214 protein-coding genes, 3 tRNA genes, 2 pseudogenes and 1 riboswitch (1 of these 220 running past the window's edge) are annotated in these 221,530 nt (G+C 72.9%); of the genes and pseudogenes, 145 read left to right on the forward strand and 74 right to left on the reverse strand.

Translation table 11 applies throughout. The annotated features are described in order from the left end of the window. The 55 genes from NLX85_RS12165 to truA form a co-directional block, all read left to right on the forward strand. Positions 1-32, forward strand: a tRNA-Thr gene (locus NLX85_RS12165); it begins 41 nt to the left of the window's first position. A gap of 25 nt (positions 33-57) precedes the next feature. Next, positions 58-130: transfer RNA gene (locus NLX85_RS12170), tRNA-Met, on the forward strand. Positions 131-262: 132 nt separating this feature from the next. Further along, the gene (gene rpmG, locus NLX85_RS12175) at positions 263-430 is read left to right on the forward strand and encodes a 50S ribosomal protein L33 (RefSeq protein ID WP_067301359.1); all 168 of its coding nucleotides are present in this window, start codon (positions 263-265) and stop codon (positions 428-430) included. A 121-nt stretch (positions 431-551) separates the two neighbouring features. Then, positions 552-998 (forward strand): MaoC family dehydratase N-terminal domain-containing protein, encoded by a 447-nt coding sequence (locus NLX85_RS12180; protein ID WP_212831296.1) that lies wholly within the window; start codon positions 552-554, stop codon positions 996-998. A gap of 4 nt (positions 999-1,002) precedes the next feature. Then, positions 1,003-1,395, forward strand: coding sequence for a MaoC family dehydratase (locus NLX85_RS12185; RefSeq protein ID WP_091317948.1), 393 nt, complete (start codon positions 1,003-1,005; stop codon positions 1,393-1,395). A 126-nt stretch (positions 1,396-1,521) separates the two neighbouring features. Next, positions 1,522-1,594: transfer RNA gene (locus NLX85_RS12190), tRNA-Trp, on the forward strand. Positions 1,595-1,808: 214 nt separating this feature from the next. Further along, complete coding sequence (gene secE / locus NLX85_RS12195) at positions 1,809-2,201, forward strand: preprotein translocase subunit SecE (RefSeq protein ID WP_254334595.1); 393 nt, start codon at positions 1,809-1,811, stop codon at positions 2,199-2,201. Positions 2,202-2,236: 35 nt separating this feature from the next. Beyond that, positions 2,237-2,959, forward strand: a complete 723-nt coding sequence (gene nusG / locus NLX85_RS12200; protein ID WP_046567240.1) for a transcription termination/antitermination protein NusG — start codon at positions 2,237-2,239, stop codon at positions 2,957-2,959. A 186-nt stretch (positions 2,960-3,145) separates the two neighbouring features. After that, on the forward strand, positions 3,146-3,577 hold the full coding sequence (gene rplK, locus NLX85_RS12205; RefSeq protein WP_091570017.1) for a 50S ribosomal protein L11: 432 nt from the start codon (positions 3,146-3,148) through the stop codon (positions 3,575-3,577). Positions 3,578-3,660: 83 nt separating this feature from the next. Continuing rightward, complete coding sequence (gene rplA, locus NLX85_RS12210) at positions 3,661-4,377, forward strand: 50S ribosomal protein L1 (RefSeq protein WP_254334597.1); 717 nt, start codon at positions 3,661-3,663, stop codon at positions 4,375-4,377. A 78-nt stretch (positions 4,378-4,455) separates the two neighbouring features. Further along, complete coding sequence (locus NLX85_RS12215; RefSeq protein WP_254334600.1) at positions 4,456-5,364, forward strand: ATP-binding cassette domain-containing protein; 909 nt, start codon at positions 4,456-4,458, stop codon at positions 5,362-5,364. Continuing rightward, a complete protein-coding gene (locus NLX85_RS12220; RefSeq protein WP_254334601.1) occupies positions 5,361-6,050 on the forward strand; it encodes a hypothetical protein in 690 nt (229 codons plus the stop codon). Before NLX85_RS12215 ends, NLX85_RS12220 begins: the two co-directional genes overlap by 4 nt. Positions 6,051-6,364: 314 nt before the next feature. Continuing rightward, a complete protein-coding gene (gene rplJ / locus NLX85_RS12225) occupies positions 6,365-6,910 on the forward strand; it encodes a 50S ribosomal protein L10 (protein WP_254334603.1) in 546 nt (181 codons plus the stop codon). 54 nt (positions 6,911-6,964) lie between these two features. Next, on the forward strand, positions 6,965-7,348 hold the full coding sequence (rplL, locus tag NLX85_RS12230; RefSeq protein ID WP_107078674.1) for a 50S ribosomal protein L7/L12: 384 nt from the start codon (positions 6,965-6,967) through the stop codon (positions 7,346-7,348). Between the two features lie 572 nt (positions 7,349-7,920). Continuing rightward, the gene (locus tag NLX85_RS12235) at positions 7,921-11,352 is read left to right on the forward strand and encodes a DNA-directed RNA polymerase subunit beta (RefSeq protein ID WP_254334605.1); all 3,432 of its coding nucleotides are present in this window, start codon (positions 7,921-7,923) and stop codon (positions 11,350-11,352) included. 81 nt (positions 11,353-11,433) lie between these two features. Further along, a complete protein-coding gene (locus NLX85_RS12240) occupies positions 11,434-15,321 on the forward strand; it encodes a DNA-directed RNA polymerase subunit beta' (RefSeq protein ID WP_254334607.1) in 3,888 nt (1,295 codons plus the stop codon). Between the two features lie 99 nt (positions 15,322-15,420). Then, on the forward strand, positions 15,421-15,789 hold the full coding sequence (locus tag NLX85_RS12245) for a hypothetical protein (RefSeq protein ID WP_254334609.1): 369 nt from the start codon (positions 15,421-15,423) through the stop codon (positions 15,787-15,789). Positions 15,790-16,461: 672 nt separating this feature from the next. After that, a complete protein-coding gene (locus NLX85_RS12250) occupies positions 16,462-16,884 on the forward strand; it encodes a hypothetical protein (protein WP_189195731.1) in 423 nt (140 codons plus the stop codon). Positions 16,885-17,415: 531 nt separating this feature from the next. After that, positions 17,416-17,790, forward strand: coding sequence for a 30S ribosomal protein S12 (gene rpsL, locus NLX85_RS12255; RefSeq protein WP_007465318.1), 375 nt, complete (start codon positions 17,416-17,418; stop codon positions 17,788-17,790). Between the two features lies 1 nt (position 17,791). Beyond that, on the forward strand, positions 17,792-18,262 hold the full coding sequence (gene rpsG / locus NLX85_RS12260; RefSeq protein ID WP_088647009.1) for a 30S ribosomal protein S7: 471 nt from the start codon (positions 17,792-17,794) through the stop codon (positions 18,260-18,262). A gap of 75 nt (positions 18,263-18,337) precedes the next feature. Then, the gene (gene fusA, locus NLX85_RS12265; protein WP_189195422.1) at positions 18,338-20,434 is read left to right on the forward strand and encodes an elongation factor G; all 2,097 of its coding nucleotides are present in this window, start codon (positions 18,338-18,340) and stop codon (positions 20,432-20,434) included. Positions 20,435-20,656: 222 nt separating this feature from the next. Further along, entirely contained in the window at positions 20,657-21,850 is a 1,194-nt protein-coding gene (gene tuf / locus NLX85_RS12270) for an elongation factor Tu (RefSeq protein WP_148430091.1), read from the forward strand. A gap of 353 nt (positions 21,851-22,203) precedes the next feature. Continuing rightward, a complete protein-coding gene (gene rpsJ, locus NLX85_RS12275; RefSeq protein WP_007073037.1) occupies positions 22,204-22,512 on the forward strand; it encodes a 30S ribosomal protein S10 in 309 nt (102 codons plus the stop codon). An 11-nt stretch (positions 22,513-22,523) separates the two neighbouring features. Next, on the forward strand, positions 22,524-23,189 hold the full coding sequence (rplC, locus tag NLX85_RS12280) for a 50S ribosomal protein L3 (protein ID WP_254334611.1): 666 nt from the start codon (positions 22,524-22,526) through the stop codon (positions 23,187-23,189). Then, entirely contained in the window at positions 23,186-23,836 is a 651-nt protein-coding gene (rplD, locus tag NLX85_RS12285) for a 50S ribosomal protein L4 (protein WP_254334613.1), read from the forward strand. The genes rplC and rplD overlap by 4 nt, the downstream gene beginning before the upstream one ends. Beyond that, positions 23,833-24,135 carry a 50S ribosomal protein L23 gene (rplW, locus tag NLX85_RS12290; protein WP_091317975.1) on the forward strand — a complete coding sequence of 101 codons (303 nt, stop codon included), beginning with the start codon at positions 23,833-23,835 and terminating at the stop codon, positions 24,133-24,135. The genes rplD and rplW overlap by 4 nt, the downstream gene beginning before the upstream one ends. A 12-nt stretch (positions 24,136-24,147) precedes the next feature. After that, positions 24,148-24,987, forward strand: a complete 840-nt coding sequence (gene rplB, locus NLX85_RS12295; protein WP_091262802.1) for a 50S ribosomal protein L2 — start codon at positions 24,148-24,150, stop codon at positions 24,985-24,987. Positions 24,988-24,999: 12 nt separating this feature from the next. After that, positions 25,000-25,281 carry a 30S ribosomal protein S19 gene (gene rpsS, locus NLX85_RS12300; RefSeq protein WP_007073032.1) on the forward strand — a complete coding sequence of 94 codons (282 nt, stop codon included), beginning with the start codon at positions 25,000-25,002 and terminating at the stop codon, positions 25,279-25,281. A gap of 40 nt (positions 25,282-25,321) precedes the next feature. Beyond that, a complete protein-coding gene (rplV, locus tag NLX85_RS12305) occupies positions 25,322-25,795 on the forward strand; it encodes a 50S ribosomal protein L22 (protein WP_151463673.1) in 474 nt (157 codons plus the stop codon). Beyond that, a complete protein-coding gene (gene rpsC, locus NLX85_RS12310; protein WP_254334615.1) occupies positions 25,795-26,667 on the forward strand; it encodes a 30S ribosomal protein S3 in 873 nt (290 codons plus the stop codon). Before rplV ends, rpsC begins: the two co-directional genes overlap by 1 nt. A gap of 3 nt (positions 26,668-26,670) precedes the next feature. Then, on the forward strand, positions 26,671-27,096 hold the full coding sequence (rplP, locus tag NLX85_RS12315) for a 50S ribosomal protein L16 (RefSeq protein ID WP_073834927.1): 426 nt from the start codon (positions 26,671-26,673) through the stop codon (positions 27,094-27,096). Beyond that, positions 27,096-27,332 (forward strand): 50S ribosomal protein L29, encoded by a 237-nt coding sequence (gene rpmC / locus NLX85_RS12320; RefSeq protein WP_013288628.1) that lies wholly within the window; start codon positions 27,096-27,098, stop codon positions 27,330-27,332. Before rplP ends, rpmC begins: the two co-directional genes overlap by 1 nt. Beyond that, positions 27,329-27,607, forward strand: a complete 279-nt coding sequence (gene rpsQ, locus NLX85_RS12325) for a 30S ribosomal protein S17 (protein WP_091198287.1) — start codon at positions 27,329-27,331, stop codon at positions 27,605-27,607. Before rpmC ends, rpsQ begins: the two co-directional genes overlap by 4 nt. Positions 27,608-27,705: 98 nt before the next feature. Then, positions 27,706-28,074: a 50S ribosomal protein L14 gene (rplN, locus tag NLX85_RS12330; RefSeq protein WP_007465279.1), complete on the forward strand. Its 369-nt coding sequence runs from the start codon at positions 27,706-27,708 to the stop codon at positions 28,072-28,074. Then, positions 28,071-28,391 carry a 50S ribosomal protein L24 gene (gene rplX / locus NLX85_RS12335; RefSeq protein ID WP_007465276.1) on the forward strand — a complete coding sequence of 107 codons (321 nt, stop codon included), beginning with the start codon at positions 28,071-28,073 and terminating at the stop codon, positions 28,389-28,391. Before rplN ends, rplX begins: the two co-directional genes overlap by 4 nt. Then, complete coding sequence (gene rplE, locus NLX85_RS12340; RefSeq protein ID WP_091317981.1) at positions 28,391-28,960, forward strand: 50S ribosomal protein L5; 570 nt, start codon at positions 28,391-28,393, stop codon at positions 28,958-28,960. Before rplX ends, rplE begins: the two co-directional genes overlap by 1 nt. Before the next feature lies 1 nt (position 28,961). Next, a complete protein-coding gene (locus NLX85_RS12345; protein ID WP_007073023.1) occupies positions 28,962-29,147 on the forward strand; it encodes a type Z 30S ribosomal protein S14 in 186 nt (61 codons plus the stop codon). Between the two features lie 96 nt (positions 29,148-29,243). Further along, complete coding sequence (rpsH, locus tag NLX85_RS12350; protein WP_013288624.1) at positions 29,244-29,651, forward strand: 30S ribosomal protein S8; 408 nt, start codon at positions 29,244-29,246, stop codon at positions 29,649-29,651. Positions 29,652-29,667: 16 nt separating this feature from the next. After that, positions 29,668-30,210 carry a 50S ribosomal protein L6 gene (rplF, locus tag NLX85_RS12355; protein WP_254334617.1) on the forward strand — a complete coding sequence of 181 codons (543 nt, stop codon included), beginning with the start codon at positions 29,668-29,670 and terminating at the stop codon, positions 30,208-30,210. Further along, on the forward strand, positions 30,207-30,596 hold the full coding sequence (gene rplR, locus NLX85_RS12360; protein WP_091262791.1) for a 50S ribosomal protein L18: 390 nt from the start codon (positions 30,207-30,209) through the stop codon (positions 30,594-30,596). Before rplF ends, rplR begins: the two co-directional genes overlap by 4 nt. 33 nt (positions 30,597-30,629) lie before the next feature. Next, entirely contained in the window at positions 30,630-31,244 is a 615-nt protein-coding gene (gene rpsE, locus NLX85_RS12365; protein ID WP_254334619.1) for a 30S ribosomal protein S5, read from the forward strand. Further along, a complete protein-coding gene (gene rpmD, locus NLX85_RS12370; RefSeq protein WP_013473693.1) occupies positions 31,244-31,426 on the forward strand; it encodes a 50S ribosomal protein L30 in 183 nt (60 codons plus the stop codon). The genes rpsE and rpmD overlap by 1 nt, the downstream gene beginning before the upstream one ends. Next, complete coding sequence (rplO, locus tag NLX85_RS12375) at positions 31,426-31,869, forward strand: 50S ribosomal protein L15 (protein WP_254334621.1); 444 nt, start codon at positions 31,426-31,428, stop codon at positions 31,867-31,869. Before rpmD ends, rplO begins: the two co-directional genes overlap by 1 nt. Positions 31,870-32,104: 235 nt before the next feature. Continuing rightward, the gene (gene secY, locus NLX85_RS12380) at positions 32,105-33,430 is read left to right on the forward strand and encodes a preprotein translocase subunit SecY (RefSeq protein WP_254334623.1); all 1,326 of its coding nucleotides are present in this window, start codon (positions 32,105-32,107) and stop codon (positions 33,428-33,430) included. Continuing rightward, positions 33,431-34,084 (forward strand): adenylate kinase, encoded by a 654-nt coding sequence (locus NLX85_RS12385; protein ID WP_089012511.1) that lies wholly within the window; start codon positions 33,431-33,433, stop codon positions 34,082-34,084. A gap of 90 nt (positions 34,085-34,174) precedes the next feature. After that, a complete protein-coding gene (gene map / locus NLX85_RS12390) occupies positions 34,175-35,026 on the forward strand; it encodes a type I methionyl aminopeptidase (RefSeq protein WP_254334625.1) in 852 nt (283 codons plus the stop codon). 206 nt (positions 35,027-35,232) lie between these two features. Further along, the gene (locus NLX85_RS12395; RefSeq protein ID WP_254334627.1) at positions 35,233-35,745 is read left to right on the forward strand and encodes a DUF1707 domain-containing protein; all 513 of its coding nucleotides are present in this window, start codon (positions 35,233-35,235) and stop codon (positions 35,743-35,745) included. Between the two features lie 272 nt (positions 35,746-36,017). Then, entirely contained in the window at positions 36,018-36,239 is a 222-nt protein-coding gene (gene infA / locus NLX85_RS12400; protein ID WP_007073013.1) for a translation initiation factor IF-1, read from the forward strand. Between the two features lie 91 nt (positions 36,240-36,330). Continuing rightward, positions 36,331-36,444 carry a 50S ribosomal protein L36 gene (gene rpmJ, locus NLX85_RS12405; RefSeq protein ID WP_043965539.1) on the forward strand — a complete coding sequence of 38 codons (114 nt, stop codon included), beginning with the start codon at positions 36,331-36,333 and terminating at the stop codon, positions 36,442-36,444. Positions 36,445-36,709: 265 nt separating this feature from the next. After that, positions 36,710-37,090, forward strand: coding sequence for a 30S ribosomal protein S13 (gene rpsM, locus NLX85_RS12410; RefSeq protein ID WP_091262776.1), 381 nt, complete (start codon positions 36,710-36,712; stop codon positions 37,088-37,090). Between the two features lie 18 nt (positions 37,091-37,108). Next, on the forward strand, positions 37,109-37,516 hold the full coding sequence (gene rpsK, locus NLX85_RS12415; protein WP_013288613.1) for a 30S ribosomal protein S11: 408 nt from the start codon (positions 37,109-37,111) through the stop codon (positions 37,514-37,516). A 13-nt stretch (positions 37,517-37,529) separates the two neighbouring features. After that, entirely contained in the window at positions 37,530-38,156 is a 627-nt protein-coding gene (rpsD, locus tag NLX85_RS12420; RefSeq protein WP_107076458.1) for a 30S ribosomal protein S4, read from the forward strand. Positions 38,157-38,252: 96 nt separating this feature from the next. Next, positions 38,253-39,275: a DNA-directed RNA polymerase subunit alpha gene (locus NLX85_RS12425; RefSeq protein WP_007073009.1), complete on the forward strand. Its 1,023-nt coding sequence runs from the start codon at positions 38,253-38,255 to the stop codon at positions 39,273-39,275. A gap of 34 nt (positions 39,276-39,309) precedes the next feature. After that, a complete protein-coding gene (gene rplQ, locus NLX85_RS12430; RefSeq protein ID WP_254334629.1) occupies positions 39,310-39,867 on the forward strand; it encodes a 50S ribosomal protein L17 in 558 nt (185 codons plus the stop codon). A gap of 75 nt (positions 39,868-39,942) precedes the next feature. Continuing rightward, on the forward strand, positions 39,943-40,776 hold the full coding sequence (truA, locus tag NLX85_RS12435) for a tRNA pseudouridine(38-40) synthase TruA (protein ID WP_254334637.1): 834 nt from the start codon (positions 39,943-39,945) through the stop codon (positions 40,774-40,776). 57 nt (positions 40,777-40,833) lie between these two features. Here truA and NLX85_RS12440 read toward each other — a convergent pair whose 3' ends face one another. Then, entirely contained in the window at positions 40,834-42,012 is a 1,179-nt protein-coding gene (locus NLX85_RS12440; protein ID WP_254335588.1) for a hypothetical protein, read from the reverse strand. 126 nt (positions 42,013-42,138) lie between these two features. Here NLX85_RS12440 and NLX85_RS12445 point away from each other — a divergent pair, with 126 nt between their 5' ends. The 3 genes from NLX85_RS12445 to NLX85_RS12455 are packed head-to-tail and all read left to right on the forward strand — an operon-like array spanning position 42,139 to position 45,449. Beyond that, positions 42,139-42,744 carry a class I SAM-dependent methyltransferase gene (locus tag NLX85_RS12445; RefSeq protein WP_254334638.1) on the forward strand — a complete coding sequence of 202 codons (606 nt, stop codon included), beginning with the start codon at positions 42,139-42,141 and terminating at the stop codon, positions 42,742-42,744. A 41-nt stretch (positions 42,745-42,785) separates the two neighbouring features. Then, complete coding sequence (locus tag NLX85_RS12450) at positions 42,786-44,465, forward strand: ABC-F family ATP-binding cassette domain-containing protein (protein ID WP_254334639.1); 1,680 nt, start codon at positions 42,786-42,788, stop codon at positions 44,463-44,465. Between the two features lie 21 nt (positions 44,466-44,486). Next, positions 44,487-45,449, forward strand: a complete 963-nt coding sequence (locus NLX85_RS12455) for an aldo/keto reductase (protein ID WP_254334640.1) — start codon at positions 44,487-44,489, stop codon at positions 45,447-45,449. 216 nt (positions 45,450-45,665) lie between these two features. Here the strand turns inward: NLX85_RS12455 and NLX85_RS12460 are convergent, their stop codons facing one another. Beyond that, positions 45,666-46,622: a DUF559 domain-containing protein gene (locus tag NLX85_RS12460; protein ID WP_254334641.1), complete on the reverse strand. Its 957-nt coding sequence runs from the start codon at positions 46,620-46,622 to the stop codon at positions 45,666-45,668. Between the two features lie 121 nt (positions 46,623-46,743). Further along, positions 46,744-46,853: riboswitch (TPP riboswitch) on the forward strand. Between NLX85_RS12460 and NLX85_RS12465 the strand changes: the two genes are divergently transcribed. The 7 genes from NLX85_RS12465 to thiC all read left to right on the forward strand — a co-directional run bounded on the left by NLX85_RS12465 (position 46,848) and on the right by thiC (position 52,676). After that, positions 46,848-47,474 (forward strand): thiamine phosphate synthase, encoded by a 627-nt coding sequence (locus NLX85_RS12465; RefSeq protein ID WP_254334642.1) that lies wholly within the window; start codon positions 46,848-46,850, stop codon positions 47,472-47,474. Its footprint overlaps the riboswitch before it by 6 nt. Then, entirely contained in the window at positions 47,468-48,550 is a 1,083-nt protein-coding gene (gene thiO, locus NLX85_RS12470; protein WP_254334643.1) for a glycine oxidase ThiO, read from the forward strand. Before NLX85_RS12465 ends, thiO begins: the two co-directional genes overlap by 7 nt. Beyond that, positions 48,547-48,747: a sulfur carrier protein ThiS gene (gene thiS / locus NLX85_RS12475; RefSeq protein WP_254334645.1), complete on the forward strand. Its 201-nt coding sequence runs from the start codon at positions 48,547-48,549 to the stop codon at positions 48,745-48,747. The genes thiO and thiS overlap by 4 nt, the downstream gene beginning before the upstream one ends. Further along, the gene (locus NLX85_RS12480; protein WP_308210716.1) at positions 48,744-49,523 is read left to right on the forward strand and encodes a thiazole synthase; all 780 of its coding nucleotides are present in this window, start codon (positions 48,744-48,746) and stop codon (positions 49,521-49,523) included. The genes thiS and NLX85_RS12480 overlap by 4 nt, the downstream gene beginning before the upstream one ends. Before the next feature lie 44 nt (positions 49,524-49,567). Next, entirely contained in the window at positions 49,568-50,281 is a 714-nt protein-coding gene (locus NLX85_RS12485) for a thiamine phosphate synthase (RefSeq protein WP_254335537.1), read from the forward strand. Then, positions 50,278-51,066 carry a bifunctional hydroxymethylpyrimidine kinase/phosphomethylpyrimidine kinase gene (gene thiD, locus NLX85_RS12490; RefSeq protein ID WP_254334649.1) on the forward strand — a complete coding sequence of 263 codons (789 nt, stop codon included), beginning with the start codon at positions 50,278-50,280 and terminating at the stop codon, positions 51,064-51,066. The genes NLX85_RS12485 and thiD overlap by 4 nt, the downstream gene beginning before the upstream one ends. Positions 51,067-51,083: 17 nt before the next feature. Then, complete coding sequence (gene thiC, locus NLX85_RS12495) at positions 51,084-52,676, forward strand: phosphomethylpyrimidine synthase ThiC (protein ID WP_254334656.1); 1,593 nt, start codon at positions 51,084-51,086, stop codon at positions 52,674-52,676. Positions 52,677-52,721: 45 nt separating this feature from the next. Here thiC and NLX85_RS12500 read toward each other — a convergent pair whose 3' ends face one another. From NLX85_RS12500 to NLX85_RS12515, 4 genes are all read right to left on the reverse strand, one after another. Continuing rightward, positions 52,722-55,811 carry a hypothetical protein gene (locus NLX85_RS12500; RefSeq protein ID WP_254334658.1) on the reverse strand — a complete coding sequence of 1,030 codons (3,090 nt, stop codon included), beginning with the start codon at positions 55,809-55,811 and terminating at the stop codon, positions 52,722-52,724. 75 nt (positions 55,812-55,886) lie between these two features. Further along, complete coding sequence (locus tag NLX85_RS12505) at positions 55,887-56,195, reverse strand: cupin (protein ID WP_189195442.1); 309 nt, start codon at positions 56,193-56,195, stop codon at positions 55,887-55,889. Next, a complete protein-coding gene (locus tag NLX85_RS12510) occupies positions 56,192-57,142 on the reverse strand; it encodes an LLM class F420-dependent oxidoreductase (RefSeq protein WP_254334659.1) in 951 nt (316 codons plus the stop codon). Before NLX85_RS12510 ends, NLX85_RS12505 begins: the two co-directional genes overlap by 4 nt. A gap of 2 nt (positions 57,143-57,144) precedes the next feature. Further along, positions 57,145-57,930, reverse strand: a complete 786-nt coding sequence (locus tag NLX85_RS12515) for an ABC transporter ATP-binding protein (protein ID WP_254334662.1) — start codon at positions 57,928-57,930, stop codon at positions 57,145-57,147. Between the two features lie 287 nt (positions 57,931-58,217). Here NLX85_RS12515 and NLX85_RS12520 point away from each other — a divergent pair, with 287 nt between their 5' ends. Continuing rightward, positions 58,218-59,249 (forward strand): ABC transporter substrate-binding protein, encoded by a 1,032-nt coding sequence (locus tag NLX85_RS12520; RefSeq protein WP_254334664.1) that lies wholly within the window; start codon positions 58,218-58,220, stop codon positions 59,247-59,249. 100 nt (positions 59,250-59,349) lie between these two features. Further along, on the forward strand, positions 59,350-60,198 hold the full coding sequence (locus NLX85_RS12525) for an ABC transporter permease (protein ID WP_374628080.1): 849 nt from the start codon (positions 59,350-59,352) through the stop codon (positions 60,196-60,198). 52 nt (positions 60,199-60,250) lie between these two features. Here NLX85_RS12525 and NLX85_RS12530 read toward each other — a convergent pair whose 3' ends face one another. Beyond that, complete coding sequence (locus NLX85_RS12530; RefSeq protein ID WP_254334666.1) at positions 60,251-61,432, reverse strand: ABC transporter substrate-binding protein; 1,182 nt, start codon at positions 61,430-61,432, stop codon at positions 60,251-60,253. Positions 61,433-61,879: 447 nt separating this feature from the next. Between NLX85_RS12530 and NLX85_RS12535 the strand changes: the two genes are divergently transcribed. The 4 genes from NLX85_RS12535 (at position 61,880) to NLX85_RS12550 (ending at position 66,349) form a co-directional block, all read left to right on the forward strand. Continuing rightward, positions 61,880-64,921, forward strand: coding sequence for a nitrate- and nitrite sensing domain-containing protein (locus NLX85_RS12535; RefSeq protein ID WP_254334675.1), 3,042 nt, complete (start codon positions 61,880-61,882; stop codon positions 64,919-64,921). After that, positions 64,918-65,325, forward strand: a complete 408-nt coding sequence (locus tag NLX85_RS12540) for a roadblock/LC7 domain-containing protein (protein WP_091262735.1) — start codon at positions 64,918-64,920, stop codon at positions 65,323-65,325. Before NLX85_RS12535 ends, NLX85_RS12540 begins: the two co-directional genes overlap by 4 nt. A gap of 63 nt (positions 65,326-65,388) precedes the next feature. Next, the gene (locus NLX85_RS12545) at positions 65,389-65,751 is read left to right on the forward strand and encodes a DUF742 domain-containing protein (protein ID WP_254334676.1); all 363 of its coding nucleotides are present in this window, start codon (positions 65,389-65,391) and stop codon (positions 65,749-65,751) included. Further along, positions 65,732-66,349 (forward strand): ATP/GTP-binding protein, encoded by a 618-nt coding sequence (locus tag NLX85_RS12550; protein ID WP_254334678.1) that lies wholly within the window; start codon positions 65,732-65,734, stop codon positions 66,347-66,349. The genes NLX85_RS12545 and NLX85_RS12550 overlap by 20 nt, the downstream gene beginning before the upstream one ends. A 21-nt stretch (positions 66,350-66,370) precedes the next feature. Here NLX85_RS12550 and NLX85_RS12555 read toward each other — a convergent pair whose 3' ends face one another. The 5 genes from NLX85_RS12555 to NLX85_RS12575 all read right to left on the reverse strand — a co-directional run bounded on the left by NLX85_RS12555 (position 66,371) and on the right by NLX85_RS12575 (position 74,067). Beyond that, on the reverse strand, positions 66,371-67,459 hold the full coding sequence (locus NLX85_RS12555; protein ID WP_254334679.1) for a uroporphyrinogen-III synthase: 1,089 nt from the start codon (positions 67,457-67,459) through the stop codon (positions 66,371-66,373). Beyond that, a complete protein-coding gene (gene nirD / locus NLX85_RS12560) occupies positions 67,460-67,807 on the reverse strand; it encodes a nitrite reductase small subunit NirD (protein WP_254334680.1) in 348 nt (115 codons plus the stop codon). Then, entirely contained in the window at positions 67,804-70,329 is a 2,526-nt protein-coding gene (gene nirB / locus NLX85_RS12565) for a nitrite reductase large subunit NirB (protein ID WP_254334681.1), read from the reverse strand. The genes nirD and nirB overlap by 4 nt, the downstream gene beginning before the upstream one ends. A 151-nt stretch (positions 70,330-70,480) precedes the next feature. Continuing rightward, a complete protein-coding gene (locus NLX85_RS12570; RefSeq protein ID WP_254334682.1) occupies positions 70,481-71,959 on the reverse strand; it encodes an FAD-dependent oxidoreductase in 1,479 nt (492 codons plus the stop codon). Further along, positions 71,956-74,067, reverse strand: coding sequence for a molybdopterin oxidoreductase family protein (locus NLX85_RS12575; protein ID WP_256566682.1), 2,112 nt, complete (start codon positions 74,065-74,067; stop codon positions 71,956-71,958). Before NLX85_RS12575 ends, NLX85_RS12570 begins: the two co-directional genes overlap by 4 nt. A gap of 146 nt (positions 74,068-74,213) precedes the next feature. Between NLX85_RS12575 and NLX85_RS12580 the strand changes: the two genes are divergently transcribed. The 7 genes from NLX85_RS12580 (at position 74,214) to glmM (ending at position 79,624) form a co-directional block, all read left to right on the forward strand. Beyond that, complete coding sequence (locus NLX85_RS12580; protein ID WP_254334683.1) at positions 74,214-74,909, forward strand: class I SAM-dependent methyltransferase; 696 nt, start codon at positions 74,214-74,216, stop codon at positions 74,907-74,909. 78 nt (positions 74,910-74,987) lie between these two features. Beyond that, the gene (locus NLX85_RS12585; RefSeq protein ID WP_254335541.1) at positions 74,988-75,248 is read left to right on the forward strand and encodes a DUF6364 family protein; all 261 of its coding nucleotides are present in this window, start codon (positions 74,988-74,990) and stop codon (positions 75,246-75,248) included. Further along, the gene (locus tag NLX85_RS12590; RefSeq protein ID WP_189195457.1) at positions 75,238-75,531 is read left to right on the forward strand and encodes a type II toxin-antitoxin system PemK/MazF family toxin; all 294 of its coding nucleotides are present in this window, start codon (positions 75,238-75,240) and stop codon (positions 75,529-75,531) included. The genes NLX85_RS12585 and NLX85_RS12590 overlap by 11 nt, the downstream gene beginning before the upstream one ends. A 123-nt stretch (positions 75,532-75,654) precedes the next feature. Further along, positions 75,655-77,028: an MFS transporter gene (locus tag NLX85_RS12595; protein ID WP_254334684.1), complete on the forward strand. Its 1,374-nt coding sequence runs from the start codon at positions 75,655-75,657 to the stop codon at positions 77,026-77,028. A gap of 191 nt (positions 77,029-77,219) precedes the next feature. Further along, on the forward strand, positions 77,220-77,663 hold the full coding sequence (gene rplM / locus NLX85_RS12600) for a 50S ribosomal protein L13 (protein ID WP_091262713.1): 444 nt from the start codon (positions 77,220-77,222) through the stop codon (positions 77,661-77,663). Positions 77,664-77,683: 20 nt separating this feature from the next. Continuing rightward, positions 77,684-78,148, forward strand: coding sequence for a 30S ribosomal protein S9 (gene rpsI, locus NLX85_RS12605; protein WP_107077252.1), 465 nt, complete (start codon positions 77,684-77,686; stop codon positions 78,146-78,148). A gap of 120 nt (positions 78,149-78,268) precedes the next feature. After that, entirely contained in the window at positions 78,269-79,624 is a 1,356-nt protein-coding gene (glmM, locus tag NLX85_RS12610; protein ID WP_254334687.1) for a phosphoglucosamine mutase, read from the forward strand. A gap of 4 nt (positions 79,625-79,628) precedes the next feature. Here glmM and NLX85_RS12615 read toward each other — a convergent pair whose 3' ends face one another. Both NLX85_RS12615 and NLX85_RS12620 read right to left on the reverse strand, forming a co-directional pair. After that, a complete protein-coding gene (locus NLX85_RS12615) occupies positions 79,629-80,375 on the reverse strand; it encodes an ABC transporter ATP-binding protein (protein ID WP_254334689.1) in 747 nt (248 codons plus the stop codon). Between the two features lie 2 nt (positions 80,376-80,377). After that, a complete protein-coding gene (locus NLX85_RS12620; protein ID WP_254334691.1) occupies positions 80,378-83,212 on the reverse strand; it encodes an FtsX-like permease family protein in 2,835 nt (944 codons plus the stop codon). Positions 83,213-83,310: 98 nt separating this feature from the next. Here NLX85_RS12620 and NLX85_RS12625 point away from each other — a divergent pair, with 98 nt between their 5' ends. Beyond that, positions 83,311-83,916 (forward strand): PadR family transcriptional regulator, encoded by a 606-nt coding sequence (locus NLX85_RS12625; protein WP_254334693.1) that lies wholly within the window; start codon positions 83,311-83,313, stop codon positions 83,914-83,916. A gap of 98 nt (positions 83,917-84,014) precedes the next feature. Here the strand turns inward: NLX85_RS12625 and NLX85_RS12630 are convergent, their stop codons facing one another. Genes NLX85_RS12630 through NLX85_RS33415 form a run of 3 tightly spaced genes read right to left on the reverse strand, consistent with a single transcriptional unit; the run spans position 84,015 to position 87,022 of the window. Then, a complete protein-coding gene (locus tag NLX85_RS12630; RefSeq protein ID WP_254334695.1) occupies positions 84,015-85,124 on the reverse strand; it encodes a low specificity L-threonine aldolase in 1,110 nt (369 codons plus the stop codon). After that, entirely contained in the window at positions 85,121-86,308 is a 1,188-nt protein-coding gene (locus NLX85_RS12635) for a pyridoxal phosphate-dependent aminotransferase (RefSeq protein WP_254334696.1), read from the reverse strand. Before NLX85_RS12635 ends, NLX85_RS12630 begins: the two co-directional genes overlap by 4 nt. Positions 86,309-86,368: 60 nt before the next feature. Beyond that, positions 86,369-87,022 (reverse strand): MmpS family transport accessory protein, encoded by a 654-nt coding sequence (locus NLX85_RS33415; RefSeq protein ID WP_254334697.1) that lies wholly within the window; start codon positions 87,020-87,022, stop codon positions 86,369-86,371. Between the two features lie 709 nt (positions 87,023-87,731). On the opposite strand from NLX85_RS33415, the gene glmS reads away from it, so the two are divergent. Then, on the forward strand, positions 87,732-89,645 hold the full coding sequence (gene glmS, locus NLX85_RS12645; RefSeq protein ID WP_254334698.1) for a glutamine--fructose-6-phosphate transaminase (isomerizing): 1,914 nt from the start codon (positions 87,732-87,734) through the stop codon (positions 89,643-89,645). A gap of 65 nt (positions 89,646-89,710) precedes the next feature. On the opposite strand, the gene NLX85_RS12650 is transcribed toward glmS, so the two are convergent. Both NLX85_RS12650 and NLX85_RS12655 read right to left on the reverse strand, forming a co-directional pair. Beyond that, positions 89,711-91,381 (reverse strand): alpha/beta hydrolase, encoded by a 1,671-nt coding sequence (locus tag NLX85_RS12650; RefSeq protein ID WP_254334699.1) that lies wholly within the window; start codon positions 91,379-91,381, stop codon positions 89,711-89,713. Then, entirely contained in the window at positions 91,378-91,674 is a 297-nt protein-coding gene (locus NLX85_RS12655; protein WP_254334700.1) for a type VII secretion target, read from the reverse strand. Before NLX85_RS12655 ends, NLX85_RS12650 begins: the two co-directional genes overlap by 4 nt. Before the next feature lie 159 nt (positions 91,675-91,833). Here NLX85_RS12655 and NLX85_RS12660 point away from each other — a divergent pair, with 159 nt between their 5' ends. From NLX85_RS12660 to NLX85_RS12720, 13 genes are all read left to right on the forward strand, one after another. After that, positions 91,834-92,202, forward strand: a complete 369-nt coding sequence (locus tag NLX85_RS12660) for a holo-ACP synthase (RefSeq protein WP_091318098.1) — start codon at positions 91,834-91,836, stop codon at positions 92,200-92,202. 64 nt (positions 92,203-92,266) lie between these two features. Then, positions 92,267-93,736, forward strand: coding sequence for an NAD(P)H-hydrate dehydratase (locus NLX85_RS12665; RefSeq protein WP_254334702.1), 1,470 nt, complete (start codon positions 92,267-92,269; stop codon positions 93,734-93,736). Between the two features lie 105 nt (positions 93,737-93,841). Next, complete coding sequence (gene alr / locus NLX85_RS12670) at positions 93,842-94,960, forward strand: alanine racemase (protein ID WP_254334704.1); 1,119 nt, start codon at positions 93,842-93,844, stop codon at positions 94,958-94,960. 55 nt (positions 94,961-95,015) lie between these two features. After that, positions 95,016-96,107 (forward strand): alpha/beta fold hydrolase, encoded by a 1,092-nt coding sequence (locus NLX85_RS12675; protein ID WP_254334706.1) that lies wholly within the window; start codon positions 95,016-95,018, stop codon positions 96,105-96,107. A 2-nt stretch (positions 96,108-96,109) separates the two neighbouring features. Beyond that, a complete protein-coding gene (gene tsaE, locus NLX85_RS12680) occupies positions 96,110-96,580 on the forward strand; it encodes a tRNA (adenosine(37)-N6)-threonylcarbamoyltransferase complex ATPase subunit type 1 TsaE (RefSeq protein ID WP_254335542.1) in 471 nt (156 codons plus the stop codon). Between the two features lie 61 nt (positions 96,581-96,641). Then, the gene (gene ung, locus NLX85_RS12685; RefSeq protein ID WP_254334708.1) at positions 96,642-97,343 is read left to right on the forward strand and encodes a uracil-DNA glycosylase; all 702 of its coding nucleotides are present in this window, start codon (positions 96,642-96,644) and stop codon (positions 97,341-97,343) included. A 78-nt stretch (positions 97,344-97,421) separates the two neighbouring features. Then, positions 97,422-98,270: a maleylpyruvate isomerase family mycothiol-dependent enzyme gene (locus NLX85_RS12690; protein ID WP_254334710.1), complete on the forward strand. Its 849-nt coding sequence runs from the start codon at positions 97,422-97,424 to the stop codon at positions 98,268-98,270. A 60-nt stretch (positions 98,271-98,330) separates the two neighbouring features. Further along, complete coding sequence (tsaB, locus tag NLX85_RS12695) at positions 98,331-99,008, forward strand: tRNA (adenosine(37)-N6)-threonylcarbamoyltransferase complex dimerization subunit type 1 TsaB (protein ID WP_254334712.1); 678 nt, start codon at positions 98,331-98,333, stop codon at positions 99,006-99,008. Positions 99,009-99,181: 173 nt separating this feature from the next. Further along, positions 99,182-99,634: a ribosomal protein S18-alanine N-acetyltransferase gene (rimI, locus tag NLX85_RS12700; protein WP_254334714.1), complete on the forward strand. Its 453-nt coding sequence runs from the start codon at positions 99,182-99,184 to the stop codon at positions 99,632-99,634. Between the two features lie 5 nt (positions 99,635-99,639). After that, positions 99,640-100,686: a tRNA (adenosine(37)-N6)-threonylcarbamoyltransferase complex transferase subunit TsaD gene (gene tsaD / locus NLX85_RS12705; protein WP_254334716.1), complete on the forward strand. Its 1,047-nt coding sequence runs from the start codon at positions 99,640-99,642 to the stop codon at positions 100,684-100,686. Between the two features lie 19 nt (positions 100,687-100,705). Then, the gene (locus tag NLX85_RS12710; RefSeq protein WP_091262671.1) at positions 100,706-100,960 is read left to right on the forward strand and encodes a hypothetical protein; all 255 of its coding nucleotides are present in this window, start codon (positions 100,706-100,708) and stop codon (positions 100,958-100,960) included. Between the two features lie 72 nt (positions 100,961-101,032). Further along, the gene (locus NLX85_RS12715) at positions 101,033-102,739 is read left to right on the forward strand and encodes an ABC transporter ATP-binding protein (RefSeq protein WP_254334718.1); all 1,707 of its coding nucleotides are present in this window, start codon (positions 101,033-101,035) and stop codon (positions 102,737-102,739) included. Continuing rightward, on the forward strand, positions 102,736-104,496 hold the full coding sequence (locus NLX85_RS12720) for an ABC transporter ATP-binding protein (protein ID WP_254334720.1): 1,761 nt from the start codon (positions 102,736-102,738) through the stop codon (positions 104,494-104,496). Before NLX85_RS12715 ends, NLX85_RS12720 begins: the two co-directional genes overlap by 4 nt. A 51-nt stretch (positions 104,497-104,547) precedes the next feature. Here the strand turns inward: NLX85_RS12720 and NLX85_RS12725 are convergent, their stop codons facing one another. The 7 genes from NLX85_RS12725 to NLX85_RS12755 all read right to left on the reverse strand — a co-directional run bounded on the left by NLX85_RS12725 (position 104,548) and on the right by NLX85_RS12755 (position 111,857). After that, entirely contained in the window at positions 104,548-105,285 is a 738-nt protein-coding gene (locus NLX85_RS12725) for a DUF4142 domain-containing protein (RefSeq protein WP_254334722.1), read from the reverse strand. A gap of 125 nt (positions 105,286-105,410) precedes the next feature. After that, positions 105,411-106,592, reverse strand: a complete 1,182-nt coding sequence (locus tag NLX85_RS12730; protein WP_254334724.1) for an ROK family protein — start codon at positions 106,590-106,592, stop codon at positions 105,411-105,413. Positions 106,593-106,617: 25 nt separating this feature from the next. Beyond that, positions 106,618-107,877, reverse strand: coding sequence for a sugar ABC transporter permease (locus tag NLX85_RS12735; RefSeq protein WP_254334726.1), 1,260 nt, complete (start codon positions 107,875-107,877; stop codon positions 106,618-106,620). Beyond that, positions 107,874-108,683 (reverse strand): ATP-binding cassette domain-containing protein, encoded by an 810-nt coding sequence (locus NLX85_RS12740; protein ID WP_254334728.1) that lies wholly within the window; start codon positions 108,681-108,683, stop codon positions 107,874-107,876. The genes NLX85_RS12735 and NLX85_RS12740 overlap by 4 nt, the downstream gene beginning before the upstream one ends. A 110-nt stretch (positions 108,684-108,793) precedes the next feature. Beyond that, positions 108,794-109,894, reverse strand: a complete 1,101-nt coding sequence (locus NLX85_RS12745; protein ID WP_254334730.1) for a sugar ABC transporter substrate-binding protein — start codon at positions 109,892-109,894, stop codon at positions 108,794-108,796. Positions 109,895-110,103: 209 nt separating this feature from the next. Next, positions 110,104-110,583, reverse strand: coding sequence for a Cys-tRNA(Pro) deacylase (gene ybaK / locus NLX85_RS12750; protein WP_254334741.1), 480 nt, complete (start codon positions 110,581-110,583; stop codon positions 110,104-110,106). Between the two features lie 47 nt (positions 110,584-110,630). After that, a complete protein-coding gene (locus NLX85_RS12755) occupies positions 110,631-111,857 on the reverse strand; it encodes a methyltransferase domain-containing protein (RefSeq protein WP_254334742.1) in 1,227 nt (408 codons plus the stop codon). A gap of 279 nt (positions 111,858-112,136) precedes the next feature. On the opposite strand from NLX85_RS12755, the gene groES reads away from it, so the two are divergent. The 3 genes from groES (at position 112,137) to NLX85_RS12770 (ending at position 115,933) form a co-directional block, all read left to right on the forward strand. After that, positions 112,137-112,451 carry a co-chaperone GroES gene (gene groES / locus NLX85_RS12760; protein WP_018222648.1) on the forward strand — a complete coding sequence of 105 codons (315 nt, stop codon included), beginning with the start codon at positions 112,137-112,139 and terminating at the stop codon, positions 112,449-112,451. A 70-nt stretch (positions 112,452-112,521) separates the two neighbouring features. Next, positions 112,522-114,162, forward strand: coding sequence for a chaperonin GroEL (gene groL / locus NLX85_RS12765; protein WP_254334743.1), 1,641 nt, complete (start codon positions 112,522-112,524; stop codon positions 114,160-114,162). 133 nt (positions 114,163-114,295) lie between these two features. After that, positions 114,296-115,933 carry a molybdopterin-dependent oxidoreductase gene (locus NLX85_RS12770; RefSeq protein ID WP_256566837.1) on the forward strand — a complete coding sequence of 546 codons (1,638 nt, stop codon included), beginning with the start codon at positions 114,296-114,298 and terminating at the stop codon, positions 115,931-115,933. A 102-nt stretch (positions 115,934-116,035) separates the two neighbouring features. Here NLX85_RS12770 and NLX85_RS12775 read toward each other — a convergent pair whose 3' ends face one another. After that, positions 116,036-116,419, reverse strand: a complete 384-nt coding sequence (locus tag NLX85_RS12775) for a WhiB family transcriptional regulator (RefSeq protein ID WP_107079839.1) — start codon at positions 116,417-116,419, stop codon at positions 116,036-116,038. Positions 116,420-116,673: 254 nt separating this feature from the next. Between NLX85_RS12775 and NLX85_RS12780 the strand changes: the two genes are divergently transcribed. After that, positions 116,674-117,489, forward strand: coding sequence for a response regulator transcription factor (locus NLX85_RS12780; RefSeq protein ID WP_254334746.1), 816 nt, complete (start codon positions 116,674-116,676; stop codon positions 117,487-117,489). A gap of 8 nt (positions 117,490-117,497) precedes the next feature. Here NLX85_RS12780 and NLX85_RS12785 read toward each other — a convergent pair whose 3' ends face one another. Further along, positions 117,498-117,902: a DUF5319 domain-containing protein gene (locus tag NLX85_RS12785; protein ID WP_148429940.1), complete on the reverse strand. Its 405-nt coding sequence runs from the start codon at positions 117,900-117,902 to the stop codon at positions 117,498-117,500. A 198-nt stretch (positions 117,903-118,100) separates the two neighbouring features. Here NLX85_RS12785 and guaB point away from each other — a divergent pair, with 198 nt between their 5' ends. The 4 genes from guaB to NLX85_RS12805 all read left to right on the forward strand — a co-directional run bounded on the left by guaB (position 118,101) and on the right by NLX85_RS12805 (position 123,826). Further along, complete coding sequence (gene guaB, locus NLX85_RS12790) at positions 118,101-119,663, forward strand: IMP dehydrogenase (protein WP_254334747.1); 1,563 nt, start codon at positions 118,101-118,103, stop codon at positions 119,661-119,663. Positions 119,664-119,694: 31 nt separating this feature from the next. Continuing rightward, positions 119,695-120,813, forward strand: coding sequence for a GuaB3 family IMP dehydrogenase-related protein (locus NLX85_RS12795; protein WP_254334748.1), 1,119 nt, complete (start codon positions 119,695-119,697; stop codon positions 120,811-120,813). Between the two features lie 72 nt (positions 120,814-120,885). After that, a complete protein-coding gene (locus tag NLX85_RS12800; protein ID WP_254334749.1) occupies positions 120,886-122,277 on the forward strand; it encodes a M1 family metallopeptidase in 1,392 nt (463 codons plus the stop codon). 91 nt (positions 122,278-122,368) lie between these two features. Then, the gene (locus NLX85_RS12805) at positions 122,369-123,826 is read left to right on the forward strand and encodes a M1 family metallopeptidase (RefSeq protein ID WP_254334750.1); all 1,458 of its coding nucleotides are present in this window, start codon (positions 122,369-122,371) and stop codon (positions 123,824-123,826) included. 1 nt (position 123,827) lies between these two features. Here the strand turns inward: NLX85_RS12805 and NLX85_RS12810 are convergent, their stop codons facing one another. Then, entirely contained in the window at positions 123,828-124,937 is a 1,110-nt protein-coding gene (locus NLX85_RS12810; protein WP_254334751.1) for an LCP family protein, read from the reverse strand. A gap of 141 nt (positions 124,938-125,078) precedes the next feature. Here NLX85_RS12810 and NLX85_RS12815 point away from each other — a divergent pair, with 141 nt between their 5' ends. Beyond that, on the forward strand, positions 125,079-126,776 hold the full coding sequence (locus NLX85_RS12815) for an FAD-dependent oxidoreductase (RefSeq protein ID WP_254334752.1): 1,698 nt from the start codon (positions 125,079-125,081) through the stop codon (positions 126,774-126,776). A 68-nt stretch (positions 126,777-126,844) separates the two neighbouring features. Then, positions 126,845-128,398 (forward strand): glutamine-hydrolyzing GMP synthase, encoded by a 1,554-nt coding sequence (guaA, locus tag NLX85_RS12820; RefSeq protein ID WP_254334754.1) that lies wholly within the window; start codon positions 126,845-126,847, stop codon positions 128,396-128,398. Positions 128,399-128,405: 7 nt separating this feature from the next. Here the strand turns inward: guaA and NLX85_RS12825 are convergent, their stop codons facing one another. Then, positions 128,406-128,771: a PspC domain-containing protein gene (locus NLX85_RS12825; RefSeq protein WP_254334757.1), complete on the reverse strand. Its 366-nt coding sequence runs from the start codon at positions 128,769-128,771 to the stop codon at positions 128,406-128,408. Between the two features lie 144 nt (positions 128,772-128,915). On the opposite strand from NLX85_RS12825, the gene NLX85_RS12830 reads away from it, so the two are divergent. The 3 genes from NLX85_RS12830 (at position 128,916) to NLX85_RS12840 (ending at position 132,192) form a co-directional block, all read left to right on the forward strand. After that, a complete protein-coding gene (locus tag NLX85_RS12830) occupies positions 128,916-129,863 on the forward strand; it encodes an NUDIX domain-containing protein (protein WP_254334759.1) in 948 nt (315 codons plus the stop codon). A 133-nt stretch (positions 129,864-129,996) separates the two neighbouring features. Further along, positions 129,997-130,908 carry an NUDIX hydrolase gene (locus NLX85_RS12835; protein WP_254334761.1) on the forward strand — a complete coding sequence of 304 codons (912 nt, stop codon included), beginning with the start codon at positions 129,997-129,999 and terminating at the stop codon, positions 130,906-130,908. Between the two features lie 345 nt (positions 130,909-131,253). Further along, positions 131,254-132,192: a phosphatidylcholine/phosphatidylserine synthase gene (locus tag NLX85_RS12840; RefSeq protein ID WP_254334762.1), complete on the forward strand. Its 939-nt coding sequence runs from the start codon at positions 131,254-131,256 to the stop codon at positions 132,190-132,192. Between the two features lie 57 nt (positions 132,193-132,249). On the opposite strand, the gene NLX85_RS12845 is transcribed toward NLX85_RS12840, so the two are convergent. The 3 genes and pseudogenes from NLX85_RS12845 to NLX85_RS12855 form a co-directional block, all read right to left on the reverse strand. Continuing rightward, positions 132,250-133,497 (reverse strand): phosphatidylserine decarboxylase, encoded by a 1,248-nt coding sequence (locus NLX85_RS12845; protein ID WP_254334764.1) that lies wholly within the window; start codon positions 133,495-133,497, stop codon positions 132,250-132,252. Between the two features lie 600 nt (positions 133,498-134,097). Next, a pseudogene (locus tag NLX85_RS33655) lies at positions 134,098-134,373 on the reverse strand (hypothetical protein); the annotation flags it as partial. Then, entirely contained in the window at positions 134,370-136,253 is a 1,884-nt protein-coding gene (locus tag NLX85_RS12855) for a PspC domain-containing protein (RefSeq protein ID WP_254334765.1), read from the reverse strand. The gene NLX85_RS12855 and the pseudogene NLX85_RS33655, both read right to left, overlap by 4 nt. A gap of 189 nt (positions 136,254-136,442) precedes the next feature. On the opposite strand from NLX85_RS12855, the gene NLX85_RS12860 reads away from it, so the two are divergent. Together NLX85_RS12860 and NLX85_RS12865 are read left to right on the forward strand one after the other, a co-directional pair. Then, complete coding sequence (locus NLX85_RS12860) at positions 136,443-137,684, forward strand: ATP-binding protein (RefSeq protein ID WP_254335543.1); 1,242 nt, start codon at positions 136,443-136,445, stop codon at positions 137,682-137,684. 2 nt (positions 137,685-137,686) lie between these two features. Then, positions 137,687-138,367, forward strand: a complete 681-nt coding sequence (locus tag NLX85_RS12865) for a response regulator transcription factor (RefSeq protein ID WP_091322263.1) — start codon at positions 137,687-137,689, stop codon at positions 138,365-138,367. An 18-nt stretch (positions 138,368-138,385) separates the two neighbouring features. Here the strand turns inward: NLX85_RS12865 and NLX85_RS12870 are convergent, their stop codons facing one another. After that, positions 138,386-139,120 (reverse strand): PIG-L deacetylase family protein, encoded by a 735-nt coding sequence (locus tag NLX85_RS12870; protein ID WP_308210718.1) that lies wholly within the window; start codon positions 139,118-139,120, stop codon positions 138,386-138,388. Positions 139,121-139,550: 430 nt separating this feature from the next. Between NLX85_RS12870 and NLX85_RS12875 the strand changes: the two genes are divergently transcribed. The 5 genes from NLX85_RS12875 (at position 139,551) to NLX85_RS12895 (ending at position 145,312) form a co-directional block, all read left to right on the forward strand. Continuing rightward, a complete protein-coding gene (locus NLX85_RS12875; RefSeq protein WP_254334766.1) occupies positions 139,551-141,194 on the forward strand; it encodes an ABC transporter substrate-binding protein in 1,644 nt (547 codons plus the stop codon). Between the two features lie 149 nt (positions 141,195-141,343). Then, positions 141,344-142,270, forward strand: coding sequence for an ABC transporter permease (locus NLX85_RS12880; protein ID WP_254334767.1), 927 nt, complete (start codon positions 141,344-141,346; stop codon positions 142,268-142,270). Continuing rightward, positions 142,263-143,249 carry an ABC transporter permease gene (locus NLX85_RS12885; protein WP_254334768.1) on the forward strand — a complete coding sequence of 329 codons (987 nt, stop codon included), beginning with the start codon at positions 142,263-142,265 and terminating at the stop codon, positions 143,247-143,249. Before NLX85_RS12880 ends, NLX85_RS12885 begins: the two co-directional genes overlap by 8 nt. A gap of 25 nt (positions 143,250-143,274) precedes the next feature. Further along, positions 143,275-144,303 (forward strand): ABC transporter ATP-binding protein, encoded by a 1,029-nt coding sequence (locus NLX85_RS12890; protein ID WP_254335546.1) that lies wholly within the window; start codon positions 143,275-143,277, stop codon positions 144,301-144,303. Then, positions 144,296-145,312 (forward strand): ABC transporter ATP-binding protein, encoded by a 1,017-nt coding sequence (locus NLX85_RS12895; protein WP_254334769.1) that lies wholly within the window; start codon positions 144,296-144,298, stop codon positions 145,310-145,312. The genes NLX85_RS12890 and NLX85_RS12895 overlap by 8 nt, the downstream gene beginning before the upstream one ends. An 83-nt stretch (positions 145,313-145,395) precedes the next feature. Here the strand turns inward: NLX85_RS12895 and NLX85_RS12900 are convergent, their stop codons facing one another. Then, on the reverse strand, positions 145,396-145,749 hold the full coding sequence (locus NLX85_RS12900; RefSeq protein WP_254334770.1) for a chorismate mutase: 354 nt from the start codon (positions 145,747-145,749) through the stop codon (positions 145,396-145,398). 290 nt (positions 145,750-146,039) lie between these two features. On the opposite strand from NLX85_RS12900, the gene pcrA reads away from it, so the two are divergent. After that, the gene (gene pcrA, locus NLX85_RS12905) at positions 146,040-148,439 is read left to right on the forward strand and encodes a DNA helicase PcrA (RefSeq protein ID WP_254334772.1); all 2,400 of its coding nucleotides are present in this window, start codon (positions 146,040-146,042) and stop codon (positions 148,437-148,439) included. A 60-nt stretch (positions 148,440-148,499) separates the two neighbouring features. Here pcrA and NLX85_RS12910 read toward each other — a convergent pair whose 3' ends face one another. Continuing rightward, positions 148,500-149,285: a M23 family metallopeptidase gene (locus tag NLX85_RS12910; RefSeq protein WP_254334774.1), complete on the reverse strand. Its 786-nt coding sequence runs from the start codon at positions 149,283-149,285 to the stop codon at positions 148,500-148,502. Between the two features lie 250 nt (positions 149,286-149,535). Next, entirely contained in the window at positions 149,536-150,249 is a 714-nt protein-coding gene (locus NLX85_RS12915; RefSeq protein ID WP_254334776.1) for a peptidoglycan DD-metalloendopeptidase family protein, read from the reverse strand. 386 nt (positions 150,250-150,635) lie between these two features. Between NLX85_RS12915 and NLX85_RS12920 the strand changes: the two genes are divergently transcribed. The 4 genes from NLX85_RS12920 to sucD all read left to right on the forward strand — a co-directional run bounded on the left by NLX85_RS12920 (position 150,636) and on the right by sucD (position 154,625). Then, positions 150,636-151,040 (forward strand): cobalamin B12-binding domain-containing protein, encoded by a 405-nt coding sequence (locus tag NLX85_RS12920; RefSeq protein WP_091318208.1) that lies wholly within the window; start codon positions 150,636-150,638, stop codon positions 151,038-151,040. Between the two features lie 435 nt (positions 151,041-151,475). Beyond that, the gene (locus NLX85_RS12925; RefSeq protein ID WP_254334778.1) at positions 151,476-152,372 is read left to right on the forward strand and encodes a hypothetical protein; all 897 of its coding nucleotides are present in this window, start codon (positions 151,476-151,478) and stop codon (positions 152,370-152,372) included. Between the two features lie 184 nt (positions 152,373-152,556). Further along, a complete protein-coding gene (sucC, locus tag NLX85_RS12930; protein ID WP_254334780.1) occupies positions 152,557-153,735 on the forward strand; it encodes an ADP-forming succinate--CoA ligase subunit beta in 1,179 nt (392 codons plus the stop codon). A 2-nt stretch (positions 153,736-153,737) separates the two neighbouring features. Then, complete coding sequence (sucD, locus tag NLX85_RS12935) at positions 153,738-154,625, forward strand: succinate--CoA ligase subunit alpha (RefSeq protein WP_254334782.1); 888 nt, start codon at positions 153,738-153,740, stop codon at positions 154,623-154,625. A 57-nt stretch (positions 154,626-154,682) separates the two neighbouring features. Here the strand turns inward: sucD and NLX85_RS12940 are convergent, their stop codons facing one another. Further along, complete coding sequence (locus tag NLX85_RS12940) at positions 154,683-154,952, reverse strand: DUF4190 domain-containing protein (RefSeq protein ID WP_254334783.1); 270 nt, start codon at positions 154,950-154,952, stop codon at positions 154,683-154,685. Positions 154,953-155,111: 159 nt separating this feature from the next. Between NLX85_RS12940 and NLX85_RS12945 the strand changes: the two genes are divergently transcribed. Further along, positions 155,112-156,440 carry a DUF6350 family protein gene (locus NLX85_RS12945; protein WP_254334785.1) on the forward strand — a complete coding sequence of 443 codons (1,329 nt, stop codon included), beginning with the start codon at positions 155,112-155,114 and terminating at the stop codon, positions 156,438-156,440. A 62-nt stretch (positions 156,441-156,502) separates the two neighbouring features. Here NLX85_RS12945 and NLX85_RS33275 read toward each other — a convergent pair whose 3' ends face one another. Next, entirely contained in the window at positions 156,503-157,081 is a 579-nt protein-coding gene (locus NLX85_RS33275; protein WP_305885038.1) for a DUF4190 domain-containing protein, read from the reverse strand. 247 nt (positions 157,082-157,328) lie between these two features. Between NLX85_RS33275 and purN the strand changes: the two genes are divergently transcribed. The 4 genes from purN to NLX85_RS12975 all read left to right on the forward strand — a co-directional run bounded on the left by purN (position 157,329) and on the right by NLX85_RS12975 (position 163,063). Beyond that, positions 157,329-157,949 (forward strand): phosphoribosylglycinamide formyltransferase, encoded by a 621-nt coding sequence (purN, locus tag NLX85_RS12960; RefSeq protein WP_254334787.1) that lies wholly within the window; start codon positions 157,329-157,331, stop codon positions 157,947-157,949. After that, positions 157,946-159,517, forward strand: coding sequence for a bifunctional phosphoribosylaminoimidazolecarboxamide formyltransferase/IMP cyclohydrolase (purH, locus tag NLX85_RS12965; RefSeq protein ID WP_254334789.1), 1,572 nt, complete (start codon positions 157,946-157,948; stop codon positions 159,515-159,517). The genes purN and purH overlap by 4 nt, the downstream gene beginning before the upstream one ends. 260 nt (positions 159,518-159,777) lie before the next feature. Then, complete coding sequence (locus tag NLX85_RS12970; RefSeq protein ID WP_254334791.1) at positions 159,778-160,254, forward strand: hypothetical protein; 477 nt, start codon at positions 159,778-159,780, stop codon at positions 160,252-160,254. Positions 160,255-160,429: 175 nt separating this feature from the next. Then, positions 160,430-163,063 carry a glycosyl hydrolase gene (locus tag NLX85_RS12975; RefSeq protein ID WP_254334793.1) on the forward strand — a complete coding sequence of 878 codons (2,634 nt, stop codon included), beginning with the start codon at positions 160,430-160,432 and terminating at the stop codon, positions 163,061-163,063. A gap of 65 nt (positions 163,064-163,128) precedes the next feature. On the opposite strand, the gene NLX85_RS12980 is transcribed toward NLX85_RS12975, so the two are convergent. The 5 genes from NLX85_RS12980 to NLX85_RS13000 form a co-directional block, all read right to left on the reverse strand. Then, a complete protein-coding gene (locus NLX85_RS12980; RefSeq protein WP_254334800.1) occupies positions 163,129-164,157 on the reverse strand; it encodes an ABC transporter ATP-binding protein in 1,029 nt (342 codons plus the stop codon). Further along, entirely contained in the window at positions 164,141-165,178 is a 1,038-nt protein-coding gene (locus tag NLX85_RS12985) for an ABC transporter ATP-binding protein (protein ID WP_254334803.1), read from the reverse strand. The genes NLX85_RS12980 and NLX85_RS12985 overlap by 17 nt, the downstream gene beginning before the upstream one ends. A gap of 5 nt (positions 165,179-165,183) precedes the next feature. Beyond that, on the reverse strand, positions 165,184-166,140 hold the full coding sequence (locus NLX85_RS12990) for an ABC transporter permease (protein WP_254334805.1): 957 nt from the start codon (positions 166,138-166,140) through the stop codon (positions 165,184-165,186). A gap of 71 nt (positions 166,141-166,211) precedes the next feature. Further along, positions 166,212-167,150, reverse strand: coding sequence for an ABC transporter permease (locus NLX85_RS12995; RefSeq protein WP_091318238.1), 939 nt, complete (start codon positions 167,148-167,150; stop codon positions 166,212-166,214). 145 nt (positions 167,151-167,295) lie between these two features. Continuing rightward, entirely contained in the window at positions 167,296-168,903 is a 1,608-nt protein-coding gene (locus tag NLX85_RS13000) for an ABC transporter substrate-binding protein (protein WP_254334807.1), read from the reverse strand. Positions 168,904-169,316: 413 nt separating this feature from the next. Here NLX85_RS13000 and NLX85_RS13005 point away from each other — a divergent pair, with 413 nt between their 5' ends. Next, positions 169,317-170,180, forward strand: a complete 864-nt coding sequence (locus NLX85_RS13005) for a bifunctional methylenetetrahydrofolate dehydrogenase/methenyltetrahydrofolate cyclohydrolase (RefSeq protein ID WP_254334809.1) — start codon at positions 169,317-169,319, stop codon at positions 170,178-170,180. 100 nt (positions 170,181-170,280) lie between these two features. After that, positions 170,281-171,231, forward strand: a complete 951-nt coding sequence (mdh, locus tag NLX85_RS13010) for a malate dehydrogenase (protein WP_254334811.1) — start codon at positions 170,281-170,283, stop codon at positions 171,229-171,231. Between the two features lie 233 nt (positions 171,232-171,464). Here mdh and NLX85_RS13015 read toward each other — a convergent pair whose 3' ends face one another. Continuing rightward, the gene (locus NLX85_RS13015) at positions 171,465-172,190 is read right to left on the reverse strand and encodes an MBL fold metallo-hydrolase (protein WP_254334813.1); all 726 of its coding nucleotides are present in this window, start codon (positions 172,188-172,190) and stop codon (positions 171,465-171,467) included. A 135-nt stretch (positions 172,191-172,325) separates the two neighbouring features. Between NLX85_RS13015 and NLX85_RS13020 the strand changes: the two genes are divergently transcribed. Further along, complete coding sequence (locus NLX85_RS13020) at positions 172,326-173,543, forward strand: NADP-dependent isocitrate dehydrogenase (RefSeq protein WP_212832324.1); 1,218 nt, start codon at positions 172,326-172,328, stop codon at positions 173,541-173,543. 260 nt (positions 173,544-173,803) lie between these two features. Here NLX85_RS13020 and galT read toward each other — a convergent pair whose 3' ends face one another. The 4 genes from galT to NLX85_RS13040 all read right to left on the reverse strand — a co-directional run bounded on the left by galT (position 173,804) and on the right by NLX85_RS13040 (position 178,024). Then, a complete protein-coding gene (gene galT, locus NLX85_RS13025) occupies positions 173,804-174,877 on the reverse strand; it encodes a galactose-1-phosphate uridylyltransferase (RefSeq protein ID WP_254334815.1) in 1,074 nt (357 codons plus the stop codon). Then, the gene (locus tag NLX85_RS13030; RefSeq protein WP_254334816.1) at positions 174,874-175,662 is read right to left on the reverse strand and encodes a DeoR/GlpR family DNA-binding transcription regulator; all 789 of its coding nucleotides are present in this window, start codon (positions 175,660-175,662) and stop codon (positions 174,874-174,876) included. Before NLX85_RS13030 ends, galT begins: the two co-directional genes overlap by 4 nt. Positions 175,663-175,820: 158 nt before the next feature. Further along, complete coding sequence (gene cysC, locus NLX85_RS13035; RefSeq protein ID WP_254334819.1) at positions 175,821-177,350, reverse strand: adenylyl-sulfate kinase; 1,530 nt, start codon at positions 177,348-177,350, stop codon at positions 175,821-175,823. Positions 177,351-177,463: 113 nt separating this feature from the next. Further along, positions 177,464-178,024, reverse strand: a complete 561-nt coding sequence (locus NLX85_RS13040; RefSeq protein WP_254334820.1) for a DM13 domain-containing protein — start codon at positions 178,022-178,024, stop codon at positions 177,464-177,466. Positions 178,025-178,167: 143 nt separating this feature from the next. On the opposite strand from NLX85_RS13040, the gene NLX85_RS13045 reads away from it, so the two are divergent. From NLX85_RS13045 to NLX85_RS13060, 4 genes are all read left to right on the forward strand, one after another. Next, positions 178,168-179,082, forward strand: coding sequence for an ABC transporter ATP-binding protein (locus tag NLX85_RS13045; RefSeq protein WP_254334822.1), 915 nt, complete (start codon positions 178,168-178,170; stop codon positions 179,080-179,082). Further along, entirely contained in the window at positions 179,075-179,959 is an 885-nt protein-coding gene (locus NLX85_RS13050) for an ABC transporter permease (RefSeq protein ID WP_254334824.1), read from the forward strand. The genes NLX85_RS13045 and NLX85_RS13050 overlap by 8 nt, the downstream gene beginning before the upstream one ends. After that, positions 179,956-180,909: an ABC transporter ATP-binding protein gene (locus NLX85_RS13055; protein WP_254334825.1), complete on the forward strand. Its 954-nt coding sequence runs from the start codon at positions 179,956-179,958 to the stop codon at positions 180,907-180,909. Before NLX85_RS13050 ends, NLX85_RS13055 begins: the two co-directional genes overlap by 4 nt. A gap of 67 nt (positions 180,910-180,976) precedes the next feature. Beyond that, entirely contained in the window at positions 180,977-181,687 is a 711-nt protein-coding gene (locus NLX85_RS13060) for an ABC transporter permease subunit (protein ID WP_254334826.1), read from the forward strand. 66 nt (positions 181,688-181,753) lie between these two features. On the opposite strand, the gene valS is transcribed toward NLX85_RS13060, so the two are convergent. The 7 genes from valS to NLX85_RS13095 form a co-directional block, all read right to left on the reverse strand. Beyond that, positions 181,754-184,318 (reverse strand): valine--tRNA ligase, encoded by a 2,565-nt coding sequence (gene valS, locus NLX85_RS13065; protein ID WP_254334827.1) that lies wholly within the window; start codon positions 184,316-184,318, stop codon positions 181,754-181,756. Between the two features lie 162 nt (positions 184,319-184,480). After that, positions 184,481-186,313, reverse strand: a complete 1,833-nt coding sequence (locus tag NLX85_RS13070; protein WP_254335550.1) for an ABC transporter ATP-binding protein — start codon at positions 186,311-186,313, stop codon at positions 184,481-184,483. A 203-nt stretch (positions 186,314-186,516) separates the two neighbouring features. Beyond that, the gene (locus tag NLX85_RS13075; protein ID WP_254334828.1) at positions 186,517-188,331 is read right to left on the reverse strand and encodes an ABC transporter ATP-binding protein; all 1,815 of its coding nucleotides are present in this window, start codon (positions 188,329-188,331) and stop codon (positions 186,517-186,519) included. Positions 188,332-188,368: 37 nt separating this feature from the next. Next, positions 188,369-188,881: a methylated-DNA--[protein]-cysteine S-methyltransferase gene (locus NLX85_RS13080; protein WP_254334829.1), complete on the reverse strand. Its 513-nt coding sequence runs from the start codon at positions 188,879-188,881 to the stop codon at positions 188,369-188,371. Then, on the reverse strand, positions 188,878-190,344 hold the full coding sequence (locus NLX85_RS13085; protein ID WP_254334836.1) for an AlkA N-terminal domain-containing protein: 1,467 nt from the start codon (positions 190,342-190,344) through the stop codon (positions 188,878-188,880). Before NLX85_RS13085 ends, NLX85_RS13080 begins: the two co-directional genes overlap by 4 nt. Before the next feature lie 112 nt (positions 190,345-190,456). After that, positions 190,457-190,945, reverse strand: coding sequence for a hypothetical protein (locus tag NLX85_RS13090; protein ID WP_254334838.1), 489 nt, complete (start codon positions 190,943-190,945; stop codon positions 190,457-190,459). Beyond that, positions 190,942-191,451 carry a SigE family RNA polymerase sigma factor gene (locus tag NLX85_RS13095; RefSeq protein WP_254334844.1) on the reverse strand — a complete coding sequence of 170 codons (510 nt, stop codon included), beginning with the start codon at positions 191,449-191,451 and terminating at the stop codon, positions 190,942-190,944. Before NLX85_RS13095 ends, NLX85_RS13090 begins: the two co-directional genes overlap by 4 nt. 174 nt (positions 191,452-191,625) lie before the next feature. Here NLX85_RS13095 and NLX85_RS13100 point away from each other — a divergent pair, with 174 nt between their 5' ends. Beyond that, positions 191,626-192,090, forward strand: a complete 465-nt coding sequence (locus NLX85_RS13100; RefSeq protein ID WP_254334845.1) for a hypothetical protein — start codon at positions 191,626-191,628, stop codon at positions 192,088-192,090. 224 nt (positions 192,091-192,314) lie between these two features. Here the strand turns inward: NLX85_RS13100 and NLX85_RS13105 are convergent. After that, positions 192,315-193,088, reverse strand: a pseudogene (locus NLX85_RS13105) (EamA family transporter); the annotation flags it as partial. Positions 193,089-193,182: 94 nt separating this feature from the next. Here NLX85_RS13105 and NLX85_RS13110 point away from each other — a divergent pair. The 3 genes from NLX85_RS13110 (at position 193,183) to ychF (ending at position 195,649) form a co-directional block, all read left to right on the forward strand. Further along, entirely contained in the window at positions 193,183-193,695 is a 513-nt protein-coding gene (locus NLX85_RS13110; RefSeq protein ID WP_254334846.1) for a MarR family winged helix-turn-helix transcriptional regulator, read from the forward strand. Between the two features lie 31 nt (positions 193,696-193,726). Further along, positions 193,727-194,464 carry a peptidase E gene (locus NLX85_RS13115; protein ID WP_254334848.1) on the forward strand — a complete coding sequence of 246 codons (738 nt, stop codon included), beginning with the start codon at positions 193,727-193,729 and terminating at the stop codon, positions 194,462-194,464. Positions 194,465-194,563: 99 nt separating this feature from the next. After that, positions 194,564-195,649: a redox-regulated ATPase YchF gene (gene ychF, locus NLX85_RS13120; protein WP_254334855.1), complete on the forward strand. Its 1,086-nt coding sequence runs from the start codon at positions 194,564-194,566 to the stop codon at positions 195,647-195,649. A 103-nt stretch (positions 195,650-195,752) separates the two neighbouring features. On the opposite strand, the gene NLX85_RS13125 is transcribed toward ychF, so the two are convergent. Continuing rightward, complete coding sequence (locus NLX85_RS13125) at positions 195,753-196,250, reverse strand: GNAT family N-acetyltransferase (protein WP_254334857.1); 498 nt, start codon at positions 196,248-196,250, stop codon at positions 195,753-195,755. A 97-nt stretch (positions 196,251-196,347) separates the two neighbouring features. Between NLX85_RS13125 and NLX85_RS13130 the strand changes: the two genes are divergently transcribed. Beyond that, positions 196,348-197,124, forward strand: coding sequence for a DinB family protein (locus NLX85_RS13130; RefSeq protein WP_254334859.1), 777 nt, complete (start codon positions 196,348-196,350; stop codon positions 197,122-197,124). Between the two features lie 18 nt (positions 197,125-197,142). On the opposite strand, the gene NLX85_RS13135 is transcribed toward NLX85_RS13130, so the two are convergent. The 4 genes from NLX85_RS13135 to NLX85_RS13150 all read right to left on the reverse strand — a co-directional run bounded on the left by NLX85_RS13135 (position 197,143) and on the right by NLX85_RS13150 (position 199,650). Continuing rightward, a complete protein-coding gene (locus NLX85_RS13135) occupies positions 197,143-197,877 on the reverse strand; it encodes a VOC family protein (RefSeq protein ID WP_254334861.1) in 735 nt (244 codons plus the stop codon). After that, on the reverse strand, positions 197,878-198,444 hold the full coding sequence (locus NLX85_RS13140) for a GNAT family N-acetyltransferase (protein WP_254334863.1): 567 nt from the start codon (positions 198,442-198,444) through the stop codon (positions 197,878-197,880). It lies immediately after the preceding gene. Positions 198,445-198,534: 90 nt separating this feature from the next. Then, the gene (locus NLX85_RS13145; protein ID WP_254334865.1) at positions 198,535-198,900 is read right to left on the reverse strand and encodes a hypothetical protein; all 366 of its coding nucleotides are present in this window, start codon (positions 198,898-198,900) and stop codon (positions 198,535-198,537) included. Between the two features lie 33 nt (positions 198,901-198,933). Beyond that, on the reverse strand, positions 198,934-199,650 hold the full coding sequence (locus tag NLX85_RS13150) for a vancomycin high temperature exclusion protein (RefSeq protein WP_254334867.1): 717 nt from the start codon (positions 199,648-199,650) through the stop codon (positions 198,934-198,936). Positions 199,651-199,711: 61 nt separating this feature from the next. Here NLX85_RS13150 and NLX85_RS13155 point away from each other — a divergent pair, with 61 nt between their 5' ends. Continuing rightward, a complete protein-coding gene (locus NLX85_RS13155; protein ID WP_254334869.1) occupies positions 199,712-200,167 on the forward strand; it encodes a hypothetical protein in 456 nt (151 codons plus the stop codon). 21 nt (positions 200,168-200,188) lie between these two features. On the opposite strand, the gene NLX85_RS13160 is transcribed toward NLX85_RS13155, so the two are convergent. From NLX85_RS13160 to NLX85_RS13175, 4 genes are all read right to left on the reverse strand, one after another. Next, positions 200,189-200,914, reverse strand: a complete 726-nt coding sequence (locus NLX85_RS13160; RefSeq protein WP_254334871.1) for a class I SAM-dependent methyltransferase — start codon at positions 200,912-200,914, stop codon at positions 200,189-200,191. A gap of 1 nt (position 200,915) precedes the next feature. Further along, a complete protein-coding gene (locus tag NLX85_RS13165) occupies positions 200,916-201,278 on the reverse strand; it encodes a PH domain-containing protein (protein ID WP_091318309.1) in 363 nt (120 codons plus the stop codon). A 77-nt stretch (positions 201,279-201,355) separates the two neighbouring features. Next, positions 201,356-201,688 (reverse strand): hypothetical protein, encoded by a 333-nt coding sequence (locus tag NLX85_RS13170; protein WP_254334874.1) that lies wholly within the window; start codon positions 201,686-201,688, stop codon positions 201,356-201,358. Positions 201,689-201,819: 131 nt separating this feature from the next. After that, complete coding sequence (locus tag NLX85_RS13175; protein WP_212832392.1) at positions 201,820-202,128, reverse strand: 4a-hydroxytetrahydrobiopterin dehydratase; 309 nt, start codon at positions 202,126-202,128, stop codon at positions 201,820-201,822. Positions 202,129-202,312: 184 nt separating this feature from the next. On the opposite strand from NLX85_RS13175, the gene NLX85_RS13180 reads away from it, so the two are divergent. Then, positions 202,313-202,750: a (deoxy)nucleoside triphosphate pyrophosphohydrolase gene (locus NLX85_RS13180; protein ID WP_308210719.1), complete on the forward strand. Its 438-nt coding sequence runs from the start codon at positions 202,313-202,315 to the stop codon at positions 202,748-202,750. Between the two features lie 85 nt (positions 202,751-202,835). Here the strand turns inward: NLX85_RS13180 and NLX85_RS13185 are convergent, their stop codons facing one another. From NLX85_RS13185 to NLX85_RS13210, 6 genes are all read right to left on the reverse strand, one after another. Then, complete coding sequence (locus NLX85_RS13185) at positions 202,836-203,906, reverse strand: succinate dehydrogenase/fumarate reductase iron-sulfur subunit (protein WP_254334876.1); 1,071 nt, start codon at positions 203,904-203,906, stop codon at positions 202,836-202,838. Further along, the gene (locus NLX85_RS13190) at positions 203,906-205,819 is read right to left on the reverse strand and encodes a fumarate reductase/succinate dehydrogenase flavoprotein subunit (RefSeq protein WP_254334885.1); all 1,914 of its coding nucleotides are present in this window, start codon (positions 205,817-205,819) and stop codon (positions 203,906-203,908) included. The genes NLX85_RS13185 and NLX85_RS13190 overlap by 1 nt, the downstream gene beginning before the upstream one ends. Before the next feature lie 10 nt (positions 205,820-205,829). Beyond that, positions 205,830-206,636: a hypothetical protein gene (locus NLX85_RS13195; protein WP_091318321.1), complete on the reverse strand. Its 807-nt coding sequence runs from the start codon at positions 206,634-206,636 to the stop codon at positions 205,830-205,832. A 235-nt stretch (positions 206,637-206,871) separates the two neighbouring features. Then, positions 206,872-208,266 carry a TldD/PmbA family protein gene (locus tag NLX85_RS13200; protein WP_254334887.1) on the reverse strand — a complete coding sequence of 465 codons (1,395 nt, stop codon included), beginning with the start codon at positions 208,264-208,266 and terminating at the stop codon, positions 206,872-206,874. Further along, on the reverse strand, positions 208,263-209,699 hold the full coding sequence (locus NLX85_RS13205; RefSeq protein WP_254334889.1) for a TldD/PmbA family protein: 1,437 nt from the start codon (positions 209,697-209,699) through the stop codon (positions 208,263-208,265). The genes NLX85_RS13200 and NLX85_RS13205 overlap by 4 nt, the downstream gene beginning before the upstream one ends. Before the next feature lie 33 nt (positions 209,700-209,732). Continuing rightward, entirely contained in the window at positions 209,733-210,281 is a 549-nt protein-coding gene (locus NLX85_RS13210; protein WP_254334891.1) for a Uma2 family endonuclease, read from the reverse strand. Positions 210,282-210,518: 237 nt separating this feature from the next. Here NLX85_RS13210 and NLX85_RS13215 point away from each other — a divergent pair, with 237 nt between their 5' ends. From NLX85_RS13215 to NLX85_RS13235, 5 genes are all read left to right on the forward strand, one after another. Next, positions 210,519-211,622, forward strand: coding sequence for an ABC transporter ATP-binding protein (locus NLX85_RS13215; RefSeq protein WP_254334893.1), 1,104 nt, complete (start codon positions 210,519-210,521; stop codon positions 211,620-211,622). Next, positions 211,619-212,638 (forward strand): ABC transporter ATP-binding protein, encoded by a 1,020-nt coding sequence (locus NLX85_RS13220; RefSeq protein WP_254334895.1) that lies wholly within the window; start codon positions 211,619-211,621, stop codon positions 212,636-212,638. Before NLX85_RS13215 ends, NLX85_RS13220 begins: the two co-directional genes overlap by 4 nt. 58 nt (positions 212,639-212,696) lie before the next feature. Then, on the forward strand, positions 212,697-213,704 hold the full coding sequence (locus tag NLX85_RS13225; RefSeq protein WP_254334897.1) for an ABC transporter permease: 1,008 nt from the start codon (positions 212,697-212,699) through the stop codon (positions 213,702-213,704). Between the two features lie 12 nt (positions 213,705-213,716). Next, complete coding sequence (locus NLX85_RS13230) at positions 213,717-214,703, forward strand: ABC transporter permease (protein WP_254334899.1); 987 nt, start codon at positions 213,717-213,719, stop codon at positions 214,701-214,703. A gap of 106 nt (positions 214,704-214,809) precedes the next feature. Further along, the gene (locus tag NLX85_RS13235) at positions 214,810-216,546 is read left to right on the forward strand and encodes an ABC transporter substrate-binding protein (RefSeq protein WP_254334900.1); all 1,737 of its coding nucleotides are present in this window, start codon (positions 214,810-214,812) and stop codon (positions 216,544-216,546) included. A 48-nt stretch (positions 216,547-216,594) separates the two neighbouring features. On the opposite strand, the gene NLX85_RS13240 is transcribed toward NLX85_RS13235, so the two are convergent. Further along, a complete protein-coding gene (locus NLX85_RS13240) occupies positions 216,595-218,739 on the reverse strand; it encodes a prolyl oligopeptidase family serine peptidase (RefSeq protein WP_254334902.1) in 2,145 nt (714 codons plus the stop codon). 87 nt (positions 218,740-218,826) lie between these two features. Here NLX85_RS13240 and mshB point away from each other — a divergent pair, with 87 nt between their 5' ends. The 3 genes from mshB (at position 218,827) to NLX85_RS13255 (ending at position 220,792) form a co-directional block, all read left to right on the forward strand. Continuing rightward, the gene (mshB, locus tag NLX85_RS13245; RefSeq protein WP_254334904.1) at positions 218,827-219,750 is read left to right on the forward strand and encodes an N-acetyl-1-D-myo-inositol-2-amino-2-deoxy-alpha-D-glucopyranoside deacetylase; all 924 of its coding nucleotides are present in this window, start codon (positions 218,827-218,829) and stop codon (positions 219,748-219,750) included. Positions 219,751-219,767: 17 nt separating this feature from the next. Continuing rightward, complete coding sequence (locus NLX85_RS13250) at positions 219,768-220,241, forward strand: hypothetical protein (RefSeq protein ID WP_254334906.1); 474 nt, start codon at positions 219,768-219,770, stop codon at positions 220,239-220,241. 86 nt (positions 220,242-220,327) lie between these two features. Beyond that, positions 220,328-220,792 (forward strand): hypothetical protein, encoded by a 465-nt coding sequence (locus NLX85_RS13255; RefSeq protein WP_254334908.1) that lies wholly within the window; start codon positions 220,328-220,330, stop codon positions 220,790-220,792. Between the two features lie 101 nt (positions 220,793-220,893). Here the strand turns inward: NLX85_RS13255 and NLX85_RS13260 are convergent. Further along, on the reverse strand, positions 220,894-221,530 hold a 637-nt coding region (locus NLX85_RS13260; RefSeq protein WP_254334910.1), incomplete at its 5' end, for a hypothetical protein.

Genomic DNA, 221,530 nt, shown 5'->3' on the forward strand with positions numbered 1-221,530 from the left:
GAAGGTCTACGGTTCGATTCCGTAAGGGGGCTCAGAGGGTCCGGCTGGACCCGCCACGGCGGTGTAGCTCAGATGGCAGAGCAAGCGGCTCATAATCGCTGTGTCGCCGGTTCAAGTCCGGCCACCGCTACTCTCGTCCTCCGGGTCCGCCCGGGTGGTCGGTGGGATGGGCGCCACAGGCGCCCACTTTGCATGTCCGCGTAGTCAGTGCGTAGGCTGATGCGCCGTAGTTGTTATCCGTGAGCGAGGAAGGCACTCCGCCGTGGCGAAGGCGACCGATGTCCGGCCGAAGATCACTTTGGCGTGTGTGGAGTGCAAGGAGCGCAACTACATCACGCGCAAGAACCGTCGTAACGACCCGGACCGCATCGAGCTGAAGAAGTTCTGCCCCCGGGACGGCAAGCACACCATCCACCGCGAGACCCGCTGACCCACGGCCGGCACCGCCGGCCCGCAGACAGCTTCCGAACGCCGGTCCGCACGGACGGCGGCCCCAGATGGCCGACCGCCCGTACGGATCGGCGTTCGTGCTTCCCGTGTAGGTTCGCGGCATGTCCCTGGACCCGTCCTTCGTCGGCCGGACCTATCCGCCGACCGCCCCCTACCAGGTGGGCCGAGAAAAGATCCGCGAGTTCGCCACCGCCATCGGGGCGACCGACCCGGCGCATCACGACCCGGCGGCCGCCCGGGCGCTCGGCCACCCCGACGTGGTGGCCCCGCCGACCTTCCCGGTGATCGTGACCATGGCCGCCAGCCAGCAGATCGTCGAGGACCCGGCGCTGGGCGTCGACTACAGCCGGGTGGTGCACGGCGACCAGCGCTTCGCGTACACCCGGCCGGTGGTGGCCGGGGACGAGCTGGTCTGCGTGAACACCATCGAGGAGGTCACCAACCGGGGCGGGCACGGCTTCCTGACCACCCGCACCGACGTGAGCACCGTCGCCGGTGAGCCGGTGGTCGCCGTCTGGTCCAAGATCGTCGTACGCGGGGAGGCCTGAGGAGATGGAGCTGCCCACCCAGACGTTCCGGGTGACCCGTGCGGACCTGGTCCGCTACGCGGGCGCCTCGGGCGACTTCAACCCGATCCACTGGAGTGACCGGACCGCCACGAAGGTGGGCCTGCCCGGGGTGATCGCCCACGGCATGTTCACCATGGCCCTGGTCGGCCGGGCGGTCACCACCTGGGCCGGTGCGCCGGACGCGGTGGTCGACTTCAACGTCCGCTTCACCCGCCCGGTGGTCGTGCCGGACACCGACGAGGGCGCCGAGGTCGAGGTCTCCGCGGTGGTCAAGGAGGTCACCGATGACGGCCTGACCAGGCTCGACATCACCGCGACCTGCCTGGGAGAGAAGGTGCTGTCGCAGGCTCGCGCGACCGTCCGGACACCTCGCTGAGGATCCGTTCGACGCGCGAGGGGTGGACCGGTTGGGAAAGTCGCACGACTACCCGTACACTGGTCCGCCGTGGGGCAAGTGACCCCTGCTCGGCACCTCGTGTCCGGGTGGGGTGAGTTGCCGCACAGGGGTGTAGCTCAATTGGCAGAGCAGCGGTCTCCAAAACCGCAGGCTGCAGGTTCAAGTCCTGTCACCCCTGCGCCTCAGGCCTGACCGTTCCCGTGGGTCGCGCCGCCGCACAGCGGCGCCCGGCCCGTGGTGGTGGCATCGGCGGGGTTGGTTCCGAGGCATTCGGGGCCCTCCCGGTCGGTCCGCCGGCCGCGGCCCGTCGCGGGACGGTTGGTCCGGCCGGCGTGACCACACGCCGCGCACGCCGCCCGGCGTGCGACCCGATATCCCGCACGGAGGGCGAAGTGGCCGAGAGCAAGCGGCGCGGCGAGGACGCCGGCGACGAGCGTCTGGACGACGACGCGACCGTCGACGGTGTGGCCGACGACGACGCCACCGACGCGGACGAGTCTGTCTCCCGGGGCGGCACCGCCACGCGCAAGCGGGCCCGCGCCGATTCCACCGAGGGGCGGAAGACCCGTAGGGACACCGAGCGGATCGGGCTGTTCGCCCGCATCGCGCGGTTCTTCCGCGAGGTCGTGGCCGAACTGCGTAAGGTCATCTGGCCGACCCGCAAGGAGCTGCTGACCTACACGGCCGTGGTGGTCACCTTCGTCGCGGTGATGTTGGCGATCGTGGCCGGCCTGGACTACGGCTTCGCGAAGGCAGTGCTGTGGGTCTTCGGCAACCCGAGCTGACCTGCGGACAGCGATAGTGACGGAAGTGAGCGAGCGTGCCTGAGTACGACGAGACCGCCGAGACCCCGGACGAGCAGTCCACGGTGGCGACGGCGGCCAACGATGAGTCGGTCGAGGCCGCCAGCGAGCCGGAGTTCCCGACCACCGAGCCCGCGCCGGACGAGGACTTCGACCCGGTCGCCGAGCTGCGCCAGAAGCTGCGCTACGCCCCGGGCGACTGGTACGTGGTGCACTCGTACGCCGGCTACGAGAACAAGGTCAAGACCAACCTCGAGACCCGGATCACCTCCCTCGACATGGAGGACTTCATCTACCAGGTCGAGGTGCCGACCCGGGAAGAGGTCGAGGTCAAGAACGGCAAGCGGTCGCAGGTCCAGGCGAAGGTCTTCCCGGGCTACATCCTGGTCCGGATGGAGCTGACCGCCGAGTCCTACTCCTGCGTCCGGAACACCCCGGGGGTCACCGGCTTCGTCGGCGCGACCGACCGGGCCGACCGGCCGGCGCCACTGAGCCTCGACGAGGTGCTCAAGTGGCTGGCCCCGGCGGTCGAGACCGAGCAGAAGAAGGCGAAGCCCGAGGTCAAGGTCCTCGACTTCGAGGTCGGCGACTCGGTCACCGTCACCGACGGCGCCTTCGCCTCGCTGCCGGCGACGATCAGCGAGATCAACGCCGACCAGCAGAAGCTCAAGGTCCTGGTGTCGATCTTCGGCCGGGAGACCCCGGTCGAGCTCAACTTCAACCAGGTCGCCAAGATCTGACGTACGTCCGCACCGGCGGTGGGCCTCCGGGCCGGCCGCCGGTGCGCCGTTTCCGCGGCCCGCCGGACCTCGGCGGCAAGGGTGGCGGAAGGCTGCGCTACCCTAGAACGTCGGCTGTCCGCACCGCGCTGACCGTGCGCGCCCGCGGGCCGGCGAAAATCCCAGTTCCAAGCCCCAGGAAGAGACATGCCTCCGAAGAAGAAGCTCGTCAAGACGTTCACGCTTCAGCTGCCGGCGGGCCAGGCCACCCCGGCGCCGCCGGTCGGCCCCGCGCTCGGCCAGCACGGCGTGAACATCATGGAGTTCTGCAAGTCCTACAACGCGCAGACCGAGTCCCAGCGGGGCGACATCGTCCCCGCCGAGATCAGCGTCTACGAGGACCGCACCTTCACCTTCGTGCTGAAGACCCCGCCCGCCGCCCGGCTGCTGATCAAGGCCGCCGGCGTGCAGAAGGGCTCGGGCGTCCCGCACACGCAGAAGGTCGGCTCGGTGACCCGCGCCCAGCTCCGGGAGATCGCCGAGAAGAAGATGGCGGACCTGAACGCCAACGACATCGACCAGGCCGAGAAGATCATCGCCGGCACCGCCCGGTCGATGGGCCTGACCGTCGCCGACTGACCTCGTAGCACCGCTCCACCCGATCCGTTCGTGGGAGGGCCGCGGAGTCGCGGGCCCGCCATAGACCACAGGAGTTACCAGAAATGCAGCGCAGCAAGAGCTACCGCAAGGCCGCCGAGGTCATCGACCGGTCGAAGCTCTACACCCCCGCCGAGGCCGTCAAGCTGGCCAAGGAGACCACCAACGTCAAGTTCGACGCCACGGTCGAGGTCGCCATGCGCCTCGGCGTCGACCCCCGCAAGGCGGACCAGATGGTCCGCGGCACGGTCAACCTGCCGCACGGCACCGGTAAGACCGCCCGCGTGATCGTGTTCGCCGCCGGCGCGAAGGCCGAGGAGGCCGCCGCCGCGGGTGCGGACGAGGTGGGCACCGACGAGCTGGTCGCCCGTATCCAGGGCGGTTGGCTGGACTTCGACGCGGCGATCGCCACCCCGGACCAGATGGCCAAGATCGGCCGGATCGCGCGGATCCTGGGCCCGCGCGGCCTCATGCCGAACCCGAAGACCGGCACGGTGACCATGGACGTCACCAAGGCCGTCTCGGACATCAAGGGCGGTAAGATCACCTTCCGGGTGGACAAGCACTCCAACCTCCACCTGATCATCGGCAAGGCCTCGTTCTCCGAGACCCAGCTGGTCGACAACTACGCGGCGGTGCTGGACGAGGTGCTGCGCTCGAAGCCGTCCGCGGCCAAGGGCACGTACCTGAAGAAGGTCACCCTCACCACCACCATGGGCCCGGGTGTCCCGATCGACCCGAAGCTGGTGAAGAACCTCAGCGAGGCCACGACCGAGGCCTGAGCACGGCTGCCCTGACGGGGCCCCGCCACCACCGGTGGCGGGGCCCCGTCCGTCTGTCCGGTGTGGCAGGCTCGGCGCATGCGGCTGGAAGGCGTCTGGCTGCGGTACCAGCGGCGCGGCCCGTGGGTGCTGCGGGAAACCGACGTGGCGATCGGCCCGGGCGAGGTGGCGGTGGTGCTCGGGCGCAACGGGGTGGGCAAGTCCACCCTGCTCCACCTCGCCGCCGGCGTGCTGCGGCCCACGCGGGGCCGGGTGGTCGACCGGCCCGCCGCCGTCGGCTGGGTGCCGGAGCGCTTCCCCGCCGACCAGCCCTTCACCGTGGGCGCCTACCTCGCCGCGATGGCCCGGGTGGCCGGCCTGCCCGGCGCCGAGGCCGAGCGGGCGGTGCGGCGCTGGGTCGACCGGCTCGGCCTGGCGCGCTTCCACGGGGTGCGGCTGCCCGAGCTGTCCAAGGGCACCGCGCAGAAGGTCGGCCTGGCCCAGGCGCTGCTCCGCCCGCCCGGCCTGCTCGTCCTCGACGAGCCCTGGGAGGGGCTGGACGCCGCCGCCCGCGAACTTGTGCCCGAGGTGGTCGACGAGGTGCTGGCCGACGGCGGCACGGTGCTGGTCAGCGACCACCGCGGCGAGACCGTCCGGCTCCCCGGCGCCCGGCACTGGTCGGTCGCCGACGGCACGGTCACCGAGGCGGCGCCGCCCGGGGCCACGGCCACCGTCGTGGTCGAGCTGTCGGTCCCGGCCGCCGGGGTCGCCGCCGCCGTCGCCCGGTTGCGCGCCGACGGCCACCACGTCCTTCGGGTACGCGACCACGCCGTCCCGCCCCCCGCCACGCGACCCGGGTCCGACTCCCCGCCCTGCGCCGCTGCCGAGGGCCTTCTCTCCGAGGCCGGACCGCCCGGCGAGCGCGGCCGGCCGGCTCCCGCCCCCGGTGAGGCCCCCCTGTCCGGCGCGCCCGGCGGCTCCGGTCCCGCCTCGGAGGTGGCCCGGTGATCGCCCTGGTCCGGCTGCGGCTGGCCGGCTTCCTGCGTACCGGAAGGGCGCTGGCCCCGGTGCTGGCCGGCCTGCTCGCCCTCGGCGTCCTCTACGGCGGCGGCCGGGCCCAGCCCGCGGAGGCCTACGGCGTCTCGGCGGTGGTGCTCTTCCCGGTGCTGGCCTGGCAGACCAAGATCCTGCTCGACGTCGAGCCCGACGTGCAGCGCCGGCTGGCCCGGGTGGTCCTCGGCCCGGCCCGGGAGCGGGCCGCCGGCCTGCTCGCGGCGGCCGTGGCCGGCCTCGGCACGGTGGCCGTCGCGCTGGTCTTCCCCTGGCTGGTCGGCGGGGTGACCGGCCCGGCCGGGCCGGGGGACCGGCCGCTGGTCGAGGGGCTGGCGCTCGGTCTCTGGGCCCACCTGCTGGCCCTGCCGGCGGCGGTCGGGCTGGGCGCCCTGGCCTGCCGGGCGATCACCCGCAGCGCCGGCTACGGCGTCGCCGTGCTCACCCTCGGCGGGGTGGGCGCGCTGGTCCTGGGCCTCTCCGGCTCGGTGGCGCCCTGGCTGGCGCCCCCGGTGCTGCCCACCGCCCGGGCGCTGGCCGGCCCGCTCGCGGCCCCCACCGGCCTGCTGCTGACCGCCTGGGCGCTGGTTTGGGCGGCCGTGGTGCTGGCCGGCTACGCCTGGGGCCGCCGGAGCCGCGCCTGAGTGACCGGGAGCACTCCGGGGGCGATTTGGCGGTAACGGGACACGTCGCGTAACCTTTGGCGCGTAGTTCCACCCAGAGACCGCTGGTCACCGTGCCCTGGCACGGTCGAAGGTCCCGCGATGACGGGCGACCCGCGCAGGGCGGCAAGCGAAACTCGGTGCTGTACGTGGTCCGCCGACCGCGTCCACGGTGCCGGCCCTCGCCCCGTGCGCCCTGCGCCGGGGCTTTTCTCGTTGTCGTGATGCCTCCGCCGCCGTCGCGAGCGTCCGCTCGTCGCCGGCGTACCAGCTCCGAGCAACGAGAGAGGAGGGACATGGCGGACAAGCCGATCCGGGCCGACAAGGCCACGGCCGTCGCCGAGCTGACCGAGAGCTTCCGCAACGCGGGGGCGACCGTGCTGACCGAGTACCGCGGGCTCACGGTTTCGCAGCTCACCCAGCTGCGGCGCTCGCTCGGCAAGGAGACCAGCTACACGGTCGCGAAGAACACGCTTGCCAAGCGTGCCGCGACCGATGCGGGCATCTCCGGCCTCGACGAGCTGTTCTCCGGTCCTACCGCGCTGACTTTCGTTTCGGGCGACGTCGTCGAGGCGGCGAAGGGGCTTCGCGACTTCGCGAAGGCCAACCCGAAGCTCGTCATCAAGGGCGGTGTCTTCGAGGGCAAGGCCATTTCCGCGGCCGAGGTCACGAAGCTCGCCGACCTGGAGTCCCGTGAGGTGCTGCTGGCCAAGCTGGCCGGCGCGATGAAGGGCAACCTGAGCAAGGCCGCGGCCCTGTTCCAGGCTCCGCTCTCCAAGGCTGCCCGCGCGGCGGCCGCCCTGGCGGACAAGCGCGAGAAGGAGGGCGCCGAGGCGGCCTGAGGCCCCGCGGCGCACCCACGTTCTTAGTTTTCACTTTCAGAAAGGACGCCAGACATGGCGAAGCTCAGCACCGACGAGCTGCTCGACGCGTTCAAGGAGATGACGCTGATCGAGCTCTCCGAGTTCGTGAAGCAGTTCGAGGAGACCTTCGAGGTCACCGCCGCGGCTCCGGTCGCGATGGCCGCCGCCGCCCCGGGTGCCGCCCCGGCCGAGGCCGAGCCGGAGAAGGACGAGTTCGACGTCATCCTCGACGCCGACGGTGGCAAGAAGATCCAGGTCATCAAGGTCGTGCGCGAGCTGACCGGCCTGGGCCTCAAGGAGGCCAAGGACCTGGTCGAGGCCGCTCCGAAGGCCGTCCTGGAGAAGGCCAACAAGGAGACCGCCGAGAAGGCCAAGGCCAAGCTCGAGGGCGAGGGCGCCAAGGTCACCCTCAAGTGACCTTGAGTTCGACCTGACGCGCGTCCGGCTCACGTGAGTCGGGGCACATCGCGTCGCGGCGGGCGGCGATCCGGGAACCGGATCGCCGCCCGCCGTGTTGGTGCTACCGGTGGCAGCGGCGTGAGCAGGGCGTCCGCGTCCGGCGTACCGGGGTCACGGCGGTGTCTGTCGGTAGCCCGTCGGTGGGAAAGACACCCCGAGCGGTAACCGGCCCTTGACGCGGCACGGGCCCGACAGGCACGCTGACACCAGCAAGACCTTCCGCGCTTGCAACGGCCGCCTCTCGGGTAAGGCAACGGCAGCACCACCGCCGCTGCGCCTGAGCGGACCGGCAGGAACGTCGCGTTCCGAGCAGCCCGGTTGACCCGGTTTTCCGAGGTCCCGAGGCAAGTTCCGCGACGACCTGCGGGGTGGGCTGGACAGCGGTTAGCCTCTCGGCTACACTGCTAGTTTGCGCTGCATTCCGACTTGACCCCTGCTCGGAAATGTCCGTTTACGGATATTTCTGGTGGGGTCATTGGAGTGCACGCGTACCAGCCGTTCTGCAGCACCGGTCCTCGGAAGGACGCATCTTGGCAGCTTCCCGCCCTGCGAAGACCAGTCGTACGTCGAGCGCATTCGCGCCCCGCCGAGTTTCTTTCGGTCGGATTACCGAACACCTCGAGGTCCCCAACCTCCTTGCCATCCAGAACGAGTCCTTCGACTGGCTCGTCGGCAACGAGGCTTGGCAGGGCCGGTCGGCGGACGACCCGCACGCACGCTCGGGTCTCGCGGAGATCCTCGACGAGATCAGTCCCATTGAGGACTTCTCCGGCACCATGTCGCTTTCCTTCTCGGCTCCGCGCTTCGACGAGGTCAAGGCCTCGATCGAGGAGTGCAAGGAGAAGGACCTGACCTACTGCGCCCCGCTGTTCGTGACCGCGGAGTTCACCAACAACACCACTGGCGAGATCAAGAGCCAGACGGTGTTCATGGGTGACTTCCCGATGATGACGCCGAAGGGCACCTTCATCATCAACGGCACCGAGCGCGTCGTGGTCAGCCAGCTCGTCCGCTCGCCGGGCGTCTACTTCGACAAGCAGCCGGACAAGACCTCCGACCGCGACCTCTCCAGCGTCAAGGTGATCCCGAGCCGGGGCGCCTGGCTGGAGTTCGACATCGACAAGCGCGACACGGTTGGCGTCCGCATCGACCGCAAGCGCCGGCAGGCCGTCACCGTCCTGCTCAAGGCCATCGGGTGGTCTGCGGAGCAGATCCGCGAGAAGTTCGGCTGGTCCGAGCTCATGATGACCACGCTCGAGAAGGACCACATCGCCGGGCAGGACGAGGCGCTGCTCGACATCTACCGGAAGCTCCGCCCTGGCGAGCCGCCGACCCGCGAGAACGCCCAGACCCTGCTCGACAACCTCTTCTTCAACCCGAAGCGGTACGACGTCGCCAAGGTCGGGCGTTACAAGTTCAACAAGAAGCTCGAGCTGGACGTGCCGATCACCACCGGCACGCTGACCGAGGACGACATCGTCGCCACCGTGGAGTACCTCTGCCGGCTGCACGCCGGTGAGGAGGGCTACGAGGCCGACGACATCGACCACTTCGGCAACCGGCGCCTGCGTACCGTGGGCGAGCTGATCCAGAACCAGGTCCGGGTCGGTCTCTCCCGCATGGAGCGGGTCGTCCGCGAGCGGATGACCACCCAGGACGTCGAGGCGATCACGCCGCAGACCCTGATCAACATCCGCCCGGTGGTGGCGGCGATCAAGGAGTTCTTCGGCACGTCGCAGCTGTCCCAGTTCATGGACCAGACCAACCCGCTGGCGGGCCTGACCCACCGGCGCCGGCTGAGCGCGCTCGGCCCGGGTGGTCTGTCCCGGGAGCGGGCCGGCTTCGAGGTCCGTGACGTGCACCCGTCCCACTACGGCCGGATGTGCCCGATCGAGACGCCGGAAGGCCCGAACATCGGCCTGATCGGCGCGCTCTCCACCTTCGCCCGGGTCAACCCGTTCGGCTTCATCGAGACGCCGTACCGGAAGGTCGTCGACGGTCGGGTCACCGACCAGATCGACTACCTGACCGCGGACGAGGAGGACCGGTTCGTCAAGGCGCAGGCCAACGCCCCGCTGAAGTCGGACGGGTCGTTCGCCGAGGACCGCGTCCTGGTCCGCCGTAAGGGTGGCGAGACCGAGGACGTGGCGCCGTCGGCCGTCGACTACATGGACGTGTCGCCGCGGCAGATGACCTCGGTCGCGACCGCGATGATCCCGTTCCTCGAGCACGACGACGCCAACCGCGCGCTCATGGGCGCGAACATGCAGCGTCAGGCGGTGCCGCTGGTCAAGGCCGAGGCGCCGCTGGTGGGCACGGGCATGGAGTACCGCGCGGCCGTGGACGCCGGTGACGTCGTCGTCGCCGAGGTCGGCGGTGTGGTCGAGGACCTCTGCGCGGACTACATCACGGTCCACCAGGACGACGGCCACCGCCGGACGTACCTGCTGCACAAGTTCCGCCGCTCCAACGCCGGCTCCTGCGTCAACCAGAAGCCGGTCGTCTTCGAGGGCGACCGCGTCGAGGCCGGCCAGGTCATCGCCGACGGTCCGTGCACCGACGAGGGCGAGATGGCGCTCGGGCGCAACCTGCTCGTGGCGTTCATGTGCTGGGAGGGCCACAACTACGAGGACGCGATCATCCTGTCGCAGCGCCTCGTGCAGCAGGACGTGCTCACCTCGATCCACATCGAGGAGCACGAGGTCGACGCCCGGGACACCAAGCTCGGCCCGGAGGAGATCACCCGCGACATCCCGAACGTCAGCGAGGAGATGCTCGCCGACCTCGACGAGCGCGGCATCATCCGGATCGGCGCCGAGGTCGTCCCCGGCGACATCCTGGTCGGCAAGGTCACGCCCAAGGGCGAGACCGAGCTGACCCCCGAGGAGCGGCTGCTCCGCGCGATCTTCGGTGAGAAGGCGCGCGAGGTCCGTGACACCTCGCTGAAGGTGCCGCACGGCGAGACCGGCACGGTCATCGGCGTGCGTACCTTCTCCCGCGAGGACGGCGACGAGCTGCCCCCGGGCGTGAACGAGCTGGTCCGGGTCTACGTGGCCCAGAAGCGCAAGATCCAGGACGGTGACAAGCTCGCGGGCCGCCACGGCAACAAGGGCGTCATCTCCAAGATCCTGCCGATCGAGGACATGCCGTTCCTGGAGGACGGCACCCCGGTCGACATCGTGCTGAACCCGCTCGGTGTGCCGTCCCGGATGAACATCGGCCAGGTCCTGGAGACCCACCTCGGGTGGGTGGCCAAGACGGGCTGGAGCGTGGACGGCGACGACGAGGAGTGGAAGCGCCAGCTCCGCTCGATCGAGGCGCACGAGTCCGAGCCGGACACCAACGTGGCCACTCCGGTCTTCGACGGTGCCCGCGAGGAGGAGATCTCCGGTCTGCTGGGGTCGACCCTGCCCAACCGGGACGGCAAGCAGCTGATCGGGCGCACCGGCAAGGCGCAGCTGTTCGACGGTCGCTCCGGTGAGCCGCTGCCGGACCCGATCGCGGTCGGCTACGTCTACATCCTGAAGCTCAACCACCTGGTCGACGACAAGATCCACGCCCGGTCGACCGGCCCGTACTCGATGATCACGCAGCAGCCGCTGGGTGGTAAGGCGCAGTTCGGTGGCCAGCGCTTCGGTGAGATGGAGTGCTGGGCCATGCAGGCGTACGGCGCCGCCTACGCCCTGCAGGAGCTGCTGACCATCAAGTCCGACGACGTCCTCGGCCGGGTGAAGGTCTACGAGGCGATCGTCAAGGGCGAGAACATCCCCGAGCCGGGCATCCCGGAGTCGTTCAAGGTGCTGCTCAAGGAGCTGCAGTCGCTGTGCCTCAACGTCGAGGTGCTCTCCAGCGACGGCGTTGCCCTGGAGATGCGTGAGACCGACGACGAGGTGTTCCGGGCCGCGGAGGAGCTGGGCATCGACCTGTCCCGGCGCGAGCCGAGCTCGGTCGAAGAGGTCTGAGGCGAGCGGTCGGGAGCCGGTCCGCCGGCTCCCGACCCCGCCCGTTAGCTAAGCAGTACAGACGACGACATAGGGGACATAGTGCTCGACGTCAACTTCTTCGACGAGCTGCGCATCGGTCTCGCCACCGCCGACGACATCCGTCAGTGGTCCCACGGCGAGGTCAAGAAGCCCGAGACCATCAACTACCGCACCCTGAAGCCGGAAAAGGACGGGCTCTTCTGCGAGAAGATCTTCGGTCCGCAGCGGGACTGGGAGTGCTACTGCGGTAAGTACAAGCGGGTCCGCTTCAAGGGCATCATCTGCGAGCGCTGCGGCGTCGAGGTGACCCGCTCCAAGGTTCGCCGGGAGCGGATGGGTCACATCGAGCTGGCCGCTCCGGTGACCCACATCTGGTACTTCAAGGGCGTGCCGAGCCGGCTGGGCTACCTGCTGGACCTCGCCCCGAAGGACCTCGAAAAGATCATCTACTTCGCCTCGTACGTCGTGACGAGCGTGGACGCCGAAGCGCGTCACCGTGACCTCTCGACCATCGAGAACGAGATCCTGGCCGAGAAGCGGCAGGCCGAGAACAGCCGCGACTCGGAGATCGAGAAGCGGGCCGCCAAGCTCGAGGCCGACCTGGCCGAGCTGGAGGCCGAGGGCGCGAAGGCGGACGTCCGGCGCAAGGTCAAGGAGGGCGGAGAGCGCGAGATGCGCCAGATCCGCGACCGGGCCCAGCGCGAGATCGACCGCCTCGACGAGGTCCTCGACACCTTCCGCAAGCTCGAGCCGAAGCAGCTGGTCACCGACGAGCTGCTCTACCGCGAGCTGCGCGACCGCTTCGGCGAGTACTTCACCGGCAGCATGGGCGCCGAGGCCATCAAGGCGCTGGTCCAGAACATGGACCTGGAGGCCGAGGCCGAGAGCCTGCGCGAGACCATCCGGTCCGGCAAGGGCCAGCGGAAGATCCGGGCGCTCAAGCGGCTCAAGGTCGTGGCGGCGTTCCAGAACACCCGCAACTCGCCGCTCGGCATGGTGCTGGACTGCGTCCCGGTCATCCCGCCGGACCTGCGTCCGATGGTGCAGCTGGACGGTGGCCGCTTCGCGACCTCCGACCTGAACGACCTGTACCGCCGGGTGATCAACCGGAACAACCGCCTCAAGCGGCTGATCGACCTCGGCGCGCCCGAGATCATCGTCAACAACGAGAAGCGGATGCTCCAGGAGGCCGTCGACGCGCTGTTCGACAACGGCCGTCGCGGCCGGCCGGTCACCGGTCCGGGCAACCGCCCGCTGAAGTCGCTCTCCGACATGCTCAAGGGCAAGCAGGGCCGGTTCCGCCAGAACCTGCTCGGCAAGCGCGTCGACTACTCCGGCCGTTCGGTCATCGTGGTCGGCCCGAAGCTCAAGCTGCACCAGTGCGGCCTGCCCAAGCAGATGGCGCTGGAGCTGTTCAAGCCGTTCGTGATGAAGCGGCTGGTGGACCTCAACCACGCGCAGAACATCAAGTCCGCCAAGCGGATGGTCGAGCGGCAGCGGCCGGTCGTGTGGGACGTGCTGGAAGAGGTCATCGGTGAGCACCCGGTCCTGCTGAACCGGGCGCCGACCCTGCACCGGCTGGGCATCCAGGCCTTCGAGCCGCAGCTGGTCGAGGGCAAGGCCATCCAGATCCACCCGCTGGTCTGCACCGCGTTCAACGCCGACTTCGACGGTGACCAGATGGCGGTCCACGTGCCGCTGTCCGCCGAGGCCCAGGCCGAGGCGCGGATCCTGATGCTGTCGTCGAACAACATCCTCAAGCCGGCCGACGGCAAGCCGGTCACCATGCCCACCCAGGACATGGTCATCGGCCTCTACCACCTCACCCACCTCACCCCGGGTGGGCAGGGCGAGGGCCGGGCGTTCAGCTCGGACGCCGAGGCGCGGATGGCGTACGACAACCGTGAGCTGCACCTGCAGACCCCGGTCAAGATCCGCCTGCGCGGCATCGTCGGTGTCGACAACGGCGCCGGCGCCGAGCCGTGGGTCGCGCCCGAGGGCTGGGTCGAGGGCGAGCCGGTGACGGTGGAGACCACCCTGGGCCGGGTCCTGTTCAACGAGACGCTGCCGCAGGGCTACCGCTTCGTGAACTACGAGATCCGCAAGGGCCAGCTCTCCGCGATCGTCAACGACCTCGCCGAGCGCTTCCCGAAGGTGGCCCTGGCGGCCACCCTGGACGGGCTCAAGGAGGCCGGTTTCCACTGGGCCACCTGGTCCGGCGTCACCATCGGCATGGAGGACGTCATCGCTCCGCCGCGCAAGCGGGAGATCCTGGAGCGGTACGAGAAGGAAGCCGACCGGATCGACAAGCAGTACCAGCGTGGTCTGATGACCGCCGAGGAGCGTCGCGGCGAGCTCATCGAGATCTGGACCAAGGCGACCAACGAGGTCGCCAAGGAGATGGACACCGCGCTGCCGCAGGAGAACCCGCTGTGGAAGATGATCAACTCGGGCGCCCGCGGTAACCTGCTCCAGCTCCGGCAGATCGCGGCGATCCGTGGTCTGGTGGCCAACCCCAAGGGCGAGATCATCCCGCGGCCGATCAAGGCCTCGTACCGGGAGGGTCTGTCCGTGCTGGAGTACTTCATCTCCACGCACGGCGCCCGGAAGGGTCTCGCGGACACCGCCCTGCGTACCGCCGACTCGGGTTACCTGACCCGGCGTCTGGTGGACGTCTCGCAGGACGTCATCATCCGCGAGGAGGACTGCGGCACCGACCGTGCCATCCCGATGCAGATCGGCGAGCGGGTCGACGGCAAGCTCGTCGTGCACGAGCACGCCGAGACCAGCGTGCACGCCCGCACCCTGGCCGACGACATCAAGGGCCCGGACGGCAACGTGGTCGCCCACCGCGGCCAGGACATCAACTCCATCCTGGTCGACGCGATCGTCGCCGCCGGGACGGAGACGGTGCGGGTGCGCAGCGTGCTCACCTGCGAGTCGAAGCTGGGCGTCTGCGGTGCGTGCTACGGCCGCTCGCTGCCGACCGGCAAGACCGTGGACGTCGGCGAGGCGGTCGGCATCATCGCCGCCCAGTCGATCGGTGAGCCGGGCACGCAGCTGACGATGCGTACCTTCCACACCGGTGGCGTCGCGGGTGAGGACATCACCCAGGGTCTGCCCCGTGTCCAGGAGATCTTCGAGGCCCGGGTCCCGAAGGGTAAGGCGCCCATCGCCGACACCCCGGGTCGGATCCGGATCGAGGACGGCGAGCGGTCCCGCAAGATCGTCGTCATCCCGGACGACGGCAGCGACGAGATCGTCTACGACAAGATCTCGAAGCGGGTCCGGCTCCGGGCGCACGACGGCGACCACGTCGAGGTCGGCGAGAAGCTCACCGAGGGCACCATCGACCCTCACGAGCTGCTGCGCATCCTCGGCCCGCGCGCGGTCCAGGTCCACCTGACCCAGGAGGTCCAGGAGGTCTACCGCTCGCAGGGTGTGCTCATCCACGACAAGCACATCGAGATCATCATCCGCCAGATGCTCAAGCGGGTGACGGTCATCGACTCCGGCTCGACCGAGTTCCTGCCGGGCGTGCTGGTCGACCGGGCGCTGTTCGAGTCGGAGAACCGCCGGCTCGTCGGCGAGGGTGGCGAGCCCGCCGCCGGTCGCCCGGTGCTGATGGGTATCACCAAGGCCTCGCTGGCCACGGACTCCTGGCTGTCGGCGGCCTCCTTCCAGGAGACCACCCGGGTGCTGACGGACGCGGCGATCCACGCCCGCAGCGACTCGCTGATCGGCCTCAAGGAGAACGTGATCATCGGTAAGCTCATCCCGGCCGGTACGGGCATCAGCAAGTACCGCAACGTCCGGGTGGAGCCGACCGAGGAGGCGAAGGCCAAGGTCTACTCGATGACCGGCTACCCGGAGACCGACTACGGCTTCGGGCCGGCCAGCGGCCAGGCGGTGCCGCTGGACGACTTCGACTTCGGGTCGTACCGCTAAGCAGCAGGAAACGACGAGGCCCCCGGCACCCGCCGGGGGCCTCGTCGCGTCCCGCGGCCGTGGACCCCTCGACCGGCACGGCGGGGCATGATGGTGGGCATGACGACCGTGCCCGGGCAGGTGCCGGCCGCCCAGCAGGGGCACCGCCATCCGCTCGACCCCGAGCCGGTCCGCTCGACCAAGGCGCGCGCGGTCTTCGCCCTCGGGCTGATCGGGGCGCTCACCGGCTTCTTCGTGGGCGGGGTGGTGCCCGCGACCATCGCGCTCGCCCTCGCCCGGCAGGCCCGCCGCGAGGCGTACGTCTCGGGTGGTTTCCTCACCGGCGCCGGCTGGCTGCGCCGGGGCGAGCAGCTGGCCTGGACGGGCCTGCTGCTCGCGGCCGTGGCCATCGTGGCGGCCGTGGTGATCGGCGTGGTCCGGCTGGCCGGGGCCCCGTTCGGGCACGACTTCGCCCCGAACGTCGACTGACCCGCCGGGGGAGCGCCCCCGCGCCCGGCCCCGCCGGCGAGACCCGCGACGGTAGCCTGGCCGGTGTCCCGCCGCGCGGCGGGCGAGCCACATCGACAGGAGGACCCCGTGACGGAACCGGCCCCGCCGCCGGGAGGCGACCGGACCCGCCCCGGCACCGGGCCGGACGCCGGCGGGCCGCCGCCGGCCAGCCCCTGGGCCGGACCGGACGCCGGGTCCGCCGGGGGCTCCGGCGCGTCACCGGAGACCACACCCACGGGGTACGCGCCGGCGCCCGTCCCGCCCCGGTCCGCCTCACCCGAGCCGACCTCGCCCCAGTCCGCGCCGCCCGGGTCCTGGCCGCCCGCCGGGCCGTACCCGCCGGCTCCGCCCGGCTCCCCGCCGCACCACGCCGGATACGGCGTCCCTGGCGCGCCCGGACCGTCGACCCCACCCGGCTCGCCGCCGCACCATGCCGGTTACGGCGCTGGGCCCTCGGTCCCGTCTGGCTCGCCGTCGCACCACGCCGGGTACGGCGCCCCGCCCGTTCCCGGGCCGCACTTCGGGCCGTCCGCTCCGGCGGGTCGGCCGGCGTCCGGGGCGTACCCGGGGCACCAGCCACCGCCCGGCGGTGGGTGGGCCGCGCCGGGGAGCGCGCCGGCCGGCGGCTGGGGATCGGCGCCCCCCGCGGCGGTGCCGCCGCCCCCGCGCGAGGCGCCGCGCCCGCCGAAGCGGGTCGACGCGGTCCCGGGCACCCCGTTCGGGGTGGTCCACCTGGACGTGCCGCCGGTGACGTCGGGGCTCGCCATCGGGTCGCTGGTCACCGGGATCGCCTCGATCCTGGTGTCGCTGCTGGTCCTCTGCTTCGGTGTGGCCGGGCCCAACTACGGCGGGGCGTGGGCCGCCGGGGCGTTCACCGTGCTCGGGGCGATCGCCGGCACGGCGGCCGTCGTGGCGGGGCTGCTGGCCCGGCGGCAGATCCGGCGGCCGGCGCCGCCGCCGGCGGTCCGGTTCACGGGGCGCGGCCTGGCCGTGGCGGGGCTCAGCTGCGGGGGAGTGGGCCTGCTGGTCAGCCTGGGCGGGCTCGCCCTGGCCCTGGTGGTGCAGATCACGTGAGACCGGCCGTCCGGTCGGGCGGCACGCTGACCAGCTACGACCGGTTTGCCCGGATGTCGGGGGCGCGGGCGGAACCGGGGCCGCCGGGCCGAGCGCCGGCGAAGCCGGTACACTTGTCACCGTAGGTGCCCATGACGGGCGTGCGGGAACGATGCGATCGGCCGGCGGACCGCGACGCGGTTTGCAGGACCGCTCCGTTTTGACCGGCGCGCCTGTGGTAGGTACTCTTTCCCCTTGTGCCCGGGCCAGCCCGGGCAATGCGTGCGTGCGTCGGAACCGGTCAGCCGGTGATCGCGCGGCCGCACGACTAGAGCCCAAGACCTGGCGTCGGGAGTTTCCTGCGCCGGTGACAGAAACCGGTACGACGCGCGAGCGGCCGCACCGGACCGTGACTCGGGCGACACGCCCGACCGCGGGTGCTGGGACCCCCGTCAGGTGGCCCTGGTTGGAATGTAGGAGAGCCGTCCATCAGGCCGGCTAGAGCAGACGGCGCGGTCGCCTCGCAGCGGCCGAAGGGAGCGGAGAAACCCGGTGCCCACCATTCAGCAGCTGGTCCGAAAGGGCCGCCAGGCCAAGACGACCAAGACCAAGACCCCGGCGCTCAAGGGGTCTCCCCAGCGGCGCGGCGTGTGCACCCGCGTGTACACCACCACCCCCAAGAAGCCGAACTCGGCGCTGCGCAAGGTCGCTCGTGTCAAGCTCAGCAGCCAGATCGAGGTGACCGCCTACATCCCGGGCGTCGGCCACAACCTGCAGGAGCACTCGATCGTGCTCGTCCGCGGCGGCCGCGTGAAGGACCTCCCCGGCGTGCGGTACAAGATCGTTCGCGGCTCGCTGGACACCCAGGGTGTCCGCAACCGCAAGCAGGCTCGCAGCCGTTACGGCGCGAAGAAGGAGAAGAGCTGACATGCCGCGTAAGGGACCCGCTCCGCGGAAGCCGCTGGTCGCTGACCCGGTGTACAACTCGCCCCTGGTCACCCAGCTGGTGAACAAGATCCTGATGCGCGGCAAGCGTCAGCTCGCCGAGCGCATCGTGTACGCCGCCCTGGAGGGTTGCCGCGAGAAGAGCGGCACCGACCCGGTCGTCACGCTCAAGCGCGCGATGGACAACGTCAAGCCCACCCTCGAGGTGCGCAGCCGCCGGGTCGGTGGCGCCACCTACCAGGTGCCGGTCGAGGTTCGTCCGGCCCGCGCGACCACCCTCGGCCTGCGCTGGCTGGTGACGTACTCCAAGGCCCGTCGCGAGAAGACCATGGTCGAGCGGCTGATGAACGAGCTGCTGGACGCGAGCAACGGCCTCGGCGCCGCCGTCAAGCGGCGCGAGGACACGCACAAGATGGCCGAGTCCAACAAGGCCTTCGCGCACTACCGCTGGTAACACCCAGGTTCCGGCGCCCACGAGGCGCCGGAACCACCACCAGTTGTGTCTAGACGACGATAAGTAGGGATTGAAGTGGCCGCCGCAGACGCGCTCGCCAACGTACGCAACATCGGCATCATGGCGCACATCGATGCCGGTAAGACCACGACCACCGAGCGGATCCTGTTCTACACCGGTATCACGTACAAGATCGGTGAGGTCCACGAGGGCGCTGCCGTCATGGACTGGATGGAGCAGGAGCAGGAGCGTGGCATCACCATCACCTCCGCTGCTACCAAGTGTGAGTGGAAGGGCCACACGATCCAGATCATCGACACGCCCGGTCACGTCGACTTCACGGTCGAGGTCGAGCGGTCGTTGCGGGTGCTGGACGGTGCGGTCGCGGTCTACGACGGTGTCGCCGGCGTGGAGCCCCAGACGGAGAACGTCTGGCGGCAGGCCGACAAGTACCACGTCCCGCGGATGTGCTTCGTCAACAAGCTCGACCGGACCGGCGCCGACTTCTTCCGCTGCGTGCAGATGATGATCGACCGGCTCAACGCCACCCCGCTGGTGCTCCAGATCCCGATCGGGCTCGAGGGCGACCACATCGGTGTCGTCGACCTGATCAACATGCGCGCGCTCACCTGGCGTGGGGAGACCCAGAAGGGTGAGGACTACGCGATCGAGGAGATCCCGGCCGACCTGGCCGACTCCGCGGCCGAGTGGCGCGAGAAGCTGATGGAGACCCTGGCCGACGTCGACGACTCGGTGATGGAGAAGTACCTGGAGGGCGAGGAGATCTCCGTCGAGGAGATCAAGGCCGCCATCCGGCGTGCCACCATCGCCAGCAAGGCCAACCCGGTGCTGTGCGGCTCGGCGTTCAAGAACAAGGGCGTGCAGCCCATGCTCGACGCCGTGGTCGACTACCTGCCGTCGCCGCTCGACGTCCCGGCCATCGAGGGCACCGCCACCGACGGCGAGACCCCGATGCAGCGGAAGCCGTCGAAGGCCGAGCCGTTCTCGGGCCTGGCCTTCAAGATCCAGACCGACAAGCACCTCGGCAAGCTCACCTACGTCCGGGTCTACTCCGGTGTGGTCGAGACCGGTACCCAGGTGGTCAACTCCACCAAGGACCGCAAGGAGCGGATCGGCAAGATCTACCAGATGCACGCCAACAAGCGGGAAGAGCGCGGCTCGGCCCAGGCTGGCGACATCATCGCGGTGCAGGGTCTCAAGCAGACCACCACCGGCGACACGCTCTGCGACCCGGCCAACCCGGTCATCCTGGAGTCGATGACCTTCCCGGAGCCGGTCATCGAGGTCGCGATCGAGCCGAAGACCAAGGCCGACCAGGAGAAGCTCAGCACCGCCATCCAGCGGCTGGCCGAGGAGGACCCGACCTTCCGCGTCAAGCTGGACGAGGAGACCGGTCAGACGGTCATCTCCGGCATGGGTGAGCTGCACCTGGACATCCTGGTCGACCGGATGCGCCGCGAGTTCAACGTCGAGGCGAACATCGGCAAGCCGCAGGTGGCGTACCGCGAGACGATCCGCCGCAAGGTGGAGAAGATCGAGTACACCCACAAGAAGCAGACCGGTGGTTCCGGCCAGTACGCCCGCGTGATCGTGAGCATCGAGCCGCTGCCGCTGGACAACGACTCGCCGACCTACGAGTTCGCGAACGCCGTCACCGGTGGCCGCATCCCCCGGGAGTTCATCCCGTCGGTGGACGCGGGCGCCCAGGACGCGATGCAGTACGGCATCCTCGCCGGCTTCCCGCTGGTGGGTGTCAAGCTGACGCTGCTGGACGGCCAGTACCACGAGGTCGACTCGTCGGAAATGGCATTCAAGATCGCTGGCTCGATGGTGATGAAGGAGGCGGCCCGCAAGGCCGACCCCGCACTGCTCGAGCCGATGATGGCCGTTGAGGTCACCACCCCTGAGGAAAACATGGGTGACGTCATCGGCGACCTCAACTCCCGGCGGGGCATCATCCAGGCGATGGAGGAGCGCAGCGGCGCCCGCATCGTCCGGGCCCTGGTGCCGTTGTCGGAGATGTTCGGCTACGTCGGCGACCTGCGGTCGAAGACCCAGGGCCGGGCTAGCTACAGCATGCAGTTCGACTCCTACGCCGAGGTTCCGCAGAGCGTGGCGAAGGAGATCATCGCCAAGGCGACGGGTGAGTGACGCTCACCTGAGCTGATCGGATGATTCGGGGCGGTCGCGGGAGGGTTCTCCCGCCCGCGACCACCTCGGTCGGGTTGTGTGAATCCGGGCCTGTAGGCTTCATCGCCGCAGAACCCACCAAGGCTCTCCGGCCGTAAGGTCGGAAAGGCTGTCGACAGAGTCCTAAGCGCCGACCCGGCGCACCGGGGCGAACGAACCAAGAAAGTCCACAGGAGGACACCAGTGGCGAAGGCGAAGTTCGAGCGGACTAAGCCGCACGTCAACATCGGCACCATTGGTCACATCGACCACGGTAAGACGACGCTGACGGCGGCCATCACCAAGGTCCTGCACGACCAGTTCCCGGACCTCAACCCGTACACGCCGTTCGACGAGATCGACAAGGCGCCGGAGGAGAAGGCCCGCGGCATCACGATCTCGATCGCGCACGTCGAGTACCAGACCGAGGCGCGTCACTACGCGCACGTCGACTGCCCCGGTCACGCCGACTACATCAAGAACATGATCACCGGTGCTGCCCAGATGGACGGCGCGATCCTGGTGGTGGCGGCGACCGACGGCCCGATGCCGCAGACCCGCGAGCACGTGCTGCTGGCCCGTCAGGTCGGTGTGCCGTACATCGTCGTGGCGCTCAACAAGAGCGACATGGTCGACGACGAGGAGCTCCTGGAGCTCGTCGAGCTCGAGGTGCGCGAGCTGCTCTCGTCGCAGGAGTACCCGGGTGACGACCTGCCGGTCGTCCGGGTCTCGGCGCTGAAGGCCCTCGAGGGTGACCCCGAGTGGACCGGCAAGCTCATGGACCTCATGAACGCCGTCGACACCGCGATCCCGCAGCCGGAGCGCGAGACCGAGAAGCCGTTCCTCATGCCGATCGAGGACGTGTTCACGATCACCGGTCGTGGCACCGTCGTCACCGGTCGCGCCGAGCGTGGCATCCTCAAGCCGAACGAGGAGGTGGAGATCGTCGGCATCCGCGAGAAGTCGATGAAGACCACCTGCACCGGCATCGAGATGTTCCGCAAGCTGCTCGACGAGGCCCGGGCCGGCGAGAACGTCGGTCTGCTCCTCCGCGGCATCAAGCGCGAGGACGTCGAGCGCGGCATGGTCGTCATCAAGCCGGGCACCACGACCCCGCACACGGAGTTCGAGGCGACGGTCTACATCCTCTCCAAGGAGGAGGGCGGCCGGCACACCCCGTTCTTCCAGAACTACCGTCCGCAGTTCTACTTCCGCACCACGGACGTCACCGGCGTCGTCACGCTGCCCGAGGGCACCGAGATGGTCATGCCGGGCGACAACACCACGATGACCGTGAAGCTGATCCAGCCCATCGCGATGGAGGAAAACCTCAAGTTCGCGATCCGGGAGGGTGGCCGTACGGTCGGCGCTGGTCGCGTCACCAACATCATCAAGTGAGCTGGGTAACCCCGATTAGCGTCGCCGCCGGTCGTGCGGCATACTAGTCAGGTTGCGTAACGACGGTCGGTCGCCTGCGTCCGGTTAACGCTGGACCTCCGGGAGGCAGACAGTCTCGCGTAGGGTGGTTGATCGCCCCTGGCGGTCAACCACCCTCGCGCGGCGTCCAGGTCGCGGTCACCGCGATCGGCGCCATGACCCACCGCGCGGTCGGAAATCGCTCCGGAGTCCCGGGGCGGAGCCTGGCCCACGGGCGCGACACGCCCGACCGCGGGGGTCGGCGAAGTGGGCCTGTACCAGCCGGTACAGGCGCCCGCAACACAGCGGCATCGAGAGAAGGAACAGAAGCCACCATGGCGGGACAGAAGATCCGCATCCGGCTCAAGGCCTATGACCACGAGGTCGTCGACTCCTCGGCTCGGAAGATCGTCGAGACGGTGACGCGTACCGGGGCGCAGGTCGCTGGCCCGGTGCCGCTGCCCACGGAGATCAACCGTTTCTGCGTTATCCGCTCGCCGCACAAGTACAAGGACTCGCGCGAGCACTTCGAGATGCGCACGCACAAGCGTCTGATCGACATCATCGACCCGACCCCGAAGACGGTCGACTCGCTCATGCGCCTCGACCTGCCGGCTGGCGTCGACATCGAGATCAAGCTGTAGGGACCGGACAAATGGACAGGCAAGTCAAGGGGATCCTGGGCGCAAAGCTCGGCATGACCCAGGTCTGGGACAACAACCGCGTTGTTCCCGTGACCGTGGTTCAGGCCGGCCCGTGCGTCGTGAGCCAGGTTCGTAGCGCCGACAAGGACGGTTACTCCGCGGTCCAGCTGGCGTACGGGGCCATCGACCCGCGCAAGGTCAAGAAGCCGATCGCCGGGCACTACGCCAAGGCGGACGTCGCGCCGCGCCGGCACATCGTCGAGCTGCGCACCGCGGACGCCGCGGACTACTCGCCGGGCCAGGAGGTCACGGTCGAGGAGTTCCCGGCCGGCGTGACCATCGACGTCACCGGCAAGACCAAGGGCAAGGGCTACGCCGGCCCGATGAAGCGGCACGGCTTCCACGGTCTGCGCGCCAGCCACGGTGTGGAGCGCAAGCACCGCTCGCCGGGCTCGATCGGCGCCTGCGCGACCCCGGGTCGCGTCTTCAAGGGCACCCGGATGGCGGGTCGGATGGGTGGCGTTCGCTACACCGTCCAGAACCTGACCGTCCAGGCGGTCGACACCGAGAACAACCTCCTGCTCGTCCGCGGCGCCATCCCCGGCCCCAAGGGCGCGCTGGTCCTGGTCCGTACCGCGGCCAAGACCAAGGTGAAGAAGGGCGGTGCGGGCAAGTGACCACCGTTGACGTCCTCAACGTCGAAGGCGCCAAGAGCAGCTCCGTCGAGCTGCCGGCCGACATCTTCGACGTCCAGGCCAACATCCCGCTGATGCACCAGGTCGTGGTGGCTCAGCTGGCGGCGGCCCGGCAGGGCACGCACAAGGCCAAGACTCGCGGCGAGGTCTCCGGTGGAGGCAGGAAGCCGTACAAGCAGAAGGGCACCGGTCGTGCCCGCCAGGGCTCGACCCGCGCGCCGCAGTTCGCCGGCGGTGGCGTGGTCCACGGCCCGGTGCCGCGCGACTACAGCCAGCGCACCCCGAAGAAGATGAAGGCCGCCGCCCTGCGTGGCGCCCTCTCCGACCGGGCGCGCGCCGGCCAGGTGCACGTCGTCGAGGCGTTCGTCTCGGGCGAGAAGCCGTCGACCAAGGCCGCGCTGGCCACGCTGGCGAAGGCGACCGAGGCCCGTCGGGTCCTGGTCGTGCTGAGCAGCACCGACGAGCTGAACTGGGTGTCGCTGCGCAACGAGCCGCGGGTGCACCTGATCGAGGCCGGCCAGCTCAACACGTACGACGTGCTGGTGGCCGACGACGTGGTCTTCACGAAGGAGGCCCTGGACGAGTTCCTGGGCGTTCCCGCCGAGACCACCGAGGAGGGTGGCAAGTGAGCACGATCGCCGATCCGCGCGACATCATCGTCGCCCCGGTCGTCTCGGAGAAGAGCTACAGCGAGCTGAACCGGAACTGGTACACCTTCCTGGTGCACCCGGACGCCAACAAGACCGAGATCAAGATCGCTATCCAGCAGATCTTCAACGTCCGCGTCCTGACGGTCAACACGCTCAACCGCGAGGGCAAGCGCAAGCGCACCAAGACCGGCTTCGGTCAGCGCAAGTCGACCAAGCGGGCGATCGTGAAGCTGGCTGACGGTGACCGTATCGAGGCCTTCGGCGGCCCGGTCAGCTGAGGGGTGTAGACAATGGCTATCCGTAAGTACAAGCCGACGACGCCGGGCCGGCGTGGCTCGAGCGTCGCCGACTTCGCCGAGATCACCCGGTCGACGCCCGAGAAGTCGCTGCTGGCTCCGCTGCCGAAGAAGGGCGGACGCAACGCCCACGGCCGGATCACCACCCGGCACCACGGTGGCGGCCACAAGCGGCAGTACCGGCTGATCGACTTCAAGCGGGTCGACAAGGACGGCGTGCCGGCGAAGGTCGCGCACATCGAGTACGACCCGAACCGCACCGCGCGCATCGCGCTGCTGCACTACGCCGACGGCGAGAAGCGCTACATCATCGCGCCGAAGGACCTGAAGCAGGGCGACCGGGTGGAGTCGGGGCCGAGCGCCGACATCAAGCCGGGCAACAACCTGCCGCTGCGCAACATCCCGGTCGGTACCACCATCCACAACGTGGAGCTGCGCCCGGGCGGCGGCGCCAAGCTGGCCCGTTCGGCCGGCGTCGGCATCCAGCTGCTCGGCCGTGAGGGCGCGTACGCGACCCTCCGCATGCCGTCCGGTGAGATCCGGCGCGTCGACGTGCGCTGCCGCGCCAGCGTCGGCGAGATCGGCAACGCCGACCAGTCGAACATCAACTGGGGTAAGGCCGGCCGGATGCGGTGGAAGGGCAAGCGCCCGACCGTCCGTGGTGTGGCCATGAACCCGGTCGACCACCCGCACGGTGGTGGTGAGGGTAAGACCTCCGGTGGTCGCCACCCGGTCAACCCGCAGGGTAAGCCCGAGGGCCGCACCCGTCGTAAGGGCCAGCCGAGCGACCGGCTGATCGTCCGCCGCCGCTACGCCACGCGTAAGCGCGGCTGAGGGAGATAAGACATGCCTCGCAGCCTGAAGAAGGGCCCGTTCGTCGACGACCACCTGCTCAAGAAGGTGGAGACGCAGAACGACAAGGGCTCGAAGAACGTCATCAAGACCTGGTCGCGCCGCTCGACGATCATCCCGGAGATGCTGGGTCACACGATCGCCGTGCACGACGGACGTAAGCACGTCCCGGTCTTCGTGACCGAGGCCATGGTCGGGCACAAGCTCGGCGAGTTCGCGCTGACCCGCACGTTCAAGGGTCACGAGAAGGACGACCGGAAGAGCCGCCGGCGCTGACGCCGCGGGCATACGGATAGAGGAACAAGGGGTTACAGCGATGCCAGGAAAGGGCGACGCTCCGGTGCTTCCGGGCGCGCGGGCGGTTGCGCGGCACGTGCGCATCTCGCCGATGAAGGCGCGCCGGGTGGTCAACCTCGTCCGCGGCCTGCCCGCGAAGGAGGCGCTCACGGTGCTGCAGTTCGCGCCGCAGGCTGCGAGCGAGCAGGTGTACAAGGTGCTCGCGAGCGCGATCGCCAACGCGGAGAACAACGAGCGGCTGGACCCCGATGCGCTGCTCGTCAGCGAGGCGTTCGTCGACGAGGGCCCGACCATGAAGCGGTTCCGGCCGCGGGCGCAGGGCCGGGCGTACCGGATCCGCAAGCGGACCTGCCACATCACCGTGGCGGTCGAGGCGGTCGCGCCGGCCGCGCCGAAGAAGTCGGCGAAGAAGGCCCAGGCGCAGACGAAGGCCGAGGCGACCAACCAGGCCGGAGCGGCTGAGGGGCAGAGCACGACGGAAGGTGCCGAGTAATGGGTCAGAAGGTTCACCCCACTGGGTTCCGGCTCGGCATCTCGACCGACTGGAAGTCCCGCTGGTTCGCGGACAAGCTCTACAAGGACTACATCGGCGAGGACGTCAAGATCCGCCGGATGATGTCCAAGGGCCTCGAGCGCGCCGGGATCTCCAAGGTCGACATCGAGCGCACCCGGGACCGGGTCCGCGTCGACATCCACACCGCCCGGCCGGGCATCGTCATCGGCCGTAAGGGTGCGGAGGCCGACCGGATCCGCGGCGAGCTGGAGAAGCTCACCGGCAAGCAGGTCCAGCTGAACATCATCGAGGTGAAGAGCCCCGAGTCGGACGCGCAGCTGGTCGCCCAGGGCGTCGCCGAGCAGCTGTCCAGCCGGGTCAGCTTCCGTCGGGCCATGCGCAAGGCGATGCAGTCCGCGATGAAGAACCCGGTCTGCAAGGGCATCCGGGTGCAGGTCTCGGGCCGTCTCGGCGGCGCCGAGATGAGCCGGACCGAGTTCTACCGCGAGGGCCGGGTTCCGCTGCACACGCTGCGGGCCAACATCGAGTACGGCTTCTTCGAGGCCCGTACCACCTTCGGCCGGATCGGCGTGAAGGTCTGGATCTACAAGGGCGACGCCGTCCCGGGCCGCGAGGCCCCGGCCGAGGCCGCCCCGTCGCGCGGCCCGCGCCGCGACCGTGGCGACCGGCCGGAGCGGCCGCGCCGTGGCCGGTCGGGTTCGTCGGGTACGACCGCCGGTGGCACCGAGGCCGGCCGGGCTGCCGCGACCACCATCGCGCAGCAGGCGGAGACGCCGGCCGGTGAGCCGGTCGACGCCGGAGCCGTGGCCGCGGCCGCGACCCAGCCGGCAGAAAAGCAGCAGGAGGGCTGACAGATGCTGATGCCGCGCAAGCCCCCGAAGGGCTTCCGCAAGCCGCACCACCCGGACCGCCACGGCGCGTCCAAGGGTGGTAACCGGGTGGTGTTCGGCGAGTTCGGGATCCAGGCTCTCGAGCCGGCGTACGTGACCAACCGCCAGATCGAGTCGGCGCGTATCGCGATGACCCGCCACATCAAGCGTGGCGGCAAGGTCTGGATCACGATCTTCCCGGACCAGGCCCTCACCAAGAAGCCGGCCGAGACCCGGATGGGTTCCGGTAAGGGTTCGCCCGAGTGGTGGGTCGCCAACGTCAAGCCGGGGCGGGTTCTCTTCGAGATGTCCTTCCCCAACGAGCAGATCGCGCGAGAGGCGATGCGTCGCGCGATCCACAAGCTCCCGATGAAGTGCCGCATTGTTACGCGCGAAGTGGGTGAATCCTGATGGCAGCTGGCGTCAAGCCTTCCGAGCTGCGTGAGCTCTCCGAGGAGGAGCTGGTCACGAAGCTGCGCGAGGCCAAGGCGGAGCTGTTCAACCTCCGCGTGCAGGCCGCAACCGGGCAGCTGGACAACAACCGGCGGCTGCAGGTCATCCGTCGGGAGATCGCCCGGATCTACACGATCATGCGTGAGCGTGAGCTGGGTCTCTCGGCCGCGCCGACTGAGGTGACTGCATCATGAGTGAGAACACCACCGCCGCCACCGCGCGGGCCCGCCGCAAGGTGCGTGAGGGCCTCGTGGTCAGCGACAAGATGGAAAAGACCGTCGTGGTCGAGGTCGAGGACCGGGTCAAGCACGCGCTGTACGGCAAGATCATGCGCCGGACCAGCAAGCTGAAGGTCCACGACGAGCAGAACTCGGCCGGCATCGGCGACCGGGTCCTGATCATGGAGACCCGGCCGCTGTCCGCCACCAAGCGGTGGCGGCTCGTGGAGATCCTCGAGAAGGCCAAGTAGCGAAGGCTCGAGCTCGGCCGGGTTCGGTCGGGCGCAGGTTCCGCCAGGCTCCGGCCGCCTCCGGGCGGCCGGAGAACCGGCAGACATAGGAGATAGACGTGATTCAGCAGGAGTCGCGACTGCGCGTCGCCGACAACACGGGTGCCCGGGAGATCCTGTGCATCCGGGTTCTCGGTGGCTCCGGTCGGCGCTACGCGAGCATCGGCGACGTCATCGTGGCCACCGTCAAGGACGCGATCCCCGGTGCCGGTGTGAAGAAGGGCGACGTCGTCAAGGCCGTCGTCGTTCGCACCGCCAAGGAGAGGCGGCGGCCGGACGGCTCGTACATCCGCTTCGACGAGAACGCCGCCGTCATCATCAAGGACGGCGGGGACCCGCGCGGTACCCGCATCTTCGGCCCCGTGGGCCGGGAGCTGCGGGACAAGCGGTTCATGAAGATCATCTCTCTCGCGCCGGAGGTGTTGTGACCGTGAAGGTCAAGAAGGGCGACACGGTCGTCGTCATCGCCGGCAAGGACAAGGGTGCCAAGGGCAAGGTCATCGCGGCCTACCCGCGGCAGGACAAGGTCCTGGTCGAGGGCGTGAACCGGGTCAAGAAGCACACTCGCATCAGCACCACCCAGCGTGGCGCCAAGACCGGTGGCATCGTCACCCAGGAGGCCCCGATCCACGTCTCGAACGTGCAGGTCCTGGACTCCGACGGCAAGCCGACCCGGGTCGGTTACCGGATCGACGACAACGGCCAGAAGGTCCGCATCGCGCGTAGCACCGGTAAGGACCTCTGATGACCACGGCTACCGAAACCAAGACCCTGCCGCGCCTCAAGGAGCGGTACCGCAACGAGGTCGTGGCGAAGCTGCAGGAGCAGTACAGCTACGGCAACCCCATGCAGGTGCCCGGGCTCGTCAAGATCGTCGTCAACATGGGTGTCGGCGAGGCTGCTCGCGACGCCAAGCTGATCGACGGCGCGGTCCGCGACCTGGCCACCATCACCGGCCAGAAGCCGCTGGTGCGTCGGGCGACCAAGTCCATCGCGCAGTTCAAGCTCCGCGAGGGCATGCCGATCGGCGCGAAGGTCACCCTGCGCGGCGACCGGATGTGGGAGTTCCTGGACCGGCTGCTCTCGATCGCGCTGCCGCGTATCCGTGACTTCCGCGGCCTGGACGGGCGCAAGCTCGACGGCCACGGCAACTACACGTTCGGCCTGACCGAGCAGTCGGTGTTCCACGAGATCGACCAGGACAAGATCGATCGCCAGCGGGGCATGGACATCACGGTGGTCACGACCGCCACGACCGACGACGAGGGCCGGGCGCTGCTCAAGCTCCTGGGCTTCCCGTTCAAGGAGAACTGAGATGGCCAAGAAGGCGCTGATCCTCAAGGCGGCCGCGAAGCCGAAGTTCTCGGTTCGCGCGTACACCCGCTGCCAGCGGTGCGGGCGTCCGAAGGCGGTCTACCGCAAGTTCGGTCTCTGCCGGGTGTGCATCCGGGAGATGGCCCACCGCGGTGAGCTGCCCGGCGTGTCCAAGGCTTCCTGGTAATAGCCCGGCGCGCTTCGCGCGTCAGCTGAACTGTCTCTTCGCCGTAGGCCCCGGGCCTGGCCCGGGGAACCCCGGCGAGAAAGGTTGACGAATTTCATGACGATGACCGACCCGATCGCAGACATGCTCACGCGTCTGCGTAACGCCAACCAGGCGTACCACGACCGGGTGACGATGCCCTACTCGAAGATCAAGGCGAACATCGCCGAGGTCCTCAAGGCCGAGGGTTACATCGCCACCTGGTCGGTCGAGGAGCCCGAGGAGGGCGCCGTCGGCAAGCGACTGGTCGTCGAGCTGAAGTACGGCCAGAACCGGGAGCGGAGCCTGGCCGGCATCAAGCGCGTGTCCAAGCCCGGTCTCCGGGTGTACGCCAAGTCGGACGGGCTCCCGCGGGTGCTCGGCGGGCTGGGCGTGGCGATCATTTCGACGTCCCAGGGGCTGCTCACCGACCGGCAGGCCCGCAAGCGGAGCGTTGGCGGGGAAGTCCTCGCCTTCGTCTGGTAACGGGAGACAGGTAGAAATGTCGCGTATTGGACGTAAGTCGATCCCGGTGCCAGCCGGCGTCGATATCACCATCGACGGCCAGACCGTCAAGGTCAAGGGCCCCAAGGGCGAGCTGAGCCACGTACTGGCCGAGCCGATCACGGCGGAGCGGGGCGAGGACGGCGCGCTGCACGTCAACCGGCCCAACGACGAGCGCAAGGCCAAGGAGCTGCACGGCCTGAGCCGTACGCTGGTGGCCAACATGATCATCGGCGTGACCGAGGGCTACCGCAAGAGCCTCGAGATCGCCGGTACCGGTTACCGCGTGACCGCCAAGGGCAAGGACCTCGAGTTCGCCCTCGGGTTCTCGCACCCGGTGCTGGTCCCGGCCCCGGACGGCATCACCTTCACGGTGGAGAGGCCGACCCTGTTCCACGTGGCCGGCATCGACAAGCAGCAGGTCGGCGAGGTTGCCGCCAACATCCGGAAGATCCGCCCGCCGGAGCCCTACAAGGGCAAGGGCGTGAAGTACCAGGGCGAGGTCATCCGCCGCAAGGCTGGAAAGGCAGGTAAGAAGTGAGCGCCACGCTGCTCAAGCGCCGCCGCGGCGTCGCCGCCAAGCGTGCCGTCGGGCGTGCGCGCCGGCACTTCCGGGTCCGCAAGAACGTCAGCGGCACCACCGAGCGTCCCCGCCTGGTCGTCACCCGCTCCCTGCGGCACATGGTCGCCCAGATCGTGGACGACACCAAGGGTCACACCCTGGCGTCGGCCTCGACCATGGACGCCTCGCTGCGCGGCGTCGAGGGCGACAAGAGCGCCCTGGCCGGCAAGGTCGGCGCCCTGCTCGCCGAGCGGGCCAAGGCCGCCGGCGTCTCGAAGGTCGTCTTCGACCGCGGTGGCAACCGGTACGCGGGGCGGGTCGCCGCGCTTGCCGACGCCGCCCGCGAAGCCGGGCTCGAGTTCTAGAAACCCCGTCACGAGAGAGAAGGAAGGCTGCTGATGCCAGGTCAACAGCGCCGTGGCGGCGGGTCCGGTGGCAACGAGGGTGGTCGCCGCGACAACCGCCGTGAGGGCGGCCGCGGAAACGCGCCCGTCGAGAAGACCCCGCACCTCGAGCGGGTCGTCGCGATCAACCGCGTCGCCAAGGTCGTGAAGGGTGGTCGTCGCTTCAGCTTCACCGCCCTGGTGATCGTGGGCGACGGCGACGGCACCGTCGGTGTGGGCTACGGAAAGGCCAAGGAGGTGCCCGCGGCGATCGCCAAGGGTGTCGAGGAGGCCAAGAAGCACTTCTTCAAGGTGCCGCGGATCGGCCAGTCGATCCCGCACCCGGTGCAGGGCGAGGACGCGGCCGGTGTGGTGCTGCTCAAGCCGGCCTCGGCCGGTACGGGTGTCATCGCCGGCGGTCCGGTGCGCGCCGTGCTGGAGTGCGCGGGCATCCACGACGTGCTCTCCAAGAGCCTCGGCTCGTCGAACCCGATCAACATCGTGCACGCCACGGTGGCGGCCCTGAAGGGCCTCGAGTCGCCCGAGCAGGTCGCGGCCCGTCGTGGCCTGCCGGTCGAGGACGTCGCGCCGGCCGCCATGCTGGCGTCGCGGGCGGGGGTGTCGTCCTGATGGCGCGCCTGAAGGTCACCCAGGTCCGGTCCGAGATCGGGACCAAGAAGAACCAGCGTGACTCGCTGCGTTCGCTCGGTCTCAAGCGGATCAACGACGTGGTGGTCAAGGAGGACCGGCCGGAGATCCGGGGCATGATCTTCACGGTCAACCACCTCGTGAAGGTCGAGGAGGTCGAGTAATGACGATCAAGGTGCACCACCTGCGCCCGGCGCCCGGAGCCAAGACCGACAAGACCCGCGTGGGTCGCGGTGAGGGCTCGAAGGGCAAGACCGCCGGTCGCGGTACCAAGGGTTCCAAGGCCCGGAAGAACATCTCGGCGGCGTTCGAGGGTGGGCAGATGCCCATCCACATGCGCCTGCCGAAGCTGAAGGGCTTCAAGAACAAGTTCAAGGTCGTCTTCCAGGTGGTCAACCTGGACCGGCTCGCCGAGCTCTTCCCGAACGGCGGCCAGGTCGGCCCGGCCGAGCTGGTCGAGGCCGGCGCGGTCCGCAAGGGCCACCCGGTCAAGGTGCTCGGCACCGGCGACCTCGGCGGCGTGGCTCTCCAGGTGTCGGCGCACGCGTTCAGCGCGTCGGCCAAGGAGAAGATCACCGCGGCCGGCGGCTCGGCCACCGAGCTGTAAGGCACGATCGTGGCGCCCGCTCAGTTGTCCGCAACTGGGCGGGCGCCGTGCTCTACCTGGCGAATGTGCGCCGGGTAACATCGGATTCGTTTTATGTAGCCGGGCACATCTGCCCGGACCGGGATCGGGCTGTTAGAGTCCGTTCCCAGCCATGGATATCGGGCGGTCCGCCCGGCACCCACCCCGCTCCGCCAGGGATCATGACCGGCGGCCCGCGTCGCGCAGGAGGAAGAAGTTGCTGTCCGCCTTTCTCAGTGCGTTCCGTACGCCTGACCTGCGCAAGAAGCTGCTGTTCACAGTAGGCATCATCGCGGTCTACCGGCTGGGCGCCACGCTGCCCAGCCCGGGTGTCTCGTACGGCAACGTGCAGAAGTGCCTCGACACGATCCAGGGCAGCACCGGCGTGCTGAGCCTGCTGGATCTCTTCTCCGGTGGCGCGCTGCTCCAACTCTCGGTCTTCGCGCTGGGCATCATGCCCTACATCACCGCGTCGATCATCCTGCAGCTGCTGACCGTGGTCATCCCGCGTCTGGAGCAGCTCCGCAAGGAGGGTCAGGCCGGCCAGGCGAAGATCACCCAGTACACCCGCTACCTCACGCTGGGCCTGGGCATCCTCCAGTCCTCGGCGTTCGTGGCGCTGGCGCGCTCGGGTCAGCTCTTCAACAACCAGTGCGACCAGTTCCCGATCGTCCCGCGGGGCACCGGCATCCCGGACTGGCTGACGCTGACCATCCTGGTCATGACGATGACCGCAGGCACCGGCATGGTGATGTGGCTCGGTGAGCTGATCACCGACCGCGGCGTCGGCAACGGCATGTCCGTGCTGATCTTCACCTCGATCGCGGCCCGGCTCCCCAGCGAGGGCTGGAAGATCAAGACCACCAAGGGCTGGGGGATGTTCCTCCTCGTGATCGCCCTGGTCCTGCTGGTCATCACCGCGGTCACCTTCATCGAGCAGGCCCAGCGCCGGATCCCGGTGCAGTACGCCAAGCGCATGATCGGCCGGCGGATGTACGGCGGCACCTCCACCTACATCCCGCTCAAGGTGAACCAGGCCGGCGTCATCCCGGTCATCTTCGCCTCGTCGCTGCTCTACCTGCCGCAGCTCGCCCTCCAGTTCTTCGACCAGAACAACCCGGGGAAGACCCAGGCCTGGATCCAGAACCACATCGTGAAGGCGGCGGCGCCGGAGCACATCGCGATCTACTTCCTGCTGATCATCTTCTTCACCTACTTCTACGTGTCGATCACGTTCAACCCGACCGAGGTCGCGGACAACATGAAGAAGTACGGCGGCTTCGTGCCGGGCATCCGCCCCGGCAAGCCGACCGCCGAGTACCTCGACTTCATCCTCAGCCGGATCACCCTGCCGGGCGCGCTCTACCTGGGCATCGTCGCGATCCTGCCGAACTTCTTCTTCATCTGGCTGGACAACCAGCAGTTCCAGAACTTCCCGTTCGGCGGCACCGCTGTGCTCATCATGGTCGGCGTCGGTCTGGAGACCGTGAAGCAGATCGAGAGCCAACTCATGCAGCGGAACTACGAAGGGTTCCTGCGGTAGATGCGACTCGTTCTGGTTGGCCCGCCGGGCGCGGGCAAGGGCACGCAGGCGGAGTTCATCGCCGCTCACCTCTCGGTGCCGAAGATCTCGACCGGTGACATCTTCCGGGCCAATGTCTCCCAGGGCACGCCCCTGGGGGTCGAGGCCAAGCGGTACATGGACGCCGGCAAGCTGGTCCCGGACGAGGTCACCATCAACATGGTGCGGGACCGGCTCGCCGAGCCGGACGCCGCCGAGGGCTTCCTCCTCGACGGCTTCCCGCGTACGACGCCGCAGGCCGCCGCGCTGGACAAGCTCCTCGCCGACCTCGGCACCGCGCTGGACCTGGTGCTGGAGCTTGTCGTCGACGACGACGAGGTGATCCGGCGGCTGTCCGGCCGGCGCACCTGCCGCGGCTGCGGCAAGATCTGGCACGTCGAGTTCGACGCCACCACCCGTGAGGGCGTCTGCGACCGCTGCGGGGCCGAGCTGTTCCAGCGGGACGACGACAAGCCGGAGACCATCGCGGCCCGCCTGCGGGAGTACGCCGAGAAGACCGCGCCGCTGGTCGACTACTACGGCGCCCAGGGCAAGCTCGTCGGCATCGACGCGACCGGGCCGGTGGAGGACGTCACCGTCCGCGCCATCGACGCCCTCCGCTCGTACGGCGGCTGACGTCCCGCCGGATTCCGGCGGATAGAGTGCGAACAGCGGGGTACGTGCGACGTGCCCCGCTGTTCCGCGCAACGAAAGGTAAACGCCTCCATGCGTCGTCCCCAGCTGGACATCCAGCTGAAGACCCCCGAGCAGATCGAGCTGATGCGGGCCGCCGGTCTGGTGGTCGCCCGCGCGCTGCGCCGGATGCGGGAGGCGGTCGCCCCCGGCGTCACCACCGCCGACCTCGACGCGATCGCCGAGGCCACCATCCGCGAGGCCGGCGCCATCCCCTCGTTCAAGGGCTACCACGGCTTCCCGGCGTCGATCTGCTCCTCGGTCAACGAGCAGGTGGTGCACGCCATCCCGTCGTCGACCCAGGTGCTCCGCGAGGGCGACCTGATCTCGATCGACTGCGGGGCGGTGCTCAACGGCTGGCACGGCGACGCGGCCATCACGGTCGGCGTCGGCGAGGTCGACCCGGCCCTGCTGAAGATGGCCGCGGTCGCCGAGGACGCCATGTGGGCCGGCATCGCGGCCGCGGCGCGGGGCGCGGCCAGCGGGAAGGGCCGGCTCACCGACATCTCCCACGCGGTGGAGACCGCGGTCCGCCAGGGCGGCCGGTACGGCATCGTCGACGGCTACGGCGGGCACGGCATCGGCACCGAGATGCACCAGGACCCGCACGTGCTCAACCACGGGCGCCCGGGCAAGGGTCCGCGGCTCGTGCCGGGCCTGGCGCTGGCCATCGAGCCGATGATCACCATGGGCTCGCCGCGCACCGTGGAGCTGTCCGACGGCTGGACCGTGGTGACCCGCGACCGGTCGATGGCGGTCCACGTCGAGCACTCGATGGCGCTGCTGGACGACGGCGTCTGGGTGCTGACCGCCGAGGACGGCGGCCGGGCCCGGCTCGGCGAGCTGGTCACGGCCCGGCAGCCGGCGGACTCCCCGGCCGTCTGAGGGGACCCGCCCGCCGGCTGCGCTCCGGCCCACCCGCGAGGTTCCGGCCCGCTCGCCGCGTTCCTGCGTGCTCTCGAGGTTCCGGGCCGCTTGCGAGGTTCCGCCCCGGGCGTCCGGACCGCGCGGTGCGGAGCGCGTTGGCGGGGCGGTGGCATGCGACCGCGCGGTGCGGAGCGCGTTGGCGGGGCGGTGGCATGCTTGCCCTCATGGACGGGCGGAGCGGGATGCGGGCGGCCGACGCCGACCGGGAAGCCACAGCGGAGCGGCTCCGGGTGGCCCTGGAGGAGGGCCGGCTCGACCTGCACGAGTACGACGAGCGGCTGGTCCGGGCGTACGGGGCGAAGACCTACGCCGACCTGGACGAGGTGGTGGCCGACCTGCCCGGGACGACACCCGCGCACCGAGCCGCGGTGGCCCCGGCGACGCCGCCGGCGCCGTCGGCGGTGACCGACGCCGGCGGGACGGTCGTGGCGGGCGGGCGCGGCGCCGGCGGGCTGCTCGCGATCTGGTCGCCGTGGCTGCGGGTCGCCGGGATCCTCACCGCGATCTGGTTGTTCGCCTCGCTCGGCTCCGGGCACCTCGGGCACTACTGGCCGGTCTGGGCGATCGGGCCGTGGGGCTTCTTCCTGTTGATGCGTACCGTGGGTGGCGGACACCACGGGTGGCGCCCGGCCGAGCGGCGTGGCCGGGCCCGGCGGGACCGTCGCCGGCGTCGCTGACCCGACCCACGGGCTGTGGCGAGCGCCACAGCCGGCAGGCAGGGCCTGGCGAATCTCCTCCGTCGGGGTGACCGACGGGGTGGCCGGTTTGGCGACGGCGCGCAGGCGGGCGTACACTTTCTGATCGGCGCACAGCGTCCACTCCGGCATGCCCACCCTGCGCTTCGGTGGGACTCGGAGCCGCGGCTGGCTCGGGCTCGGCGAATCTCGCCGGAGCCCGTGTAAGACGTTGTGGGCCGTCCGGAGCAACCGACGTCAGGACAGCGGAGGACATGCCGAAAAAAGACGGAGCCATTGAGATCGAGGGTCGGGTCATCGAGCCCCTGCCGAACGCCATGTTCCGGGTGGAGCTCGCGAACGGCCACAAGGTGCTGGCTCACATCAGCGGCAAGATGCGGCAGCACTACATCCGCATCCTGCCGGAGGACCGGGTCGTCGTCGAACTCTCGCCGTACGACCTGACCCGCGGGCGCATCGTCTACCGCTACAAGTAAGCCTGACGGCGGCCGGGACGTCCCCGTGTCCGTCTTCGACGTCCGGGTCGCGCTCGTCGCGTCTCCGGGCCAGATGGGAAGTAAGGCAACCGTGAAGGTCAAGCCGAGCGTCAAGAGGATCTGCAACAAGTGCCGGGTGATCCGCCGGCACGGCCGGGTCATGGTCATCTGTTCTGACCCGCGCCACAAGCAGCGCCAGGGCTGAACCGTTCCCGCCGACCGTGACGAGCGGCGGCGGAACCGGCCCGGGTCGCAGATCCCGACACACACATCACCAGCTCGTCCCAGCCGCGAGCGGTACGCAGCGCGTACCCCCTCGTGGTTGACCCCCGGTCGGAGGCCGGGGCCCGCTCGGGCAGCGACCGATCCCGGTCGCCGGCGCTGATCGCGCCGGAAGGACAGGGACGGTCGGTAGCGGGGTGGGACGGGTCCACACCTCCGCCACAACATCACGAGGAGTACGCCCGCACATGGCACGTCTAGTCGGCGTGGATCTCCCCCGCGACAAGCGGATGGAAATCGCGCTCACCTACATCTTCGGGGTCGGTCGCACCCGCGCCCTGGAGACGCTGGCCGCCACCGGCATCTCGCCGGACAAGCGCGCTCGGGACCTCACGGACGAGGAGCTCGTGCAGCTCCGCGACCACATCGAGGCCAACTACCAGGTTGAAGGTGACCTTCGCCGCGAGGTCGCCGCTGACATCCGCCGCAAGGTCGAGATCGGCTGCTACGCGGGTATCCGGCACCGCCGGGGCCTGCCCGTTCGTGGCCAGCGGACCAAGACCAACGCGCGGACCCGCAAGGGCCCGAAGCGGACCGTCGCCGGCAAGAAGAAGCCCGGCAAGAAGTAACTAGGAGCGCACAGACTTATGCCACCGAAGGCTCGTGCCGGAGCCGCCGTCAAGAAGGTCCGGCGCAAGGAACGCAAGAACGTCGCCCACGGGCAGGCGCACATCAAGAGCACCTTCAACAACACCATCGTGTCCATCACGGACCCGACCGGTGCGGTCATCTCCTGGGCCTCCTCCGGCCAGGTGGGCTTCAAGGGCTCCCGCAAGTCGACTCCGTTCGCCGCGCAGCTGGCCGCCGAGGCCGCCGCGCGTCGGGCGATGGAGCACGGCATGCGCAAGGTCGACGTGTTCGTCAAGGGCCCCGGCTCCGGCCGGGAGACCGCCATCCGTTCGCTGCAGGCCGTGGGCCTCGAGGTCGGGCAGATCTCCGACGTCACCCCGCAGCCGCACAACGGATGCCGTCCGCCGAAGCGTCGCCGGGTCTGAGAGGTAGAGAGAGATGGCTCGTTACACCGGTGCTGACTGCCGCCGTTGCCGGCGGGAGAAGATGAAGCTGTTCCTCAAGGGCAGCAAGTGCGATGGCCCGAAGTGCCCGTTCGAGTCCCGGCCGTTCCCGCCCGGGCAGCACGGCCGCGGCCGCACCAAGGAGACGGAGTACCTGCTCCAGCTCCGTGAGAAGCAGAAGGCCCGCCGCGTCTACGGCGTGCTGGAGAAGCAGTTCCGCGGCTACTACGAGGAGGCCGTGGGCAAGCAGGCCAAGACCGGTGAGGTCCTCCTGCAGATCCTCGAGTCGCGGCTGGACAACGTGGTCTACCGGGCCGGCTACGCCAAGTCCCGGGACATGGCCCGCCAGCTGGTCAAGCACGGTCACTTCACGGTGAACGGCAAGAAGGTCGACATCCCGTCGTACCGCGTCAAGGAGCACGACATCGTCGAGGTCCGGGTCAAGAGCAAGGAGCTCACCCCGTTCATCGTCGCGCAGGCCGAGGCCGGCTCCAAGACCGTTCCGGCGTGGCTCGAGGCCATCCCCAGCCAGATGAAGATCCTCGTGCACTCGCTCCCGGCCCGCCAGGTGATCGACACCCAGGTCCAGGAGCAGCTGATCGTCGAGCTCTACTCCAAGTAAGGGCTCGTTGCGGTGGCCCGTCCTCCGGGGCGGGCCACCGGAACAGTTTGTGTCGTGGGCGTCATATAGCGGGCGCCCCGGAAGAGAAGAGAAAAGATGCTCATCAGCCAGCGACCGTCTCTCTCCGAAGAGTCGATCAACGAGACCCGGTCCCGGTTCACCATCGAGCCGCTCGAGCCGGGCTTCGGCTACACCCTGGGCAACTCGCTGCGGCGCACGCTGCTGTCGTCCATCCCGGGTGCGGCGGTCACCTCGATCAAGATCGACGGTGTCCTGCACGAGTTCACCACGATCCCCGGCGTCAAGGAGGACGTGGTCGAGCTCGTCATGAACATCAAGGAGCTGTGCGTCAGCTCGGAGCACGACGAGCCGGTCAGCATGTACCTGCGCAAGCAGGGCCCGGGCGACGTGACCGCCGGTGACATCCAGCCGCCGGCCGGTGTCTCGGTGCACAACCCGGACCTGAAGCTCGCCACCCTGAACGGCAAGGGCCGGCTCGACATGGAGCTGACCGTCGAGCGTGGTCGTGGCTACGTCACGGCGGCGCAGAACAAGCAGGCGGGTGCGGAGATCGGCCGGATCCCGGTCGACTCGATCTACTCGCCGGTGCTCAAGGTGACCTACCGCGTCGAGGCGACCCGTGTCGAGCAGCGGACCGACTTCGACCGCCTGATCATCGACGTCGAGACCAAGCCGTCGATGGGCCCGCGTACCGCGCTGGCCTCGGCCGGCTCGACGCTGGTGGAGCTGTTCGGGCTGGCCCGGGAGCTGGACGAGACCGCCGAGGGCATCGACATCGGGCCGTCCCCGCAGGACGCCCAGCTGGCGGCCGACCTCGCTCTGCCGATCGAGGAGCTGGACCTCACCGTCCGCTCCTACAACTGCCTCAAGCGCGAGGGCATCAACTCCGTTGGTGAGCTCATCGGGCGTACCGAGGCCGACCTCCTCGACATCCGCAACTTCGGTCAGAAGTCGATCGACGAGGTCAAGATGAAGCTCGCCGGGATGGGCCTGGGGCTGAAGGACTCGGCTCCGAACTTCGACCCGGCGCACGTCGTGGACGCCTTCGGCGAGGCCGACTACGACACCGACGACTACCGCGAGACCGAGCAGCTCTAGTCCGCGCTGCCGCCACACCTGAGGAGCACCAAGCATGCCCACGCCCACCAAGGGCCCCCGCCTCGGCGGCAGCCCCGCGCACGAGCGGCTGATGCTGGCCAACCTGGCCACTGCGCTGTTCCAGCACGGCAAGATCCAGACCACCGAGACGAAGGCCCGGCGGCTGCGTCCGCTGGCCGAGCAGCTCATCACCAAGGCCAAGCGCGGCGACCTCGCCTCGCGGCGTCGGGTGCTGGGCGTCGTCAAGGACAAGGACGTGGTCTACGCCCTGTTCGACCAGATCGCGCCCCGGTACGCCAACCGCAACGGCGGCTACACCCGGATCGTGAAGACCGGTCCGCGCAAGGGTGACGCCGCTCCGATGGCGATCATCGAGCTGGTGGAGGAGCTTCAGGTCGCCGAGCCGAAGGCGAACAAGAAGACCGCCGCCCGCAAGGCCGCCCAGCAGGACAAGGTCGAGGCCCTGGCCCCGGCCGAGGAGACCCCGGCGTCGGCCCCGGCCGACCAGGACTCCGAGCCGCCGGTGTCGGTGTCCGGCGACACCGCCCAGGCGCGCGAGGACGACGACGAGGCCAGCGAGAACAAGGCCTGAGCTGAGGCACACACCATCGGGCCCGGCATCCCTTCCTGGGGTGCCGGGCTCGACGCCGTGAACGGGAGGTACGAGGTGGACGAGCGGACCCGGCTGCGGCTGGACGTCTCGTACGACGGCACCGGTTTCTCCGGCTGGGCCGCCCAGCCCACCCGGCGGACGGTCGCCGGGGTGCTCATGCAGACGCTCGACCTGGTCCTCGGCGCGGGCACCGCCACGGGGCTGACCGTGGCCGGTCGCACCGACGCCGGCGTGCACGCCACCGGACAGGTCTGCCACCTCGACCTGCCGGCCGAGGTGTGGCGGCAGCACGACGGGAAGCTGCTGCGCCGGCTGGCCCGGCTGCTCCCGCCGGACGTGCGGGTGCGCGCGATGACCGAGGTGCCGGCCGACTTCGACGCCCGCTTCTCGGCCACGTTCCGCCGCTACGAGTACCGGGTGACCGACGCGCCGTGGGGCGCCGAGCCGCTGCGCCGCACCGACACCCTGGCCTGGCCGAAGCCGCTGGACCTGGCGGCGTTGAACGCCGCGGCGGCGGGGCTGGTGGGGGAGCACGACTTCGCCGCGTACTGCCGGCGGAAGGAGAACGCCACCACGCTGCGCGAGGTGACCCGTCTGGACTGGCGACGCGACCTGGACGGGATCCTGGTCGCCACCGTGCAGGCGGACGCGTTCTGCCAGAACATGGTGCGCAGCCTGGTCGGCGCCATGCTGGTCGCCGGGGACGGCCGCCGGCCGGTCGAGTGGCCGGCGAGCCTGCTGAGCCGCCGGGAACGTTCCAGCGAGGTGACCGTGGCGCCCGCGCACGGGCTGGCCCTGGTCGAGGTCGGCTACCCGGCCGACCCCGCCGAGTACGCCCGCCGCGCCGACCTCACCCGCCGCCTCCGGGTGCCCGTCGCCGAGGGCTGAGCACAGCGGAACGGCCCGCCGCCCCGGGAGGGAAGCGACGGGCCGTGGTGGTCGGGCTCAGTTGCGGGTGCCGTCCTGCCCGGCCGTGCCGTCGGTCGGGCTGTCGGTGGGCTGGCTGGCCGCCCCGCCGTTGGCCCGGCGCTCCAGCACGCTCCGGTTCAGGTAGACCTCGATCATGTCGTACAGGATGTCGCGGGCCTTGCTGTCGTCGGAGCTGATGCGTGCCCCGTCGGCCCGGGTGACCACGCAGAAGGCGAGGTAGTGGCCGCGGACCTGCCAGCCGACCCGCGCCGCGGCCGTGGCCACCGCCTCGGTGTCCTCGCTCGCCGCCATGCCGCGGAACCGGCCCTGCCGTTCGTCCAGCATGGGCCGGATCCGGTCGCGCGCCCGCTGGGCGCTGGCCACGTCGGTGAGGTTGAACAGGCCGGCCGTGAGCAGGTGGTCGCCGTCGGGGGAGCGGAGGGTGGCCCGGACCACCTGGTTGCAGCCGAGGCGCACCAGCAGGTCGGCGATCTCGCCGGTGGCCGCCACCGCGCAGCTGCCGCTGGAGTGCGTCTTGAGCACCCGGTACGCCGGCTGCCCGTCGGTCACCACCAGTTGCTGGCCGGGGAAGACCTCCTTGGCGGTGAGCGCCGCCTGGTCGGTGTCCCGGGAGTTGAGGTCGCTCCCGTCGGCCGCGGCGGACTGCTCCACCACGGGCGGGCTGCTCTGCTGGCCGGCCTGCGGCGTGGCGGTCCGGTCGTCGAGCAGGGCGGCCACGGCCAGCCCCGTGAGGGCGAGCAGCATCAGCACGGCGGCCCCGCCGATCAGCACCTGCCAGGCCCGGCCGCCGCCGCGCCGGTGGTCGGCCCGGCGGGCCCGGGACAGGTCCAGCGGGTCGGTGGTCCGGACGACGGGGTCGGGCGGAGCCGAGGTCGCCGGCCTGGGCGCGGCGGCCGGTGTCGGCTGCGGCACCGGTGGCGCGGGCTGCGGCGCCGCCGGCGTCGGCTGCGGCACGGGAGCGGGCTCCCGGGGCGGGGCGGGTCGGCTCGGGGCCGGCGCGGGAACCGGCGGGGCCGGCGCCCGCGTCTCGACGGCCGGTCGGGTGGGCCGGACCGGCGGGGGCAGCGACGGGGTGGGGAAGCGGGACGGCGAGGGACCCGCCGGCGGAGCCGCCGCGCCGGGCACGGACGGGTCCGACCCGGGCTTCGGGTACTCCAGGAAGGCGTCCTCATCGGACTCGTACCGATACACCATGGTGGCTAGAGTAGGGGCCATTGTCCCTTTCGGGGGTAATATCGGGAAATTCTGGCGGAGTGGCGTCGCGTCCTGCCCCGGCCACCGTCGCCGGTACCGATCCCGGGCGGTGCGACAATGCCCGTCGTGACCGGCGACCACTACTTCACCGCGGAACCCACGACCGCCGCCCGGCCGCGCGAGGTCGAGTTCTCCGCCGGCGGGCGCGACTACACCCTCGCCTCGGCCAGCGGTGTCTTCTCCGCCAACCGGCTCGACCCCGGCACCGCGGTGCTGCTGCGCAAGGCCGACCTGCCGGCGCACGACGCCACCGGCGCGCTGCTCGACATCGGCTGCGGCTTCGGGCCGATCACCTGCGTACTGGCCGCCAGCGCGCCGGCCGCCACGGTCTGGGCGGTCGACGTCAACGAGCGGGCCCGCGAACTCACCGCCGCCAACGCCGCCCGCGTCGGCGCCGCCGACCGGGTCCGGGTCGTCGCCCCGGACGACCTCCCGGCCGACGTCGCCTTCGCCCAGATCTGGTCCAACCCGCCGATCCACATCGGCAAGGGGGAGCTGCACGACCTGCTGCGACGCTGGCTGCCCCGGCTCACCCCGGACGGGGTGGCCTGGCTGGTCGTCGCGCGGCACCTCGGCGGCGACTCGCTGCACCGCTGGCTGGTCGAGCAGGGCTGGCAGGTCGAGCGGCACGCCAGCCAGAAGGGCTACCGGGTACTCCGGGTCACCCGGTAATCCGGTGTCGCCCACGCCCGCCCCTCGGGCAGGATGCCCGCGTGGGATACGTGGACGTGGCAGGGGTCGGGCACATCCTCCCGGACGGCCGGGAACTCTTCGCCGAGGTGTCGTTCCGGGTCGGTGAGGGCGCCAAGGTGGCCCTCGTCGGGCCCAACGGCGCCGGCAAGACCACCCTGCTGCGCATGGTCGCCGGCGACCTGCCGGTGAAGACCGGCGTTGTCGCCCGCGCCGGTGGGCTCGGCGTGATGCGGCAGTTCATCGGCATGATCGGCGACGAGTCGACCCTCGCCGACCTGGCGCTGTCGCTCGCCCCGCCGGCGCTGCGCGACGCCGGCCACCGCCTCGCCGAGACCGAGGCGGCCATGCGGGCGGCCGAGGTCCGCGGCAAGTACAGCAGCGCCGCCGGCAAGGCCCAGCTCGCGTACGCCGACGCGCTGGCCGCCTGGGGCGAGGTCGGCGGCTACGACGCCGAGGTGCTCTTCGACACCGTCGCCACCATCGTCCTCGACCTGCCCTGGGACGCCGCCCGGGAACGCCCGGTGCGGACCCTCTCCGGCGGCCAGCAGAAGCGGTTCGCGCTGGAACTCCTGCTCCGCGGCCCCGACGAGGTGCTCCTCCTCGACGAGCCGGACAACTTCCTCGACGTGCCCGGCAAGCGCTGGCTGGAGGCCCGGCTGCGCGAGTCCGGCAAGTCCGTGCTCTACGTCTCACACGACCGGGAACTGCTGGCCCAGACCGCCGACCGGGTGGTCGCCGTCGAGGGCGGCAGCGCCTGGGTGCACCCCGGTGGCTTCGCGAGCTGGCACGAGGCCCGGGTGGCCCGGCACGCCCGCCTCGACGAGCTGCGCCGCCGCTGGGACGAGGAACACCAGAAGCTGCGTGAGCTGATGCTCATGTACAAGCAGAAGGCCGCGTACAACGACGGGATGGCCTCCCGCTACCAGGCCGCCCAGACCCGGCTGCGCAAGTTCGAGGAGGCCGGGCCGCCGCCCGTACCCCCGAAGGACCAGGACATCCGGATGCGCCTGACCGGCGGGCGGACCGGCAAGCGCGCGGTGATCGCCGAGCAGCTCGAACTGGACGGCCTGACCTACCCGTTCGACCTGGAACTCTGGTACGGCGACCGGGTGGCGGTGCTCGGCGCGAACGGCACGGGGAAGTCGCACTTCCTGCGCCTGCTCGCCCGCGGCGGCACCGACCCCGACCCGGCCAACACCCCCGTCGACGGCGCGGCGGCGCTCGCCCCCGTCGCGCACGGCGGCCAGGTACGCCTCGGCGCCCGGGTCCGGCCCGGCCACTTCTCCCAGACCCACGACCGGCCCGAGCTGATGGCGAAGACGCTTGTCGAGATCCTGTGGCGGGGCGACGAGCACCGGGCCGGCATGGACCGGCACGCGGCCATGGCGGCGCTGTCCCGCTACGAGCTGGCCGGGCAGGGCGACCAGCGCTTCGGCACCCTCTCCGGCGGCCAGCAGGCGCGCTTCCTGGTGCTGCTGCTGGAGCTGTCCGGGGCCACCCTGCTGCTGCTCGACGAGCCGACCGACAACCTCGACCTGGCCTCCGCCGAAGCCCTCGAAGCGGGGCTTGCCGCGTTCGCGGGGACGGTCGTGGCCGTCACCCACGACCGGTGGTTCACCCGCTCCTTCGACCGGTTCGTGCTGTTCCGCGGCGACGGCGAGGTGGTGGAGACCCCCGAGCCGGTCTGGGACGTGCGGTGAGCGCCCGGCCGGCGGCATAGGGTGGATCTCGTGACTGAGATGACCTACCGCCGGCTGGGCGACTCCGGGCTCGTGGTGTCCGTCGTCGGCATCGGCTGCAACAACTTCGGCCGCAAGCTCGACCTCGACGGCACCCGCGCCGTGGTGGACGCCGCGCTCGACGCCGGGATCAACTTCTTCGACACCGCCGACATCTACGGCGAGCCGCAGGGCGGCTCCGAGGAACTGCTCGGGCAGGCGCTCAAGGGCCGCCGGGACGACGTGGTGGTCGCCACCAAGTTCGGCATGGACATGCACGGCCTCAACGGGCCCGACCACGGCGCCCGGGGCGCCCGCCGCTACATCGCCCGGGCCGTCGAGGCGTCGCTGCGCCGGCTCGACACCGACCACATCGACCTGTACCAGATGCACGAGCCCGATCCGGGCACCCCCATCGACGAGACCCTCGCCGCGCTCGACGACCTGGTGACCGCCGGCAAGGTGCGCTACCTCGGCAACTCGAACTTCGCCGGCTGGCAGATCGCCGACGCCGACTGGACCGCCTCCTCCCAGGGCCGCACCCGCTTCATCTCCGCACAGAACCACTACTCGCTGCTGGAGCGGAGCGTGGAGGCCGAGGTGATCCCGGCGTGCGAGCGGTTCGGCCTGGGCATGCTGCCGTTCTTCCCTCTCGCCAACGGCCTGCTCACCGGCAAGTACAAGCGCAACGAGGCCCCGCCCGCCGGCAGCCGGCTCTCCGGCGGCGGCCGGTACGCCGAGCGCCTCGCCGCCGCGGATTGGGACACCATCGAGGCGATCGAGGCGTACGCGGCCGAGCGCGGGGTCAGCATGCTCCAGGTCGCCATGGGCGGGCTCGCCGCCCGGCCGGCGGTGACCTCGGTGATCGCCGGCGCCACCACGCCGGAGCAGGTACGCGCCAACGCCGAGGCGGGCACCTGGCAGCCCACCGACGAGGACCTCGACGCCCTCGACGCCCTCCTCTGAGACACCCTCCCGCTGCCCCGGTGCCCTCCTCGGGCCGCCGGGGCAGCGCGCTGTCCGCCCCCGCCGCCCGCCGCCGCCCGCCGTCGCTCCGCGCCCCTCGGGGCGACGTTGCCGCCGGCCAAGCAGCGCGCCACAGGCGCGTCCGGGCCGTGAGTGGAACGCCATGGGTGTCATGGCCGGGCTTTGACACCCATGGTGTTCCACCGACGTCGGGGTTCAGCGGGTGGTGCGTTCGCGGAGGGCTTGGCGGACCAGGGCGATGGTCGCGCGGGGGTGGCGGAGGACGTCGTCGGCGGTGAAGCGGAGGACCAGCCAGCCCGCCGCGCGGATTGCGTTCAGGCGGGCGACGTCCTGGCGGAAGTGGGCGCGTTCACGGTGGTGGTCGCCGTCATACTCGACCGCGACGCGGAGCGCGGGCCAGGCCAGGTCGACGCGGGCGATGAAGCGGCCCCGGGCGTCGTGCACGTCGTGTTGGGCGACGAGCGGGCCCAGACCGGCGTCGAGCAGGAGCAGCCGCAGGCGGGTCTCCATCGGTGACTCGCTCGGCGGTTCCGCCAGCGCCAGCACCTCGCGCAGCAGCGGCAGGCCCGGCCAGCCAGAGCGCTCGGCAGCGTAGGCGCGCAAGGCGGGCAGCTTCACCACCCGGCGGTGCAACAACGCCTCGACGGCGACCAGCGCGTCGACCCGCGAACCCTGCCGGCCGAGGTCGAACGCGGTGCGCAGCGCCGTGGTGACCGGAAGGCCGGCGAAGCGGGTGCGGTCGGTGTCCGGCAGCACGGAACGGACCGGCCGCACGCGGGGATGGGACCGCAGGCGGGCGGCCCGGGGCAGCAGCACGGTGACCGGTGCTCTCGTGCCGCGCCCCCTCGTCGGCGTTGGCGGGGAAGAGCCGGGCGTAGAGGCGTCCCGGCCGAGCAGGTCGGCGCCCCAGAGGAAGGCCGCGCTGCGCCCGGCGATCGCCGCGCTGGGCGGCAGGCGCAGTGCGACGGCGTCGCACCACATTCGGTGGTCGCCGTCGCGGTAGCCGTTGTGGTGCACGTAGACGTCCGGCAGCAGCCGGATCCACGCTGGACTCCGCAGCATGGTCCAGGTCAGGAGCCCTTTGGCGACGGCGGTGCTGCCGCGGAACGGCTGGACGGACAGCCGGCGGGGGACCTGGGCGGGTGAGGCCATCCGGACAGCATCACGTGATCGGGAGATCACCCGCTGTCCCCAATCTCCATCCGGGACGGTCGGTGGGAAATTCTCCACCCACCCTTGGCGGATCCGCGCGCACGTCGTACGGTAGGCCCGCAAGTGACCCACGGGAGCCCGGTGCCACCGGGCTGAGAGGGGGGCTGGAAGCCCCCGACCGTCGAACCTGATCCGGGTAATGCCGGCGCAGGGAGGAGAGTTGCCGTGCCGTCCCTGGGACGACTGCATCTGATCACCGACACCCGGCCGGGGCGGGACCCGCTCGCCGTGCTGCGCGCCGCCCTGCCGGTGGCCCGCGCCGAGCTGGTCGTGCAGGTCCGGGTGGAGGACGACGCCACCGACCGGGAGGCGTACGAGCTGGCCCGCCGAGTGGTCGGGCTGTGCCGGCCGTACGGGGCGGCCTGCCTGGTCAACGACCGGCTGCACGTGGCGCTGGCGGTGGAGGCCGCCGGCGGCCACGTCGGCGCGGAGGACCTGCCGGTGGCGGCGGCCCGCCGGGTGCTCGGCGCCGACGCCGTGCTCGGGGCGACCGCGCGGGAGCCGGGCGGCGCCGTCGCGGCGGTCGCCGCCGGGGCCAGCTACCTGGGCGTGGGCCCCTGCCACGCCACCACCACCAAGGCCGGCCTGCCCGACCCGATCGGCCCCGAGGGGGTACGCGCGGTGGCCGGCGCGGTGGACGTGCCGGTGATCGCCATCGGCGGGGTGACCGCCGCGTCGGTGCCGGCGCTGCGGGCCGCCGGGGCGTACGGGGTGGCGGTGGTGGGGGCGCTCTCCGCGAGCCCCGATCCCGCCCGCACGACCGTCGAGCTGATCGAGGCCCTGACGTGCTGACCCGACCGGACGTCGCCATCGTGGGGGCGGGACCGGTCGGGCTGGCGATCGCGTGGCGGTGCGCGTCCCGTGGGCTGCGCGTGACCGTGCACGACCCGGCGCCCGGCTCCGGGGCCTCGCACGTCGCCGCCGGGATGCTCTCGCCGGTGGCCGAGGCGTACTTCGGCGAGCCCGAGCTGACCGGCCTGCTCGCCGAGTCCGCCGCCCGCTGGCCCCGCTTCGCCGCCGACCTGGCCGAGGCGGCCGGCGCCGATGTCGGCTACCGCGCCGACGGCACGCTGGTGGTCGGGCTCACCGCCGACGACCTGGCCGAGGCGCGACGGCTCTGGTCGTACCAGCAGGGGTTGGGGCTGCCGATCACGCCGTTGCGCCCCTCGGAGCTGCGCGACCGCGAGCCGGCGCTGGCCCCGCGGGTGCGCGGCGGCGCGGTCGCCCCCGGCGACCACCAGGTCGACCCGCGCCGGCTGGTGGCCGCGCTGCGGGCGGCGGCCGAACGGGCCGGCGCGGTGCTGCGCCCGGGCCGGGTGGACGCGCTGTCCGAGGTGGACGGCCGGGTCACCGTGGTCGCGGCCGGCTGCGGCGCAGCCGCCCTGACCGGGCTGCCGGTGCGGCCGGTCAAGGGTCAGGTGCTCCGGCTCCGCGCGCCCGGTCGCGGCGCGCCGGACTTCCGGCACGTCATCCGGGGGTACGCCGACGGCGAGTCGATCTACCTGGTGCCCCGGGACAGCGGCGAGGTGGTGGTCGGGGCGACCGTCGAGGAGCGCGCCGACACCGAGGTGACCGCCGGCGCGGTGCTGCGACTGCTCCGCGCCGCCGTGGACCTGGTGCCGGAGCTGGCCGAGTACGACCTGGTCGAGGCGACCGCCGGGCTCCGCCCCGGCACGCCGGACAACGCGCCGATCATCGGGCCGCTGCCCGGCCGGCCAGGCGTGCTCGTGGCCACCGGGCACCACCGGCACGGCATCGTGCTCACCCCGGTCACCGCCGACCTGGTCACCGAACTGATCGTCACGGGCGAGCCGGACCCGCTGCTCGCCCCCTTCAGCCCGGACCGGTTCGGGAAGGAGCCCAGGTGAGACTGATCGTCAACGGCGCGGGACGGGACCTGCCCGGCGGCTCGACCGTCGCCGATGTGGTGCGCGCGGTCACCGCCCAGGAACGCGGCCTGGCGGTCGCCGTGAACGGCGAGGTGGTGCCGCGCGGCGGCTGGTCGGCGACCGTGCTGCGCGACGGCGACCGGGTCGAGGTGCTCAGCGCCGCCCAGGGCGGGTGAGCCGGATGGCCTTCGAGATCGGCGGGGTCGGTTTCGGCTCCCGGCTCGTCCTCGGCACCGGCGGCGCGGCCAACCTGCACGTGCTGGAACAGGCGATCCGCGCCTCCGGCACCGAGCTGGTGACCCTCGCGCTGCGCCGGGTGGACACCGCCCCCGGCGCGGCCGGCGGCCTGCTCGACGTGCTGGACCGGTGCGGCGTACGGCTGCTGCCGAACACGGCCGGCTGCTACACCGCGTCCGAGGCGGTGAAGGTGGCGCGGCTGGCCCGGGAGGCGTTCGACACCGACTGGGTGAAGCTGGAGGTGATCGGCGACGAGCGCACGCTGCTGCCCGACGGGGTGGAGCTGCTGCGCGCCGCCGAGGAACTGGTGGCCGACGGGTTCACGGTGCTGCCGTACACCTCGGACGATCCGGTCCTGGCCCGCCGGCTGGCCGACGTGGGCTGCGCGGCGGTGATGCCGGCCGGCGCGCCGATCGGCTCCGGGCTGGGGGTGAGCAACCCGCACCACATCCGGCTGATCCGGCAGGGCGTGGACGTGCCGGTGATCCTCGACGCCGGGATCGGCACCGCCTCCGACGCGGCGCTCGCCATGGAACTGGGCTGCGACGCCGTGCTGCTGGCCAGCGCGGTCACCCGGGCGGCCGACCCGGTGGCGATGGCCACCGCCATGCGGCACGCCGTCGAGGCGGGGCGGCTGGCGTACGGGGCGGGCCGGATCGCCCGCCGCTTCCACGCTCTCGCCTCCACCCCCGACGAGGGGAGGCCGGACCTGTGACGGCACCCGCTTCCGTCGCTCTCGGCGCGCGGCCGGACCGCCCCGTGCCGTCGGGCGTCGTGCTGCTGACCGACCGGCGGGTGGCGCGGCGACCGCTGGCCGAGGTCGTGGCGGCGGCCGTGGCCGGGGGAGTGCGCTGGGCGGTGCTGCGGGAGAAGGACCTGCCGCGGGCCGAGCGGGCGGCCCTGGCCGCCGAGCTGCGCGCGATCCTCGCCGGCGCCGGCGGCCGGCTGATCGTCGCCGGGCCCGATCCGCTCGACGGTGACGCCGTGCACCTGCCGGCCGCCGGCCCGTACCCGCCGCCGTCCGCCGGGCTGGTCGGCCGCTCCTGCCACGACGCCGCCGAGCTGGCCCGGCTCACCACGGAGGACTACGCGACCCTGTCGCCGGTCTTCCCGACGAGGACCAAACCCGGCTACGGCCCGCCCCTGCACCCGGCCGGGCTCCGCGAGCTGATCGGCGCCAGCCCGGTGCCGGTGCTCGCCCTCGGCGGCATCGAGTCGCCGGGACAGGTGGCGGCCTGTGTCGCGGCCGGCGCGGCCGGGGTCGCCGTGCTCGGCGCGATCATGCGCGCCGACGATCCCGCCGCGGTGGCCGCCACGCTCACCGCGGCCCACGAGGCGGCTGGTCGGGCCGGTCACGGGGCGGCCCGACCAGCCCCCACAACCCGGGTCAGTGTCCAAGAGGCGGTCACCCCTGTGGCCCACAGCCCCAATCGTCGGCCGCAGCCCCCAACCGCAACCAAGGAAGCAACATGACCCCGAGGACGACACTCACCATCGCCGGATCGGACTCCGGCGGCGGCGCCGGCATCCAGGCCGACCTCAAGGTCTTCGCCGCCCTCGGCGCCTATGGCACCAGCGTGATCACCGCGGTCACCGCGCAGAACACGCGGGGCGTGGACGCCGTGCTGCCCCTGCCCCCGCAGACCGTGCGCGACCAGCTCGACAGCGTGCTCGGCGACTTCGCCGTACGCGCCGTGAAGACCGGCATGCTCGGCACCCCGGCGGTCGCCGACGCGGTGGCCGAGGCGGCGCGGGCCGGCCGGCTGCCCCACCTGGTCGTCGACCCGGTGCTGGTCGCCACCAGCGGGCACCGGCTCGGCGTGGCGACGGCCGTCGAGCGGCTGCTCCCGTACGCCGAGGTGGCGACGCCGAACTGCGCGGAGGCCGCGGCCCTCACCGGACGCCCGGTGACCACGGTCGAGGAGATGGTGGCGGCGGCCGAGGCGCTGGCGGCCGCCGGCCCGGCACACGTGGTCGTGACCGGCGGCGACGTGGACGCGGCCGGCGAGTCGGTGGACGTGCTGGTCGGCGGCGGCTCGACCACGCTGCTGCGCGCGCCCCGCGTGCCGACCCGGCACAACCACGGCACCGGCTGCTCGTTCTCGGCGGCGATCACCGTCCGGCTCGCGGCGGGCGACCCGGTGCCGGTCGCGGTGGCCGCCGCCAAGGAGTACGTGACCCGCGCGCTGACCGGCGCCCGGGACTGGGAGCTGGGCGCGGGACGCGGCCCGCTGGACCACTTCGGCTGGTCCGCTTGAGCGACAGGGAGGCTGTCATGCACGCACGTCGCAAGGTCTACGTCGAGGGGTCACGCCCGGACATCCGGGTGCCGTTCGCCGAGGTGGAGCTGACCGGGGACAACCCGCCGGTCCGGCTCTACGACACCGCCGGCCCCGGCTCGGATCCCGAGGTGGGGCTGCCGCCGCTGCGCGGTCCGTGGATCGCCGAGCGCGGGGACGTCGCCCCGGTGCGCGGCGCCGGCACCCCGCTGGCCGGTGTGGACGGTCGCCGGCCGACGCAGCTCGCGTACGCCCGGGCCGGGATCGTCACGCCGGAGATGGAGTTCGTGGCGGTCCGGGAGGGGGTCGCGCCGGAGTTCGTCCGGGACGAGATCGCGGCCGGGCGGGCCGTGCTGCCGCTCAACGTCAACCACCCGGAGTGCGAGCCGGCGATCATCGGCAAGGCCTTCCTGGTCAAGGTCAACGCCAACATCGGCACCTCGGCGGTGACCTCGTCGGTCGCCGAGGAGGTGGAGAAGCTGACCTGGGCCACCCGGTGGGGCGCGGACACCGTGATGGACCTGTCCACCGGCAAGCGGATCCACGAGACCCGCGAGGCGATCGTGCGGAACTCGCCGGTGCCGATCGGGACCGTGCCGATCTACCAGGCGCTGGAGAAGGTCGGCGGCGACCCGGTGAAGCTCAGCTGGGAGGTGTTCCGCGAGACGGTCGTCGAGCAGGCCGAGCAGGGCGTCGACTACATGACGGTGCACGCCGGGGTGCTGCTGCCGTACGTGCCCCTCGCCGTGGACCGGGTCACCGGGATCGTGTCCCGCGGTGGCTCGATCATGGCGGCCTGGTGCCTGGCGCACCACGAGGAGAACTTCCTCTACACCCACTTCGAGGAGCTGTGCGCGCTGCTCGCGAGGTACGACGTGACGTTCTCGCTCGGCGACGGGCTGCGGCCGGGGTCGATCGCGGACGCCAACGACGAGGCGCAGTTCGCCGAGCTGCGCACCCTGGGCGAACTCACCAAGGTCGCCTGGGCGCACGACGTGCAGGTGATGATCGAGGGCCCCGGGCACGTGCCCATGCACAAGATCAAGGAGAACGTGGACCTCCAGCAGGAGTGGTGCCACGAGGCCCCGTTCTACACGCTCGGGCCGCTGACCACCGACATCGCGCCCGCGTACGACCACATCACCTCGGCCATCGGCGCCGCGATGATCGGCATGTTCGGCACGGCGATGCTCTGCTACGTCACCCCGAAGGAGCACCTCGGGCTGCCCGACCGGGACGACGTGAAGGCGGGCGTGATCGCGTACAAGATCGCGGCACACGCGGCCGACCTGGCCAAGGGGCACCCGGGGGCGCAGGCCTGGGACGACGCGCTCTCCAAGGCGCGGTTCGAGTTCCGCTGGGAGGACCAGTTCAACCTGGCGCTGGACCCGGAGACCGCCCGGTCGTACCACGACGCGACGCTGCCGGCCGAGCCCGCGAAGACCGCCCATTTCTGCTCGATGTGCGGCCCGAAGTTCTGCTCCATGAAGATCACCCAGGAGCTGAAGGAGTACGCGGCACGCGGCATGCAGGACAAGTCGGCGGAGTTCGTGGCCGGCGGCTCCCGCGTCTACCTGCCGCTGGCCTGAGCGCCGCCGGGGGCCGGGCCGCTGGTCGACCCGGCCCCCGCACGCTCAGTCGCGGTGGTGCCGGCCGGTACGCAGGGACCGGGCGTCGTCCCCGTTGTCGTCCGCGGCGAGGCCGGCGACCCAGTCGACGTACTCCTCGTCCTGCCTCGCGAGCGGCTCGGACTCGCGGTCGACATCGCCCGGCTCGCCGCCCTTGCCGCGGTTACGCCGGAACAGGCCGCGCCGCGCCTTGGACTTGCCGCCGGCCGCCTCGGTGGCCGCGTCGGCCTCGGACACGTCGGCGTGCCGGCCGCCGGAGGTGGGCTCCACGGCCTGACCGTCCCAGGCCGGAAGGACCGGGCCGGTGGCCTCCGGGGCGGGGCCGGTCGGGCCGGTGGCCTCCGGGCCGGAACCGGTGGGGCCGGTGGGTTCCGGGGCGGTGGTTTCCAGGGCGGGGTCGGTGGGCGGCGGGGTGGTCGGGCCGGCGGGGCGGGGGTTGGCGAGGGCGTCCCAGCCGGTGGTCCGGCCCAGGTCGGGCAGCGCCCGGTGCCTGGGGCGCGGCGCCGGCTCAGGCCGAGGCCCGGTGCCGTCGGGGGTTCCGGTGCCGTCGGGGTCACCGTCCCGGCCGGCGCTCGGGCTGCCGGGCCCGGTGGACCCGGGACCGCCGCGCGGGGCGACCGGCCAGTTCGTGGCGGGGGCGATCGGCCAGGCCGGCCGGACGTTGCCGGGGGTCACGTCCTCGAAGATCGGGACCCGCGGCCGGGGCGACGCCGGGGGTTCGGGCAGGTCGGCCGGCGGGGGCTCCGGGGCGAAGAAGAAGTTCCGCCGCTCGCCGCCGGCCGGATCGCCGGTCCTGTCCTCGCCCGGTGCCGGGGCGGCCTGGTCCGGCGCCTCGGGTAGGTCCGCGGCTCTCGTGTCGGCCGCCGGGTCGGTGCCGGTCGTCGGGGTGTCGGCGGCGGCCGGCGTGTTTCCGGTCAACTCGACGGTGCTGGCCGGTGTGGTGGCGGGCTCGGCGGTGCCGGCCGGTGTGGTGATGGTCGGCTCGGTGGTGCCGGTCGGTGTGTTGGTGCTCGGCCCGGCGGGGACCTGGTCCGCGGCGGCCCGGGTGGTGCGCGGCTTGCGGGTGCGCTTGGCGCGGCCGACCGGAGTTGGCGCGGCCGGCACGGAGTCGCCGGCCGCGGCGGCCGCCTCCGCCGCCAGGGCGTCCGGCGCCGTCGCGCCGTCCGCCGGTCGGGACGTCGAGGGCGCGTCGTTCCTGGCTGCCGGGGTGTCCGCCGGGGTGGCGCGGTCCGCTCGTCGGCCCGGGGCGGGTGCGTCGTCGAGCGCCCGGACCGTCGGGGGCACGTCGTCTGCCGGCGGCGGCGTCGGCGTGGGAGCGCCGGCGCGGTTCCGCCGCGATCGCGTCCCCCGCGCCGGGGCCGCCTCCGTCGCCGGCTCGGCGGGGACTGCGCCGGGCACCTCGCGATCCGTGGCCGCCGGGTCCGGCGCGTCCGTCCGGTCCGGCGCGACGGACCCGGCTCCGGTCCGGTCGGCCGCCCTCGCGGTCTTGGCGGGCGAGGCCGTCGGGCGCGCCGACTCCACCAGCGGTGAGACCGAATCCGACCCCACCGGCGCAGCGGGCGGTGGGACCGGGGCCGGGTCGGCCGGCGGGGTCGGGCGGCCGGCGGCGAGCACGTCGATGGCCGACGTCCGCCGTCCCGGCGGGGGCGATCCGGGCATCTGCAGGTGCCGGACGAGGTCCGCGTCGTCCCGCCTGGCGGCCGGCCCGTCCGGCACGGTGTCCCCGAACGCCCACGCGGCCTGCGTGTCTGGCCGATCGGCGTCGCTGTCGTCGGCCTCCCGGGCGGGTCGCGTCGGGTCCGGTTCCGGCTTCGCGGCGACGGTGTCGTGGGACGGCGCGACGTCCGAACGCTGCTCGGACGAGGGGCCCGAGGGGGTCGGCGCGCCGAACCAGTGGCGGTCCGAGGCCGGCTCGCCGCCCACACCCGGCGTCGCGGCCGCCGGGGCGTGGTGTCGCGTCGCGGTGGCCTCGTCCACCGTGCCCGGACCCGGCTCGTGCACCGGGGTCGGCTCCGCCCGGTCGGCCGGTAGCTCGGCGGGACGGTCGAGGGACCGGCGGGTGAGCCCGGCGGGGGTGAGCCCGCCGGCCTCCGGCCAGTCCCAGTGGGCGGGGCTCGGTGCCCCCGGGGCGCGTACGGTCACCTGGGCGGCGGGAGCCGGGTCGGCCGCGCCGGTGGTGGCCGGCGACGCCGGCAGTGGCTGGAGGATGTCGGTCGGCTCGATGGCGTCCCGCCCGGCGGCCGTGGTCACCGGCCGCGGCAGCACCGTGGTGGCGGTCGAGCCGAGCGCGCCGGCGGCGACCGCGATCAGCGCGCCGTAGTAGGGCGCGAGCTGGTAGCGGTCGGCCGCGGTGCCGGGGCCGGCGGTCAGGTAGGCGAAGGCCAGCAGGACCGGGCCGGCCGCCCCGGCGGCGCCGCCGACCAGCGGCAGGTGCCCGGCCCGCCGGGCAAGCGCGCCGACCGCCGCGCCGGCGAGCAGGGCCAGCGTGGGCAGCACCAGCATGGCCAGGCGCTGCGCCGCGGCCGGGTCGAGCCAGGACGGTTCGAGGACGCCGAGGCGTGCGGTGGGCAGCGTGCCGGTGGACGCGACGGACGGCGCGACGGAGATCAGGGCGACGAGCCATACGGCCGCGGCGGTGAGCGCGACGCTCCAGCCGAACGGCGGCTTGAGCAGCACGGCGATCGCCGCGCCCGCCCCGACCACCGCGCCGAGGATCGCGCAGATGCCGACCGCCCACACCGGGTCGACGGTGCCGCCCAGCTCGGCGGCGCGGGCCGGCTGCATGCAGAGCGGCGCGACCACGGTCGCGCCCAGCGCGCTGACGCCGGCGATGGAGAGCAGCTCGGCGGTGCCGGCCGGGGAGGCGTCCCGGCGGGCGAGGCGTGCGGTGAGGACGGCCCCGGCGATCGTGGCGACCGCGGCGAACCAGCCGACCCAGGCGAGCTGGGCGGGCCACCGGTTGACCGAGCCGTCGACGAACGCGCCGTCGAGGCGTACGACGCCGAAGCCGTACGCGATGCCGAGCTGGCCGGCCCCGGCCAGCACGCTCACCCCGAGCGCCGTGAGCAGCAGCTTGCCCCACGTCCGAAAGGCCATGTCGGGCACGTTACGGCCCGGTGCACCCGATCGCCACCTTGCCACCCGTGGCGCGGCGAGTCGGCGCCGGCGTGGCTACTTCAGCTCGACCAGCCGGGCCAGGTACGTGGTGTCGCCGACGTTGGTCAGCATGTGCACGGCGCCCGGGTCGCGGTAGACCACCCCGCCGGTCGGCTCGTCCGCGTCGATGGTCGTGCCGTCGATCGTCTGCACCACGTTCTTCGCGCCCTCGATCGCCACCACGAGGTACGGGTGGTCGTGCCGGTGCAGCGGCTGCCGCTCGCCCGGCTCCAGCCGGATGTGCCAGACGCGTACCCGGTCGTTCTCGAAGACGATCTCCTGGCCCACCGGGCCGAGTTCGAGGTCGGCGGAGAGGTCGGTCATCGTGGTCCGTCCAGTTGGGGGAGCACCTCGGCGGCGATGAGCTCCACGTGGTCCAGGTCGTCGAAGTCGATGAGGCGCAGGTGCACCCGGGTGGCTCCGATGGCGGCGAACTCGCCGAGCCGGTCGACGAGCTGGGCGGGGGAACCGACCACCGGGTCCTCCGGCGGGAGCGCGCTCTTGACGTGCAGCGGCGCGGCCCGACGCTGGGCCTCCGCGTCGGTGCGCCCGATCGCCACCACGATCCCGGCGGAGAGCACGAGCGGCGACCGCCCCGACCCGGCGCGCCCGGTCCGGTCGCACGCCTCGCGGACCCGCTCGTACGCGGCGGCCGTCTCGGCGACGGTCTTGAACGGCATGTTGAACTCGTCGGCGTACCGGGCGGCCAGTTCGGGGGTGCGCTTCGGGCCCCGGCCGCCGACGATCACCGGTGGGCCGGGCTGCTGCACCGGCTTGGGCAGCGCGGGCGCGTCGACCAGCCGGTAGTGGTCGCCGGTGAAGCTGTACGTCTCGCCGGGCGGGGTGCGCCACAGCCCGGTGACGATCTCCAGCTGCTCGGCGAGCCGGTCGAACCGCTCGGTGACCGCCGGGAACGGGATGCCGTAGGCGGTGTGCTCGCGCTCGTACCAGCCGGCGCCGATGCCCAGCTCGACCCGGCCGCCGCTCATCTGGTCGACCTGGGCGACCATCACGGCCAGCGGGCCGGGCAGCCGGAAGGTGGCCGAGGTGACCAACGTGCCCAGCCGGATCCGGGAGGTCTCCCGGGCCAGCGCGGCGAGCGTCAGCCAGGCGTCGGTGGGGCCGGGCAGTCCGGGGTCGTCCCCCATCGACCGGTAGTGGTCGGCGCGGAAGAAGCCCTCGAAGCCGGTCTCCTCGACGAGCTGGGCGAACCGGAGCTGGTCGTCGTAGCTGGCTCCGCGGTGCGGCTCGGTGAAGACGGACACCCGCATGGTCACCGCCCTCCCGCGGCGACGCCACCGGTGGCGTCGCGTTCCATCAGCAGTTCGTGCAGTTCGGCGCTGATCCGGGCGACCTCGGCCAGGTGCGCGTGGCGGCCCAGGGTGCGGGGCCGGGGCACGGCCACCTCGACGACCTCACGGATCCGGCCGGGGCGCGGGCTGAGCACGACGACCCGGTCGGCCAGCAGCACCGCCTCGTCGATCGAGTGGGTGACGAAGACGATTGTCGCCTTCGTCTCCATGTGCACCCGCTGGAGCTCGCCGGAGAGCTCCTCCCGGGTGAGCGCGTCGAGCGCGGAGAAGGGCTCGTCCATGAGCATCACCCGGGGCTCGCCGATCAGCGACCGGCAGAGCGAGACCCGCTGCTGCATGCCACCGGACAGCTCGTGGGGGAGGCGCTTCTCGAAGCCGCCCAGCCCGGCCATCTCCAGCAGCCCGCGGGCCCGGTCGCGGTGCCTGGCCCGGCGCCAGCCGAAGATCTCCACGGGCAGCAGGACGTTGTCCAGCACCGTGCGCCAGGGCAGCAGCGCGGGCCGCTGGAACAGCATGGCGATGTCCCGGCGGGGCTTCGTGATCGGCGTGCCGGCCACGGTGATCTCGCCCTCGCTGACCGGGAGCAGGCCGGCGATCATGCGGAGCAGGGTGGACTTGCCGCACCCGGAGCGGCCGAGGACGGCGACGAACTCGCCCTCCGCGACGTCGAGGTCGATGCCGCGCAGCGCCTCGACCCGGCCCGAGCGGCCGTCGAAGGTGCGGGACACCCCGGACAGTCGGATCATCTCCCGCCGGCTCCCTTCCAACGTCGCGAACGCGAGCCGGGCTAGCGTAGCGGGAGCCGATCCTTATAGCACCGTCCGGGGTGGACGTCAGTCTCCTTTCCGTCAGGCAACTTCGTTTCCGTTCCGCAACCCGTACGCCCGCCTGGCTTCATCGGCCTTCTCGTACGCTGTTGCGCGCGAAGAGTCCCCTCACGACGGTCCCGTCGGCTGTCCCCTCCTGCCGACACCGTCGGACCCACGACCCGACCGGGCGAACATGGCCTGGTCGGAAAGGACATGGTGCACTGATGAGAAGGCTGACCCGTACGGTCGCCGCCGCGGCGCTGGCCACCGCCCTCGCCCTCGTCGGCGGTTGCAGCAGCGACTCGGACAAGTCAGACGACGGCAAGAGCGGCAACGGTACGGCGCTGGAGAAGGTGACCTACCTCACCTCGTTCGGCAACTTCGGCCGTGACTCCTACGCCTGGGTGGCGAAGGAGAAGGGCTTCTTCAAGGAGGCCGGCTTCGACGTCGACATCAAGCCCGGGCAGGGCACCGGCTCGGTCATCCAGACCATCACGGGCGGCCAGGCCGACTTCGGCCCGATCGACCTGACCGGCGGCATCCTCCAGCTCGGCAACGGCCAGGCCAAGGACTTCGTCGCGGTGGCGGCGATCCAGCAGCGCACCATGGCCGCCATCGTCTCGGTCGAGGGCAAGAACATCGCCACCCCGAAGGACCTCGAGGGCAAGAAGCTCGCCGACACCCCCACGTCCGTCGTGCGCAACCTCTTCCCGACGTACGCCCGGCTGGCCGGCATCGACGCGAAGAAGGTGACCTGGGTCAACGGTGAGGCGCAGGGCCTCATCGGCATGCTCGGCTCCGGCGCGGTCGACGGTATCGGCCAGTTCGTGGTCGGCCAGCCGACCGTCGAGGCGGTGGCCAAGAAGAAGCCGGTCGTGCTGCCCTACAGCAACGTGATGCAGGACCTCTACGGCAACGTGCTGATCACCTCCAGCAAGATCGCCAAGGAGAAGCCGGAGATGGTCAAGCGCTTCACCGCGGCCCTGCTCAAGGGCCTGGAGTACGCGCTGGCCCACCCGGACGAGGCGGGCGAGATCCTGAAGAAGAACGTGCCGGCCGCCAACCCGGCCGCGTCGGCCGCGGAGCTGCAGCTCATGGCCGCGTACGTCCGCTCCAGCAACTCGGGCACCGCCATCGGCACGCTGGACAGCGGCCGGGTCGCCAAGAGCATCGCGCTGCTCCAGGGCGCGGGCGCGCTCAAGCAGAACCTCACCCCCGACCAGATCATCGACTTCAACCTCGCGCCGAGGGCCTGACCGTTCGGCTCGGGCAACGGGGGTGCGGCCCGCCGGGACACCCGGTGGGGCGCACCCCCTTCGCGTGCCGGTCGTCGACCGGCCGAGAGAGGAGGACACGTTGACGCAGTTGACCGGGACCCGCGCCGGGGCGCCGGCGCCGGAGGAGCCGGCGGAGCCCGTCGCCGCGCCGCGCCGGCTGGTCGTACGCCCCGCGGCCGTGGGGCTGCCGGCGCTCGGGCTGGTCATCGCCGTGGCCGCCTGGTGGCTGGTCACCTCGGGGCTGCACCTGGTCCACCCGGCCGCGCTGCCGCCGCCGCAGGCGGTGTGGCGCTCGCTGGCCGGCACCACCGACGTGCTGCTTCCGGCGCTGGGCATCACCACCTGGATGACCCTGCTCGGCTTCCTGCTCTCGTCGCTCGCCGGGGTGCTGATCGGGATGGCGCTGGCCGCGTCCAGCCGGGTGGAGCGGATGTTCGCCCCGCTGCTGGTGGCGGTCAACGCGGTGCCGAAGATCGCCTTCGGTCCGCTGTTGGTGGTCGCGGTGGGCTGGGGGCAGAAACCCATCCTGACCATGGTGTTCCTGCTCTGCTTCTTCCCGATCGTGCTGTCCACGGCGACCGGGCTGACCACCACTCCCGCCGACCTGGCCGAGCTGGGCCGCTCGCTGAACGCGTCCTGGTGGCAGTCGTTCCGGAAGGTGCGCTTCCCGGCCGCGCTGCCGCAGATCTTCGTCGGGCTGAAGGTGGCCATGCCGCTGGCCGCGATCGGCGCGGTGATCGGGGAGTTCTATTCGGACCGGCCCGGGCTGGGCTACCAGATCCTCCAGTACAACGGCGTCGGTGACACCGCGACGGCGTGGGCGGCGATCGTGCTGGTGGCGGTGATGAGCATCCTGCTCTACTCGGCCCTCAGCCTGGTCGAGCGCCTCGCCCTGCCGTGGGTCCGCGCCACCACCTCGGCCCGCTGACCGGCTGCTCCCGGCGGGAGGCGTCCCCGCCTCCGGCCGGGAGCCGGCCCGATCAGCCGGCCAGCCGCCAGCGGCCGCCGCGGGCGACGAGCGTCGTGAGCGCCTGCGGCATGAGGCCGGAGTGGTTGTCCGGGGTCATCCGGATCGGCCCGGAAAGGCCGTCCAGCTGAGCGGTCTCCAGGACGTCGCGCAGGGCGCTCCGGTCCACCTCGCCCGGCTCGCTGCCGGCCCGCAGTTCGGCGTCGGCGATGAGCTGGACGGCGTCCGCGGCGAACGAGGAGTAGCCGTTGTAGCCGCCCCACCGGGCGGTGTACTCCTGGAACCACTGCCGCCGGGCGGCCTTGGCCGGGGTGGTGGCGATGACGTCGTCGATCACCATGGTCTGGGTGAAGATCAGCGTGGCCCGCTCGGTGGATCGGGCCGCGGCGCCCAGGAAGAGGTCGCCGGCCGCCGAGGCGTCGAAGAAGAGCGCGCCGCTGTAGCGGCGCTGCCGGGCGGTGGTGGCCGCCAGCGACGCCTGCTCCGGCGGGGTCCAGACGATCAGTGCCTCGGGCTTCTTGTCGACCAGGCTGTCGATCTGGGTGCTGACCTCCGTGTCGGTGGTCCGCACCGACTCGGCGCGAGCCAGCTTGACGCCGGCCTTGGCGAACTCGCTGTTCAGCGCCGCCAGCCCTTCCTGGCCGTACTTGTCGGCGCTGTGCAGCACGGCCACCTTGCGGATGTTGCGGCGGGTCAGTTCGGTGGTGAGGGCGGCGGCGCTGTCGGCCGCATTCGGCGCCAGCTTGAAGACATAGCGGCGCTCGGCCACCGGTTCCGTGACCTCGCCGGAGGAGGCGAGGGCAACGGTCGGAATTCGCTTCTCACCGATCGTGCGGACGGCACCGACCGCACATTCGTTGCAGCCGCCCATGATGATGGCGGTTACCCGTGAGTCGCTGCTGAAATCGTTGATGTTCCGCAACGATTCGGCGGCGTCGGAGCGGTTGTCCTTCACCTTGAGTTCGATCTTCCGGCCACCCAGCGCGCCGGACGAGTTCAACTGCTCGACCTTCAGTTCCAGCGCCCGTTGGTAGACCTTGCCGATCGGCGCGGAGGCGCCGGACAGTTCGAGGTCCGCGGCGATCACGATCGGGCTGGTGTCCTGCGGCTCCCCGCCGATCTCGCAGCCGGTGAGGGTGGTGGCCAGCACGGCCGATGCGAGCACCGCGATGCTCGCGGAGCGGATGGGGCTCAACTCAGTCCTCCAGGTGCGGCGTGGGCCAGCGCCCGATCACCGCCGCTCGTCCGTCCTCAGTGGAGGAACGGGATTGGTGTGCCGTACGGTGTGCGCGAAGCCTGCAAAACCTTGCCAATGCCGGGCCCTGTGGTCAAGCGCGGATGTCGGGAGCGGTTTCGGGACGCTCGTCCCACATGTTGGGGACACGGAACGTTAACCGACAATTACTGCGCAGATACGACTGACCACTCTGGAGTTACATGCCCTGTTCAGGGGGCTGGAGAAAAGAAGGTATTAGGTGATCGGATCACGGGTTGCGTCGGCCCCGACCGTTTCCTGCCTCACTGCCGCTTCCCAAACAGGATCTCGTCTGATGAAATCGCGGCCGTGCCGCGCGTGGCGCTGGCCGCTGCATCAGGCACGGGTCGGCGGGTCAAGCGTGGAAGAAACGACGGAGGCGATGTCGTGAGCACCGGATCTACGACCCTGCCCGAGAGCCCCGACGCCGATCAGCGGAATCGGCGTCGGCGACTGCCTCGGCTGCGTGACGCGCGGATCCGCTCCAAGCTCGCCCTGATCCTCGTCGTTCCGGTGGCGGCTGTCATCGCACTGGCAACTATCCGACTCGTCTCGGTCGGCGAGGGCGCGTACGAGGCCAACCGGATCCGGTCGCTGACCGCGCTGTCGATCGACGTCTCGGCGCTCACCCAGGACCTGCACAAGGAGCGGATGGCCGCGGCCGCCTTCCTGGTCGCCCCGAACCAGACGCCGGACGCCTACAACCTGCGGGTACGCCGCACCGACGAGCGGATCGCGGCGTACCGGGCCGAACGCGGGAAGCTCGGCGACGTGCCGAACTCGGTACGCGACCGGCTCAAGGTGATCGACGACCACCTGAACACGCTGAACGGCACCCGCCAGGAGGTGCTGGACCGGCAGCAGATGCCGGTCTCCGAGGCGAGCCTGCGCTACGGCATCGTCCTCGACGATCTCGTGGCATACGGCGACACGCTGGCCCAGCAGCCCGGCGCGGAGAGCCTCGCCGACGCCCGTCGCGCGGTGGCCGCCTTCGCCCACGCCAAGGCCGAGGTCGCCGAGGAGGAGGCGGTCGCCTACACCGCGCTCTCCAGCGGCCGGATCGACGACGAGCAGTTCTCCTCGTTCGTGGCCACCCTGACCGGCCAGCAGGAGGCCCTGCTCTCCTTCTCCCGGGCCGCCGAGCCGGACCAGCGGGCCCTGGTGGACCGCACCGTCTCCGGTGACGCCGTGCAGCTCGGCGACCGGGTCTCCACCGACGTCTCCCGCTCGGTCGGGCAGGCGCCGCTGGTCACCGCCGACGAGGCCGCCGCGGCCATCGCCGCGGTCGGCGACCTGATGCGGTGGGCCGAGATCCAGCTCCAGGACGAGCTGCTCGCCGACGCCGACGCGGTCCGCACCGACGTCATCCGGCAGGCCTTCATGGAGAGCCTGCTGGTGCTGCTCACCCTGGCCATCGCCGTGACGCTGGCCGTGGTCCTGGCCCGTTCGCTCAACGACTCGCTGCGCCGGCTGCGCGAGGGCGCGCTGGCGGTGGCGAACCACGACCTGCCCGACGCGGTGAGCCGGCTCCAGAACGTCAACGCCATCGGCGACGGCGGCGTGGACGAGATCGTCCAGCAGGTCCGGGACCCGATCAAGCTGACCAACCGCGACGAGGTCGGCCAGGTGGCCGCGGCCTTCAACGTGGTCCACCGGGAGGCCGTCCGGGTGGCGGCCGAGCAGGCCGCGCTGCGGACCAGCGTCTCGGCGATGTTCCTCAACCTGGCCCGCCGCTCGCAGAGCCTGGTCGACCGGATGATCGGCGAGCTGGACGCCATCGAGCGCGGCGAGGAGGACCCGAAGCGGCTGGCCCAGCTCTTCGAGCTGGACCACCTGGCCACCCGGATGCGCCGCAACGACGAGAACCTGCTGGTGCTGGCGGGGGCCGACTCGGCCGTGCCCCGCCGCGACGACGCGCTCCTGGTCGACGTGCTGCGCGCCGCGCAGTCCGAGGTGGAGCTGTACAACCGGATCGAGTTCGGCACCGTCGACACCGACATCTCGGTCGCCGCGCACGCGGTCAACGACGTGGTCCGCCTGGTGGCCGAGCTGCTCGACAACGCCACCCGGTTCTCGCCGCCGAACACCATCGTGGTGGCCGACGGCCGCCGGATCCGCGACTACGTGCTGATCCAGGTCGAGGACCGCGGTCTCGGCCTCAGCGACGAGCAGCTCGACTCGCTCAACCGCCGGCTGGCCGCCCCGCCCACGGTGGACGTGGCCGCGTTCCGGCTGATGGGTCTGGCCGTGGTGAGCCGGCTCGCCTCCCGCTACGGGATCCGGGTCGAGCTGCGCCGCAACGTGGAGGGCGGCACCGTCGCCCAGGTCACCCTGCCGAACGCCACCGTGGTGCTGCCGGCGAACCGGGGCCAGGCCCCGCTGACCCGCCCGCGCCAGCCGCTCGCCGTCGAGCAGTCCCCGCTCAGCCAGGTCGGCGCCGCCGACGCGCTGGCCGGCGGGGGCCGGGCCGGCACGGCCACCCTGGCCGACCAGTGGCGCAACACGGCCACCCCGCCGCCGGCGCGCTGGCAGGCGCCCGCCGAGGCGCGGGACACCGCCCCGGCCGTGCAGTTCGGTGGCGTCACCGGCGCGCTGCCCACCGCGCCGCCGAGCGTCCCGGTCGCCTCCGCGCCGCCCGCTCCCGCTCCCGCCCCGGCGGCTCCCGCCCCGGTCTCCGGCGCCGGCTGGTCGGCGGGTGGGCCGACCGTCGCGTACCCGTCGCTCGATCCGCTGCCGCAGCGGGCGCCGGGCGGGGAGGCGGCGACGACCGCCGCCCCGGCCGCCCCGGCCCCGCCGGCCTACCAGCCGGCCGCCGCGACCCCGGTGGTGGCCCGGCCGGCCCGGCCGGCCGAGGCGCCGATATTCCGGGAGATGGAAGCGGTCTGGTTCCGCTCGCACGGCGAGGACGAGACCACCATCTTCACCCGCCCCCGGTTCGACGAGGAGCCGGCGCCGGCCCCGGCGCAGGCCGCCGCGTCCGCGCAGCCGGCCGGCGCGTCCCCGCTGCCGCCGCTGCCGACCCGCACCCCGGGCGCCCAGGCGGCGGGGCTGGCCACGCCGCCGCCGTACACCCCGCCGGCGGTCCCGACCCCGCCGCCCGCCGCGGCCGCGGCCGTGCCCGCGCCGGCGCCGACGCCGCCGGCGATCGACCCGGAGGCCTGGCGGACGGCCGCCGACGAGGGCTGGTCGCGGGCCAGCAGGGCCGCGGAGCCCGCCAACGCCGGCACGACCCGTTCCGGCCTGCCCAAGCGGGTGCCGCAGGCCCAGCTCGTGCCCGGTGGCATCGAGCCGAAGGGCAGCCGGGCCAGCACCCGGCGCACCCCGGACGAAGTACGCGGCCTGCTGTCGGCCTACCACCGCGGTGTGCAGCGGGGTCGGACGGCCGGCGCGGACCTGAACAGCACCTCGACCAAGGAGACGAACCGATGAACAGGCCAGCGGCCATGCAGGACATGGGTTGGCTGCTCACCAACTTCGCCGACAGCGTGGCGGGCATCGCCCACGTGGTGGCGGTGTCCGCGGACGGGCTGCTGCTCGCCTCCTCCCGCGACCTGCCGGGGGACCGGGCCGACCAGCTCGCCGCGATCACCTCCGGCGTGGTGAGCCTGACCGAGGGTGCCGCCCGGATGTTCAGCGCCGGCGGGGTGCTCCAGACCGTCATCGAGATGGACAGCGGATATCTCTTCCTCATGTCCATCAGCGACGGCTCGTCGATGGCCGTGCTGGCCGCGCGGAGCTGCGACGTGGGCCAGGTGGGCTACGAGATGGCACTGCTGGTGGAACGGGTCGGCCAGGCGCTGGTCCCGCTGCCCAGGGACGCCGTCCGGCCCTGACCGGCCGTCCGGTGACGTGGCCCGGAGCCCGTCCGGCTCCGTACGAGGGGAGGTGATCGCGAGATGGAACCACGACGAGACCCGCGTGGCGCGCTGGTGCGACCGTACGCGGTCACCCGTGGCCGCACCGAGCCGTTGCAGAACATCGCGCTCGAGGCGGTGCTGTCCAGCACGCCCACCCAGTCGGCCGAGGCGCGGTTCGCCGGGCACGACAAGTACCGCATCGCCTCGGTCTGTGAGGGCCGGGCACAGTCGCTGGCGGAGATCGCCGCTTACACCCGGATGCCGCTGGGCGTCACCCGGGTGCTGGTCGCCGACATGGTGGCCGAGGGCCTGCTGACGCTACACACCGCCGCTCCCGCCACAGGGTTCGCGGCGCGGATGAACCTGCTTGGAAGGGTGCTAAGTGGACTTCGCGAACTATGACCCCGCGGGGGCGAGCCGCAGCCGGGAGATCATCTCCGCGAAGATCGTCATCGCGGGCGGCTTCGGGGTGGGCAAGACCACCCTGGTCGGCGCGATCTCCGAGATCCAGCCGCTGACCACCGAGGCGCTGATGACCGCGGCCGGCGTCGGTATCGACGACCCGTCGAAGGTGCCCGGCAAGGAGACCACCACGGTCGCCATGGACTTCGGCCGGATCACCATGGCCGAGGACCTGATCCTCTATCTCTTCGGCACGCCGGGCCAGACCCGCTTCTGGTTCATGTGGGACGAGATCATCCGGGGAGCGGTGGGCGCGGCCGTGCTGGTGGACACCCGCCGGATCACCGACGCCTTCGCGCCGCTGGACTACTTCGAGAACCGCAACCTGCCGTACGTGGTGGCGCTGAACCGGTTCGACGACGCGCCGCAGTACGAGCTGGAGGAGGTCCGCGAGGCGCTGGCGATCTCGCCGGACGTGCCGCTGGTGATGTGCGACGCGCGGCGGCGCGAGTCGGTCAAGCAGGTGCTGGTGACCGTGGTCGAGCACGCCATGCTCCGGCTCCAGGCCGAGCACGGCTTCGCGGCGCCGGTCGGCTGATTCCTCCGCCCGGCGGCGGGGTCAGTCGACCCGCAGCCGGTAGCCGCGCTTCACCACGGTCTGCACCACCCGGGGGGCGTCGAGCCCGACCCGCAGGCGGGCGACCGCCATCTCCACCGCGTGCTCGTCCGCGCCCCGGGGCAGGGTACGCAGCAGGGCGGTGCGGGACAGCACCTTCCCGGGCGCGGCCGCGAGCGCCCGCAGCACCGCCATCGGGGCCGGCGCGAGTGGGCGCAGCTCGCCGTCCACCACCGCGGCGTGGCCGCGCAGTGTCAGCAGGTGCCCGCCGGCCTTCACGGTCACCGTCCGGCGGGGCAGCTCGTCGACGATCGTCCGGACCAGGGCGCCGAGCCGGGCCCGGTTCGGGGCGCTCACCGGCACCCCTCGCCGCACCAGGGGCTCGGCCGTGACCGCGCCGACGCAACTGGCCAGCACGTCCCCGCGCAGGGCCGCCAGCACCGTCTCGGTCCGGTCGCCGGCCGCTCGCAGCAGCGCCTCGGCCGCCGGGGCGGAGGTGAACGTCACGGCGTCGACCATCCGCCCGGCGACCAGGTCGATCAGCCGGTGCAGCGGCGCCGGGTCGGTCGGCGGCGCCCAGCGGTAGACCGGCACCTCGATCACCGTGGCCCCGGCCGACTCCAGCGCCTCGGTGCACTCCGGCTGCCGCTCGCCGTGCAGTTGCAGCGCGATGACCTGGCCGGCCACCCCGCGCCGGACCAGGTGCTCGACCACCTCGTCGCAGCTCTCCGAGGCGGGGGACCAGTGCTCGCGCAGCCCGGCAGCCCGGATCGCCCCGGTCGCCTTGGGGCCGCGGGCCACCACGTAGGACCGGGCCAGCACGGCGCGCAGCGGCTCGGCCAGCCCCCAGCCCTCGGCCGCCTCCAGCCAGCCGCGCATCCCGATGCCGGTGTTCGCCATGAGCACGTCCGGCGGGCGCTCCAGGCAGGTCCGGGTGGCCTCGCGCAGGTCGGTGTCGTCGGCCAGCGGCACGATCCGCAGCGCGGGGGCGAGCACCACCCGGGCGCCCCGCCGCTGGAGCAGCGCGGCCAGCTCGTCGCGCCGCCGGTCCGCGGTGACCCCGATGGTGAAACCGGCCAATTCCTCCCGCATCTACCCCTCCTGTCGCAACCGCACCTCGACGAGGCCGTCCCGGCAGCGCACCTCGTGCCGCCGCAGCGCCACGCCCGGGAGGTCCAGGCACCGCCCGGTGGCCAGGTCGTAGACCTGCTTGTGCAGCGGGGAGGCGAGCGTCGGCAGGCCGCCGCGGCTGCCCACGATGCCCCGGGACATCACCTGCGCGCCGCCGACCGGGTCGAGGTTGTCGACCGCGTACAGCTCGCCGCCGGTGCGGAAGAGGGCCACCTGCACCCCGTCGACCAGGGCGGCCACGCCGCGGTCCGGGTCCAGCCGGTCCAGCGGGCAGACGGCCGTCCAGGCCAGCATCGTCGGGGCGCTCATCGCCGTACCTCCGGAAGGCCCAGCGCGACCGGCTGGCGGCTCCCGCCGGCGCCCGGCGGGGCGCCGCGGGCGGGCACCGGCTGGCCGCGCTCCACCGCGAAGCTGATGGACGGGTCGGGCACGTCGGGTGCGTTGACGAAGGAGGTGAAGCGGCGGAGCCGCTCCGGGTCCTCCAGCACGTCCCGCCACTCGTCGGAGTATCCGGCGACGTGCCGGGCCATGGCCGCGTCGAGTTCGGCGCAGAGCCCGAGCGAGTCGTCCACGAGCACCGCCCGGAGGTGGTCGAGGCCGCCGTCCATGGCCTCGATCCAGGCGGCGGTGCGCTGCAACCGGTCGGCGGTGCGGACGTAGTAGATCAGGAAGCGGTCGATCAGCTGGATCAGCGCCGCCGTGGACAGGTCGGTGGCGAACAGGTCGGCGTGCCGGGGCCGGAACCCGCCGTTGCCGCCGACGTAGAGGTTCCAGCCGGTCTCGGTGGCGATGATGCCGAAGTCCTTGCTGCGGGCCTCGGCGCACTCCCGGGCGCAGCCGGAGACCGCCGACTTGAGCTTGTGCGGGGCGCGCAGCCCCCGGTAGCGCAGTTCCAGCGCGACGGCCAGCCCGACCGAGTCCTGCACCCCGTACCGGCACCAGGTCTCGCCGACGCAGGACTTCACGGTCCGCAGCGCCTTGCCGTACGCGTGGCCGGACTCGAAGCCGGCGTCCACCAGCCGGCGCCAGATCTGCGGGAGCTGCTCGACCCGGGCGCCGAACAGGTCGATCCGCTGCCCACCGGTGATCTTGGTGTAGAGCCGGAAGTCCCGCGCCACCTCGCCGATCACGATCAGCTTCTCCGGGGTGATCTCGCCGCCGGGTATCCGCGGCACCACCGAGTAGCTGCCGTCGCGTTGCAGGTTCGCCAGGAAGTGGTCGTTGGTGTCCTGGAGGGACGCCTGCTCGCCGTCGAGCACGTGCCCGGTGCCCAGCGAGGCGAGGATCGAGGCCACCACCGGCTTGCAGATGTCGCAGCCGCGCCCGCGCCCGTGCTCGGCGATGAGCTGGGAGAAGGTGCGGATGCCCCGCACCCGGACGATGTCGAACAGTTCCTGCCGGCCGGCGTCGAAGTGCTCGCAGAGCGCGGTGGACTGCCGCACCCCGGCCGCGTCCAGGAGCTGCTTGAGCATCGGCACGCAGGAGCCGCAGCTCGTCCCTGCCCGGGTGCACGCCTTCAGGGCCGGCACGTCGGTCGCCCCGCCCGCGATGGCCGCGTCCAGGTCGGCCCGGGTCACCGCGTTGCAGGAGCAGACCTGTGCGGCGGCCGGCAGCGCGCCGGCCCCGGCGCCCGCACCGCCCGCCGGGGCCAGCAGCGCCAGCGGGGGAGCGGGCAGGGGCCCGCCGACACTCGCCCGCAGCGTCGGGTACGCGCTCGCGTCGCCCACCAGCACGCCGCCCAGCAGCGTCTTCGCGTCGTCGGAGAGGACCAGCTTCGCGTACGACCGGGTGGCCGGGTCGGTGAACGTGACGTCGAGGCAGCCCGGGGTGACGCCGTGCGCGTCGCCGAACGAGGCCACGTCCACCCCGAGCAGCTTGAGCTTGGTGGCGGTGTCCGCGCCCGGGAAGGTGGCCGCGCCGCCGAGCAGCCGGTCGGCGACCACCTCGGCGGTCGCGTACCCGGGGGCGACCAGGCCGTGGCAGGTGCCGTCCACGGCGGCGCACTCGCCGACCGCCCAGATCCGCTCGTCCGCCGTCCGGCAGCCCGCGTCGACGAGCACCCCGCCGCGCGGGCCGAGCGGCAGCCCGGCCGCCCGGGCCAGCTCGTCCCGGGGCCGGATGCCGGCGGCCACCACGACCAGGTCCGCCGCGACCGTGCGTCCGTCGGAGAGTTCCAGCGCGCCGACCGTGCCGTCCGGGCCGGGGCGCAGGGCACTCGTGGCCACCCCGAGGTACGTGGTGACGCCCAGTTCCTCGACGTAGCGGCGGAGCATGGCCCCACCCGCCTCGTCCACCTGCACCGGCATGAGCCGGGGCGCGAACTCGACCACGCTGGTGTCCAGGCCGAGCAGGCGCAGCGCGTTCGCCGCCTCCAGGCCCAGCAGCCCGCCGCCGATCACCGCCCCGGTGCGCCGGCCCTCGGCGTGCGCGCGGATCGCCGCCAGGTCGTCCAGTGTCCGGTAGACGAAGACCCCCGGCAGGTCGACGCCGCCGATCGGGGGCACGAACGCCGACGAGCCGGTGGCCAGCACCAGCGCGTCGTACGGGTGCTCGCCGGTCGCGGTCGTCACCACCCGCCGTGCCCGGTCGAGCGCCAGCGCCGGCTCGCCGAGCCGCAGGTCCACCCCGTCGTCGGGCGTGTGCAGGTTCAGCTCCTCGGCGCTCACCCCGTCGAAGAAGGCCGAGAGGCGCACCCGGTCGTACGCCGGCCGCCGCTCCTCGCCGAGCACCGTGACCTGCCAGCGCCGCTCCTGGTCCCGGGCCCGCAACGCCTCGACGAAGCGCTGCCCGACCATGCCGTTGCCGACGACCACCAGCCTGCCGCCACTCATGCCGGCACTCCGCTTCGCCGAACGGTCCGAGCCCCGGCCGCAACCGACGGCGCGGCACCATCGCCACAGCCTCGGCCGGGGGTCGGACTGTGAGCAGTGCCGTCATGAGGCACCGTCACACTGAGCCTGCTGATTCGCTCGCTCCGCTCGCTCATCGCGCCACCTCCACACGGTCCGTACTCGGTTCCTGGCGTCCCGCCACCGGATCCACCTCGGCCAGCCACCCGGCGATGCCGGCCACCGCGTCCCGGCAGCCGCCGCACCCGGTGGCCGCGCGGGTCGCCGCGGACAGCTCCGCGGCGGTCCGCGCGCCGGCGCGCCAGCACGCCACCAGGGCGCCCTTGCTCACGTCGTTGCACTGGCACACGGTGGCCGCGTCCGGCATCAGCGCCGGGGACGCGGCGGGCGTGGCCGGCGCCGCGCCGAACGCCCGCCCGAGCAGCAGCGACCGCCGGTCCGCCGGCACCGGCGCGCCGCGGTCGAAGAGCTGCACGACGGTGCCGACCGCCGGGTTGTCGCCGAGCAGGATGGCCCCGGTCAGCCGCTCGTCGCGGATCCGCAGCCGGGCGTACGTGCCCCGGGCCGGGTCGGCGAAGGTCAGCTCCTCGACCGGCCCGCCCCCGTCCGGCGCGTCGACGGCGTCGCCCATCGCGGCCAGGTCGATGCCGGCCGCCTTGAGCCGGGTCACCACGGGCCGCGGCCGGTAGCGGACCAGCGGGTCGGCGCCGGTCAGCACCTCGGCGACCACCCGGGCCTGCGCCCACGCCGGGGCGACCAGGCCGGTCAGCGTCCCGCCGTGCTGGGCGCAGTCCCCGATGGCCGAGATGCGCTGGTCGCTGGTGCGCATCCGGTCGTCCACCACCACGCCCCGGTCGACGGCCAGCCCGGCCGCGGCGGCCAGCGCGGTGTCCGGGCGTACGCCGCAGGAGAGGACCAGCAGGTCGGCCGCGAGCGAGTCGCCGTCGCCGAGGTCGAGGCGGACGCCGTCGGCGTCGGCGGTCACCCCGGTCGCCGTGACGCCCAGCCGGGTGCGCACCCCGAGCCCGGCGAGGGTGCCGGCGAGGACCGCGCCGGCCGGCTGGTCGAGCTGCCGTTCCATCAGGTGCCCGACCGGGTGGACCACCGTCACGTCCAGCCCCCGGGCGGCGAGCCCGCGGGCCGCCTCCAGCCCGAGCAGCCCGCCGCCGAGCACCAGGGCGCTGCGGGTGCCCTTCGCGGCGGCGAGGATCCGCCGGCAGTCGTCCAGGGTGCGGAACGGGACCACCCGATCGGGGAGCGGGTCGAGCCCGGGCAGCGGCGGCACCAGGGCCCGGCTGCCGGTGGCCAGGACCAGGTGGTCGTAGCCGTGCCGGTCGCCGTCGGCCGTGCGTACCTGGCGGGCGGCCCGGTCGACGGCGGTGACCGCGGTGCCGGTGCGCACGTCCGCGCCCTGCCCGGCGACCTCGGCCAGCTCCACGTCCGGTTCGTCGATCTTCCCGGCGAGCAGGGTGGAGAGCATGATCCGGTTGTACGCCCGGTGCGGCTCCGCCCCGAGCACGGTGACCTTGCGGTCCCCGTGCCGCGCGTGCAGTTCGGCGGCGAGGCGGGCGCCCGCCATGCCGTATCCCACGATGACGATTCGCTCGGTCATGCCTTCTCCACCCGGACGGCGCAGATCTTGAACTCGGGCATCCCGGAGACCGGGTCGACGGCGTCGTTGGTCACCGAGTTGGCGCGGGCCGCCCCCGGCCAGTGGAACGGCGCGAAGACGGTGTCCGGCCGGATCGCCGGGCTGAGCCGGGCCGGCGCGCGCAGCTCGCCCCGGCGGGAGACCACCCGGACCTCCTCGCCGTCGGCCACGCCGAGCCGGCCGGCCAGGTCGGGGTGCAGCTCGACGAAGCCGCCGGGGGCGGCCCTGCGCAGCGCGGCGACCCGCCGCGTCTGCGCGCCGGACTGGTACTGGGCGAGCACCCGGCCGGTGGTGAAGTGCAGCGGGTAGTCGGCGCAGACCGGCTCGGCGGCCGGCCGGTGGGTCACCGCCCGGAACCGGGCCCGGCCGTCCGGGGTGGGGAACCGGTCGGCGAAGAGCCGGGGGGTGTCCGGCCCGTCCTCGTCGGGGCAGGGCCAGAAGACGCCGGTGTCGGCGTCGATGCGGTCCCAGCTCACCCCGGCGTAGTCGGCCGGACCCCCGGCCGAGGCGCGGCGCAGCTCCGCGAAGACCTCCGCCGGGTCGGTGGGGAACGCGCCGGGTGCGTCGAGGCGGGCCGCCAGCCCGGCGAGGACGGCCAGGTCGGTGCGGACGCCGGGCGGGGGCTCCCGCAGGGCGCGGCGGCGCAGCACGCGACCCTCCAGGTTGGTCATGGTGCCGTCCTCCTCGGCCCACTGGGCGACGGGCAGCACCACGTCGGCCAGCTCGGCGGTCTCCGAGCGCAGGAGGTCGGCCACCACGAGCAGGTCCAGGTCGCGCAGCCGGGACTCCACTCGGGCCGCGCGGGGCGCGGACACCACCGGGTTGGAGCCGAACACCAGCAGCGCCCGGGGGCCGTGCGCGGTGCCGAGCGAGTCGAGGAGCTGGTAGGCCGGTACGCCGGGCCCGGGCAGCTCCGCGGGGTCGACGCCCCAGACCGCGGCCACGTGCTCCCGGGCCGCCGGGTCGTCGATCCGCCGGTAGCCGGGCAACTGGTCGGCCTTCTGCCCGTGCTCCCGGCCGCCCTGCCCGTTGCCCTGCCCGGTGAGGCAGCCGTAGCCGGAGCCGGGGCGGCCGGGCAGGCCCAGGGCGAGCGCCAGGTTGATGAACGCGGTGACCGTGTCGACGCCCTTGGCGTGCTGCTCCGCGCCCCGGGCGGTGAGGATGATCGCGCGGTCCACGGTGGCCAGGGCCCGGGCGGTCGCCTCCAGGTCGGCCACCGGCACGCCGGAGAGCCGCTCCGCCTCGGCCGGCCAGCAGCCGGCCACGGTCCGCCGGACCTCGTCGAAGCCGGTGGTCCGGTCGGCCACGTACGCCCGGTCGAGCCAGCCCTCGGTGAGCGCGATGTGCAGCAGCGCGTTGGCCACCGCCAGGTCGGTGCCGGGCAGCGGTTGCAGGTGCAGGTCCGCCTGGCGGGCGGTGGCGGTGAGCCGCGGGTCGACCACGATGAGCCGGCCACCCCGCTCGCGCTGGTCGGCGAGGTGGCGCATGAGCGGTGGCATGGTCTCGGCCGGGTTCGCGCCGACCAGCAGCAGGGTGTCCGCCCGGCCGAGGTCGGCGAGGGGGAAGGGAAGCCCCCGGTCGAGGCCGAAGGCGCGCATCCCGGCCGCCGCGGCCGAGGACATGCACCAGCGTCCGTTGTAGTCGATGTGCCGGGTGCGCAGCGCCACCCGGGCGAACTTGCCGAGCGCGTACGCCTTCTCGTTGGTCAGCCCGCCGCCGCCGAAGACCGCGACGGCGTCGCGCCCGTGCCGCTCCTGGACCGCGCGCAGCCCGGCGCTCACCCGGTCGAGCGCCTCGTCCCAGCCGGCTGGGCGCAGATCGCCGCCGGGCCGCTCCCGCAGCAGCGGGGTGGTCAGCCGGTCCGGGTGGTCGAGCAGGTCGGCGGCGGTCCAGCCCTTCTGGCAGAGGCCGCCCCGGTTGGTGGGGAAGTCGCGCGGCGCGACCTCGATCCGCTCCCCGGTCTGCCGCAGCACCATGCCGCACTGGAGCGCGCAGTACGGGCAGTGCGTGGCGGCCTCCCGGGGTGGCCGTACCCCCGGTCGCGTCGCCACGCGTGCACCGTCTGTCATGTCGGGAAAGCGTGCCGTCAGGCGGTTTCCGGTCCGGGTCTCTTCTGTTTCGGTCCTGTCAAGAGCACCTCACACCGCACGGGAGTGACGGGCCGGTCGGCAGGGCTTAGAATGTGGGACAGAAATCTCGGATTCTGGGAGGTCCGATGAGTGTGGCGGACGCGTTCGACGCGGTGGCGGGGAGCTACGACGCGGCCCGGCGCCGGCTCGTGCCCTGCTTCGACGCCTTCTACGGCACGGCCGTCGAGGTGGCCGCGCCGCCGCTGCGGGCGGCGCTCGCCGCCGGGCGCACCCCCGAGGTCCTGGACCTGGGCGCGGGCACCGGCCTGCTCTCCCTGCTGCTGGCCGCGGCGGTCCCCGGGGTGCGGCTCACCCTGGTCGACGCCGCGCCCGGCATGCTCGCGGTGGCCACCGGCCACCTGGCCGCCCGCGGGGTGCCGCACCGCACGGTGCTCGCCGACCTGGCCGACCCGCTGCCCGCCGGCCGCTACGACGCGGCGGTCTCCGCGCTGGCCATCCACCACCTGGACGACGACGGCAAGCGGGCGCTCTACCGGCGGGCAGCCGAGGCGCTCGCCCCGGGCGGCGTCCTCGTCAACGCCGAGCAGGTGGCCGGCCCGACCCCGGCCCTGGACCGGCGCTACGACGAGGTCTGGACGGCCCGGATCACCGAGCTGGGCTCGGACGCCGCGGAGATCGCCGGGGCCCGCGAGCGGATGCGGCACGACCGGCCCGCGCCGGTGACCGACCAGTGTCGATGGCTCGCCGAGGCCGGCCTGGTCGACGTGGACTGCTTCTTCAAGGAGTGGCGGTTCGCGGTGTTCGGGGGCCGGCGTCCCTGAGCGTGACCGGGTGTCCGGTTCGGCGACCGGTGCGAGCGGGGATGACTGACGGTCATACCGATGGGTAATCTGTCCGGCATGACCGCCAAGGTGACACTGTCGTTCTCCGACGAGACGATCGAGGAGGCGCGCCGGTTCGCCAAGCGGGAAGGGCTCTCCCTCTCCGCCTGGATGGACCGGGCCGCCCGCGAGAAGGCGCTGCGCGAGGTCTTCACCGCGCACGCCGAGGCGGTCGCCCGCGCCGGCCTGGACCTGGAGTCCGCCGCCCTGGCCGACGCCCAGGAGGCCGCGCTCGTCAACGACGCGCTGTTCGGCGGCGGGCGCCCGAGTGCTGCGTAGGGGAGAGATCTGGCGCATCTCCGGCGCCCGGGAACGGCTCGGCCTCGTCATCAGCTCCGACGTCTACAACTCCACCGCCGTGCCGATCGTGATCGTGGTCGAGGTGGTCGAGGAGTCGCTGCTGCGCGACTCGCCCCTGGCCGTGTCGATGGGCGGCTACGTGGTGATGCCCGACCGGCTCTCCTCGCCCATGAAGAAATGGTTCACCGAGTGCGTGGACGTGGCCGACACCGAGACCATGCAGCGGGTCGCCCGCGCGCTGCGCATCCTCCAGGAGATCTGAGGCGCTTCACCGCCGCCCGCAGGCGGACGTGCGATCTCCGTTTCCGGACCGACGCGCGACAGGCACGGCCGGGAAACCGCCCGTTCCTAGCGTCCCCCTCGTCACCGACGAGGAGGAGTCGCCGTGAGCACGCTCGCTTCGCCCACCACCCTGGCCCCGGCCGCCGCCGGCCGCCCGGGACGGATCACCGAATGGCGCCCGGAGGATCCGGAGTTCTGGGCCACGACCGGCGCGCCGGTCGCCCGCCGCAACCTGTACGTCTCGATCTTCGCCGAGCACGTCGGCTTCTCCGTGTGGAGCCTCTGGTCGGTGATGGTGCTCTTCCTGGGCCCCGAGTACGGCATCGACCCGGCCGGGAAGTTCCTGCTCACCGCCGTGCCGGCCGCGCTGGGCGCCGTGCTGCGGCTGCCGTACACCCTGGCGGTGGCCCGGTTCGGCGGGCGGAACTGGACCATCGTGAGCGCGCTGCTGCTGCTGGTGCCCGCGGTGCCCATGGCGGTGCTGATCGAGCCCGGCGTGTCGTACGCCACGCTCATGGTGCTGGCCTGCCTGACCGGCGTGGGCGGCGGCAACTTCGCCTCGTCCATGGCGAACATCAACCTGTTCTTCCCGGACCGGCTCAAGGGCCGGGCGCTCGGGCTCAACGCCGGCGGCGGCAACCTCGGCGTGCCGGCCGTGCAGCTCGTCGGGCTGGCGGTGCTGGCCACCGCCGGCGCCGCGTACCCCCGGCTGGTGCCGGCGGTCTACCTGCCGCTGATCGTGCTCGCGGCGCTGGCCGCGGCGCGCTGGCTGGACAACGTCCCGGGGGCGCGCAACGAGCCCGGCGCGCTGCGCGCGGCGGCCCGCGACCCGCACACCTGGGTGATGTCCGTGCTCTACATCGGCACCTTCGGCTCGTTCATCGGCTTCGGGTTCGCCTTCGGCCAGGTGCTCCAGCTCCAGTTCCACGACCGGTTCCCCACCCCGGTCAACGCCGCCTGGCTGACCTTCCTCGGGCCGCTGACCGGCTCGCTGATCCGGCCGTTCGGCGGCCAGCTCGCCGACCGGCTCGGCGGGGCCCGGGTCACCTTCTGGAACTTCGTGGCGATGGCCGCCGGCGCCGGGCTGGTGCTCCACGCCGCCCGGGACCGGTCCTTCCCGCTCTACCTGGCCGGGTTCCTGGCGCTCTTCGTCTTCTCCGGGATCGGCAACGGGTCGACGTACAAGATGATCCCGGCGATCTTCCGGGCCCGCGCGGCCGCCGAGGCGGAGCTGACCGGGGACCGGGAGGCGGCCGAGCGACGGGCCCGGCGGCTCTCCGGGGCGTTGATCGGCATCGCGGGGGCGGTCGGCGCCTCGGGCGGGGTGCTGGTGAACGTGGCGTTCCGGCAGTCGTTCCTGACCGCCGGCACCGCCGACGCCGCCTACCTGGCCTTCATCGCCTGGTACGCGCTCTGTTTCCTGGTGACCTGGGTGGTGTACCTGCGGCCCGGCCCGCGTAAGCTGGCCGGCGTGTGACCTCCGCCATGGGAAAGGCGCAGGCCACGCGGGGTGGCACCCCGTTTTGACCTGCCGCCGGGCGGCCGGGTATCGTTGCCTGCTGTTGTACGACATTCTTAGGCGTGCCGCATCAGGTACGCTTGGTCGTTCGTGCGCGCCTGGTCACCTCGGCGCGCGACCCCAGACCGACGACGAGACAAGGTAGACCTGTGCGTACGTACAGCCCGAAGCCGGGTGAGATCGAGCGTCAGTGGCACGTCATCGACGCCTCTGATGTCGTGCTGGGCCGCCTCGCGACCCACGCCGCCACGCTGCTGCGTGGTAAGCACAAGCCGACTTTCGCGCCGCACGTCGACACGGGCGACTTCGTCGTCATCGTGAACGCGGGCAAGGTCGCGCTGACCGGCAACAAGCGCCAGACCAAGATCGCTTACCGCCACTCCGGCTACCCGGGTGGTCTGAAGCAGGTCGGCTACGACGAGCTGCTGACCAAGCGGCCCGAGCGGGCCATCGAGCTGGCCGTGAAGGGCATGCTCCCGCACAACAAGCTGGGCCGCCAGATTCTCAAGAAGCTGAAGGTCTACGCCGGTGCCGAGCACCCGCACGGCGCGCAGCAGCCGGTGCCGTTCGAGATCAAGCAGATCGCGCAGTGAGCGCGGGCGAAGGAAGCAGCATGACCGACATCACCGCCACCGAGGTCGCCCCCGAGGCCACCGAGGCGCCGGCGCCCGTCGCGCGCGCGCCTCGTGGCGACCGCCCGATCCAGACCGTGGGTCGGCGCAAGGAGGCCATCGTCCGGGTCCGCATCGTCCCGGGCAGCGGCAAGATCACCTGCAACGGCCGCGACCTCGAGGCCTACTTCCCGAGCAAGGTGCACCAGCAGCTCATCAAGGACCCGCTGGTCACCGCCGAGAAGCCCGAGGCCTTCGACGTGATCGCCAACCTGCGGGGCGGCGGCACCACCGGCCAGGCCGGCGCGCTGCGGCTCGCCATCGCCCGGGCGCTGATCGTCAACGAGCCCGACGACCGCCCGGCCCTGAAGAAGGCCGGCTTCCTGACCCGTGACGCCCGGGTCAAGGAGAGCAAGAAGTACGGCCTCAAGAAGGCCCGTAAGGCTCCCCAGTACTCGAAGCGCTGATCACCACCAGCGCCGTGTACTTCTGACGGACGGCCGGGTCCACCTCCCCCTCCCCGGGAGAGGTGGCCCGGCCGTTCCGCTTTTCTCCTCTCAACGGCAGTCCATCGGAGGTTGGCGGGTATGGGCCGGTTGTTCGGCACGGACGGCGTACGCGGGCGGGCGAACGCGGATCTCACCCCGGAGTTGGCGCTCGCGGTGGCGGTGGCCGCCGCCCACACGCTGGCCGAGACCGACAAGAGCCATCCGCCGCTCGCCGTGGTCGGCCGGGACACCCGGGCCAGCGGCGAGATGCTGGAGGCCGCCGTGGTCGCCGGGCTGACCAGCGCCGGCGCCAACGTGGTCCGGGTCGGCGTGCTGCCCACCCCCGCGGTCGCGTTCCTCACCGCCGAGGCCAAGGCCGACCTGGGCGTCATGCTCTCCGCCTCGCACAACCCGATGCCGGACAACGGCATCAAGCTCTTCGCCGCCGGCGGGCACAAGCTGCCCGACGAGATCGAGATGCGGATCGAGGCCGCCGTCGAGGCCAACGCCACGACCGCCTGGGAGCGCCCGATCGGCGCCGGGGTCGGCCGGGTGCACGACCTGCTCGACGGCGCCGACCACTACGTTCAGCACCTGGTCGGCACCGTGCCGCACCGGCTGGACGGCATCAAGGTCGTGGTCGACTGCGCCAACGGCGCGGCCGCCGACGTCGCCCCGGTGGCGTACCGGGAGGCCGGCGCCGAGGTGATCGCCATCTACGCCGAGCCGGACGGCCTGAACATCAACGACGAGTGCGGCTCCAACCACATCGACGCGCTGCGCGCCGCCGTGGTCGAGCACGGCGCGCACCTCGGCATCGCCCACGACGGCGACGCCGACCGCTGTGTCGCGGTCACCGCCGACGGCGAGGAGGTCGACGGCGACCAGGTCATGGCGATCCTCGCCCTGGCCATGCGGGAGGCCGGCGAACTGACCCAGGACACCCTGGTCGCCACCGTGATGAGCAACCTCGGCCTGCGGCTGGCGATGTCCGCGCAGGGCATCCGGCTCGTCGAGACCAAGGTCGGCGACCGGTACGTGCTGGAGGAGCTGCGCGCCTCCGGCCTGGCGCTCGGCGGCGAGCAGAGCGGGCACATCGTGATGCCCGCGTACGCGACCACGGGCGACGGCGTCCTGACCGGGCTGCACCTGATGTCCCGGATGGCGCAGACCGGGAAGTCGTTGGCCGAGCTGGCGTCGGTGGTCACCAAGCTGCCCCAGGTGCTGATCAACGTGCCGGTGGGCGACCGCACCGTCGGCGCCGCCGCGCCGGCCGTCCGCGCCGAGGTGGAGCGGGCCGAGGCCGAGCTGGGCGAGACCGGCCGGGTGCTGCTCCGCCCGTCGGGCACCGAGCCGCTGGTGCGTGTCATGGTCGAGGCCGCCACCGAGGCGACCGCCCGGGCCGTCGCCGAGCGCATCGCGGATCAGGTCCGCAGCGCCAGCCCGGCGGCCTGACCGTCTACAAACGCAGCCGCGTGACCCGGTCGTAGGTGTCGGCCGGGTCCTCGCCGTCGGTGAGGTCGACGTCCTCGACGACCCGGCCGTCGCCGAGGCGGACCAGGCGGTCGCACCGGGCGGCGACGGCCTGCTCGTGAGTGGCGAGCAGGATCGTCATCCCGTGCCGGTCGCGCAGGTCGAGCAGCAGGTCGAGGATCTGGGCGCCGGTGGTCGAGTCGAGGTTGCCGGTCGGCTCGTCGGCCAGCAGCAGGCGGGGCGCGCCCATCAGGGCCCGGGCGATCGCCACCCGCTGCTGCTGGCCACCGGAGAGCTGAGCCGGCAGCGCCCGTTCCCGGCCGGCGAGCCCCACCGCGTCCAGCAGCTCCCGCGCACGGGCCGCGTGGTCGGCGCGGCCCCGACGGGGCAGCACCGGAGCGATCACGTTGTCCAGCACGGTCAGCGCGGGCAGCAGGTGGTAGCGCTGGAAGACGAAGCCGACCCGCTGGCGGTACCGGGCCAGCGCCGCCCGGCGCAGCGCGGTGACCTCCACGTCGTCGACCGTCACCGTGCCCCGGTCCGCCTGCTCGATCGCGCCGATCAGGTGCAGCAGCGTGGACTTGCCGGAACCGCTCGGCCCGGTCAGCGCCACCACCGATCCCGCCGCGATCTCCAACGACACGTCGTCGACGGCCGTGAGCCGCTCGGTGCCGCTGCGGAACTGCCGGACCAGCCCGGCGATGCGTATCGTGCTGCCCGTCGTCTCGTGCATGGTCACTCCTCTGCCAGCAGTCGTGCGGTGGGAAGGCGGCGCAGCAGCGCGGCCGGGACGAGCGCCGCCAGGCAGGTGACCAGCACTCCGGCCAGCGCCACGGCGGCAGCCACCGCCACCAGCGCCGCGGGCAGTTCGCCGACCAGCCAGGCCGCCCCGCCGAGCCCCAGGCCGGCGCCGGTGACCGCGCCCAGCGCGCCGAGCGCCAAGCCCTCGTAGCCGATGAGGCGGCCCAGCGCGGCGTCGGTCCAGCCGGTGGCGCGCAGCGTGGCGAGCTCGGCGGCCCGGTCCCGGATGTTCAGGTAGAGCACGTCGGCCACCGCGCCGGCCCCGAGCAGCACCGTGGCCACCGCCGCGAGCGCGTCCGCGCCGCGCACGCTGAGCGACACGGTGTCACCGAGCAGGCTGCCCACGATCGCACCCCGGAAGGCGTAGGCGGTGGCGGCGACAAGGGTCAGCGCGGCCACCCCGATGGCCAGCGCCCCCGCGCCCAGCACGGTGCGGCCGGGGCTGCGCAGCAGGTTCACCAGGGCGAGGCCGGGCAGGGTGCGTGGTCGGCGTACCCACCGGGCGCTGGCCACCGGCGGGCGCAGCGCGGCGGCCGGGTGGGCGCGCGCGGCTCGTAGCGCCGGCGCCAGGCCGGCGACCAGCGCCAGCAGCAGAGCCACCGGTACGGCGAGCAGCGCCCGTTCCCAGTCGACGCGTATACCCAGGGCGGCGCCGAGCGGGAAGGCGAGGCCGACCGCCAGCACCCCGGCGGCCAGGCCCAGCGTGGCGACCTCGCCGAGGAGGAGCGCGCCGATCTGGCGGGCCGGCCAGCCGAGGCAGGCGAGCACCGCCAGCTCCGGCCGGCGGTCCCGGACGGCGGCGGAGACCGCGTTGCCGAGGAAGAGCACGCAGACCACCAGCACCAGCAGGAAGAGTGCGGCGCTCTTGCGGTCGACGGCCTTCGTGATGGTGGAGGCGACGCCCAGTGCGGACCAGTTCTCGGTCAACCGCAGGTCGGGGCGGCCGAACGCGCCGGCCGGCAGCTCGACGGTCTGCGGCGCGGGGGAGGAGCCGAGCGTGATGTCGACGTCGAGGCCGGTGGCTTGAGCGATCCGCTCTGCGATCAGCCGGACCCGCTCGGCGGACCGCTCGCTGTAGCCGTGCACGTCGGCGACCCGGACCCGGATGGCGCTGATGGGCGCGGTCCGCTGCGGGCTGCCGCTGCCCTCCAAGAGCTTGGGTAGGCTGGCCAGGCTGGTCAGCAGCAACGGCGGCGCGGACAGGTAGCCGGATGGGTTTCCGCTGGGCTCCAGCGGCCGGCCGCCCAGCGCGGCCCGGCTACGGTCGTCGGCGCCCTCGGCGGCGGGCGGCTCGTACGTCTCCAGCGGCACCCGGCCGAGGTCGCTGAAGCCCGCCAGCTTCTCCGGGTCGAACACGCCGACGGCCCGCCACTGCCGGAACGGGGTGATGCTCCCGCCGCTGGGCAGGGAAAGCCGGCGCAGGGTACGCGCCCCGACGTCCTCGGTGAGCCACGGACGGGGCAGCCAGCTGAAGTCGCGTTCGTTCCCGAAGACCGCCGAGTCGGCCGGCGGCACGGCGGCGGCGCGCAGGTCACCACCGGGTCGTTCCTCGTACGCCACCGCGCCGGGTTGCGTGATGACCTGCAGTTGCCCGAAGCAGCAACTGCCCTGCTCGGAGACCCCGGTCGCGAGCTCGGCCCGGTAGGCCTCGGCCAGATCGGCCCGGACCACCCCGGCCGGCGTGCTGGCGGCCCGTCGGAGCCGGTCCTCCAGCTCGATGGCCGGCATCCCGGCCGGCCGGGCGGTGGGCAGCCGGGTGAGCGTCGCCCGCACCTCGCTGTCGAGGTAGGGGCGGCTCGTCGCCAGCACCGGCACCGTCCGGTTGAGGGCGGTGCCGAGCAGCTTCTCGGTCACCACGTCATCAGCCCGCAGGGAGCGGCCGTCCGTCAGGGTGCCGGCCAGGCCGACGAGGCGCTGCTCAGCGTCCGGGTCCACGGCGGCGAGCAGGAACGGCACGGTGACGGGCTCGACCAGCATCAGCCGGTCCGAGGTCGCCGTGACGGCGTCGCCGTTCTTCGCGAGAACACCGTTCTCCGCCTCGAAGCGGCCGTCCGGCAGGAGCCGGACCGGGGTGACCCACCAGTTGTCCCGCTCGGAGAGCGTGCCGCGGTTGCCGAGGAGGTCACCGCGCTGCGGGTCGCAGATCGGCCGGCTGCCGCCGTCCGGCTGCACCTCGCGCGCGACCGGTCCGCAGACGTCGTCCACGGGGTGGCGCTCGCCGTCGCTGTAGCGCAACTCGCCTGCGGCCGCCGGATCGAAGACGGGATGGATGAGGGGGTGCTTGGTCACGTACACGTAGCGCGGCTTGCCGGCCGCCCGGGACATGCCGCGCTCGGCGACATAGGTGGGGTCGACCCGGATCACCTGCCGATCGAGTGACCGGTCGACCGCCGCGGTGAGGTCCAGCCGCAGAGGTACCGCCGAGGTCGAGTAACCGATCATCGCGATGGGCGCCGCCACGTCCACCCCGGCGACGGCCCGGACCCGCTCGTACTGGTCGATGGTGATGCCGCCGTATGTGTCGGAGAGATAGTTGGGCCGGACCAGCCCGCGCGCGGCCTCCAGCGGCGTGCGCGTCCCTTTCGGACGGACCAGGATCTCGTACGCGGCGCGCGTGTTCCGCTCGACGGTGCCGGTGACGGCGAGCCGCGAGGTGGTGGTGGCGCCGGTCAGGACGGTGAAGCCGGCGGTCGCCACCAGCACGCCGACCAGCAGCGCCACCGACCGTCCCGCACGGCCACGAAGCTGCCCCCAGATGACGTGGAACATGTCGCGCCTCCCCGTGTGCTGTCCACACTGTGCGCGATACATTGTGACAATGCAAGGCCCCGCACGGGTGCCTGTCCGGAACCGGATCGGAGGAGACGGTGGCGATCCAGCATGCGGTCCTGGCCCTGCTCGCCCGCGGCCCCAGCTACGGATACGAGCTGAAGGGGGCTTTCGAAGGGGCGGTCGGCCCGCAATGGGGTCCGCTCAACATCGGGCACCTCTACCAGATCCTCGACCGGCTCTCCCGGGACGAACTCGTGGTCGCCGAGCGGCAGGCCCAACCGGTCAAGCCCGACCGGGTGGTCTACGAGATCACCCCTGCCGGCCGTGCCGAACTCGATCGCTGGCTCGCCGAGCCCAGCCCGCGCAGCGGCGGCTTCCGGGACGACTTCTTCCTGAAGGTCACCGCCGCGGCCAGGTCGGGCGAGGCGGGAACCGTCCGCACCGTGCTCGCCAACCAGCGCGCCCACCTCATGCGGGAGCTGCGCAACCTGGACGGCCTGCGCCGCCGGGCCGACGACCGGGTGGTCCGGCTGCTGCTCTCGGCCGCCAGCCGGCACGTCGAGGCCGACCTGGCCTTCGTTGACGACGCCGAGTCGGCGCTGCTGGCCGACGGGGGCGCGGTGCTCGCCGAACTCGCCGCCAACCGCCCGCCGGCCGCCACGGCGGAAGCGGAGCCTGGGCCGGCCCGGGCCACCGGCTGACCCGGTCGGTCGATCCCACCGTGCCGGCCCGGCCGCCCACGTCCGGTCGGGCGCTGCCTTCCGTGCGATCCAGCGGGTCCTGCCGCGGGGGTGCGGCTTCAGGACGACGGCAGGCGGCGGAGGAAGCGGTCGGCCAGGTCGAGGATCTGGTCGGCGTCCAGCTCCAGCGCGGGGCCGGCCACCGTGACCTCGGTCAGCGCCAGGCCCGGCACCTCGGTGTCCCGCCAGCCGCCCGCGAACCACGCCTTCTCCTCCTCGGCGAGGGCGAGGTTGGCCGCGTTCAGGTCCTCCGCGGGGTACGGCAGCCACAGGCGGAACTGGTGGGTGTGCGGCGGCGCCGGATGGACCCGCGCGCCGGGCACGCCGGCCAGCGCCTCGGCCACCCGCTTCGCGTGCGCCACGTAGCCGGCCAGCCGGGGCAGCTCCCGCTCCAGGCCGGCCAGCGCGGCGAGGGCCGCCGGCCACTGCTGGAACAGGGTGCCCCCGTAGCGGTGCCGCCAGGCGCGGGCGTACCGGACCAGCTCCGCGTCGCCGGCGAGGGCCGCCCCGGAGTGGCCGCCCAGGGACTTGTAGAACGAGACGTACGTGCTGTCGGCCAGGGCCGCGATCTCGGCCGTCGAGCGCCCCAGGTGGACGGTGGACTCCCAGAGCCGGGCCCCGTCCAGGTGCACCCGGGCGCCCCGCTCGCGAGCGGCGCCGACCACCGCGACCAGCTCGTCCCAGGTCGGCAGGACGAAGCCGGCGTCCCGCAGCGGCAGCTCCAGGAACAGCGTGCCGATCGGCTCGTCGAGCGCGGCCACCTCCTCGGCCGTCGGGTTGCGCGGCGCCTCCGTGGTCCGCACCGCACGCAGCCCGCCGAGCACCGCGTACGCGTCGCGCTCGTGCAGCAGCGGGTGGCTGAGCGGGTGCAGGCCGACCCCGTCCCGGCCGGTCAGCTCGGCGCCGTGGCGCATCGCCACCTGCTGGGCCATCGTGCCGGTGGGGAAGAAGGCGGCCGCCTCCGTGCCGAGCAGCTCGGCGACCCGGCGCTCCAGCTCCTCCACCGCCCCGCCCTCGCCGTAGAAGTCGGGCAGCAGGTCCTCCGGCACGACCGCGCCGAGCGTCGTGAGCTGCTCCCGCACCGAGGCCGGCCGGACGCCGGAGAGCACCGTGTCACAGTCGCGCTGGGCGGCGAGCCGGCGCATCCGGTCGGCGTACGCGTCGGTCATCCGTCCTCCCTGAGCCGGCGCAGCCGGGTGACCGCCTCGGCGAGCACCTCGGGCCGCTTGCAGAACGCGAACCGGACCAGCCGCCGGCCCGCCTCCGCGTCGTCGTAGAAGACCTGGGTCGGCACCGCCACCACGCCGCAGCGCTCCGGCAGCGACCGGCAGAACTCCACCCCGTCCCGCCCGCCGAGCGGGGTGACGTCGGCGGTGACGAAGTACGTCCCCTCCGGCGCGAGCACGCCGAACCCGGCGTCGGTGAGGCCGGCGACGAGCTGGTCCCGCCGCTGCTGGAGGCCGTCCCGGAAATCGGCGAAGTAGGCGTCCGGCAGGCCGAGCGCCACGGCCACGGCCGGTTGCAGCGGGCCGGCGTTGACGAAGGTGAGGAACTGCTTCACCCGCAGCACCGCGGCGACCAGCGGCGCCGGGCCGCTCACCCAGCCGGCCTTCCACCCGGTGCAGGAGAACGTCTTGCCGGCGGAGGAGATGCGCAGGGTCCGCTCGCGCATGCCGGGGAGCGTCGCCAGCGGCAGGTGCGAGGCGGCGGCGTCGGTGAAGACCAGGTGCTCGTAGACCTCGTCGGTGACCGCGTACGCGCCGTGTTCCTGGCACAGCTCGGCCACCAGGGCCAGCTCGTCGGCGGTGAAGACCTTGCCGGTCGGGTTGTGCGGGGTGTTCAGCAGCACCAGCCGCGTACGCGGCCCGAACGCCCCCCGCAGCTCCGCCGGGTCGAAGGCGTAGCGGCCGTCGGCGGCGGGACGCAGCGTCACCGGGCGGCGGACCGCGCCGGCCAGGGCGATCGAGGCCGCGTACGAGTCGTAGTACGGCTCGAAGCACACCACCTCGTCGCCCGCCTCGCAGAGGGCGAGGATGCTCGCCGCGATCGCCTCCGTGGCGCCCGCGGTCACCACGATCTCGCCGTCGGGGTCGTATTCCAGGCCCCAGAACCGGCGCTGGTGGGCCGCGACGGCCGCGCGCAGCGCCGGGATGCCCGGACCTGGCGGGTACTGGTTGTGGCCGGACCGCAGCGCCTCGGCGGCCGCGGCGAGCATCTCCGGCGGCCCGTCGGTGTCGGGGAAGCCCTGCCCGAGGTTGACCGCGCCGGTGCGCACGGCCAGCGCCGACATCTCGGCGAAGATGGTGGTGCCGAACGGCCGCATCCGGGCCACCAGCGGATCCGTCGTCGTCACGCCGGCCAGCCTACGGCCCGCCGCCGACGCCGCAAGACCGCCGCGTCCCCGCCGCCGGCGTCACCAGCCGAAGCAGGTCGCCCCCCACTCGCCCGAGTCCTGCGAGACGACCTTCCCGTTGATGGTGATCCGGCAGCTCGCCTCGCCCGAGCCGGTGGGCGACGCGATGATCTGCACCCGTTCCCGGTCGTTGGCGGTGAACGCCAGCCGCCACGGCGGCGGCACCCCGTCGATCTGGAGGAAGTCGGCGTTGGCGTCGTAGAACTGGATGTCGACGGCGCCGGTGCCGCCAACCTCGTACCGGACTGTGAACCGGCCGGGTCCGCCGGACGGGGTGGTGGCGGGCACCGGCGGCGCGGCGTCCGTGGGGTCCTCGGCGAGACCGCCGTCCGGCTCGTCGAACTCCGGGTCGTAGGGCTGGCCGGAGGTGGTCGAGTCGTCGACGAAGCTGCCGAGGACACCCAGCCCGACGCAGCCGCAGAAGGCGAGCACCAGGGCGATGACCACGGTCACCACGACGGGCACGACCCACCCGCCGCTCGACCGGCGCGGCGCCGCCGTGGGGTACGCGTAGGGCGGCGGGTAGCCGACCGGCGGCCAGCCCGGCCCCGGGGCGCCGCCGGGCCAGGGCGGCACGGGCGGGCCACCGGCCGGGCCCGGTGCCGGGACGGCCGGGCGCGGCGTGCCGCCCGGGGCGGTCGGATCGTGGGGCACCGTCCAGCCGGCGGCCCCCGGGACTGCCGTCGGATCCGCGCCGGCGCCGGGCGGCGGAGCCGCTTCAGGCGCGCCCGGCGCCGCCGGTCCCGGCGGGCCCCACGGATCAGGAGTCCCGCCGGGCGCGGCGGATCCGGGCGGGCCCCACGGATCAGGAGTCCCGCCGGGCGCGGCGGATCCGGGTGGGGCCCACGGGTTCGGGGCCTCGCCGGGGGCGGCGGATCCGGGCGGGCCCGACGGGCTCGGGGTCCACGGGGCCGGCGCCCAGGGGGTGGGTGGCGCCCAGGGCTGCGGGGCGGTGAGCGGGTCCGGTGGCGTCCAGGTCGTGGGTTCCGGGGCGGCCGGCGGGGCGGTCGGGTCGCTCGGACCGGTGCTGTGCCCCGGCTCCGGAGTGGGGGTCGTCTCGGACATCGGCTCAGCTCGCAGGGGACGGCGCGGACGACCGCGGGAGGGGCGGGGCCGGGGGTCGCCCCGACCGGGGCCCTCAATGTACGGCCCGACGACCACCCGCACGTACCCCCGCGGGGGTGCCGGCCCGGGGTCCCGCCGGACGCGTCGGCCGTCGGCCGGGCGGTGGTTCCGGTCCGCCGGACTGCCTGGGCGGTTTGTCCGATCCTCGTCATCCGCTCACCGGTTCGCTCAAATTCAGTGATCGTTTACCGGCCTTCCGAGCACGCGCGATGAGCGAAACTGGGTTAGGCTGCGGACCATGTGTGGAATCGTGGGTTACGCCGGTGCGCGCCCGGCGCTCGGCATCGTGCTGGACGGACTGCGGCGGCTGGAGTACCGCGGCTACGACTCGGCGGGCGTCGCCGTCGTCTGCGACGACGAGCTGCTGATCGAGAAGAAGGCGGGCAAGCTGGCCAACCTGGAGAAGGTCCTGGCCGAGCGCGCCGCCACCGACCCGGAGTCCTGCGCGGCCAGCCCGATCGGCATCGGCGACGGCACCACCAGCATCGGCCACACCCGGTGGGCCACCCACGGCGGCCCGACCGACCGCAACGCCCACCCGCACCTCTCCCCGGACGGCCGGGTCGCCGTGATCCACAACGGCATCATCGAGAACTTCGCGAAGCTCCGCGCCGAGCTGGAGGCCGACGGCGTCGAGTTCGCCAGCGACACCGACACCGAGTGCGCCGCGCACCTGCTCGCCCGTTCCCTGGCCGACCTGCGCTCGGCCGGCGAGGTCGACAGCCCGCAGCTGCTCGCCTCCGCCATGCGCCTGGTCTGCCAGCGGCTGGAGGGCGCCTTCACGCTGCTCGCCGTCGACGCCGGCATCCCCGGCGCGGTGGTCGGCGCCCGGCGCAACTCGCCCCTCGTGGTCGGCCGCGGTGACGGCGAGAACTACCTGGCCAGCGACGTGGCGGCGTTCATCGAGCACACCCGTGACGCGGTCGAGCTGGGCCAGGACCAGATCGTCCTGATCACGCCGGAGAGCATCGAGATCACCGACTTCGCCGGCCAGCCCGCGACCGGCAAGGACTTCCACATCGACTGGGACTCGTCGGCCGCCGAGAAGGGTGGCTACGACTGGTTCATGCTCAAGGAGATCGAGGAGCAGCCGCAGGCCATCGCCGACACGCTGCTCGGCCGGCTCACCGAAAGCGGCGAGATCGCCCTCGACGAGGTCCGCCTCAGCGAGCAGGACCTGCGCGACGTCGACAAGATCTTCATCGTGGCCTGCGGCACCTCCTACCACGCCGGCCTGGTCGCCAAGTACGCCATCGAGCACTGGACCCGGATCCCCTGCGAGGTGGAGCTGGCCAGCGAGTTCCGCTACCGCGACCCGGTGCTGGACCGGTCCACCCTGGTCGTGGTGATCTCGCAGTCCGGCGAGACGATGGACACGCTGATGGCGCTCCGCCACGCCAAGGAGCAGAAGGCCCGCGTCCTGGCCATCTGCAACACCAACGGCTCCACCATCCCGCGCGAGTCCGACGCGGTGCTGTACACGCACGGCGGCCCGGAGATCGCGGTCGCGTCCACCAAGGCGTTCCTCACCCAGGTCGTCGCGTGCTACCTGATCGGGCTGCACCTCGCCCAGGTGCGCGGGATCAAGTTCGCCGACGAGGTCGGCGCCGTGGTGGCCCAGCTCCAGGAGATGCCCGCCAAGCTGCGCGAGCTGCTGGACCGGATCGAGCCGGTCCGCGAGCTGGGCCGTGAGCTGAAGTCCGAGCCGACCGTGCTGTTCATCGGACGGCACGTGGGCTACCCGGTGGCCCTCGAAGGCGCGCTGAAGCTCAAGGAGCTGGCGTACATGCACGCCGAGGGCTTCGCCGCCGGCGAGCTGAAGCACGGCCCCATCTCGCTGATCGACAAGGGCACGCCGGTCATCTGCATCGTGCCGTCGCCGGTCGGCCGCGGGATGCTGCACGACAAGGTCGTCTCCAACATCCAGGAGGTGCGCGCCCGCGGCGCCCGCACCATCGTGATCGCGGAGGAGGGCGACGAGGCGGTGGTCCGCTACGCCGACCACCTGATCTACGTGCCGCGCACGCCCACGCTGCTGGCGCCGCTGGTGACCACGGTGCCGCTCCAGGTGCTCGCCGCCGAGATCGCCGCCGCGCGCGGGCACGACGTCGACCAGCCCCGGAACCTGGCCAAGTCGGTCACCGTCGAGTAGTCGACCCGGTCGCGGCCCCTCCGTCCCGTGGCGGAGGGGCCGCGCCGTGTCCGGCCGCCGGGCGTTCATCGGCCCAGCACGATCCGGGCCATCCCGTCCAGAGCGGGGTTGCCGGGATCCCAGTAGCCGGCGTGCCCGTGGCGCCCGCTGGGGAAGCGCCGGCCGCCGAAGCCTGGGGTGCTCGGGTCGGTGCCGAACCAGAGCCGGTCGTCGTGCGGGTCGAGCAGCGCCGCGGCCCGGCCGAGCGGCGAGCCGGCAAGCAGGGCCCGGCGGGCCAGCTCCTCGGGCGGCCGGGCCAGCCGGATCACGTCGTCCGGCGCGGTGGCGGCCCAGACCTGGCCGGGCGGCACCCGCAGCTCGGCCGCGTGGTCGACGCCCACGCCGGGGGAGCCGACGAAGACCAGCGCGTCGGCGCCCAGCCCGTGGTCGCGGGCCGCGGTGCCGACCACCAGCGAGCCGTAGCTGTGCCCGAGCACGGTCTGCCGGGCCGGCGGCCCCTCGTGCGAGGCGCGCAGCCCCTCCTGGAACCGGTGCAGGGCCGGACCGGCGTCCTCGGCCTGCCGGCCGCGCGCCGCCTCGGGCAGGAAGTCCGGTGCGTCGTAGTCCAGCCAGAGCACGGCCGCCGCCTCCGTGCCCGGCCCGAGCGCCGCGCACCGGTCCAGCACCCGGGCGGCCCGGCCCAGCTCGGCCGGGGCGTCGGCGAGGTCCGCGGTCATCCCCGGCACGTACGTCAGCACCGCGCCGGCCCGGTCCGGGTTGCCGAGCGCCACCACCGCCCGCCCGTCCCCGGCCGGATCCAACCCCAGCAGGTACGCCCGCGGCGCCCCCTGGGCGGCCAGCCGCTCGCCGAGACCGTCGAGGCCGCGCAGCGCCGCCTCCACCCCGGCGAGCCGGGCCAGCCGGGCCAGTTCGAGCGGGCCGGCCGGCAGCGGGCGCAGCAGCCCGGCGCGCCGCTCCAGCAGTTCGGCCCGGCGCCGGCCCAGCAGCAGCCGGTTGGCCTGGTCGCGGGCCGCCACCGGCACCCCGTCGAGGCGGCCGACCCGGTCCGGCTCGTGGCCGACCAGCCAGCGGCGCTCGGCCGGGGTGAGGCCGGCCCACCAGCGGCTCACCTCGGCCGGCCCGGCCCCGGGTGCGGGTCGCCAGGCCGGTGGGACGCTCACCCACCCGGTCGCCGCCGCCGTCGCCAACTCCGCCAGCCGGCCGGCCGCCTCCCGGTCCGCCGTGCCGGCCAGCGCCAGCGCGCCGTGGATCTCGGCGCCCGCCTGCGCCACGGCCGGGCCGACCAGGGCGGCCGGTCGGGGGCGGGCCGGATCGGGCCGGACCGCCCCGGCCCGGTCCACCAGCAGGCCGCCCGCGTCGGCCTGCGCCACGGCGGCGCCGAGCCGGGCCCTGGCCGCGCCCACCCGGGCGGCGAACTCGGCGAGCACCTGGTCGACCTCGATCAGCGCGGGCAGCAGGTCGGTCAGGTCGGTGCGCAGCTCGCCGATCCGCCCCCGCGCCGTGGCTGAGGCCGTGCCGGACCAGCCGGGACGCAGCGCGCCGATCCGGGCGGTCAGCCCGTCGGCCCGGCGCCGGACCGGACCGGTCAGCCCCCGCCAGGCCGCCCCGGCGGCGGCCCAGGCGCCTGGATCCGCCCGCCAGAGCTGCGCGTAGCCCACCGGCACGGCCTCCACCGCCCGCTCCGACCGCCCGGCCGGCACCCGTCCGGGTGCCCGAAGCACCGTGTGTCCGCTCACCGGGGGATCCCGGCGAGACGGCGGGCGGCCCGCTCGTCCACCGCCTCGTAGCCGTCGGCGGCGGCCCGGACCGCCTCCGCGGTGTCCGCCACCCGGGTGGCCAGCGACCCGCACCAGCGCCGCACGCCCGCCTCCAGCTCGGCCAGCGCCACCCCGGCCCGCCAGCCGTCGGCCGGCACCACCAGCCCCGGCTCGGCGGCCGGCCCGCGGGCCAGCCGGTAGGCGTCGTCGGCCAGCTCCCGGGCCACCCCACGCAACAGCTCGGGCTCGACGCTGAACGGTTCCTCGGCCATGGCGACCTCCCTGCACCCCGACGGACATCCGCGACGCTAGGGCCCGACGTGCCGCCCGCACCGGCCCTGTGGACAACCGGCGGTACGCCGGATCCCGGGTTTTCCACAGGCGTTCTGCACCGCCGATCCCCGGCCCCGACCGCCGGTAGGGTGAGGTCCGTGATCGTGGCTGTCGGCATCGACGTGGTGCTGGTGGACCGGTTCGCCCGGTCCCTGGCGCGCACGCCGCTGCTCGCCGACCGCCTCTTCACCGAGGCCGAGCGCTACACCCGCGCCGGCAACCCGCGCTCGCCGGAGTCGATGGCCGCCCGGTTCGCGGCCAAGGAGGCGGTGGCCAAGGCGCTCGGCGCGCCGGCCGGGCTGAACTGGCACGACTGCGAGGTCGTGCCCGACCCGGAGGGCCGCCCCTGGCTGACCGTCTCCGGCACGGTGGCCGCCGCGGCCGCCGAGCGCGGGATCAACCGCTGGCACCTGTCGTTGTCGCACGACGGCGGGATCGCGTCGGCCATGGTGGTCGCGGAACGGTGAGCCGGCCCGGCGGGCCGGTCGGCCGGTCCGGGACGAACAGGACGAACGGACGGGACGGAGTGGCATGAGACCGGTGTGGCGGGTCGGGGACGTACGCGCGGCGGAGGCGGGCCTGATGGCCACCCTGCCGCCCGGGGCGCTGATGCAGCGGGCCGCCGCGGGGCTGGCCCGCCGCTGCGCGCTGCTGCTCGGCGAGCGGGGCGGCGTCTACGGCGCCCGGGTGCTGCTGCTGATCGGCTCCGGCGACAACGGCGGCGACACCCTCTACGCGGGCGCGCACCTGGCCCGGCGGGGCGCGGCGGTCGACGCCCTGCTGCTCACCCCGGGCCGGGCGCACGCCGACGGGCTGGCCGCGCTGCGGGCGGCCGGCGGGCGCGTGGTCGACCGGCCGTCGGCCGTGGTGGACCTGGTGCTCGACGGCATCGTCGGGATCGGCGGCACCGGCGGGCTCCGGGAGACCGCCGACCAGCTCGCCGCGAGCCTGGCCGAGCGCAGCGGGCGGGACGGCGCCCGGGCCACGGTGGTCGCGGTGGACGTGCCGAGCGGCGTCGCGGTGGACACCGGCCACGTGCCGCTCACCGCCTCCGGCCGGCCCTGCGCGGTCCGCGCCGACGTGACGGTCGCCTTCGGCGCGCTGAAGCCGGCCCTGGTGGTCGGCCCGGCCGCGCCGCTCGCCGGGCACGTCGAGCTGGTCGACATCGGGCTGGGGCCGTGGTTGCGCGGCACCCCGGCGTTGCGCGTCACCGAGTTGTCCGACGTGGTCGACTGGTGGCCCCGGCTCGGCCCGTCCTCGGAGAAGTACAGCCGGGGCGTGGTCGGCGTGGCGACCGGCTCGGCCACCTACCCGGGCGCGGCGGTGCTCTCGGTGAGCGGCGCGCTGTCCGGCCCCACCGGCATGGTCCGCTACGCGGGCGGCGCCCGCGCGGAGGTGCTGCACCAGCACCCGTCGGTGATCGCCACCGACCGGGTCGCCGACGCGGGCCGGGTGCAGGCGTGGATCTGCGGCTCGGGGCTGGGCACCGGTGAGGAGTCCGCCGCCGAGCTGCGCGCGGTGCTCGCCGCGCCGGTGCCGGTGGTGCTCGACGCCGACGCGCTCACCCTGCTGGTCGACGGCAAGCTGGCGGACCGGCTGCGCGGGCGGGACGCCCCGATCGTGGTGACCCCGCACGACCGCGAGTACGCCCGGCTCTGCGGCGAGTCCCCGGGGGCGGACCGGGTCGGGGCGGCGCTGCGGCTGGCCGCCTGGATGAACGCGGTGGTGCTGCTCAAGGGCGACCGCACGATCATCGGCACCCCGGACGGCCGGGCCTACGTCAACCCGACCGGCACGCCGGTGCTGGCCACCGGCGGCACCGGCGACGTGCTGGCCGGGCTGCTCGGCTCGCTGCTCGCCGCCGGGCTGGCGCCGGAGCGGGCAGCGGCCGCGGCGGCGTACCTGCACGGGCTGGCCGGCCGCGAGGCGGCGCGCGGCGGTCCGGTGACCGCGCCCGACGTGGCGACCGCGCTCCGCCCGGTCCTGGCCCGGCTGTGCTGAACGCCCCGCCGACCGGGGCCACGCGCGGCGGCCACCGCCGGCGCGCGGGCGACCGGGCGCGCGGCTCAGGGCCACGGTGATCACGGACGGAAGTAGGCTGAGGGCATGTGGCAGTCGGAGGTGCGCGTCGACCTGGACGCGATCCGGGAGAACGTGGCCCGGCTCAAGTCGGGCACCAGCGCCGAGCTGATGGCGGTGGTCAAGGCCGACGGCTACGGCCACGGCATGGTTCCGGCGGCCCACGCGGCGCTCGACGCGGGGGCCGACTGGCTCGGCGTCTGCACCCTCGACGAGGCGCTCCTGCTGCGCCGGGAGGGGGTCACCGCGCCCGTGCTGGCCTGGCTGCTCGACCCGGGGCTGCCGCTGCACGACGGCATCGCGGTCGGCGTCGACCTGGGCTGCGCCAGCCTCACCCAGCTCGACGAGATGGTCGAGGCGGGCCGGCGGGCGGACCGCCCGGCCCGGCTGCACCTCAAGATCGACACCGGGCTCTCGCGCGGCGGGGCCACCGTCGCCGACTGGCCGGCGCTGCTGGAGGCCGCCGCGAAGGCCCAGGCCGACGGCCTGGTCGAGGTGGTCGGCGTGTGGAGCCACTTCGTGTACGCGGACTCGCCCGGCCACCCCACCACCGACCGGCAGTTGGCGGTGTTCCAGGAGGGGCTGGAGATGGTGGAGCGGGCCGGGCTGCGCCCCCGCTACCGGCACCTGGCCAACTCGGCGGCCACGCTGACCCGCCCGGACACCCACTTCGACCTGGTCCGCCCCGGCCTGGCGGTCTACGGTCTCTCCCCGATCGAGGGCGAGCAGTTCGGCCTGCGCCCGGCGATGACCGCCCGGGCCCGCGTGATGCTCACCAAGCGGGTCCCGGCCGGCACCGGCGTCTCGTACGGCCACGCATACCTCACGAAGCAGGAGGCGAACCTGGCGGTCGTCCCGCTCGGCTACGCCGACGGGGTGCCGCGGCACGCCTCGAACACCGGCCCGGTGCAGCTCGCCGGCAAGCGGCGGACCATCTCCGGGCGGGTCTGCATGGACCAGTTCGTGGTCGACTGCGGCGAGGACGAGGTGGCCGCCGGGGACGTGGCCGTCCTCTTCGGCAGCGGCGCGGACGGCGAGCCCACGGCCGACGACTGGGCCGAGGCGGTCGGCACCATCAACTACGAGATCGTGACCCGGTTCGGCGGCGTCCGGGTGCCGCGCGTCTACGACGGCGAGCGGCCGTGAGCGCGAGGAGTGAGCCGGGGTTGCGAGCCCCGCAGTCGCGAACCGAGGCGGCACGGTGAGTCAGCGGTTCCGGATTCCCCGGCCACGCACCGCCGCGGGTCGGGTCGCCGGGGTGGTGGGCGCCGCGGTCGGCGTCGCCGCCGCCGGGCTCGCCGCGGGCGTGGTGAGCGAGCGGGTCCTGGTCCGCCGCCTCAAGTCCGACCCCACCGATCCGTACGCCGGCGAGGTGTTCGGCGAGCAGCGGTACGACGAGGCGTACCTGCTGGAGATGCCGCGCGGCACCGACATCCACGTGGAGGTGGTCGAGCCGACCCGGCCGGTCGCCGGGCACCCGACCGTGGTGCTGGTGCACGGCTTCTGCCTGGACATGGGGACGTTCCACTTCCAGCGCAAGATGCTCGCCGCGCGCGGCGACTACCGGGTCGTCGCCTACGACCAGCCCGGGCACGGCCGCTCCGGGAAGCTGGAGGGCGGCGACTACGACCTGGCCGCGCTGGGTCACACCCTGCGCCGGGTGATCGACGAGGTGGCGCCGGAGGGGCCGCTGGTGCTGATCGGCCACTCGATGGGCGGCATGACGATCATGGCGCTGGCCGAGCTCTACCCGGAGCTGTTCGGCGACCGGGTGGTCGGCACGGTGCTGATGGCCACCTCGGGCGGGCTGCTCGCGGAGACCAAGCTGGTGGCGCCCGCGCTGCTCGGCCGGGTCGGCGCGCCGATGATCTACATGATGAGCAACGCCACCCGCTACGGCGGCACGGTGATCGACAAGGCCCGCAAGTCGACCTCCAACGTGGCCTGGCTGCTCACCCGCAAATACGGCTTCGGCACCCCGAAGCCCAGCCCGGCCCTGGTGTCGTACGTCGAGACGATGAACTCCCGCACCTCGGCCGACACGGTCACCCGCTACCTGCGTACTTTGGCGACCCACTCCCGGTTCCCGGCGCTGGCGGCGCTGGCCGGCACGCCGGTGCTGGTGATCGTGGGGGACAAGGACATGATCACGCCGGTGACCCACTCCGAGGAGATCGTCCGGCGGCTGCCGCACGCCGAGTTCGTGAAGATCCACGACAGTGGGCACGTGGTGATGCTGGAGCACGCCGACGAGGTGAACGCGGCGCTCACAAGGTTCCTGGAGTCGCTGTGATCGTGGAGTTGAAGACGGTCGACGACACCCACGAGTTCGGCCGCCGGCTGGCCGGGGTGCTGCGCGCCGGTGACCTGCTGCTGCTCAGCGGCCCGCTGGGCGCCGGCAAGACCGCGCTGACCCAGGGCATCGGCGCCGGTCTCGGGGTGCGCGGCGACATCACCTCGCCGACCTTCGTGATCGCCCGCGTGCACCGGCCGGATCCGGCCCGGGGCGGCCGGGTGACCCTGGTGCACGCCGACGCGTACCGGCTGGGGGAGTCGGCCGACCCGCGCGCCGAGATCGACGACCTGGACCTGGACGCCTCGGTGGACGAGGCGGTCACCGTGGTCGAGTGGGGCGAGGGGATGGTCGAGCAGCTGGTCGACGCCCACCTGCGGGTCCGCATCGACAGGCGGGACGACGACACCCGGGTGGTCACCCTGGAACCGGTGGGCGGCGACTGGGCGCGGCGACTGGCCGCCCTGGACTGACCGCTGTCGTACCCGCTGCCTACAGTTCCGGGGACCGATCAGACGCGGTGAAAGGTTGCCGATGCCCGACGACGCCCCCACCCTCGACCTGCTGGCGCTCCTGCCCGACGCCTGGCGCGTGGCGCTCACCCCGCACCTCGACCCGGCCCGCACCGCGGCGCTGGCCGAGTTCGTCGCGGGGGAATACGCCACCGGGGCGGTCTTCCCGCCGGTCGAGGACCTGTTCTCGGCCTACCGGCTGTGCGGGCCGGAGCGGACCCGGGTGCTGATCCTCGGGCAGGACCCGTACCACAAGGCGGGGCAGGCGCACGGGCTGAGCTTCAGCGTGCGCGAGGGGGTGGCGGTGCCGCCGTCGCTGCGCAACGTCTTCAAGGAGCTGGGCGAGGACCTGGGCGTGCCGAAGCCGGCCGGCGGCAACCTGAGCGGCTGGGCGGCGCAGGGCGTGCTGCTGCTCAACGCGGTGCTCACCGTCCGGCAGGCCACCCCGGGCTCGCACGCCAACAAGGGGTGGGAGGAGTTCACCGACGCCACCATCCGGGCCCTCGACGCGCTGGAGCAGCGGGTGGTCTTCCTGCTCTGGGGCGGCTACGCGCGCAAGAAGGCCGCCCTGGTCACCAACCCGAACCACGTGGTGCTGGAGGCCGGCCACCCCAGCCCCATGAACCCGCGCGGCTTCCTGGGCAGCCGGCCGTTCAGCGCGGCCAACAAGGCGCTCGCCGACGCCGGCCTGCCCACCATCGACTGGGAGCGCACCGCCGGCTGACCATCGACGCAGGGCTATCGTTCCGTGGCGGACGGTAGTAGGCTCTGCCCCGTTCGCGCCCGGAGCGGGGAGGTGACGGTGTCGGCGACCATCACGTCGGACGGCTGGTCGACGGCACCGGCGGCACTGGCGGAGACCGCCGACCGGTTCCTGGCGCTGGCCCGCTCGGTTCCACCGGAGACCATGGTCACCGCCGACTGGACGGCCGCCGAGACCCTGGCCCACCTGGCCTCGGTCGCCTGGCTCTACGTCGGGCTGGTCGACCCGGCCGGCGAGCCGCTGCCGGTCCCCGGGCTGGGCGAGCAGCTTCCGCTGGTCACCGTCGACACCGTGGCGGACGCCAACGACCTGGTGCTGCGGCACCTGACCGAGCGCGACCCGGCACACCTGCTCGACCGGTTGCGCCGCGACGTCGACCGGCTGCTGGCGGTCTGCGCCGACCGCAGCCCCGACGAGGTGGTGCCCTGGCTCGGTGACGCCCGTGTCCCGCTCCCCGGCCTCTTCGCCCACCTGGTCAACGAACTGCTGCTGCACGGCTGGGACCTGGCCCGGGCGACCGGCCGGCCGTGGTCGGTCCCGTCCCGCGACGCGGTGCTCTTCCTCGATCTCTTCCTGGCCGGGGTGGTCCGGCACGGCTACGGCCGGCTGCTCGACGGGGTGGACCCGCCGCGCGGCCGGATCGTGGTGCGGTTCGCCTCGGCGTACGCGGCGCCGCTGACGCTCGCGCTGGCCGACGGGCGGGTGCGGTTCGCCACCCCGGACGAGCGGCCGGACGTGCGGGTCCGGTTCGACCCGGCGACGCTCAACCTGATGATGTTCGGGCGGATCAGCCGGGCCCGTGCCGTGCTCACCGGCCGGGTCCGCGTCGCCGGCCCGCGCCCCTGGCTGCTGCCCCGGTTCCTCAAGGTCTTCCGCACCCCGAGTTGAGCCGGGAGGCGGGAGGGGCGTCACCGGCGGTAACCGGGGCGGCGACTAGGCTGGCATACCGTGCTCGTACTCGTGGTGGACTCCTCGACGCCCGCGGTGACCGCGGCGCTGGTCGAGGTCTCGGCGGACGGCGTCGCGGCCCGCGCGCAGCGGTGCACGGTCGACGCCCGGGCGCACGGCGAGCTGCTCGCCCCGCAGGTCGACGCGGTGCTGTCCGACGCCGACGCCCGCCCCGCCGACCTGGCCGCGATCGTCGCCGGGCTCGGTCCCGGGCCGTTCACGGGGCTGCGGGTCGGCCTGGTCACGGCAGCCACCATGGGTCAGGTGCTCGGCATCCCCACGTACGGGGTCTGCTCCCTGGACGGGGTCGGCCACCCGGTGGCCGCCGGCGAGCCGGTGCTGGCGGCGAGCGACGCCCGCCGCCGGGAGGTCTACTGGGCCGTCTACGACGGCGCCGGCCAGCGCATCGCCGGGCCGAACGTGGACACCCCGGCGGTCGCCGCCGAGCGGGCCCGGGACCTGGCCGTCACGGTCGCGGTCGGTGACGGCGCGCACCGGTACGCGGACGTCCTCGGCCTGCCGGTCCGCGAGGAGCCGCGCTACCCGGACGCGCTGGCGCTGGCCCGCCTGGCCGCCGAGCGGATCCGCGCGGGCGCCCCCGGCGAGGCGCTCACCCCGCTCTACCTGCGTCGCCCCGACGCGGTCGCGGCCACCGGCCACAAGCCGGTCCTCCCGTGAGCGCGAGGAGTGAGCCGGGGTTGCGAGCCCCGCAGTCCCGAACAGAGGCGGCACCGTGAGCGCGAGGAGTGAGCCGGGGTTGCGAGCCCCGGAGTCGCGAACAGAGGCGGCACCGTGAGCGCGAGGAGTGAGCCGGGGTTGCGAGCCCCGGAGTCGCGAACAGAGGCGGCACAGTGAGTCAGGTCCGACTGGGCCGGTTCCGCTGGTGGCACGTCGACGAGGTGCTGCCGTTGGAGGCGGACCTGTTCGGCGCCGAGCGGTGGTCACCGGCGATGTTCTGGAACGAGTTGGCCAACGGCCACCACTACGTGGTCGCCACCGACGACGACGGCCGGGTCCTCGGCTACGCCGGGCTCATGGTGGCGCCGCCGGACGAGGCGTGGGTGCAGAACGTCGCGGTCCGCCGGGACGCGCAGCGCCGGGGGATCGGCCGGCTGCTGCTGGAGGCGCTGCTCGCCGAGGCGGCCCGGCGCGGGGTGCGCAGCACGCTGCTGGAGGTCGCCGCCGACAACGCGCCCGCGCAGCGGCTCTACGCGATGTACGGCTTCGAGCCGATCGGCGTGCGCCGCGGCTACTACCAATCGAGCAACACCGACGCGCTGGTCATGCAGCGCAACGAGGACTGACGAGCATGGCTGACGAACCACTGATCCTCGGCATCGAGACGTCCTGCGACGAGACCGGGGTGGGCATCGTGCGCGGGCACACCCTGCTCGCCGACGCGCTGGCCTCCAGCGTCGAGGAGCACGCCCGGTTCGGCGGCGTGGTGCCCGAGGTGGCCAGCCGCGCCCACCTGGAGGCCATCGTGCCGACCATGGACCGGGCGTTGCGCGAGGCCGGGGTGACGATCGCCGACATCGACGCGATCGCCGTGACCTCCGGGCCGGGCCTGGCCGGCGCGCTGCTCGTCGGGGTCGCCGCCGCCAAGGGGTACGCGGTGGCCGCCGAGAAGCCGGTGTACGGGGTGAACCACCTCGCCGCGCACGTGGCCGTGGACACCCTGGAGCACGGCCCGCTGCCCGAGCCGGCCATCGCCCTGCTGGTTTCCGGCGGGCACTCCTCGCTGCTGCGCGTCGACGACCTGGCCCGGGAGGTCACCCCGCTCGGCTCGACCATCGACGACGCGGCCGGCGAGGCGTTCGACAAGGTGGCCCGGCTGCTCGGGCTGCCCTTCCCGGGCGGCCCGTTCATCGACCGGGAGGCGCGGGCCGGTGACCCGGCGGCGATCGCCTTCCCGCGCGGGCTGACCGCGGCCAAGGACCTGGCCGGGCACCGCTTCGACTTCTCCTTCTCGGGGCTGAAGACGGCGGTGGCCCGCTGGGTGGAGGCGCGGCAGCGGGCCGGCGAGGCGGTGCCGGTGGCCGACGTGGCCGCGTCCTTCCAGGAGGCGGTCTGCGACGTGCTGGTCGGCAAGGCGCTGGACGCCTGCCGGAGCAGCGGCATCGACACCCTGGTGATCGGCGGTGGGGTGGCGGCCAACTCGCGGCTGCGGGCCATGGCGGAGCACCGGGCCGCGAAGCACGGCGTCCGGGTGCGTACGCCCCGGCCGAAGCTCTGCACCGACAACGGCGCCATGGTGGCCGCGCTCGGCTCGCACCTGGTCGCCGCGGGCGTCGCCCCGAGCCGGCTGGACCTGCCGGCCGATTCCGCCATGCCGCTGACCGTGGTCAGTGTCTGAGGCGGGGGAGGGGACCGACGTGATCGTCCGGATGTGGGAGGCGAAGGCCGAGCCGTACGGGTTCGCCGACCTGATCACCTGGGTGTGCGAGACCGCGCTGCCCGAGTTCGAGCACGAGCCGCTGCACCTGTCCAGCGAGGTGTTCTCCTCCACCGACCACCGGGTGGTGGTCATCTCGAAGTGGCGGAGCAACCCGCGGGAGTTGCCCGAGCCGCCCATGCGGCTGGTCGCCCGGCCGCCGCACAGCTGGGACTTCACGCAGGTCGATCGCTGACCCGGCGGGTCGCCTGACCGGCGGGAAACTGGTTGGCGTCCACCCCGGCACGGCACCTAGCGTCGAGTGGTCATGCGTTTCTCACCCGCCGGCGATCCCGGCACCCCCGACGCCCGGTCCGCCACCCGTTACCTGGTCTGGCTCGCCGGTCGGCACCGGCTGCTCTTCGGCGGCGCCATCGCCCTCGGTGTCACCTGGATGCTGGCCCAGGCGCTGATGCCGGCCGCCGTCGGCCGGGCCATCGACGCCGGCCTCACCCACCGCGACCCGGACGCCCTGCTCCGCTGGGGTCTCGTCCTGCTCGGGCTGGGCGTCGTCCAGGCGACGACAGGCATCCTGCGGCACCGCTGCGCGGTGCACAACTGGCTCGGCGCCGCCTACCGGACCGTGCAGGTCACCGTGGACGCCACCAACCGGCTCGGTGCGGCGCTGCCCCGCCGGGTCGCCGCCGGTGAGGTGGTGAGCATCGGCACGGCCGACATCGAGCACATCGGCAGCGCCGTGGACATCACGGCCCGGGGCACCGGCGCGGTGGTCGCCATCGTCACGGTGTCGGCGATCCTGCTCACCGCCTCCGTGCCGCTCGGCCTCGTGGTGGTGCTCGGGGTGCCGCTGCTCATGGCGCTGGTGGCGCTGCTGATCCGGCCGCTGCACCGGCAGCAGGCGGCGTACCGGGAATCGACAGGCGAGCTGACCGCCCGGGCCGGCGACATCGTGTCCGGGCTGCGGGTGCTGCGCGGGGTGGGCGGCGAGCCGGTGCTGGGCGCCCGCTACCGGGAGCAGTCCCAGGCGCTGCGGGCGGACGGCCTGCGGGTGGCCCGGGTGGAGTCGCTGATCCAGGCCGCGCAGATCCTGCTGCCCGGCGTCTTCGTGGTGCTGGTGACCTGGCTCGGGGCGCGGTTCGCGCTGCGCGGCGAGATCAGCGCCGGCCAGTTGGTCTCCTTCTACGGCTACACGGCGTTCCTGGTCAGCCCGCTGCGCAACCTCACCGAGGCGGCCGACAAGCTGACCCGGGGGCACGTGGCGGCCCGCCGGGTGGTCCGGCTGCTCCGCCTCGCCCCCGAGTTCACCGACCCGGCCCGCCCGGTGCCGGTGCCCGAGGGGCCGGGCGAGCTGGTGGACGTGCGCTCCGGGCTGGTGCTGCGGCCGGGCCGGCTCACCGCGCTGGCCGCCACCGCGCCCGAGGACGCCGCCGAGATCGCGGACCGGCTCGGCCGGTACGCCGACGGGGACGTGACGCTGCACGGCGTACCGCTGCGGGACGTGGCGCTGGCGACGGTGCGCGAGCGGATCCTGGTGGCCGACAACGACGCGCAGCTGTTCAGCGGCGCCCTCCGCACGGAGCTGGACCCGCGCGACCGGGGGGATCGCCACGCCGTCGAGGCGGCGCTGGTGGCGGCGAGCGCCACCGACATCGTCGAGGCGCTGTCCGGCGGCCTGGACAGCCCGGTCGCCGAGCGCGGCCGGGAGTTCTCCGGCGGGCAGCGGCAGCGGCTGCGGCTGGCCCGGGCGCTGGTCGCCGACCCGGAGACGCTCGTCCTGGTCGAGCCGACCAGCGCGGTGGACGCGCACACCGAGGCGCGGATCGCCGACCGGCTCGCCGCCGCCCGGCGCGGCCGGACCACGCTGGTCTGCACCACCAGCCCGCTGGTGCTCGGCCGCGCCGAGCACGTGGTCTTCGTGGAGGACGGGAAGGTGGTCGCCGAGGGCCGCCACGACGAACTGCTCGCCGCCGAGCCCCGGTACCGGGCCACGGTGAGCCGGGAGGAGGACCGGTGAGCAACGCCCTGCCCGTCGCCGACGCGCGGCAGGTCCGCCGGTACGCGCGGGAGCTGGCCCGCCGGCACCCGCGCGGCCTGGCCGCCGCGCTGGGCCTGCACGCGCTCGCCGCGGCGGCCGGCCTGGTGGCGCCCCGGCTCCTCGGCGACCTGGTCGAGGGGATCTCGCGCGGCGTCGGCGCGGTGACCGTCGACCGGGTCGCCCTGGCCATCGCCGGCTTCGTGGTCGCCCAGTCGGTGCTGGTCCGCTTCGCCCACCTGGCCTCGGCCCGGCTCGGCGAGCGGGTCCTCGCCGAGCTGCGCGAGGAGTTCGTCGACCGGGTGCTCGCCCTGCCGCTGTCCACGGTGGAGCGGGCCGGCACCGGCGACCTGCTCACCCGCACCTCGCGGGACGTCGCCGCGCTGTCCCGGACGGTCCGGTTCGCCGCCCCGGAGACGCTTATCGCGGCGGTCACCGTGCTGCTGATCCTCGGCGCGCTGGTGCTGACCGGCCCGCTGCTGGTGGTGCCCTGCCTGCTCGCGGTGCCCCTGCTGGTCGCCGGCACCCGCTGGTACCTGCGCCGGGCGCCGGCCGGCTACCTGCGGGAGAACGCCGCCTACTCCGACATCACCGACGGGATCAGCGAGACGGTCGAGGGGGCGCGGACCACCGAGGCGCTGCGCCAGCAGGCCCGCCGCCGGGCCCGCACCGACGCCGACATCCGCCGGTCGTACGCGGCCGAGTACTACACGCTCAGCCTGCGGACGGTCTTCTTCCCGGTCGCCGAGATCGGCTACCTGCTGCCGGTGGTCGGCACCCTGCTGCTCGGCGGCTGGTTCTACCTGGAGGGCTGGGCCAGCCTCGGGCAGGTCACGGCGGCCACCCTCTACGCCCAGCAGCTGGTGGACCCGGTCGACCGGCTGCTCTCCTGGCTCGACGAGTTCCAGGTCGGCGGCGCCTCGCTGGCCCGGCTGCTCGGCGTGGCCGAGCCGGCGGAGGCTGACGGCGAGCCGGCCGGGGCCGCGCCGCCCGACGGGCGGCCGGTCACCGACGGCGGGCGGCTCGCCGCCCACGACGTCCGGTACGCGTACCGCGCCGGCCACGACGTGCTGCACGGGGTGACCCTGGTGCCGCGGCCGGGGGAGAAGCTGGCCATGGTCGGCCCGTCCGGCGCGGGGAAGTCGACCCTGGGCCGGCTGCTGGCCGGGGTGCACGCGCCCCGCGCCGGCGCGGTGACCGTGGACGGCCGGCCGCTCGGCGAGCTGCCCCTGGCCGAGCTGCGCACCCACGTGGCGCTGGTCAGCCAGGAGCACCACGTGTTCATCGGCACGCTCACCGACAACGTGGCGATGGTCCGCCCGGACGCCGGCCCCGCCGAGGTACGCGCCGCGCTGACCGCGGTCGACGCCCTGGACTGGGCGGAGGCGCTGCCGGACGGGCTGGACACGCGCGTGGGCGCCGGCGGGCACCCGCTCTCCCCGGCCCAGTCGCAGCAGCTCGCGCTGGCTCGGCTGGTGCTCGCCGACCCGCACACCCTGGTGCTGGATGAGGCCACCTCGCTGATCGACCCGCGGGCGGCCCGGGCGCTGGAACGCTCGCTGGCCGCCGTGCTCCAGGGCCGGACGGTCATCGCCATCGCGCACCGGCTCTTCTCCGCGCACGACGCGGACCGGGTGGCGGTGGTGGAGGACGGCCGGATCACCGAGCTGGGGTCGCACGACGAGCTGGTCGCGGCTGGCGGCTCGTACGCCGCGCTCTGGCGGTCCTGGCACGGCTGAGCGGAAAGGCCCCCACCGGAACGCCGGTGGGGGCCTCGTACGTCGGCGTGGTCAGGAGCGGCGCAGCAGCCGCCAGGTCGCGTACCCGCCGGTGGCCAGGGCGAGCAGGAAGACGGCCCACACCACGGTGGTGCTGACCTGGACCCCGCCGCTGCTGCCCACGTTGGCCCCGGCGGCGGCGATCAGCGAGTCACTCTGCGCCGGGGGCATCGCGGGAGGCGGGAGCTGCTGCCAGCGGACCAGCCCGGTGCTCTCCAGCATCAGCATGTGATTGGTGACGAAGGTGTTCGTCTGGTCGGCGAGCTTGCGCACGATCGGGTCGCGGGTGCTGGCCCGGACCGCGCCGATCACCGGGAAGATGTTGCCGTGCGCGACCCGCAGCCGGGTCACGAAGATCTGGTCGAACTGGGCGCCGGTGGCGTTCTGCATCTCGGTCAGCCAGCCCTGCTGCTGGGTGGTGGGTGTGGTCGGCAGGGTGGCGCCGAGCTTGTTCGCGGCCTCGACCACGAGCTGGTCCAGGACGCCGTGCTGCCGGGCGATCTCCGCGCCGATCTCTCGTACCCGCTTCGACTGGCCCTTCTCGGCGGCCATCTGCCCGGCCGGCATCTCCCAGAGCCCGGCCAGTCGTACCCCGTTGAGCAGCGTCATGTCGGCGGCGTTGAGCTGCACACCGGGGTTGGGTGCGGCCGTCGCCGCGCCGGGAAGGACGCCGATCCCCGCGACGAGCGCGACGAGCGGCAGGATCACCCGGTGCGCCAGCCGGCGGCGTGCGGATTCCAGCGGTGCCATGGTTGCGGTGCCTCCTCGGTCCGGACCGGTACGCGGGATGGCGCGGACGGCCGCCCCCGCGGCCGTCCGTCCGCCCACTGGTACGGATCACGACCCGATTCAGTTCACCGGAATCCGGGGGCCGGTCAGCCGACGTCCAGCGGGTCGGCGAGGAGGCGTTCGAAGGCCAGTTCGGCGGCGCCGATCAGCGCCGCGTCGTCACCGAGCTTCGGGGTGCGCAGCCGCACGTGCTCCAGGCAGGCCGGCAGCCCGTTGGAGTTGAGCCGGCTGCGCACCTGGGCGGCGGCGGCCAGGTAGAGGTCGCGCATGGTGCCGCCAAAGATGACCATCTCCGGGTTGAAGATGTTGACCAGGTTGGCCACGCCGAAGCCGAGCCAGTCGCCAGCCTGCCGCACCGCGGTCTGGGCGCGCGCGTCGCCCCGGTCGGCGGCGTCGAAGAGGGCCAGCACCGCCTCCCGGCCCCGGGCGTCGGAGCGGCCGGCGGCCCGGAGCAGCCCGTGCTCGCCGATCTCGGTCTCCCAGCAGCCGCGCCGCCCGCAGTCGCAGCGCTCGCCGTCGCGGACCACCACCATGTGGCCGACCTCGCCGCTGTAGCCGCCGTGTCCGGTGAGCCGCCGCCCACCGGCGATGATGCCGGCGCCGACGCCGACGTCCCCGTACAGGTAGATGACGTTGTCGCAGCCGGCCGCGACGCCCCGGGCGTGCTCGGCGAAGGCCGCCACGTCGGCCACGTTGCCCACCGTGATGGGCACGTCGACGCCCAGCTCGGCGGCGAGCGCCGCGCCGATCGGCTCGTCCACCCAGCCGGTGGTGGGGCTGAGCCGCACCAGCCCGTCCTCGCGGCGGACCATGCCGCAGACCGCCACCCCGGCGCCCACGCAGATCGAGTCGGACGGCACCGCCCGGTGCATCTCCCGCACCGCGTCGGCCAGCAGCGGGGCGGCGTCCCCGGCGACCAGGTTCCGTGGCCGTTCGAGTTCCCGGCGGTCGAGCACCTCACCGCCGAGCCCCACCCGCGCGGCCCGCAGCCGGTCCACCTCGATGCTGTACGCGTACGCGTAGACCCGGGCCGACTCGGGCCGGACGACCAGCGACGGTCGTCCGGCCCGGCCGGTTTCCTTCGGCGTCCCCTCGCTGACCAGACCGGCGCCGGCCAGGTCGGCGGTCAGCGCGCCGATGGTGCTGCGGTTGAGACCGAGCGCGGTGGTCAGTTCCGCGCGGGTGGTGGCCCCACGCACGTGCACGTAGCGGAGCAACGCGCCCAGGTTCTGCCGACGGATCTCGTCCTGGCTGGGTCCCGCGCGCATCGCCACCGTCATGTCCGTGCCGGATTCAGCGGGTGCCGGTGGCGGCCGAGCGGCGCCGCGACAGGGCGTCGACACCGGCGGCGAGCATGAGCACCGCGCCCGTGAAGATGTACTTCAGGCCGGAGCTGAGGTCCAGCAGTCCCATGCCGTTGATGATGACAGCCACCACGGCGCCGCCGAGCACCGCGTTGATCATCCGGCCCTTGCCGCCGAAGAGGCTGGTGCCGCCGATGACGGCCGCGCCGACCGCGTAGAGCAGGACGTTGCTGCCGCCCGTGTTGGGGTCGACCGACCGGTCCTTGCTGGCCGCGATGATGCCGCCGATGGCGGCCATCCCCGAGCAGATCACGAAGGCGGAGATCTTGATCCGGTCCACGTTGATGCCGGCCCGCCGCGCGGCTTCCGCGTTCCCGCCGACCGCGTAGAGGTGCCGGCCGTACGCGGTGCGGTTGAGCACGAACGTCCAGAAGACCAGCAGGACCGCGATGATGGGCACGACCACCGGCATGCCCTTGTTCGACGTGATCAGCGTGTTGATGCTGCGCTCCTGGTTGAGCACGTAGACGGCGAAGCCGATCAGGGCGGCGACCCCGACGATCCGGGCGCCCACCACGGCGATCGGGTCGGTGAGCAGGCCGCGGGCGGCCCGGTTGCGGTGCCGCAGCAGCTGCGCGGCGGCGTACCCGAGGATCGCGACGGCGGCCAGCAGCCAGCCGACGGCCGGCGGGATCCGGCCGTTCTCGATGCCGACGATCACGTCGTCACCGATCGAGATGTTGGTGCCCTCCTTCATGAGCAGCAGCACCACACCCTGGAAGGCCAGGAAGCCGGCCAGGGTGACCACGAAGGAGGGGATGCCCACTTTGGCCACCAGGAAGCCGAGCGTCAGACCGATGGCCACGCCGGTGGCGAGGGCGGCCAGCACCGCCACGTACCAGGGGTAGCCGAGCACGCTGACGACGTTGGCCAGGATGGCCGCGCACACGCCGCTGGCGAAGCCGGCGGAGAGGTCGATCTCACCGAGCAGCAGCACGAAGATCAGACCCATGGCGATCACCGTGACGGCGGCGCCCTGGGTGAAGAGGTTGGCGAAGTTCGCCGCGGAGAAGAAGACCGGGCGCACGATCGCGAAGACGAGGCAGAGCACGACGAGGCCGATGACGGCGGGCAGGGAACCGAGGTCGCCGCCGCGTACCCGGGCGACGTAGTTGCGGACGTGTTCGGCGACGGCGGGCGCGGGCGCGACGGCCGCCGGTCCGTCCTTCTTCACAGCGGTGGTGGTCATCGAAGGGCTCCCGGGGTCGCGTCGGCGGGCTCGCTGCCGTTGCCCGACCCGGCGCCGAGGCCGAGGTTGCCGGAGCGGCCGGCGGTGATCAGCTCGACCACCTGCGAGTGAGTGATCTCGGTGGTCTTCACCTGGGCGACCATCTGGCCGAGGTAGAGCGCGGCGATCCGGTCGGAGACGGCGAAGACGTCGTTCATGTTGTGCGAGATGAGCACCACGGCCAGGCCCTTGTCGGCCAGCCGGCGGACCAGCTCCAGCACCTGGGCGGTCTGCGCGACGCCGAGCGCGGCGGTCGGCTCGTCCAGGATCACCAGCTTGCTGTTCCAGAGCACGGCCTTGGCGATGGCCACGGTCTGCCGCTGCCCGCCGGAGAGGCTGGACACGTGCTGGCGCAGCGACTTGACGGTGCGGACGCTCAGCCCGGCCAGGGTCTCGGCCGCCAGCTGTTCCATGGTCGGCTCGTCCAGGACCACCCCGCTGCGCTTCTCCCGGCCCAGGAACATGTTCTGCACGATGTCGAGGTTGTCGCAGAGCGCGAGGTCCTGGTAGACCACCTCGATGCCGAGCGCGGCGGCGTCCCGCGGGTTGTGGATGGTCACCGGTCGCCCGTCGAAGAGAACTTCGCCGGCATCGGTGGGGTAGATGCCGCTGATGCACTTCACCAGGGTCGACTTGCCGGCGCCGTTGTCGCCGACCAGCGCGGTCACCTCACCGGGATGGGCCGAGAAGGCGACGTCGCGCAGAACCTGGACGGGACCGAAGCTCTTGTCGATCCCGCGTAGCTCCAGCAGGGGGGTCGCGGACACGGGGGGTCTCCTTTGGACGGAGGGGAGATCGGGGCCCGTCCGCGGCGCGCCGCCCGGCACGGTGGTCACCGTGCCGGGCGGCGTCGCCGGAGCGGGGTGGTGTGGTCGGGTCAGCTGATGCCGGCGTCGGCGCAGAGCTTCGTGTACGCGCCGGTGCAGAGCTCTTCCTTGGTGACGAAGCCGTCGGCCACGACGTCCTTCACGTTGTCCTTGTAGATGGCCTTCGGGGTGAGCAGGACGGCGTCCACGTCACGGCCACCCTCCGGGTCCTTGACCTTCTGGCCGGTCTCCTTCTTCTCGCCCTTGGCCAGCGCGATCGCCAGGTCCGAGGCGGCCTTCGCCTCCTCCTTGATGGCCTTGTAGACCGTCATGCACTGGTCACCGGCGAGGATGTTCTGGAGGCCCTGGACGGTGGCGTCCTGGCCGGTCACCGGCACCTTGCCGTTGAGCTTGTTCTTCTTCAGCACCGAGATGGCCGCGTTGCCGAGACCGTCGTTGGCGGCCAGCACACCGTCGATCTTGCCCTTGGTCTGGGTGAGCATCTGCTCGAAGATCACGCCCGCCTGGGCGTTGTCCCAGTCCGGAACCGACTGGTCCGGGCCCTTCACGTACTCCTTCGAGTCGAACTTCGGCTTGAGCACCGAGTCGTACCCGTTCTTGAACAGCGTGGCGTTGTTGTCGGTGGGGGAGCCGTTCAGGTAGGCCACGACGGGGCTCTTGGCGCCCTTGTCGGTCAGGCACTTGCTCAGGCCCTCGCCCTGGAGCTTGCCGACCGCCTCGTTGTCGAAGCTGACGTAGTACTGGGCGGAGCCGCCCAGGGTCAGCCGGTCGTAGTCGATGGTGGCCACGCCCTGCGACTTGGCCTTCTCCAGCACGGCCTTGCCGGTGCCGGAGTCCAGGTTGACGATCATCAGGGCGGTGACGCCGTTGGTCAGCATGCCGTCGGCGATGGTGGAGAAGGCGGACTTGTCGCCCTGGGCGTTCTGGATGGTGTAGTCGACACCGGCGGCCTTGAAGGCCTCCTCCAGGAACTTGCGGTCCGCGCCCTCCCAGCGGGCGGAGGACTTGCTGTCCGGGAGGATCACGCCGATCTTCGGCTTCTTGTCGGTCGAGCCGCCGGCCTGGTCGGAACCGCCGTTGTCACCGCAGGCGGCCATGCTGCCGGTCGCGAGAAGACCGACGGCCGCGAAAGTGAGGACGCCCTTGCGCATGTGCACGGGTCCTTTCGGGGGTTGGGGGAGTTGTCGGTGGTTTGTTGTGCCCGGCAACGTATTCCTCCCGTCCGGACAGACGCAAGGGAGCCGAGGTCAGAAGTTTGTTGGCGGCGGTAACAATTCAGCAACGCAACTGACATCCCGCCGTCACCGCGTGGAGAGCGCTCCCCCCGGTGGCGTGCGGAAACGCTCCCAAATGCGGCGGTTCAGCCGGCGGCGATCGGCGCGGTGACGGCCCCCGTCAGGGCGACCAGATCGGCCGGGGCGAGTTGCAGTTGCAGGCCCCGGCGCCCCGCCGACACGTAGACCGTCGGATGCTCCAGAGCGGACGCGTCCACGACCGTCGGCAGCCGCTTGCGCTGGCCGAGCGGGCTGATCCCGCCGCGGACGTAGCCGGTGGCCCGCTCGGCGACCGTCCGGTCCGCCATGGCCGCCCGCTTGCCGCCCACCGCGGCGGCGAGAGCCTTGAGGTCCAGCTCTCCGGTGACCGGCACGACCGCCACGGTCAGCCCGCCGTCGACCTCGGTGACCAGCGACTTGAACACCCGGGCCGGCGGCACCCCGAGGGCCGCCGCGACCAGCGCGCCGTAGTTCGGCGCGTCCGGCGAGACGTCGTACGGGTGGGTGCTGTGGGCGATCTTCCGCTTGGTCAGCAGTGCCGTCGCCGGAGTGCCCTGTCCCGCCATGAGCGACAAGCTAACCGGCCGCCGCCCGCCGGGCGAGCCGAAAACCGTCAGGCGGGAAGCGGCCGGCAGATCAGCACGGTCGGCGCGCCGGCGACCCGGGTCAGCACCAGGCTGGCCGCCTCGTCGCCGGCCAGCTTCAGGTCCCGGCGCAGCCTCTCCGGTTCCAGCGCCGAGCCGCGCTTGAGGATCTCCACCCGCCCCACGCGGCGCTCCCGGAGCAGGGCGCGCAGCCGCTTCAGCGAGAACGGCAGCACGTCGGTGATCTCCAGGCAGCGGGCGAACGGGGTCGGTCGGGCCTCGTCGCCGTAGAGGTAGGCGATGCTCGGGTCGGCCAGCGTCGCGTCGAGGTCGCCGGCCAGCTCGGCGACCAGGTGCGCGCGCACCACCGCCGGATCCGGGTCGTACAGGAAGCGGCGCGGCCGGCCCACCGGAGCCTCGGCGTCCCCGCTGCCGGTGAGCTGCACGGCGCGGGCCTCCGCTCCGGCGGAGGTGCCGGGAAGCCGCCCTTCCTTCTCCCGCAGCAGGGTGGCCCGGCGGGGCACCTCGGCCAGCGCGCCGCACCACAGCGCCGCCTCGACCAGGTCGCCGTCGACGGTCACCCACTCCGCCTCGGCGCCCGTCGGGATCAGCGCGTGGTCCAACCCCGGCGCCACCTTCACCACGGTGTGCGGCACCCGCTCGGCCAGGCCGGTGACGAAGTCCCAGGGCGGCGAGTAGGCGTTCGGGTCGAAGATCCGTCGGCCGGTGCCGGCCCTCCGGCGGGCCGGGTCGCAGAACACCCCGTCGACCCGGGTCACGTCGAACGCCGTGGCGTCCCCGCACTCCACCGTGAACAGGTCGGCCAGCCCGGCGGCCTCGGCGTTCGCGGCCGCCATCGCGGCGGTCAGCGGGTCGGCCTCCACGCCGTACACCCGGATGCCGGCACGGGCCGCGGCGAGCGCGTCCGCCCCGAGGCCGCAACCCAGGTCGGCGAGGGTGGCGACGCCCGCGGCGCGCAGGCGTTCCGCCCGGCGCCGCGCGACGACCCCCCGGGTGGCCTGCTCCAGGCCCGCCCGGGTGAGGAACATGCCGCGCGCCGCCGGGCCGAACTTGCCGGCCGCGCGGCGGCGCAGCTCCGCCTGGGTCAGCGCCGCCGCCGCGAGCCCCGCCGGCACCCCGGCGGAGCGGAGCGCGGCGGCCGCCGTCAGCGGGTCGCCGCCGGCCACCCGCGCGGCCGCGTCGAGCGCTGCCGACCCCTCGGGGGCACGCAGGGCGGCGAACTGTTCCAGGTCCACCCGGGCATTCTCCCGGCGACCTCGCCCCGGCCGGCCCGGACCCCACCGACGACGACACGGAACGCGGCGTGCTGGCACTCTCCTTGACGGAGTGCTAGCCGAGGAATAACCTGCGATTAGCACTCTCACCCTGAGGGTGCCAACGCCCGGGCCCTGGTGTCCGGGGGTTGAACGCCAGGCGGACCGGCACCCGCGACGACGGCCCCGCCCGGTGGCATGTGGCAGATTGACGCTGGTCGGCGTGCCGACCGGCAACGACACCAAGTACCCCAGGAGGGTATGCCCGTGACTACCGCGACCAAGGTTGCGATCAAGCCGCTCGAGGACCGCATCGTGGTCCAGGCGAACGAGGCCGAGACCACCACCGCCTCGGGCATCGTGATCCCCGACACCGCCAAGGAGAAGCCGCAGGAGGGCACCGTCCTCGCTGTCGGCCCGGGCCGGATCGACGACAAGGGCAACCGCGTGCCGATCGACGTCAAGGTCGGCGACACCGTCCTCTACTCGAAGTACGGCGGCACCGAGGTCAAGTACGCCGGCGAGGAGTACCTGGTGCTCTCCGCCCGCGACGTCCTCGCGGTCATCGAGAAGTAAGCAACCGATCAGTGTCGTTGCCCCGGTCCGGCTCGCCGGGCCGGGGCAACGTCGCTTCGAAGGGATACAGATGGCGAAGATCCTGAGCTTCTCGGACGACGCCCGGCACCTGCTGGAGCACGGTGTCAACGCCCTCGCGGACGCGGTCAAGGTCACTCTCGGCCCGCGCGGGCGCAACGTCGTCCTGGACAAGAAGTTTGGTGCGCCCACGATCACCAACGACGGCGTGACCATCGCCAAGGAGATCGAGCTCACCAACCCCTACGAGAACCTCGGCGCGCAGCTGGTCAAGGAGGTGGCGACCAAGACCAACGACGTCGCCGGCGACGGGACCACCACCGCGACCGTGCTGGCCCAGGCCATGGTCCGCGAGGGCCTGCGCAACGTGGCCGCCGGGACCAACCCGACCGGCCTGAAGCGGGGCATCGACGCGGCGGCCGCCAAGGTCTCCGAGGCGCTGCTCGGCCGGGCCGTCGAGGTGGCCGACAAGGAGTCGATCGCGCACGTGGCGACGATCTCCGCGCAGGACGCCACCATCGGCGAGCTGATCGCCGAGGCGATGGAGCGGGTCGGCCGCGACGGTGTCATCACCGTCGAGGAGGGCTCCGCCCTCACCACCGAGCTGGAGGTGACCGAGGGTCTCCAGTTCGACAAGGGCTTCATCTCGCCGAACTTCGTCACCGACGTGGAGGGGCAGGAGGCGGTCCTGGAGGACCCGTACATCCTGATCACCACGCAGAAGATCTCGGCGATCGAGGAGCTGCTGCCGCTGCTGGAGAAGGTCCTCCAGAACAACAAGCCGCTGCTCATCATCGCCGAGGACGTCGAGGGCCAGGCCCTGTCCACGCTCGTGGTCAACGCGATCCGCAAGACCATCAAGGTCTGCGCCGTGAAGGCCCCCGGCTTCGGTGACCGCCGCAAGGCGATGCTCCAGGACATGGCGATCCTGACCGGCGCCGAGCTGGTCGCCCCGGAGCTGGGCTACAAGCTCGACCAGGTCGGCCTGGAGGTGCTCGGCACCGCCCGCCGCGTCGTGGTCGACAAGGAGAACACCACGGTCGTCGACGGTGGCGGCCAGTCCGCCGAGGTCGCCGACCGGGTCGCCCAGATCCGCAAGGAGATCGAGGCCTCGGACTCCGAGTGGGACCGGGAGAAGCTGGCCGAGCGGTTGGCGAAGCTCTCCGGCGGCATCGCGGTGATCAAGGTCGGCGCGGCCACCGAGGTCGAGATGAAGGAGCGCAAGCACCGCATCGAGGACGCCATCTCGGCGACCAAGGCCGCGGTCGAGGAGGGCACGGTCCCGGGCGGCGGCGCCGCCCTGGCCCAGATCCTGCCGGTGCTCGACGACGACCTGGGCTTCACCGGTGAGGAGAAGGTCGGCGTCTCGATCGTGCGCAAGGCGCTGGTCGAGCCGCTGCGCTGGATCGCCCAGAACGCCGGCCACGACGGCTACGTGGTGGTGCAGAAGGTGGCCGCCCAGGAGTGGGGCAACGGCCTCAACGCCGCCACCGGCGAGTACGTCGACCTGGTCAAGGCCGGCATCCTCGACCCGGTGAAGGTGACCCGCAACGCGGTCTCCAACGCCGCGTCGATCGCGGGCCTGCTGCTCACCACCGAGAGCCTCGTGGTGGAGAAGCCGGAGAAGGCCGAGCCGGCCGCCGCCGGTGGCCACGGCCACGGGCACGGCCACCAGCACGGCCCGGGCTTCTGATCCCGCGCCGTACGGCCTGACGTCAGGGCACACCGCCATCCGGGGGTGTGCCCTGACCCGTATCTGCTTACGGAACGCTGACGGGGTTGGCGGTCGCCCGCCCAGAGCGACGACACTTGTCGCCGTGAGCAGCATGTCGCGCGGTCGAGCCGCGCTGGCCGGGGTCACCGCCGCGGCCGTCGCGATCGGCGTGGCCGAGCCGGTGGCCGTCTTCACCGGCCCCCGCTCCGCGCCGCTGGTCGCGGTCGGCGGGCTGGTGGTCGACGCGGTGCCCGAGCCGCTCAAGCAGTTCGCCATCGCGGTCTTCGGCAGGTACGACAAGGTCGCCCTGCTGGTCGGCACGGCGGTGCTGCTGGCGGCGATCGCCGCGCTGCTCGGCGTGCTGGCGGCCCGTCGGCTCCGGCTCGGCCTGGCCGGCATCGCCGCGTTCGCCGCCCTCGGGGTGGCCGCCGCGCTGACCCGGGCCGGCGCGGACGCCTACGACGCGCTGCCCTCCCTGGTCGGCGGCGGGCTCGGGGCGGTCACCCTCTGGGCCTTCGTGGCGGGCCCGTTGGCCGGGGACGCCACGCCGGGGACGGCGCACCGGCCGGCTCCGGCCGCGCCCACCTCGCCCGCGCCCACCTCGCCCACGCCACCTCCCGGGATCGCGGCGCTGGCGCCGGACGAGTCTCCGGCCGGCTGGGAGCCGCTGGAGACCGGCGACCACGAGTCGCGGCGTCGCTTCCTGCGCGGCGTCGGCCTGCTGGCCGGCACGGCGGCGGTGGCCGGGCTCGGCGGGCACTGGCTGGCCGGCCAGCGGGGCGTCTCGGCGGCCCGGCAGGCGGTGAGGCTGCCCGCTCCGGCGGCGCCCGCCCCGCCGCTGCCGGCCGGCGCGGACCTGTCGCTGACCCGGCTCGCGCCCTTCGTCACCCCGAACGGGGAGTTCTACCGGATCGACACGGCGCTTGTGGTGCCGCAGGTGGACCCGGCGACCTGGCGGCTGCGCATCCACGGCCGGGTCCGCAACCCGATCGAGTTGAGCTTCGACGACCTGCTCGCCCGGCCGATGGTCGAGCGCTACGTGACCCTGGCGTGCGTCTCCAACGAGGTGGGCGGGGATCTCGTCGGCAACGCCCGCTGGCTGGGCGTGCCGATCAAGGAGCTGCTGGACGAGGCGCAGCCGGAGGAGGGCGCGGACCAGGTGGTGGGCCGCTCGGTCGACGGCTGGACCTGCGGCACCCCGACGGCAGTGCTGCGGGACGGGCGGGACGCGCTGCTCGCGGTCGGGATGAACGGTGAGCCGCTGCCGGTCGAGCACGGCTTCCCGGTGCGGATGGTGGTGCCGGGCCTCTACGGGTACGTCTCGGCGTGCAAGTGGGTGACCGAGCTGGAGCTGACCAGCTTCGCGGACTTCGACGCGTACTGGGTGCCGCGTGGGTGGTCGGCGCAGGGTCCGATCAAGACGCAGTCGCGCATCGACACGCCGCGGGCGCGCAACCGACTGACCGCCGGCCCGGTCACGGTGGCCGGGGTGGCCTGGGCGCAGCACCGCGGCATACGCAGGGTCGAGGTACGCGTCGACGGCGGACCCTGGCAGGAGGCGACGCTGGCCCCGACGGCCTCGGTGGACACCTGGGTGCAGTGGTCGTGGCGCTGGGATGCCGGCCCGGGCGAGCACACCCTCCAGGTCCGGGCCACCGACGCCGGCGGGGAGACCCAGCCGGAGCAGCGGCGCCCGGTCGCCCCCGACGGCGCCACCGGCTGGCACACCGTCCGGGTCACGGTCGGTTGACCCTCCGGGCGCTCACCACACCTCCGGACGGCGCCGCGCGCGACGCAGCGCGACGCCGCGCCCCAGGAGGAGCGCGGCGTCGTGGTGGTCAGTGCGGAACGGTCAGGCGACCTTGCGCTGGTCCGGGACGGCGGACTTGTGCGGCCGGCCCAGGCGGGCCTCCAGCCGGGCGACGTCCACCCGGGACTGCCGGCGGTCGGCCAGGTCCTCCCAGCCGAGGGCGAGCAGCCGCAGCCGCTCCGACTCGCTGAACCCGCCCCACACGCCGTACGGCTCGCGGACCGAGAGGGCGTGCGCGGCGCACTCGGCGCGCACCGGGCAGGCGCGGCAGACGGCCTTGGCGCCGGACTCCCGGCGCAGCCGCGACGAGCCGCGCTCGCCGTCGGGGTGGAAGAACTGCGCGCTGTCGCGCCCACGGCAGGCACCGAGCCGCTGCCAGTCCCAGAGGTCGACAATGGGTCCGGGCAGTCTGCGTACGTTCGACATCAGCACCCCTCCTCCCGCGCGGCACCGCGGAAATCCTCGTGGCCAGCTCCTACCGGGCGGCGGTCCGCGCGGGACACCGGTTCCGGACTGACCCCTCGGTACCCGGGCTTTCCCGCGCTCACACATCTGTGATCGAAAAGCTCGGACAGTTGGCGGCATATGCCCCATCTGCCGGAAAAGTTCGGATGATTGCCCGGAACCTCCTCCCGAGCACACCCCGCCGTGGTCTGCTCTGAGGCGGAGAGGAGACCACTGTGCGTAGCGTTCTCGTGTGCGTTCGGACACCACTCGCAGCCCAGCATTTGACCTCCGCGGCGGCGCGGCTCGGGCTGGCCGGCGTGCTCCGGACGGCCGTCTCCGATCCCGAGGTGATGCTCCGGCTCGCCGAGCGCCCGGTCGACGTGGTGCTCGCCGACACCGCCCTCACCCGGCCGGACAGCGCCGGGTTCGTCCGCCGGGTGCTCGCCCGCGCCCCGCAGGCCGCGGTGCTGCTGCTCGGCGCCGAGGAGTCGGAGGCGGCCGCCGCCACCATCAGCGCCGGGGCGCGCGGCCTCATCCAGAACGCCGACCACGACCTGACCAGCGCGGTCGCGAAGGCGCTGCTGCTGCTCTCCGCCCCCGGGCGCACGAACCGGCACCGGGTCACCGACCCGGCCCGGGACGCCGCGGCGGTCGGCGGACCGGCCCGGTCGGCCGCGCCGGGGCGTACCCCGGCCGGGGCGGCGTGGCCCGCGGGCCCGGCGGAGGGTCCGGGCGGGGCGCCCACGGTGGTGCCGGTGCAGCGCGGCGAGGACGCCGCCGACCCGGCGGCCGCCGAGGCGGAGTCGGCGCCGGCGGGCGGTCCGCAGCGGCCGGCACGCACCCCGCGCAGCGCCATCGGGCTCACGGAGCGTGAGCTTCAGGTGCTGCTCGGCATGGCCGAGGGCAAGAGCAACGCGGAGATCGGGCGGGAGCTGTTCGTCTCCGAGGACACGGTCAAGACGCACGCCCGCCGGCTGTTCCGCAAGCTCGGCGCGCGCGACCGGGCACACGCCGTGGCCGCCGGCTTCCGCGCCGGCCTGGTCGCCTGAGCGGCCCGTCAGTCCTCGGCGGAGTCGTCAGTGCCCTCGGTGAGGGTGTCGTGCACGCCGTCCGCGTAGCCGCGGGCGTAGTCCCAGCTCACGTAGTGGTCCGGATCGGGGTCGTAGGCCGGCTCGTGCACCCGGGGCCGCCCCGAGTTGAGCAGGTGGCGCAGGTTGCCCCGGAGCAGGTCCCAGTCGAAGTAGTGCGGCTCGCGGCAGTCCTCGCACTCGATCACCAGGCCGCGGACCCCGATCGGCTGGAGCAGGGCCTGGTAGATCTCCAGGTCGGCGAGATCCTCCAGGACGTCTTGCCGCTCGACCTCGGTCAGCGGGTCGAGCGGGTCGGCCTCGCGCGGGTCGTGCAGGCCGGCAGCCGGATCGGCCGGGTCGCCGTTGAACGGGTCGATGGGCTCGTCGTGCACCCCCTCACCGTAGTCCCCGACCCCCCGGAAAGTCCGCCCCCGGCGCTCCCTGTGGCGCCGCCTACCCCGGCCCGCCGCTGCCGGGGGCGGCGCAGCTCAATGGGTACGATGAAGCGACGCGCCGTCACGCCGGCGTGCGCCGGTGCCCGCGCGCGCCGCCTCGCTGCAGCCCGCCCGACCAGCTCATGGGGAGCAATCGTGGAGAATTCGCCCAGCACCGAGATCCCGGCCGGCCGCGACGGCGGTGAGCTGGGCGGCCATCTGCCCGAGCTGCCCGCCGGCTCGGCCCGGGTGGTGCCGCTCGGGCTGACCTTCGACGACGTGCTCCTCCAGCCGGGCGAGTCGGACGTCGTGCCGAGCCGGGTGAACACCCGCACCATGCTCACCCGCCGCATCGAGCTGAACGTCCCGCTGCTGTCCAGCGCCATGGACACCGTCACCGAGGCCCGGATGGCGATCGCCATGGCCCGCCAGGGCGGCATCGGCGTGCTGCACCGCAACCTCTCCGTTGAGGACCAGGCGCTCCAGGTCGACCTGGTCAAGCGCTCCGAGTCCGGCATGATCACCAACCCGGTGACCGCCAGCCCGGACGACACGCTCCGCGAGGTCGACGCGCTCTGCGGCCGCTACCGCATCTCCGGCGTGCCGGTGGTCGACGGGCAGGGCGAGCTGGTCGGCATCGTGACCAACCGCGACATGCGCTTCGTCTCCGACCCGGCCACCCCGGTCCGCGACATCATGACCCGGACCCCGCTGATCACCGCCCCGGTCGGGGTGCGCAAGGACGAGGCGCTGTCGCTGCTCCGCCAGCACAAGGTGGAGAAGCTGCCGATCGTCGACGAGACCGGCAAGCTGCGCGGGCTCATCACGGTCAAGGACTTCACCAAGAGCGAGCAGTACCCGAACGCCACCAAGGACGAGGCGGGCCGGCTCCGGGTCGCCGCCGCGGTGGGCGTCGGCGAGGACGCGTACAAGCGGGCCCGCACCCTGGTCGACGCCGGGGTGGACGTGCTCATCGTCGACACCGCGCACGGCCACCAGCGGGCCGTGCTGGAGATGGTCGCCCGGCTCAAGAAGGACGTCGCCATCGACATCGTCGGCGGCAACATCGCCACCTACGCCGGCGCGAAGGCGCTTGTCGACGCGGGCGCCGACGGCATCAAGGTGGGCGTCGGCCCGGGCGCCATCTGCACGACCCGGATCGTGGCCGGGGTGGGCGTCCCGCAGATCACCGCGATCATGGAGGCGTCCCGGGCGGCCCGCCCGGCCGGCGTGCCGGTGATCGGCGACGGCGGCATCCAGTACTCGGGCGACATCGCCAAGGCCCTCGTGGCCGGCGCCGACACGGTGATGCTCGGCAGCCTGCTGGCCGGCTGCGAGGAGAGCCCGGGCGAGCTGATCTTCATCAACGGCAAGCAGTACAAGGCGTACCGGGGGATGGGCTCGCTCGGCGCGATGCAGTCGCGGGGCCAGGGCAAGTCCTACTCCAAGGACCGCTACTTCCAGCAGGACGTGCTCGCCGAGGACAAGCTGGTCCCCGAGGGCGTCGAGGGCCAGGTGCCCTACCGGGGCCCGCTCGCCCAGGTCGCCCACCAGCTCACCGGCGGCCTCCGCGCCGCCATGGGGTACGTCGGCGCCGAGAGCATCCCCGAGCTGCACCGGCGCGGCCAGCTCATCCGGATCACCGCGGCCGGCCTCAAGGAGAGCCACCCGCACGACATCCAGATGACCGTCGAGGCGCCCAACTACCACTCCCGCTGACCCACCACCCCCAAACCACCTGGAGTCCCCCATGCGTGACGTGGTCGAGATCGGGCTGGGCAAGACCGCGCAGCGCGGCTACCACCTTGACGAAATCGCCATCGTGCCGAGCCGCCGCACCCGGGACGTCGACGACGTCTCCACCGCGTGGCAGCTCGACGCCTACCAGTTCGGCATCCCCTGCGTCGGGCACCCCTCCGACGCGACCATGAGCCCCTCCTCGGCGGTGCGCCTCGGCCAGCTCGGCGGCCTCGGCGTGCTCAACGTCGAGGGCCTCTGGACCCGCTACGAGAACCCGGCCAAGGTGCTGGAGGAGCTGGCCGGCCTGGACGAGGACGCCCGGGCCACCAAGCGGCTCCAGGAGGTCTACGCGGAGCCGATCCGTCCGGACCTCATCGCCGAGCGGGTCCGCGAGCTGCGCGCCGGGGGCGGCACGGTGGCCGTCCGGGTCTCCCCGCAGCACACCCTGGCGCTCGCCCCGGTGATCCTCGACGCCGGCGTGGACATCCTGGTCATCCAGGGCACCATCGTCTCCGCCGAGCACGTCTCCACCACCGACGAGCCGCTGAACCTCAAGGAGTTCATCGCCGACCTCGACCTGCCGGTCATCGTGGGCGGCTGCACCGACTACAAGACCGCGCTGCACCTCATGCGCACCGGCGCGGCCGGCGTGATCGTCGGCATCGGCGGCGACGACTGGTCCACCACCGAGTCGGTGCTCGGCATCCGGGTGCCGATGGCCACCGCCATCGCCGACGCCGCCGCGGCCCGCCGCGACTACCTCGACGAGACCGGCGGCCGGTACGTCCACCTCATCGCCGACGGCGACATGCAGACCTCCGGCGACATCGCCAAGGCCCTCGGCTGCGGGGCGGACGCCGTGATGCTCGGCGAGCCGCTGTCGCTCTGCGAGGAGGCCCCGGCCGGCGGCGCCTGGTGGCACTCGGCCGCCAGCCACCCGTCGCTGCCGCGCGGCGCGTTCGAGGCGGCCGGCGAGCCGCTCGGCTCGATGGAGAAGCTGCTCTTCGGCCCGGCCGACGAGCCGGACGGCCAGCTCAACCTCTTCGGCGGGCTGCGCCGCGCGATGGCCAAGTGCGGCTACCGCGACCTCAAGGAGTTCCAGAAGGTCGGCCTGGTCCTCGACCGCTGACGCGATGATCGACCGACGGCGCGGGTGCGGATTCCGATCCCACCCGCGCCGTCGCGCGTCTAGGCTCGGCGGATGACGCGGGGCCGACGGTGGTGCGTGGCGGCGCTCGCCGTCGCGCTGCTGGCCGGGGGCTGCACCGGCGACGACGGGCGGTTCCGTCCGGGCGCCGCCGACGTGGGGGACCCGTACGTGCCGGGGGCCGGCAACGGCGGTTACGACGTCGGGCACTACGCGCTGAAGGTCCGCTACGACCCGGCCGACGACCGGCTGACCGGCGAGGCCGTTCTGACCGCCACCGCCACGAAGGCCCTGTCCCGGTTCCAGCTCGACCTGGCCGGCCTGACCGTCGACCGGGTACGCGTCGACGGCGCCCCGGCGAAGCACCGGCGCGACGGCGCCGAGCTGGTCGTCACCCCCGAGCACGGCCTGCCGGCCGGGCAGCGGTTCACCGTCGACGTGACCTACGGCGGGGTGCCGCACCCGCTGCCCAGCGCGGAGCTGGGCGACGGGGGCTTTCAGGCCACCCCCGACGGGGCGATCGCGCTGGGCCAGCCGGAGTCGGCGAGCACCTGGTACCCGGTCAACGACCACCCCTCGGACAAGGCCACCTACGACATCGAGGTGACCGTCCCGGACGGGCTCGCCGCGCTGAGCAACGGGGTGCCGGAGGGGAAGCGGAGCACGGGCGGCTGGACCACCTGGCGCTGGTCCGAGGGCAGCCCCATGGCCAGCTACCTGTCCACCCTGGTCATCGGCGACTACCGGGTCACGACCGGCACCCACGCCGGGAAGCCGATCGTCACCGCGGTCGCCGCCGCGCTGCCCGCGGACGGGCCGGCCGCCGCCTCGGTGGCCCGCACCGGCGAGATCGTCGACTTCCTGTCCGGCCGCTTCGGGCCGTACCCGTTCGACGCGTACGGCGGGATCGTGGTGGCCGACGACCGGATCCGGTACGCGCTGGAGACCCAGTCCCGGCCCGTCTACGGGCCCGGGTTCTTCCGGGGCACCCGGCCGAACACCGAGGTGGTCGCGCACGAGCTGGCCCACCAGTGGTTCGGCGACAGCGTCTCGGTGGCCCGGTGGAGCGACCTGTGGCTCAACGAGGGCTTCGCCACGTACGCGGAATGGCTCTGGGCGGAGCACGACGGCGGGCGCACCGTCGAGCGGGCCTTCGCCGACCGGTACGGGGTCACCGACTGGAGCAAGCCCTCGGTGGACCCGGGCCGGGCCGCGATGTTCGGCGACGCGGTCTACCAGCGCGGCGCGCTGGCCGTGCACGCGCTGCGCCGCGCGGTCGGCGACGCGAGCTTCTTCCGCATCCTGAGCGGCTGGCTGGCCGAGCGGCGCGACGGCACCGCCACCACCGCGGACTTCGTCGGGTACGCCGAGCGGACGGCCGGGAAGCCGCTGCGCGCGCTGTTCGACGCCTGGCTGGTCGGGGCGACCGCGCCGGCCCTGCCGTGACGCGGACGTGATCGATCCTGGGTAGGCTGCCGCGGGCGGCGCGGCCCCGGGCAGGGCCGCGACGGTTCTGCTCCGGAAGGGGATCGAGGCGATGGCGCGGCGCGGCGGACGACGACGGCTCGGGCTGCTGACCTGCGGAGCACTGCTGCTCGCCGGCTGTGGCTCCAGCGAGCCGGACCGGGCGACGCCGGCGCTCACCGCACCCGGCCCGACGGCCGAGCGCAGCTTCGCGCCGGGCGGTTCCGGCGCCGGCGACCCCTACTTCCCGAGCTACGGCAACGGCGGCTACGACGTCGCCCACTACACGGTCAAGGTGCGCTACGACCCGGCGACCGACCGGCTCACCGGCACCACGACCGTGCGGGCCACCGCGACGGCCGACCTGTCGGCGTTCAACCTGGACCTGGCCGGGCTGACCGTGCGGTCGGTCACCGTGGACGGGGCGAAGGCCGGCCACACCCGGGCCGACGACGAACTGGTCGTCACCCCGGCCACCGGCCTCACCTCCGGCAACGGCTTCGTCGCCGAGATCCGCTACGACGGCCGGCCGGCCGCGCTCGACAACGACGTGCTCGGCGAGGGCGGCTGGCTGCACACCGCCGACGGGGCGATCGCGCTGGGCCAGCCGGAGTCCGCGAGCACCTGGTACCCGGTCAACGACCACCCCTCCGACAAGGCCACCTACGACTTCGAGATCACCGTGCCGAAGGGGCTCACGGCGGTCAGCAACGGGGTCCCGAAGGGACGCAGCACCTCGGGTGCCTGGACCACCTGGCGCTGGTCCGAGGGCGCCCCGATGGCCAGCTACCTGACCATGGTGGCGATCGGGAAGTTCCGCGTCACCACCGGCGAGCACAAGGGACGGCCGGTGTACAGCGCGGTCACCGTCCAGGTGGCCGACGGCGCGCCGGACCGGTCGATCGCGCGGACCGTCGAGGTGGCCGACTACCTGGAGAGCATCTTCGGGCCGTACCCGTTCGACGCGTACGGCGGGGTGGTGGTCGCCGACGACCGGATCCGGTACGCGCTGGAGACGCAGTCCCGGCCGGTCTACTCGGCCGGGTTCTTCCGGCAGGGCGACAACACCGGCGTGGTCGCGCACGAGCTGGCCCACCAGTGGTACGGCGACAGCGTCTCGCTCCAGCGCTGGCAGGACATCTGGCTCAACGAGGGGCTGGCCACGTACGCGGAGTGGCTCTGGGCCGAGCACGCCGGGGAGTCCACCGTCCAGCGCACCTTCGAGCAGAAGTACGCGAGCGCGTCGAGCCAGGTGTGGCGTACCCCGCCGGGGAAGCCGGGGGTGGCGAACCTGTTCGGCCGCTCGGTCTACGACCGGGGTGGGATGACCGTGCACGCGTTGCGGGTGGCGATCGGCGACAGCGCCTTCTTCACCGTCCTGCGCACCTGGGCGGCGGAGAAGAAGAACGGCAACGCCAGCACCGACGAGTTCGTGGCGCTCGCCGAGCGGGTGTCCGGCAGGAAGCTCGGCAAGCTCTTCGACGCCTGGCTCTACGGGACGGAGCGCCCGCCGGCCCCCAAGCCCCTCTGACTCAGTTCTTCACCCGCAGCGACGGGTGCGCGGCCAGGTACGCGTCGGCGTCGCCGCCGCGCAGCGCGGCCAGGAAGTCGCGGCCCACCGGGAGCAGTTGCTCGCCCCGGTAGGACCCGCTGCTGCCCACCGCGTCGCCGGGGAGGCCGACCAGGACGAACTTCTCCGCCGGCAGGCCACCCAGGGCGTACGCGAAGTCGACCAGCCGGCGGCCGCCGCCGACGTACACCAGGGTCTTGCCGAGCGCGGCGACCACCTGCTCGACCCGGTCCGGGTCGCGGGCCAGCCCCTGGTCGAGGATCTTCCGGGCCAGCGCCCGGATGAGCTGCTGCTGGTGCCGCTGCCGGGTGTAGTCGCCGCCGGCCGTGTAGCGCTGGCGGGCGTAGTCCAGCGCCTGCCAGCCGGTCAGGTGCCGGTTGCCCGGCTGGTAGACCATCTGCGGCCCGGTGTAGGTGCTGCCGGACCGGTCCCGGTAGCGCCCGTCCGGCCGGCGGTGGATCGAGGCGACCCGCTGGTCGACGTAGAGGTCCACGCCGCCGAGGGTGTCGACCAGCTTGTCGAAGCCGCCGAAGGTGATCACCGCGCCGGCGTCGATGCGCAGCCCGGTGTACCGGCTGACCGTGGTGCGCAGCAGCTCGTACCCCTGGGCCGTGCTGGGATGCGCCTTGTCGCCGGGGACCCGGCTGCCGTAGCTCATGGCGTGGGTGAGCTTGGTGTGGCCGCCCGGGTAACCGGCCTTCGGATAGGCCGGGATGTCGACCACCAGGTCGCGGGGAAGCGAGAAGAGGTACGCGCGCCCCAGCCCGGCCGGCACGTGCAGCACCAGCACGGCGTCGGCGTGCGGCTCCCAGCCCGGCACGCTGACCCGGGTGTCCACCCCGACGAGCAGCAGGTTGAGCGGCCCCTTCAGGTCGGCGCCGGGCGGCGGCGTGGGGCTGGTCGTCACGGGGGCCGGGGTGGTCGGCGTGGCGGACGGGCTCGGCGTGGCCGGGCCGGCGACCGGGCCGGGCGACGGGCGGGAGACCAGCCGCGTGGCCACCACCGCGCCGGCGCCCACCAGCACCACGGCCACCAGGGCGGCGAGCCCCAGCAGCCACCGTCGTCGCGTCATCGTGAACTCCTTCCCCGTCCACCACTCGACGCGTGACGGAGGTCCGTCGGTTGCGCGGGATTCCCGTGTCATCGAGCGCTCTGCATGATCTGCGAAAAACTCTTGCTGGCGCTATAGCTACCCGTCGGTAATGATGCGTGCATGCGGTACGACGTGGTCGTCATCGGTTCCGGATTCGGCGGCAGCGTTACGGCGCTCCGGCTCGCCGAGAAGGGATACACCGTCGGGGTCCTGGAGGCCGGCCGGCGCTTCGCCGACGACGAGTTCCCCCGGACCTCCTGGCGGGCCCGGCGCTTCCTGTGGGCCCCGAAGCTCGGCTGCTACGGCCTCCAGCGCATCACCCTGCTCCGCTCGGCCGACCGGAAGACCGGCGGCGGGGTCATGGTGCTCGCCGGCGCCGGGGTGGGCGGCGGCTCGCTGGTCTACGCGAACACGCTCTACGAACCGCTCGACGCGTTCTACGCCGACCCGCAGTGGCGGGACATCACCGACTGGCGCGACGAACTGGCCCGCCACTACGACCAGGCGAAGCGGATGCTGGGTGTCACCACGTACCCGATCGTCACCGGGGCGGACCGGGCCATGCGCGCGGTGGCCGAGCGGATGGGGGTGGGGCACACCTTCCACGCGACGCCGGTGGGCGTGCACATCGGCCGCCCCGGCGAGCGGGTGCCCGACCCGTACTTCGGCGGCGTCGGGCCGGACCGGACGGGTTGCAGCCACTGCGGCTCGTGCATGACCGGCTGCCGGCACGGCGCGAAGAACACCCTGGTGAAGAACTACCTCTGGCTGGCCGAGCGGCTCGGCGCGCAGGTCCACCCGCTCACCACGGTGACCGCCGTGCGCCCCGCCGCCGACGGCGGCTACGAGGTGCACACCGAGCGCACCGGCGCCTGGGTGCGCAAGCGCCGCCAGGTGATCCACGCCGGCCAGGTGGTCTTCGCGGCCGGCGCGCTGGGCACCCAGCGGCTGCTGCACGAGATGAAGGCGACCGGCGCGCTGCCCCACCTGTCGCCTCGGCTCGGCGAGCTGACCCGGACCAACTCGGAGGCCATCCTCGGCGCCTCGGTCGGGCCCGCCCAGGCCCGGCGGCGCGGCCTCGACTTCACCGAGGGGGTGGCGATCACCAGCTCGTTCCACCCCGACCCGCAGACCCACATCGAGCCGGTCCGCTACGGCAAGGGCTCCAACGCCATGGGGCTGCTCCAGTCCCTGCTGGTCGACGGCGGCCCGCACCGGATCCGGCGCTGGCTGGGCAGCATCGTCCGGCAGCCTGCGCTGGCCGCCCGGATGCTCTCGGTGCGCGGCTGGTCCGAGCGCACCGTGATCGCCCTGGTCATGCAGTCGGCCGACAACTCGCTCACCACCAGCTACCGGCGGGGCCGGTTCGGCCGCCGGCTGGTCTCCGGCCCGGGGCACGGGGCGCCCAACCCGACCTGGATCCCGGCCGGCAACGAGGCGGTCCGGCTGCTCGCCGAGGAGATCGACGGCACGCCCGGCGGGGCGGTCACCGAGCCGTTCAACATCCCGATGACCGCGCACATCCTCGGCGGCGCGGTGATCGGCGAGGGCCCCGAGCGCGGGGTGGTCGACCCGTACCACCGGGTGCACGGCCACCCGGGGCTGCACGTGGTGGACGGCGCGGCCGTCTCGGCGAACCTCGGCGTCAACCCGTCGCTGACGATCACCGCGCAGGCCGAGCGGGCCATGTCGTTCTGGCCCAACAAGGGGGAGGAGGACCCCCGCCCGCCGCTCGGCGCCCCCTACCGCCGGCTCGCCCCGGTGCCGCCGAAGCAGCCCGCCGTCCCCGCCCACGCCCCCGCCGCGCTGCGCCCCTGAGCAGGGCGGCGCGCGACACACCGGGGCGCGGCCCGCGTCGGCGGTGACTGTCGGTAGGCTTGCTGCACATGAGCACGCCTCGCCCCGTCCTCGTGGTGGACTTCGGAGCCCAGTACGCCCAGCTCATCGCGCGCCGCGTCCGGGAGGCGAGGGTCTACTCGGAGATCGTCCCGCACTCGATGCCGGTGTCCGAGATGCTGGCGAAGGACCCTGCCGCGATCATTTTGTCCGGCGGCCCGTCCAGCGTCTACGCGCCGGACGCCCCGCAGATCGACGCCGGGATGTTCGACGCCGGGGTCCCGGTCTTCGGCATCTGCTACGGCTTCCAGGCCATGGCGCAGGCGCTCGGCGGCACCGTGGCGCGCACCGGCAACCGCGAGTACGGGGGCACCCCGCTGCACGCCCGCCCGGAGGCCGGCGTGCTCCTCCGCGACCTCCCCGACGACCTGCCGGTCTGGATGAGCCACGGCGACTGCGTCACCGAGGCGCCGGCCGGCTTCGCGGTCACCGCCGAGTCGGCGGGCGCGCCGGTCGCCGCGTTCGAGGACCTGACCGGCCGGCGGGCCGGGGTGCAGTTCCACCCCGAGGTCGGGCACACGGCGCACGGCCAGGAGATGCTCAGCCGCTTCCTCCACGAGATCGCCGGCATCGCGCCGACCTGGACGCCCGAGAACATCATCGACGAGCAGGTGGCCCGGATCCGGGAGCAGGTCGGCGACAAGGAGGTCATCTGCGGCCTCAGCGGCGGCGTCGACTCGGCGGTCGCCGCGGCGCTTGTGCACAAGGCCGTCGGCGACCAGCTCACCTGCGTCTTCGTCGACCACGGCCTGCTCCGTGCCGGCGAGGCCGAGCAGGTGGAGAAGGACTACGTCGCCGCCACCGGCATCAAGCTCAAGGTGGTCGACGCCCGCGAGCGGTTCCTCGGCGCGCTGGCCGGGGTGACCGACCCCGAGCAGAAGCGCAAGATCATCGGCCGGGAGTTCATCCGGGTCTTCGAGGCCGCCGCCCGGGAGATCGCCGCGCACGGCGACGTCGAGTTCCTGGTGCAGGGCACCCTCTACCCGGACGTCGTGGAGTCCGGCGGCGGCACCGGCACCGCCAACATCAAGAGCCACCACAACGTCGGCGGCCTGCCGGAGGACCTGAAGTTCGCCCTGGTCGAGCCCCTGCGCACGCTGTTCAAGGACGAGGTCCGCACGCTCGGCCTGGAGCTGGGGCTGCCCGAGGCGATGGTCTGGCGACACCCGTTCCCCGGCCCGGGCCTGGCTATCCGCATCATCGGCGCGGTCGACGAGGAGCGCCTCGCCGTGCTCCGCAAGGCCGACCTGATCGCCCGGCAGGAGCTCACCGCCGCCGGCCTCGACCGGGGTGTCTGGCAGTTCCCGGTGGTGCTCCTGGCCGACGTGCGCAGCGTCGGCGTGCAGGGCGACGGGCGCAGCTACGGGCATCCCGTGGTGCTGCGCCCGGTCTCCAGCGAGGACGCGATGACCGCCGACTGGTCCCGGCTGCCCTACGAGGTGGTGGCCCGGATCTCCACCCGGATCACCAACGAGGTCGCCGAGGTCAACCGGGTGGTCCTGGACGTGACCAGCAAGCCGCCGGGCACCATCGAGTGGGAGTGACGCCGGGTCAGGCCGCCGGCGGCATGGGCGGCGTCGGCGGAATCGGCGGCTGAGGCGCCGGCCGGGGCGCCGGCTCCGGCGTGGCCGGGGCCGCGTGCGGCGGGACGGGCGGCCAGCCGGGCGCGGTGCCGGGGGGATGCGGCCAGGCGGGCGCGCCCGCCGGCTCCTCGGGCATCAGGAACCACATGATCGGGTACGCCAGCGCGGCGAGCCCGCCGGTAAGCAGGGTGGCCACCGCGAAGGCCACCCGCACGAGGGTGGGGTCGACGGCGAAGTAGCGGCCGAGGCCGCTGGCCACGCCGGCGACCATCCGGTCGGTGACCGGCCGGCGGAGCTGCTTGTACGGGGCCTGGGAGGGGTGCGTGGAGGTCATGTGTCCACGGTCCCGCGCGGGCCGGCGGGCGACCTCGGTGACCGCCCGGAGTCATACCCTGACGCGTCCCTGAGGCGCCAGCTAAGAGTCAGGAATCTGACTCTTTTCGATGCGGGTAACGGCATCCGGGGAGAATTTCCTCCCGTGACCACCTTGCTGGAGCCGCTCCGCAGGATCGCGGCATACGCAGTTTGTGCAGATTCGGACGGCCGAGTGTTGCTGGTCCGCGCATCGGAGCGCTCCGGCACCCCCGGCACCTGGTCGCTGCCCGGCGGGGCGGTCGACCACGGCGAGGACCCCAAGCACACCGTCGTCCGGGAGACCGCCGCCGAGACCGGGCTCTCGGTCTCCGTGGCCGCCCTCCAGGACGTCCTCGCCGACATGCGGGCGCTGCCCGACCGCGGCATCACGATCCACACCGACCGGCTGCTCTACACGGTCTCGGTGCGGGGCGGGACGCTCGCCGACCGGGTCGACCGCCCCACCGACCTGGCCCGCTGGTTCACCCTCGACGAGGCCCGGGAGCTGCCGCTGCGCTCGTTCACCGCGCGCGCCCTGGGCCTGCCCACGGCCAGCGACGACATCGTGCCGGAAGAGGTCCCCGAGTTCCCCTCGTTCTACGCCGTCCCCGGCCCGGACGGCCTGCACCGGGCGCAGCGCTTCGCCGCGTACGCCGTGGTGACCGACCCGGAGGAGCGGGTGCTGCTCACCCGGGTCTCCGACGGCTACCCGGGCGCCGGCTGCTGGCACCTGCCCGGCGGCGGCACCGACTACGGCGAGCAGCCGGGCGCCGCGCTCATCCGGGAACTGGTCGAGGAGACCGGGCAGACCGGCCGCCTCGTCGAGCTGCTCGGGGTGGCCAGCCACCGGGACGCCGCCTCGCTGGGCCCGGAGGGCTACCCGATCGACTGGCACGGCGTACGCGCCTTCTACCGGGTGGTCGTCGACCAGCCCGCCCCGCCCACGGTGGCCGACGTCGGCGGCTCCACCTGCGAGGCCCGCTGGTTCCGCCGCGAGGAACTGGGCGCCCTCCCGACGGACCGCCTCACGGAGGTAACGGCCGAAGCAGTACACGCCGCCCACCTGCTCTAACCCCCACCCCACCCCCCGGGGCGCCCCCGCGCCCCCGTTTCGGTGATCATGAAGTTATTGCCACGACACGCCGTCCCGGCGGGCAATAAGTTCATGATCGACGGGGCGGGCGGGGCGGGGAGAGGAACGGTTGGTGGAGGAGCGGCGGCGGGTCGGGGCCTACGGGGTGCTGTCTGACGGGCTTGGGCGGGTTCTGCTGGCTCGGGGGTCCGATCGGTGTCCGTACCCGGGGGTGTGGCAGCTGCCGGGGGGTGGGATCGAGCACGCCGAGCATCCGGCGCGGGCCGTCGAGCGGGAGTTCGTCGAGGAGACCGGGCTGATTGTCGCCGCCGGCGCCGTCCGGGCCGCCGTCGCCGACGTGGCCGTCTTCCGGGCCGACGGTGTCGCGATGCACACCGACCGGCTGGTCTTCGAGGTCGAGGCGCGCGGCGGTGAGCTCCGGCCGGAGCCGAACGGCGGCAGCGACGAGGTGGGCTGGTTCACCCCGGACGAGGCGGCGGCCGTACCGCTGATGCCGTTCACCGCCGAACTGCTCGGGCTGCCGGTGTCGCCGCTGCCGGCGGACCTGCCCCGGGCGCTGCCGCCCGGGGCGGCCGTCCCGCCCGTCGACCGGCGGCAGCGCTTCGCCGCGTACGGGCTGGTCACCGACCCGGCCGGGCGGGTCCTGCTCACCATGATCGCCGACGGCTACCCGGGCGCCGGGAAGTGGCACCTGCCCGGCGGCGGCACCGACCACGGCGAGCAGCCCGCGGCCGGCCTGCTCCGCGAACTGGTCGAGGAGGCCGGCCAGCTCGGCCGGGTGGTCGACCTCATGGCCGTGGACAACCTGCACAACCCGGCCGCGCTCGGCCCGGAGGGCCGGCCGCTGGACTGGCACGGCGTCCGGGTGATCTACGACGTCCGGGTGGACGTCCCGACCGACGCGGTGGTGACCGAGCTCGCGGGCGGCTCCACCGCCCGGGCGGCCTGGTTCGCTCCCGAGCAGGTCAGCGGCCTGCGAATGACCGACGTGGCGGCCCGGGCAACCGGACATCGGGGGAGCTGACGCCCGCTCACCGAGCCACCGTGGGCCGCCTCCGGTACAGTCGGCTGTGGGGAATGGGCGACGAAAACGGGCGTTGAAGCCCGAGATGGGAATAAGAGAGCGGTTCGCGCGGTTAAGCGAGTTATAAGTACCGCCGGCAGCTATCGCCAACCCCCTATCCCCTGTGCAATGGTGTACTCCGCAAATGGGCTGCCGGGCCCGAAAGGTCCGGCACGAGACAGCCGGACACCCGCCCGCGTGGCGGTCACCCGATCCGGTGATGGAGGAAACGTGCCGAGAGCCCCATGGCGCCGGCGTCGTACGACTGACAGTCCGCGCCCCGCAGGGCGTCGCTGGGCGGGCCGGTTGCGCCGCAGCAGCACGTTCGCCCGCCAGGTGCTGCTGGTCCGGGTGGGCCGCCGGGACGGCGGCCCCGTCACCGGGACCGACCTGGTCACCCCCGACCACCGCTGGTCCGACCGCCAGCGTCTCCGCTACGGCCGCTACGACGCCGACGTCGAGGCCCCGCGGTACGACGCCGAGGTCGAGGCCGTGATGCCGGTCAGCCCGGCGCTCGGCCCGGCGGCGCCGGTCGACGAGTCGCCGGCGATGTCGATCCCGCTGCTGCCGGGCGAGCGCACCGCCGCCCGCCGGGCCAAGTTCGCGCTGGTCAACGCCTGCACCCTGAGCAGCCTCATGCTCGGCATGCTGGCGATCTTCCTGGCCATGCAGGGCGAGGTCCGGGTCGCGGCGCTCTGCCTGATCGCCTGCGTCGCGTTCGACGGGCTCGACGGGGCCCTGGCCCGCAAGCTCAACGTGGCCAGCCCGTTCGGCGCGCAGATGGACTCGCTGGCCGACATGTGCTCGTTCGGCCTCGCCGCCCCGGTCGTGGTCTACGCCTCGCTGGCCGGCTCGGTGCCGCCGGCGGCCGCCGCGGTCGCCTGCGCCCTGGTCGCGGCCTGCGCCGCGATCCGGCTCGCCCGGTTCAACGTCTCGCCCAAGGACGGCCGGTTCTTCTGCGGCGTGCCCACCACCATGGCGGCCGCCGTGCTGGCCCTGACCGTGGCGATCGGGCTGCCGGTCTCCGGGCTGGTCATGGTCGCCGGCGTGGCGCTGCTCGCCTTCGCCATGGTGTCCAGCTTCCCCTACGCGAAGCTCGCCCGGCTGGTGAAGCTGCCGCCGTGGCTCTGGCTGGCCCCGGTGGTCGGCGCGCTGGTCGACATCCGGCTCACCTTCGCCCTCGTGGTCGTGGGCTACCTGGTCAGCGGCCCGCTGCTGTGGCTGCACCAGCGCCGCACCGCCTGACCCGTACCACCGAAAAGGGGCGCCGCGAGAGCGGCGCCCCTTTTCGCGTCCCTGGGATCAGCTCCAGCGGGCGATGACCGTTGCGCCGCCGACGACCTTGTCGCCGGGGCCGACCAGCGGCTCGGCGGCGTCGGCCGGCAGGTAGACGTCGGTGCGCGAGCCGAACCGGATCAGGCCGAAGCGCTCGCCCCGGGCCAGCAGCGCGCCGACCGGCGCCCGCTGCACGATCCGGCGGGCGATCAGCCCGGTCCGCTGCGCCACGACGACCGTGCCGTGGTCGGTGTCCAGCACCGTGTACGCCGCCACGTTGTGCTCGGCGTCCGGCTTCATGGCGTTGACGAAGCCGCCGTCGGCGACGAAGTAGTCGACCACCTTGCCGGCCACCGGCGAGCGGTTGACGTGCACGTCCAGCACGGAGAGGAAAACGGCGATCCGCAGCCACTCCCCGTCGCCGAAGCGCTCGTCGTGCAGCCGCTGCACCGAGAGCACCTGGCCGTCCGCCGAGGCGACCACGGCCGACGGGTCCTCCGGCACGTCCCGCTCCGGGTCCCGGAAGAACGCGGCCACCGGACCGGCGGCCAGCGCCGGCAGCAGCCAGAGCTTGGACTTCGGCCGGGCGGCCCGGGCCAGCGCCGCCAGGCCGAGGGTGATGCCGGCCGCGGCCACGCCGTTCGAGTCGATGTGCATGCTCCGGGTCAGCGGCACGCTCGACGGCCGGTACGCCGGGGAGAGCGAGGCGGCCAGCGCCGCCGGCGCCGCGGTGAAGCGCAGGTGCTGCACGCGTACCGGTGGGGAGTTGCGCAGCACCAGGTCGGTGCGGACGCCGTGCAGCACTCCCTGCCGGTCCAGCTCGGCCCCGGCGCCCTCGGTGCGGAACAGCGGCGCGGCCACGCTCAGCACGCCCCCCTCGGCGAGGTACTTCGCCAGCCCGTCGACAGCGGTGCGGGCCTCCTCGGCGGTGCCGGCGAACGGCTCGGCCGCGACCACCACGGCGGCGGCGTCCGCCTCGGCGACGGTGTCGACCACGCGTACCCGGTCGGCGACCCAGCGGCCCTGGGCCGTCACGTGCGCGCGGAGCGCGGCCGCGGAGGCGCCCTCCGCCGGCACGACGGTGAGCCGGTCGCCGGGGAGCAGCGCCTCGATCGCCGCGGCCAGCACCGCGGACTCCGGGGTCGCGCCGACCAGCAGGCCGGCCTTCGCGTCGTTACGCCGGGCGAACTCGCTGACGAGGGTACGGGCGGCGCGCTCGCCGGCGCGGACCGCACCGGCGGGACCGGTGACGCGCACGGCGGGGGACTGGGTCATCTCGGACGGGCTCCTGACGAGGTAGAGACGGAAGGCGGGACCACCCGGGGGACCCGGCCGACCGGGCGCCCCGACCGCGACCGGTACGCCACGGGTGGGCCGGCCGACGGAGGCGAGATCTCCACCAGCCAGCATAGGCGGCGTCATCGGCGTGCCGCACCGTCGCGGTCAGCCCGGCCCGTCCCCGCCGGTACGCGGACCGCCCCCCGGCCGCTCCGCCCCCTCGTCGGCGGCCGGCAGCTCCGGGGTTGCCGGCCCAGCCGTGCCTGCGCGCTCCTCATCGACCGCCGGCAGCTCGCGGGTGGCTGGTCCGCCCGCGCCGGCCTGCTCGTCGACGGCCGGCAGCTCGCGGGTGGCTGGTCCGCCCGCGCCGGCCTGCTCGTCGGCGGCCGGCAGTTCACGGGTGCCGGCTCGCTCCTCGTCGACGGGCAGCTCGCGGGTCGCGGGTTCGGCCGGCTCCCGCTCGACCGGGAGCAGTTCGCGGGTCACCGGCTCGTCCGGAGCCCCCGGCGTGGCCGGTGACCAGCGCGGCTCCTCGTCGAACGGGCGGTCCTCCCGGGCCGCGAACGGGGTGTCGGTCACCGCGTCGGTGGCCCACTCGTCGGCCTCCTCAGCGGCCGGAGTGGAGCCGGCCGGCGTGCCCTCCTCGTAGGGGGCGGACACGGTGGCCTCCGCCGGTTCCGGCTCCGGGTGCCGGCCGGAGCGCATCGCACCGACCAGCCCGAGGAGTCCGATGAGGATCAGCGCGCCGGCCAGGAACCAGCCCACCGGAGGCAGCGCCAGCCCGAGGATCCGGGCCAGGAGCCACCAGGCGGACAGCCCGAGGAAGGCCAGCCCGAAGGCGAACGACACGATGTCGGTGCGGTGAGCCTTCACCGGGTCACCTCCAGGTTTCCGGCGTTCACGTGGACCAGCAGGCGCAGCGTTCCACCGCCGCGACCGTCCGGACCGAGGTCGGTGTTCTCCCACTGGCGGCCGTTCAGGCCGCCGGTGCGCCGGCCGAAGACGGTGGCGTCACCGGCGTTGACGTCGGCCACCGTGGTGACGTCGACGTTCGATGGCACGACCACCGTCGCCTTGCCGAAGTTGACCGCGACGGTCACCTGGGTGTCCTTCTTGTCGAAGTCGACGTTGCGCAGGTCGAGCACGGCGTCACCGAAGTTGTTCTCGTACCGGTCGGCCAGGTCCCGGTAGTCGGCCGGGGCCCAGGTGACGTTGCCGTCGATGCCGCGGACCCGGTCGTAGGAATCGGCGACGGTGGCGATGCCGAGCGCCGCCGCGGTCACCAGACCGAGTGCGATCAGCCAGCGGGCCCGGCCGAACCAGGTACCGACAAGCAGCCCGAGGCCGATGGTGGCCAGCACCGCCGCGAAGTAGCCGGCCGCGCCGACCGGGAAGACGTCGAGCAGGTCGAACATCGTCACCACGCCGAGCGCCAGGAAGATCAGCGAGAAGGTGATCGCGCCGAGCGCGGAGCGTTCCTTCGGCCGCTTCGGCGGCCGGGCCGGGCGGGCCGGCGGCGGCGGGGCGGGCGGGGTCGACCCGGCGTACGGGCCGTGCGGGGCGAACGGCGGCCGGTAGCCGCCCGGCGGCAGCGGCGCGCCCATCGGGGCGGGCGGCGGCACGGCGGCGGGCCCGCCGACGGGGAGGCCGGTGGTCGGCGCGGCGGACCAGGCCGGGGTCGGCTCGGTGACCGGCCACGCCTCGCCGGACCGGCTGCCCGGGACGGCCGGCGGGAATGCCACCGTGGGCTCCGGCTCGGACCAGGCCGGGCGGGCGGCGGTCGCCGCGGGCCAGCCGGCGGCGGAGACCGGCGCGGCCGGGTAGCCCGGCTCGGGCGAGACGGCCGGCGGGTATCCCGGTTCCGGCCGGGCAGCCGGCGGATAGTCCGGCTCGGGCCGGGTGGTCGGCGGGTATCCCGGCTCCGGTCGGGCAGCCGGCGGGTAGCCCGGCTCGGGCCGGGTGGCCGGCGGGCCGGTGACCGGCGGCTCGCCGGACCACGACACGGCCTCGGCCGCCGCGCCGGACCAAGGCGTCGACGGGGTCGCCGGTGGCGGAACCGGTCCGGCGGCGGCAGGCACGTCGGGGGCCGACGGCGCCGGCCAGGCCATCGGGGGCACCGGGCCCGGCGGTGGGCCGGGAGGGGCGCCGGGCGCCGCCATCCGGGCGGCCGGGCCGCGCTGGTCGCGGTTGAGCAGCAGCGCGCCGCCGATCAGGATCACGGCGCCGAGCAGGATCGCCCGGAACCCGTTGGTGACGACGTAACCGAAGCCGACCGCGACCACGATGCTGAGCACGATCACGGTGATCGGGGACATGCTGGACCGGCCCCGGCCGAGCATCGACTCCACGGGCGAGGCGGTGTCCCCCTCACCGGGGATGATCAGCCACGCGGTGACGTAGACCAGGATGCCGATGCCGCCGAAGAACCCCAGCACGGCCAGGAGCACCCGCCACAGCACCGGGTCGGTGTTGGTGGCCCGGCCGATGGCCGCGCAGACGCCGGCCAGGTAGCGGCCCTCCCGGGGGCGGACCAGCCCGTACCGCGAGGTGAAGCCGGCGCCGCCGGGCGGTGGGGCGTATCCGGCGGGCGGCGGGTCGGCGAAGGGCGCGCCGCCGGTGGGCGGCGGGGTGGCGCCGGCCGGCGGGGGCGCCGTGGTGTCGGCGGCGGTGGGCGCCGGCCCCGGCGGGGGTGGCGGTGGCCCGTCCTGTGCTGCCGCCCCGGGGCGGGGCGGACGGGCAGCGTCCTCGGTCATGCCTCCGATCCTGCTTCCCCGGCCGCCCGAGCGTCCTCAGGACCCGACCCTGACCCCACCCTGAGATCCCGGGACGGCGAATGTCCGGGGCGTCCCCGTGGTCCGGGGCGGTCCGGCCGTGTGACGATCGGGACGTCGGCCGCCGCCGACACGCCGTCCCCGACCCGGGAGCCTCCGATCAGCAGCACCGTGACCCCGCACCCCGCGCGCCTCTACCGGGCCACCGAGCACCGGCTGGCCGCGGGTGTGGCCGCCGGCCTCGCCGAACACCTGGGCATCTCGGTGCTCCGGGTCCGGGTGGCCTTCATGGTGCTGCTCGGGCTGAGCGGTCTCGGGCTGCTGCTCTACGCCGCCTTCTGGGCGGTGGTCCCGCCGCGGCCCGGCGACACCGCTGTCCCGCCCCGCCGCGACCTCGCCCAGCTGCTGCCCTTCGTGGCGATCGGGCTGGGCGTGCTGCTGCTCCAGGTCGTCGCCTTCGACTCGGTCGGCGCGGCCGGCACCGCCGGCTGGCTGGTCGCGATCATCGCGGTCGGCGCCGGGGTGATCTGGCACCAGTCCGCGCCGGAGCGCCGCCGGCAGTGGGGCGGCTCCATGGCGGTGCCCTGGCTCGGCGCCGTGGTGGAGGAGAGCGACCGGCGCTCGTTCGTGCTCCGCTTCATCGGCGGCGGGGTGCTCGTCGCGGTCGGCATCATCGGCGTGGCGGCGGTCTACTCGCCCGCGCAGAACTTCGACGCCGTGCTCAACGGCATCATCTTCGCCCTGGTCGGGCTGGCCGGGGTGGGCGTGGTGACCGGCCCGGTGCTCTGGCGCACGTGGAACCAGCTCCGCTCGGAGCGCGAGGGCCGGATCCGGGAGCAGGAGCGGGCCGAGCTGGCCGCCATGGTGCACGACCAGGTGCTGCACACCCTCGCCCTGATCCAGCGCAACGCCGCCGACGTCAAGACGGTGCAGCGGCTGGCCCGCGGCCAGGAGCGGTCGCTGCGGAACTGGCTCTACAAGCCGACCGCCTCGCCGACCGAGCGCTTCGCGGCCGCGCTGGAGCAGGCCGCCGCCGAGGTGGAGGACACCTTCGCGATCACCGTGGAGACGGTGGTGGTCGGCGACCGGGAGACCGACGAGCGGGTGGGGGCGCTGGTCGCCGCCGCCCGGGAGGCGCTGGTCAACGCGGCCCGGCACGCCGAGGTGCGGACCGTCTCGCTCTACGCCGAGGTGGAGCCGGACCAGGTGAGCGCCTTCGTCCGGGACCGGGGCAAGGGCTTCGACCCGGATACGGTGGAGGATCACCGGCACGGCGTCCGAGGTTCGATCGTCGGACGGATGAAGCGGCACGGTGGCCGGGCCGAGATCCGGTCCGAGCCGGGGGAGGGGACCGAGGTCCGGCTGATCCTCCCGATCAGCGGCTCCGGCTCCACTGCGGAAAGGGACAGATGACCATGGTCGAGCAGGAACCGGTCGAGGGCGCGGCGCCCCGGGACGGGCGGTTGCGGGTGTTCCTCGTCGACGACCACGCGATGTTCCGGGCCGGCGTCCGCGCCGAGCTGGGCGAGCGCGTCGAGGTGGTGGGCGAGGCCAGCACGGTGGCGGAGGCGGTCAGCCGGATCGCGGCGACCCAGCCGGACGTGGTGCTGCTCGACGTGCACATGCCGGACGGCGGCGGCCGGGCGGTGCTGGAGGCGATGCGGCGTACGCACCCGCAGGTGCGGTTCCTGGCGCTGAGCGTGTCCGACGCCGCCGAGGACGTGATCGGGCTGATCCGGGCGGGCGCCCGGGGCTACGTCACGAAGACCATCTCGCCGGAGGAGCTGACCGACGCGATCCGGCGGGTGGCCGACGGTGACGCGGTGTTCAGCCCGCGGCTGGCCGGCTTCGTGCTGGACGCCTTCGCGTCCCGGCCGGACGCGCCGGTGGCCGACCCCGAGCTGGACCAGCTCACCAACCGGGAACGCGAGGTGCTGCGGCTGCTCGCCCGGGGCTACGCGTACAAGGAGATCGCCCGGGAGCTGTACATCTCGATCAAGACGGTCGAGACGCACGTCTCCAACGTGCTGCGCAAGCTCCAGATGTCCAACCGGTACGAGCTGTCCCGCTGGGCCGCCGACCGCCGGCTGGTCTGACCGCGCCGGCCCGGGGCGTCACTCGGTGCGCAGCACCGTGAACGCCTCGGCCAGCCGGCCGGGCGGGAGGCCCGCGTTGTCGGCCATCGTGGTGAGCCGGTCCCGCACCCAGGTCGGCACGTCCAGGTGGGCGGTCTGCGACCGGTGCGCCTCCATCGCGGCGATCTTGCGGTCGACCTGGTCGGTCACGTCGACGACGTGGTCCGGGCCGGGCCCGCCGGCGTACCAGATCTCCCGGACCACCCAGGGTTCCAGCCCCTCGTCGAGCAGCTCCGGGAAGGCGAAGGGGTTGCGCGAGTCGGGGTAGACGGCGCAGGTGGCGGCCTCGCCGACGGCCAGGTGGTCGGGGTGGCTCGGGCCGGCCAGGTGCTCCCAGCGCCGCAGCGGCGAGCTGGTCAGCACCCGGTCGGGCCGGAACCGGCGGATGGCGGCGCTGATCTGCCGTCGTAGCGCCAGGCTGGGTGTCATGACGCCGTCGGTGTGCCCGTCGAGGAAGTCGACCCGGCGCACGCCCACCGCGGCGGCCGCGGCCCGCTGTTCCGCCTCGCGCCGGGCCGGCATCTCCGCACGCGGCGTGTCGTCGAAGCCGCCGGAGTCGCCCCGGGTGGCGATGAGGTATTCCACCTCGATACCCTCATCCACCCAGCCGGCTATGGTGCCCGCACAGCCGAAGTCGACATCATCCGGATGGGCAAAAACTGCGAGGGCCCGGTGGACGTCGGGCAGCACCGGAGCGGACGCGGGGAAGCTCACGACGCCGAGCCTACGCGGGTGGTTCCGCCTCGTGTGGTCGTGTCTTACCTGTTCAGAGCGGTCCGATCCACGTGTTTCATGATCTTTTCTCAAGTATCGGCAACGTGGCGACCAACTAACGGCTTGATAACGGCACCTTCACGCAAAGGGCCGGTGAGTGTCACAGTGGCAGCACCTCACCCCCCGGTGTGAGGCACCCCGTCGGGCCCGCCGACCACGTGACGCCGCCTCCACGCGCCGCGCGTGGCTGTCGACCCTGCGCGGTGTCTTCGCCGAAGGGTGTGGCGCCCGGCGGATCGGTACCCCTGGGGTGTCCCGATTTCCTCTGCGGTAAGCCGGCGACCTGTGGTTCGGGTCGTCGGTGGTGTCACCCCCCAAACGTGCGTGAAACTCACGACGGAACCAGGTTAGAAAGAGGAGGCCCCTCGGAATGAGAGTCTCGAAGCGGGCGAGCGGCGCGCTCGCGGTGGGCGCGGCACTCGCGCTCGTCGCGTCCGGCTGCTCCAGCGGCAACGACGACGGTGGCAACGCCAGCGCCAGCAAGGACGGCGCGATCGTCATCGACGGCACCCAGCCGGAGAACCCCCTGGTTCCGGCGAACACCACCGAGACCGGTGGCGGCAAGATCATCGACTGGGTGTGGAGTGGCCTGGTCGAGTACCCCAACAACGGTGGGGCGCCGCGGAACCTGCTGGCCGAGTCGATCGAAACGAGCGACTCCAAGGTCTTCAAGATCAAGATCAAGCAGAACACCAAGTTCCACGACGGCACCACCGTCAAGGCCGAGAGCTTCGTCAAGGCCTGGAACTGGGCGGCGTACGGCCCGAACGGCGCGCAGAACGCCTCGTTCTTCGCGGACATCCAGGGCTTCAACGACACCTACACCGAGGACCCGGACGGCCCGGACGGCCCGAAGAAGGCCCCGGAGCCGGCGAAGAAGGAACTGTCGGGCCTCAAGGTCATCGACGACTGGAACTTCGAGGTCACGCTCTCCGCGCCGACCGCCGTGTTCCCGACCAAGCTCGGCTACAGCGCCTTCATGCCGCTGCCGGACGCCTTCTTCAAGACCACTCCGGCCGAGTTCGGCAAGAAGCCGATCGGTAACGGCCCGGTCAGCCTCGTCTCCTGGCAGGACGACGTCGAGATCAAGCTCACCCGCTTCGACGACTACAGCCTGCGCGACAAGATGAAGATCAAGGACGTCACCGTCAAGATCTACCAGGACGACACGGCGGCCTACAACGACCTGCTCGCCGGCAACCTGGACTTCCAGCAGCAGGTCCCGGTCTCCTCGCTGGCCGGTGACAAGTGGAAGAGCGACCTGGGCGACCGGGCGATCCAGACGACGATCCCGTCGACCGGCATCATCGCCTTCCCGATCTACGACAAGCGGTTCCAGAACAAGGACCTGCGTCGCGCCATCTCCATGTCGATCAACCGCCAGGAGATCACCGACAAGATCTTCTTCGGTAACCGCAAGCCGGCCGACAGCTGGGCGAACCCGCTGACCCCGGGCGCCGAGCCGGGCAACTGCACCGCCTGCAAGTTCGACCCGACCCAGGCCAAGCAGCTGCTCCAGCAGGCCGGTGGCTTCCAGGGCAAGCTCACCCTGTCGTACAACGCGGACGCCAGCCACAAGGAGTGGATGGAGGCCGTCGCCCAGCAGATCAAGACCAACCTGGGCATCGACGCGGTCGCCGTCGGCGTGCCGACCTTCGCGGTCTTCCGGGCGAACATCAACGCCTACAAGATGACCGGTGCCTACCGGGCCGGTTGGCAGCAGGACTACCCGGACGTGGAGAACTGGATCAACCCGCTCTACGTGACCGGCGGTTCCTCGAACGACGGCAAGTACAGCAACCCGCAGGTGGACGCCCTCGCCAAGGAGGCCTCCGCGGCCCCCAGCCTCGAGGAGGCCCACAAGAAGTTCGCCGAGGCCGTCAAGCTGATCGACCAGGACGTCCCGACGATGCCGATCTACTTCAGCGGCGAGCAGTCCGGTCACTCGGAGAAGATCAAGAAGATTGAGCTGACCAACGTTGGTGAGCTCGACATCACCTCGGTCGAGCTCTGATCCGAACGGTCTGACCCCGGGTCGGGCTCGCCTACCGGTGAGCCCGACCCGGGGCCGTTCCGCGAGGGGGTGTACAACAAACCCCTCGCACGTTGTCGTCACCACCCGTGTCGGCAGTCCGACGCGCCCCCTGTCTGGAGGACCACCCCATGGGCCGTTATCTCTTGAGACGGCTGCTGCAACTCGTACCGGTGTTCATCGGCACGACGTTCCTGATCTATTGGCTCGTCTGGTCGGTGCCGGGCGACCCCTTCGCCGGCAAGTGCGGCGACCGTGGTTGCCCGCCGAACTACCGGGCCATGATGACCGAGAAGTACCATCTCGACGATTCGATCTGGGTGCAGTACGCCAGCTACATGAAGAACCTTTTCCAGGGTGACTTCGGTATCACGTTCGGCGGTCGCGAGATCAGCGACATCATCGCCACGTCGTACCCCAACACCCTGAAGCTGGCGGTGGTGGCGCTCGCCATCGAAGCCATCATCGGCCTCGGTGCGGGCGTTCTGACCGGTCTCCGGCGCAACGGCTTCCTGGACAACCTGGTCCTTGTCTCCACCCTGTTCCTGATCGCGCTGCCGGTCTTCGTCATCGGCTTCGTGCTCCAGTGGCTCCTCGGCGTCAAGTGGGGCATCATCACCCCCACCGTTTCCAACGAGATGCGGTTCAGCGAGCTGCTCGTCCCAGGCTTCGTGCTCGGCAGCGCCTCGATGGCGTACATCGCCCGGGTGGCGCGGACCAGCATCGCCGAGAACCGGCGGGCCGACTACGTCCGTACGGCCATCGCCAAGGGCCTCCCCATGCGCCGGGTCGTCGGCGTGCACCTGCTGCGCAACTCGCTCATCCCGGTCGTCACCCTGCTCGGCACCGACCTCGGCGCCCTGATGGGCGGCGCGATCATCACCGAGGGCATCTTCGGCATCAACGGCATCGGCCGCCAGGTGCTCCGGGCGATCGTCACCAAGGAGAGCGCTACCGTTGTCGGCATCGTGGTGGTGCTGGTGCTCGTCTATCTCGTGATGAACCTGCTGGTGGACCTGCTCTACGCCGCCCTGGACCCGAGGATCCGCTATGAGTGACCCGAGTACCGCGTCGATCGTCTCGACGCCGCCCGCGACCATGCCGACCGAGGCGGGTTCCGGTGCGCCCACCAACGCCGGCCTGCCGGAGAGCGCGCAGAAGCAGCAGAAGCCGCGCGGCCTGCTCGGCGACGCCTGGCGGGACCTGCGCCGCAAGCCGCTGTTCTGGATCTCCGCGACCTTCATCCTGCTCTTCGTGGTGATGGCGGCGTTCCCCTCGCTGTTCACCTCCGGCGACGCGGTGAACGGCGCGCTGGGGCGCAGCCGGGTCGAGCCGTCGGCCGACGCCTGGTTCGGCTACGACGTGCAGGGCCGTGACGTCTACGCCCGGGTCATCTACGGCGCCCGCGCCTCGATCGTGGTGGCGCTCCTGTCGACCATCCTCACCCTGTTGTTCGGTGGCGCGATGGGCATCATCGCCGGCTACCGCGGCGGCTGGGTGGACGCGGTCCTGTCCCGGATCGCGGACATCTTCTTCGGCCTGCCGTTCGTGCTCGGCTCGATCGTCATCCTGACCACGTTCAACGGCTCGGGCACCGACAACGGCGAGTGGACGATCATGGGGCTGGTCATCATGTCCCTGACCGTGCTGAGCTGGCCGGTCGTGATGCGGCTGATGCGCTCCTCGGTGCTCGCCACCAAGGAGGCCGACTACATCGTGGCGGCCCGCGCGCTGGGCGCCGGCACCGGCCGGATCATCCTCAAGCACCTGCTGCCGAACTGCCTGGCGCCACTGCTGGTGTACGGCACGATCATGGTCGGCTCGTTCATCGGCGCGGAGGCCACGCTGTCCTTCCTGGGCATCGGCCTCAAGAGCCCGGTGGTCTCCTGGGGCATCATGATCAGCGAGGCGCAGAACTACATCCGGGTCTCGCCGTTCCTGCTGTTCTTCCCCTCCGCGTTCCTCGTCGTCGCCGTGCTGAGCTTCGTGATGCTCGGCGAGGCGGTCCGCGAGGCCCTCGACCCGAAGCTCCGATAGGGGAACTGAGTTGTCCGACATTCTCGTGTCCGAGCAGTCCGCGCCGGGCGCCGACGGATCCGGCCGCCCCTCGGGCCGCCTGCTCGAGGTCGACGGCCTGCGGGTGGAGTTCCGCACCCGGGACGGTGTCGCCAAGGTCATCAACGGGGTGACGTACCACGTCGACGCGGGAGAGACCCTCGCCGTGCTCGGCGAGTCCGGCTCCGGCAAGAGCGTCACCGCGCAGACCGTCATGGGCATCCTCGACACCCCGCCCGGCTTCGTCACCGGGGGCCAGGTCCGCTTCCACGGCAAGGACATGCTCAAGATGTCCCCCGAGCAGCGGCGCCGGATCCGTGGTGAAGGCATTGCGATGATCTTCCAGGACTCGCTCTCCGCCCTCAACCCGGTTTTCACCGTCGGCTTCCAGATCGCCGAGCAGTTCCGCATCCGGCGCGGCATGAGCCGCTCGGACGCCAAGAAGCGCGCGATCGAGATGCTCGACCAGGTCAAGATCCCGAACGCCAAGGGCCGGTACAGCAACTACCCGCACCAGTTCTCGGGTGGTATGCGGCAGCGCGCCATGATCGCCATGTCGCTGGCGCTCGACCCCGAGGTCCTGATCGCCGACGAGCCCACCACCGCGCTGGACGTGACCGTGCAGGCCCAGATCATGGACCTGCTCGGCGAGCTCCAGCGGGAGCGGCAGATGGGCATGATCCTGATCACCCACGACCTCGGCGTGGTCGCCGACGTCGCGGACCGGATCGCGGTCATGTACGCCGGCCGGATCGTCGAGGAAGCCGACGTGTACGACCTGTACGCCAAGCCGGCGCACCCGTACACCCTCGGCCTGCTCAACTCGATCCCGCGGATGGACGAGAAGGGGCAGGAGCTCCGTACCATCAAGGGCCTCCCGCCGAACCTGATGAACATCCCGCCGGGCTGCGCCTTCAACCCGCGCTGCCCCATGGCGCAGCCGGTGTGCCGGGAGAAGGTGCCGCCGCTGCTGCAGTTGGGCCGCGGGCGGGCCAGCGCCTGCCACTTCGCCGAGGAGCTCGTGAATCGTGACTGAGAACATCATCGAGGTCCGTGACCTGGTCAAGTACTACCCCGTGACCCAGGGTGTGGTGTTCAAGAAGACCATCGGTCAGGTCAAGGCGGTCGACGGCGTCTCCTTCGAACTGAAGGCCGGGGAGACCCTCGGCGTGGTCGGCGAGTCCGGCTGCGGCAAGTCGACGCTGGCCCGGGTGCTGATGAACCTGGAGAAGCCGACCGCCGGCCAGGTGCTCTACAAGGGCCAGGACATCTCCAAGCTCTCCGGCGGCGCGCTGCGGCGCCTGCGCCGGCAGATCCAGCTGGTGATGCAGGACCCGTACACCTCGCTGAACCCGCGCATGACGGTCGGTGACCTGATCGGCGAGCCGTTCGAGATCCACCCCGAGGTGGCGCCGCGGCGGTCCCGCCGGGACAAGGTCAAGGAACTGCTCGACCTGGTCGGCCTCAACCCGGAGCACATCAACCGGTACCCGCACCAGTTCTCCGGCGGCCAGCGGCAGCGCATCGGCATCGCCCGGGCGCTGGCGCTGCGGCCCGAGGTCATCGTCTGCGACGAGCCGGTGTCGGCCCTGGACGTGTCGATCCAGGCGCAGGTGATGAACCTGCTGGAGAAGCTCCAGGCCGAGTTCGGCCTCTCGTACGTCTTCATCGCCCACGACCTGTCGGTCGTGCGTCACCTCTCCGACCGGGTCGCCGTGATGTACCTGGGCAAGATGGTGGAGGTCGGCACCGAGGACGAGATCTACGAGCGGCCGACCCACCCCTACACCCAGGCGCTGCTGTCGGCGGTGCCGGTGCCCGACCCGACCGTGCGGGAGAGCAAGGCGATCATCCGGCTCCAGGGTGACGTCCCCTCGCCGATCAGCCCGCCCTCGGGCTGCCGGTTCCGCACCCGGTGCTGGAAGGCGCAGGACATCTGCGCCCAGGAGGTGCCGCTGCTCCAGATCCGGCGGGGCTCGGACCACCCGAGCGCCTGCCACTTCGCGGAGAAGCGGGAGATCGTCGCCACCCACGAGGCGGCCTGATCCACCCCGGACCGCCTGCCGGCGTCACCCCGACGCCGGCAGGCGGTTCGTCGTATCCGGCGGCTGCCGTGCCGCCGGGGCCCTCACAGTGGTCCGCGGCCGGCGCGCAGCAGCAGGAGCGCGAGCTGGGTGCCGTCCGCGCCGAGCGCCTGGCGGAACCGCTCCAGGATCTCCCGCTCCCGGGAGAGCACGAGGCGGGTGCCGCCGGAGGCCATCCGGGTGGCGCCGACCTCCTGGGACAGCGCGGCCCGCTCCTGCCAGAGCGCGATGATCGTGCGGTCGATCTCGTCGATCCGCTCCCGGATTTCGCTGATCCGCTCGGCCGCCGCCGAGTCGCCGGTGCCGGTCCGGGCCGCCGCGGCCCCGGTCGGGTCACCGCCGGCGGGCCCGTCGTGCCGCGCCAGGCCGCCGCTGGACTCCACCACGTCAGTCATCATCGTCGTACCCCTCGGGGTCTCGGGCCCGGTACCCGGATCCCGGGACGGAAAAGCCCCGGGCTCCAGGAGCCCGGGGCTTTTCGTAGGTCTGTGATCAGGCGCGACCCACGGCTGCCGGACTCCCGGTGCCGTAGTAAAAGTAGAAGCGCTGACCGAACACGCCGTCGAGTATGCCGACCCGCGGGGCGGGCGCGCAAGGAAACCCGCCAACAGGTGGGACGTGACGCCTTCGTCTCGCCCGGGCCGCGTGGGCGGGAAGTGTCCGGCCGTCGGCATAGACTCGCCGTGCGATGCATCCTCTCTTCGACATCCCCGCGTCCCCGCCCGCGCCGGAGCCCCGGCCGACCCCGCCGCACCGGCCCGGGGCCCGGCCGGCGGACCCGCAGGCACTCCTCGCCGGCCTGAACGGCCCCCAGCGGGACGCGGTGACCCACGCCGGTTCCCCGCTGCTCATCGTCGCCGGCGCGGGCTCCGGCAAGACCCGGGTGCTGACCAACCGGATCGCCTACCTGCTCGCCGCGCGGGACGTGCACCCCGGCGAGATCATCGCGATCACCTTCACCAACAAGGCCGCCGGCGAGATGAAGGAGCGGGTGGCCGCTCTCGTCGGCCCGCGTGCCCGGTTGATGTGGGTGTCGACCTTCCACTCGGCCTGCGTCCGGATCCTGCGGGCCGAGCACGAGCACGCCGGCCTGAAGTCCACCTTCTCGATCTACGACGCGGACGACTCCCGCCGGCTCATGCAGATGGTCGCCCGCGAGCTCGACCTGGACCCGAAGCGCTACCCGGCGCGCGGTCTGGCCGCCCAGGTCTCCAACCTGAAGAACGAGCTGGTCGACCCTGAGGAGTTCGCCGGCCGGGCCAATGGCCCCAACGAGCGGGCGCTGGCCGAGGCGTACACGCTCTACCAGCGGCGGCTGCGCGAGGCGCACGCGCTGGACTTCGACGACCTCATCATGACGACGGTGCACCTGCTCCAGTCGCACCCGCACGTGGCGGAGAGCTACCGGCGCCGGTTCCGGCACGTGCTGGTCGACGAGTACCAGGACACCAACCACGCCCAGTACGTGCTGATCAAGGAGCTGGTCTCCGGCACGGAGGGCATCCCGCCGGCCGAGCTCTGCGTGGTCGGTGACGCCGACCAGTCGATCTACGCGTTCCGCGGGGCCACCATCCGCAACATCCTGGAGTTCGAGCGCGACTTCACCGACGCGCGGACGATCCTGCTCGAGCAGAACTACCGCTCCACCCAGACCATCCTCAACGCCGCCAACGCGGTGATCGACCGGAACACCTCCCGCAAGCCCAAGCGGCTGTGGAGCGACGCCGGGGCCGGCGAGCAGATCGTCGGCTACGTGGCCGACACCGAGCATGCCGAGGCGGACTGGGTGGCCCGGGAGATCGACCGGTTGGTCGACGCGGGCGATACCCGCCCGGGCGACGTGGCCGTCTTCTACCGCACCAACGCCATGTCCCGGGTCTTCGAGGAGGTGTTCATCCGGGTCGGCCTGCCCTACAAGGTGGTCGGCGGGGTGCGCTTCTACGAGCGCAAGGAGGTCCGCGACGCGCTGGCCTACCTGCGCGCCGTGGTCAACGACGACGACACGGTCAGCCTGCGCCGGATCCTCAACACCCCGCGCCGGGGCATCGGGGAGCGCGCCGAGGCGTGCGTGGAGGCGCTGGCCGGCCGCGACCGGATCTCCTTCGGCGCGGCGCTGCGCCGGGCCAAGGACGCGCCGGGCATCTCCACCCGGGCGGCCAACGGCATCGCCGAGTTCGTCGCGCTGCTCGACGACGCGCGCGGGCTGGCCGCCACCGGCACTCCGGAGGAGGTGCTGGAGGCCGTGCTGACCCGCTCGGGCTACCTGGCCGAGCTGGAGGAGAGCCTCGACCCGCAGGACGCCGGCCGGGTGGACAACCTCCAGGAACTGGTCAGCGTCGCCCGGGAGTACACCGAGCGGATCGAGGCTCTGGGCGAGGAGGACGAGCGGGCCACCCTGGCCGGCTTCCTGGAGCAGGTGGCGCTGGTCGCCGACGCCGACCAGATCCCCGCCGACGACCCGGACCACCAGGGCGTGGTGACCCTCATGACGCTGCACACCGCCAAGGGGCTGGAGTTCCCGGTGGTGTTCCTCAGCGGCCTGGAGGACGGCGTCTTCCCGCACCTGCGCTCGTTGGGCGACACCCGCGAGCTGGAGGAGGAGCGGCGGCTGGCGTACGTGGGCATCACCCGGGCCCGGCAGCGCCTCTACCTGTCCCGGGCGGTCACCCGCTCGGCGTGGGGCGCGCCGGCCTACAACCCGCCGTCGCGCTTCCTGGAGGAGCTGCCGACCGAGCTGGTCCGCTGGGAGCGCACCGAGGGGTCGTACACCTCGTGGGCCGGTGGGGGCGGCGGCGTGGGCGGCCGGGCGGACCGGGTGCCCGGCGGGCGCGGCGGCTTCACCGGGGGCACGCCCAAGGCGACCCAGCTCGCCAAGCGGCTCGGGGTGGACGCCAGCCGGCTGGCCACCGCGAGCGAGCTGAAGCAGGCGCCCAAGGTCTCGGTGGGCGACCGGGTCAACCACCAGCGCTACGGCCTCGGCCGGGTGCTGGCGGTCGAGGGGCAGGGGCCGGGCGCCCGCGCGCAGATCGACTTCGGCGACCAGACCATGTGGCTGGTTCTCCGGCACGCCCCGATCGACAAGCTCTGAACCGGGTGGGGCCCGGCCCGGCGACGTGCCGGACCGGGCCCCTCCCTCGTGCCGTGGCCGTCAGCAGGCCACGTCGATGCCCCGGGCGCGCAGGAACGGCGCCGGGTCGATCTGGTTCCACATGGCGCCCTTGTGCACCTCGAAGTGCAGGTGCGGGCCGGTGGAGTCGCCGGTGGAGCCCTCGTAGCCGATGACCTGCCCGGCCTTCACCTTGTCGCCGACGCTGACGATCAGCCGGCTCTGGTGGGCGTAGTGGGTCAGGTAGCCGTTGCCGTGGTCGACGAAGACGGAGTTGCCGTAGCCGTCGCCGGCGTCGCCGGCCTTGACCACGGTTCCCGCCGCGGCGGCGTGGATCGGGGTGCCCGCCGGCATGGCGAAGTCGATGCCGGCGTGCAGGGTGCCCCACCGCTGCCCGAAGCAGGAGGTGATCTCGGCGCCCGTCATGGGGATGACCCAGGCCGGCTTCGGCTTGGTGGTCTTCTTCGGCTTCGGCTTGGCCGAGGCGGTCTTCGTCGGCTTCGGGCTGGCCGTGCTCGGGCTCGGCGACGGGCTGGCCGGGGTGGCCGAGGGGGTGACCGGGGCGGTCGACTCGCGCGCGGAGCGGTCGGCGCGGGCGGCGGCCTCAGCACGCGCCTGGGCGTCGAAGTCGACCGCGGCGGGGGTCGGGGCGCCGTGGTCGACGGTGGCGACGGAGACACCCCCGAGGCCGAGGCCGAGCAGGGCCACCGCGCCGACGACGACATATGCGGTACGCCGGACCGGGCGCTGCCGCCGGTGCCGGGCGGGAGCGTTGTCCGGGGTGTTCTCGTTCTGGATGGAGCTGTCTTCCTGCACGGAAACCTTCATCAGTCGAGGGGCACGTGACCTCGAAATACTGGTGTCGGTCGGCAGGCCGCCGGGTACGGGGTTCCGGAGGACCGGTGGGGCCGGTGACGTGACCTGTCCAGGTTTCCGCCGACCTGGCCGGTTTGCTGCCGAAAAGGATCATGATCGCCTGTGGTCCCGGCCACAATCGGCGCTGTGACCCAGCAGACTTTGCCGCAGACGAAACCGCCCGGATCGACTGATCCGGGCGGTCAACGGGCGATACGCAGCGTCAGGACGCGGCTACCTCGCTGTAGATTGCCTCGACTTCGAGCTGGATGTCCACTCCGCGCTCCTTGAGCCACGGCACCGGGTCCCGCGGCTCGCCGTTGACATGGATCTCCAGGTGCAGGTGCGAACCGTAGGAGTGGCCGGTGTTGCCGACCAGGCCGAGCTGGTCGCCGGCCTTCACCTGCTGGCCCTCCTTGACGGTCACCGCCGAGGAGTGGCCGTAGATGGCCTCGCTGCCGTCCGCGTGCCGGACGATCACCGCGTAGCCGTAGCCGCCGAACCAGCCGGCCTTGGTGACCTGGCCGTCGTGGATCGCCCGGTAGGGCGTGCCCTCCGGGGCGACCAGGTCGATGCCGGTGTGCAGCTTGCCCCAGCGCATCCCGTAGGGCGACTGGAAGTCGTAGCCGTGCAGGGGGAGCAGCCAGGTGTCCTGCTCGGTGGCGGTCTTGCCGCCGGCGCGGTCGTCACGGGTGGCGCGGTCCGCGCTGTCGGCCCGGGCCGCGGCGTCCTGGCTGGTGATCGAGGCCTGCTTGAGCTCGTCGAGGACCGACGGGCTGACGCTCTTGGCGTCGGGGAGGGCGTTCGCGCCGAGGGCGACGATGCCGGCGCCCACGAAGGCGGTGGTGACGACCGCGGCGTAGCGGCTCCGCGGGGGGGTGGGTACGCGGCGGCGGCCGCGATATCTATCGGGCTCAGACGACAGGCGCTGGCGCACGCACACCCTCCGTTGTCGGGGATCCGATGCGACTCCGGACCGTTCGGTGAAGCTCGGTCGAACCTCCGGTGTCGCGTCGTCACCCGTCCGTGGACCTGATGACAACCGTGGACACGTTAGCCAACCGCCACTCCTGTCACAAGCCGAAGCGCCGAATTGGCGTTTCGTTCTGTCCGTTTCCATCCGCTCTTGTCATAGCTCGTGCCCCCGGTCGGGTGGCCCCGCAACTGCCCGTTCGTCGCGGACAGTAACCGATCGGCGGAGGTGTCCGGCTTCCCGCGAGCGGGGTGGGACGGTAAGGCGCAGCCCGGGTTTCCGGGCCCGGGTGGGGCGGGTTACCGTTCGTTCAGGTCAGGAGTGCCGGAGCCGGTGAAAGGTGTGCGCTGATGAGCTCTCGTATCCGGGTCGTCGTCGCGAAGCCCGGCCTGGACGGCCACGACCGGGGCGCGAAGGTCGTCGCCCGTGCCCTGCGTGACGCGGGCATGGAGGTCATCTACACCGGCCTGCACCAGACCCCGGAGCAGATCGTGGAGACCGCGATCCAGGAGGACGCCGACGCGGTGGGCCTCTCGGTGCTCTCCGGCGCGCACATGACGCTCTTCAAGCGGGTCCTCGAACTGCTCGCCGAGCGCGACGCGGCCGACATCGTGGTCTTCGGCGGCGGCATCATCCCGGACGCCGACATCCCGGAGCTCCAGCGGCTCGGCGTCGCCAAGATCTTCACCCCGGGCGCCACCACCCAGTCGATCGTGGAGTGGGTCCGGGAGAACGTCGCCCAGCCGGTCGCCTGACCCCCGCGCCGCCCCAAGTGTTGATCAAGAAGTTCGCGTCAGGAACGGGTCCGGACCCGACGCAAACCTCTTGATCGACTCTGCACGTCGGCGTGGAGGTGGGCGGGTCGCCGGGTTTTGGACAGGGGGAGGGGCCGGACGCACCCCTCACACGCCCGGCCCCTCTATGCACGATGCCCCGCCGCCACCCCTCGACCGACAGGGCATCGGCCGCTCCCGTCGTCGCGCCTGACCAGCGCTCCGACATCAGACTCAACGACGCCCCCAACAGGGGGTTACGCCCGTTCCACAACATCCCCCGGACGGCTGACGGCCGCCGTTCCGGACACCTCGGACGGGCCGCTCTCCGCCGGACCTCGCGGTGTGGGCCCGGGTCGTATCGTGTGCCTGCCCGGACCGCGTCCCGCGGTCGACGACCCCCGCCGGGAGCCCGCCGTGACCCAGCCGCCGTACCCGCAGCCCGACCCCGCCGGCGGCCGGCCCGCGCCGCCCCCACCGCCCGCCGGGTGGCCGGCGCCGCAGCAGCCCGGCCAGGGTTGGCCCGCGTCGCAGCAGCCCGGTCAGCCCGGCCAGGGTTGGCCCGCGCCGCAGCAGCCCGGCCAAGGCTGGCCCGCGCCGCAGCAGCCGGCTCCGGGTGGCTGGGGCGCTCCGCACCAGCAGCCCGCACCGGGCTGGCCCGTTCCGCACCAGCAGCACGGCGCTCCCCACCAGCAGCCCGCGCCCGGCTGGCCGGCCGCGCCGCAGGCGTACCCCTTCGGGGTCGGGCCGGCGCAGCCGCCGCCGACGGCGAAGCGGATCCCGGAGGACCTGCCGTTCGTGGTCCGGCCGAGCCTGGGCAAGCGGGCGCTGACCCTCGGGCTGGTGACCCTGGTGGTCGGGCTGGTGATCGCCTGCCCGATCGGCCTGGCCGCGTCGTCCGAGGGCGGCGGCGCCGGGCTGCTCTTCATCGTCCCGGTGGTGCTGCTCTTCTTCGCGGTGCCGGTCGGCCTCCAGCTCTGGCTGGTCTCATCGGGCGGTCCGGTGCTCGCGCTCGGGCCGGCCGGGCTGTGGATCAAGACGCGGCCGACCCGGGGGCAGGCGATCTGGCTGCCGTGGGAGGCGATCGACCGGATCTACCTGCGGCGGTGGGCGCTGGAGAAGATGCTCTGCGTCAAGCCGCGCGACCCGCGGGCCGGCAGCGGGCTGGGCGCGTTCACCGCGCTCGACTCCGGGATGCAGCAGGCGTTCTTCGGCACCGGCTTGACCGCCACGGTCAACCACGCCGACCGCGGCGAGGACGAGATCATGCGAGCCGTGGTCGGATACGCGGCCGGTCGCTGCCGGGTGGGCTGAGCCCGGCGGGGCACAGACGGCTGTGCATTACCGCACACCGTGCACCCGCTCGGTTGCCGCCGGTTCCCATCTCGTTAGGCTGCGGCAAATGACCTGTCTCATCTGATGACAGGCGTCAAACTGATTTTCCAACGCTGGTGGCGGCGCGACGGCGCGCCGCGGAGACGGGACGGGACGCGCAATCGTGGACCTGTACGAGTACCAGGGGCGGGACCTGTTCGAGCGGCACGGCTTGCCCGTGCTCGCCGGCGGCGTCGCCACTACCCCGGAGGAGGCCCGCGCGATCGCCGAGCGCCTCGGCGGCCGGGTGGTCGTCAAGGCGCAGGTGAAGGTCGGCGGCCGCGGCAAGGCCGGCGGCGTGAAGCTGGCCGAGGGCGCGGAGGAGACGGTGGCCCGTGCCACCGACATCCTCGGCATGGACATCAAGGGTCACACGGTCCACAAGGTCATGATCACCGTGACCGCGGACGTGGCCGAGGAGTACTACTTCTCGTACCTGCTCGACCGGGCGAACCGCACCTTCCTCTGCATCGCCAGCGTCGCCGGCGGCATGGACATCGAGCAGGTCGCCGCCGAGACCCCCGAGAAGGTCGTCAAGGCCCCGATCGACGCGAACACCGGCGTGGACGAGGCCAAGGCGCGCGAGATCGTGGGCGCGGCCGGCTTCCCGGCCGAGGTCGCCGACCAGGTGGTCGAGGTCGCGGTCAAGCTGTGGCAGGCGTTCGTCGCCGAGGACGCCACGCTGGTCGAGGTGAACCCGCTGGCCACGACCAAGGACGGCAAGCTGCTGCTGCTGGACGCCAAGGTCACCCTCGACGAGAACGCCGCGTTCCGGCACCCGGACCACGAGGCCCTGGTCGACCAGGCGTCGGTGGACCCGCTGGAGCAGGCCGCCAAGGAGAAGGACCTCAACTACGTCAAGCTCGACGGCGAGGTCGGCATCATCGGCAACGGCGCGGGCCTGGTCATGTCCACGCTCGACGTGGTCGCGTACGCCGGTGAGCGGCACGGCGGCGTCAAGCCGGCCAACTTCCTCGACATCGGCGGCGGCGCGAGCGCCGAGGTCATGGCGAACGGCCTGGAGATCGTGCTCTCCGACCCGTCGGTGAAGAGCGTCTTCGTCAACGTCTTCGGCGGCATCACCGCCTGCGACGCGGTCGCCAACGGCATCGTGCAGGCGCTGGCGCTGCTCGAGCAGCGCGGCGAGAAGGCCACCAAGCCGCTCGTCGTCCGCCTCGACGGCAACAACGCCGAGGCCGGTCGGGCGATCCTCGACGGCGCGAACAACCCGCTGATCCAGCGGGTCGACACCATGGACGGCGCGGCCGAGCGGGCCGCCGAGCTGGCAGCTGCGGGGGTCTGACAATGGCTATCTGGCTGACCAAGGACTCCAAGGTCATCGTGCAGGGGATGACCGGTTCCGAGGGTTCCAAGCACACCCGGCGGATGCTCGCCGCCGGCACCAACGTCGTCGGCGGCGTCAACCCGCGCAAGGCGGGCCAGAAGGTCGACTTCGACGGCACCGAACTGCCGGTGTTCGCGTCCGTGGCGGACGCCATGAAGGAGACCGGGGCTGACGTCACGGTCATCTTCGTGCCGCCGCAGTTCACCAAGGCCGCGGCGGTCGAGGCGATCGACGCCGGCATCGACCTGGCCGTGGTGATCACCGAGGGCGTGCCGGTGCACGACACCGCCGCGCTCTGGGCGTACAACGTCGCCAAGGGCGAGCGGACCCGGATCATCGGCCCGAACTGCCCGGGCATCGCCTCGCCGGGCGCCTCCAACGCCGGCATCATCCCGGCCGACATCACCGGCTCCGGCCGGATCGGCCTGGTCAGCAAGAGCGGCACGCTGACCTACCAGATGATGTACGAGCTGCGCGACATCGGCTTCTCCACCTGCGTCGGCATCGGCGGTGACCCGATCATCGGCACCACCCACATCGACGCGCTGGCCGCGTTCGAGGCGGACCCGGAGACCGACGCGATCGTCATGATCGGTGAGATCGGTGGCGACGCCGAGGAGCGGGCGGCCGAGTTCATCAAGGCCAACGTCACCAAGCCGGTGGTCGGCTACATCGCCGGCTTCACCGCCCCGCCCGGCAAGACCATGGGCCACGCCGGCGCGATCATCTCCGGCTCGGCGGGCACCGCCGACGCCAAGAAGGCGGCGCTGGAGGCGGTCGGCGTGAAGGTCGGCAAGACCCCGACCGAGACCGCCAAGCTGATGCGGGAGATCATGTCCGGCCGCTGAGCGGTCCCGTGACGTGCCGAGGGGGTCGACCGTGTCCGGTCGGCCCCCTCGCGCTTCCTACCGGTACCAGTAGGGGGAGTAGTAGTTCCCCCGGGACCGGATGATGGCGCTGGCGATGAGGTTGATGACGCCGAACGCGATGGCCAGCCAGCCGAGCAGCTGGGACTTGCCGAAGCGCTTCGCGTCCCGGATCGACAGGTAGCCGAAGACGATGCCCAGGATGCCGCAGCAGAGCAGGCCGGTGACGATCCCCAGGATGCCCCAGAGCGTGGTCCGGTCCCGGCCGGCGGCCGGTGGCGGCGGGGGCGGCGGATACGGAGCGTTCACGGCTTCCTCCGAGCGGTCGGTGCCGCGACAGGAAAGGTCGCGTCCTGGGCCGAGGCTAAACCGGATCGGGGCCCCCGAGCCGGTGGATCAGGGAACTCGCCGCGGTCCCGCGGCGGTATCGGACTGCCGTCGCCCGCGCGGCATGCCAGAGTAGAGCCGATGTCACGCGTCACCCCTGACCAGCCCCGCCGCCCCGCCGCCGAAGTCGCCGCCGGAGCCCGGCCGACCGGCCGTGGGCCGGCGCCGCGGGTGCCCGCGCCCCGGTCCGGGGAGTCGCCGCGCGGCCGGGCCCCGCTGCCCGTCGCCGCCGGGGTGGCGGCCCTCTGGGCCGCCGTGACGTCCTGGCTGCCGGTCACCCTGGTGCTCGGCCTGGCCCAGCTCAGCGAGGACGCCGGCTCGCTGACCGGCGCGCTCCGCGCCGGACTGGTCGGCTGGCTGCTCGGCCACGGCGTGCCGCTGGAGACCTCCGCCGGGCCGCTCGGCCTGGCGCCGCTCGCCCTGACCGCCCTGGCCGTCTGGCGGCTCACCCGCGCCGGGGTGCACGTCAGCCGGGCCATCGGCGCCCGGGGCGGCCGCTCTCCCCGGCAGGCGCTCACCGTCGCGGTCGGGGTCGGCATCGGGTACGCGTTGCTCGGTGCCCTCGCCGCGATCGTGGTCGGTGCGGGTGGGCTGCGCGTGTCCCCGGTCCGGGCCGGGCTGACCTTCGCGGTCCTCGGCGGGCTCGCCGCCCTGGTCGGCGCGCTGCGGACCACAGGCGTCTGGGTGCTGCTGGCCCGCCGCACCCCGGCGGCGCTGCGCGACGGGGTGCGCACCGGGCTGGTCGCCGGCCTGCTGCTGCTCGGCGCGGGCGCCGGGGCCGCCGGGCTGGCCGTGGCGACCGGGGGCGGCGACGCCGCCGACATGATCGGGGCGTACCGGACGGGGGTGGCCGGTCAGGCGGGCATCACCCTGGTCAGCCTCGCGTACGCGCCGAACGCCACCGTCTGGTCGGCCAGTTACCTGCTCGGGCCCGGGTTCGCCGTCGGCACCGACACGGCCGTGCGGACCAGCGAGGTCTCCGTGGGCGCGCTGCCGGCCGTACCGTTGCTGGCCGGCCTGCCGCGTGGCCCGGTGGACGGGCTGGGCGCCGGGCTGCTCGCGGTGCCGGTGCTGGCCGCCATGGCGGCCGGCTGGCTGCTGGCCCGCCGGCTGCTGCGGGTCGCGGCCGAGGAGCGCGCGCCGGTCGGGTGGTCGGCGCTGCTGGTCCCGGCGGCGCTCGCCGGCCCGGTCGCCGGTGTCCTGCTCGGCCTGGCCGCGGTGGCCTCCGGCGGTCCGCTGGGCGCCGGCCGGCTGGCCGAGATCGGCCCGTCGCCCTGGCCCGTGGCGGGCGTGTCCACCCTGGTGGTCGCGGTCGGCGCCGTCCTCGGCGCCGCCGCCGGCCGCACCCTGAGCGGCGCTCCCACCGCGCCCCGCCCCACGGCCCCGCCGCCGCGCCGCGCGGAGAGCTGACCGGCGCCGGAGACGGCGGAGGGGGCGGCCGGCGGTGCCGGACGCCCCCTCGTAAAGCCGGTTCAGGAACCGAAGTTGTTCAGGTTGATCGCGGCGCCGGCGATGGCGTTGATGATGCCGATGACCACACCGATGCCGCCGCAGATGAGGGCCGCCTTGGCCTGGCCGGCGTTGTTCGCCTCGCCCGCCTGGACCTTCTTCTGGCCCATGACACCGAGCACGATGCCGGCGATGCCGGCCGGGATGCCGATCAGCGGGCAGCAGAGGCCGAGCACGATCGAGGCGATACCGGCGATCATGCCGATCAGGCCGAGCGTGTTGTTCTGGCCGCCGCCGGTCGGGTAACCGGTGGCCGGGTACTGGGGCGCGGCGCCGTACGGCTGCTGCTGCGCGTACGGGTCCTGGCCGTAGGGCTGGCCCGAGGTCGGCTGGCCGTAGGGCTGGCCCGAGGTCGGCTGGCCGTACTGCGGGGCCTGCGGCGGCTGGGCGTACGGGTCCTGGCCGTACGGCTGGCCCGAGGTGGGCTGCTGGCCGTACTGGGGCGCCTGCGGGGGCTGGGCGTACGGGTCGTACTGCGGGGAGGTCGGATCCTGGTTCGGCTGCTGGCCGTGCGGGTCCTGACCGGGGTAACCGGGCTGCATTGCGGAGCGCTCCTCAAACTGGGGGTCGACGGTCCATGGTCGGTTGTCTGCCGCTCATCATTCCGCCCGGACACCGGGACGCCCGCGGCACACGGGCCCGGGACCAAGGTCACGATGCCGACGCCGGGCCGGGCGTGAGCACGGCACCGGGCGACGGCAGCGTATCGTGCCGACGCCACGAGGGAGATCACCCGAGGCGTGGCCGCCCGAGCGTCGGACACGCCAGCAGGCCCGATAGGGTTGCCGCGTGACCGAGCCCGCGTCCGTCGCCCGCCTCGTCGTCCTCGTCTCCGGCTCCGGCAGCAACCTCCAGGCCCTGCTGGACGCCGCCACCGACCCCGCGTACGGGGCCCGGGTGGTGGCCGTGGGCGCCGACCGCGACGGGATCGCCGGCCTGGACCGGGCCGCCGCGGCCGGCGTGCCGGCCTTCGTGGAGCGACTGAAGGACCACCCGACCCGCGAGGACTGGGACAGGGCGCTCACCGCCCGGGTCGCCGAGCACCGGCCGGACCTGGTGATCAGCGCCGGCTTCCTCAAGCTCGTCGGCCCGCACTTCCTGGCCGCGTTCGGCGACCGCTACCTGAACACGCACAACACCCTGCTGCCGGCGTTCCCCGGCATCCACGGTCCCCGGGACGCGCTGGCGTACGGCGTGAAGGTCACCGGGGCCACCCTGTTCTTCGTCGACGCCGGGATGGACACCGGCCCGATCGTCGCCCAGGTCGCCGTGCCGGTGCTGGACGACGACGACGAGGAGACGCTCACCGAGCGCATCAAGTCCGCCGAGCGGCGCCAGCTCGTCGAGCAGGTCGGTCGGCTGGTCCGTGAAGGTTGGACGATCACCGGCAGAAAGGTCACCGTTCCGTGAGCAGCACTGAGGACATCCGCCGCCCGATCCGGCGGGCGCTGGTCAGCGTCTACGACAAGACCGGCCTGGTCGAGTTGGCCCGGGCCCTGCACGACGCCGGGGTGGAGATCGTCTCGACGGGCAGCACCGCGTCGACGATCTCCGGCGCGGGCGTGCCGGTGACCCCGGTCGAGCAGGTGACCGGTTTCCCGGAGATCCTCGACGGCCGGGTCAAGACCCTGCACCCGAAGATCCACGGTGGACTCCTCGCCGACCTGCGCAAGGACGCGCACGCCGCCCAGCTCGACGAGCACGGCATCGCGGGCATCGACCTGCTGGTCTCCAACCTCTACCCGTTCCAGGCGACGGTCGCCTCCGGCGCGAGCCAGGACGAGTGCGTCGAGCAGATCGACATCGGCGGTCCGGCCATGGTCCGCGCCGCGGCCAAGAACCACGCCTCGGTGGCCGTGGTGACCGACCCGGCGGCGTACCCGGCGCTGCGGGCCGCGCTCGCCGACGGCGGCTTCACCCTGGCCCAGCGGCGGGCGCTCGCGGCCCGCGCGTTCGCCGACATCGCGGACTACGACGTGGCCGTCGCCGAGTGGTTCGCCCGCGAGCTGGCGCCGGCCGGCGACGGCTGGCCCGCGTTCGCCGGGCTGGCGCTGCGCCGGCAGGCGGTGCTGCGCTACGGCGAGAACCCGCACCAGGCGGCCGCCCTCTACGCCGACCCGGCCAGCCCGGCCGGCCTGGCCCAGGCGGAGCAGCTGCACGGCAAGGAGATGTCCTACAACAACTACGTCGACGCCGACGCCGCCTGGCGGGCCGCGAACGACTTCCCCGAGCAGCCGGCGGTGGCGATCATCAAGCACGCCAACCCGTGCGGCATCGCCGTCGGGGCGGACGTGGCCGAGGCGCACCGCCGGGCGCACGCCTGCGACCCGGTGTCCGCGTACGGCGGGGTGATCGCGGTGAACCGGCCGGTGTCGGTCGAGCTGGCCCGGCAGGTCGCGGAGATCTTCACCGAGGTGCTGGTGGCGCCGGGCTTCGACGAGGGCGCCCTGGAGGTCCTCCGGGGGAAGAAGAACATCCGCCTGCTGCGGGCCCCCGCGTTCGACCCGCTGCCGGCCGAGTGGCGGCAGGTCACCGGCGGGGTGCTGGTGCAGCTGCGGGACCGGATCGACGCCGCCGGCGACGACCCGGCGAACTGGACGCTGGCCACCGGCGAGGCGGCCGACGAGGCCACCCTGCGCGACCTGGCGTTCGCGTGGCGGGCGGTCCGCGCGGTGAAGAGCAACGCGATCCTGCTGGCCCGGGAGGGCGCCACCGTCGGCGTCGGGATGGGCCAGGTCAACCGGGTCGACTCGGCGCAGCTCGCGGTGAGCCGGGCCGGCGCCGAGCGCGCCCGCGGCTCGGTCTGCGCCTCGGACGCGTTCTTCCCGTTCGCCGACGGCCCGAAGATCCTCATCGAGGCCGGCGTCCGGGCGATCGTCCAGCCGGGCGGCTCGATCCGCGACGAGGAGACCATCGCCGCCTGCAAGGAGGCCGGGGTGACCATGTACCTCACCGGCACCCGGCACTTCTTCCACTGATCTTCGACCCGGGACGGGGGCGCGGCCGACCGGCCGCGCCCCTGTTTCATGTGATGCCCGTCCCGGTTCCGAGGATGTCACGAGTGGACGGCTGACCAGCCGAAAGGACGAGGGTCGACCGTTGCCGGGTTGTGAAAGTTGTTGCTAGCGTTGTCCCGCAGCAAGCGATCGACCCCTCCCGTTCCCTGCTCGATTCGCTCCCGCCCCGCGGCCGTCACGCCGCCCGCTCGAGCGGCCTCCCGCCTCGGACAGGTTTGCCCATGCGCGCACTCGACCGGTTGAGCACCGTCGTCGTCGCGTTGGCGTTCGTCCTGGCCGGCCTGGGCGCGCCCGCCTGCGCGGAGAGCCACCAGCCCGGCGCGGTGGTCACCGCCGCGCACCTGTCGATCCACCGGGTCGACCACGCCGTCCTTCCACCGGACGGACGGGCCGTCGACACACCGGTCACCCCGCCGGACCGTCCCGCCCTCTCCGGCGACCCCCGGGCCGCCGGCGCGCCCCGCACGCCCGGCCACGCCCCGTCGGAGCTGTGGACGGAGTCCTCCGGCGGGCCCTGCGGCGACCACCGCGCCGGCGTCACCGCCGGTGACGGACCGGACGACGTCCTCCCGGCCGCGCCCCCGCGGGTCGTCGGCACGACCGAGCGCGTGGCCGTCGCGATCCACCGCCGCCAGCCGGCCCTCCCGATGCCGCCGCGCGGCACCCTGGCCACCCGCGGCCCACCGGCTTCCGCCTGACCCTGCCCGCGTCGCCGCCGGACGTGACCCGAGATCCGTCCGGGTTGTTCCGCCGCGCAGGGTCCCGCTCGGACGGTCCGTCCGTCCACCGGTAGGCGCGCTCGCGCGCCGTCCGTCCATGGTCTTCCGTCCCGGGCCGCCGGCCCGGTACCCCCTCGAATCCGGGAGGATTCACATGTCCACACTCCGCTGGCGCAAGCCGGCGACAATCGCGGGCGCGCTGGTGCTGACCGCCGCGCTCGGTGGCGTCGTCGCCACCAACCACGAGGTACAGGAGAAGCTCGGCCTGGCCGACGAGCCCGGCGCCAACATGCCCTGGCACCCCAGGGAGTTCATGGAGATGGCGGCCGGCGAGGAGTCGGAGGAGGCCGGTGAGGAGGCCTTCGAGGCCCGCACCATCGCCGAGCAGTTCGCCCAGGCCCGCTACGCGCCGGGCATCGTCGCGCCTGGTGCGTACGCCAACGCGTTGAGCCAGCTCAACGCGCTGCCGGCGACCAAGGGCACCTGGCGCGAGGTCACGAAGATCAAGTACGACGGCGACGACCCGCGCTACCGCGACTACGCGTCCAACTCCTCGGGCGGCGCCGGCCTGGTCACCGGCCGGATGACGGGCCTCGCCGCGGACAACAACGGGTTCGTGTACGCGGCCGGCGCCGACGGTGGCGTGTGGCGTTCCTCGATCGGCGGCGGGAGCTGGACGCCGATCGCGGACGCGTTGCCCACCCTGTCCAGCGGCGACGTCGTGCTCGCCGCGGACGGCTCGCTCTGGTACGCGACCGGTGAGGGGAACACGGGCGCCACGTCGTTCGTGGGCGCCGGCGTCTACCGGCTGGCCGACCCGCGGACCGGCGCCTTCAAGGCCACTGACCGGGTCGGCGGGTCCGAGTTGGAGAGCACGGTCATCAACAAGCTGCGCTTCTTCGACGGCAAGGTCTGGGCCGCCACCAACCGGGGCCTGTTCTCGCACGCGATGAGCAGCGGGTCCGGGGCCTGGAAGCTGGAGTTCGCGCCGAACCCGAGCTACCTGCCGGGCGGCGCCAACGCCGGTGACGCGAACGCGGCGTACAAGAACATCGTCAACGACGTGGCGGGCGACCCCCGCAACGCGAAGCACGTGGTGGTGGCCTCGGCGTGGCGCTCGGGCGACACGTACAACGGCTTCTACGAGACCGCCGACTACACCGCCGGTGGCTGGGCCAAGGTCAACCCGACCGGTTCCATTCCGGCGGACGACATCGGGTACGTGACCTTCGCCTTCTCCGCCGACGGCGGCAAGCTCTACGCGATCAACCAGTCGCCGAAGCTGCTCAACAAGCCCGCCGGCAACGTGAACAGCTACCTGGACGGCATCTACGTCTCGAACAACGGCAACCCCGCCGGCCCGTGGAGCAAGATCGCCGACTCGGCGAAGCTGGGGAACTCCGGCTCCGCGCTCAAGCAGACGGTGATCGGCAAGGGCTACGGCCCGGGCATCCAGGCCTGGTACAACCAGTTCCTCACGGTGGACCCGGCCGACCCGAACCACGTCTGGGCCGGCCTGGAGGAGGTCTACGAGTCGTACGACGCGGGCGCCAACTGGAAGACCGTGGGCCCGTACTGGAACTTCGGCTTCGCCTGCTGGAACATCTACGACGCGCAGAACAAGTGCAGCAAGACCACCCACTCCGACCAGCACTCGGTGGCGGTCGGCAACGGGTTCGTCTACGTCGGCAACGACGGTGGTGTCTACCGCCGGCCGGTCAACGGCAAGACCGACAAGGCCGGGCACGCCACCGACTGGCAGAGCCTCAACGACGGCACCATCGACGCGCTCCAGTACTACTCGGTGGCGTTGGGCCGGGACCCGGCGAAGGCCGGCACCATCGTCTCCGGCGGTCTCCAGGACAACGGCACCTCCATCCTGCGCCCCGGCGACACTGTGATGGGCTCGCACTTCGGCGGTGACGGCGGCGACTCCCAGGCCGACCCGGCGAACGGCTGCCGGCAGGTCCAGGAGTACACCAACCTGGCCATGCGGGTGACCGAGAACTGCAACGCCAACCCCGGCCCGGGCACCGCGGAGACCTCCACCTCGCGGGACATCCAGCCGTACACCTCGTCGCCGGGCGACGAGCCGGCCCGGTTCATCGCGCCCTTCGCGCCGGACGACCACGACGCGAACGTCTGGGTCGCCGGTGGCCAGCACGTCTGGGTCAACACCAAGGGCTACTCGATCTCCGACGGCAAGGGCTGGACCAACGTGTTCAACCTGGGCGCCGGCCACACCGCCACCTCGGTGGCGGTCTCCGGCGGGACGGCGTACGTCGGCTGGTGCGGCCCGTGCAACAACGCCGGGTTCGCCCGGGGCCTCGCCGTCGGCAAGGTCACCGACCCGTCGAGCTGGCACCAGGTCACCCTGCCGGGTGACTTCCCCAACCGGTTCCTCCAGGGCGTCGGGATCGACCCGGCGAACCCGTCGCACGCCTTCGTCGCGGTGAACGGCTTCTCCCGCCGGTTCACCGAGGGTCCGGGCGCCGGCTACGGCCACGTCTTCGAGACCACCGACGCGGGCGTGACCTGGAAGGACGTCTCGGCGAACCTGCCGGACGTGCCGGCCAGCTCGATCAAGGAGCTGTCCACCGGCGCGCTGGTGCTCGCCACCGACCTGGCCACGTTCTACCGCGCGCCCGGCGCCACCGACTGGCAGCGGCTCGGCGCCGGCCTGCCGCTGACCGTCGGCATGGACGTCGAGTACAACGCGGCCGACAACTCGATCTACGTCGCGACCCATGGCCGCGGCATCTGGGCGTTCGGTCTCGCCCAGCTCTGACCGGCCACCTGTGCGGAGGCCCCGTCCCCCCTTCCTCCGGGGGACGGGGCCTCCGTCGTGCCGGCTCAGGCGCCGGGGCGCACCTCGGCGAAGTGGCAGGCCGAGGGGTGCGGGTCCGCCGCGCGGAGCACCGTGTGCGGCTCCTGGGTGGCGCAGACCTCCTGCGCCTTCCAGCAGCGGGTGCGGAACCGGCAGCCCGAGGGCGGGTCGGCCGGGCTGGGCACGTCGCCGGTCAGCCGGATGATGGTGCGGTCCTCGCGGGCGTCCGGGTCCGGCACCGGCACCGCGGAGAGCAGCGCCTGGGTGTACGGGTGGGTGGCCCGCTCGTAGATCTCCTCCTCGGTGCCGATCTCCACGATCTTGCCGAGGTACATGACGGCGACCCGGTCCGAGATGTGCCGGACCACCGACAGGTCGTGCGCGATGAAGATGTACGACAGCCCGAACTCGTCCTGGAGCTGCTCCAACAGGTTGATCACCTGCGCCTGGATGGAGACGTCCAGGGCGGAGACCGGCTCGTCGCAGACGATGACCTCGGGGCGCAGGGCCAGCGCCCGGGCGATGCCGATGCGCTGCCGCTGGCCGCCGGAGAACTGGTGCGGGTAGCGGTTGACGTGCTCGGGGTTGAGCCCGACCACGTCCAGCAGCTCCTGCACCCGCTGCCGCTTGCTGCCCTTCGGCGCCGCGTCCGAGTGGATCTCGAACGGCTCGCCGATGATGTCGCCGACCGTCATCCGCGGGTTCAGCGAGGTGTACGGGTCCTGCATCACCATCTGCATGTTGCGGCGCAGCCGGCGCAGCTCCGACCCGGACGCCTTGAACAGGTCCCGGCCCTCCAGGGTGGCCCGGCCGGAGGTCGGCGTCTCCAGCCGCATGAGCAGCCGGGCCAGGGTCGACTTGCCGCAGCCGGACTCGCCGACCACGCCGAGCGTCTCGCCGCGGCGCAGCTCGAAACTGACCCCGTCGACCGCCTTCACGGCGCCGATCTGCTTCTGGAACAGCACGCCCCGGCTGATCGGGAAGTGCTTGACCAGGTTGTCGACCGAGAGGATCGTCTCGCCGCGCACCTTGGTCGGGCTAGCGGGCGCTGTCATCACGGACCTCCTGCGCGAAGTGGCACGCGCTGGTCCGGCCGTCGCCGAGGACCAGGTCGTGCGGCACCACGTCCACGCAGACCTGCTGCACGTACGGGCACCGGGGGTGGAACGGGCAGCCGGAGGGGATCCGCATGAGGTTCGGCGGCAACCCCTTGATCGTCGACAGCGCCTGGCCGCGGACGTCCAGGCGCGGGATCGACTCCAGCAGCCCCTTGGTGTACGGGTGGGCCGGCGCCCGGTACAGCGAGCGCACGTCGGCGTGCTCGACGATCCGGCCGGCGTACATGACGGCGATCCGGTCCGCGACGCCGGCGACCACGCCGAGGTCGTGGGTGATCAGGATCATCGCCATGTTCAGGTCGCGGCGCAGGTCGGCCAGCAGGTCCATGATCTGGGCCTGCACGGTGACGTCGAGCGCCGTGGTGGGCTCGTCGGCGATCAGCACCTTCGGGTCCAGGGCGAGCGCCATGGCGATCATGACGCGCTGCCGCATGCCGCCGGAGAACTGGTGCGGGTAGTCGCCGAGCCGTTTCGCCGCGGCCGGGATCTTCACCAGGTCCATCAGCTCGACGGCCCGCCGGCGGGCGTCGGCGCGGGACATCCCCTCCCGCTGGCGCAGCGTCTCGCCGATCTGCCAGCCCACCGGGAAGACCGGGTTCAGCGCGGAGAGCGCGTCCTGGAAGATCATGGCGATCTCCTTGCCGCGCACCTGCCGGCGCTGCTCCTCGGACTGGGTCAGCAGGTCCCGACCCTGGTAGAGGATCTGGCCGGAGCGGACGTGCGCCGGAGGCGTGTCCAGGATGCCCATGATCGCCTGGGCGGTGACCGACTTGCCGGAGCCGGACTCGCCCAGCACGGCCAGGGTCTCGCCCGCGTCGAGGTGGTACGTCACCCCGTTGATGACCTTGGCCACGCCCTCGTGGGTGCGGAACTCGATGTGCAGGTCCCGTACCTCGAGCAGGTGGCCGCCGGGCGGGGTGGGGGAGGCCGGCGTGGGCCGGACCGCGGACTGGGTCACGAGGATCACCGCAGCTTCGGGTCGAAGGCGTCGCGGATCGCGTCGCCCAGCATGATGAAGGCGAGCACGGTCAGCGCGAGGAAGGCCGAGGGGACGATCAGCGGGGTCGCCGATTCCCGCATGTGGATGCGGCCGGTGTCGATGTCCTGGCCCCAGGAGATGGTCGGGGCCTTCAGGCCGATGCCGAGGAAGCTCAGCGTCGCCTCGGCCGCGATGAACGAGCCGAGCGCGATGGTGAGCACCACGATCGCCGGGGCGAGCGCGTTCGGCAGGATGTGCCGCCACATGATCCGGCCGTTGCGGGCGCCGAGCATCCGGGCCGCGGAGACGTAGTCCTGCTCCTTGGCGGTGATCACCGAGGAGCGGATCACCCGGGCCGCGGTGGTCCAGCCGAGCACCGCCAGCACGAAGATCACCGCGAACAGCCGGACGTTGTCGCTGCTGGTGCTCAGCCGCTTGAGCAGCACGATCGCGGCGAGCAGCAGCGGGATGCCGAGCACGATGTCGATCACGCGGGAGAGCACCGCGTCCACCCAGCCGCCGAAGTAGCCGGCGAGCATGCCGACGACCAGCGCGATCACGCCGGTGGCCAGCGCGGCGAGGGCGCCTACGAGCAGCGAGGCCCGGGTGCCGTAGACCGCCCGGGCGTAGACGTCGCAGCCCTGGAAGTCGTACCCGAAGATGGCCCCGCCGGACGGCCCGGCGTGCTGCCGGGAGAGCAGGCAGTCACGCGGGTCGTTGGCGGTGAACAGCGACGGCACGGCGGCCATCGCGGTGAACAGCACGACCAGGCCCAGGCTGATCCAGAAGATGGGGTTGCGGCGCAGGTCCCGCCAGGCGTCGCCGGCCAGGCTGCGTGGCTTCTGCGGCGCGCCGACCTGGTTGGGTGCGCCGGGCTCGCCGGAGACACCCCGCCGCGCGGCCTGGTTCTCGGTCGCCGCGACGGTCTCGAAATCACTCATGCCCGCACCTCGCTCGGCTCGGCGCGGACACGAGTGACCCACACACCGCGTTGATGATTCGTTCGCTGCGCTCACTCATAGCGGATCCTCGGGTCGAGGACGGCGTAGAGCACGTCCACCACCAGGTTGGAGATCAGGTAGACCACGACGAGCACGCTGACGATGCCGACCACCAGTGGGCCGTCCTCGGTGCGGATGCCGCGGAAGAGGTTGAAGCCCACGCCGGGGATGTTGAACACGCCCTCGGTGATGATCGCGCCGCTCATCAGGTTGCCCAGCTCGACGCCGAGGAAGGTGACCACCGGGATGAGCGAGTTGCGCAGCACGTGGACGCTCACGATGCGCCGCTTGACCAGGCCCTTCGACCGGGCGGTCCGCACGTAGTCGGCGCGCAGGTTCTCGGCCACCGAGGTGCGGGTCAGCCGCAGGGCGGTGGCCAGCGACAGCGAGCCGAGCACGATGCCGGGCAGCAGCAGCGCGTAGAAACTCGGCTGGGCCCCGGCGGTGGGCGGGAAGAGCTGCCACTTGACGCCGAGGAAGTACTGGGCGATGGGTGCCAGGACGATGGTCGGGATGCCCAGCACCAGCAGGGTGAGCACCAGCGTCGAGTTGTCGAAGATGCTGGCCCGGCGGATGCCGGCGATCACGCCGGCGGTGACGCCGAAGATGATGGCCACGGCGAGCGCGATGAGCGCCAGTCGCACGGTGACCGGCCAGGCCTGCTGGAGGATGTCGCCGATCTGCCGGCCGGTGAGCGACTGGCCCAGGTCGCCCTGGAGCAGGTTCTTGACGTAGTCGAGGTAGCGGTAGAAGAAGCCGCCCACGCCGGTCTGGTCCAGGTGGTACTTCTGCGTCAGGTATGCCCGCTGGGCTGCCGTCACCGGCCGCTCCCCGGCGAGGGCCTGGATCGGGTCGCCCTGCCCGGCGAACATCAGCGCGTAGACGATCAGCGTGGTCCCGAAGAACGCGAGGACCATCTGCAGGAGGCGCCGCAGGATGAAGCGGAACATGCTTGCAGTCTCTCCGGAAAAGAGCGAAAGGGGCGCAGGATGACATCTCTGGCGTACCGGAAAATGGCGACCGGTGCCCTCCGGCCCCGGCGACCACGTGCTCGGGCCACCCGGATCGCTCCGGGTGGCCCGTGCCGTGGTCAGCTCAGCTGGCCGCCTCGATCTTGACGAGGTTGACCCGCTGGAACAGGTCCATCTGGACGTTCCCGACCTTGCTGGAGTGCCCGTACACGTTCTCGCCGAAGCGGAGCGGGATCACCGGCATGTCCTTGGCCAGGATGTCCTCGGCCTGCTGGTACTTCTTGATCGCCTCGGCCTGGGTGGGCGCGGCCGAGCCCTCCTTGACCAGGCGGTCGAACTCCGGGTTGCTGTAGCCGTAGTAGTTCGACGAACCGTTGGTGCTGTACAGCGGGCCGAGGTAGTCCTCCATGGACGGGTAGTCCATGACCCAGCCCATCCGGAACAGACCCACCGGCTGCTTCTTCTCGACCTTGGTCAGCAGGTCGGCGAACTTCGGCTCGGCCGAGCCGACGCAGTCCACGCCCAGGTTGGCCTTGAGCTGGTTGCAGGTCGCGTCGACCCAGTCCTTGTGACCGCCGTCCCCGTTGTAGGAGATGGTGATCTTCGACGGGCCGCCGGCGGCCTGGTAGAGCTTCTTGGCCTCGGTCGGGTTGAACTGACCCGCGGCACCCGTGGTGTTGTCCCGGTAGCCCGGCAGGACCGGCGAGACGAACGAGCGGGCCGACTGCTGCGAACCCTTGAAGATCGACTTGGTGATCTCGTCACGGTCGATCGCCATCGAGATCGCCTTGCGCACGTCCGGGTTGCTGTAGTCCTTCTCGAAGGTGGGGAAGGCCAGGAACTGGAACGACGACATCGGGCTGGTCTGGTAGTTGTCGCCCAGGTCGGTCGGCGCGGTGCTCAGGTTCTCGGTCGGGATCGTCGGCAGCACGTCGAGGTTGTCCGACTGCAGGTCCGAGTACGCCGCGGTGAGCTGCTGGTAGACCCGGAACTCGACGTCCTTCACCTTGGGCTTCTCGCCCGGGTACGCGTCGTAGCGCTCGACGTCGAGCTTGCTGTCGTGCTGCCAGGTGCCCTTCATCTTGAACGGACCCTGGCCGATCGGCGCCTGCTCGTACGAGTCGTTGAGCACGCCCGGCGCGGAGAACGCGGCCTCCGGCAGCGGGTAGAACGCGGTGTAGCCGAGCATGGACTTGAAGTCGATGTACGGCTCGGCGAGCGTCACCTGGAAGGTCAGGTCGTCCAGCTTCTTCAGGCCGGACATCGCCTTGGCCTTCGGCTTCTCACCCTGCAGGTCCTGGTAGCCCGCGATCTTCTCGAAGAAGTAGCTGGCCCCCTGGCCGTTGGGCGCGTACGCGCCGTAGTTCCAGGCGTTGATGTAGTCGTCGGACGTGACCTTCTCGCCGTTGTGGAAGGTGAACCCGTCCTTGAGCTTGATTGTCCAGACCTTGTTGTTGTCGGACGGCGTCACCGACTGGGCCGCGACCTCGTACGGCTTGTTCTGCGCGTCGTAGTCGACGAGCGGGCTGAACAGACCGGCGAGCACCTGCGAGCCGGACGTCTCGGTGGTGTTGGTCGGGACCAGGTGCTGCGGCTCGGAAATCTGGATGCTGACCGCCGCGTCCTTGCCGCTGCCGCTCGATCCGCTGTTCCCGCCGCTGCCGCAGGCCGCCAGGCCCAGCGTCACCGCGAGCGGGAGGGCGGTCCAGGCGGCGAGTCTACGAACACGCATGAACTCTCCTCATCTCCTCACGCTGCGCAGTCAGGCCCGACGCTGGGTGACTCTGCGCAACGAGCGGTAACGGTAGGTCGCGATGGGGCCTGTCGACAACGGGAGCGTTGCGAACCGGTAACGGATTGTGCCGATGCGGCTTGTCGTCGCCGGCCCGGCCTGCTATGGAGATGTCGCAACAGGTGTGGTCAGCAGGGCGTTTGCCGCCGCCCTGTTGCGCCGTGCAGTACGGTCACGGACTGTTCGGGCGGATTCACCGCGCTGGTCCGTGCCGTCCCCTCCGATGCTCGATGCCCGTCCCGGGCCGTGGCGCGATGCACAGTCGGTGACTCTCAGTGACTAACCCCACGTAACGGTTCGTCACCGTTCACCGTCGTCGGCCGGGCGGGCGCGGGGCGTGAGACGATCCAGTCGTGACGGCGACGATCCTGGACGGCAAGGCGACCGCGGCGGAGATCAAGGACGAGCTGCGGACACGGGTCAAGGCGCTGGCGGAGCGCGGCATCACGCCGGGGCTGGGCACGGTCCTGGTCGGGGAGGACCCCGGTTCCCAGGCGTACGTCAACGGCAAGCACCGCGACTGCGCCGAGGTGGGCATCGCCTCGATCCGCCGGGAGCTGCCCGCCGACGCCACCCAGGAACAGCTCGACGCGGTGCTCACCGAGCTGAACGCCGACCCGGGCTGCCACGGCTACATCGTCCAGCTGCCGCTTCCGGCGCACCTGGACACCCAGCGGGCGCTGGAGCTGATCGACCCGGACAAGGACGCCGACGGCCTGCACCCGGTCAACCTGGGCCGGCTCGTGCTCGGCTACGACGCCCCGCTGCCCTGCACCCCGCGCGGCATCGTCGAGCTGCTCCGCCGGCACGACGTGCCCCTGCGCGGCGCCAAGGTCGCGCTGATCGGCCGGGGCAACACCGTCGGCCGCCCGCTGGGCCTGCTGCTCACCCGGCGCAGCGAGAACGCCACCGTGACGCTCTGCCACACCGGCACCCTCGACCTCGCCGCGCACACCCGCGAGGCCGACATCGTCATCGTCGCGGCCGGCGTGCCGGGCCTGCTCACCGCCGACATGGTCACCCCGGGCGCGACCGTCGTGGACGTCGGCATCACCCGGGTCATCGGGGCCGACGGCAAGGGCCGCTACACCGGCGACGTGGACCCGGAGGTGGCCGGGGTGGCCGGCAAGCTGGTGCCGATGCCGGGCGGCGTCGGCCCGATGACCCGGGCCATGCTGCTGACCAACGTCGTCGAGCGGGCCGAGCGGCAGCACTGAGTCGCCCAGGCACGTCATAACCGTCCGCCCCTGGCCCGATCGGTGCCAGGATGGCTGATACGGTCCGGAAAACCGACTGGTATCAGGGAGTGGGACGACCATGGGTAAGAAGGTCACTGTCGTCGGGGCCGGCTTCTACGGCTCCACCACCGCACAGCGCCTGGCCGAGTACGACGTCTTCGACACCGTCGTGATCACCGACATCGTGGAGGGCAAGCCGGCGGGTCTCGCGCTGGACCTCAACCAGTCGCGCGCCGTCGAGGGCTTCGAGACCAAGGTCGTCGGCGTCACCACCGGCCCGAACGGCGAGGGCTACGAGGCCATCGAGGGCTCGGACGTCGTCGTCATCACCGCCGGCCTGCCCCGCAAGCCGGGCATGAGCCGGATGGACCTGCTGGAGACCAACGCCAAGATCGTCCGCCAGGTCGCCGAGAACGTCGCCAAGTACGCCCCCAACGCCGTCGTCATCGTCGTCTCCAACCCGCTCGACGAGATGACCGCGCTGGCCCAGCTCGCCACCCAGTTCCCGAAGAACCGGGTGCTCGGCCAGGCCGGCATGCTCGACACCGCCCGGTTCACCAACTTCGTGGCCGAGGCGCTGAACGTGCCGGTGAAGTCGGTGAAGACCCTGACCCTGGGCTCGCACGGCGACACCATGGTGCCGGTCCCGTCGAAGAGCACCGTGAACGGCAAGCCGCTGCGTGAGGCCATGCCGGCCGAGCAGATCGAGGAGCTGGTCGTCAAGACCCGCAACGGTGGCGCCGAGGTCGTCGCGCTGCTGAAGACCGGCTCGGCGTACTACGCCCCGTCGGCCGCCGCCGCCCGGATGGCCAAGGCCGTCGCCGAGGACTCCGGTGAGGTCATGCCGGTCTGCGCCTGGGTCGACGGGCAGTACGGCATCTCCGGCGTCTACCTGGGCGTCGAGGCCGAGATCGGCGCCGAGGGCGTCAAGCGGGTCGTCGAGACCGACCTGGACGCCGACGAGCTGGCCGCCCTGAAGGACGCCGCCGAGGCCGTCCGCGCCAAGCAGGCCGACGTAGCCAACATGTGACCCCGAGAACGAACCACCCCGGAGGGGCGGGCCGGCCGACGCCGACCCGCCCCTCCGCACATCCCGCCCCGGCCCCCTCCCGTCCGCCCCGACCCGCCCCCCGGCGCGTTGATCATGAAGTTATTGCCACCCGCCTCGGCGTGTCGTGGCAATACTTCATGATCAACGCGGGTGGGGGTGGGGGTGGGGGGTGAAGGGGTGGCCTAGGTGGGGGGTGGCCAGGGTTTTTGGGGTTAGGGAGTTCGGAGGGTGGTGCGGGTGGTCGCTGCCTGGGTGGGGTTCTCCTCGTGGGCGTAGGCGAGGGCGGGGTCGAGCAGTTGGAGGGTGTGGACCAGGAGGTCGCCCGTCACCAGGAGGCGGTCGTCGCCGTCGTCGACCAGCACGGACTGGTGGCCGGGGGTGTGGCCGGGCGTGCTCAGCACGCGTACCCCTGGGGTGAGGTCGGTGTCGCCGTCGACCACCCGGAGCTGGCCGGCGGCGCGCAACGGCCCCAGGAGCCGGGCCGGCAGCTCGGGGTGGAACAGTTCCAGCGCGGCCAGCTCGGCGCGCTGCACCAGGTGGTCCGCGTTCGGGAAGAGCGGGCCCGCCCAGCCGATGTGGTCGGTGTGCAGGTGGGTGAGCACCACGGTGCGTACGTCCGCCGGGTCGATGCCGGCGGCGGCCAGCTCGGCCGGCAGCCGGCCGGGCACCGGCGCCCAGCCCGCGGCGAGCGCGTCGGCCGGGCCGATCCCGGCGTCGACCAGGGTGACCGGCCCGTCCCCGGTACGCAGCGCGAACGCGCGGAACGGCAGCCACCAGCGGCCGTCCGGGGTGACGCTGTCGGGGTCCCGCCGGTCGGCCTCGCGCCACTGGTCGCCGGTGGCGTCCGGGAACGCCTCGGCGCGCGGCTGGAAGAAGGGACCCGCTCCGTCGACCAGGGCGGTGACCGTGATAGACCCGACCGTGTGAGTCAGCGGCATCCGGGAAGGATGTCACCGCGGCCCGTCCCGGGCGACCCCGTTTTCCCGCGGGGTGAGGCCGGCTGGGGAGCCCCGGTCAGTTTCCAGTACGCTCGTACTGCTTGAGCACGTGTCCCCCGAGAGGAGCGCCGGCCGATGGCGAAGATCAAGGTAAACAACCCGGTCGTGGAGATCGACGGCGACGAGATGACCCGGATCATCTGGAAGCAGATCCGGGAGCAGCTGATCCTGCCGTACCTCGACGTCGACCTGCACTACTACGACCTGTCGATTGAGCACCGCGACGCGACCGACGACCAGGTCACCGTCGACGCCGCGAACGCCATCAAGGAGCACGGCGTCGGCGTCAAGTGCGCCACCATCACCCCGGACGAGGCCCGGGTGGAGGAGTTCGGCCTGAAGAAGATGTGGCGGTCGCCGAACGGCACCATCCGCAACATCCTGGGCGGCGTCGTGTTCCGCGAGCCGATCATCATGTCGAACGTGCCGCGGCTGGTCCCCGGCTGGACCAAGCCGATCGTCATCGGCCGGCACGCGCACGGCGACCAGTACAAGGCCACCGACTTCGTCGTCCCCGGCCCCGGCAAGGTGACCATCACCTACACCCCGGCCGACGGCGGCGCCCCCATGGAGATGGAGGTCGCCAACTTCCCCGGCGGCGGCATCGCCATGGGCATGTACAACTACGACGAGTCGATCCGGGACTTCGCCCGCGCCTCGTTCCGGTACGGCCTGGACCGCAAGTACCCGGTCTACCTGTCGACCAAGAACACCATCCTCAAGGCGTACGACGGCCGGTTCAAGGACCTGTTCGCCGAGGTCTTCGAGAACGAGTTCAAGGCCGAGTTCGACGCCGCCGGCATCACCTACGAGCACCGGCTGATCGACGACATGGTCGCCGCCGCGCTCAAGTGGGAGGGCGGCTACGTCTGGGCCTGCAAGAACTACGACGGTGACGTGCAGTCCGACACCGTCGCGCAGGGCTTCGGCTCGCTGGGCCTGATGACCTCCGTCCTGCTCTCCCCGGACGGCCGTACCGTCGAGGCGGAGGCCGCGCACGGCACCGTCACCCGGCACTACCGGCAGTGGCAGAAGGGCGAGAAGACCTCGACCAACCCGATCGCCTCGATCTACGCCTGGACCCGTGGCCTGGCCCACCGGGGCAAGCTGGACAACACCCCGGCGGTCACCGAGTTCGCCAACACCCTGGAGCAGGTCATCGTGGACACCGTCGAGGGCGGCCAGATGACCAAGGACCTCGCGCTGCTCATCTCGCGGGACGCCCCGTGGCTGACCACCGACGAGTTCATGAACGCGCTGGACGAGAACCTGGCCCGCAAGCTGTCGGCCTGACCGTCACCGTTCGCACCGGAGCCCCGCCGGCCTGGCCGGCGGGGCTCCCTCGTGTCCGCCGCTGGCGTCACCCGGGGCGGGCACGCCTCGTTGAGCAGGGTGGACGTGATGCCAGTCCCGTCCAGGAAGGTTGACCGCGGTCGCCTCGCGGCTTGAGCGCCGATCAGCCAACCTTCCCGGCTGTCGCGCACAGCCAGCCGTCCCTTCCCTCGCGGGGGGCCCTGTCCCGGGCCCCCCGCGCCCTGTTGTGGGGCGGGCGGTCAGGCGGCGCGGAGCAGTTCCGCGGCCCGCTCGGGGGCGATGTCGTTGATGAACACGCCCATCCCCGACTCGGAACCGGCCAGGTACTTCAGCTTGTCCTTGGCCCGCCGGATGCTGAACAGCTGCAGGTGCAGGTGCCCCAGCTCCCGGTCGACGTGCACCGGCGCCTGGTGCCAGGCGGCGATGTACGGCATGGGCATGTCGAACAGCCCGTCGAAGCGGCGCAGCACGTCCAGGTAGAGCGGCCCGAAGGCGTCCCGCTCGGCGTCGTCCAGGGCCGGGATGTCCGGCACCGGGCGGTGCGGCGCCACGTGCACCTCGAACGGCCAGCGGGCCGCCGCCGGGACGTACGCCGTCCAGTGCTCGTTGCTCGCCACCACCCGGTCGCCGGCGGCGCGTTCGGCGGCGAGCACGTCGGCGTAGAGGTTGCCCCCGGTGCGCTCGGCGTGCCGGCGGGCGGCGGCCAGCATGGTCCGGGTGCGCGGCGTGACGAACGGGTACGCGTAGATCTGGCCGTGCGGGTGGTGCAGGGTCACGCCGATCTCCACGCCCCGGTTCTCGAACGGGAAGATCTGCTCGACGCCGGGCAGCTCGCTCAGCGCGGTGGTGCGGTCGGCCAGCGCGTCGAGCACGGTGCGCACCCGGCTGGGTGGAAGGCCGGCGAACGAGGCGTTGTGGTCGTCGGTGAAGCAGACCACCTCGCACTTGCCGCGCCCGGGGCGGACCGGGGTGAACGGGGTGATCTCGGCCGGTTCCTCGGCGACCCGCTGGCTCAGCGACGGGAACCGGTTCTCGAAGACGACCACGTCGTAGTCGGGGGCGGGGATCTCGCTGAGCCGGTCGCCCCGGGAGGGGCAGAGCGGGCACTGGTCGGCCGGGGGGAGGAAGGTCCGGGTCTGCCGGTGCACCGCGACCGCCACCCACTCGTCGGTCAGCGGGTCGTAGCGGAGTTGCGAGGCGTGTGGCGGCGGGGGCAGCTCCCGCCGGTCCGGCTGGTCGCGGACCGCGTCGTCCCGCTCGTCGAAGTAGATCAACTCGCGGCCGTCGGCCAGCTCGATCTGCGTACGCTTCACTCCGCACCCTCCGTGCCCGCCACGATCACCAGCTCGCCCACCCTGTCCTCGAGTACCCGTCGCGCGTCCGGTGCCAACCGGCCGTCGGTGACCAGCACTTCCGCCGCGTCCAGGCCGACGATCGAGGAGATGCCGACCGTGCCCCACTTGGTGTGGTCGGCGAGCACCACGAGCCGGTCGGCGGCCGCCACCAGCGCCCGGTCCGTGTCCGCCTCCATCAGGTTGGGGGTGGTGAAGCCGGCGCGCTCACTGATCCCGTGCACGCCGAGGAAGAGCAGGTCCAGGTGGAGCGCGCCGATCGCGGCCACGGCCAGCGGGCCGACAAGCGCGTCCGAGGGGGTGCGCACCCCGCCGGTGAGCACCACGGTCTGGTCCGGCCGGCCGCCGACGTGCAGGATCTCGGCCACCGGCAGGGAGTTCGTCACCACGGTCAGGCCCGGAACGTCGGTCAGGCGGCGGGCCAGCTCGGCGGTGGTGGTGCCGGCGGAGAGCGCGATGGCCGCCCCGGGGCGCACGAGCTGCGCGGCCCGGGCGGCGATGGCCGCCTTCTCCACGGACTGCCGCACCGACTTGGCCCGGAAACCGGGCTCGTCGGTCGAGCCGGGCCCGGCCAGCGTCGCCCCGCCGTGCACCTTGGCGAGCAGGCCCTGCTCGTGCAGCGTCTCCAGGTCCCGCCGGATCGTCATGTCCGAGACGCCGAACTCGGCGGCCAGCTCGGTGACCCGGACGCCTCCGGCGGCGCGGACCCGTTCCAGGATGACCGCCTGCCGCTGCCGTGCCAGCACCCGCCGTCACCTCCCGACTCCCGACCCCGTCTCCACGCGGTCGAACGCGTTCCAACAAAGACGAACACTACCGCGCAGCAGGGAACAACGGAAGCAGACGCGGAACCGCCGCCGTCCCGGGAGCGGGGCGGCGGCGGCCGGTGGGTCGGTGGTGCGGATCAGGCGGGCTGGAGGCGGGGCTCCACCCAGCCGGTCTCGGTGAGGTGCTCCATCACCCGCTGCACCGCCTCCTCGACGGTCATGTCCGTGGTGTCCACCACCAGGTCCGCGTCGGTCGGCTCCTCGTACGGGTCGTCGATCCCGGTCATCCCGGTGATCAGGCCGGCCCGGGCGCGCGCGTACAGGCCCTTGCGGTCGCGCTGCTCGCAGACCTCCAGCGGGGTGGCCACGTGCACCAGCAGGAAGCCGGCCCCGGCGGCCTGCGCCATCTCCCGGGCGGTGGCCCGGGCGGCCGCGTACGGGGCGATGGGGCAGCAGATGCCGACGCCCCGGTGCCGGGCGATCTCGGCGGCCACCCAGCCGATCCGGCGCACGTTGAGGTCCCGGTCGGCCTTGCTGAAACCCAGCCCGGCCGAGAGCTCCCGGCGCACGACGTCGCCGTCGAGCAGGGTGATCGAGCGGTCGCCACCCTCGCGGAGCACGTCGGCCAGGCCCCGGGCGATTGTCGACTTGCCGGAGCCGGACAAGCCGGTCAGGAAGATCACCAGGCCCCGGTGCCGGCGCGGCGGGCGGGCCCGGGCCAGCTCCTTGGCCACCGCCGGCGGCGTGTGCCACTCGGGCAGCGGGAAGCCCCGGTCCAGCAGGTCGTCGATCTCCTCCTGGCTGAGCGCCAGCCGCCGGTTGCGCGGCGGGATGTCCTCCCGCCACCGCCACTGCCCGTCCCGGTTGTCGTAGGCCAGCTCGCGGGGCACCAGCACCCGAAGGCCGGCCCCGGAGAGCATGCCCTCGGTGGAGAGCAGGTGGGTCACCCCGTACGCGGCCGCGACCCGCGCCCGCAGCAGCGCGTCGCTGATCTCGTCGCGTCGCTTCGCCAGCGGCACCGCCACCAGCGTGGCCGGGGGCATCCGGTCGCGCGCGGCGAACACGCTGCGCACCAGCGCCTCGGCCGGCAGCCCGCCGATCGCCTCCTCGCCCGCCGGGATCAGCACCAGCAGGTGCGCGCCGAGCGTCCGGGCGGCGTGCGCGATCTGCGCGAGCTGCGGCCGGTGCAGCGGACGGTCGGCGAAGACACCCAGCACCCGACCCGGGGGCAGCAGCCCCCGGATCTCGTCCGGGCTGCGCCGCAGCCGCTGGAACGGCCCGTGGCCGCCGTCGCCCAACCGGCGGACCGCCCCGCCCACCCCGACCGTGCCCTCGCGGACCGGCCAGACGTCGGTCACGTCCATGGCCGCCACCGGGGCGCCCTCACCGTCGGTGAGCACCAGCGCCCGGCGCAGCGGGTCGTCCAGCACCAGCCCGCCGGCGAGCGCGGCCGGCACCTGGAGCGTCACCGCCACCGGCCACGGCGTGCCGTCGGCGAGCCGGCCGCGCCGGCCCAGCGAGGCCAGGTCGGCGCGGGTCATGAAGCCCGTCAGCGGGGCGTACGCCCCGGTCAGCAGCAACTCCAGATCGGCCAGCTCAGCGGGCCTCGGCGCGTACGCCGGCGCGTCCCGCAAAACGTCCTCGGGCAGCACCCACCCGTTGCTCATCGAACCCCCAACTCACCGGCCGGCACACAGTTTCTCAGCCCACCGGCGATCGGTCGAGAGCGCCACTCCACCTCGCGGTCACTGGCCGGCAAACCGGCCGACGCGGGGCGGTCTCAGCCGGCGGCGGCGAGCGGGGCCGCGCCGAACGATACGGCGAACCGCTCGCACCAGATCGAGACGCTGGTCAGCCCGCTGAAGTCGGTCCCGGCCGGTATCTCGTACGCCTGGTCGCCGCGGTTTCCCTTGAGCGGGCCGAGCGCCACGTGCCGGCCGTCGTCGAAGACGCGCCACCCGGACGGCCCGGTCCGAACGGGCTGGTCGGTCAGCCAGACCTGAAGATCCGGACCGTTGGAAGTGTCCAGCCCGACCAGTTCCAGCCGGTGCCGGCCGTCGGCGGTGCGGACGATCCGGGCGCCGCCGCGGGTCTCGTGCTCGTGGCTGACGAAGTCACCCCGGCTGACCAGCACCGGACCGGTGGACGCGGGGGCGGCGGACGGCGAGGCGGCGCCGGGCGGGGGCGCCGGCTCGGCCGAGACCGCCGTGAGCTCCTCGTGCACCTCGGTGTCGGTGACCAGCTTCCACGGCTGGAACCAGTACAGGCCGGTGGCCGCGCCGGCGGCGAGGACGGCCACCGCGACCCAGGTCAGCGGCGCGCGTAGCAGGCGGATCGACATGCGTCGAGTCTCCCGTCGCGGCGGCCCGCGGTCACCGGTCCGGCCGCTTACGGAAGCCTTACCGACCCGTCCGGGCGGAATCAGGGGCAACCCCGAGCGTTTCCCGGTACCCGGGGCGGCCCACGCTTTCTACGCTGGGCGTCGTGACACTGCTCGCGACCGAGTCGCTGACCAAGACGTACGGAGGCCGGGTCACCGCGTTGGCCGACCTCACGGTGTCGGTCGAGCCGGGGATCATCGGACTGGTGGGCGCGAACGGCGCCGGCAAGTCCACCCTCATCAAGATCCTCCTGGGCCTGCTCGCCCCGACCAGCGGTCGGGTCTCCGTGCTCGGCCTCGACCCCACCACCGACCCCGCGGCCGTCCGTGCCCGGGTCGGCTACATGCCCGAGCACGACGCCCTCCCGCCCGACCTCTCCGCCGCCGAACTGGTCACCCACCTCGGCCGGATCAGCGGGCTGCCCCGCACGGTGGCCCGGGAGCGGGCCTCCGAGGCGCTGCGCCACGTCGGGCTGCACGAGGAGCGGCACCGGGCCGTCGGTGGCTACTCCACCGGCATGAAGCAGCGGGTGAAGCTCGCCCAGGCGCTGGTGCACGACCCGGACCTGCTGCTGCTCGACGAGCCGACCAACGGCCTCGACCCGGCCGGCCGGGACGCCATGCTCGCCCTGATCCACCGGATCGGCACCGAGTTCGGCATCTCGGTGGTGGTCTGCTCGCACCTGCTCGGGGAGGTGGAGCGGATCTGTGACACCCTGGTCGCCATCGACGGCGGCCGGCTGCTGCGCGCCGACCGCATCTCCGCCATGACCACCGCCACCGACGTGCTCGCCGTCGAGGTGAGCGAGGGCACGGACGAACTGGCCGCCCGGCTCGCGGCGCTCGACCTGCCGGTGACCCGGGAGGGGCGGCTGCTGCTCGTCCCGCTCGCCGACGACGCCACCTACGACCTGATCATCGGCGCGGTCGCCGAGCTGGACCTGCCGCTGCACCGGCTCGACCAGCGGCGGCACCGGGTGGCCGAACTCTTCGCCACGAGGGAGCCCAGCCATGTCTGAGCCGACCGGCGTCATCCACGACATCGGCTACCAGCGCTACACCGGCCCGCGGCTCGGCCGCCGGCACGTGTTCGGCGCGCTCTACCTGCACGGCCTGCGGACCGCGTTCGGGCTGGGCCGCTCCGCCAAGGCGAAGATCTTTCCCTGGCTGGTGATGGGCATCGTGCTGATCGTCGCCGCCGGGCTGACCGCCGTACGCACCCAGACCGGCCAGGTCGTCATGACGTACGCCCAGTTCGCCGACGCGATGAGCTGGCTGGTCATCTTCTTCGTCGCGGTGGTCGGGCCGGAGCTGGTCTCCCGCGACCTGCACAGCGGCGTGCTGCCGCTCTACTTCTCCCGCCCGCTGCCGCGCGGCGACTACGCGCTGGCCAAGCTCGGGTCGCTGGTCACCGCGCTCTGGCTGCTGCTCGGGGCGCCCCAGCTGGTGATGTTCCTGGGCGCCGCGTTCACCACCAAGGACGGGCTGGGCGGGGTCTGGGACGAGCTGCTCGACCTGCTGCCCGGCCTCCTCTACGCGGCGCTCTGGGCGGTGGTCTTCGCCTCGGTCGGGCTGCTCATCGCCTCGCTCACCGGCAAGCGGGCGTTCGCGGCCGGCGGAATCGTGGCCGTGTTCCTGATGACCGCCCCGATCGTCGGCATCCTGTCGATCATGCCGTCCCGCACGGTCAACGAGCTCGCGATGCTCGGCTCGCCCACCGCCCTGATCCACGCCGTCGGCGAGTACACCCTCGGCGACCTGCTCGTTCCCAACGGGCAGAGCGAGGATTATCAGATCGGCGGCTTCGGGCCGGTCTACGTGGCCGTCGCCGCGCTGCTGGTGGCCGGCTGCGTCACCCTGCTGCTGCTGCGATACCGGAAGGTGGCCGCCCGATGACCACGATCAGCGCGGAGCCGGCGGCCCCGGCCACCCCGGCCTCCACCCTCGACCTGGCCGGCGTGTCCCGCTGGTACGGCAACGTGGTGGCGGTCAACGACGTCACCATGCGGCTCGGCCCCGGGGTGACCGGCCTGCTCGGCCCGAACGGCGCCGGCAAGACCACCCTGCTGCACATGATGGCCGGCTTCCTCTCCCCGTCCCGGGGCGCGGTCACCCTCGACGGCGCGCCGACCTGGCGCAATCCCGAGGTCTACCGGCGGCTCGGCCTTGTCAGCGAGCGGGAGGCGGTGCACACCTTCCTCAGCGCGTACGAGTTCGTGCTGGCCAGCGCCAAGCTGCACCGGCTGCCCGACCCGGAGGCGGCGGCCCGCCGGGCCATCGCGCTGGTCGAGATGGAATCCGCGCAGGACCGGAAGATCGGCACCTACTCCAAGGGCATGCGGCAGCGCACCCGGGTGGCCGCCGCCCTCGTGCACGACCCGCGGGTGCTGCTGCTCGACGAGCCGTTCAACGGCATGGACCCGCGGCAGCGGCTGCACATGATGGCCCTGCTGCACCGCCTCGGCGACGCGGGCCGGACCATCCTGTTCAGCTCGCACATCCTGGAGGAGGTCGAGCAGGTCTCCGGCACCGTCCAGGTGATGGTCGCCGGCCGGCTGGCCGCCTCCGGCGACTACCGCACCATCCGCCGGTTGATGACCAACCGGCCGCACGTCTTCCTGGTCCGCTCCACCGACGACCGGGCTCTCGCGGTCGCGTTGATGGCCGAGGAGTCGGTGACCGGGGTGGAACTGGGCCGGGACGGGCTGACCGTGCGGGCCGGCGACTACGGGGCCTTCACCCGGGCGCTGCCGAAGATCGCGCTGGCCCGGAGCCTCCGGGTCCGGTCGCTGACGCCCGAGGACGAATCGCTGGAGAGCGTCTTCTCCTACCTGGTGGGGAGCTGACCGGTGAGTGCGAGGAGTGAACGAGCGCAGCGAGTGAGCCCCGCAGTCACGAACGAAAGAGGCTGAGATGTCGACCGTTTCCTGGATCACCGCGCGCGGCCTGTTCGGCCGGCGCCGGTTCCTGCTGCTCCTCCCGCTGCCCGGGCTGCTGCTGGCGCTGGCGATCCTCTCCCGCTCGCTCGGCGTCGACCCGGGCGAGTGGGGGCCCGCGGTGCTGGTCGGGCTCGGCCTGGCCGTGGTGCTGCCGGTCGTCGCGCTGATCGTCGGCACCGGCGTGCTCGGCGCGGAGATCGACGACGGCACGGTGGTGCACATCCTCACCAAGCCGCTGCCGCGCTGGCAGATCGTCCTGCCGAAGCTGGCCGTGGCCGCCGGCGTCACAGCGGTCACCGTCGCCGTGCCGCTCTACGTCGCGGGCGTGCTCGCCCATTCGGTACGCCTCGGCCTGGCGCTCGCCGTCGCCGCGTCGATCGGGGCGCTGGCGTACTGCGCGTTCTTCGTCGCGCTCAGCCTGCTCACCCGGCGGCCGGTGCTGCTCGGCCTCGTCTACGTGCTGATCTGGGAGGGGCTGCTCGGCAACTTCGTGAGCGGCACGAAGGTGCTCTCCATCCAGCAGTACGTGATCGCCCTCGCCGACCGGATCGCGCCGACCGAGCTGCTCGCCACGGACGTGTCGGTGCCGGTCGCCGCGGTGATGAGCGCGCTGATCGCGGTGGGCTTCACCGTCCTCGCGATCGACCGCCTCCGCTCGTTCAGCGTGGCCGGCGAGACCAGCTGACCCGCGGCACCGGGCCCCGCCCGACGCGACCGGCCAGGTCGGTCGGGCGGGGCCCCGTGCGGCAACTCAGAAGGCGCAGGCCACGACGAGTTCGGTGGTGCGGTCGGGCAGCAGGTCGAGCTTGGCGATCCGGCCCGCCGCCCGGACGTCGTCGGCCACCAGCGTGAGCCGGTCGAGCAGGGCGGCCGGCCCGAGCGCCTCGGCCAGCGGCACCTCCGCCTTCATCGACAGCTTCCGCTCCGACTTGGCCCGGCGCACCTGGCCCAGCGCGTCGGCGGCCAGCCGCAGCAGCTCCGGGTCACCCGGCCCCTGCACCGCCCGGCCCACCTCGTACGTGGTCGGCCAGGTCGCCCGGTGCACCGAGCCGTACCGCCACCACGACCAGACCTCCTCGGTGACGAAGGGCAGCACCGGGGCGAAGAGCCGCAACTGCACCGAGAGCGCGGTGGCCAGCGCCGCCCGGGCCGAGTCGGCCCCCGGCCCGGTGCCGTAGGCGCGCTCCTTCACCAACTCGATGTAGTCGTCGCAGAACCGCCAGAAGAACGCCTCCGTGGCGATCAGCGCGGCCGTGTGGTCGTAGTCGTCGAAGGCGGTGGTCGCGGTGGTGACCACGCCGGACAGCTCGGTCAGCATGGCGGTGTCCAGCGGCGCGTTCGCCGGTGCCCGCAGCGCGTCCGCGACGCCCAGCCCGAGGGCGAACTTCGACGCGTTGAGCAGCTTCGTGGCGAGCCGGCGACCCACCTTGATCTGCGCCGGGTCGAAGGCCAGGTCCATGCCGGGCTTGCCGCTGGCGGCCCAGTAGCGGACGGCGTCCGAGCCGTGCTGCTCCACCAGGGCCATCGGGGTGACCACGTTCCCCTTGGACTTGGACATCTTCTTCCGGTCGGGGTCGAGGATCCAGCCGGAGAGCACCGCGTCGCGCCAGGGCAGCACGCCCTGCTCCAGGTGCGCCCGGACCACCGAGTCGAACAGCCAGGTGCGGATGATCTCCTGCCCCTGCGGGCGCAGGTCCATCGGGAAGACCCGCCGGAACAGGTCCTCGTCGGTCTCCCAGCCACCGACGATCTGCGGGGTCAGCGAGGAGGTGGCCCAGGTGTCCAGCACGTCCGGGTCGCCGACGAAGCCGCCCGGCATCCCGCGCTGCCCCTCCTGGTAGCCCGACGGCGGCTCGCTGGACGGGTCGACCGGGAGCATCGACTCGTCCGGCGTGAGAGGCTGGGACCAGTCCGGCTCGCCAGCGTCGTCGAGCCGGTACCACACCGGCACCGGCACGCCGAAGAAGCGCTGCCGACTGACCAGCCAGTCACCGGTCAGGCCGCTCACCCAGTTTTCGTAACGGTGCCGCATGTGCTCCGGCACCCACCGCAGCTCCCGCCCCCGGGCCAGCAGTTCCTCGCGCAGGCCGGGATCCCGGCCGCCGTTGCGCAGGTACCACTGCCGGGTGGACACGATCTCCAGCGGCCGGTCGCCGCGCTCGTAGAACTTGACCGGGTGGGTGATCGGGCGCGGCTCGCCCATCAGGTCACCGGCGTCGCCCAGCAGCTCGACAATCGTCCGCCGGGCGCCGTTCACGGTCTGCCCCGCCAGGGCCGCGTAGGGCTCGGCGGGCACCCCGGCCGGCGGCTCCGGCAGCAGCCGGCCGTCCCGGCCGATCACCACCCGGCTGTCCAGCCGCAGCTCCCGCCACCAGGTCACGTCGGTCAGGTCGCCGAACGTGCAGACCATCGCGATGCCGGTGCCCTTGGCCGGGTCCGCCAGCGGATGCGCCCGCACCGGCACGTCGACCCCGAAGACCGGGCTGCGCACCGACTTGCCCACCAGGTCCGCGTAGCGCTCGTCGTCCGGGTGGCACACCAGCGCCACGCAGGCCGGCAGCAACTCCGGCCGGGTGGTGTCGATCAGCACCTCGCGCCCGCCCGGGCCGTGGAAGCGCAGCCGGTGGTAGGCGCCCGGCCGCTCCCGGTCCTCCAACTCGGCCTGGGCCACCGCCGTGGCGAACCCGACGTCCCAGAGCGTCGGCGCCTCGGCCTGGTACGCCTCGCCCCGCGCCAGGTTGCGCAGGAACGCCCGCTGGCTGGTCGCCCGGGCCACCCGCCCGATCGTGGTGTAGGTCAGCGACCAGTCCACCGACAGCCCGAGCCGCCGCCACAGCGCCTCGAAGACCTTCTCGTCCTCCGCGGTCAGCACCTCGCACAGCTCGATGAAGTTGCGCCGGGAGATCGTCGCCGGGTCCTTCCGGGCCGCCTCGCTCACCGGCGCGGCCGGCGGCTGCCAGTCCGGGTCGTAGGGCAGGGCCGGGTCGGGGCGCACCCCGTAGACGTTCTGCACCCGCCGCTCGGTGGGCAGGCCGTTGTCGTCCCAGCCCATCGGGTAGAAGACCGTCCGGCCGCGCATCCGCTGGAACCGGGCCACCGTGTCGGTGTGGGTGTAGGAGAAGACGTGCCCCATGTGCAGCTCGCCCGATACGGTCGGCGGCGGCGTGTCGATCGCGTACACGTCCTGCCGCTCCTTGCCGCGGTCGAACGCGTACGTCCCGTCCTCCTGCCAGCGGCGCGCCCAGGTCTCCTCGATGCCGTCCAGGGTCGGACGCTCGGGGACGCCGGCGCGGGCCGTCCTCGCCGTATCGGTCATCAGCCGATCGTAGGCAGCCGATCCGTGCCGCTCCACGCCTTTCGCCTCGTGGCGGTATCCGGCGTCACCGGCAGCCGTAGAGATCTTGGAAGGAATCGGCCCCTCCAGGGGCACTATCTCTCCAAGATCTCGGAGGTCGTTCCGGTGGGCGGCGCGGGAGGCTCAGAGGAGGGAGTCGCGCCACTGGCGGTGCAGGGCGGCGTACCGGCCGCCGGCGGCCGCCAGCTCGGCCGGGGGCCCGTCCTCCACGATCCGGCCGCCGTCGAGGACCAGCACCCGGTCGGCGATCTCCACGGTGGAGAGGCGGTGCGCGATCACCAGCGCGGTGCGATCCCGCAGGACGCTGTGCAGCGCCCGCTGCACCAGGCGCTCGGTCGGCACGTCCAGCGACGAGGTGGCCTCGTCGAGGATCAGCACCCGGGGGTCGGCCAGGAACGCCCGGGCGAACGCGACGAGCTGCCGCTGCCCGGCGGAGAGCCGGCCGCCGCGCCGGTGCACGTCGGTCGCGTACCCGTCGGTGAGCGCGGCGATGAAGTCGTGCGCGCCGATGGCCCGGGCGGCGGCCTCCACGGCGGCGTCGTCGGCGTCCGGCCGGCCGAACCGGATGTTCTCCGCGACCGAGCCGCTGAACAGGTGGTTCTCCTGGGTGACCAGCACCACCGCCCGGCGCAGCTCGGCGTCGGCCAGGTCGCGCAGGTCCACCCCGTCCAGGCTGACCGTGCCGGCATCCGGGTCGTGGAACCGGGCCAGCAGCTTGGCGATGGTGGACTTGCCGGCGCCGGTCGGCCCGATCAGCGCGACGGTCTGCCCGGCCGGCACGGTCAGCTCCAGCCCGGACAGGATCGGCGCCTCCGGCCGGTAGCCGAAGTGGACGGAGCGGAACACCACGGCCCCGCGTCCCGGGCCGGCGGGCAGCGGCACGGGCCGCGCCGGCTCGGCCACCGCCGGCCGCTCGTCGAGCACCCCGGCCAGCTTCTCCAGCGCGGCGGTGGCCGACTGCAACGCGTTGTAGAACTGGCTCAGCTCTTCCATGGGCTCGAAGAACCGGCGCAGGTAGAGCAGGAACGCGGCGAGCACCCCGACCTCGGTGCGCCCACCCAGCACCCGCCAGCCGCCGTAGCCGAGCACCGCCGCGGCGGTCAGGTTGCCGATCAGCCGGATGCCCGGCGAGTAGACCGCGATGAGCCGGAACGCGCGCAGGCTGGCCTGCCGGTAATCGTCGTTCACCGCCGCGAAGATGCGCTGGTTGCGGGACTCCCGCCGGTACGCCTGCACCGCCCGGATCCCGCGCAGCGACTCGACGAAGTGCACGATGACCAGCGCCACGGCCTCCCGGGTCCGCCGGTACGCCCCGGCGGAGGCGCGGGCGAACCAGCGGGACAGCGCGAACAGGAACGGGAAGGCGAGCAGGGTGACGGCGGCCAGCGGCAGGTCGAGCCAGAGCAGGATGCCCGCCACCGACAGCACCGACAGGGCGGCCATCACCAGCTTGTCGATCCCGCCGTCGACCAGCTCGGCGATCGAGTCCAGGTCACTGGTCAGCCGGGACACCATCCGGCCCGAGGTGTAGCGCTCGTGGAAGCCGACGTCGAGGTGGAGGAAGTGGCCGTACACCCGCCCGCGGAGGTCGAGCAGGACGGCCTGGCCGATCCGGGCGGCGAGGGCGAGGAAGGCGCGCCGCGTGGCGTACTCGGTGCCGGTGGCGACGACGAACGCGGCGGCGACGGCGACCAGCGGGCCTGGGTCGCCGGCCCGCAGCGGCCCGATGCCCCGGTCGATGCCGAGCATCACCAGGTACGGGCCGGCCATCGCGGCGGCGTTCTGGGCCAGCAGCAGGGACACCGCCAGGCCGAGCCGCGTGCGGTGCGGGCGGAGCAGCTCGCGGAGCAGGGCCCGGCTGCGGGCCCGGAGCCGCGCCACCGCCTCGGGCGACGAGTCCTCGGCCCGGCTGCGGTCGGCGTCTGGGTCGACGGCCCGCCCGCGCCACCGGGCCAGGTCGGGGTCCCCGCGCTGCCGGGCCGGTTCGGGGCCATCGCGCTCACGGGACGGGTCAGGGTCGGGGCCATCGCGCTCGCGGGACGGGTCGGGGTCGGGGTCCCCGCGCTGCCGGGACGGGTCGGCACCGGGGTCGCCGCGCTGCCGGGACGGGTCGAGGTCGGGGTCGCCGCGCTGCCGGGGCACCCGGGGGGCGGCCCCGCTCACGACCGCACCAGGCCGACGCCGTCCGCCCACCGCTCCGGCTCGGCGGAGAGCACCGCCCGGTAGGCCGGCACCTTGGCCAGCAGCTCGGAGTGGGTGCCGACGGCGACGATCCGGCCGCCGTCGAGCAGCGCCACCCGGTCGGCGAGCGCCACGGTGGACGGCCGGTGCACCACGAGCAGCGCGGTGGTGTCCCGCAGGACCCGGCGCAGGGCCGCCTCGACCAGCGCCTCGGTGTGCACGTCGAGCGCGGAGAGCGGGTCGTCGAGCACGAGCAGCGCGGGCCGGCCGAGCACCGCGCGGGCCAGCGCGAGCCGCTGCCGCTGCCCGCCGGACAGGGAGAGCCCCTGCTCGCCCACCCGGGTTGCCAGCCCCCACGGCAGGTCGTGCGCGAACTCGGCCTGGGCCAGCGCGAGCGCGGCCCGGACCTCCTCCTCGCCGGCGTCCGGCCGGCCCAGCGTCAGGTTCTCCCAGACCGACATGGAGAACAGGGTCGGTTCCTCGAAGGCCACCCCGACCAGCCGGCGCAGCGAGCCGAGCCGCAGGTCGCGCAGGTCGTGCCCGTCCAGGGTGATCCGGCCGGCGGTCACCTCGTGCAGCCGGGGGACCAGGGACAGCAGGGTGCTCTTGCCGCAGCCGGTCGCCCCCACCAGGGCCAGCGTCTCGCCCGGCTCGACGGTCAGCTCCACCTCGCGCAGCACCGGCGCCGGGCTGCCGGGGTAGCGGAAGCTCACCCGCTCGAAGCGGAGCCGGCCGCGCACCTCGGCCCGGTCCAGCGCGCGGGCGTGCGGGGCGTCCACGATGGTGGGCGGGGTGTCCAGCACCTCCTGGATCCGGTCGGCGGCCGTCGCCGCCTCCTGCCCGTTCGCGATGATCCAGCCGAGCGACTGCACCGGCCAGATCAGCATGAGCTGGAGGCTGACGAAGGCGACCAGCTCGCCGATGGTGAGCCCGCCCCCGGCCACGGCGGCGGCGCCGGCCACCAGCACCACCCCGAGGGTCAGGTTGGGCACCAGGTCGAACAGCGCGGAGGTGCGGGCCAGCAGCCGGGCCTTGCCGATCCCGGTGTCGTGCAGCCGGCGGGCGCCGGTGGCGAAGCGGGCGGCCAGTTCCGGCCCCCGCCCGTACGCCCGCGTGGTGCGCAGCCCCTGCGCCGTCTCCTCGACCAGCGTGGCGACGTCGCCCTGCTGGTCCTGCATGCGGCGGGACGCCGCGTGGTAGTGCCGGGCGAACCGCCGGCTGATCAGGAACAGCGGGACCGCGCTGGCGGCCACGAGCAGGCCGAGCCAGGGGTGCAGCCGGATCAGCAGCACCACCACGGCGGCGTAGGTGATCAGGTTGAGCACCAGGAAGAGCAGGCCGAAGGAGAGGAACCGGCGGATCACCGAGAGGTCGCTGGTGATCCGGGAGAGCAGTTGGCCGGACTGCCACCGGTCGTGGAAGCCGGCCGGCAGGCGTTGCAGGTGGGCGTAGATGTCGGCCCGGATGGCCGCCTCCATGCCGACCGAGGAGGAGGACTGGGTCCACCGCCGGGTGAAGATCAGCACGGCCTCGGCTAGGCCGAGCAGCAGGGCCAGGGCGCCGAGCCGGAGCAGCCCGGCCACGTCGTGCCGGGCCACCGGCCCGTCCACCACCCGCTGCACCACGAGGGGCACGGCCAGGCTCGCCGCCGTGGCGGCCAGCGCGGCGAGCAGCAGCCAGGCGAACTCCGCCGCGTGCGGGCGCAGGTAGGCACGCAGTCGCCAGAGGTTGTGCAGCGGGTGGGGACGGGCGTCGTGACACGCCGCGGGGTTGCCGTCGCTCTGCGCAGGCACTACCCGACGGTAGCGGCACCGGGCGACAGTTCGGCTGTCAGCTAGCCGTCACCCGTCCCTCATGCCCGAGAAGCCACTTCTTCACGTCCAGCCCCCAGCGGTAGCCGCCGAGCGTGCCGTCGGTGCGCAGCACCCGGTGGCAGGGCACGAAGAGCGCCGCGGCGTTGCGGGCGCAGGCGGCCGCGGCGGCGCGGACCGCGGCCGGCCGCCCGGCCAGCGCGGCGAAACCGGTGTACGTCACCGGGTCGCCCGGCTTGACGTCGCGCAGCACCTCCCAGGCGTGCCCCAGGAAGGCGCCGCCGGTCCGCTGCTCGACCGGGACCGTGTCGATGGCGACCAGGTCCCCGGCCAGGTAGGCGTGCACGGCGGCGGTCACCGGCCCGAGGTCGGCCCGCTCGCGCAGCGCGCCGCGCAGCCCGGGATGGACCAGGGGCACGAGGGACGCCGGGTCGGTGGTGAAGCCGGCGGCGCGTACCGCCCCGTCGGGTCCGGCCAGCACGCTGAGCGGGCCGGCGGGGGTGTCGATGACGGTGCTGTCCAGTGTGGTCATGCCGCTCTCCAGAGTCGGATCACCGCGTACGACCGCCAGGGGCGCCAGCGGTCCGCGTACGCGTTCAGGGTCTTCGGGTCGTCGGGCAGGCCGAGGGCGGCGGCGCCCCGGCGTACGCCCAGGTCGGTGGGGAGGAGGACGTCGGGGTCGCCGAGCGCGCGCATGGCCACGTAGCCCGCGGTCCACGGCCCGACCCCGGGCAGCGCGGCCAGCCGCCGCACCGCCTCCTCGCGGTCCCCGCCCGGAGCCAGGTCCAGCGAGCCGTCGGCCACGGCCCGGGCCACCGCCCGGATCGTCTCCCGCCGGGCCCCCGGCATCCGGAACGCGTCGTCCGCCGCGCCGAGCACCTCCTCGGCACTGGGGAACGCGCGCAACGCCCGCGGGCAGTCGGGCGCGGCCGTCCCGTCGGCCTCGGCGGAGGGTGCGGTGGTGGTGGCCGCCAGGAGGTGGGTGAGGGTGGTCCTGGCCGAGCGGAGGGAGATCTGCTGGGTGGTGATGGCGCGGACGGCCATCTCGAAGCCGTCCACGGCGTGCGGGAGGCGGACGCCGGGTTCGGCCTCCACCGCGGGGGCCAGGGCGGGGTCCGCCGCCAGGATGGCGTCGACCGCGACCGGGTCGGCGTCCAGGTCGAGCAGGCGGCGGCAGCGGGCCACCGCCGGGGCCAGGTCGCGCATGTCGGCCAGGCGCAGGGTGGCGGCCACGTGCCCGTCGGCCGGGGTCAGCGACACCGTGCCGGGCCCGTGCGGCAACCGCAACCCCCGGTGGTACGCCCCGTCGCGCACCTCCTCGACGCCGGGCAGCGCGCGCAGCGCCAGGAAGTCCAGCAGCGCCCCCGTGTGCAACGGCGGCCGGTACGCCAGCCGCAGCGTGATGGTGCCCGCCCCGCCGACCGCCCGCCGCCCGCCCCGGCTGACCCGCAGCTCGGACGGGGTGGCCCCGTACACCTCGCGGACGGTGTCGTTGAACTGCCGGACGCTGCCGAACCCGGCGGCGAACGCCACCTCGGCCAGGCCGAGCCCGGTGGTCTCGATGAGGATGCGCGCGGTCTGCGCGCGCTGCGCGCGGGCGAGCGCCAGCGGCCCCGCGCCCAGTTCGGCCCGGAGCATCCGGTGCAGGTGCCGCTCGGTGTAGCCCAGCCGCGCCGCCAGCCCCGGCACGCCGTCCCGGTCCACCACACCGTCGGCGATCAGCCGCATCGCCCGCCCGACCACGTCGGCCCGGACGTCCCACTGCGGCGAGCCCGGGGCGGCGTCGGGGCGGCAGCGGCGGCAGGCGCGCAGCCCGGCGCCCTGCGCGGCGGCGGCCGACGGGAAGAACCGGACGTTCTGCCGCTTCGGCGTCGTCGCCGGGCAGGACGGCCGGCAGTAGATCCCGGTCGACGTCACGCCGGTGTAGAACCAGCCGTCGAACCGCTGGTCGCGGCTGTCGACGGCCCGGTAGCACCGCTCGAAGTCGAGTTCCATGACACCGATCCTGCCTCGCAGGTCGGGCCCTCGGCTGGCGGGATTCGGACGCGGCCGTGCGCGACCGCTCACCCCCGCCCGCCGGGTGGCCGGGCGGGCGGGGGTGAGCGGGTCAGTCGCGCGGGGTCGGGGAGGGGGTGGGCAAGGGCTCGGGCTCGCCCGGGCCGCCGCTGGGAGAGGGGACCGGGGTGGGTTCGCCCGGCCGGGTCGGGCTGGGCAGGGGGCCGCCGGGCCGGCCCGGTGACGAGGCGCTGGGGGAGGGGGCCGTCGGGTCACCGGGCGGGCTCGGCACGGCCGTCGGCGGGCCGCTCGGCGACGGGACCGCCGTGGGTTCGGCGGGGGACGGGGACACGGCCACGGGGGTCGGCGGTGCCGACGGCGGGGCCGCCGGGCGGGGCGCGTCCCCGCCGCCGGCCGCCATCGCGATCGGCGCGCCGATCAGCGCGGCGGCCACCACGCCCGCCGCGCCGAGCGTCAGCGTGGTGCGCCGGCGGTTCCGGAACCGGCGTTCCGCCGGGGTCAACTGGTCCTGCACTCGGGGTGCCTCCTCGGCCAGGTCGGAGAGGGTGGCGCGGATGAGGTCCTCGAAGGGCGTGGTCACCGCCGTACCTCCAGGATTTCGACGTCCGGCAGCAGTTGGCGCAGCCGGGTCACCGCACGATGGGTCCGGCTGCGTACCGTGCCGACCGTGCAGCCCAGCGCCTCGGCGACCTGGGTCTCGGTGAGGTCCTCGTAGTAGCGCAGGACCAGCACCGTGCGCTGGGCCGGCGGCAGCAGCCGCAGCGCCGCCCGCATCGCCAGGCGTACGTCCGTGCCGCCGCTCGGGTCCGGCTGGACCGTCTCGTCGGCCCCGGTGAGCGCCGTCTCCCGGCGTCGCCCCAGCCGCCGCCACCAGCTCACCTGCTCCCGGTACATGACCGTGCGCAGGTAGCCCTCCGGGTCGGCGTGCCGCAGCGCCCGCCATCTCGGGATGGTCCTGGCCAGCGCCGACTGGAACAGGTCCTCGGCCGCGTGCCGGTCGCCGGTGAGCAGGTAGGCCACCCGCATCAGCGCCGGCGTGCGGCTGGTCACGAACTCGGCCAGCCGGGCCCGGTCGTCCTCGTCCACCCACCCTCCCGCTCGTCGTCGTCACAGATACAGACGCCCCAGCTCAGGCCAGCTATCCCTGGCGTGGCAACGGATTTCGCCGGGGAAAGTGTCGGTAGTGGCCGGTACGGTCCCGCCACCAACTCAAGAAAAGGTGCGGGGCATGGCGAGCGTGGCCGGGCGGGGTGTCCGCTGATGCGGTCGGGGCGGACACGGCTGGACGGTGCGGTGGTGCAGGGCTTCTACGACCGGATGCGTGTGGTGGCGCCGGCCGCCTACGGGGCGATCGAACGGGACCGGGCCGACGACCCGGGGCGCGCCTTTCCCGACACCGCCTGCGGCCGGCTGGTCGGCTCGCTCGACGCGGCCGGGCTGCGCGCGCTCGGCATGTGGGCACACCACTGGTGCATGCGCTTCTACGACGACGACACCCGGGTCGGCCTGCGGCTGGTCCGGGAGCTCGCCGGCCGGGCCGGGCTGGGCTGGACGGTCGACGAGGTCCGCTGGCTGCTCGACCAGTCCTACGCGGCCGCGCCGTCCGCCGCGCACCGGTTCACGTTGCCGCTCGCCGCGGCGGCGGAACTGCCGCCCGGCGCGCTGCCCGAGGGTGTGGCCGCCGAGGCCCCGGCCGACGCCTGGCGCCGGCTACGCGCCGGCTGACTACGCGCCGGCCGACCGACCAGCCGGCCGCGCGCGGGCTGGCCGACGAGCCGACCGCGCGTCGGCTGCCCGACCAGCCGGCCGCGTGCGGGTTGGCCGATCAGTCGGCGGCGCGCCGGCTGGCCGCCCCGCTCGCCGCGCGCGGTCCGGTCCGGGAGCTGGCCGAGCACCATGGCGGCGACCGCCACCGCGAAGCCGGCGAGCTGGGTCGGGCTGAGCGCCTGCCCCAGCACCAGCCAGCCGAGGGTCGCGGCGGTCAGCGGGCTGAGCGCGCCGAGCACCGACACCCGGGTCACCGGCAGGCGGGCCGCACCCCGGAACCACAGCGCGTACGCCAGCGCGGTGCCGACCAGCCCGAGCCAGGCGTACCCGAGCAGGGCCGGACCGTCCGGCGCGGGCGGCGCGCCCTCGACGGCGGCGGCGACCGGCACGATCAGCAGGCCACCGGCGACGAGCTGCCAGCTGGTCGCGGCCAGGGTGCCCACCCCGGGCGGCCGGCCCCAGCGGCGGGTGAGCACCAGGCCGGCGGCCATCGCCGCGGTGCCGGCCAGGCCGGCGGCGACGCCGAGCGGGTCGAGGCCGGCGCCGGGCCGCAGCACCACGAGGGCGACCCCGGCCGGGGCGGCGAGGGCGGCGAGCAGCGCCGGCCGGCCGGGCCGGTCGCGGAGCAGGGCGACGGTGAGCGCGGCGACCAGCAGCGGCTGGGCGGCCCCGAGCACGGCCGCCGTGCCGCCGGGCAGCCGGTACGCGGCGACGAAGAGCAGCGGGAAGAACGCCCCGATGTTGAGCGCGCCGAGCACTGCGGCCCGCCCCCACCAGACGCCGTGCGGCCGCCGGCGGGTCAGCGCGAGCAGCAGCAGGCCGGCCGGCAGGGCGCGGATCGCGCCGGACCAGAGCGGCCGGTCGGCGGGCAGCAGCTCGGCGGTGACGAGGTAGGTGGTGCCCCAGGTGGTCGGGGCGACGGCGGTGAGCGCGGCGTCGGTCCAACGGCGGGTCATGACGGCCTTCTTCCCTCGGCGCTAAGTAGCTTAGAGCTAAGCTAGTCAGTCCCGAGTGAAAACGGAAGTGCGAGGTGCGGCACAATCGACAGCCGTGGCAACGGACGACGTGGACCTGATCGTCGAACAGTGGCGCCGGGAGCGGGCCGGCATGCGGCCCGAGCCGATGGCCGTCTTCGGCCGCATCTACCGGCTGGCCCGGCTGGTCGGCGACCGCCAGGAGAAGGTGTACGCCGGCTGGGGCATCGGCCGGGGCGAGTTCGACGTGCTCGCCGCGCTGCGCCGGTCCGGCCCGCCGTACACCCTCGCGCCGAAGGCGCTCGCGGCCTCGCTGATGCTCACCTCCGGCGGGATGACCGGCCGGCTCGACCGGCTGGAGCGGGCCGGCCTGGTCCGGCGCTCGCCCGACCCGGCCGACCGGCGGGCGCTGCGGGTCAGCCTCACCGACGCCGGTCGCCGGGTGGTCGAGGAGTCGGCCGAGGCCGGGCTGGAGGTGCAGCGGCGGATCCTCGACGCGCTGCCCCCGGCCGACCGGGACCGGCTGGCCGACCTGCTGCGCGACCTGCTCGCCGCGGCCGAGGCGGAGCCGCCGGATCGGGCAGGATGATCTCGATCGTCAACCGACCGGAAGGACGGCCATGCCCGCCACCGAACCCACAATCGTCGCCACCAGCATGGGCTTCTTCAGCCGGCACCGCGGCCCCTGGGACGCCCGGCCCAGCCAGCTCTTCGACCTGATGGCCGATCTGGCGCAGGCCGGCGACGCGCCCCGGGTCTGCTACCTCAACCAGGCGGTCGGCGACCAGCCCACCTCGTTCACCGTGTTCTACGGCGCCTTCGCCGGCACCCGGTTCCGCCCGTCCCACCTGGCGCTCTACCCGATGCCCAACGTCGAGGACATCCGCGCCCACCTGCTCGCGCAGGACATCATCTGGGTCGGCGGCGGCAGCGTGGCCAACCTCTGCGCGGTGTGGCGGGTGCACGGCCTGCCGGACATCCTGCGCGAGTGCTGGGAGGCCGGCGTGGTGCTCGGCGGGGTCTCCGCCGGGTCGATCTGCTGGCACGTCGGCGGCGCCACCGACAGCTACGGCCCGACCCTGCGGCCGTTCACCGAGGGGCTGGGCTGGCTCCCGTACGGCAACGGCGTGCACTACGACAGCGAGGACCAGCGCCGGCCGCTCATGCACCGGCTGGTCGGCGACGGCACGCTGCCGACCAGCCACTGCACCGACGACGGCGTCGGGTTGATCTACCGGGGCACCCGGCTCGCCGAAGCGGTCGCTGACCGGGAGGGCGTGGCCGCGTACGAGCTGGCCCGCGCCGAGGACGGCAGCGTGCGCGAGACCCGGATCGAGCCGCGCCTGCTGGCCGCCTGACCGCGGGGCGCACCGGCAGGCGGTGACGGCCGTCCCAATTCCGGCCCGGGCGGACCTGCCTGCCCGGTGCCGGCGGCGAACCGCGTAAGCTGGCTCGTCGTGAGTCTCACCATCGGCATCGTCGGCCTGCCCAACGTGGGCAAGAGCACCCTGTTCAACGCGCTGACCAAGAACGACGTGCTCGCCGCGAACTACCCGTTCGCCACCATCGAGCCGAACGTCGGCGTGGTCGGGCTCCCCGACGAGCGGCTGGCCAAGCTGGCCGAGATCTTCTCCTCGCAGAAGGTGCTGCCGGCGCCGGTCTCGTTCGTCGACATCGCCGGCCTGGTCCGGGGCGCCTCCAAGGGGCAGGGTCGGGGCAACGCGTTCCTGGCCAACATCCGCGACGCCTCGGCGATCTGCCAGGTGGTGCGGGCCTTCTCCGACCCGAACGTGGTGCACGTCGACGGCAAGGTCTCCCCGGCCGACGACATCGAGACGATCAACACCGAGCTGATCCTGGCCGACATCCAGACGCTGGAGAAGGCGCTGCCCCGGCTCGAGAAGGAGGCCAAGCTCCGCAAGGACCGGGCCGCCGCGGTCGAGGCCGCCAAGAAGGCCGTCGAGGTCCTGGACGGCGGCACCACCCTGTACGCGGGCGCCGCCGCCGCCAAGATCGAGCTGGAGCACCTGCGCGAGCTGCACCTGCTCACCACGAAGCCGTTCCTCTACGTGTTCAACGTCGACGAGGCCGAGCTGGGCAACGCCGAGTTCCTCGACGAGCTGCGCGGCCTGGTCGCGCCCGCCGAGGCGGTCTTCATGGACGCCAAGATCGAGTCCGAGCTGGTGGACCTGCCCGAGGACGAGGCCCGCGAGCTGCTGGAGTCGATCGGGCAGTCCGAGCCGGGGCTGGACCAGCTCGTCCGGGTCGGCTTCCGCACGCTCGGGCTCCAGACGTACCTGACGGCCGGCCCCAAGGAGGCGCGGGCCTGGACCGTCCCGGTCGGCGCGACCGCGCCGGAGGCCGCCGGGGTCATCCACAGCGACTTCCAGCGCGGCTTCATCAAGGCCGAGGTGGTCTCCTACGCCGACCTGGTCGATGCCGGATCGATGGCGGCGGCGAAGGCCGCCGGCAAGGTCCGGATCGAGGGCAAGGAGTACGTCATGCAGGACGGCGACGTGGTGGAGTTCCGCTTCAACGTCTGAATCCCGCCCCCAGGAAGCGTTCGAGGGTGTGGTTCTCCCACTCGGTGGGGTGGGCGCGCAGGTCGGTGAGCATCCGGTTGGTGGACCCGCTGCGCGAGGACTCTCAGGGCCAGTGCGACGTGAAGATCCAGTCGAGGCCGTCCTCCCCGTGGCTGTCGAGGTGTTCGGCGCGATGGAGGCCCGCTCGCACAGCGACCCGCTGGGAGCCCGTGTTCTCGGGCCGGACCCGGGCGATGACGGGATGGCGGGGGCCATGGGCGGTGGCCCAACCGACGACGGCGGTGGCCGCTTCGGTGGCTATCCCATCGCCCCAGGCGGACGGGTCGAGGCGATAGAACAGGTTGAGGACCTCGCGACGCCTCAACGTCATGACCTTGATGCCGCAGAAGCCGAGGCGTCTTCCATCGGCGTGGACGACCCTGTACCCGAAGCCCCAGCGCTGCCAGTGCTCTTCCCACCGCCGGTAGCGGTCCTCCGCCTCGGCGCGGGTGCTCAGCATGTCGGTCGGGTTGTGGGCACAGGCTCGCGGGTCACTGTGGATGGCGTGGATCAGGTCGATGTCGGCGGGAGTGGGGCGGCGCAGTGACAGCCGTGCGGTCACCAACTCCTCGTTGCCGGAACCTCGACTGTCCACGACGGAACTGTACGAGCCGTCGCCGGGAGCGCGGAGTGCCGGTGCCCGAGGTTAGCCTGCTCGCGTGGCTGAATTCACTGCCGCCGATCTGCGCGGCTCCCGGTTCGAGCGCGTCGACCTCAGCGGCGCCCAGCTCCACACCGTCGACCTGTCCGGCGCCCGGTTCCGTGGGGTCGACCTGAGCGGGGTCACCATGCGCGGCGTCGACCTGGTCGGCGTGGACATCCACGGCGAGATTGAGAACCTGACGATCAACGGCGTCGACGTCGGGCCGCTGGTGGAGGCGGAGCTGGACCGGCGCTACCCGGACCGGCCCAGGATGCGCCCGACCGACCCCGCCGGCTTCCGCGAGGCGTGGGACATTCTCGAGCGGCTCTGGGGTGAGACCGTCGAACGGGCCGGTCGGCTGCGACCCGAGCTGCTGCATGAGTCGGTCGACGGTGAGTGGTCGTTCATCGAGACGCTGCGGCACCTCGTCTTCGCCACCGACTCATGGGTGGGGCGGGCCATCCTCGGCGACCCGTCACCGTGGGACCCTCTGGACCTCCCCTGGGACGAGATGCCGGACCTTCCCGGCGTGCCGCGGGACCGGGCCGCCCGACCCTCCCTCGGGGCGGTTCTGGCGCTGCGCCGCGACCGGATGTCCACGGTGCGCCAGGTCATCGAGGGCCTGACCGACGAGTCGCTGGACGGCCACACCGCCCCGGTGGAGGGCCCCGGCTGGCCGGAGCCGCGCAGCTACCCGGTGCGGAAGTGCCTGCTGATCGTCCTCAACGAGGAGTGGGAGCACCGGCTGTACGCCCGACGCGACCTGGCCACGCTGGAGGCCCGCGGGGCGTAGGGGGCGGGCTGACGAGGGTCAGGCCGGGGTCAGGAGGCAGAACTCGTTGCCCTCCGGGTCGGCGAGGACCTTCCACGGGACATCCTGGTCCAGGTCGACGGCGGTGGCGCCGAGCGTGCGCAGTCTGGCCGCCTCGGCCTCCAGGTCGTCGCCCGGATAGGGGCGGACGTCGAGGTGGACGCGGTTCCACCCGATCTTCGGGTCGGGTGTGCGGAGGAACCGCAGATAGGGGCCGATGCCCTTGGCGGAGCGCAGCACCGCGTCGTGGTCGGTCACCTCGTGCAGGGTCCAGTCCATGGCCTCGCCCCAGAAGCGGGCCATGGCCCGCGGATCCGCGCAGTCGACCACGACCGTGGCGATCGGTCCGGTGTCCCGGTAAAGCGGTCGGGGGTCCAGCACGCAGAACTCGTTGCCCTCCGGGTCGGCCATGACCGTCCATGGGACGTCGCCCTGGCCCACGTCGGCGGGTGTCGCGCCGAGATCCTTCAGGCGCGTGACCACCTCCGCCTGGTGGGCCGCCGAGGTGGTGGCGAGGTCGACGTGGACGCGGTTCTTCACCGTCTTGGGTTCCGGGGAGGCGATGAGGTCGAGGCAGACGGCGACGGGGTCGGGGTAGACGAAGCCCTCGGGTTCGAGGTTGGTCACCCCCGGTCCCTCGCTGGAGACCTCCCAGCCGAGCGCCGCCGCCCAGAAAGCGCCCAGCGCGGAGTCGTCCCGAGCCTTCATGTTGATCTGAACAAGCCGCGTTGCCATTCAGGTGATGTTAGGGCCCGTCGAGTCGGCGGTGGTGCCCGGACCGACCTGGAGCGTGATCCAGTAGCGCCGCGCGCGGCCCAGTTCGGTGTCCCGGATGTCCTCGAGGACGCCACCCTGGCGCTCGATCGTCCGGGCCGAGGCGACGTTCCCGTCCGCGCACGTGACCAGCACCCGGTCCAGGCCGAGGCCGCGTGCCTCCTCCAGCATCCGGCCGAGCGCCCAGGTGGCCAGGCCCCGCCGCCGCGCCGACGGCCTGATGCCGTAGCCGATGTGGCCGCCGACCCGCAGCAGGAAGTCGTCGAGTTCGTGCCGCAACGCGATCCCGCCGAGCACGCGGTCGCCCTCGACGATCCACCGGTACGTGCACCGCACCCCGCCCGGATCCGGCGCCCGGTGCGCCTCCTCGGCCATCCGCGCCACCCAGGCGGCGAAGCCGGCGGGGGAGACCACCTCGTCGGCGGGGCGCAGCCCGAAGCCGTCCTCGTGGCGGCCGGGACCCCACTCCTGGTGGGCCGCCAGCCAGGCGGCGTGCAGCCGGACGGTGGGCGCGATCAGTTCGGGCATCCGGCGACGATAGCTCCGATCGGGCCGGCGCCCGACCCCGCCCGAAGGCCGGCGCCCGGGCCGTCCCTCGACTCCGGAGAGACGGCTCGCTCAACCCTCGGTCGGGACGAGGATTCGTTCGTGCAGGGCGTCCCGGCAGCGCAGCAGGCGCACGGTGATCTCGTCGAACAGCGCGGGGTCGGTCCGGCCGCCGCGCCACACGGCCCGCAGCGCGGCCTGGCCCACGGCCAGTTGGGTGGCCGCCCCCTCGACGAGGTTGGCGTACTCCTCGCGGAACGCCGGCCCGGCGGACAACGCCGCCGCGCGGGCCGCGACCAGCGGCGCCCCGGCTCGCGCGAAGATCTCGTCGGCGTCCGCGTCACCCGCGCCGATCCGGGACAGCACGTGCTCCAGCTCGGTCGCCGCCACGGTCATCCGACCGACCGCCACCAACGTCTCCTCGGCCAGCTTCACCACGCCGCGACCCTACCGCCGCCCGGACGCCGAACGTCACCCCGCGCGCAGGGCGTCGTCCACTCCGGTCTCCCGGCGGCCCAGGTGGACGGGATCGCGACCGGACAGCACGTCCACCGCGGCCTTCACGCAGGCGCCGTACTCCCGGGTGGCGCTGACCCGCCACCGGTCCGCGTACCGGCGGGCGGTGTCGTCGCCCACGCCGTTGGCCGCCACACCGAGGTGCCGGCAGAGCGCCACGGCGCGGGGCAGGTGGAAGGACTGGGTGACCACGGTGGCCCGCTCCACGCCGAAGACGCGCCGGGCCCGCGCGCAGGAGTCGTAGGTGTCGAAGCCGGCGTGGTCCAGCACCACCTTCTCCGCCGGCACGCCCCGGTCGACCAGCCAGCGCCGCATCGCGTCGGGCTCGGCGTAGTCGTAGTTCATGTGGTCGCCGGAGACCAGGATGACCCGGACCTTGCCGGCGGCGTAGAGCCGCTGCGCGATCTCCAGCCGGCCGGCGAGGAACGGCGACGGGGTGCCGTCGGCCTCCACCTTGGTGCCCAGGACCAGGGCGACCGGGGCTTCCGGCACGTCGGCCTCGGCGAACAGGTGCCCCTCGGCGCCGCCGCGGACCCACACCACACAGGCCGCGGTGCCGGCGGCCAGCAGCGCCGCGCCGGCGACGACCACCACCAGGGCACGGCGGATCCGGCGTACGGTCGGTCTGCGGCTGGTGCGCCACTCCCTGACCCTTGCGAACAGCCCTCGCATGCGGGCGATTCTGTCAGGCGGCGGCGAGCACCGGGTTCCCCGCGGCAGGAGGAGGACGAGGATGGGGAAGCGGCATCCTGCGCTCGCGCGGCTCGACGTGCTCGTCGGCCGGTGGAGCGTGCAGCCCGAGGTCGAGGGCCTCGGCGCCGGCTGGACGGAGTTCGCCTGGGTGGAGGACGGCCGGTTCCTCCGCCAGTTCAGCGACGCCGAGCCGGTGCCGGAGACGGCGCCGCGGGCCTGGCGGGAGAACAATCCCCTCCCCACCACCCAGCTCATCGGCCTGGACGACGCGGGGGAGGAGTTCACGGTGCTCTACGCCGACGCCCGCGGGGTGCACCGGGTCTACCGGATGACGTTCGGCGACGGCCACTGGCGGATGTGGCGGGCGGCGCCCGGCTTCCACCAGCGGTTCACCGGGACGCTGCGCAAGGACGGCGCCGCGATCGACGGCCGCTGGGAGCGGTCCGAAAACGGGACCGACTGGGCGCTCGACTTCCGGTTGGCCTACCGGCGCTGACCCGGTCCTCGCGGCCCGGGGTCACCGCGCCGCGCGGGCGAGCACGATCAGCTCTCCGTCGTCGCTCGCGCCGGCCGGCTCCCCGGCCCAGCCGCCGAGCACCCGGTCGACGGTGAAACCCGCCCCGGCCAGGGCGGCCCGCAGCTCCGCCTCCGTGCGGAAGCGCAGCGTGCCGGGGCTGCGCACCGCTGTGCCGCCGGGCAGCAGGTAGTGGTGCAGGAAGCCGACCAGGCCGTCGCGGACCTCGGTCAGCTCGGTCCAGCCGTCCACGGTCGTACCGTCGGGCAGGGCGATCCGGCGGCGGGAGTCGGCGGGGTTCCACCGCTCCCAGCGTCGCGCGGCCGGATCGCGTGAGTCGAAGGCCAGCCGGCCGCCGTCGACGAGGACCCGGCGCAGGTGCCGGAGGGTGTCCGCCCACGCGCCGTCCTCCCGGATCTCCTGCGCCACGTGGCTGGTCAGCACTGCCACGTCGTACGCCGCGTCGGGCAGCACGGCGGCGGTGCCGGAGATCCAGGTGACCCGGTCGCCGCCCGGCTTGGCCCGGGCCGCGGCGAGCGAGTCCGGTTCCGGGTCGACGCCGGTGACCCGGTGGCCGGCGGCGGCCAGGGCCACGGTGAGCCGGCCGGTGCCGCAGCCGAGGTCGAGGACGCGGCTCGGCGCCGCCCCGACGAAGCGGAGGAAGAAGTCGTCGTCGCGCCCCCACGCGTTCTCCGCGTCGTAGAGCGCCGCCGACAGGTCGACCGGCACGTCAGGAGATGTGGTGGAGGATGACGTTGTGCACGTGGTGGGCCTTCTGCGCGCCCCGGAACTCCACCTCGTAGGTGTGCGTGCCGACGTGGACGGCGATCGCACCGGTGGAGAAGAACGAGCCGCCCCACGACTTGTTGCTCACCACGCTCACGCTGGTGATCTTCGCGTACGGGATGCTGGTGATGGCGTACCGCTTCCCGACGAAGGAGCGGTCCTGGATGATCACCCGGCGGTCGGTCAGGCCGATGAACCCGGTGCCCGTGCCGATCGCGTCGTAGACCGCGATGATCTGCTCCCCGGGCAGGAGCCCGCTCTGGATCTGCTGGAACTGTTCCCTGCGGTCGTACGTCGGGTCGGCCATGTCCCCGACGGTAGGTGGGGTGCGCCAGTGAACGACGGCAGCCCCGTCCTCGTGGACGGGGCTGCCGGAGTCGTGGGTCAGTGGTCGACGCGCGGGTCGTGGTCGCGGCTGCGGCTGCCGGCCTTGGCCAGGCCGCGGCTGATCAGGTAACCGACGGTCAGCAGGGTGATGTACCACCAGGCCTTGTCGGCGGCGAAGTAGTCGCCCCCGTTGTTCGAGGCGCCGTCGCCGACGGCGTTCGAGGCGATCAGGACGCCGATGACGGAGAGCAGGTAGACGGCCAGCTCGGTGGTCTTCCAGGCCGGCTTGGTCTCCTCGCCGTGCCGGTGCGGGTGCCGGACGTCGCGGTCGACGTGGTCGGTGTGCACGTGGTCGGTTGCCCGGTTCGTGGCCGCGGTGGGCGTCGTCATGGTCAGCTCCTAAAAGGGGTTATCGCACATTCCGTCGTTTTCGGGAACCTTGCGGCTCCCTGTCACGGAAGTCCTACCCATTCGGATTTAGTTGCTAACCGGAAACTTTCAGGAACCTGTCAGGAAACCGCTCAGGGGGCGGTGACCGCGCGGACCGCGTCCTCGATGCGCGCGGCCAGCAGCACCTCACCTTCGGTGAGCGGCTCGCCGTCACCGTGGCCCACCTTGATGTGGGTGCGGTCGGCCCGGCGGCTGATCTCCGGGCGCAGCCGCAGCGCGTCGGCCACCACCGCGACCCGCTCGGTGAGCGCGGCGTGCTGGGTGTCGTCGAGCACGAGCGTGCGTCGGATCTGCTCGCCTTCGCGGGTCCAACCGGACAGCAGGGCGAGGGCGTCGCTGAGGTAGTCGTGCTTCGCCCGGCCGTTGAACAGCACGCGCATCACCGCACCTCCCAGGCGTCGTTGCCGGCTTGTGGCCAAATCGTCGCCATCCCGTGTCCCAGTCGACGCCCTCTAGTCTGTCGTCGCACAGATGGTGTGTCCACGCCCACACTTCCGTGTTCTGCTGACCTGACGGCCGACTCAGCTACCCAAACCGCCGATTGATCTGGCACGCTGGACGCCCGTGCGGACCGAACGGGTTAGCGGGAACGGGCAGGACCGACGGGAGCCCAGAGTGGTCGTCGGCGCCGCGATCATCATGGATGGCAGGGTCCTCGCCTGCGAGCGCTCCGCGCCGCCGGAGGTGGCCGGTCGCTGGGAGTTTCCCGGCGGCAAGGTGGAGCCGGGAGAGATCGAGACCGACGCGCTGGTCCGCGAGTGCGCCGAGGAACTCGGCGTCCGCGTGGAGGTCGGCGACCGGCTCGGCCGCGACGTGCGGATGGCCCACGGCCGTTCCGTCCTCCGGGTGTACCTGGCCCGCCTGCTCCACGGTGACGAACCCAAGGCCCTGGAGCACTCCGAGTTGCGCTGGCTCTCCGCCGCCGAACTCGACGCCGTCCCCTGGCTGCCGGCCGACGTGCCGATCGTCGCCGCGCTGCGCCCGCTGCTCGCCCGCGCCTGAGCGCCGGAAGCGGACGTGGGGGCGGAAACGGGACGGGGGCCGGCGGCATGTGCCGCGGCCCCCGTCATCGTTGTCGGCGTGCTGCTCAGTGCTTCGGCTCGTCCTGCTGCGGGTGGGCGAAGTTCAGGTGCTCCGGCGGCAGCGGGAAGGTCACGTCGTCGCCGAACGGCGACGGCGCGGCGGCCCGGTCGAAGGTCAGTTCGGTCAGCGGCAGCTTGCCGTTGACGTCGACCGCGGGGGCGGTCGGGTGCGGCACCTCGCGGTGCCAGTTGACGCCCTGCTGCGCCTGCCGCTCGGCCACCGCGTCGTGCGAGCCGCCGGCGTGCGAGTGCACCCCGCCGTGGACGGCGCTCGCGGTCACGGCACCGCTCGAATGCCCGCTGGTCACGCTGGTCTGAGGCACCTGACCCCTCCGGAAGATCTTGCTACCAAGCCACACAAGGGGATCGTACCTGCGGTCGACGACCCGCTCCTTCATGGGGATGATCCCGTTGTCAGTGATCTTGATGTGCTCCGGGCAGACCTCGGTGCAGCACTTGGTGATGTTGCAGAATCCGAGACCCATCTCGGACTGCGCGTACTCCTTGCGGTCGGTCTTCGCGTCGAGCGGGTGCATGTCCAGCTCGGCGGCCCGGATGAAGAACCGCGGACCGGAGAACGCCTGCTTGTTCTCCTCGTGGTCGCGGATCACGTGGCAGACGTTCTGGCAGAGGAAGCACTCGATGCACTTGCGGAACTCCTGCGAGCGCTCGACGTCCACCTGCTGCATCCGGTAGTCACCGGGGGCCACGTCGGCCGGCGGCGCGAACGCCGGGGTCTCCCGCGCCTTCTCGTAGTTGAACGAGACGTCGGTGACCAGGTCCCGGATGACCGGGAAGGTGCGCAGCGGCGTGACCGTGACGGTCTCGCCCTCCTCGAACGTCGACATCCGGGTCATGCAGCTCAGCCGGGGCTTGCCGTTGATCTCCATGGAGCAGGAGCCGCACTTGCCGGCCTTGCAGTTCCACCGGCACGCCAGATCCGGCGCATCGGTGGCCTGGAGCCGGTGGATCACGTCGAGGACGACCTCGCCCTCGTTCACCTCGACGGTGTAGTCGCGCAGGTCGCCGCCGTTCTCGTCGCCCCGCCAGATGCGGAAGGGTCGCTTGGTTCCCATCAGTTGCCCGCCTCCTGGGTGAGGGCGTCGAACTCGGCGAGTTCCTCGTCGGTCAGGTACTTGGCCAGCTCGGCCCGGTCGAACAGGGAGATCAGCTCCGCGCGCATCTTCGGCAGCGGCTTCTGGGTCAGCCGGACCGCGTCGCCGTCGAGCGAGCAGACCAGGTTGACCCGCCGCCACTTCGGGTCCATGCCCGGGTAGTCCTCCCGGGTGTGCCCGCCGCGCGACTCCTGCCGCTCCAGCGCGGCCTTCGCGGTGCACTCCGAGACCACCAGCATGTTGCGCAGGTCCAGGGCGAGGTGCCAGCCCGGGTTGTAGCGCCGGCCGCCGGCCGCGCTCACCTTTGCCACCCGCTCGCGCAGCTCGGCCAGCCGGGCCAGCGCGTCGACCAGCTCGCCCTCCCGCCGGATGATGCCGACGAGGTCGCCCATCACCGCCTGGAGGTCCTGCTGGAGGGCGTACGGGCTCTCGCCGGTGTCCCGCTGGAGCGGGGCCAGCGCCGTCTCCACCGCGGCCTCCACCGCCCGCACCGACACCGCCGGGCGCGAGGTGAGCTGGTCGGCGTACGAGGCGGCGTGGCCGCCCGCTCGCTTGCCGAAGACCAGCAGGTCGGACAGCGAGTTGCCGCCGAGCCGGTTGGAGCCGTGCATGCCGCCGGAGACCTCACCGGCCGCGAAGAGCCCGCGCACGGTGCCGTACGCCGCTCCGGAGTCCGGGTCCACCTCGACGCCACCCATCACGTAGTGGCAGGTCGGGCCGACCTCCATGGGCTCCTTGGTGATGTCGACGTCGGCCAGCTCCTTGAACTGGTGGTACATCGAGGGCAGCCGGCGGCGGATCTCCTCGGCCGGCAGCCGGGAGGCGATGTCCAGGTAGACGCCGCCGGCCGGCGTGCCCCGACCCTCCTTGACCTCACTGTTGATGGCGCGGGCGACCTCGTCGCGGGGCAGCAGCTCCGGCGGGCGCCGGTTGTTGTCCGGGTCCTTGTACCAGCGGTCCGCCTCGGCCTCGTTGTCCGCGTACTGCTTGCGGAACACGTCGGGGACGTAGTCGAACATGAACCGCTTGCCCTCGGAGTTCTTCAGCACCCCGCCGTCGCCGCGGACCGACTCGGTGACCAGGATGCCCTTCACCGAGGGCGGCCAGACCATGCCGGTCGGGTGGAACTGGAGGAACTCCATGTTGATGAGGGTCGCCCCGGAGCGCAGCGCGAGGGCGTGACCGTCCCCGGTGTACTCCCAGGAGTTCGAGGTGACCTTGTAGGAGCGGCCGACGCCGCCGGTCGCGAGGACCACGGCCGGGGCCTCGAAGAGGATGAACTCGCCGGACTCGCGGTAGTAGCCGAACGCGCCGGCGACGCGGTCGCCGTCGAGCAGCAGCTCGGTGATGGTGGTCTCGGAGAAGACCCGGATGCGGGCCTCGTAGTCGCCGAACTCCCGCTTGTCCTCCTGCTGGAGCGAGACGATCTTCTGCTGGAGGGTGCGGATCAGCTCCAGGCCGGTCCGGTCGCCGACGTGCGCCAGCCGCGGGTACTCGTGGCCGCCGAAGTTGCGCTGGGAGATCTTCCCGTCCTTGGTGCGGTCGAAGAGCGCCCCGTACGTCTCCAGCTCCCAGATCCGCTGCGGCGACTCCTTCGCGTGCAGCTCGGCCATCCGGAAGTTGTTGAGGAACTTGCCGCCGCGCATGGTGTCCCGGAAGTGCACCTGCCAGTTGTCCCGGGAGTTCACGTTGCCCATGGCGGCCGCGGCGCCACCCTCGGCCATCACGGTGTGGGCCTTGCCGAACAGCGACTTCGAGATGATCGCGGTCTTCTTGCCGGCGAGCCGGGCCTCGATCGCCGCGCGCAGGCCGGCGCCGCCGGCCCCGATCACGACGACGTCGTAGTGGTGTCGTTCGATTCGCGTCTCAGTCATGTCCAGGCTCTCAGTTGATGAACCGCAGGTCGTTGAACCAGCCGGCCGCCACCGCCATGACGTAGAAGTCGGTCAGGGCCAGGGTGCCGAGGGTGATCCAGGCGAGCTGCATGTGCCGGACGTTCAGCCAGGACACGCCGGTCCAGGCCCGGTAGCGCAGCGGGTGCTTGGAGAAGTGCTTGAGCCGCCCGCCGATGATGTGCCGGCAGGAGTGGCAGGAGATCGTGTACGCCCAGAGCATCACCACGTTGACCAGCAGGACGATGTTCCCCAGGCCGAAGCCGAAGCCCTTGGGCGAGTGGAACGCGTAGATGGCGTCGTAGGTGTTGATCAGCGAGATGATCGCGGCGGCGTAGAAGAAGTAGCGGTGCAGGTTCTGGCCGAGCAGCGGGAACCGGGTCTCCCCGCCGTACGCCTGGTGCCCGTCCGGCACGGCGCAGGCCGGCGGCGACAGCCAGAACGACCGGTAGTACGCCTTGCGGTAGTAGTAGCAGGTGAGCCGGAACAGCAGCAGGAACGGCAGGGTCAGCGCCGCGTCCGGGATGATCCACCAGCCCGGCAGGAAGCTGCCGAAGTGCGAGGAGCCCTCGACGCACCGCTCGGTGACGCAGGGGGAGTAGAACGGCGTCAGGTAGTGGTACTGGTCCACCCAGTACCACTTGTGCATGAAGACCCGGACCGTCGCGTAGATGACCCAGGCGCTGAGCCCGACGACGGTGATCAGTGGCGCGAACCACCAGCGGTCGGTTCGCAACGTCTTGGCCGCTATCGCGGCGCGTGCCCGCGCCCCTCGCGGCCTCGTTGCCGTTGATGTCATTCAGTCGTCTCCCTGACGGCGCCCTCGCGGGGCGGCGGATCAGCTTCCGTACCGGTCAGCGGACCGGCGAGACCGCGTCCACTGCCACGTCTTGCGCACGCGCAGGCCGCACCGGCGAACCGGCGCAACTAAGTGACACACGTTACGCCGATCTTCGCGGCCCGGCCGCGCAACGCAGTGTCCCGTGTGTCCGGGAGGTTGGAAAGACCCGAACCAAGATCAATATCTTGGGCCGTCAGCCGGAGGCGCCGCCGGTGAAGTTCCAGGACGCCAGCCGCAGCGCCGGAGCCTCCCACCAGGAGCCGTCCATCCGGTCCGGTTGGCGGACCGGCGCCCGCCCGAGGCCGAGCACCCGGCCCGGACCCAACGCCCGTGGGTATGACGCGGTGAACCGGAAATCCCGCACCGCCCGGGTGGGCACCCCGTCCTCCACCAGCCAGACGCCGTTGCGGGTCAGCCCCGTGACGACCAGTTGCTTCGGATCGAGCACCCGGGTGTACCAGAAATCGCTTACCAGCAGGCCCCGTGCCATCCCGGCGACCAGCGCGGCGGTGTCCGGGTCGGCCACCGCGCCGGTCACCCCGGCGCTGAGCTGCCCGGCAACCACCTCCGTCGGGGCGCCGGTCGGCAGCAGGCGGAGGTTGTGCGGGAGCGGGCCGAAGGTCGACGCGCCGACCATCCCGTGCCCGGTGGACCCGGTGCCCGCCTCGGCGCCGCTGCGCCGGTCGTGCGCCACCGCCCGGGTGGTGCCCGCCTCGACCAGCGGCAGCGCCCGCCGGGGCGTGCCCTCCAGGTCGTACGGCAGGCCGGAGGCGTGCAGCGGGTCGTCCAGCAGGGTCACCGCCGGGTCGAACTGGGCGGTGCCCGGCTGGGCGAAGGACTGCCGCTCGGCGTACCGCTTGCCGTTGAAGCCGTACCAGGCGAGGTTCTGCAGGAGGTCGGCCACGGCGGCGGGTTCGAGCACCACCTCGTAGCGGCCCGGCGGCAGTTCGACCGGGTCGGCGGCAGCCCGCGCCTTCGCCGCCGCCCGCGCGCCCAGGGCCCCGCCGTCGAGGTCGGCGAGACGGTCGGCGCACTGCCGGGCCACCCCGTCGGCGCCGCCCGTCCGGGCGATGCCGTCCATGGCGGCCTCGGCCGCCCGCCCCACCGCGGAGTGCCCGGCCGAGTTGGCGAACGCCCCCGACCGGTGCGCCGTCCGGCAGTAGCCGGCCGCCTCCAGCCCGTCGACCGCGTCCACGAAGGCGCGTACCCGGGCGGCGCGCTCGTCGGGCGAGGCGGCCGCGGTGGCCTCGTCGACGCCCGCGCCGGACGGGACCGGCGCGGGCGGGGTGAGCCCCGGCCAGGCCGGGTCGGGCGGGCAGAGCCGCGCCGCGGCCAGGGTCCGCTCCACCAGCGCGGCCAGCCCGTCGGGGTCGACCAGGCTGCCGCTGCCCGCGGCCGTCCGGCCGTCGGCGTGCAGCCGGAGCCGGACCGTGGTGCCCGACTCGGCGACGTTCTGGTGGATGAAGGAGTTGGCGAAGCGGGTCAGCGCCAGGTCGGCCCGGGTCACCACCACCTCGGCCTCGGCGCCCGGCCCGGCCAGCCGCTGGACCAGCTCCACCACCCGGCCGGCAAGGTCCACCTCGGTCATGCCCGCACCCCCACCCGGACGTTGCGGAATCGGGCCGGTGCGGCCGGATGGCCGGTGTGCCCGGTCTGGCCGGGCTGCCCCTTGCCGCAGTTCGGCGTGCCCCACGGCACGATCTCCGACGAGAGCATGTCCATCGAGCGCCAGAACACCGGCCCGATCCCGGTGTAGGTGGGGTTGCGCAGCAGCCGCCCCCGCCGGCCCTTCTTCACCTCCCAGCCGACCTCGCAGCCGAACTGGAAGTTGAGCCGCTTGTCGTCGATGGACCAGGACCGGTTGATGTCCATCAGCACCCCGTCGTCGGTGGCGGCGATGATCTCGTCGAGCGTGTGCGGGCCCGGTTCCAGACCCACGTTGGTCATCCGCACCATGGGCAGCCGGGCCCAGCCGTCCGCCCGTACGCTGCCGCCGTAGTCGAGGCCCGCGACGGCGGCCGAGTCACGGCCGGCGAGCACCCCTACCCAGCGCCCCTCGCGGACCGCGTCCCGCCGGGCCGCCGGGGAGCCCTCGTCGTCGAAGCCGAAGCTGCCCAGCGCGCCGGGGATCGTCGGGTCGATGGTGACGTTCATCAGCTCCGAGCCGTACTGCAGCGTGCCGAGCCGGCTCAGGTCCAGCCAGGACGTGCCGGCGAAGGCGGCCTCCCAGCCGAGGATCCGGTCCAGCTCGATGGCGTGCCCGACCGACTCGTGGATCTGGAGGGCGAGCTGCTCGCCGCCGAGGATCAGGTCGGTCTCGCCGGACGGGCACTCCGGGGCGGTGAGCAGCTCCCGGGACTCCTCGGCGATCCGGGCGGCGTGCGCGGCCAGGTCGAGCGAGGTGACCAGCTCCCAGCCGGTGGTGCCGTACTGCCCGCGGTAGCTCGGATAGGAGCGGCGCTGGGTCTCGCCGTCGCCGATCGAGGTGGCCGAGATGCCGCCGCCGCACTCCCGGATGCGCTGGTCGATGCGGTGCCCCTCGCTGGAGACGAACCACTTGGTGGTGTCCCAGATCTGGTAGAGCCCCTCCGCCAGGTCGGCGCCGTGCTCCCGCATCGTGGCGGTGGCGCGTACCAGCAGGTCGCCCTTGTCGGTGAGCGGCACGCCGAGCGGGTCGACGTCGCAGGCCGAGGCCCAGCTCGCCACCGTCGCCTCGACCGCGACCAGGTCGATCGGCGGGCCGGGGACCCGCGCGCTCGCGGTGGCGATCGCCGCGGCGCGCCGGCCGGCGTCGCGCGCCGCGGCGTCCGACAGCTCGGGTACGGCGTGGAAGCCCCAGCTCGACCCGACCAGGGCGCGGACGCCCAGCCCGATGCTCTCGTCCTGGGTCAGCTCCTCGATGTCCCCGTTGCGGGCCGACATCGACTCGTAGCGGCGGTGCATCACCCGCGCGTCCGCGTAGCGGGCTCCCGCGTCGAGGGCGGCCTGGACGGCGGCGGTCGCCGCGTCGAATCCCGTCATGCGCCCGACCCTAGGCGACCGGGCGGACATCCGTCAGGGGACGAGATCCTCCGGCCGGATCGTCGCCCGGACGGGCTCGGCCAGCTCCAGCACCGCGCCGGGCTTGGTCACCGACTCCTCGCGGTAGTGCCGGCCGTGCCGCCGGTAGAGGTGCAGCGTGCCGGTCTCCTGCTCGACCAGCAGGTACCACTCGATGTCGGCCGCGGCGTAGTAGTGCATCTTGAGCACCTTGTCGGTGGCCGCGTTGCTCGGGGAGATGACCTCGCAGACCAGCCGGACGTCGTCGGCCTCGATCACCGGCCGGTCGAAGTCGATCGCCTCGGTGACGACCAGGTCCGGGACGGGGATCCGCCCCGGCTTGAGGCGGACATTCACCCCCTCCAGCAACTCCAGGCCGACCTCGCGTGCCGCCACTTCGAGGATGTTGCCGAGGTTGCGCTGGATGCGCTGGTGTCGCGGGGTGGGCGCCGGCGTCACGTGGAGACTCCCGTCGAAGAGTTCGACGCGCTGTTGCGTCTCGCCCCGGGCGAGGTACTCCTCCTCGGTCCACGGGCCGTCGTGGTCGAACACCGCCGCGGTCATGGTCACCTCCACCTCGTGCCGGCGGAAATCCTCCGGTGGTCGCGCGGTCCATCGTCGCACTTGACGTGCGATGAGCGAGTCATCACGGCGAGTCATGACGCGCGGACGCGCAGGTGAGGGCTGTTCAGGTCGGAAACCTAGTCGTTACGCTCAGGCCGCTGACAGGCCGCCGCTTGTAGCTTATTTTCGCCTCCAGGAGTTTCCTGTAGGTTCTCTTCACCACTGAGGGAGGCGGTCATGGGCAGGTCGGAGTCGGTGCCGTCCGGGGAGCCGGACCGTCCCGAGGTGCCGGAGCAGCGCTCCGGCGAGGGGCCGTACCTCCAGGTCCGGGACCTGAAGGTGCGGTTCGACACCGAGGACGGCGTGGTCAGGGCCGTCGACGGGGTGTCGTTCGCCGTGGAGCGGGGTCGCACGCTGGGCATCGTGGGGGAGTCGGGGTCGGGGAAGAGCGTCACGTCGCTGGCGATCCTGGGTCTGCACAACGCGAAGCGGGCGGCCATCACCGGGGAGATCTCGGTGGGTGGGCGTCAGCTGGTGGGGCTGCCGGAGGAGGAGGTGCGGCGGCTGCGGGGCCGGGACATGGCAATGATCTTCCAGGACCCGCTGTCGGCGCTGCACCCCTACTACACGGTGGGCAAGCAGATCGCGGAGGCGTACCGGGTGCATCATCCGCGGGCCGGGAAGCGCGAGGCCCGCACCCGCGCGGTGGACATGCTGGGCCGGGTCGGCATCCCGCAGCCGGCGAAGCGGTTCGATCAGTATCCGCACGAGTTCTCCGGGGGTATGCGGCAGCGGGCGATGATCGCGATGGCGCTGGTGAACGATCCGGATCTGTTGATCGCCGATGAGCCGACCACGGCGTTGGACGTGACGGTGCAGGCGCAGATCCTGGATCTGCTCAGTGATCTGCAGGAGGAGTTCCGGTCGGCGATCATCCTGATCACCCACGACCTGGGTGTGGTGTCGCAGATGGCCGACGACGTGCTGGTGATGTACGGGGGTCGGGCGGTCGAGCACGGGAGTGTGGAGCAGGTGTTGCGGCGGCCGCAGCATCCGTACACGTGGGGATTGTTGTCGAGTGTGCCGTCGTTGCACGGTGACGCGGACGCGGATCTGGTGCCGATCAAGGGCAATCCGCCGTCGTTGATTAATCTGCCGTCGGGGTGCGCGTTTCATCCCCGCTGCCGGTACGCCGGCCGCAACGGCGACCGCTCCCGCACCGAGGTGCCCGACCTGCTTCCGGCCACCGAGCGCGGGCACCTGGTCGCCTGCCACCTGCCGGCCGAGGAGCGCACCCGGCTCTACCAGCAGGACATCGCCCAGGTGGGAGTGGCCCGATGAGCACCGAGACCGAGCCGCTGCTGCGCGTGCGGGGGCTGACCAAGCACTTCCCGGTGCGCGAGGGCTTCCGCGGCAAGGGCGCCGTCCGGGCGGTCGACGGCCTGGACTTCGAGGTCCGCCCCGGCGAGACGCTGGGCCTGGTGGGGGAGTCCGGCTGTGGGAAGACCACGACGGGTCGGATGCTGGTGCGGCTGCTGGAGCCGACCGCCGGCACCATCGAGTTCGCCGGGCGGGACATCACCCACGCCCGCCGGGGTGCGTTGCGGCCGTTGCGGCAGGACCTGCAGATCATCTTCCAGGACCCCTACGCCTCGCTGAACCCCCGGCACACCGTCGGCCGGATCGTGGCCATGCCGTTGCAGGTCAACGGCATCAACCCGCCCGGCGGGATCAAGAAACGCGTGCAGGAACTGCTGGAGCTGGTCGGGTTGAACCCGGAGCACTACAACCGCTACCCGCACGAGTTCTCCGGCGGGCAGCGCCAGCGCATCGGCATCGCCCGCGCCCTGGCGCTGCGGCCGAAGCTGATCGTCGCCGACGAACCCGTGAGCGCCCTCGACGTCTCCATCCAGGCCCAGGTCATCAACCTGCTGCGCGACCTGCAACGCGACCTCGACCTGGCCTTCGTCTTCATCGCCCACGACCTGGCCGTGGTGCGGCACTTCTGCCACCGCGTCGCCGTCATGTACCTCGGCACAATCGTCGAGATCGGCGACCGCGACGACATCTACCAACGGCCCCAGCACCCCTACACCCGGGCCCTGCTCTCGGCCATCCCCGACGTCACGGCCCTCGGGCCGGCCGGGCGGATCCGCCTCGCCGGGGACGTGCCCACCCCGCTCAACCCGCCGTCGGGCTGCCGCTTCCGCACCCGCTGCTGGAAAGCCCAGGAACGCTGCGCCACCGAAGAACCCGCCCTGGTCAGCCGGGACGGCGGCAACCAGGCCACCGCCTGCCACTACCCGGAGAGCGGGCCGATCGGCGTCGTCACCGGCGAACGCGTGGAGGTGCCGTGAGCGCGAGGAGTGAGCCGGTGTTGCGAGCCCCGCAGTCGCGAACCGAGGAGTTGCCGCAATGAGCCTGTCCCCCGTCGAGGGCGCGGCGCGGGCCGAGATGGAGCCGGCCGCCGACCCCGTGAAGCCCGACGAGCAGGGCATCGTCGGCCGGTCGCCCGGCCAGCTCGCCTGGGCCCGGCTCCGCCGGGACCGCACGGCCATGGTCAGCGGCGTCGTGCTGGTCCTCTTCGTCGTGCTGGCGCTCGCCGCGCCGCTGATCTCCAAGCTCTACGGCGTCGGCCCGAACGAGCAGTTCCAGCAGCTCCTGGACGGCAACGGCATGCCGTTGGGCTACGTCGGCGGGATCACCGGCGACCACTGGTTCGGGCTGGAGCCGCGCCTCGGCCGGGACATCTTCATCCGCATGATCTACGGCATGCGGACGTCGCTGTTCATCGCGTTCGCGGCCGCACTGGTGACCACCGCGATCGGGGTGGCGGCCGGCATCCTCGCCGGCTTCCTCGGCGGGATCGTCGACACGGTGATCAGCTGGATCACCGACGTGGCGCTGGCCCTGCCCTTCCTCATCTTCGCCCTCGCCGTGGTGCCCACCGTGGGGCTGCGCTTCTACGGCCCGCGGGAGGAGGTGCCGCCGGCGTTCCAGGTGGCCGTGCTCATCGGCATCTTCGCCGCGTTCGGCTGGACGAGCACCGCCCGGCTGGTCCGGGGCCAGGTGATCTCGCTGCGTGAACGGGAGTTCGTGGAGGCGGCGAGGGCCAGCGGCGCCGGACTGGGACACATGCTGTTCCGGCAGCTCCTGCCCAACCTTTGGGCGCCGATCCTGGTGGCGTTCTCGCTCGCCGTGCCGTCGTACATCACCGGTGAGGCGGCGCTGTCCTTCCTCGGCATCGGCATCCTCGAACCCACCGCCGACTTCGGCCGGATGATCTTCCAGAGCATCCCGTACCTGCAGACCGACCCGGCGTACGTGTTCTTCCCCGGCGTCACGATCTTCATCCTCGTGCTCGCCTTCAACCTGCTCGGCGATGCGCTGCGTGACGCGCTCGACCCGAAGTCGTCCCGGTAGGGGTGGAGCCTCATGACCCGATTCCTGGTACGCCGGCTGCTCACCGCGGTCCTCACCCTCTTCGCGGTGAGCGTGCTCAGCTTCCTGATGTTCTTCGGCCTGCCCCGCGATCCGGTCAGCGGCATGTGCCCGAAGAACTGCAACGCCGAACGGTTGGAGCGGGTCCGCGAGGAACTGGGCCTGCGTGACCCGCTGCCCGAGCAGTACGCCAACTACATGAAGGGCATCGTCACCGGGCGGGACCTGGGCAGCTCCCAGGGCGGCCGGTGCGACGCCCCCTGCCTCGGCTACTCCTACGTCAACAGCGAGGCGGTCACCGACACCCTGACCCGGGTGCTCCCCGTGACCCTGAGCATCGTCATCCCGGCGGCGGTGCTCTGGCTGGTGCTCGGCGTCGGGCTCGGCATGGTCTCGGCGCTGCGACGGGGCACCCTGCTGGACCGGCTGGCCATCGGCTTCTCGCTGGCCGGCGCCTCCATGCAGCTCTACTTCGTCGGCGCGGTGCTGCTCCTCATCTTCACGTACAACCTGCGGATCACCCCGACGCCGGGCTACACCTCCATCTTCGACAACCCGGTGAAGTGGGCCAGCGGGCTCGTCCTGGCCTGGCTCTGTCTGGCCTTCCTCTTCTCCGCGATCTACGCCCGGCTGTCCCGGGCCCAGATGCTGGAGACGCTCTCCGAGGACTTCGTCCGCACCGCGCGGGCCAAGGGCGTGCCGAAACGGAAGGTGTACGGCCGGCACGCGCTGCGCGCGGCGATCACCCCGATCGTCACCATCGCCGGCCTGGACGTGGGCAGCGCGCTCGACGGCACGGTGATCACCGAGACCACCTTCGGCATCCAGGGGCTCGGCCGCACCGCCGTGGACGCGGTCCGCTCCGGTGACCTACCGACCATCATGGCCACCGTGCTGATCTCGGCGGTCTTCATCGTGGTCGCCAACATCGTGGTCGACCTGCTCTATGCGGCCATCGACCCCCGGGTCCGGTTGCGATAGCGCAACGGCACCCGGCAGGGCGTGGAGAAATCCACCGCTCTCTGTTACACAAACCGTAGTTTTCCTACGTCGTCTGACGAGGCTCCGTGATAGGGAGGAGGCGCAGATGCGCCTGAAGAGGGCAGCCGCCACGGGCGGCGCGCTCGCACTGCTCGTGGTGATGGGGGCGTGCAGCGAGAACAAGGGCACCGACGGCGGCTCCGGTGAGAACCGGGTGCAGAGCGGCTCGATCGCCACCGACCCCAAGGATTCGATGGGGCCGGCCGCCGAGGTGCCCGGCGCCGCCAAGGGCGGGACCTTCCGGGTGATCCGGGAGACCAAGATCTCGCACCTCGACCCGCAGCGGGTCTACTCGTTCGCCGGTCTGATGAACGCCCCGCTCTACAGCCGCTTCCTGACCACGTTCAAGGACGACGGCTCGGGCAAAGTGACCCTGGTCGGCGACCTGGCCGAGACCCCGGGCACCGACGTCAACAAGGACTGCAAGGTCTGGGAATTCAAGATCAAGGACGGGGTGAAGTTCGAGGACGGCAGCCCGATCACCTCCAAGGAGATCGCGTACGGCATCGCCCGCTCCTTCGACCCGGACCTGACCGGCGGCCCGACCTACCTGCAGGAGTGGCTCGCCAACGACCCGCAGTACGACACCAAGTGGAACTTCAAGGCGAACAAGACCTCGCTGCCGCCGGGTCTGACCGCGCCGGACGCGAAGACGCTCAAGTTCGAGTTCGCCAAGCCGCACTGTGACCTGCCGTTCGCGGCGTCGCTGCCGTACACCGCGCCGCTGAAGGCGGACAAGGACACCGGCGTCAACCTGGACAACCAGCCGTTCTCCTCCGGGCCCTACAAGATCACCAAGAACACCGCCGGTGTCGAGCTGGTCATGGAGCGGAACGAGAACTGGGACCCGAAGACCGACCCGGTGCGGCACGCGTACCCGGACAAGATCGTCTGGAACTACGGCCCGGACGCCGAGGCGGGCGCCAACCGGGTGATCTCCGACAACGGCGACGACCAGGCGGCGCTGGCCTGGAACGGCGTGCCGTCGGCGCTGGTCGCCCGGGTCACCGGCGACGCGACGCTGAAGGACCGCTCGGTGCGCGGCCAGACCCCGAGCCTGTGGCGGCTGACCATCAACACCCAGCGGGTCACCGACCTGTCGGTGCGCCAGGCGCTCAACTACGCGATCGACCGGGACGGCTTCATCAAGGCGTACGGCGGTGAGGCGTCCGCCAAGGCCGTCACCACGCTGATGCCGCCGTCGACCATCGGCTGGGAGAACTACGACGCCTACCCGGCTGGCCCGAGCGGCAACGTGGAGAAGGCCAAGGAGCTGCTCGCCGGCAAGACCCCGGAGCTGGTGCTCGGCATCAGCGACGACTCGCCGGAGCTGGCCACCCAGCTCAAGGCCAACCTGGAGAAGGCCGGCTTCAAGATCACGGTGAAGACCATCCCGACCGACGCCAAGCTCGACGAGACCAGCAAGAAGAACAACCCGTACGACCTCTGGACCGACCAGTGGGCCGCCGACTGGCCCAGCGGTGCGGCGATCCTGCCGGTGCTCTTCGACGGTCGCACCATCAAGGCCGAGAGCAACAGCAACACCTCGTACGTGAACAGCGACGAGATCAACAAGGAGTTCGACCGGATCCTCGCCATGCCCGCCGGTGAGCAGGGCAAGGAGTGGGCCAAGCTCGACAAGCGCATCATGACCGAGCTGGCCCCGGCCGTGCCGCTCTTCGTCGAGCAGGGCTACTACCTGCACGGCTCCAAGGTGGGCGGGATCTACCTGTCCAGCATCTTCGGCTACCCCGCCTTCACGAACGTCTACGTGAAGCAGTAGTGGCCTGACGTGCGGGGCCCCGGCCGATCCGGCCGGGGCCCTCGCGCGTCACAGGTGTCGGCGGAGGAAGTCCAGCTCCAGCCGGAGCAGCCGCTCGCCCACCCCGCCGGCGGCCAGGTGGGTGGCCCCGGTGAGCGGCAGCACGGCGTGCGGCCGGCCGGCCGCCAGCAGCGCCCCCGAGAGCCGCAGCGTGTGCGCGGCCAGCACGTTGTCGTCCACCAGGCCGTGCACCAGCAGCATGGGCCGGGCCTGCGCCGGGTCGCCGACCGGCTCGGCGGCCAGTTCGACCAGGGAGTGGTGGGCGTACACGTCCATCCCGTCGTCCGGCATCCCCAGGTAGCGCTCGGTGTACGCGGTGTCGTACAGCGTCCAGTCGGTGACCGGCGCGCCGACGACCGCGCACCGGAACAGCTCCGGGTGGCGCAGCACCGCCAACCCGGCCAGCCAGCCGCCGAACGACCAGCCGCGCACCGCCACCCGCTCCAGGTCCAGGTCCGGGTGCTTGCCGGCGAGCGCGGTCAGCGCGTCCACCTGGTCGGTCAGGATCACGTCGGCCACCCGCCGGTGGATCGCCTTCTCGAACGAAGGGGCGATGCCGGGGGTGCCCCGGTTGTCGATGGTCACCACGGCGAAGCCCTGCTCGGCCCACCACTGCCGTTCCAGCCAGGCCCCCCGCGCCGCGATCACCTCCTGGTGGCCCGGGCCGCCGTAGATGTCCAGCAGCACCGGCAGCTTCGTGCCCTTCACGTGCTCACCGGGGTAGAGCACGGCGCTCGGCAGCCGCCGGTCGGTCACCCGGACCAGCGTGGGCCGCGGCGCGTACGGCGGGGTCGCCGCGCGCGAGCCCAGCTCGCCCACCTCGCGGTCGCCGTGCCAGACCCGCCACCGGGTGCCCGGGTGCTCCAGCGAGGCCACGCCCACCACCAGCGTGCTGCCGCCGATCGCCGCGGTGTGCCAGCCGGGGTCGCTGCCCATCCGGCGGGCGTCCACCCCGCCCCCGATCGCCGTCCGCACCCGGTAGAGGTGACGCTGGCTCGGCTCGCCCTCGCTCGCCTCGACCAGCAGGTCCGCCGCCGAGTTGGGGCCGGCCGGCAGCCGCCCCACCACCCGCCGCACGTAGAGCGAGGGCGGGGTGAGCAGGGTGCCGTCGGCGAACAGGCAGCGGGCGTCGTAACCGTCGTGGGCCAGCTCGCCGCCGACCAGCACCCGGCCGTCGGGCAGGTGCGCCGGCGTGCCGGGGATGGGCTCCACCCAGCGCGGGTCGGCCAGCTCCGCGTGCACCTGCGTCTCCCCGGTGCGCGGGTCGACGGCCAGCACCAGCCCGTGCTGCTGCGACCGCCTCAGCACCGTGATCAGCGGGCCGCCGTCGGCCCAGTCCACCGAGGTCAGGTACGGGTAGGTCTCCCGGTCCCAGTGCACGTCGACCCAGCCGCCGTCGAGGTCGAGCAGGTGCAGGCTGACCTCCGCGTTCGGCCCGCCCGCCCGGGGGTACGCGACGGACGTCGGCGGGCTCGCCGGGTCGGACGGGTCGTGCAGGTACCAGCGGTCCAGCCGGGACTCGTCCACCCGCGCGGCCAGCACCGAGCGCCCGTCCGGGGACCACCAGTAGCCGCGGAACCGGCCGAACTCCTCGGCCGCGATGTGCTCCGCCAGCCCCCAGGTCACCCCGCTGTCCTCGCCGGCGAGCAGGTTGTCCGTGCCGTCCGGTTCGACCACGCGCAGCTGGCCCCGCCGTACCCCCTCGGCGGCGTCGGTCACGTAGGCCAGCCGTTCGCCGGTCGGGTCGGGACGCGGGTCGATCACCGGACCGACGGCGGCCACCTCGACCACGTCGCCGTGCACCAGGTCGGCCCGGAACAGGCGGCCGGCGAGCGCGAACGCGGCCACCCGGCCGGCGCCGTCCAGGGCGTACGAGCCGATGCCGGCGGCGCTGAGCCGCAGCCGCTCGCGCAGCGCCCGCTCGCCCGGCGCCAGCTCGACCGGTTCGCCGTCCGTCCCGAGCAGCACCGCCGGGTCGGCGACGAGGTGCTCCTCGCCGGAGGCGACGTCGAGCAGCCAGAGCGCGTCGGCCGGGTCCTCCGGTCCCGACGAGCGCAGGAAGATGACCCGGGAACCGTCGTCGGCGACGGAGACGGAGCGCGGCGCCCCGTGGCTGAACCGACGGGTGCGGGCGGCCAGCTCGGGAAAGTCCACGCCTGTAGAGAGTAGGCGCGCGCCGGGCGTGATGTGGCCGACCTGGGCGGACGCGTAAGCATCGGGCGGGCAGGACCGCCGGTTAGAGTGACGGGCGTGACGACGCTGCCCGACCGACGCCTGCTGCTGGTCCACGCGCACCCCGACGACGAGTCCATCGGCACCGGCGCGACGATGGCGCACTACGCCGCGACCGGCGCGCACGTCACCCTGGTCACCTGCACGCTGGGCGAGGAGGGCGAGATCCACGTGCCGGCGCTGGCCCAGCTCGCCGCGGCCGAGGCCGACCAGCTCGGCGGCTACCGGATCGGCGAGCTGGCGGCCGCTGTCGCGGCGCTCGGCGTCACCGACCACCGCTTCCTCGGCGGCGCGGGCCGCTACCGCGACTCGGGGATGATGGGGCTCGCCACCAACGAGCACCCCCGGGCGTTCTGGCAGGCCGACCTCGACGAGGCCGCCGGCCACCTGCTGGAGATCATCCGCGAGGTCCGCCCGCAGGTGATGATCACGTACGACCCGAACGGCTTCTACGGGCACCCCGACCACATCCAGGCGCACCGGGTGGCCATGCGCGGCGTGGAACTCGCCGCCGCCGAGGGCGTCGCCCCGGCGAAGGTCTACTGGACCGCGATGCCGCGCGGCGTGCTGGAGGCCGGCCTGGACGCGTTCACCGAGTCGTCGGACAACCCCTTCGCCGGCATCGAGAGCGTGGACGAACTGCCCTTCGGCACCCTGGACGAGGGGATCGCCGCGCGCATCGACGGCACCGACCAGCACGTCGCCAAGGAGGCGGCGATGCGGGCGCACGCCACCCAGATCCCGGCCAACTCCTGGCTCTACTCGATCGCCGGCAACTTCGGCGCCGAGTTCATGGGGGTGGAGTACTTCACCCTCGCGGTCGGCGAGAAGGGCCCGGGCAGCGGCCCGTACGGCTGGGAGGACGACCTCTTCGCCGGGTTGGCGCTGGACGCGCCGGACCGGTCCCCGGTCACGGCGGCCGGCCTCCGGTGACGCTGCCCGCCGTACCCATGTCGGTCGCCCCCGAACAGGAGCCCGCCGCGCCGCCCGAGCCGTCGGGCCGCGCGGTCGACCTCGTGCTGCGCGTCGCCGGCGGGGTGGTGGCGGTCTGGGCCGGCGTCCTCGCCGCGGTGCTCGACCTGCTCTTCGCCACCTGGGCCTGGGAGGTGGTCAAGGGCCGGTCCGGCGGTGCCGGCAAGGCCCTGGTCGGCATCCCGCTGGCGGTGGGCGGGATCGCCGCGGTGGTGGTGCTGACGGTGCTGCTGAGCTGGTTCGCCCACGTCGCGGTCGGCACCCGCTGGGCGGCGGCGCTGGCGGCCCTGCCCTGGTTCGTGGTGATCGTCGCGGGCGGCTTCCGCACCGTCGAGGGCGATCTCGCGCTCAGCGGCGACAACGTGCTCGGCCTCGGGCTGATCGTGGCGGGCGCGATCACCTTCGCGGTGATGGGTTTCCGGCAGATCGTGGTGCCGCCGGCCGTCCGCTGAGGGTGCAGACGCCGCACAGGTTGCGGTGGTAGATATCTCTGCCAGGAGCCCACCGTGGGGGCGGGCGGTACGGCGGGAGGCGTGCGATGTTCCAGCGGTGGCGTGCGGTCGGTGTGCTGGCGGCCGCGCTGTTCGTGGTCAACGTGGTGGCGCGGGTGGTCATCAAGCTCGCCTACCCGGACGACGACACGGCCGCCGGCCGGGTGTCGCTGGCGATGTTCCTGGTGGTCGGGCTGATCCTGGCCGGGACGGCGTTCCGTTGGGGCGCGGAGCGGCCGGCCGGCCACTGGACCGGCGACCTGGCCGTCGCGGTGGTCGCGGCGCTGGCGCTGACCGTCTTCGTCGGTCCGCTGCTGGTCGGCGAGAACCCGTTCGACGGGGGCGCCGGGCTCTTCTTCGCCCAGATCTGGCTCTACCTCGCGGCCACCGTGGCCGGTGTGCTGGTCGGCTACCTGACCCTCACCGCGCTGGGCCGCGACTACCGCTCCCGCCAGCTCAAGCGCTACGCCGAGCTGAAGAAGGCCAAGCCCCGCAAGGTCGTCCGCCGCTGAGGCGGAGCCGGCCCGGGCGACGGATCCCGCCCGGCGCCGGCCCTGGGGCGCGGCGTCCGGGCGGGACCGGCCCGCTGCGGTGTGCGGCTGTCGTGCGCCGGCTACGGCCGGGGCTTCCGCGTGCCGGGAAGGGGCGGCGAGTCGACCGACTCGACGGCCTGGCCCGCGCCAGTCGTGATCATGGTGCCCTCGGGCGTGACCACCTCGTCCACCCGGTCCACCTCCGGCGGCACCATCGAGGCCACCACCCGGTCCGCCGCCGCCACTGTCGACGCCGCCCCGGGGCCTGCGTCGCCGGTGACCCGGACCGGCTGCCGGTCGCCTTCGTCCGCGACGGCGTCGTGGGCGCCCGACCGGTGCCGCGGGACGCGGGCGCCGGAGCCGCCGTCCTTCCCGTCCCGCTGCGCGCGGTCGGCCGGGGACGCCGGCAGCGCCGGCAACGGGGTCGCCTCCGTGCCGGCGCCCTCCAGCTCCGCGGCGCGGCGCTCGACCTCCTCGACCTCCGGGGCCTGCGGCGCGACGTCCGCGAGTTCCGCCGCTCGCCGTTCCACCTCGGCGAGTTCCGTCGCGTCCGGTGCCGCGTCCGCCGGCGTGGCCGGACGGCGCGTGGTCGAGCCGGAGCCGCCCCGGGAGCCGGAGCGGCCACCTGAACGGGTGGTCCTGCGGCCCTCGCGGAGGGCCTGGACGAGTGCGTCGACCAGGTCGGGCTTGCGCATGTCGGCGGTGCCGGTGACGCCG

The organism is Micromonospora sp. A3M-1-15 (assembly GCF_024213425.1).
GTDB classification, from domain to species: domain Bacteria; phylum Actinomycetota; class Actinomycetes; order Mycobacteriales; family Micromonosporaceae; genus Micromonospora; species Micromonospora chersina.

Coding starts and splice junctions, on each gene's coding strand:
- NLX85_RS13150 (WP_254334867.1), bottom strand. CDS start 199,650: ATGCGAGGGCTGTTCGCAAGGGTCAGGGAGTGGCGCACCAGCCGCAGA.
- ybaK (WP_254334741.1), bottom strand. CDS start 110,583: ATGGCGGGACAGGGCACTCCGGCGACGGCACTGCTGACCAAGCGGAAG.
- rpsD (WP_107076458.1), top strand. CDS start 37,530: ATGGCTCGTTACACCGGTGCTGACTGCCGCCGTTGCCGGCGGGAGAAG.
- NLX85_RS12245 (WP_254334609.1), top strand. CDS start 15,421: ATGACGACCGTGCCCGGGCAGGTGCCGGCCGCCCAGCAGGGGCACCGC.
- rplB (WP_091262802.1), top strand. CDS start 24,148: ATGGCTATCCGTAAGTACAAGCCGACGACGCCGGGCCGGCGTGGCTCG.
- NLX85_RS12620 (WP_254334691.1), bottom strand. CDS start 83,212: ATGTTCCACGTCATCTGGGGGCAGCTTCGTGGCCGTGCGGGACGGTCG.
- NLX85_RS13200 (WP_254334887.1), bottom strand. CDS start 208,266: ATGACCGAGGTGGACCTTGCCGGCCGGGTGGTGGAGCTGGTCCAGCGG.
- NLX85_RS12920 (WP_091318208.1), top strand. CDS start 150,636: ATGAGCTCTCGTATCCGGGTCGTCGTCGCGAAGCCCGGCCTGGACGGC.
- rplP (WP_073834927.1), top strand. CDS start 26,671: ATGCTGATGCCGCGCAAGCCCCCGAAGGGCTTCCGCAAGCCGCACCAC.
- nirB (WP_254334681.1), bottom strand. CDS start 70,329: ATGAGTGGCGGCAGGCTGGTGGTCGTCGGCAACGGCATGGTCGGGCAG.
- NLX85_RS12665 (WP_254334702.1), top strand. CDS start 92,267: ATGAGACCGGTGTGGCGGGTCGGGGACGTACGCGCGGCGGAGGCGGGC.
- groL (WP_254334743.1), top strand. CDS start 112,522: ATGGCGAAGATCCTGAGCTTCTCGGACGACGCCCGGCACCTGCTGGAG.
- guaA (WP_254334754.1), top strand. CDS start 126,845: ATGAGCACGCCTCGCCCCGTCCTCGTGGTGGACTTCGGAGCCCAGTAC.
- rpsG (WP_088647009.1), top strand. CDS start 17,792: ATGCCGCGTAAGGGACCCGCTCCGCGGAAGCCGCTGGTCGCTGACCCG.
- NLX85_RS13000 (WP_254334807.1), bottom strand. CDS start 168,903: ATGCGTGTTCGTAGACTCGCCGCCTGGACCGCCCTCCCGCTCGCGGTG.
- NLX85_RS13115 (WP_254334848.1), top strand. CDS start 193,727: ATGCCCGCCACCGAACCCACAATCGTCGCCACCAGCATGGGCTTCTTC.
- rpmC (WP_013288628.1), top strand. CDS start 27,096: ATGGCAGCTGGCGTCAAGCCTTCCGAGCTGCGTGAGCTCTCCGAGGAG.
- pcrA (WP_254334772.1), top strand. CDS start 146,040: ATGCATCCTCTCTTCGACATCCCCGCGTCCCCGCCCGCGCCGGAGCCC.
- NLX85_RS12910 (WP_254334774.1), bottom strand. CDS start 149,285: ATGAAGGTTTCCGTGCAGGAAGACAGCTCCATCCAGAACGAGAACACC.
- NLX85_RS12385 (WP_089012511.1), top strand. CDS start 33,431: ATGCGACTCGTTCTGGTTGGCCCGCCGGGCGCGGGCAAGGGCACGCAG.
- nirD (WP_254334680.1), bottom strand. CDS start 67,807: ATGAGCGCCCCGACGATGCTGGCCTGGACGGCCGTCTGCCCGCTGGAC.
- NLX85_RS12715 (WP_254334718.1), top strand. CDS start 101,033: ATGCGTTTCTCACCCGCCGGCGATCCCGGCACCCCCGACGCCCGGTCC.
- NLX85_RS12980 (WP_254334800.1), bottom strand. CDS start 164,157: ATGACAGCGCCCGCTAGCCCGACCAAGGTGCGCGGCGAGACGATCCTC.
- NLX85_RS12805 (WP_254334750.1), top strand. CDS start 122,369: ATGGCGCGGCGCGGCGGACGACGACGGCTCGGGCTGCTGACCTGCGGA.
- NLX85_RS12545 (WP_254334676.1), top strand. CDS start 65,389: ATGGAACCACGACGAGACCCGCGTGGCGCGCTGGTGCGACCGTACGCG.
- NLX85_RS13195 (WP_091318321.1), bottom strand. CDS start 206,636: ATGACATCAACGGCAACGAGGCCGCGAGGGGCGCGGGCACGCGCCGCG.
- NLX85_RS13040 (WP_254334820.1), bottom strand. CDS start 178,024: ATGTCGATCCGCCTGCTACGCGCGCCGCTGACCTGGGTCGCGGTGGCC.
- rplJ (WP_254334603.1), top strand. CDS start 6,365: ATGGCGGACAAGCCGATCCGGGCCGACAAGGCCACGGCCGTCGCCGAG.
- rplF (WP_254334617.1), top strand. CDS start 29,668: ATGTCGCGTATTGGACGTAAGTCGATCCCGGTGCCAGCCGGCGTCGAT.
- rplA (WP_254334597.1), top strand. CDS start 3,661: ATGCAGCGCAGCAAGAGCTACCGCAAGGCCGCCGAGGTCATCGACCGG.
- NLX85_RS13225 (WP_254334897.1), top strand. CDS start 212,697: ATGAGCCTGTCCCCCGTCGAGGGCGCGGCGCGGGCCGAGATGGAGCCG.
- NLX85_RS12745 (WP_254334730.1), bottom strand. CDS start 109,894: ATGCGCAAGGGCGTCCTCACTTTCGCGGCCGTCGGTCTTCTCGCGACC.
- NLX85_RS12970 (WP_254334791.1), top strand. CDS start 159,778: ATGCGCGCACTCGACCGGTTGAGCACCGTCGTCGTCGCGTTGGCGTTC.
- NLX85_RS12215 (WP_254334600.1), top strand. CDS start 4,456: ATGCGGCTGGAAGGCGTCTGGCTGCGGTACCAGCGGCGCGGCCCGTGG.
- NLX85_RS13205 (WP_254334889.1), bottom strand. CDS start 209,699: ATGACGGGATTCGACGCGGCGACCGCCGCCGTCCAGGCCGCCCTCGAC.
- NLX85_RS13230 (WP_254334899.1), top strand. CDS start 213,717: ATGACCCGATTCCTGGTACGCCGGCTGCTCACCGCGGTCCTCACCCTC.
- NLX85_RS12540 (WP_091262735.1), top strand. CDS start 64,918: ATGAACAGGCCAGCGGCCATGCAGGACATGGGTTGGCTGCTCACCAAC.
- NLX85_RS13250 (WP_254334906.1), top strand. CDS start 219,768: ATGTCGGTCGCCCCCGAACAGGAGCCCGCCGCGCCGCCCGAGCCGTCG.
- NLX85_RS12570 (WP_254334682.1), bottom strand. CDS start 71,959: ATGACCGAGCGAATCGTCATCGTGGGATACGGCATGGCGGGCGCCCGC.
- rplC (WP_254334611.1), top strand. CDS start 22,524: ATGGACAGGCAAGTCAAGGGGATCCTGGGCGCAAAGCTCGGCATGACC.
- NLX85_RS13155 (WP_254334869.1), top strand. CDS start 199,712: ATGGGGAAGCGGCATCCTGCGCTCGCGCGGCTCGACGTGCTCGTCGGC.
- NLX85_RS13215 (WP_254334893.1), top strand. CDS start 210,519: ATGGGCAGGTCGGAGTCGGTGCCGTCCGGGGAGCCGGACCGTCCCGAG.
- NLX85_RS12510 (WP_254334659.1), bottom strand. CDS start 57,142: ATGCGGGTGTCCGTCTTCACCGAGCCGCACCGCGGAGCCAGCTACGAC.
- NLX85_RS12460 (WP_254334641.1), bottom strand. CDS start 46,622: ATGGCCTCACCCGCCCAGGTCCCCCGCCGGCTGTCCGTCCAGCCGTTC.
- thiC (WP_254334656.1), top strand. CDS start 51,084: ATGCACGCACGTCGCAAGGTCTACGTCGAGGGGTCACGCCCGGACATC.
- rplL (WP_107078674.1), top strand. CDS start 6,965: ATGGCGAAGCTCAGCACCGACGAGCTGCTCGACGCGTTCAAGGAGATG.
- rpsH (WP_013288624.1), top strand. CDS start 29,244: ATGACGATGACCGACCCGATCGCAGACATGCTCACGCGTCTGCGTAAC.
- NLX85_RS12845 (WP_254334764.1), bottom strand. CDS start 133,497: ATGACCCAGTCCCCCGCCGTGCGCGTCACCGGTCCCGCCGGTGCGGTC.
- NLX85_RS13100 (WP_254334845.1), top strand. CDS start 191,626: ATGCGGTCGGGGCGGACACGGCTGGACGGTGCGGTGGTGCAGGGCTTC.
- NLX85_RS12395 (WP_254334627.1), top strand. CDS start 35,233: ATGGACGGGCGGAGCGGGATGCGGGCGGCCGACGCCGACCGGGAAGCC.
- NLX85_RS12655 (WP_254334700.1), bottom strand. CDS start 91,674: ATGGCCGAGGAACCGTTCAGCGTCGAGCCCGAGCTGTTGCGTGGGGTG.
- NLX85_RS13020 (WP_212832324.1), top strand. CDS start 172,326: ATGGCGAAGATCAAGGTAAACAACCCGGTCGTGGAGATCGACGGCGAC.
- NLX85_RS12500 (WP_254334658.1), bottom strand. CDS start 55,811: ATGGCCTTTCGGACGTGGGGCAAGCTGCTGCTCACGGCGCTCGGGGTG.
- rplO (WP_254334621.1), top strand. CDS start 31,426: ATGACGATCAAGGTGCACCACCTGCGCCCGGCGCCCGGAGCCAAGACC.
- rplK (WP_091570017.1), top strand. CDS start 3,146: ATGCCTCCGAAGAAGAAGCTCGTCAAGACGTTCACGCTTCAGCTGCCG.
- NLX85_RS12345 (WP_007073023.1), top strand. CDS start 28,962: ATGGCCAAGAAGGCGCTGATCCTCAAGGCGGCCGCGAAGCCGAAGTTC.
- NLX85_RS12505 (WP_189195442.1), bottom strand. CDS start 56,195: ATGACCGACCTCTCCGCCGACCTCGAACTCGGCCCGGTGGGCCAGGAG.
- NLX85_RS13210 (WP_254334891.1), bottom strand. CDS start 210,281: ATGACCGCGGCGGTGTTCGACCACGACGGCCCGTGGACCGAGGAGGAG.
- NLX85_RS12575 (WP_256566682.1), bottom strand. CDS start 74,067: ATGACAGACGGTGCACGCGTGGCGACGCGACCGGGGGTACGGCCACCC.
- NLX85_RS12725 (WP_254334722.1), bottom strand. CDS start 105,285: ATGGCACCGCTGGAATCCGCACGCCGCCGGCTGGCGCACCGGGTGATC.
- NLX85_RS12735 (WP_254334726.1), bottom strand. CDS start 107,877: ATGACCACCACCGCTGTGAAGAAGGACGGACCGGCGGCCGTCGCGCCC.
- NLX85_RS12975 (WP_254334793.1), top strand. CDS start 160,430: ATGTCCACACTCCGCTGGCGCAAGCCGGCGACAATCGCGGGCGCGCTG.
- NLX85_RS13190 (WP_254334885.1), bottom strand. CDS start 205,819: ATGACTGAGACGCGAATCGAACGACACCACTACGACGTCGTCGTGATC.
- rpsJ (WP_007073037.1), top strand. CDS start 22,204: ATGGCGGGACAGAAGATCCGCATCCGGCTCAAGGCCTATGACCACGAG.
- NLX85_RS13165 (WP_091318309.1), bottom strand. CDS start 201,278: ATGGCCGACCCGACGTACGACCGCAGGGAACAGTTCCAGCAGATCCAG.
- rplE (WP_091317981.1), top strand. CDS start 28,391: ATGACCACGGCTACCGAAACCAAGACCCTGCCGCGCCTCAAGGAGCGG.
- alr (WP_254334704.1), top strand. CDS start 93,842: ATGTGGCAGTCGGAGGTGCGCGTCGACCTGGACGCGATCCGGGAGAAC.
- NLX85_RS12885 (WP_254334768.1), top strand. CDS start 142,263: ATGAGTGACCCGAGTACCGCGTCGATCGTCTCGACGCCGCCCGCGACC.
- NLX85_RS13060 (WP_254334826.1), top strand. CDS start 180,977: ATGTCGACCGTTTCCTGGATCACCGCGCGCGGCCTGTTCGGCCGGCGC.
- NLX85_RS13055 (WP_254334825.1), top strand. CDS start 179,956: ATGACCACGATCAGCGCGGAGCCGGCGGCCCCGGCCACCCCGGCCTCC.
- NLX85_RS13175 (WP_212832392.1), bottom strand. CDS start 202,128: ATGCGCGTGCTGTTCAACGGCCGGGCGAAGCACGACTACCTCAGCGAC.
- tsaD (WP_254334716.1), top strand. CDS start 99,640: ATGGCTGACGAACCACTGATCCTCGGCATCGAGACGTCCTGCGACGAG.
- NLX85_RS12825 (WP_254334757.1), bottom strand. CDS start 128,771: ATGACCTCCACGCACCCCTCCCAGGCCCCGTACAAGCAGCTCCGCCGG.
- NLX85_RS12425 (WP_007073009.1), top strand. CDS start 38,253: ATGCTCATCAGCCAGCGACCGTCTCTCTCCGAAGAGTCGATCAACGAG.
- NLX85_RS12810 (WP_254334751.1), bottom strand. CDS start 124,937: ATGACGCGACGACGGTGGCTGCTGGGGCTCGCCGCCCTGGTGGCCGTG.
- NLX85_RS12520 (WP_254334664.1), top strand. CDS start 58,218: ATGAGAAGGCTGACCCGTACGGTCGCCGCCGCGGCGCTGGCCACCGCC.
- NLX85_RS12815 (WP_254334752.1), top strand. CDS start 125,079: ATGCGGTACGACGTGGTCGTCATCGGTTCCGGATTCGGCGGCAGCGTT.
- NLX85_RS12855 (WP_254334765.1), bottom strand. CDS start 136,253: ATGACCGAGGACGCTGCCCGTCCGCCCCGCCCCGGGGCGGCAGCACAG.
- rplQ (WP_254334629.1), top strand. CDS start 39,310: ATGCCCACGCCCACCAAGGGCCCCCGCCTCGGCGGCAGCCCCGCGCAC.
- glmS (WP_254334698.1), top strand. CDS start 87,732: ATGTGTGGAATCGTGGGTTACGCCGGTGCGCGCCCGGCGCTCGGCATC.
- rpsK (WP_013288613.1), top strand. CDS start 37,109: ATGCCACCGAAGGCTCGTGCCGGAGCCGCCGTCAAGAAGGTCCGGCGC.
- NLX85_RS12865 (WP_091322263.1), top strand. CDS start 137,687: ATGGTCGAGCAGGAACCGGTCGAGGGCGCGGCGCCCCGGGACGGGCGG.
- NLX85_RS12770 (WP_256566837.1), top strand. CDS start 114,296: ATGTCGCGCGGTCGAGCCGCGCTGGCCGGGGTCACCGCCGCGGCCGTC.
- thiD (WP_254334649.1), top strand. CDS start 50,278: ATGACCCCGAGGACGACACTCACCATCGCCGGATCGGACTCCGGCGGC.
- NLX85_RS13085 (WP_254334836.1), bottom strand. CDS start 190,344: ATGGAACTCGACTTCGAGCGGTGCTACCGGGCCGTCGACAGCCGCGAC.
- NLX85_RS12880 (WP_254334767.1), top strand. CDS start 141,344: ATGGGCCGTTATCTCTTGAGACGGCTGCTGCAACTCGTACCGGTGTTC.
- glmM (WP_254334687.1), top strand. CDS start 78,269: ATGGGCCGGTTGTTCGGCACGGACGGCGTACGCGGGCGGGCGAACGCG.
- cysC (WP_254334819.1), bottom strand. CDS start 177,350: ATGAGCAACGGGTGGGTGCTGCCCGAGGACGTTTTGCGGGACGCGCCG.
- NLX85_RS13235 (WP_254334900.1), top strand. CDS start 214,810: ATGCGCCTGAAGAGGGCAGCCGCCACGGGCGGCGCGCTCGCACTGCTC.
- NLX85_RS12795 (WP_254334748.1), top strand. CDS start 119,695: ATGCGTGACGTGGTCGAGATCGGGCTGGGCAAGACCGCGCAGCGCGGC.
- NLX85_RS12800 (WP_254334749.1), top strand. CDS start 120,886: ATGACGCGGGGCCGACGGTGGTGCGTGGCGGCGCTCGCCGTCGCGCTG.
- NLX85_RS12875 (WP_254334766.1), top strand. CDS start 139,551: ATGAGAGTCTCGAAGCGGGCGAGCGGCGCGCTCGCGGTGGGCGCGGCA.
- ung (WP_254334708.1), top strand. CDS start 96,642: ATGCCCGACGACGCCCCCACCCTCGACCTGCTGGCGCTCCTGCCCGAC.
- NLX85_RS13015 (WP_254334813.1), bottom strand. CDS start 172,190: ATGCCGCTGACTCACACGGTCGGGTCTATCACGGTCACCGCCCTGGTC.
- NLX85_RS13080 (WP_254334829.1), bottom strand. CDS start 188,881: ATGACCACACTGGACAGCACCGTCATCGACACCCCCGCCGGCCCGCTC.
- NLX85_RS12180 (WP_212831296.1), top strand. CDS start 552: ATGTCCCTGGACCCGTCCTTCGTCGGCCGGACCTATCCGCCGACCGCC.
- NLX85_RS13170 (WP_254334874.1), bottom strand. CDS start 201,688: ATGACGACGCCCACCGCGGCCACGAACCGGGCAACCGACCACGTGCAC.
- NLX85_RS12775 (WP_107079839.1), bottom strand. CDS start 116,419: ATGTCGAACGTACGCAGACTGCCCGGACCCATTGTCGACCTCTGGGAC.
- NLX85_RS33275 (WP_305885038.1), bottom strand. CDS start 157,081: ATGCAGCCCGGTTACCCCGGTCAGGACCCGCACGGCCAGCAGCCGAAC.
- NLX85_RS12580 (WP_254334683.1), top strand. CDS start 74,214: ATGAGTGTGGCGGACGCGTTCGACGCGGTGGCGGGGAGCTACGACGCG.
- valS (WP_254334827.1), bottom strand. CDS start 184,318: ATGACCGATACGGCGAGGACGGCCCGCGCCGGCGTCCCCGAGCGTCCG.
- NLX85_RS12730 (WP_254334724.1), bottom strand. CDS start 106,592: ATGCGCGCGGGACCCAGCCAGGACGAGATCCGTCGGCAGAACCTGGGC.
- NLX85_RS12185 (WP_091317948.1), top strand. CDS start 1,003: ATGGAGCTGCCCACCCAGACGTTCCGGGTGACCCGTGCGGACCTGGTC.
- infA (WP_007073013.1), top strand. CDS start 36,018: ATGCCGAAAAAAGACGGAGCCATTGAGATCGAGGGTCGGGTCATCGAG.
- NLX85_RS12440 (WP_254335588.1), bottom strand. CDS start 42,012: ATGGTGTATCGGTACGAGTCCGATGAGGACGCCTTCCTGGAGTACCCG.
- NLX85_RS13185 (WP_254334876.1), bottom strand. CDS start 203,906: ATGGGAACCAAGCGACCCTTCCGCATCTGGCGGGGCGACGAGAACGGC.
- rplV (WP_151463673.1), top strand. CDS start 25,322: ATGCCAGGAAAGGGCGACGCTCCGGTGCTTCCGGGCGCGCGGGCGGTT.
- NLX85_RS12630 (WP_254334695.1), bottom strand. CDS start 85,124: ATGACCGACGCGTACGCCGACCGGATGCGCCGGCTCGCCGCCCAGCGC.
- NLX85_RS12555 (WP_254334679.1), bottom strand. CDS start 67,459: ATGCGGGAGGAATTGGCCGGTTTCACCATCGGGGTCACCGCGGACCGG.
- NLX85_RS12945 (WP_254334785.1), top strand. CDS start 155,112: ATGTCACGCGTCACCCCTGACCAGCCCCGCCGCCCCGCCGCCGAAGTC.
- rpsQ (WP_091198287.1), top strand. CDS start 27,329: ATGAGTGAGAACACCACCGCCGCCACCGCGCGGGCCCGCCGCAAGGTG.
- NLX85_RS13255 (WP_254334908.1), top strand. CDS start 220,328: ATGTTCCAGCGGTGGCGTGCGGTCGGTGTGCTGGCGGCCGCGCTGTTC.
- rpsS (WP_007073032.1), top strand. CDS start 25,000: ATGCCTCGCAGCCTGAAGAAGGGCCCGTTCGTCGACGACCACCTGCTC.
- NLX85_RS12995 (WP_091318238.1), bottom strand. CDS start 167,150: ATGTTCCGCTTCATCCTGCGGCGCCTCCTGCAGATGGTCCTCGCGTTC.
- rpsC (WP_254334615.1), top strand. CDS start 25,795: ATGGGTCAGAAGGTTCACCCCACTGGGTTCCGGCTCGGCATCTCGACC.
- groES (WP_018222648.1), top strand. CDS start 112,137: ATGCCCGTGACTACCGCGACCAAGGTTGCGATCAAGCCGCTCGAGGAC.
- rpsM (WP_091262776.1), top strand. CDS start 36,710: ATGGCACGTCTAGTCGGCGTGGATCTCCCCCGCGACAAGCGGATGGAA.
- rpsE (WP_254334619.1), top strand. CDS start 30,630: ATGCCAGGTCAACAGCGCCGTGGCGGCGGGTCCGGTGGCAACGAGGGT.
- rpsI (WP_107077252.1), top strand. CDS start 77,684: ATGACCGACATCACCGCCACCGAGGTCGCCCCCGAGGCCACCGAGGCG.
- NLX85_RS12585 (WP_254335541.1), top strand. CDS start 74,988: ATGACCGCCAAGGTGACACTGTCGTTCTCCGACGAGACGATCGAGGAG.
- mdh (WP_254334811.1), top strand. CDS start 170,281: ATGGGTAAGAAGGTCACTGTCGTCGGGGCCGGCTTCTACGGCTCCACC.
- NLX85_RS13050 (WP_254334824.1), top strand. CDS start 179,075: ATGTCTGAGCCGACCGGCGTCATCCACGACATCGGCTACCAGCGCTAC.
- sucD (WP_254334782.1), top strand. CDS start 153,738: ATGGCTATCTGGCTGACCAAGGACTCCAAGGTCATCGTGCAGGGGATG.
- NLX85_RS13140 (WP_254334863.1), bottom strand. CDS start 198,444: ATGCCCGAACTGATCGCGCCCACCGTCCGGCTGCACGCCGCCTGGCTG.
- rpmD (WP_013473693.1), top strand. CDS start 31,244: ATGGCGCGCCTGAAGGTCACCCAGGTCCGGTCCGAGATCGGGACCAAG.
- NLX85_RS12990 (WP_254334805.1), bottom strand. CDS start 166,140: ATGAGTGATTTCGAGACCGTCGCGGCGACCGAGAACCAGGCCGCGCGG.
- NLX85_RS13135 (WP_254334861.1), bottom strand. CDS start 197,877: ATGGCAACGCGGCTTGTTCAGATCAACATGAAGGCTCGGGACGACTCC.
- map (WP_254334625.1), top strand. CDS start 34,175: ATGCGTCGTCCCCAGCTGGACATCCAGCTGAAGACCCCCGAGCAGATC.
- NLX85_RS12900 (WP_254334770.1), bottom strand. CDS start 145,749: ATGATGACTGACGTGGTGGAGTCCAGCGGCGGCCTGGCGCGGCACGAC.
- NLX85_RS12615 (WP_254334689.1), bottom strand. CDS start 80,375: ATGCACGAGACGACGGGCAGCACGATACGCATCGCCGGGCTGGTCCGG.
- NLX85_RS13220 (WP_254334895.1), top strand. CDS start 211,619: ATGAGCACCGAGACCGAGCCGCTGCTGCGCGTGCGGGGGCTGACCAAG.
- NLX85_RS12515 (WP_254334662.1), bottom strand. CDS start 57,930: ATGATCCGACTGTCCGGGGTGTCCCGCACCTTCGACGGCCGCTCGGGC.